The sequence below is a fragment of the Streptomyces sp. NPDC041191 genome (assembly GCF_055591945.1).
Genome location: NZ_JBVIZC010000012.1, coordinates 1 through 228,040, shown reverse-complemented (window position 1 = coordinate 228,040; position 228,040 = coordinate 1). Strand labels below are relative to the sequence as shown.

The 228,040-nt window shown below is 73.8% G+C and carries 186 protein-coding genes, 3 tRNA genes, 10 pseudogenes and 1 riboswitch; of the genes and pseudogenes, 106 read left to right on the top strand and 93 right to left on the bottom strand.

Going from position 1 to position 228,040, the window contains the following annotated elements; all coding sequences use genetic code 11:
• Positions 1-160 precede the first annotated feature (160 nt).
• Positions 161-763: a HEAT repeat domain-containing protein gene (locus tag ACZ6AQ_RS24235; RefSeq protein WP_388695911.1), complete on the top strand. Its 603-nt coding sequence runs from the start codon at positions 161-163 to the stop codon at positions 761-763.
• 121 nt (positions 764-884) lie between these two features.
• Here the strand turns inward: ACZ6AQ_RS24235 and ACZ6AQ_RS24230 are convergent, their stop codons facing one another.
• Complete coding sequence (locus tag ACZ6AQ_RS24230; protein WP_468762210.1) at positions 885-2,498, bottom strand: alpha/beta hydrolase; 1,614 nt, start codon at positions 2,496-2,498, stop codon at positions 885-887.
• Between the two features lie 380 nt (positions 2,499-2,878).
• Here ACZ6AQ_RS24230 and ACZ6AQ_RS24225 point away from each other — a divergent pair, with 380 nt between their 5' ends.
• Positions 2,879-3,322 (top strand): SRPBCC family protein, encoded by a 444-nt coding sequence (locus tag ACZ6AQ_RS24225; RefSeq protein ID WP_468762208.1) that lies wholly within the window; start codon positions 2,879-2,881, stop codon positions 3,320-3,322.
• A gap of 252 nt (positions 3,323-3,574) precedes the next feature.
• On the top strand, positions 3,575-6,133 hold the full coding sequence (locus ACZ6AQ_RS24220) for an MFS transporter (RefSeq protein ID WP_468762206.1): 2,559 nt from the start codon (positions 3,575-3,577) through the stop codon (positions 6,131-6,133).
• A 10-nt stretch (positions 6,134-6,143) separates the two neighbouring features.
• Here ACZ6AQ_RS24220 and ACZ6AQ_RS24215 read toward each other — a convergent pair whose 3' ends face one another.
• Positions 6,144-7,382 carry a hypothetical protein gene (locus ACZ6AQ_RS24215; RefSeq protein ID WP_468762205.1) on the bottom strand — a complete coding sequence of 413 codons (1,239 nt, stop codon included), beginning with the start codon at positions 7,380-7,382 and terminating at the stop codon, positions 6,144-6,146.
• 214 nt (positions 7,383-7,596) lie between these two features.
• On the opposite strand from ACZ6AQ_RS24215, the gene ACZ6AQ_RS24210 reads away from it, so the two are divergent.
• From ACZ6AQ_RS24210 to ACZ6AQ_RS24185, 6 genes and pseudogenes are all read left to right on the top strand, one after another.
• On the top strand, positions 7,597-8,430 hold the full coding sequence (locus ACZ6AQ_RS24210; protein ID WP_468762203.1) for a M55 family metallopeptidase: 834 nt from the start codon (positions 7,597-7,599) through the stop codon (positions 8,428-8,430).
• Complete coding sequence (locus ACZ6AQ_RS24205; protein ID WP_468762201.1) at positions 8,423-9,757, top strand: M20/M25/M40 family metallo-hydrolase; 1,335 nt, start codon at positions 8,423-8,425, stop codon at positions 9,755-9,757. The genes ACZ6AQ_RS24210 and ACZ6AQ_RS24205 overlap by 8 nt, the downstream gene beginning before the upstream one ends.
• Before the next feature lie 50 nt (positions 9,758-9,807).
• Entirely contained in the window at positions 9,808-11,808 is a 2,001-nt protein-coding gene (locus ACZ6AQ_RS24200; RefSeq protein ID WP_468762200.1) for a prolyl oligopeptidase family serine peptidase, read from the top strand.
• Complete coding sequence (locus tag ACZ6AQ_RS24195; RefSeq protein WP_468762198.1) at positions 11,805-12,764, top strand: S66 peptidase family protein; 960 nt, start codon at positions 11,805-11,807, stop codon at positions 12,762-12,764. The genes ACZ6AQ_RS24200 and ACZ6AQ_RS24195 overlap by 4 nt, the downstream gene beginning before the upstream one ends.
• A 133-nt stretch (positions 12,765-12,897) precedes the next feature.
• Positions 12,898-13,585: pseudogene (locus ACZ6AQ_RS24190) on the top strand (IS5 family transposase); the annotation flags it as partial.
• Positions 13,586-13,826: 241 nt separating this feature from the next.
• Positions 13,827-14,717 (top strand): hypothetical protein, encoded by an 891-nt coding sequence (locus tag ACZ6AQ_RS24185; RefSeq protein ID WP_468762196.1) that lies wholly within the window; start codon positions 13,827-13,829, stop codon positions 14,715-14,717.
• A gap of 201 nt (positions 14,718-14,918) precedes the next feature.
• Here ACZ6AQ_RS24185 and ACZ6AQ_RS24180 read toward each other — a convergent pair whose 3' ends face one another.
• Both ACZ6AQ_RS24180 and ACZ6AQ_RS24175 read right to left on the bottom strand, forming a co-directional pair.
• The gene (locus tag ACZ6AQ_RS24180; RefSeq protein ID WP_388696980.1) at positions 14,919-16,007 is read right to left on the bottom strand and encodes an adenosine deaminase; all 1,089 of its coding nucleotides are present in this window, start codon (positions 16,005-16,007) and stop codon (positions 14,919-14,921) included.
• An 86-nt stretch (positions 16,008-16,093) separates the two neighbouring features.
• Complete coding sequence (locus ACZ6AQ_RS24175; RefSeq protein WP_468762195.1) at positions 16,094-16,870, bottom strand: GntR family transcriptional regulator; 777 nt, start codon at positions 16,868-16,870, stop codon at positions 16,094-16,096.
• A 194-nt stretch (positions 16,871-17,064) separates the two neighbouring features.
• On the opposite strand from ACZ6AQ_RS24175, the gene ACZ6AQ_RS24170 reads away from it, so the two are divergent.
• Positions 17,065-17,658 (top strand): GNAT family N-acetyltransferase, encoded by a 594-nt coding sequence (locus tag ACZ6AQ_RS24170; protein WP_468762193.1) that lies wholly within the window; start codon positions 17,065-17,067, stop codon positions 17,656-17,658.
• 79 nt (positions 17,659-17,737) lie between these two features.
• Here the strand turns inward: ACZ6AQ_RS24170 and ACZ6AQ_RS24165 are convergent, their stop codons facing one another.
• From ACZ6AQ_RS24165 to ACZ6AQ_RS24155, 3 genes are all read right to left on the bottom strand, one after another.
• Entirely contained in the window at positions 17,738-18,070 is a 333-nt protein-coding gene (locus tag ACZ6AQ_RS24165; RefSeq protein WP_468762191.1) for a DUF6204 family protein, read from the bottom strand.
• Positions 18,071-18,203: 133 nt separating this feature from the next.
• Positions 18,204-19,040 (bottom strand): methyltransferase domain-containing protein, encoded by an 837-nt coding sequence (locus tag ACZ6AQ_RS24160; protein WP_468762189.1) that lies wholly within the window; start codon positions 19,038-19,040, stop codon positions 18,204-18,206.
• Between the two features lie 49 nt (positions 19,041-19,089).
• Positions 19,090-19,647, bottom strand: coding sequence for a GNAT family N-acetyltransferase (locus tag ACZ6AQ_RS24155; RefSeq protein ID WP_468762187.1), 558 nt, complete (start codon positions 19,645-19,647; stop codon positions 19,090-19,092).
• Positions 19,648-19,974: 327 nt separating this feature from the next.
• Between ACZ6AQ_RS24155 and ACZ6AQ_RS24150 the strand changes: the two genes are divergently transcribed.
• The 3 genes from ACZ6AQ_RS24150 to ACZ6AQ_RS24140 all read left to right on the top strand — a co-directional run bounded on the left by ACZ6AQ_RS24150 (position 19,975) and on the right by ACZ6AQ_RS24140 (position 23,620).
• Positions 19,975-21,186 carry a sulfite oxidase gene (locus ACZ6AQ_RS24150; protein ID WP_468762185.1) on the top strand — a complete coding sequence of 404 codons (1,212 nt, stop codon included), beginning with the start codon at positions 19,975-19,977 and terminating at the stop codon, positions 21,184-21,186.
• Positions 21,187-21,302: 116 nt separating this feature from the next.
• A complete protein-coding gene (locus tag ACZ6AQ_RS24145; protein WP_468762183.1) occupies positions 21,303-22,568 on the top strand; it encodes an aminotransferase class I/II-fold pyridoxal phosphate-dependent enzyme in 1,266 nt (421 codons plus the stop codon).
• A 26-nt stretch (positions 22,569-22,594) separates the two neighbouring features.
• A complete protein-coding gene (locus ACZ6AQ_RS24140; RefSeq protein WP_468762181.1) occupies positions 22,595-23,620 on the top strand; it encodes an MBL fold metallo-hydrolase in 1,026 nt (341 codons plus the stop codon).
• Here the strand turns inward: ACZ6AQ_RS24140 and ACZ6AQ_RS24135 are convergent.
• Positions 23,600-24,280, bottom strand: coding sequence for a DedA family protein (locus ACZ6AQ_RS24135; protein ID WP_468762180.1), 681 nt, complete (start codon positions 24,278-24,280; stop codon positions 23,600-23,602). The two genes, ACZ6AQ_RS24140 and ACZ6AQ_RS24135, sit on opposite strands and share 21 nt — an antisense overlap.
• The gene (locus ACZ6AQ_RS24130; protein WP_468762178.1) at positions 24,277-25,056 is read right to left on the bottom strand and encodes an MBL fold metallo-hydrolase; all 780 of its coding nucleotides are present in this window, start codon (positions 25,054-25,056) and stop codon (positions 24,277-24,279) included. The genes ACZ6AQ_RS24135 and ACZ6AQ_RS24130 overlap by 4 nt, the downstream gene beginning before the upstream one ends.
• A 150-nt stretch (positions 25,057-25,206) precedes the next feature.
• Here ACZ6AQ_RS24130 and ACZ6AQ_RS24125 point away from each other — a divergent pair, with 150 nt between their 5' ends.
• The 3 genes from ACZ6AQ_RS24125 to ACZ6AQ_RS24115 all read left to right on the top strand — a co-directional run bounded on the left by ACZ6AQ_RS24125 (position 25,207) and on the right by ACZ6AQ_RS24115 (position 29,485).
• Positions 25,207-25,611 (top strand): recombinase family protein, encoded by a 405-nt coding sequence (locus tag ACZ6AQ_RS24125; RefSeq protein ID WP_468762176.1) that lies wholly within the window; start codon positions 25,207-25,209, stop codon positions 25,609-25,611.
• A gap of 116 nt (positions 25,612-25,727) precedes the next feature.
• Positions 25,728-28,016: a phage holin family protein gene (locus tag ACZ6AQ_RS24120; RefSeq protein WP_468762174.1), complete on the top strand. Its 2,289-nt coding sequence runs from the start codon at positions 25,728-25,730 to the stop codon at positions 28,014-28,016.
• A 65-nt stretch (positions 28,017-28,081) separates the two neighbouring features.
• Positions 28,082-29,485 carry an amino acid permease gene (locus ACZ6AQ_RS24115; RefSeq protein ID WP_468762172.1) on the top strand — a complete coding sequence of 468 codons (1,404 nt, stop codon included), beginning with the start codon at positions 28,082-28,084 and terminating at the stop codon, positions 29,483-29,485.
• A 67-nt stretch (positions 29,486-29,552) separates the two neighbouring features.
• Here ACZ6AQ_RS24115 and ACZ6AQ_RS24110 read toward each other — a convergent pair whose 3' ends face one another.
• Positions 29,553-30,383: a helix-turn-helix domain-containing protein gene (locus ACZ6AQ_RS24110; protein ID WP_468762170.1), complete on the bottom strand. Its 831-nt coding sequence runs from the start codon at positions 30,381-30,383 to the stop codon at positions 29,553-29,555.
• An 89-nt stretch (positions 30,384-30,472) separates the two neighbouring features.
• On the opposite strand from ACZ6AQ_RS24110, the gene ACZ6AQ_RS24105 reads away from it, so the two are divergent.
• Both ACZ6AQ_RS24105 and ACZ6AQ_RS24100 read left to right on the top strand, forming a co-directional pair.
• On the top strand, positions 30,473-30,778 hold the full coding sequence (locus ACZ6AQ_RS24105; protein ID WP_468762168.1) for a 4a-hydroxytetrahydrobiopterin dehydratase: 306 nt from the start codon (positions 30,473-30,475) through the stop codon (positions 30,776-30,778).
• A 109-nt stretch (positions 30,779-30,887) separates the two neighbouring features.
• Entirely contained in the window at positions 30,888-31,805 is a 918-nt protein-coding gene (locus tag ACZ6AQ_RS24100; RefSeq protein ID WP_468762166.1) for a class I SAM-dependent methyltransferase, read from the top strand.
• 64 nt (positions 31,806-31,869) lie between these two features.
• Here ACZ6AQ_RS24100 and ACZ6AQ_RS24095 read toward each other — a convergent pair whose 3' ends face one another.
• Both ACZ6AQ_RS24095 and ACZ6AQ_RS24090 read right to left on the bottom strand, forming a co-directional pair.
• Positions 31,870-32,664, bottom strand: a complete 795-nt coding sequence (locus ACZ6AQ_RS24095; RefSeq protein ID WP_468762327.1) for an aldo/keto reductase — start codon at positions 32,662-32,664, stop codon at positions 31,870-31,872.
• Positions 32,665-32,932: 268 nt separating this feature from the next.
• Positions 32,933-34,756: an AMP-dependent synthetase/ligase gene (locus ACZ6AQ_RS24090; protein WP_468762164.1), complete on the bottom strand. Its 1,824-nt coding sequence runs from the start codon at positions 34,754-34,756 to the stop codon at positions 32,933-32,935.
• A 468-nt stretch (positions 34,757-35,224) separates the two neighbouring features.
• On the opposite strand from ACZ6AQ_RS24090, the gene ACZ6AQ_RS24085 reads away from it, so the two are divergent.
• From ACZ6AQ_RS24085 to ACZ6AQ_RS24060, 6 genes are all read left to right on the top strand, one after another.
• On the top strand, positions 35,225-35,746 hold the full coding sequence (locus ACZ6AQ_RS24085; RefSeq protein ID WP_468762162.1) for an isochorismatase family protein: 522 nt from the start codon (positions 35,225-35,227) through the stop codon (positions 35,744-35,746).
• Entirely contained in the window at positions 35,743-36,126 is a 384-nt protein-coding gene (locus ACZ6AQ_RS24080; protein WP_468762161.1) for a (2Fe-2S) ferredoxin domain-containing protein, read from the top strand. The genes ACZ6AQ_RS24085 and ACZ6AQ_RS24080 overlap by 4 nt, the downstream gene beginning before the upstream one ends.
• Before the next feature lie 254 nt (positions 36,127-36,380).
• The gene (locus tag ACZ6AQ_RS24075; RefSeq protein ID WP_468762159.1) at positions 36,381-37,328 is read left to right on the top strand and encodes a beta-ketoacyl-ACP synthase III; all 948 of its coding nucleotides are present in this window, start codon (positions 36,381-36,383) and stop codon (positions 37,326-37,328) included.
• Positions 37,329-37,492: 164 nt separating this feature from the next.
• Positions 37,493-38,218, top strand: coding sequence for a hypothetical protein (locus ACZ6AQ_RS24070; protein WP_468762157.1), 726 nt, complete (start codon positions 37,493-37,495; stop codon positions 38,216-38,218).
• A 143-nt stretch (positions 38,219-38,361) separates the two neighbouring features.
• Positions 38,362-39,012, top strand: coding sequence for a class F sortase (locus tag ACZ6AQ_RS24065; RefSeq protein WP_468762155.1), 651 nt, complete (start codon positions 38,362-38,364; stop codon positions 39,010-39,012).
• 406 nt (positions 39,013-39,418) lie between these two features.
• Positions 39,419-39,506 (top strand) — tRNA-Leu (locus ACZ6AQ_RS24060).
• A 259-nt stretch (positions 39,507-39,765) separates the two neighbouring features.
• Here the strand turns inward: ACZ6AQ_RS24060 and ACZ6AQ_RS24055 are convergent.
• From ACZ6AQ_RS24055 to ACZ6AQ_RS24045, 3 genes are read right to left on the bottom strand one after another with little or no spacing between them, the layout of a single operon-like run.
• On the bottom strand, positions 39,766-40,488 hold the full coding sequence (locus ACZ6AQ_RS24055) for a class I SAM-dependent methyltransferase (RefSeq protein ID WP_468762154.1): 723 nt from the start codon (positions 40,486-40,488) through the stop codon (positions 39,766-39,768).
• 34 nt (positions 40,489-40,522) lie between these two features.
• Positions 40,523-41,038 (bottom strand): hypothetical protein, encoded by a 516-nt coding sequence (locus tag ACZ6AQ_RS24050; protein ID WP_468762152.1) that lies wholly within the window; start codon positions 41,036-41,038, stop codon positions 40,523-40,525.
• 5 nt (positions 41,039-41,043) lie between these two features.
• Positions 41,044-41,481, bottom strand: coding sequence for an ATP-binding protein (locus ACZ6AQ_RS24045; protein WP_468762150.1), 438 nt, complete (start codon positions 41,479-41,481; stop codon positions 41,044-41,046).
• A 264-nt stretch (positions 41,482-41,745) separates the two neighbouring features.
• Between ACZ6AQ_RS24045 and ACZ6AQ_RS24040 the strand changes: the two genes are divergently transcribed.
• The 3 genes from ACZ6AQ_RS24040 (at position 41,746) to ACZ6AQ_RS24030 (ending at position 43,750) form a co-directional block, all read left to right on the top strand.
• Entirely contained in the window at positions 41,746-42,621 is an 876-nt protein-coding gene (locus tag ACZ6AQ_RS24040) for a helix-turn-helix domain-containing protein (protein WP_468762148.1), read from the top strand.
• Positions 42,622-42,858 (top strand): DUF397 domain-containing protein, encoded by a 237-nt coding sequence (locus ACZ6AQ_RS24035; RefSeq protein ID WP_030215754.1) that lies wholly within the window; start codon positions 42,622-42,624, stop codon positions 42,856-42,858. It begins immediately after the preceding gene.
• 73 nt (positions 42,859-42,931) lie between these two features.
• Positions 42,932-43,750, top strand: a complete 819-nt coding sequence (locus tag ACZ6AQ_RS24030; RefSeq protein ID WP_468762146.1) for an SAM-dependent methyltransferase — start codon at positions 42,932-42,934, stop codon at positions 43,748-43,750.
• 73 nt (positions 43,751-43,823) lie between these two features.
• Here the strand turns inward: ACZ6AQ_RS24030 and ACZ6AQ_RS24025 are convergent, their stop codons facing one another.
• Positions 43,824-45,167, bottom strand: a complete 1,344-nt coding sequence (locus ACZ6AQ_RS24025; RefSeq protein ID WP_468762145.1) for a 6-phospho-beta-glucosidase — start codon at positions 45,165-45,167, stop codon at positions 43,824-43,826.
• Positions 45,168-45,262: 95 nt separating this feature from the next.
• Here ACZ6AQ_RS24025 and ACZ6AQ_RS24020 point away from each other — a divergent pair, with 95 nt between their 5' ends.
• Complete coding sequence (locus ACZ6AQ_RS24020) at positions 45,263-45,700, top strand: YchJ family protein (protein WP_468762143.1); 438 nt, start codon at positions 45,263-45,265, stop codon at positions 45,698-45,700.
• Between the two features lie 98 nt (positions 45,701-45,798).
• Here ACZ6AQ_RS24020 and ACZ6AQ_RS24015 read toward each other — a convergent pair whose 3' ends face one another.
• Entirely contained in the window at positions 45,799-46,047 is a 249-nt protein-coding gene (locus tag ACZ6AQ_RS24015) for a hypothetical protein (protein WP_468762325.1), read from the bottom strand.
• 525 nt (positions 46,048-46,572) lie between these two features.
• Here ACZ6AQ_RS24015 and ACZ6AQ_RS24010 point away from each other — a divergent pair.
• Positions 46,573-46,830 (top strand): WhiB family transcriptional regulator, encoded by a 258-nt coding sequence (locus ACZ6AQ_RS24010; protein ID WP_388697298.1) that lies wholly within the window; start codon positions 46,573-46,575, stop codon positions 46,828-46,830.
• Between the two features lie 43 nt (positions 46,831-46,873).
• On the opposite strand, the gene ACZ6AQ_RS24005 is transcribed toward ACZ6AQ_RS24010, so the two are convergent.
• The 3 genes from ACZ6AQ_RS24005 to ssgD all read right to left on the bottom strand — a co-directional run bounded on the left by ACZ6AQ_RS24005 (position 46,874) and on the right by ssgD (position 50,531).
• Positions 46,874-47,848, bottom strand: a complete 975-nt coding sequence (locus ACZ6AQ_RS24005; protein ID WP_468762141.1) for an acyl-ACP desaturase — start codon at positions 47,846-47,848, stop codon at positions 46,874-46,876.
• A 239-nt stretch (positions 47,849-48,087) separates the two neighbouring features.
• Complete coding sequence (locus ACZ6AQ_RS24000; RefSeq protein WP_468762140.1) at positions 48,088-49,731, bottom strand: ABC-F family ATP-binding cassette domain-containing protein; 1,644 nt, start codon at positions 49,729-49,731, stop codon at positions 48,088-48,090.
• A gap of 383 nt (positions 49,732-50,114) precedes the next feature.
• Positions 50,115-50,531, bottom strand: a complete 417-nt coding sequence (gene ssgD / locus ACZ6AQ_RS23995; protein ID WP_388697069.1) for a spore wall synthesis regulator SsgD — start codon at positions 50,529-50,531, stop codon at positions 50,115-50,117.
• A 359-nt stretch (positions 50,532-50,890) separates the two neighbouring features.
• On the opposite strand from ssgD, the gene ACZ6AQ_RS23990 reads away from it, so the two are divergent.
• Together ACZ6AQ_RS23990 and ACZ6AQ_RS23985 are read left to right on the top strand one after the other, a co-directional pair.
• Positions 50,891-52,003 carry a WD40/YVTN/BNR-like repeat-containing protein gene (locus ACZ6AQ_RS23990; RefSeq protein WP_468762323.1) on the top strand — a complete coding sequence of 371 codons (1,113 nt, stop codon included), beginning with the start codon at positions 50,891-50,893 and terminating at the stop codon, positions 52,001-52,003.
• Positions 52,004-52,081: 78 nt separating this feature from the next.
• Positions 52,082-52,492 (top strand): RidA family protein, encoded by a 411-nt coding sequence (locus ACZ6AQ_RS23985; RefSeq protein WP_468762138.1) that lies wholly within the window; start codon positions 52,082-52,084, stop codon positions 52,490-52,492.
• Positions 52,493-52,585: 93 nt separating this feature from the next.
• On the opposite strand, the gene ACZ6AQ_RS23980 is transcribed toward ACZ6AQ_RS23985, so the two are convergent.
• Positions 52,586-52,894: a YciI family protein gene (locus ACZ6AQ_RS23980; RefSeq protein ID WP_468762136.1), complete on the bottom strand. Its 309-nt coding sequence runs from the start codon at positions 52,892-52,894 to the stop codon at positions 52,586-52,588.
• 81 nt (positions 52,895-52,975) lie between these two features.
• Between ACZ6AQ_RS23980 and ACZ6AQ_RS23975 the strand changes: the two genes are divergently transcribed.
• Positions 52,976-53,680, top strand: a complete 705-nt coding sequence (locus tag ACZ6AQ_RS23975; RefSeq protein ID WP_468762134.1) for an endonuclease V — start codon at positions 52,976-52,978, stop codon at positions 53,678-53,680.
• A gap of 138 nt (positions 53,681-53,818) precedes the next feature.
• Here ACZ6AQ_RS23975 and ACZ6AQ_RS23970 read toward each other — a convergent pair whose 3' ends face one another.
• Positions 53,819-55,096, bottom strand: coding sequence for a saccharopine dehydrogenase family protein (locus tag ACZ6AQ_RS23970; protein WP_468762133.1), 1,278 nt, complete (start codon positions 55,094-55,096; stop codon positions 53,819-53,821).
• A gap of 178 nt (positions 55,097-55,274) precedes the next feature.
• On the opposite strand from ACZ6AQ_RS23970, the gene ACZ6AQ_RS23965 reads away from it, so the two are divergent.
• From ACZ6AQ_RS23965 to ACZ6AQ_RS23950, 4 genes are read left to right on the top strand one after another with little or no spacing between them, the layout of a single operon-like run.
• Complete coding sequence (locus ACZ6AQ_RS23965; protein ID WP_468762131.1) at positions 55,275-56,420, top strand: CaiB/BaiF CoA transferase family protein; 1,146 nt, start codon at positions 55,275-55,277, stop codon at positions 56,418-56,420.
• Complete coding sequence (locus ACZ6AQ_RS23960) at positions 56,417-57,559, top strand: acyl-CoA dehydrogenase family protein (protein WP_468762129.1); 1,143 nt, start codon at positions 56,417-56,419, stop codon at positions 57,557-57,559. Before ACZ6AQ_RS23965 ends, ACZ6AQ_RS23960 begins: the two co-directional genes overlap by 4 nt.
• A gap of 57 nt (positions 57,560-57,616) precedes the next feature.
• Complete coding sequence (locus ACZ6AQ_RS23955; protein ID WP_388697088.1) at positions 57,617-58,831, top strand: acetyl-CoA C-acetyltransferase; 1,215 nt, start codon at positions 57,617-57,619, stop codon at positions 58,829-58,831.
• 39 nt (positions 58,832-58,870) lie between these two features.
• Positions 58,871-61,063: a 3-hydroxyacyl-CoA dehydrogenase NAD-binding domain-containing protein gene (locus ACZ6AQ_RS23950; RefSeq protein ID WP_468762127.1), complete on the top strand. Its 2,193-nt coding sequence runs from the start codon at positions 58,871-58,873 to the stop codon at positions 61,061-61,063.
• Positions 61,064-61,154: 91 nt separating this feature from the next.
• Here ACZ6AQ_RS23950 and ACZ6AQ_RS23945 read toward each other — a convergent pair whose 3' ends face one another.
• Positions 61,155-61,892 carry a MerR family transcriptional regulator gene (locus ACZ6AQ_RS23945; RefSeq protein ID WP_468762125.1) on the bottom strand — a complete coding sequence of 246 codons (738 nt, stop codon included), beginning with the start codon at positions 61,890-61,892 and terminating at the stop codon, positions 61,155-61,157.
• A 301-nt stretch (positions 61,893-62,193) separates the two neighbouring features.
• On the opposite strand from ACZ6AQ_RS23945, the gene ACZ6AQ_RS23940 reads away from it, so the two are divergent.
• Positions 62,194-62,679 (top strand): hypothetical protein, encoded by a 486-nt coding sequence (locus ACZ6AQ_RS23940; protein WP_468762124.1) that lies wholly within the window; start codon positions 62,194-62,196, stop codon positions 62,677-62,679.
• 18 nt (positions 62,680-62,697) lie between these two features.
• Here the strand turns inward: ACZ6AQ_RS23940 and sph are convergent, their stop codons facing one another.
• Complete coding sequence (gene sph / locus ACZ6AQ_RS23935; protein ID WP_468762122.1) at positions 62,698-63,723, bottom strand: sphingomyelin phosphodiesterase; 1,026 nt, start codon at positions 63,721-63,723, stop codon at positions 62,698-62,700.
• Between the two features lie 125 nt (positions 63,724-63,848).
• On the opposite strand from sph, the gene ACZ6AQ_RS23930 reads away from it, so the two are divergent.
• Positions 63,849-64,334, top strand: coding sequence for a F0F1 ATP synthase subunit B family protein (locus ACZ6AQ_RS23930; RefSeq protein WP_468762120.1), 486 nt, complete (start codon positions 63,849-63,851; stop codon positions 64,332-64,334).
• Positions 64,335-64,513: 179 nt separating this feature from the next.
• A complete protein-coding gene (locus ACZ6AQ_RS23925; protein ID WP_468762119.1) occupies positions 64,514-65,377 on the top strand; it encodes an oxygenase MpaB family protein in 864 nt (287 codons plus the stop codon).
• 29 nt (positions 65,378-65,406) lie between these two features.
• Here the strand turns inward: ACZ6AQ_RS23925 and ACZ6AQ_RS23920 are convergent, their stop codons facing one another.
• A complete protein-coding gene (locus ACZ6AQ_RS23920; protein WP_468762117.1) occupies positions 65,407-66,942 on the bottom strand; it encodes a M1 family metallopeptidase in 1,536 nt (511 codons plus the stop codon).
• Positions 66,943-67,428: 486 nt separating this feature from the next.
• On the opposite strand from ACZ6AQ_RS23920, the gene ACZ6AQ_RS23915 reads away from it, so the two are divergent.
• The 4 genes from ACZ6AQ_RS23915 (at position 67,429) to ACZ6AQ_RS23900 (ending at position 71,594) form a co-directional block, all read left to right on the top strand.
• Complete coding sequence (locus ACZ6AQ_RS23915) at positions 67,429-68,742, top strand: M14 family metallopeptidase (RefSeq protein ID WP_468762115.1); 1,314 nt, start codon at positions 67,429-67,431, stop codon at positions 68,740-68,742.
• Positions 68,743-68,833: 91 nt separating this feature from the next.
• Positions 68,834-69,358: a hypothetical protein gene (locus ACZ6AQ_RS23910; protein WP_468762113.1), complete on the top strand. Its 525-nt coding sequence runs from the start codon at positions 68,834-68,836 to the stop codon at positions 69,356-69,358.
• Between the two features lie 65 nt (positions 69,359-69,423).
• On the top strand, positions 69,424-71,061 hold the full coding sequence (locus ACZ6AQ_RS23905; RefSeq protein ID WP_468762111.1) for an ABC-F family ATP-binding cassette domain-containing protein: 1,638 nt from the start codon (positions 69,424-69,426) through the stop codon (positions 71,059-71,061).
• Positions 71,062-71,189: 128 nt separating this feature from the next.
• Positions 71,190-71,594, top strand: a complete 405-nt coding sequence (locus ACZ6AQ_RS23900; protein WP_468762109.1) for a hypothetical protein — start codon at positions 71,190-71,192, stop codon at positions 71,592-71,594.
• A gap of 65 nt (positions 71,595-71,659) precedes the next feature.
• On the opposite strand, the gene ACZ6AQ_RS23895 is transcribed toward ACZ6AQ_RS23900, so the two are convergent.
• From ACZ6AQ_RS23895 to ACZ6AQ_RS23885, 3 genes are all read right to left on the bottom strand, one after another.
• On the bottom strand, positions 71,660-74,074 hold the full coding sequence (locus tag ACZ6AQ_RS23895; protein WP_468762107.1) for a Tex family protein: 2,415 nt from the start codon (positions 74,072-74,074) through the stop codon (positions 71,660-71,662).
• A 121-nt stretch (positions 74,075-74,195) separates the two neighbouring features.
• Positions 74,196-75,062 carry an SCO6745 family protein gene (locus tag ACZ6AQ_RS23890; RefSeq protein WP_468762105.1) on the bottom strand — a complete coding sequence of 289 codons (867 nt, stop codon included), beginning with the start codon at positions 75,060-75,062 and terminating at the stop codon, positions 74,196-74,198.
• A 112-nt stretch (positions 75,063-75,174) separates the two neighbouring features.
• A complete protein-coding gene (locus ACZ6AQ_RS23885) occupies positions 75,175-75,918 on the bottom strand; it encodes an enoyl-CoA hydratase/isomerase family protein (protein ID WP_468762104.1) in 744 nt (247 codons plus the stop codon).
• Positions 75,919-76,217: 299 nt separating this feature from the next.
• On the opposite strand from ACZ6AQ_RS23885, the gene ACZ6AQ_RS23880 reads away from it, so the two are divergent.
• Positions 76,218-76,775 (top strand): ATP-binding protein, encoded by a 558-nt coding sequence (locus ACZ6AQ_RS23880; RefSeq protein ID WP_468762102.1) that lies wholly within the window; start codon positions 76,218-76,220, stop codon positions 76,773-76,775.
• On the opposite strand, the gene idi is transcribed toward ACZ6AQ_RS23880, so the two are convergent.
• The 13 genes and pseudogenes from idi to ACZ6AQ_RS23815 all read right to left on the bottom strand — a co-directional run bounded on the left by idi (position 76,741) and on the right by ACZ6AQ_RS23815 (position 90,662).
• Positions 76,741-77,361 carry an isopentenyl-diphosphate Delta-isomerase gene (idi, locus tag ACZ6AQ_RS23875; RefSeq protein ID WP_468762100.1) on the bottom strand — a complete coding sequence of 207 codons (621 nt, stop codon included), beginning with the start codon at positions 77,359-77,361 and terminating at the stop codon, positions 76,741-76,743. The genes ACZ6AQ_RS23880 and idi overlap by 35 nt on opposite strands.
• Positions 77,362-77,743: 382 nt before the next feature.
• Positions 77,744-78,526, bottom strand: a pseudogene (locus ACZ6AQ_RS23870) (class I SAM-dependent methyltransferase); the annotation flags it as partial.
• Between the two features lie 532 nt (positions 78,527-79,058).
• Entirely contained in the window at positions 79,059-80,516 is a 1,458-nt protein-coding gene (locus ACZ6AQ_RS23865; protein ID WP_468762098.1) for an amino acid permease, read from the bottom strand.
• A gap of 44 nt (positions 80,517-80,560) precedes the next feature.
• The gene (locus ACZ6AQ_RS23860; RefSeq protein ID WP_468762096.1) at positions 80,561-82,327 is read right to left on the bottom strand and encodes an LVIVD repeat-containing protein; all 1,767 of its coding nucleotides are present in this window, start codon (positions 82,325-82,327) and stop codon (positions 80,561-80,563) included.
• Positions 82,328-82,378: 51 nt separating this feature from the next.
• Positions 82,379-83,659, bottom strand: coding sequence for a kynureninase (gene kynU / locus ACZ6AQ_RS23855; protein ID WP_468762094.1), 1,281 nt, complete (start codon positions 83,657-83,659; stop codon positions 82,379-82,381).
• Positions 83,653-84,705 carry a 4-hydroxy-2-oxovalerate aldolase gene (gene dmpG, locus ACZ6AQ_RS23850; protein ID WP_468762092.1) on the bottom strand — a complete coding sequence of 351 codons (1,053 nt, stop codon included), beginning with the start codon at positions 84,703-84,705 and terminating at the stop codon, positions 83,653-83,655. Before dmpG ends, kynU begins: the two co-directional genes overlap by 7 nt.
• Positions 84,702-85,616 carry an acetaldehyde dehydrogenase (acetylating) gene (locus ACZ6AQ_RS23845; RefSeq protein ID WP_468762091.1) on the bottom strand — a complete coding sequence of 305 codons (915 nt, stop codon included), beginning with the start codon at positions 85,614-85,616 and terminating at the stop codon, positions 84,702-84,704. Before ACZ6AQ_RS23845 ends, dmpG begins: the two co-directional genes overlap by 4 nt.
• Positions 85,613-86,635, bottom strand: coding sequence for an amidohydrolase family protein (locus ACZ6AQ_RS23840; RefSeq protein WP_388697141.1), 1,023 nt, complete (start codon positions 86,633-86,635; stop codon positions 85,613-85,615). The genes ACZ6AQ_RS23845 and ACZ6AQ_RS23840 overlap by 4 nt, the downstream gene beginning before the upstream one ends.
• The gene (locus ACZ6AQ_RS23835; protein ID WP_468762089.1) at positions 86,632-87,204 is read right to left on the bottom strand and encodes a 3-hydroxyanthranilate 3,4-dioxygenase; all 573 of its coding nucleotides are present in this window, start codon (positions 87,202-87,204) and stop codon (positions 86,632-86,634) included. Before ACZ6AQ_RS23835 ends, ACZ6AQ_RS23840 begins: the two co-directional genes overlap by 4 nt.
• Complete coding sequence (locus ACZ6AQ_RS23830; protein WP_388697147.1) at positions 87,201-87,620, bottom strand: RidA family protein; 420 nt, start codon at positions 87,618-87,620, stop codon at positions 87,201-87,203. The genes ACZ6AQ_RS23835 and ACZ6AQ_RS23830 overlap by 4 nt, the downstream gene beginning before the upstream one ends.
• On the bottom strand, positions 87,617-88,387 hold the full coding sequence (locus ACZ6AQ_RS23825; RefSeq protein WP_468762087.1) for a 2-keto-4-pentenoate hydratase: 771 nt from the start codon (positions 88,385-88,387) through the stop codon (positions 87,617-87,619). The genes ACZ6AQ_RS23830 and ACZ6AQ_RS23825 overlap by 4 nt, the downstream gene beginning before the upstream one ends.
• Positions 88,384-89,178 carry a 2-keto-4-pentenoate hydratase gene (locus ACZ6AQ_RS23820; protein WP_468762322.1) on the bottom strand — a complete coding sequence of 265 codons (795 nt, stop codon included), beginning with the start codon at positions 89,176-89,178 and terminating at the stop codon, positions 88,384-88,386. The genes ACZ6AQ_RS23825 and ACZ6AQ_RS23820 overlap by 4 nt, the downstream gene beginning before the upstream one ends.
• A gap of 65 nt (positions 89,179-89,243) precedes the next feature.
• Positions 89,244-90,662 carry a 2-hydroxymuconic semialdehyde dehydrogenase gene (locus ACZ6AQ_RS23815; protein WP_468762085.1) on the bottom strand — a complete coding sequence of 473 codons (1,419 nt, stop codon included), beginning with the start codon at positions 90,660-90,662 and terminating at the stop codon, positions 89,244-89,246.
• A gap of 197 nt (positions 90,663-90,859) precedes the next feature.
• On the opposite strand from ACZ6AQ_RS23815, the gene ACZ6AQ_RS23810 reads away from it, so the two are divergent.
• Positions 90,860-91,816, top strand: a complete 957-nt coding sequence (locus tag ACZ6AQ_RS23810; protein ID WP_468762084.1) for a LysR substrate-binding domain-containing protein — start codon at positions 90,860-90,862, stop codon at positions 91,814-91,816.
• A 249-nt stretch (positions 91,817-92,065) separates the two neighbouring features.
• Here the strand turns inward: ACZ6AQ_RS23810 and ACZ6AQ_RS23805 are convergent, their stop codons facing one another.
• The gene (locus ACZ6AQ_RS23805; RefSeq protein ID WP_468762082.1) at positions 92,066-93,007 is read right to left on the bottom strand and encodes a cation diffusion facilitator family transporter; all 942 of its coding nucleotides are present in this window, start codon (positions 93,005-93,007) and stop codon (positions 92,066-92,068) included.
• Positions 93,008-93,418: 411 nt separating this feature from the next.
• Between ACZ6AQ_RS23805 and ACZ6AQ_RS23800 the strand changes: the two genes are divergently transcribed.
• The 16 genes from ACZ6AQ_RS23800 (at position 93,419) to ACZ6AQ_RS23725 (ending at position 110,900) form a co-directional block, all read left to right on the top strand.
• A complete protein-coding gene (locus ACZ6AQ_RS23800) occupies positions 93,419-95,209 on the top strand; it encodes a DUF5941 domain-containing protein (RefSeq protein WP_468762320.1) in 1,791 nt (596 codons plus the stop codon).
• A complete protein-coding gene (locus ACZ6AQ_RS23795) occupies positions 95,206-95,943 on the top strand; it encodes a phosphocholine cytidylyltransferase family protein (protein WP_468762080.1) in 738 nt (245 codons plus the stop codon). The genes ACZ6AQ_RS23800 and ACZ6AQ_RS23795 overlap by 4 nt, the downstream gene beginning before the upstream one ends.
• Positions 95,931-96,992, top strand: coding sequence for an iron-containing alcohol dehydrogenase family protein (locus tag ACZ6AQ_RS23790; protein ID WP_468762078.1), 1,062 nt, complete (start codon positions 95,931-95,933; stop codon positions 96,990-96,992). The genes ACZ6AQ_RS23795 and ACZ6AQ_RS23790 overlap by 13 nt, the downstream gene beginning before the upstream one ends.
• A complete protein-coding gene (locus ACZ6AQ_RS23785) occupies positions 96,970-97,749 on the top strand; it encodes a CDP-alcohol phosphatidyltransferase family protein (RefSeq protein ID WP_468762076.1) in 780 nt (259 codons plus the stop codon). Before ACZ6AQ_RS23790 ends, ACZ6AQ_RS23785 begins: the two co-directional genes overlap by 23 nt.
• Before the next feature lie 222 nt (positions 97,750-97,971).
• Complete coding sequence (locus ACZ6AQ_RS23780) at positions 97,972-98,901, top strand: ABC transporter permease (protein WP_468762074.1); 930 nt, start codon at positions 97,972-97,974, stop codon at positions 98,899-98,901.
• Entirely contained in the window at positions 98,894-99,679 is a 786-nt protein-coding gene (locus ACZ6AQ_RS23775; protein ID WP_388697171.1) for an ABC transporter ATP-binding protein, read from the top strand. The genes ACZ6AQ_RS23780 and ACZ6AQ_RS23775 overlap by 8 nt, the downstream gene beginning before the upstream one ends.
• A 566-nt stretch (positions 99,680-100,245) precedes the next feature.
• Complete coding sequence (gene hpnC, locus ACZ6AQ_RS23770) at positions 100,246-101,157, top strand: squalene synthase HpnC (protein ID WP_468762072.1); 912 nt, start codon at positions 100,246-100,248, stop codon at positions 101,155-101,157.
• Positions 101,154-102,104 (top strand): presqualene diphosphate synthase HpnD, encoded by a 951-nt coding sequence (gene hpnD, locus ACZ6AQ_RS23765; protein ID WP_468762070.1) that lies wholly within the window; start codon positions 101,154-101,156, stop codon positions 102,102-102,104. The genes hpnC and hpnD overlap by 4 nt, the downstream gene beginning before the upstream one ends.
• Before the next feature lie 196 nt (positions 102,105-102,300).
• Positions 102,301-103,701: a hydroxysqualene dehydroxylase HpnE gene (hpnE, locus tag ACZ6AQ_RS23760; RefSeq protein WP_468762068.1), complete on the top strand. Its 1,401-nt coding sequence runs from the start codon at positions 102,301-102,303 to the stop codon at positions 103,699-103,701.
• Positions 103,698-104,798 carry a polyprenyl synthetase family protein gene (locus ACZ6AQ_RS23755; RefSeq protein WP_468762066.1) on the top strand — a complete coding sequence of 367 codons (1,101 nt, stop codon included), beginning with the start codon at positions 103,698-103,700 and terminating at the stop codon, positions 104,796-104,798. The genes hpnE and ACZ6AQ_RS23755 overlap by 4 nt, the downstream gene beginning before the upstream one ends.
• A 108-nt stretch (positions 104,799-104,906) precedes the next feature.
• Complete coding sequence (gene shc / locus ACZ6AQ_RS23750) at positions 104,907-106,913, top strand: squalene--hopene cyclase (RefSeq protein WP_468762061.1); 2,007 nt, start codon at positions 104,907-104,909, stop codon at positions 106,911-106,913.
• A complete protein-coding gene (locus ACZ6AQ_RS23745; RefSeq protein ID WP_468762059.1) occupies positions 106,913-107,587 on the top strand; it encodes a phosphorylase family protein in 675 nt (224 codons plus the stop codon). The genes shc and ACZ6AQ_RS23745 overlap by 1 nt, the downstream gene beginning before the upstream one ends.
• A 7-nt stretch (positions 107,588-107,594) precedes the next feature.
• Positions 107,595-108,617 (top strand): adenosyl-hopene transferase HpnH, encoded by a 1,023-nt coding sequence (gene hpnH, locus ACZ6AQ_RS23740; RefSeq protein WP_388697181.1) that lies wholly within the window; start codon positions 107,595-107,597, stop codon positions 108,615-108,617.
• A gap of 7 nt (positions 108,618-108,624) precedes the next feature.
• Entirely contained in the window at positions 108,625-110,010 is a 1,386-nt protein-coding gene (locus ACZ6AQ_RS23735) for an aspartate aminotransferase family protein (RefSeq protein WP_468762057.1), read from the top strand.
• Between the two features lie 72 nt (positions 110,011-110,082).
• Positions 110,083-110,721 (top strand): helix-turn-helix domain-containing protein, encoded by a 639-nt coding sequence (locus ACZ6AQ_RS23730; protein WP_468762055.1) that lies wholly within the window; start codon positions 110,083-110,085, stop codon positions 110,719-110,721.
• Positions 110,722-110,744: 23 nt separating this feature from the next.
• Positions 110,745-110,900, top strand: a complete 156-nt coding sequence (locus ACZ6AQ_RS23725) for a DUF6126 family protein (RefSeq protein ID WP_167534180.1) — start codon at positions 110,745-110,747, stop codon at positions 110,898-110,900.
• A 51-nt stretch (positions 110,901-110,951) separates the two neighbouring features.
• Here the strand turns inward: ACZ6AQ_RS23725 and ACZ6AQ_RS23720 are convergent, their stop codons facing one another.
• Positions 110,952-111,773: a tyrosine-protein phosphatase gene (locus ACZ6AQ_RS23720; RefSeq protein ID WP_388697190.1), complete on the bottom strand. Its 822-nt coding sequence runs from the start codon at positions 111,771-111,773 to the stop codon at positions 110,952-110,954.
• A gap of 387 nt (positions 111,774-112,160) precedes the next feature.
• A riboswitch (cyclic di-AMP (ydaO/yuaA leader) is annotated at positions 112,161-112,322 on the top strand.
• A 2-nt stretch (positions 112,323-112,324) separates the two neighbouring features.
• Between ACZ6AQ_RS23720 and ACZ6AQ_RS23715 the strand changes: the two genes are divergently transcribed.
• A complete protein-coding gene (locus ACZ6AQ_RS23715) occupies positions 112,325-113,284 on the top strand; it encodes a LysM peptidoglycan-binding domain-containing M23 family metallopeptidase (RefSeq protein ID WP_468762053.1) in 960 nt (319 codons plus the stop codon).
• Between the two features lie 160 nt (positions 113,285-113,444).
• On the top strand, positions 113,445-114,257 hold the full coding sequence (locus tag ACZ6AQ_RS23710) for an SGNH/GDSL hydrolase family protein (protein ID WP_468762051.1): 813 nt from the start codon (positions 113,445-113,447) through the stop codon (positions 114,255-114,257).
• On the opposite strand, the gene ACZ6AQ_RS23705 is transcribed toward ACZ6AQ_RS23710, so the two are convergent.
• Genes ACZ6AQ_RS23705 through ACZ6AQ_RS23685 form a run of 5 tightly spaced genes read right to left on the bottom strand, consistent with a single transcriptional unit; the run spans position 114,244 to position 119,397 of the window.
• A complete protein-coding gene (locus ACZ6AQ_RS23705) occupies positions 114,244-115,104 on the bottom strand; it encodes an STM4011 family radical SAM protein (protein ID WP_468762049.1) in 861 nt (286 codons plus the stop codon). The two genes, ACZ6AQ_RS23710 and ACZ6AQ_RS23705, sit on opposite strands and share 14 nt — an antisense overlap.
• A gap of 9 nt (positions 115,105-115,113) precedes the next feature.
• Positions 115,114-116,454: an STM4012 family radical SAM protein gene (locus ACZ6AQ_RS23700; RefSeq protein ID WP_468762047.1), complete on the bottom strand. Its 1,341-nt coding sequence runs from the start codon at positions 116,452-116,454 to the stop codon at positions 115,114-115,116.
• The gene (locus tag ACZ6AQ_RS23695; RefSeq protein WP_468762318.1) at positions 116,451-117,272 is read right to left on the bottom strand and encodes an STM4013/SEN3800 family hydrolase; all 822 of its coding nucleotides are present in this window, start codon (positions 117,270-117,272) and stop codon (positions 116,451-116,453) included. Before ACZ6AQ_RS23695 ends, ACZ6AQ_RS23700 begins: the two co-directional genes overlap by 4 nt.
• Before the next feature lie 11 nt (positions 117,273-117,283).
• On the bottom strand, positions 117,284-118,441 hold the full coding sequence (locus ACZ6AQ_RS23690; protein WP_468762045.1) for an STM4014 family protein: 1,158 nt from the start codon (positions 118,439-118,441) through the stop codon (positions 117,284-117,286).
• Positions 118,438-119,397, bottom strand: a complete 960-nt coding sequence (locus ACZ6AQ_RS23685; RefSeq protein WP_468762043.1) for an STM4015 family protein — start codon at positions 119,395-119,397, stop codon at positions 118,438-118,440. Before ACZ6AQ_RS23685 ends, ACZ6AQ_RS23690 begins: the two co-directional genes overlap by 4 nt.
• Before the next feature lie 251 nt (positions 119,398-119,648).
• Between ACZ6AQ_RS23685 and ACZ6AQ_RS23680 the strand changes: the two genes are divergently transcribed.
• Together ACZ6AQ_RS23680 and ACZ6AQ_RS23675 are read left to right on the top strand one after the other, a co-directional pair.
• The gene (locus tag ACZ6AQ_RS23680) at positions 119,649-120,425 is read left to right on the top strand and encodes an SIMPL domain-containing protein (protein ID WP_468762041.1); all 777 of its coding nucleotides are present in this window, start codon (positions 119,649-119,651) and stop codon (positions 120,423-120,425) included.
• 264 nt (positions 120,426-120,689) lie between these two features.
• Positions 120,690-121,889, top strand: coding sequence for an MBL fold metallo-hydrolase (locus tag ACZ6AQ_RS23675; protein WP_468762039.1), 1,200 nt, complete (start codon positions 120,690-120,692; stop codon positions 121,887-121,889).
• 196 nt (positions 121,890-122,085) lie between these two features.
• Here the strand turns inward: ACZ6AQ_RS23675 and ACZ6AQ_RS23670 are convergent.
• The 4 genes and pseudogenes from ACZ6AQ_RS23670 to ACZ6AQ_RS23655 all read right to left on the bottom strand — a co-directional run.
• Positions 122,086-122,178: pseudogene (locus ACZ6AQ_RS23670) on the bottom strand (RNA polymerase sigma factor); the annotation flags it as partial.
• Between the two features lie 521 nt (positions 122,179-122,699).
• Positions 122,700-123,278, bottom strand: coding sequence for an SMI1/KNR4 family protein (locus ACZ6AQ_RS23665; protein ID WP_468762037.1), 579 nt, complete (start codon positions 123,276-123,278; stop codon positions 122,700-122,702).
• 30 nt (positions 123,279-123,308) lie between these two features.
• Positions 123,309-123,563, bottom strand: a complete 255-nt coding sequence (locus ACZ6AQ_RS23660) for a hypothetical protein (protein ID WP_468762035.1) — start codon at positions 123,561-123,563, stop codon at positions 123,309-123,311.
• A gap of 316 nt (positions 123,564-123,879) precedes the next feature.
• Positions 123,880-124,116 carry a hypothetical protein gene (locus ACZ6AQ_RS23655; protein WP_468762034.1) on the bottom strand — a complete coding sequence of 79 codons (237 nt, stop codon included), beginning with the start codon at positions 124,114-124,116 and terminating at the stop codon, positions 123,880-123,882.
• A gap of 431 nt (positions 124,117-124,547) precedes the next feature.
• On the opposite strand from ACZ6AQ_RS23655, the gene ACZ6AQ_RS23650 reads away from it, so the two are divergent.
• The 7 genes from ACZ6AQ_RS23650 to ACZ6AQ_RS23620 all read left to right on the top strand — a co-directional run bounded on the left by ACZ6AQ_RS23650 (position 124,548) and on the right by ACZ6AQ_RS23620 (position 131,132).
• Complete coding sequence (locus ACZ6AQ_RS23650; RefSeq protein ID WP_468762032.1) at positions 124,548-124,958, top strand: hypothetical protein; 411 nt, start codon at positions 124,548-124,550, stop codon at positions 124,956-124,958.
• Between the two features lie 231 nt (positions 124,959-125,189).
• Positions 125,190-126,449 carry a peptidoglycan recognition protein family protein gene (locus tag ACZ6AQ_RS23645; RefSeq protein ID WP_468762030.1) on the top strand — a complete coding sequence of 420 codons (1,260 nt, stop codon included), beginning with the start codon at positions 125,190-125,192 and terminating at the stop codon, positions 126,447-126,449.
• A gap of 777 nt (positions 126,450-127,226) precedes the next feature.
• Complete coding sequence (locus tag ACZ6AQ_RS23640) at positions 127,227-129,146, top strand: sensor histidine kinase (protein WP_468762028.1); 1,920 nt, start codon at positions 127,227-127,229, stop codon at positions 129,144-129,146.
• 7 nt (positions 129,147-129,153) lie between these two features.
• Positions 129,154-129,588: a roadblock/LC7 domain-containing protein gene (locus tag ACZ6AQ_RS23635; RefSeq protein WP_388697238.1), complete on the top strand. Its 435-nt coding sequence runs from the start codon at positions 129,154-129,156 to the stop codon at positions 129,586-129,588.
• Between the two features lie 2 nt (positions 129,589-129,590).
• The gene (locus ACZ6AQ_RS23630; RefSeq protein ID WP_388697240.1) at positions 129,591-129,962 is read left to right on the top strand and encodes a DUF742 domain-containing protein; all 372 of its coding nucleotides are present in this window, start codon (positions 129,591-129,593) and stop codon (positions 129,960-129,962) included.
• A complete protein-coding gene (locus tag ACZ6AQ_RS23625) occupies positions 129,940-130,563 on the top strand; it encodes a GTP-binding protein (RefSeq protein WP_388697242.1) in 624 nt (207 codons plus the stop codon). The genes ACZ6AQ_RS23630 and ACZ6AQ_RS23625 overlap by 23 nt, the downstream gene beginning before the upstream one ends.
• On the top strand, positions 130,560-131,132 hold the full coding sequence (locus ACZ6AQ_RS23620; protein ID WP_388697244.1) for a GAF domain-containing protein: 573 nt from the start codon (positions 130,560-130,562) through the stop codon (positions 131,130-131,132). The genes ACZ6AQ_RS23625 and ACZ6AQ_RS23620 overlap by 4 nt, the downstream gene beginning before the upstream one ends.
• A gap of 135 nt (positions 131,133-131,267) precedes the next feature.
• Here ACZ6AQ_RS23620 and ACZ6AQ_RS23615 read toward each other — a convergent pair whose 3' ends face one another.
• The gene (locus ACZ6AQ_RS23615; RefSeq protein WP_468762026.1) at positions 131,268-132,476 is read right to left on the bottom strand and encodes an acyl-CoA dehydrogenase family protein; all 1,209 of its coding nucleotides are present in this window, start codon (positions 132,474-132,476) and stop codon (positions 131,268-131,270) included.
• 571 nt (positions 132,477-133,047) lie between these two features.
• Between ACZ6AQ_RS23615 and ACZ6AQ_RS23610 the strand changes: the two genes are divergently transcribed.
• Positions 133,048-133,121, top strand: a tRNA-Pro gene (locus tag ACZ6AQ_RS23610).
• 181 nt (positions 133,122-133,302) lie between these two features.
• Here ACZ6AQ_RS23610 and ACZ6AQ_RS23605 read toward each other — a convergent pair.
• Genes ACZ6AQ_RS23605 through ACZ6AQ_RS23595 form a run of 3 tightly spaced genes read right to left on the bottom strand, consistent with a single transcriptional unit; the run spans position 133,303 to position 136,261 of the window.
• Positions 133,303-134,133 (bottom strand): ABC transporter ATP-binding protein, encoded by an 831-nt coding sequence (locus ACZ6AQ_RS23605; RefSeq protein ID WP_468762025.1) that lies wholly within the window; start codon positions 134,131-134,133, stop codon positions 133,303-133,305.
• A gap of 2 nt (positions 134,134-134,135) precedes the next feature.
• A complete protein-coding gene (locus ACZ6AQ_RS23600) occupies positions 134,136-135,191 on the bottom strand; it encodes a FecCD family ABC transporter permease (protein WP_388697539.1) in 1,056 nt (351 codons plus the stop codon).
• Positions 135,188-136,261, bottom strand: a complete 1,074-nt coding sequence (locus ACZ6AQ_RS23595) for a FecCD family ABC transporter permease (protein ID WP_468762024.1) — start codon at positions 136,259-136,261, stop codon at positions 135,188-135,190. The genes ACZ6AQ_RS23600 and ACZ6AQ_RS23595 overlap by 4 nt, the downstream gene beginning before the upstream one ends.
• 203 nt (positions 136,262-136,464) lie before the next feature.
• Here ACZ6AQ_RS23595 and ACZ6AQ_RS23590 point away from each other — a divergent pair, with 203 nt between their 5' ends.
• The gene (locus ACZ6AQ_RS23590; protein ID WP_468762023.1) at positions 136,465-137,466 is read left to right on the top strand and encodes an ABC transporter substrate-binding protein; all 1,002 of its coding nucleotides are present in this window, start codon (positions 136,465-136,467) and stop codon (positions 137,464-137,466) included.
• A gap of 141 nt (positions 137,467-137,607) precedes the next feature.
• On the opposite strand, the gene ACZ6AQ_RS23585 is transcribed toward ACZ6AQ_RS23590, so the two are convergent.
• Entirely contained in the window at positions 137,608-138,492 is an 885-nt protein-coding gene (locus ACZ6AQ_RS23585; RefSeq protein ID WP_468762022.1) for an iron-sulfur protein, read from the bottom strand.
• A gap of 249 nt (positions 138,493-138,741) precedes the next feature.
• On the opposite strand from ACZ6AQ_RS23585, the gene ACZ6AQ_RS23580 reads away from it, so the two are divergent.
• Genes ACZ6AQ_RS23580 through ACZ6AQ_RS23560 form a run of 5 tightly spaced genes read left to right on the top strand, consistent with a single transcriptional unit; the run spans position 138,742 to position 146,198 of the window.
• Positions 138,742-139,941: an ATP-grasp domain-containing protein gene (locus ACZ6AQ_RS23580; protein ID WP_468762021.1), complete on the top strand. Its 1,200-nt coding sequence runs from the start codon at positions 138,742-138,744 to the stop codon at positions 139,939-139,941.
• 29 nt (positions 139,942-139,970) lie between these two features.
• Positions 139,971-141,773 (top strand): IucA/IucC family protein, encoded by a 1,803-nt coding sequence (locus tag ACZ6AQ_RS23575; RefSeq protein WP_468762316.1) that lies wholly within the window; start codon positions 139,971-139,973, stop codon positions 141,771-141,773.
• Positions 141,770-143,200 (top strand): MFS transporter, encoded by a 1,431-nt coding sequence (locus ACZ6AQ_RS23570; RefSeq protein WP_468762019.1) that lies wholly within the window; start codon positions 141,770-141,772, stop codon positions 143,198-143,200. Before ACZ6AQ_RS23575 ends, ACZ6AQ_RS23570 begins: the two co-directional genes overlap by 4 nt.
• Complete coding sequence (locus tag ACZ6AQ_RS23565; RefSeq protein ID WP_468762018.1) at positions 143,200-144,978, top strand: IucA/IucC family protein; 1,779 nt, start codon at positions 143,200-143,202, stop codon at positions 144,976-144,978. Before ACZ6AQ_RS23570 ends, ACZ6AQ_RS23565 begins: the two co-directional genes overlap by 1 nt.
• Positions 144,975-146,198: a type III PLP-dependent enzyme gene (locus ACZ6AQ_RS23560; protein WP_468762016.1), complete on the top strand. Its 1,224-nt coding sequence runs from the start codon at positions 144,975-144,977 to the stop codon at positions 146,196-146,198. The genes ACZ6AQ_RS23565 and ACZ6AQ_RS23560 overlap by 4 nt, the downstream gene beginning before the upstream one ends.
• Here ACZ6AQ_RS23560 and ACZ6AQ_RS23555 read toward each other — a convergent pair.
• The 12 genes from ACZ6AQ_RS23555 to ACZ6AQ_RS23500 form a co-directional block, all read right to left on the bottom strand.
• Positions 146,195-148,294 carry a xanthine dehydrogenase family protein molybdopterin-binding subunit gene (locus ACZ6AQ_RS23555; RefSeq protein WP_468762014.1) on the bottom strand — a complete coding sequence of 700 codons (2,100 nt, stop codon included), beginning with the start codon at positions 148,292-148,294 and terminating at the stop codon, positions 146,195-146,197. The two genes, ACZ6AQ_RS23560 and ACZ6AQ_RS23555, sit on opposite strands and share 4 nt — an antisense overlap.
• A 23-nt stretch (positions 148,295-148,317) precedes the next feature.
• A complete protein-coding gene (locus ACZ6AQ_RS23550; protein ID WP_468762012.1) occupies positions 148,318-149,325 on the bottom strand; it encodes an FAD binding domain-containing protein in 1,008 nt (335 codons plus the stop codon).
• Entirely contained in the window at positions 149,322-149,876 is a 555-nt protein-coding gene (locus ACZ6AQ_RS23545; RefSeq protein WP_468762010.1) for a 2Fe-2S iron-sulfur cluster-binding protein, read from the bottom strand. Before ACZ6AQ_RS23545 ends, ACZ6AQ_RS23550 begins: the two co-directional genes overlap by 4 nt.
• A 183-nt stretch (positions 149,877-150,059) precedes the next feature.
• Entirely contained in the window at positions 150,060-151,070 is a 1,011-nt protein-coding gene (locus tag ACZ6AQ_RS23540) for an endo alpha-1,4 polygalactosaminidase (RefSeq protein WP_468762008.1), read from the bottom strand.
• Entirely contained in the window at positions 151,067-151,729 is a 663-nt protein-coding gene (locus ACZ6AQ_RS23535; RefSeq protein WP_468762006.1) for a spherulation-specific family 4 protein, read from the bottom strand. The genes ACZ6AQ_RS23540 and ACZ6AQ_RS23535 overlap by 4 nt, the downstream gene beginning before the upstream one ends.
• Positions 151,726-152,655: an NAD-dependent epimerase/dehydratase family protein gene (locus ACZ6AQ_RS23530; RefSeq protein ID WP_468762004.1), complete on the bottom strand. Its 930-nt coding sequence runs from the start codon at positions 152,653-152,655 to the stop codon at positions 151,726-151,728. Before ACZ6AQ_RS23530 ends, ACZ6AQ_RS23535 begins: the two co-directional genes overlap by 4 nt.
• Before the next feature lie 6 nt (positions 152,656-152,661).
• Complete coding sequence (locus ACZ6AQ_RS23525) at positions 152,662-153,375, bottom strand: nucleotidyltransferase family protein (RefSeq protein ID WP_468762002.1); 714 nt, start codon at positions 153,373-153,375, stop codon at positions 152,662-152,664.
• 31 nt (positions 153,376-153,406) lie between these two features.
• A complete protein-coding gene (locus ACZ6AQ_RS23520; protein ID WP_468762000.1) occupies positions 153,407-154,408 on the bottom strand; it encodes a GDP-mannose 4,6-dehydratase in 1,002 nt (333 codons plus the stop codon).
• A 72-nt stretch (positions 154,409-154,480) separates the two neighbouring features.
• Positions 154,481-155,881 (bottom strand): hypothetical protein, encoded by a 1,401-nt coding sequence (locus ACZ6AQ_RS23515; protein ID WP_468761998.1) that lies wholly within the window; start codon positions 155,879-155,881, stop codon positions 154,481-154,483.
• Positions 155,878-157,389, bottom strand: a complete 1,512-nt coding sequence (gene pelF, locus ACZ6AQ_RS23510; protein WP_468761996.1) for a GT4 family glycosyltransferase PelF — start codon at positions 157,387-157,389, stop codon at positions 155,878-155,880. Before pelF ends, ACZ6AQ_RS23515 begins: the two co-directional genes overlap by 4 nt.
• A 103-nt stretch (positions 157,390-157,492) precedes the next feature.
• Positions 157,493-159,628 (bottom strand): hypothetical protein, encoded by a 2,136-nt coding sequence (locus tag ACZ6AQ_RS23505; protein ID WP_468761994.1) that lies wholly within the window; start codon positions 159,626-159,628, stop codon positions 157,493-157,495.
• Positions 159,629-160,029: 401 nt separating this feature from the next.
• Positions 160,030-160,551 (bottom strand): hypothetical protein, encoded by a 522-nt coding sequence (locus ACZ6AQ_RS23500; protein WP_468761992.1) that lies wholly within the window; start codon positions 160,549-160,551, stop codon positions 160,030-160,032.
• 481 nt (positions 160,552-161,032) lie between these two features.
• Here ACZ6AQ_RS23500 and ACZ6AQ_RS23495 point away from each other — a divergent pair, with 481 nt between their 5' ends.
• Positions 161,033-161,833 (top strand): polysaccharide deacetylase family protein, encoded by an 801-nt coding sequence (locus tag ACZ6AQ_RS23495; RefSeq protein WP_468761990.1) that lies wholly within the window; start codon positions 161,033-161,035, stop codon positions 161,831-161,833.
• A gap of 175 nt (positions 161,834-162,008) precedes the next feature.
• On the opposite strand, the gene ACZ6AQ_RS23490 is transcribed toward ACZ6AQ_RS23495, so the two are convergent.
• Entirely contained in the window at positions 162,009-162,197 is a 189-nt protein-coding gene (locus ACZ6AQ_RS23490; protein WP_388697491.1) for a CsbD family protein, read from the bottom strand.
• A gap of 272 nt (positions 162,198-162,469) precedes the next feature.
• Here ACZ6AQ_RS23490 and ACZ6AQ_RS23485 point away from each other — a divergent pair, with 272 nt between their 5' ends.
• The 3 genes from ACZ6AQ_RS23485 to ACZ6AQ_RS23475 all read left to right on the top strand — a co-directional run bounded on the left by ACZ6AQ_RS23485 (position 162,470) and on the right by ACZ6AQ_RS23475 (position 167,512).
• Entirely contained in the window at positions 162,470-164,287 is a 1,818-nt protein-coding gene (locus ACZ6AQ_RS23485; protein ID WP_468761989.1) for an ABC transporter ATP-binding protein, read from the top strand.
• Positions 164,288-164,410: 123 nt separating this feature from the next.
• Entirely contained in the window at positions 164,411-166,453 is a 2,043-nt protein-coding gene (gene recQ, locus ACZ6AQ_RS23480; protein WP_468761987.1) for a DNA helicase RecQ, read from the top strand.
• 183 nt (positions 166,454-166,636) lie between these two features.
• Positions 166,637-167,512: a 3-hydroxyacyl-CoA dehydrogenase family protein gene (locus ACZ6AQ_RS23475; protein WP_468761985.1), complete on the top strand. Its 876-nt coding sequence runs from the start codon at positions 166,637-166,639 to the stop codon at positions 167,510-167,512.
• Positions 167,513-167,589: 77 nt separating this feature from the next.
• Here the strand turns inward: ACZ6AQ_RS23475 and ACZ6AQ_RS23470 are convergent, their stop codons facing one another.
• Positions 167,590-168,885: a YhgE/Pip domain-containing protein gene (locus ACZ6AQ_RS23470; protein WP_468761983.1), complete on the bottom strand. Its 1,296-nt coding sequence runs from the start codon at positions 168,883-168,885 to the stop codon at positions 167,590-167,592.
• 461 nt (positions 168,886-169,346) lie between these two features.
• Here ACZ6AQ_RS23470 and ACZ6AQ_RS23465 point away from each other — a divergent pair, with 461 nt between their 5' ends.
• Positions 169,347-171,884 carry an ATP-dependent Clp protease ATP-binding subunit gene (locus tag ACZ6AQ_RS23465; RefSeq protein WP_468761981.1) on the top strand — a complete coding sequence of 846 codons (2,538 nt, stop codon included), beginning with the start codon at positions 169,347-169,349 and terminating at the stop codon, positions 171,882-171,884.
• Positions 171,885-171,930: 46 nt separating this feature from the next.
• On the opposite strand, the gene fdhD is transcribed toward ACZ6AQ_RS23465, so the two are convergent.
• Positions 171,931-172,767, bottom strand: a complete 837-nt coding sequence (fdhD, locus tag ACZ6AQ_RS23460; protein WP_468761979.1) for a formate dehydrogenase accessory sulfurtransferase FdhD — start codon at positions 172,765-172,767, stop codon at positions 171,931-171,933.
• A gap of 310 nt (positions 172,768-173,077) precedes the next feature.
• On the opposite strand from fdhD, the gene ACZ6AQ_RS23455 reads away from it, so the two are divergent.
• From ACZ6AQ_RS23455 to ACZ6AQ_RS23445, 3 genes are read left to right on the top strand one after another with little or no spacing between them, the layout of a single operon-like run.
• Positions 173,078-174,058 carry a Dyp-type peroxidase gene (locus ACZ6AQ_RS23455; protein WP_468761977.1) on the top strand — a complete coding sequence of 327 codons (981 nt, stop codon included), beginning with the start codon at positions 173,078-173,080 and terminating at the stop codon, positions 174,056-174,058.
• A 5-nt stretch (positions 174,059-174,063) separates the two neighbouring features.
• Positions 174,064-174,879: a family 1 encapsulin nanocompartment shell protein gene (locus ACZ6AQ_RS23450; RefSeq protein ID WP_468761975.1), complete on the top strand. Its 816-nt coding sequence runs from the start codon at positions 174,064-174,066 to the stop codon at positions 174,877-174,879.
• Positions 174,880-174,882: 3 nt separating this feature from the next.
• Positions 174,883-175,518: a DUF1345 domain-containing protein gene (locus ACZ6AQ_RS23445; protein ID WP_468761973.1), complete on the top strand. Its 636-nt coding sequence runs from the start codon at positions 174,883-174,885 to the stop codon at positions 175,516-175,518.
• Positions 175,519-175,573: 55 nt separating this feature from the next.
• On the opposite strand, the gene ACZ6AQ_RS23440 is transcribed toward ACZ6AQ_RS23445, so the two are convergent.
• From ACZ6AQ_RS23440 to ACZ6AQ_RS23400, 9 genes are all read right to left on the bottom strand, one after another.
• A complete protein-coding gene (locus tag ACZ6AQ_RS23440; protein ID WP_468761971.1) occupies positions 175,574-176,434 on the bottom strand; it encodes a hypothetical protein in 861 nt (286 codons plus the stop codon).
• 7 nt (positions 176,435-176,441) lie between these two features.
• Positions 176,442-176,906: a GreA/GreB family elongation factor gene (locus ACZ6AQ_RS23435; protein ID WP_468761969.1), complete on the bottom strand. Its 465-nt coding sequence runs from the start codon at positions 176,904-176,906 to the stop codon at positions 176,442-176,444.
• Between the two features lie 253 nt (positions 176,907-177,159).
• A complete protein-coding gene (locus tag ACZ6AQ_RS23430) occupies positions 177,160-180,060 on the bottom strand; it encodes a helix-turn-helix transcriptional regulator (RefSeq protein ID WP_468761967.1) in 2,901 nt (966 codons plus the stop codon).
• Positions 180,061-180,284: 224 nt separating this feature from the next.
• Positions 180,285-181,976, bottom strand: a complete 1,692-nt coding sequence (locus ACZ6AQ_RS23425; RefSeq protein ID WP_468762314.1) for a S8 family serine peptidase — start codon at positions 181,974-181,976, stop codon at positions 180,285-180,287.
• Between the two features lie 531 nt (positions 181,977-182,507).
• Entirely contained in the window at positions 182,508-183,374 is an 867-nt protein-coding gene (locus ACZ6AQ_RS23420; protein ID WP_468761965.1) for a GNAT family N-acetyltransferase, read from the bottom strand.
• 398 nt (positions 183,375-183,772) lie between these two features.
• Positions 183,773-184,672, bottom strand: a complete 900-nt coding sequence (locus ACZ6AQ_RS23415) for a hypothetical protein (RefSeq protein ID WP_468761963.1) — start codon at positions 184,670-184,672, stop codon at positions 183,773-183,775.
• A complete protein-coding gene (locus ACZ6AQ_RS23410; protein ID WP_388697454.1) occupies positions 184,669-185,679 on the bottom strand; it encodes an SPFH domain-containing protein in 1,011 nt (336 codons plus the stop codon). The genes ACZ6AQ_RS23415 and ACZ6AQ_RS23410 overlap by 4 nt, the downstream gene beginning before the upstream one ends.
• A 126-nt stretch (positions 185,680-185,805) precedes the next feature.
• Positions 185,806-187,077 carry a DMT family transporter gene (locus ACZ6AQ_RS23405; protein WP_468761961.1) on the bottom strand — a complete coding sequence of 424 codons (1,272 nt, stop codon included), beginning with the start codon at positions 187,075-187,077 and terminating at the stop codon, positions 185,806-185,808.
• On the bottom strand, positions 187,074-187,796 hold the full coding sequence (locus ACZ6AQ_RS23400) for a phosphatase PAP2 family protein (RefSeq protein ID WP_468761959.1): 723 nt from the start codon (positions 187,794-187,796) through the stop codon (positions 187,074-187,076). Before ACZ6AQ_RS23400 ends, ACZ6AQ_RS23405 begins: the two co-directional genes overlap by 4 nt.
• A gap of 427 nt (positions 187,797-188,223) precedes the next feature.
• Here ACZ6AQ_RS23400 and ACZ6AQ_RS23395 point away from each other — a divergent pair, with 427 nt between their 5' ends.
• Positions 188,224-188,826 (top strand): TetR/AcrR family transcriptional regulator, encoded by a 603-nt coding sequence (locus tag ACZ6AQ_RS23395; protein WP_468761957.1) that lies wholly within the window; start codon positions 188,224-188,226, stop codon positions 188,824-188,826.
• Between the two features lie 346 nt (positions 188,827-189,172).
• Here ACZ6AQ_RS23395 and ACZ6AQ_RS23390 read toward each other — a convergent pair.
• Positions 189,173-189,637 (bottom strand): annotated as a pseudogene (locus ACZ6AQ_RS23390) (DUF309 domain-containing protein); the annotation flags it as partial.
• A 124-nt stretch (positions 189,638-189,761) separates the two neighbouring features.
• Between ACZ6AQ_RS23390 and ACZ6AQ_RS23385 the strand changes: the two are divergent.
• The 5 genes from ACZ6AQ_RS23385 to ACZ6AQ_RS23365 all read left to right on the top strand — a co-directional run bounded on the left by ACZ6AQ_RS23385 (position 189,762) and on the right by ACZ6AQ_RS23365 (position 197,141).
• Positions 189,762-192,644: an ATP-binding protein gene (locus tag ACZ6AQ_RS23385; protein WP_468761955.1), complete on the top strand. Its 2,883-nt coding sequence runs from the start codon at positions 189,762-189,764 to the stop codon at positions 192,642-192,644.
• Between the two features lie 51 nt (positions 192,645-192,695).
• Positions 192,696-192,769, top strand: a tRNA-Pro gene (locus ACZ6AQ_RS23380).
• Between the two features lie 254 nt (positions 192,770-193,023).
• Positions 193,024-194,607 carry an FMN-binding glutamate synthase family protein gene (locus ACZ6AQ_RS23375; RefSeq protein WP_468761954.1) on the top strand — a complete coding sequence of 528 codons (1,584 nt, stop codon included), beginning with the start codon at positions 193,024-193,026 and terminating at the stop codon, positions 194,605-194,607.
• Positions 194,608-194,928: 321 nt separating this feature from the next.
• Positions 194,929-195,399 carry a MarR family winged helix-turn-helix transcriptional regulator gene (locus ACZ6AQ_RS23370; RefSeq protein ID WP_468761952.1) on the top strand — a complete coding sequence of 157 codons (471 nt, stop codon included), beginning with the start codon at positions 194,929-194,931 and terminating at the stop codon, positions 195,397-195,399.
• A 155-nt stretch (positions 195,400-195,554) separates the two neighbouring features.
• Positions 195,555-197,141, top strand: a complete 1,587-nt coding sequence (locus tag ACZ6AQ_RS23365) for an MFS transporter (RefSeq protein WP_468761950.1) — start codon at positions 195,555-195,557, stop codon at positions 197,139-197,141.
• A 204-nt stretch (positions 197,142-197,345) separates the two neighbouring features.
• Here ACZ6AQ_RS23365 and ACZ6AQ_RS23360 read toward each other — a convergent pair whose 3' ends face one another.
• From ACZ6AQ_RS23360 to ACZ6AQ_RS23340, 5 genes are all read right to left on the bottom strand, one after another.
• Positions 197,346-198,506 carry a vanadium-dependent haloperoxidase gene (locus ACZ6AQ_RS23360; RefSeq protein WP_468761948.1) on the bottom strand — a complete coding sequence of 387 codons (1,161 nt, stop codon included), beginning with the start codon at positions 198,504-198,506 and terminating at the stop codon, positions 197,346-197,348.
• The gene (locus ACZ6AQ_RS23355; protein ID WP_468761946.1) at positions 198,503-198,796 is read right to left on the bottom strand and encodes a hypothetical protein; all 294 of its coding nucleotides are present in this window, start codon (positions 198,794-198,796) and stop codon (positions 198,503-198,505) included. The genes ACZ6AQ_RS23360 and ACZ6AQ_RS23355 overlap by 4 nt, the downstream gene beginning before the upstream one ends.
• A gap of 296 nt (positions 198,797-199,092) precedes the next feature.
• Positions 199,093-200,121, bottom strand: a complete 1,029-nt coding sequence (locus ACZ6AQ_RS23350; protein ID WP_468761944.1) for a serine hydrolase domain-containing protein — start codon at positions 200,119-200,121, stop codon at positions 199,093-199,095.
• 5 nt (positions 200,122-200,126) lie between these two features.
• Positions 200,127-200,357 (bottom strand): hypothetical protein, encoded by a 231-nt coding sequence (locus ACZ6AQ_RS23345; RefSeq protein WP_468761943.1) that lies wholly within the window; start codon positions 200,355-200,357, stop codon positions 200,127-200,129.
• Between the two features lie 220 nt (positions 200,358-200,577).
• On the bottom strand, positions 200,578-201,231 hold the full coding sequence (locus tag ACZ6AQ_RS23340) for a hypothetical protein (RefSeq protein WP_468761941.1): 654 nt from the start codon (positions 201,229-201,231) through the stop codon (positions 200,578-200,580).
• A gap of 375 nt (positions 201,232-201,606) precedes the next feature.
• Between ACZ6AQ_RS23340 and ACZ6AQ_RS23335 the strand changes: the two genes are divergently transcribed.
• Complete coding sequence (locus ACZ6AQ_RS23335) at positions 201,607-202,446, top strand: SDR family oxidoreductase (protein ID WP_468761939.1); 840 nt, start codon at positions 201,607-201,609, stop codon at positions 202,444-202,446.
• Complete coding sequence (locus ACZ6AQ_RS23330; protein ID WP_468761937.1) at positions 202,443-203,528, top strand: class I mannose-6-phosphate isomerase; 1,086 nt, start codon at positions 202,443-202,445, stop codon at positions 203,526-203,528. The genes ACZ6AQ_RS23335 and ACZ6AQ_RS23330 overlap by 4 nt, the downstream gene beginning before the upstream one ends.
• A 71-nt stretch (positions 203,529-203,599) precedes the next feature.
• Here ACZ6AQ_RS23330 and ACZ6AQ_RS23325 read toward each other — a convergent pair whose 3' ends face one another.
• Positions 203,600-203,854, bottom strand: coding sequence for a hypothetical protein (locus ACZ6AQ_RS23325; RefSeq protein WP_388697368.1), 255 nt, complete (start codon positions 203,852-203,854; stop codon positions 203,600-203,602).
• Between the two features lie 288 nt (positions 203,855-204,142).
• Here ACZ6AQ_RS23325 and ACZ6AQ_RS23320 point away from each other — a divergent pair, with 288 nt between their 5' ends.
• Positions 204,143-206,089 (top strand): NAD-binding protein, encoded by a 1,947-nt coding sequence (locus ACZ6AQ_RS23320; protein ID WP_468761935.1) that lies wholly within the window; start codon positions 204,143-204,145, stop codon positions 206,087-206,089.
• Between the two features lie 40 nt (positions 206,090-206,129).
• On the opposite strand, the gene ACZ6AQ_RS23315 is transcribed toward ACZ6AQ_RS23320, so the two are convergent.
• Positions 206,130-207,191: a PucR family transcriptional regulator gene (locus ACZ6AQ_RS23315; protein WP_468761933.1), complete on the bottom strand. Its 1,062-nt coding sequence runs from the start codon at positions 207,189-207,191 to the stop codon at positions 206,130-206,132.
• Between the two features lie 261 nt (positions 207,192-207,452).
• Between ACZ6AQ_RS23315 and ACZ6AQ_RS23310 the strand changes: the two genes are divergently transcribed.
• The 6 genes and pseudogenes from ACZ6AQ_RS23310 to ACZ6AQ_RS23285 all read left to right on the top strand — a co-directional run bounded on the left by ACZ6AQ_RS23310 (position 207,453) and on the right by ACZ6AQ_RS23285 (position 218,285).
• On the top strand, positions 207,453-209,495 hold the full coding sequence (locus ACZ6AQ_RS23310) for a flotillin family protein (RefSeq protein ID WP_468761932.1): 2,043 nt from the start codon (positions 207,453-207,455) through the stop codon (positions 209,493-209,495).
• A gap of 97 nt (positions 209,496-209,592) precedes the next feature.
• Positions 209,593-214,389 (top strand): DNA repair ATPase, encoded by a 4,797-nt coding sequence (locus ACZ6AQ_RS23305; protein WP_468761930.1) that lies wholly within the window; start codon positions 209,593-209,595, stop codon positions 214,387-214,389.
• Between the two features lie 168 nt (positions 214,390-214,557).
• The gene (locus ACZ6AQ_RS23300) at positions 214,558-215,472 is read left to right on the top strand and encodes a pirin family protein (RefSeq protein WP_468761928.1); all 915 of its coding nucleotides are present in this window, start codon (positions 214,558-214,560) and stop codon (positions 215,470-215,472) included.
• Between the two features lie 426 nt (positions 215,473-215,898).
• A pseudogene (locus ACZ6AQ_RS23295) lies at positions 215,899-216,685 on the top strand (transposase family protein); the annotation flags it as partial.
• Positions 216,686-216,765: 80 nt separating this feature from the next.
• A pseudogene (locus tag ACZ6AQ_RS23290) lies at positions 216,766-217,573 on the top strand (transposase family protein).
• A pseudogene (locus ACZ6AQ_RS23285) lies at positions 217,570-218,285 on the top strand (transposase). Before ACZ6AQ_RS23290 ends, ACZ6AQ_RS23285 begins: the two co-directional pseudogenes overlap by 4 nt.
• Before the next feature lie 601 nt (positions 218,286-218,886).
• Here ACZ6AQ_RS23285 and ACZ6AQ_RS23280 read toward each other — a convergent pair.
• Positions 218,887-220,788, bottom strand: coding sequence for an FG-GAP-like repeat-containing protein (locus tag ACZ6AQ_RS23280; protein ID WP_468761926.1), 1,902 nt, complete (start codon positions 220,786-220,788; stop codon positions 218,887-218,889).
• A gap of 542 nt (positions 220,789-221,330) precedes the next feature.
• Between ACZ6AQ_RS23280 and ACZ6AQ_RS23275 the strand changes: the two genes are divergently transcribed.
• Positions 221,331-225,242 (top strand): polymorphic toxin-type HINT domain-containing protein, encoded by a 3,912-nt coding sequence (locus tag ACZ6AQ_RS23275; RefSeq protein ID WP_468761924.1) that lies wholly within the window; start codon positions 221,331-221,333, stop codon positions 225,240-225,242.
• Between the two features lie 94 nt (positions 225,243-225,336).
• On the opposite strand, the pseudogene ACZ6AQ_RS23270 reads toward ACZ6AQ_RS23275, so the two are convergent.
• A pseudogene (locus tag ACZ6AQ_RS23270) lies at positions 225,337-225,965 on the bottom strand (helix-turn-helix domain-containing protein); the annotation flags it as partial.
• Between the two features lie 243 nt (positions 225,966-226,208).
• On the opposite strand from ACZ6AQ_RS23270, the gene ACZ6AQ_RS23265 reads away from it, so the two are divergent.
• Both ACZ6AQ_RS23265 and ACZ6AQ_RS23260 read left to right on the top strand, forming a co-directional pair.
• On the top strand, positions 226,209-226,427 hold the full coding sequence (locus ACZ6AQ_RS23265; RefSeq protein WP_468761923.1) for a hypothetical protein: 219 nt from the start codon (positions 226,209-226,211) through the stop codon (positions 226,425-226,427).
• 116 nt (positions 226,428-226,543) lie between these two features.
• A pseudogene (locus tag ACZ6AQ_RS23260) lies at positions 226,544-227,290 on the top strand (transposase).
• Here ACZ6AQ_RS23260 and ACZ6AQ_RS23255 read toward each other — a convergent pair.
• Positions 227,268-227,630, bottom strand: coding sequence for a hypothetical protein (locus tag ACZ6AQ_RS23255; RefSeq protein WP_468761921.1), 363 nt, complete (start codon positions 227,628-227,630; stop codon positions 227,268-227,270). The pseudogene ACZ6AQ_RS23260 and the gene ACZ6AQ_RS23255 overlap by 23 nt on opposite strands.
• Positions 227,631-227,717: 87 nt before the next feature.
• On the opposite strand from ACZ6AQ_RS23255, the gene ACZ6AQ_RS23250 reads away from it, so the two are divergent.
• Entirely contained in the window at positions 227,718-227,885 is a 168-nt protein-coding gene (locus ACZ6AQ_RS23250; RefSeq protein ID WP_468761919.1) for a hypothetical protein, read from the top strand.
• 72 nt (positions 227,886-227,957) lie between these two features.
• Here ACZ6AQ_RS23250 and ACZ6AQ_RS23245 read toward each other — a convergent pair.
• A pseudogene (locus tag ACZ6AQ_RS23245) lies at positions 227,958-228,040 on the bottom strand (IS5/IS1182 family transposase); the annotation flags it as partial.

The following is a 228,040-nucleotide window of genomic DNA, read 5'->3' as shown; positions in this document are numbered from 1 at the left end:
GAAACTGCCGAACCGACGAACGCTCACGACGGCTGCGTCACCAGGCCGTTGTGAGAAGCGGGGATCGACCCGCTCACCCGAGACTAACCGGCCGGTAACGAGCGCGCCAGTCCCGGGAAGTCGAGAAGATGTGATCTGGATCGCGGATAGGCTCGGATTCATGGAATACGCCGAGGACCCGGAATTCTGCTCGATGATCGATCGATTGCGCGACGAGATCGAGAATGAGGGCGGAGAGGTTCCGGCGGAATTCGGACGGCTCGCGGAAACCCGCGACCCCGAGGAACTGCACCACGTTCTCACCGCGCCCGGACAGCCGCTCTGGGCCCGGGAGATCGCCGCCTACGCCCTGGGCGTCGCCGGGGACCCGCGCGCCTTCGAGCCCCTCGTCCTCCTCCTCAACCACCGCGATCCCGAGCGCTGCGTCACCGCCGCCCACGCCCTGACCCGGCTCGGCGACCCGCGCACCGCCCGCGCGGCCGCCGCCCTCGCCACCAACGAACTCCGCGCCGCCTACGCCCTGCTGCCGGTCCGGCTGCTCGCCGCGCTGCGCGCCCCCGAGTCCGTACCGGCCCTGATCACCGTCCTCGAACGGCGCCTCCCGGCCGACGACCCGCACTGGCGCGTCGGTCTCGCCTGCGTCGAAGGGCTCGGTGCCCTCGGCGATCCCCGGGCCCGCCCCGCCCTGGAGGCCGCGCTGCCGCACCCCCGTCTCGGCGCGGCGGCGGGACGGTCGCTGGGGCGGCTCGGCCCCGCCGGCTGAACGGGACCGGAGGGCGGGGGCGCGGCCGGCGCGGGCCGGGCGGCGCGGGACCGGGCGGCGGAGGCCCGGTCCGGTGGCCCCGGCCGGTCCGGGCGGCGGAAGACGGGCGGCGGGCGGCCGTTCAGCGTGCGTGGCCGAGGAGGCCGTGCAGGACGGCTCCGACCGGCCCCACCCGCGACGCCGCGCCGCTCTTCTCCGGCGGCTTCGGACCGGCCGGGGCCACCGGCTCGGGCTCCGGGTCCGGGAGCGCGGCACAGACCGCGTCCGCCTCGCCGCCGCCCCCGCCGCGCGGGACCTCGCCCGTGGCCAGGTAGGCGGCCAGGTACCGGTCGGCGCAGTCGTTCCCCGCGAGCGTCACGCCGTGGTTGCCGCCGCCCTCCTCCACCACCAGGCGGGAACCGCGCAGCAGCCGGTGCAGCGCGACCGCGCCCTCGTACGGCGTCGCCGCGTCGTCCGTCGCCTGGAGGACGAGAGCCGGCGGAATCCGGTCGTTGCGGACGTCCGGCGGGGTCAGGGACTCCACCGGCCAGAACGCGCACGGAGCGTTGTACCAGGTGTTGTTCCAGGTCGAGAACGGCGCCTTGGCGTGCGTCTTCCAGGCGTCCTTGCGCCAGACGCCCCAGTCACGGGGCCAGCCCGCGTCCCGGCACTGCACGCTCGTGTAGACCGAATAGCCGTTGTCGGTGGCGGCCTCGGGCTCCCCGTACCGCTCGTACGCCTCCGTCAGCGGCTTCGGGTCCGCGTCGACGGCGTACGCGGAGAACGCCTTCGCCAGCGCGGGCCAGTAGCCGTTGTAGTACCCGCCGGGCAGAAAGGTGTCCTCCAGTTCGCCCGGACCGACCTTCCCGCCGGCCGGGGCCGCGCGCACCGCGTCGCGCATCCGGTACCAGGCGGCCTCGACCGCCGCCGGGTCGGTGCCGAGCCGGTACACGGAGTCGTGCCGGGCCACCCACGCCAGGAACGCCTTGTGGCGCGTGTCGAAGGCGTGGTTCTGCGCGATGTTGGACTCGTACCAGACGGCGTGCGGGTGGACGACGGAGTCGAGCGCCATGCGCCGCACCCGGTCCGGATGGAGCCGCGCGTACACCGCCCCCAGATAGGTGCCGTACGAGTACCCCAGGTAGGTGAGCTTCGGCGCGCCGAGCGCGTCCCTGACGAGGTCGAGGTCCCGGGCGGTGCTCACCGTGTCGATGTACGGCAGGACGTCGGCGTACTTCTCGCCGCACGCCTCGGCGAACTCCCGCGCCCGGTTCACCCCCGCCCGCTCGGCCCGGCTCCCGCGCGGCACCGAGTCGGGGCGCACCGGCGCGAAGTGGCCGGGGAGGCAGTCGAGCGCGGGCTCGCTCCTGCCGACCCCGCGCGGGTCGAAGCCGATCACGTCGTACTGGGCGGCCACCTCCGGGGGCAGCGCGGACGCCACGTACCCGGCCATGCCGCGTCCGCTGCCACCGGGGCCGCCCGGATTCACGAACAGCGGCCCCTGGAAGGTCTTCGCGGTGTGCGCGACCCGGGTGAGGGCGAGCGTGATCGTCCGCCCGGCCGGGGCGTCGTGGTCGAGCGGGACCTTCAGGGTGGCGCACTGGAGTCTCGGGTACGGCTTCGTGGGGCAGTCGGTCCAGGCGAGCCGGGGGAGGGAGGCCGGTTCACCGGCGCCCGCCGGGGAGGCGGGCAGGACGGTGACCGTCCCGGCCACCAGTGCTCCAGCGGCGATCAGCATGCCTGCGCGTGGGGTCATGGGGGCTCCGTGCCCCGAACAGGGGCCGGAAGGACCCGTTCCGCCGGGAGTTGACCCGAACGGCGGGAGCCGACGGCGTGTCAGGCATACCGGTCCGACGATCCGACCGGGTCCGTGCCCCGTGGAAGGCGGTGCCCCGGAGGCCGGGGGCGGCGGAGGCGCGGACGGCGACCGCGTCCGCGCCGAACGGGCCGGGACCGGCGGCGGTTTCGGCCGGACCGCCCCGGCGCACGGGCGTCTCCTCGACGGCCGGGCCCGGGCGGCCCGCAGGCGGGGGAACGCCCGCTCCTCCGGTCGTCGCGTCCCGGATTTCGTCCCCCGGCACCCACGTGGTTCGCTTGGTCCTCATTCCCCGAGGAACCACGAGCTGGAGGAAGTCAATGGCGCAGGTCGAGGCCACGACGGAACGGATCATCGCCGCGAACGCCGACACGGTGTTCGACGCCCTCGCCGATTACAGCGGCACGCGTGCGAAGCTCCTCCCCGAGCACTTCAGCGAGTACGAGGTGCGCGAGGGCGGCGACGGCGAGGGCACCCTCGTCCACTGGAAGCTCCAGGCCACCAGCAAGCGCGTCCGCGACTGCCTCCTGGAGGTCACCGAGCCCACCGACGGGCAGCTCGTCGAGAAGGACCGCAACTCCTCCATGGTCACCACCTGGACCGTGACGCCCGCCGGCGAGGGCAGGTCCCGCGCCGTCGTCACGACCGTCTGGAACGGTGCCGGCGGCATCGGCGGCTTCTTCGAGAAGACCTTCGCACCCAAGGGACTCGGCCGGATCTACGACCTCGTCCTCGACCGGCTGGCGGCCGAGGTCGAGAAGTAACGCCCGGAGCGTTCACCGATTCGAGTGGATCGCCCGCGCCCCCGTGTCCGCGCCCCCGGTGCGCCGGGGGCGCGGGCCCTCGCGCAAACGCGCTGATGAGCGCCCCAAGTGCGCTGCCGTCCAGGGAGGTTCACCGCCCCGGACGCCCTTGACTCCCGTACCGCCCGACTTGCTCCCCCTTCGCGCCCAATGCGAAGAATGGCGCGGCGCAGACGCCGTGACGAGGGGAGCAGACACGTGGGTGGGGTCACCATGGCGAAGAGCACCGGGACCGCCGAGGGCACCGGGACGACCGGGAGCGCCGAGGGCATCCGGACCGCCGGGTCCGCCGAGGTTGTCGGAGCCGCTGGAGCCGCCGGGTTCGTCGGGGCCGTCGGGGAAGTGGCGGGCGCGGCACCGCCCCCGCCGGACGGGCCGCCCGCCGGCCCCGTGCCCTCGCCCGGTCCGGCCGCCCTCGACCCCCGTCGCGTCCGGCTCGTCTTCTTCGGCCTCATGCTCGCGCTGCTCCTCGCCGCCCTGGAGCAGATGATCGTCGCCACCGCCCTGCCGAAGATCGTCGGCGAACTCCAGGGCCTGGACCGGATGTCCTGGGCGATCACCGCCTACCTGCTGACCTCCACCGTCGGCCTGCCGGTCTACGGGAAGCTCGGCGACCTCCTCGGCCGCAAGGGCGTCTTCCTCTTCGCCATCGTCGTCTTCGTCATCGGCTCGGGGCTCGCGGGCTGGTCCCGGACGATGGACCAGCTCATCGCCTTCCGCGCGGTCCAGGGCATCGGCGCCGGCGGCCTCATGATCGGCGTCCAGGCGATCATCGCGGACATCGTGCCCCCTCGGGAACGCGGCCGGTACATGGGCCTGATCGGTGCCGTCTTCGGCCTCGCCTCCGTCGCGGGACCCCTGCTCGGCGGCTTCTTCACCGACCACGTCTCCTGGCGCTGGTGCTTCTACTTCAACGTGCCCTTCGGGCTCGTCACCCTCGCCGTCGTCGCCACCGTCCTCAAGCTCCCCAAGCCGGCCGCACGCGCGCGCTTCGACGTCCTCGGCGCGCTGCTCCTCGCCGCCGCCTCCACCTGCCTGGTCCTGCTGACGAGCTGGGGCGGCACCGAGTACGCCTGGGACTCCCGCGTCATCCTCGGTCTCGCCTGCGGAGCCGCCGGAACCGCCCTGCTGTTCCTGGTCGTCGAGCACTTCGCGCCCGAACCCCTCATCCCGCTCCGCCTCTTCCGCGACTCCGTCTTCACCGTCACCGCCCTCGTCGGCACCGTGATCGGCATCGCGCTCTTCGGCGCCGCCAGCTACCTCCCCACCTTCCTCCAGATGGTCGAGGGCGCCACCGCCACGGAGTCCGGACTCCTGATGCTGCCCCTCATGGGCGGCATCGTCCTCGCCTCCGTCGCCTCGGGCCGGCTCATCAGCCGCACCGGCCGTTACAAGGTCTACCCGGTGGCCGGCGGCGCCCTCGCCGTCCTCGGCATGTGGCTGCTCTCCCACATGGGCACCGACACGCCGCGCCTGCACCACAGCCTCTGGCAGGCCGTCCTCGGTCTCGGCATCGGCCTGGTCATGCCGGTGCTCGTGCTCGCCGTGCAGAACTCCGTGCGCCCCGCCGACCTCGGCGCCGCCACCAGTGCCCACAACTACTTCCGCCAGATCGGCGGCAGCGTCGGCGCCGCGATCTTCGGCACCCTCTTCGCCTCCCGGCTCGACGACGCCCTCGGCGACCGGCTCGCCGGCGTCCTGTCCCAGGGCGGCCCCGGCGTCCTGCCCCCGGCCGAGTCGATCACCCCGCAGACGGTGCACACCCTGCCGCCCGCCCTGCGCGACGCGTACATCCAGGCGTACGCGGACGCGATGCCGCGCATCTTCCTCTACCTCGTGCCGGTCCTCGTGCTCGGCCTCGTCCTCGCCTTCGCCCTCAAGGAGAAACCGCTGGTGTCCCACCACACCCCCACCACCGAGGCCGCCGACTTCGGTACCCAGGCGGTGCCGCAGGCCCGGCACGCCGTCCCGGAGCCCGCCCCCGCCGCCCCGCCGCACCCCGGGCCGGCCCACTCCGGACTGCCCGTCTGCGGCACGGTCCGGCACCACGACGGCAGCCGCGTCCCCCGGGCCGCCCTCACCCTCATCGACGTCCAGGGACGGCAGGTGGGCCGGGGCGCGAGCGGCGAGGACGGCCGGTACGCGCTGAGCGTGCCCGGCGGCGGCGCGTACGTCCTGATCGCGGCGGCCGGCGGACACCAGCCGCAGGCCGTCTCCGTCACCGTCGGCGACCGGCCCGTCGAACTCGACGTGGTCCTCGGCGGCGCCGGCCGGCTCGCGGGCAGCGTCGTCACCGCCGACGGCACGCCCGTACGGGACGCGTCCGTCACCCTCACCGACGTGCGCGGCGAGGTCGTCGCCTCCACCCGCAGCGGACGCGAGGGCGGATACGTCATCACCGAACTGGTCGCGGGCGAGTACACGCTCGCCGCCAGCGCCCCCGCCTTCCGTCCCGCCGCGCTCCCGGTGAGCGTCCAGGCGTCCCGCGAGACCCGCCAGGACATCGAGCTGGCCGGCGGCGCCGTGCTGCGCGGGACGGTGCGCGCCGGCGGCGGGCGCGCCGTGGAGGACGCCCGGGTCACCCTGCTCGACGCGGCCGGCAACGTCGTGGACACCCTCACCACCGGGCCGGACGGGACCTTCCGCTTCGTGGACCTGTCCTCCGGGGAGTACACGGTCATCGCCGCCGGCTACCCGCCCGTAGCGACCGTCCTCCAGGTGGCCGGCGGGGGCCGCACGGAACGCGACCTCCAGCTCGGCCACCAGGACTGAGGGGAGCGCCTCAGGAGGCGGTCGACGCCCTGCGCAGCGTGCTGATGCAGGAGCTGATCGCCTCCTGGAGGGCTTCGAGCCGCTGGAGCATGTCGTCCTCGAAGATCTCCTCCTCCAGGACCTCGTCCAGCGTCAGCTCCTCGAAGACCTTCGTCGCCTTCTGCAGACTGTTGTAGAACTTCGTCCGCCGCTCCTGGACGCGCAGCGCGGGGTCCTCCTCCACGACCCTGGCGACCAGGCCCCTGACGGTGTCGTACGCCTCACCGGCCCACTCGCCCGTCTCCTCCGAGTCGTCCAGCTCGTCTAGGAGGGACAGGTGCCGCTCGGCCTCCGCCCGCAGCTCGGCCGGTGCCTCCACGGTCTGCCCGGCGGGCGTCCTGATCTGCCCCTTCTCGACGATCTGGCGCACGTAGCCGATGCGGTCGGCCGCCTTCGCCTCGCTCGCCACGGCCTTCTTCAGGTCGTCGGTGCGGACGAAGGCGCGGGCCATCTCCGTCTGGAGGGCCGGGTCCTCCTTCATCCGGTCGAGCAGCGCGCCGCGCGCGGCCTCCGCCGTCCCGGGGTCGGCGAGGATCGCGGCCCGCAGCGCCGTCGGGTTCTCCGCGACCTCCAGGGCCTTCGTCGGACGGATGCCCTCCGCCTCGGCCGCCTCGCTGATCGCCCGGCCGCGCACGGAGGCCGCGCCGTTGCGGGAGGAGTAGTACGCGATCCAGGTGTCCGCGTCGGGCAGGTCGATGTCCTCGCCGGGGACCAGGACCTCGAACTGGGGGACCAGGCCGTCGTCGGCGGCCATGTCCCACGCCCTGTAGTGGCGCATGACCCGCTCGGGCGAGCACCCCGCCAGCTCGGCGAACGCCTTCGCCGAGACCTTCGTCCGGGCCGTTCCCTCGGCGGGCTGGCCGCCGGGACGCACGCTGCGCGCCACCTTGAGAGCGAAGGCCCAGCCGCCGGTGCGGGCGTAGACGCCGAAGTCGCGCGCGTCACGGACGACCACGGGGTCGGGCTCCCCGGCGTCCCGGTCCTCCTCCAGGTCCGGGGCGTCCTGCTCCCGGTCCTCCCGGTCCTCCTGCTCGTCCCGGCCGTCCCCGCCGTCCCCGTCCTCCCGATCGTCCCGGTCCTCCGGCGGCGAGGGCTCCCAGAACTCCGGCTCCTCCGCCATGACGGGCCCGGCGGCCGCGTCGGGGGGCTCGGGGACGACGGTTCCGGCCTCGGCGGGCGCGGATGCGGACGGGGTGAAGGCGGTGGTCACCGGGGCTCTCCGAGGGTCGGGTACGACGACTGCGGCCGACAGCCTATCCACACCTCTTGGCGAAGTTTCACCCGTTTCGGCATCCCGGCGCCGGGAGACGACCGGGACCCGCCGGACGATCCGCGCCACCGCCCGGCTCGTGCCACCGGTCCACTCCAACGGTGGTTTTCCACAGGGGTGGTAGGGCGGCCGGACGGCGCGTACGGTGCCAGACATGAAGATCCTCATCAGCGCCGACATGGAGGGCGCGACCGGCGTGACCTGGCCCGCCGACGTGCTGCCCGGCACGCCCCAGTGGGAACGGTGCCGCGCGATGTTCACGTCCGACGTGAACGCCGCCGTGCTCGGCTTCTTCGACGGCGGCGCCGACGAGGTCCTCATCAACGAGGCGCACTGGAGCATGCGGAACCTGCTCCTGGAGCGGCTGGACGAGCGGGCCGAGATGATCACCGGCCGGCACAAGTCCCTCTCCATGGTCGAGGGCGTGCAGCACGGCGACGTCGACGGCGTCGCCTTCGTCGGCTACCACACGGGCGCCGGCGCCGAGGGGGTCCTCGCCCACACCTACCTCGCCAACTCCGTCACCGGCGTCTGGCTCAACGGCGAGCGGGCGAGCGAGGGCCTGCTGAACGCCCATGTGGTCGCGGAGTACGGCGTCCCCGTCGTCCTCGTCACCGGCGACGACCTCACCTGCGAGGACGCCCTCGGCTACGCCCCCGAGGCGCCCAAGGTCGCCGTCAAGGACCACGTCTCGCGGTACGCGGCGGTGTGCCGCACCCCGGCCAGGACCGCCGCCGACATCCGGGCCGCGGCGAAGACGGGCGCCTCGCTCGCCGTACGGCACGAACCGGTCCGGGGCGGTCCCTTCACCGTGGAGCTGGAGTTCGACGCCGAGCACCTGGGCGCCGCCGCCACGGTGGTCCCCGGCGTGACGCGGAGCGGCGAGCGGCGCGTCGCCTACACCGGCGCGACGATGTACGAGGCGATCCGCACGTTCAAAGCGGTCACGACCATCGTCTCGGCCGCCGTGGAGGAGCAGTATGGCTGAGCAGGTCCGTGAACCGGACGCGACGGCGCTCGACGAGGTGGTCGCCTTCACTTCCGAGCTGATCTGCCTCGACACCACCAACCGGGGCGGCGGCGACTGCCGCGAGCGGCCCGCCGCCGAGTACGTCGCCGAGCGGCTCGCCGCCGCCGGGATCGAGCCCACCCTCCTGGAACGGACCGCCGGCCGGACCAACGTCGTGGCGCGCGTCCCCGGCACCGACCCCGGGGCCCCGGCGCTCCTCGTCCACGGCCATCTGGACGTGGTGCCCGCCGACCCCGCCGAGTGGACCGTCCACCCCTTCTCCGGCGAGGTCCGCGACGGACTCGTGTGGGGACGCGGCGCCGTCGACATGAAGAACATGGACGCGATGGTCCTGGCCGTCGTCCGCTCCTGGGCCCGGCAGGGCGTCCGCCCCCGCCGCGACATCGTCCTCGCCTACACGGCCGACGAGGAGGACAGCGCCGACGACGGCTCCGGCTTCCTCGCCGACCGGCACGCGGCCCTCTTCGAGGGCTGCACGGAGGGCATCGGCGAGTCCGGGGCGTACAGCTTCCACCCGGACCCCCGCACGAGGATCTACCCGATCGCGGCGGGGGAGCGGGGCACCGCCTGGCTCCGGCTGACCGCCCGCGGCCGGGCGGGTCACGGCTCCAAGGTGAACACGGCCAATGCCGTCACCCGCCTCGCCGCCGCCGTCGCCCGCATCGGCGCCCACACCTGGCCGGTCCGGCTCACCACCACCGTCCGCGCCGCCCTCACCGAACTGGCCGCGCTGTACGGCGTCGAGGTCGACGCCCACGCCCCCGACCTCGACGTGGACCGCCTCCTCGACAAGCTCGGACCCGCCGCCGCCCTGGTCGGGGCGACCGTCCGCAACAGCGCCAACCCGACGATGCTGGAGGCCGGTTACAAGGTCAACGTCGTTCCGGGCACGGCCGTCGCGTACGTCGACGGACGGATGCTGCCGGGCGGCGAGGAGGAGTTCACCGAGACGATGGACCGGCTCACCGGCCCCGACGTGGAGTGGGAGTTCCACCACCGCGAGGTGCCCCTGGAATCCCCCGTCGACTCACCGACGTTCGCCAAGCTGCGGGCCGCCGTCGAGCACTTCGACCCGGCCGGGCACGTCGTGCCGTTCACCATGTCCGGCGGCACCGACGCCAAGCAGTTCTCCCGGCTCGGCATCACCGGCTACGGCTTCTCGCCGCTCCGGCTGCCCCCGGACCTCGACTACGGGGCGCTCTTCCACGGCGTGGACGAACGCGTCCCGGTGGACGCCCTCCACTTCGGCGTCCGCGTGCTCGACCACTATCTGAAGACCGCGTAGGGCACGTGACCAGGACCCGGGGGGACAGATCCGTGACAGGGGGAGACGAGATGAAGACCAGCGCCGCCCACGGCACCTGGCCGTCGCCCGTCGACGCGGCGCTCGCCGCCGCGCACGACGGACGGCCCGAGTACCTCGGCGCCGTCGGCGACGCACTGTGGTGGACCGCGCCCCGGCCCGCCGAGGGCGGCCGCCGTGCCCTCGTACGACGGCGCGCCGACGGCACGGAGGAGACCGTGCTGCCCGCCCCGTGGAACGTCCGCAGCCGGGTCGTCGAGTACGGCGGACAGCCCTGGGCGGCGGTGGACCGCCCGGCGGACGGACCGCTCGTGGTCTTCTGCCACTTCCCCGACCAGCGGCTCTACGCGTACGAGCCCGACGCCGCCCCCGCCGCGCCGCCGCGGCCCCTCACCCCCGTCTCCGCCGTCGGCGGCGGGCTGCGCTGGGCCGATCCGGTGATCCGTCCGGAGCGGGGCGAGATCTGGTGCGTCCTGGAGGAGTTCACCGGCCCCGCGCCGACCGACGTGCGCCGGGTGCTCGTCGCCGTGCCCCTCGACGGATCGGCCGCCGGGGACCGCACCGCCGTGCGCGAACTCACCGGTGAACGGCACCGGTTCGTGACCGGGCCCCGGCTTTCCCCGGACGGGCGCCGGGCGGCCTGGATCGGCTGGGACCACCCCCGGATGCCGTGGGACGGCACCGAGGTCCTGCTCGCCGAGGTCGCCCCCGACGGCACCTTCCGGAACGCCCGGACCGTCACCGGCGGCCCCGCCGAGTCCGTCCCGCAGATCGACTGGGACCCGGCGGGGCGGCTGCTCCTCGTCAGCGACCGCACCGGCTGGTGGAACCTCTACCGGGCGTCGGTCGACGCCGACGGCTCCCTGTCCGAACCGGTCCCGCTCCGCCCCCGCGACGAGGAGTTCGGCGGCCCGCTCTGGAAGATCGGGCAGAAGTGGTTCGCACCCCTGGAGAACGGGCTCGTCGCCGTCGTCCACGGCAGGGGGTCCACCTCCCTCGGCGTCCTCGACCCCGAGAGCGGCGAACTGGCCGACGCCGTCGGGCCCTGGACCGAGTGGGACGCGACCCTCGCCGCGCACGGCACCCGGGTGGTCGGCCTCGCCGGCGGACCGCGCAGCTCCCACGAACTGGTCGAGCTCGACACCCGCACCGGCCGCACCCGCGTGGTCGGCGCCGCGCACACCGACGCCGTGGACCCCGCGTACTACTCCCCGCCCCGCGCCCGCACCTTCACCGGTCCCGGCGGACGGGAGATCCACGCCCACCTCCACCCGCCCCACCACCCCGGCTTCACCGGGCCCGCCGGGGAGCTGCCGCCGTACGTGATCCGGGCGCACGGCGGACCCACCGGCCGCACCCCGCTCGTCCTCGACCTGGAGATCACCTACTTCACGTCGCGGGGCATCGGCGTCGCCGAGGTCGACTACGGCGGCTCGACCGGGTACGGCCGGGAGTACCGGGAGCGGCTGCGCGAGCAGTGGGGCGTCGTGGACGTGGAGGACTGCGCGGCCGTCGCGGCGGCGCTCGTCGCCGAGGGCGCGGCCGACCCGGCGCGGCTCGCCGTGTGCGGCGGCAGCGCGGGCGGCTGGACGGCGGCCGCCTCCCTCGCCGGGACGGACGTGTACGCCTGCGGCACGATCATCTACCCCGTCCTCGACCTGCGGGACTGGGCCGCCGAGGGGACCCACGACTTCGAGTCCCAGTACCTCCACGGACTGATCGGCCCCCTCGACCGGGTCCCGGCCCGCTACAAGGAGCGCTCGCCCATCGAGCACGTCGACCGGATCACGGCGCCCTTCCTGCTGCTCCAGGGGCTCGACGACGTCATCTGCCCGCCCGCGCAGGCCGAGCGGTTCCTCGCCCGCGCCGCCGGGCGGGGAGTCCCACACGCCTACCTCGCCTTCGAGGGGGAGGGCCACGGCTTCCGTGCGGCCGACACCCTGGTCCGGGCCCTGGAGGCCGAACTGTCCCTCTACTCCGAGGTCTTCGGGCTCGGCCGTACGGACGTGCCCGCCCTGGAGTACCGCACGTGACCGGGCGGGAGGCGCGGGGTCCGGCCGTCGCCGTCCCCCTGGCGCGCCCCGCCAGGCTCCGGCCCGGGGCGCGGGTCGCCGTCGTCGCCCCCAGCGGGCCCGTCCCGGAGGAACGGCTGCGGGCGGGGCTCGACGTGCTGCGCGGCTGGGGCCTGGACCCGGTGGTCGCCCCGCACGTCCTGGACGTCCGTCCCGAGCTCGGGCACCTCGCGGGGACGGACCGGGACCGGGCCGGGGACCTGACCGATGCGTGGTGCGACCCCTCGGTCTCCGCCGTGATCTGCGCGCGCGGGGGATTCGGGGCCCAGCGCATGGTGGACCTCGTGGACTGGACGGCGATCCGGGCGGCCGGACCCAAGGCGTTCGTCGGCTACAGCGACGTGACCGCCCTGCACGAGGCGTTCGCCGTCCGCGCGGGCTTCGCCACCCTGCACGGCCCGATGGCCGCGGCGGGCACGTTCCTGACGGACCCGCGCACCCGGGAGTCGCTGCGGGCCACCCTCTTCGCACCCGAATCGGTGCGGACCCTCGGCCTGGAGACGGCACGGGCGCTGGTGCCGGGCCGGGCCCGGGGCGTGACGCTCGGGGGCTGCGCCAGCCTCCTCGCCGCCGACCTCGGCACTCCGTACGCGCGGCCCTCGGCGCGCGGCGGACTGCTGCTCCTGGAGGACGTGGGGGAGGAGCCGTACCGTCTCGACCGCGTCCTCACCCAGCTCCTGCGCTCCGGTTGGCTCGACGGGGTCACGGGCGTCGCCCTCGGGTCCTGGGCGGAGTGCGGCCCGTACGAGGAGGTGCGGGCGGTGCTCGCCGACCGGCTGGGCGGGCTCGGGGTGCCGGTCGTGGAGGAGCTGGGCTTCGGGCACGGGGAGACGGCCCTGACCGTGCCGCTCGGGATCCCCGGCGTGCTCGACGCGGAGGCGGGCACGCTCACCCTGGAGGTGCCGGCCCTGCGCTGAACCACCGCCGCCCCGCGCCGAACCACCGCTGCCCCGCGTGCCTCCGGGCCGGCTTCCCGGAGGCACGCGGGGCGGGGACGCGGGAGACGTGCCCAGGGCGTTTCCATCGGATCATCTGATCGCTGGTTGATGTGTGTCGTTGACTGACGCTCAGTGGGCGAGGATCGAGCCGTTGCTGCCGGACCGGACACCGAAGCGGGGTGGCCGGTGGCGTGATCACCGGCAGGTGATCGACGCGATCGCGTTCAAGTACCGCACCGGGACACCGTGGATGGACCTGCCCGAGCACTTCGGTTCCTGGAAGGGTGCCCACAACCGGCTGCGGAAGTGGCCGCCGACGGCACCTGGGAGAAGGTCTTCACCGCCCTGCTCGCCCAGGCCGACGCCGAAGGCGCCCTCGACCGGGTCGTCGCGATCGACTCCACCACTGTCCGGGCCCACCAGCACGCCGCCGGAGCCCGTCAAAAGGGGCTCCGGTCGGTGAGCCGGACGACCATGCCCTCGGACGGTCCCGCGGCGGACCGACCATCAAGGTCCACCTCGCCGCGGATAGCGAATGCCGGCCGCTCGCGTTCGTCCTCACTCCCGGGCAGGCCGGGGACGCGCCTGCGTTCCCTGAGGTCATGACCCGCCTACGGGTGCCTCGGCCGGTCGGTCGGCCACCGGACTACGACCGCCAGGACCGCAGAGCCCGCCACGCGGTGGAATGCGGCATCAGCCGTCTCAAGCGGCACCGGGCCGTGGCCACGCGGTAGGAGAAGCTGGCCTGCCGTTTCGAGGCGGCAGTCCAGGTCGCGGCGGTGAACTCGTGGCTGCGACCCGCACGCCCGGGGCACGAGCGACGGGCTGTCCGCTCGTACGTGGCCATCAGCCGGACCGCCGATGCCGGTGTGCCGCGCCCGGCCGACGGCACCGCCAACGGTGCCATCCCGGCGTGACCCGCAGGCTTCGCGCGGAAGCGGGTGTCACCGGATCCAGTGACACCCGCTGGGCAATTGATCACGCACCGCAATACCTTGACCACAGTGCGCGTTGTGTCGCGCTTTCACAGATCGAGGTCCCATGAGCTTTCAGCAGTTCCTGTCCCGGGCCGCTTCCCGGATCGGCTGGTGCGCCACCGCGCTCGGCCTGGTCCTGATCGCGGCGGTGCCGGCCCAGCCTGCCGCCGCCGACACGACACCGGCGCCGCCGCTGGCGCTGGTCTCGATCGTCAAGGCGACGAAGACCGTCAACGACTACCAGCCGGTCTACGCGGAGTGCCGCGACGGGGACTGGGCCATCAGCGGCGGCGCGGAGGCGGTGGCTCCCGACGCCGTGTACCACGAGGTCGGCCTGGTCGGGAGCTTCCCCGCCGTCCTCCATGGTGAGACGGGAGCGTGGGGATGGGTTGCCAGCGCCCGCAACTTCCGCGGGAAGCCCACCACGGTGACCGTCTGGGCGGTCTGCGCGTCCCTGCCCAGGGGTTATGAGGTCGTGCAGGCCCCGCTCGTCCAGGTGCCGAGCGACCGGACGGTCACCGTCTCCTGCCCGGCAGGCAAAACCGCCCTCGGGGGCGGGGCCGAGATCCAGGGCACCGAAAGCTCCCTCACCAAGAGCTACCCGTCGGGCTTCACCGCGTCCGGGCCGACGGCGTGGACGGTGGCCGGCCGTGTCTGGTCGAACGGCACGGTCGGTGTCGCGGGGGCCGTGACCTGTGCCGACCCGATCGCCGACAACGAGTGGACGACCTACAAGGTCAGCAAGAACACCCCGTCAGGAGGATTCCTCACCTGCCTCAACGGACGGCGGGTCACCAGCGGCGGCGCCGCAGCGAACAGCCAGGAGCCCGTACTCATCGCATCCAGGCCCGGCCTGATGAGCGAGGGAGCCGACCGCGACGGCTGGTGGATCCAGGCCGGAAGCCTCTGGGAGCCGATCGCCGTGGACCTCTACGTGATGTGCAGAAGCCGATAACGGCAGACTGCGGACACGGCCGGGCGACAGCCGGCCGACGCGGAAACGGGCCCGGCCGGTACTGCGCCAGCAGTACCGGCCGGGCCCTCGCACACCGCCTGCGACGCACCACACCGACCAGCCCTCGTTCCGAGGCCCCGGACCGGCACCACGATCGCCACGGCTCAACAGCCCCAGTGGAGCCAGAACCCAAAACACGGCCTAGAGGGCCGCGTACCCCGGGCGTACGACCTCGTCGATCAGCCGCCGCCGCTCCGGCAGCGGCAGGAACGCGGCCTCCAGGGCGGCGACCGTGAACTCCTCGAAGACCTCGGGGCCGTACCCGAAGGCGTCCACCATGTGCTGGAACTCCTCGCTCATGGTGGTGCCGGAGACCAGACGGTTGTCGGTGTTGAGCGTGATCCGGAAACCGAGGCGGCGCAGCTCGTCGATCGGGTGGGAGGCGTAGTCCTTCGCCGCGCCCGTCTGGAGGTTGGAGGTCGGGCAGACCTCCAGGGCGATCCGGTTGTCCCGGACGTACGCGGCGAGCCGGCCCAGCGTGCCGTCCTCGGCTATGTCGTCCGTGATCCGCACGCCGTGGCCGATCCGCTCGGTGCCGCAGACCTGCACGGCCTCGTGGATCGACTCCGCGCCCACGGCCTCGCCCGCGTGGATCGTGAAGTGGCAGTTCTCCCGCTTGAGGTGCTGGAAGGCGGGGAGGTGGCGGGCCGGCGGGTTGCCGATCTCGCCGCCCGCGATGTCGAAGCCGGCCACGCCGTTGTCCCGGTGCGCGACCGTGAGCCGCGCGATCTCCAGGGAGCGGTCCGTGTGGCGCATGCCGGTGAGCAGGGTGCGGACGACGACGCGGCCGCCGGAGCGGCGCTCGCCCTCGCGGAAGCCGTCGTTGACCGCCTCGACCACCTCGTCCAGGGTGAGGCCGCCCTCCAGGTGCTGCTCGGGGGCGTAGCGCACCTCGGCGTAGACGACGCCGTCCGCCGCCAGGTCCTCGGCGCACTCGGCCGCGACGCGCGTGAGCGCCTCGCGGGTCTGCATCACCGCACAGGTGTGGGCGAAGGTCTCCAGGTACCGCTCCAGCGAACCGGAGTCGGCGGCGTCCCTGAACCAGACCGCGAGTTCGGCCGGGTCCTCGGTGGGCAGCCCGGTGTAGCCGCAGGCATGCGCCAGTTCGACGATGGTCGCGGGGCGCAGCCCGCCGTCGAGGTGGTCGTGGAGGACGGCCTTGGGGGCGTGCCGGATCCAGTCGGAGACGGGAGCGGCGGCAGACGGGGCGGAGTTGTCAGACAAGTGCATGGCGGGGAAGTGTACGCCACGGCCGGGGAGGGCGCCGCGCGGTGCCCGGCGGGGCCCCGCCGGGACGCGTCGGGACCCGTCCGGGCTCAGTGGGACTGGGTCACCGGCAGCGCGGGCGCCCCCGTCGGCAGCATGTGCTTGGCGGCCAGGACGGGGACCTCCCCCACCCGCACGACCTGGGTGACCAGGACGGCGGGGGTGTCCGCGGGGCGTCCCAGCTGCTCCCCGCGCCGCCGCCCGAGCAGCGTCGCCGTGATGCCGCTGTGCGCGCTCAGGGCCGTCTCGCGCGAGGCGCCGACCAGGACCGAGAGCATCGAGACCGCCGGACGCCCGCCCTTCCCCGCCCCGGGGGCGTCCGTTTCCCGCAGGGCCCGCGCGAACGCGGGATGCACCCGGTCGAGGAGGGCGTCGGCCGCCGCCCACTCGTGGCTCAGGGCCGCCGCCGTGCCCTCCCCGGTGAGCACGGACTCCCAGAACCGCAGCTCGGCGCGGGCCGGGGCCAGCAGGTGCTGGGTGGTGAAGTCGGTCGGCTCCTCGACCGTCCGGAGCAGCGCCCGCACGCGGAGCGGGGCCCCCGCCCCCGCGCCGATCAGCTCCTCCAGGGGCTGGACGTGCTCGAACCCGCGCCGGGGCGGGCGGTCGTTGACGGTCCGGCCGACCCCGCGCCGTACGGTCAGGACGCCGTCCTCCTGGAGCAGCAGCAGCGCCTCCCGCAGGGCGGGCCGGCTCACGCCCAGCTCGGCGGCGAGCTTCGGCTCGGAGGGGAGCGTCGAGCCCGGCGGGTAGGTGCCGTCGTGCACCGCGTCCGCGATCCGCTCGTAGAGCGCCACGACGGGCCGCCGCCGCTGTCCGCCGACTGCCACGGCCCCTCCTCGTCTCGTTCCCGGCCTCTTCCGCGCCGGTGCCCGCCCCCACCGTAGCCGGGCCGCGCTGTCTGACAAGTCACCCGCGCGGCGCTCCTCGCCGTCGCCGGGAGGCGCCGCCCCTCGCCCCGTGCCCCGGCGGCGCCCGGGGAGGGACCCGGTGTCCGCCCGGCGGTCCCGCGTAACCTGGCCCGGTGTCCGACGAAACCCGTCCGTACCTCGCCGTCGGTCCTCGCGTGGGCCTGCGTCCCTTCTCGTACGCCGACGCGGACGAGTTCACCGCCCGCGCCCGCGAGAGCCGGGAGCTCCACCGGCCCTGGCTTTTCCCGCCGTGCACGCCCGAGGCGTACGCCTCCTACGCCGGAACGCTCCTCGGCGATCCGGCGCGCGCCGGGTTCCTGGTGTGCGAGCGGGACGAGAGCGGCCGGATCGCCGGATTCGTCAACATCAACAACATCGTCCGGGGAGGCTTCCTCAGCGGGGCCCTCGGCTACGGCGCCTTCGCGCACGCCGCAGGACGCGGCCTGTTCGGCGAGGCCCTGGGCCTCGTCCTGGAGTACGCCTTCGGTCCGCTGGGGCTGCACCGCCTGGAGGCGAACATCCAGCCCGGCAACGCGGCCTCCCGGGCCCTCGTCCGCCGCGCGGGCTTCCGGCTGGAGGGCTTCTCGCCCGCGATGCTCTTCATCGACGGGGCCTGGCGCGACCACGAACGCTGGGCGATCACGGCCGGGGAGCGGAGGCCGGGGACGGGGGAGGGGCCGGGGCCGGAAGCCGGGCGCCCCGCCTGAACCGGCGCGCCCCGTTCAGGCGGCGCACCCCGTCCGAACCGGCGCGCCCCGTCCGGGCCGGCGTCCCGTCCCGGCCTCCTCAGCGCTTGCGGTTGACCTTCATCGTGTCGAGGTCGGTCACCGTCGAACGCAGCCCCTTGTACCCGTGGCCCAGCTCCCCGAGCGCCGTCTCCACCCGGTCCTCCGCGAGCACGCCCGCCATCTCCTCGCCGTCCTCGGCGTCGGAGACGACGACCAGCCGGTACGAGAAGTGCTTCAGCGTCCGGTCGTAGGTGAGCGAACCCTCCTCCGTGAACCGCATCGCCGTCAGCCCGTGGTCGTCCGCCTCGGCCAGCAGCCGGGACCGGCTCTCCTCCGACAGACCGTCGAACGTGCCGCGCACGATGACCCGGTAGGTGTGCCGCGTGCCCATGTTCCGTACTCCCCACGTCGCCGCTCCGGCCCGCCGCACCGGCGCGCCGACGCACCACGGTACGGCGCCGGGGTCCGGCGGCGCCCGGAATATCCGGGCGCGCGGGGTCCGGCGCGCCCGGCCGGCGGCCGGGTCAGGACACCCGGCACAGGATCTCGCCGTGCGGGACCATGAACCACGCGTCCTCCCGCCCGCCCCACTCCCGCCACGCCTCCGCGATCGCCGCCAGTTCGCCGTCGGTCGCGTGGCCGCCGGAGACGGCCCGGCCGGCGTAGTCGGAGGCCACCGTGCGGTCCGCCCACAGGCCGCTCCACCACGCCCGCTCGCCGGGGGTGGCGAAGCACCAGGCGGAGGCGGTCGTGGTGACCTCGGTGAAGCCGGCCCGCCGGGCCCAGGAGAGCAGCCGCCGCCCCGCGTCCGGTTCACCGCCGTTGGCGCGCGCGACCCGGCGGTACAGGTCCAGCCAGCCGTCGAGGGCGGGCCGTTCGGGGAACCAGGCGAAGGAGCCGTAGTCGCTGTCCCGGGCCGCGACGATCCCGCCGGGACGGCACACCCGCCGCATCTCGCGCAGCGCCCGCACCGGGTCGCCCACGTGCTGCAGCACCTGGTGGGCGTGGACGACGTCGAAGGAGTCGTCGGGGAAGTCCAGGGCGTGGACGTCCGCCACGCCGAAGGTGACGTTCTCCAGGCCGCGTCCGGCCGCCACGGAGCGGGCCTCCGCCAGGACGCCCCCGGCCGCGTCGACCCCGGTCACGTGCCCCGGAGCGACCAGCGCGGCCAGATCGGCGGTGATGGTCCCGGGCCCGCACCCCACGTCCAGGACGTCGAGTCCGGGTCGCAGCGCGGGCAGCAGGTGGGCCGCGGAGTTGGCGGCGGTCCGCCAGGTGTGCGAGCGCAGGACCGACTCGTGGTGGCCGTGGGTGTAGACGGCGGTCTCGTGGGGCGCGGGCGGTACGGGGGCGTGCGTCATGGAACCGGCTCCCTCGGTGTGGGTGGTGGCTCCACCGTAGGCGGAACACTCACATGGTGAGACCCGCGTCTTGACATGTGGATGAGCCCCTGTCCGGCAGCGCCCTCCGGTACCGGAGTTCCTCCAGGACCCGGCCGCCCGTCTCCTCCCGCGCGGACCCGCCGTCCGCCCGCCACCCCGCCGCCTCGTAGAACCTCCGGGCCCGCCCGTTCCCGGCGAACACCCACAGCGCCGCCGAGCGGAAACCGGCCTCCACGAGCGCCCCGGTGGTCGCCGCCAGGAGCGCCCGCCCCACACCCGTGCCCCACACCTCCGGCAGGGCGTACAGCGTCGACAGCTCGGCGGTGGTCGCCGGGTCGAACTCCCCGCCCGGCCAGGGGCGGAAGCAGGAGAAGGCGACCGGCCGGCCGTCCGCCGCCGTCGCCAGCAGCACGGCGGGCCGGTCCGGGGCCGTGAGGCGGGCGCGCCAGACGGCGGCGCGCTCCTCCACGTCCAGTCCCTCCAGATACGGACCGGGGAGCAGGTCGCAGTAGGCGGCCCGCCAGGACAGCACGTGCACGGCGGCGAGGGCGGCCGCGTCCCGGGGGAGCGCTTCACGGATCGGCATGCCGTGCATTCTGTGCCCGGAGCCCTCCCGCCGCCTCGCGTTTTCCGGCCCCCGCCGGTGGACGCGGGGGTTCCCGCCGACGGGAGCCCTCGCGTCCACCGGGCCCCGCACCCCCTCTGTGACAGGTCTGTGAACGGACCGTCCGAACGTGTTCCGCGCCCCCGGGCCGTGTCCGTAGAGTCCCGCCCGGGCCGCGACGCCTTGCGATTCCACGCACCGGACGTCGCGGTCCCTGCCCTCCGGGCGGACGGCGTTCCTTTCCGGACCACGGCCGGACCGGCGTGCCGCCCGTCCGGCCGTTCCCCCTTCCGTCCGCCGAGGAGTCCCGTGACGTACTCGCCCGTGCCCGCCCGACGCTCCCTGCTGAAGCTGCTCGCCGCGAGCCCGGCGGTGTCCGCCCTCGGGGGGCTCGCCGGCGCGGCCCCCGCGCGGGCGGCGACCGCGGCCGGACCCGCCGCGCCGGGGATCGTCAAGCCGCTCCCCGCCGAGCACTTCACCGTCCGGGGCGCCAACGCCGAGGCGCGGTTCGACGCCTTCGCGGACACCGGGTACCTCACCCCCGCCGACCGCTTCTTCGTCCGCAACCACACCTCCACCCCCGTCCTCGACGCCCGCGACTGGCGCCTGACGCTCTGGGGTGACGGCCTGCACGGCCGCCGCCCCGTCCACTTCACCCTCGGGCAGCTGCGCGACCTGCCGTCCGTCACCCGGACGGCCCTCATCGAGTGCGCCGGCAACGGCCGCAGCTTCTACACGAGCCAGCAGGGCGAGGCCGTCACCGGCACCGCCTGGACCCTGGGCGCCGTCGGGGCCGCCCGCTGGCGCGGCGTCCGCCTCGCCGACGTGCTCCGGCACGCCGGGATCGCCCGCGACGCCGTCGCCGTCCAGCCGCGCGGCCTCGACGACCCGTACGTCTCCGGCGGCGTCGACTTCGGCCGGGTCCGCCGCCCGCTGCCGCTCGCCAAGGCCCTGGACGACGTGATCCTCGCGTACGAGATGAACGGCGAGCCCCTCCCGTACGACCACGGCCACCCCGTCCGGCTCGTCGTGCCCTCCTGGATAGGCATCGCCTCCATCAAGTGGCTCGGCGACATCGAGGTCTCCACCCGCCCGCTCACCTCGCCCTGGTCCACCGACTGGTACCGGCTCTTCGGCGACGCCCACCCCGAGGGGGGCGGCGCCCCGCTCGGCCGCCAGACCCTCAAGTCCGGCTACCAGCTCCCCTCCGGCGCCGTCCTGGAGGCCGGCCGCGTCCACCGGCTCACCGGCCGCGCCTGGTCCGCCCTCGCCCCCGTGCGGAAGGTGGAGGTCTCCACCGACGGCGGCGCCCACTGGCGCCCGGCCCGGCTCCACGACGCCCCCCGGCGCGACGGCTGGGTCCGCTGGAGCGTCCCCTGGCGCCCGCACCGCGCCGGCCGGGTCACCCTGCTCTCCCGCACCACCGACGCCGCCGGCCACGTCCAGCCCGAGCGGGCCGTCCACAACACCCAGGGCTACCTCTTCGACGCCGTCGTGCGCCACCCCGTCACCGTCGTCTGAGCCGCCCCGCACCGTCCCCCGGGCCGGCTCCAGAAGCGGCGGAACCGCCCGAACCTCCGTATAAAGGGCATGAGGGTGCCCTGCCCGGCGCCCCGTGCGCTCAGGAGGTGCGGGACATGCCGCAGAAGGCTCCGGAAGGGCGCGGTCCGGTGCGTTACGGGCCCCCCGCCCCCGACACCGGGCTGCCCGTCCCGCCCGTCCTCACCGCGCTCCTCTCCGCCTCCGCCGGACGCACCGGCCCCGAGCCCCCCGGCGGCGGGGCCGTCCTGCGCGAGGCCGCCGCCGGCTACTGGTGGCGCCGGGGCCTGCGCACCCACCCCGAGGACGTGGTGGCCGCCCCCGGCGCCCCCGTCCTGCTCCTGGCCCTGCTCGCGGCCCACGGCGGCGACCTCCTGCTGCCCCGGCCCTGCCCCGCCTGGTGGACCCCGCAGGCGCGGCTCCTCGGCCGGCCCGCGTACCACGTGCCCACCCCCGCCGAGTGCGGCGGCGTCCCCGACCCGTACGCCCTCCTGGAGACCGTCCGGCGGATCCGCGCCGAGGGCGGCGACCCCCGGGTCCTGCTGCTCTCCGTCGCCGACGACCCCACCGGCACCGTCCCGCCGCCCGAACTCGTCCGCGAGGCGTGCGAGGCCGCCGTCGCCGAGGGCGTCCACGTCGTCAGCGACGAGACCTGGCGCGACACCCTCCACCCCCCGCAGGACACCGTGCTCCTCAGCCCCGCCGAGATGTGCCCGCAGGACGTCACCGTCCTGAGCGACCTCGGCGGGGCCCTCACCCCGGCCGCCTGGCCCTGCGCCGTGGCCCGCTTCCCTCCCGCCGACCCGGCCCGCGCCGACCGGTGGACCGACCCCAGGGCCCGCGTCCTCGACGTGCTCACCGCACTCGGCGCCGCCCTCCCCGCCCCCCTGGTGCCCGCCGTCACCCACGCCCTCGACGAACCCGCGGACGTCACCGGGGACGCCCGGCACGCGGCCGCCGTCCACGGACGCCTCGCCGGCGCCGCGCACCGCGCCGTCCTGGCCGCCGGGGCGCTCGCCCTGCCCCCGAGGGCCGGCCGCCACCTCTACGCGGACCTCGGACCGCTGCGGGCCGGCCTCGCCGCCCGGGGCGTCACCGACTCCCCGGAACTGGAGGACCACCTCACCGCGCGGCTCGGCGCCCCGGTGCCCGGCGGCCACCGCTTCGGCGACGGGACCGGCGCGCTGCGCGTCAGGTTCAGCACGCGCATGTTCCTGGGGACCACGGGGGAGGAGCGGTCCGGGACCCTCGGGGCCGGGGACCCCGTCGAACTCCCCCACGTGGCCCGCGCCCTGACGGACTTCGGCGCGGCCCTGGCGGAGTTCCGCACCCCGGCCGCGCGCCGCCCCACGGACCCGCCATGAAGCGCCGAACGGAACGGAGCCCGCAGATGACCGAACGGACGGCAAGCGCCACGTACGAGCCCCGGCCCGCGACGGCCCCCGCCGCGCCCGCCCTCCACCCCGTCGGCCGGCTGCGGCGGGACTGGCCCCGCAGCTTCGCCGACCGGCTCACCGCGCCCCTGCCCGGTCTTCGGGCCATGGCCCGCTTCGCCCGCGAGGGCGCCGTGCGCCCCCGCCCCGAGGGCCTGCGCGACGTCCCCCTGCTCCCCTTCGAGCCCGGCCCGCTGCCGCCCGCCGGACCCGGCACCGTCGCCGTCACCTGGGCCGGGCACGCCAGCTGGGTGGTGCGCGTCGGCGGCCTCACCGTCCTCACCGACCCGGTCTGGTCCCGCCGCATCCTCGGCACCCCCGCCCGCCTCACCCCCGTCGGGGTCCGCTGGGAGGACCTGCCGCCCGTCGACGCCGTCGTCATCAGCCACAACCACTTCGACCACCTCGACGCCCCCACCCTGAGGCGGCTGCCCCGGGACACCCCGGTCTTCGTCCCCGCCGGACTCGGCCGCTGGTTCGCCCGCCGCCGGTTCACCCGGGTGACCGAGCTCGACTGGTGGGAGGCGGCCGAACTCGACGGCGTGCGCTTCGACTTCGTCCCCGCCCACCACTGGTCCAAGCGCTCCCTCACGGACACCTGCCGCACCCTGTGGGGCGGCTGGGTGCTCACCGACCGCTCGGGACACCGCGTGTACTTCGCCGGGGACACCGGCTACGGACACTGGTTCGCCGAGATCGGCCGCCGGTACCCCGGCATCGACCTGGCCCTGCTCCCGATCGGTGCCTACGACCCGCGCTGGTGGCTCAGCGACGTCCACACCGACCCGGAGGAGGCCGTCCGCGCCCACCGCGACCTGGGGGCGAAGCGGATGGCCCCCATGCACTGGGCCACCTTCGCCCTCTCCTCGGAACCCGTCCTCGAACCGCTCCTCCGCGTCAGAGCCGCCTGGGAGAAGGCCGGGCTGCCCCGCGAGGACCTGTGGGACCTGCCGGTCGGCGCCTCACGGGTGCTCGTGCCCTGAGGCGCCCGGACGCCCCGCCGCCCCGTCGCGCGCCGGCCCCCGCACCCGCCGCCACAGCGCCGGGACCGCGCCGACGAACACCGTCAGGCCCACCGCCGCGACGATGCCCTGCCACGGCTCCGGGAAGAGCGAACCGCCCAGGACCCCGATCAGCTGGTACGTCGCCGCCCACGCCAGACAGGCCGCCACGTCCCCCCGGACGAAACGGCGCAGCGGCGTCTCCGCGAGCAGGCACGCCAGCATCACCGGAATCCGCCCCGCGGGCACCAGCCGGGACAGCACCAGCACCGACACCTGGTGCGTGTCGAGCCGCTCCCGCGCGTGCGCCAGCCGCTCCGGGGTGACCCGGCCGCGCAGCGAGGCCAGCCACCGGGAGCCGTTGCGCGAGTGCACCCCGCGCCGCCCGAGCCAGTACAGCGCCGCGTCCCCGGCGCACGCGGCCGCCGACGCGACCAGGAAGACGAGGAGCAGCGAGAGCGGCGACCCCCGGTGGAGGGCGACCACCGCCGCCGAGCTGACGATCGCGCCCGTCGGCACCACCGGCACCAGGGCGCCGAGCGCCACCAGCAGGAACAGCGAGGGGTAGCCGACCGCCTGCTGCGTGGAATCCGGCGGCAGCTCCCGCGCCGCCGTGAGGACCCGGGCGATCCCGTCGATCACCGGGCGACCTCCGGCCGCACCCGCTCGCCGTGGCCGAGCAGGTGCACCGCCACCTTCGGCGCGAGGCGCGCCGCGTGGCGGACGAACTCGTCCCCCGGGGAGTGGAACTCGTGCGGCCGCACCCCGTCGAGCCCGACCGGCCAGTACGTGCCGTAGTGCACCGGCACCGCCGCCGCCGGGGAGAGCTCCGCCAGGGCCTCGGCGGCCCGGCCCGCGTCCAGGTGGCCCGCCCCCAGGTACGGTCCCCAGCCGCCGACGGGCAGCAGGGCCACGTCCACCGGCCCCACCGCCTCCGCCATGCCGTCGAAGAGCCCGGTGTCCCCGGCGAAGTACGTCCGCGCCGTGCCCTCGACCACGTACCCGAGCGCGGGGGAGCGGTGCGGCCCCACGGGCAGCCGGCGGCCGTCGTGGAGCGCGGGGACGGCCCGCACCGTCACCCCCTCCACCACGACCTCGTCGCCCGGCTCCACCTCGGTCAGCCGCAGCCCGTTCCGTGCGAGGCCGCGCAGTCCCGGTACGGCGCCGGGGGCCCCGCGCGGCACCAGGAGCCGCGTCCCGGGCGCGAGCCGGGCCAGCGACGGCAGGTGGAGGTGGTCGGCGTGCAGGTGCGAGACGAGGACGGCCTCGGCGACGGCCGCCCCGGGCGGCGGCAGGGCGCCGCGCCGCCGCCGCAGGTGGGCGAAGCGCCGCGCGAACAGCGGGTCGGTGAGGAACCGGACTCCGGAGTCCTCGACCGTGCAGGTCGCGTGACCCCACCAGGTGACCTCCACCGGCATGCCGCCTTCCGTCCTCGGGCCCGGCCGCCGGGCCCGTCGCCGCGGCCGGTCCGTGTGCCTCCGTACCCCCGTACCCCCCACGACGAGGTTAGACGTCCCGCGCGGGCACCGGGGATGTCCGGGCCCGCCTTCCCGCAGTAGGGTCGGCCCATGGACGACGTCCGGGTGGCGGTGATCGCCAGCCTCACCCCCCTCGAAGAGCTCGACAGCGAACCCTTCCTCGTCGACACGCGCGCCCAGCACGCGGTGTGCGCCCGCTGGGCCGAGGACAAGGGATACGTGATCACCCGCCAGCTGCTGTTCTACGGCCTGCGCCCCGACCACGAGGCGCTGTGGGCGGACGTGGAGGCGGGCGCGGTCGACCTCTTCGTGGCCGCCGGGGAACGGGTCCTCGCCCGCGCGCTGACCTCCGTGGCCGACTTCCGCGCCGAGTGCGAGCGGCGCGGGGTGCGGGTGGAGACCGTCTCCGGCGACGAGCCGCCGTACGACGCGGCGGCCAAGGCCGGGGTGCACCGCAGGCTCTCCATGCCCACCGCGGGGTACGACGGGTCCTGACGCGCGGCCGGACACCGCCGGGGCCGTCGCCGTCCGGCACGCTCCGCCCGGCCCGCTCCCGTTCCGGCCGCTGTGACAGGCTGGAGGGCAGGGAACGCGGGAAAGGCGAGGCGGGCGTGGGTGACGTGCGACGGGGCGGCGCCGGGCGCTGGCGGACCGCCGGGAGCGCGCTGGGGCGCGTGGCCGGGGTGTGGGCGGTCTCCACCCTCACCCTGCTGGTCCTCGCGGGACTGCTCCCCGACTTCCAGCTCCAGTCCCCCGACGGGGACACCCTCACGCGCACCGCGCTCACCGCCGCCTGGGCGGCGGGCGCGTTCGGCCTGCTGGGCGCGCTCGTGTGGCCGCTGCTCGTCCGGGCCCTGCTGCTCGTCCCCGCCCTCGTCCTCGGTCTGCTCGGCTTCTTCCTCAACGGCTCGCTGCTCCTCGTCGCGCTCCGGCTGACCCCCGACGGGCGCGGCGCCGCCGACCCCGAGACCGCCGTCGTGGTCGCCGCCGTGATGTCCGCCGTCGCCTCCGGCACCTCCACGGCCCTCGCCGTCCGCGACGACGACGCCTACCGCCGCCGCCTCTACCGGCTCACCGGCCGCACCCGGCCCCGCGGCCCCGGCGACCCGGCCGACGCCACCCCCGGCACGGTCTTCCTCCAGCTCGACGGCGTCGGCCACGACGTGCTGCGGGACGCCGTCGCCGCCGGTCTCATGCCGGCCGTCGCCGCCCGGCTGGCGGCCGGGCACCGGCTCACCCCCTGGCGCACCGACTGGTCGAGCCAGACCGGCGCCAGCCAGCTCGGCATCCTGCACGGCTCCAACGAGGACGTGCCCGCCTTCCGCTGGTACGAGAAGGACACCGGCCGGATCATGGTGTCGAACCGGCCCGGCAGCGCCGTCGAGCTCCAGCGCCGGGCGGTGCGCCGCACCGGCGACGACGGCCTCCTCTCCTTCGACGGGGCCTCCCGGGGCAACCTCTTCAGCGGCGGCGCCGAACAGGTCGCCCTGGTCCTCTCGGTGGCCGCCCGGCGGGGCCCGCGCAACCGCTCCCGGGCGGGCTACTTCACGTACTTCTCCGACCCGGCCAACGCCGTCCGCACCGCCGGGTCGTTCGTCGCCGAGTGCGTCCGCGAGACGGTCCAGTCGGCACGGGCGAGGCTGCGCCGCGAGACCCCCAGGATCCCGCGCGGCGGCACGTACCCCCTGGTCCGCGCCTTCGCGACGGTCGTGGAGCGGGACGTGGTGGTCTCGGCCGTGATGGGCGACGTGCTGGCGGGAAGGACCGTCGTCTACGCCGACCTGGTGGCGTACGACGAGGTGGCGCACCACTCCGGTCCGCGCGGCCGCGACACCGACCAGGTCCTGCGCCGCCTCGACCGCTCGATCGCGCTCGTCGCGACCGTCGCCGAGCACGCCCCGCGCCCGTACCGGATCGTGCTCCTCTCCGACCACGGGCAGAGTCCCGGCGAGACCTTCGAGGCGGCGTACGGCCTGACGCTCAAGGACCTCGTCAGGGCCGGGTGCGGGCTGCCCGTGCCGCGCCGGGTACGGCGCACCCGCAGCGGTTCGGAGGCGCGGGACGCGGCCAGGGACGCGCTGCGCAGCGCGCTGCACCGCCCGCCGGCCGACGGGGACGAGACGGCGCGGGAACCGTCCGTCCGGTCCTCCGATCCGGTGGTCCTCGCCTCGGGCAACCTGGGCCTGATCTCCTTCCCGGACGTGCCGCACCGGATGACCCGGGAGGAGCTGGACCGGCGCCACCCGGCGCTGCTCCGCACCCTCGCGGACCACCCGGGCATCGGCTTCGTGCTGGTGGCGAGCGCCGAGCACGGCTCGGTGGTCCTGGCCCGCGACGGCGTGGAGGTCCCGGTCTCCGACCTCGCCGACGACGGGCCGCTGGCGGTGTTCGGACCGGGCGCGGCGGCGGCCGTACGGCGCGTGGACGGCTTCCCGCACGTCGCGGACGTCATGGTCAACTCCATGTACGACCCGGAGACCGGCACCGTGCACGCCTTCGAGGAGCAGATCGGGTCGCACGGCGGCCTCGGCGGCGAGCAGTCGCGCCCCTTCCTGCTCTCGCCGCCGGAACTCTCGCCGCCGGTGGGGGAGGGGGAGGAACTGGTCGGCGCGGAGCAGGTGCACCGGGTGCTGCGGCGCTGGCTGGAGGAGTCCGGGGGACCGCAGGTGCCGGTGGGGTCCCCGGCGGCGGTGGGGGAGGGGGCCCGTGCGCCGGTGGAGCCTCCGCCGGCGGAGGGGGAGGGATCCCGTGCGCCGGTGGAGCCCGCGCCGGCGGAGACGGAGGGGGCCCGCACGCCGGTGGAGCCCCGGTCGGCGGTGACGGAGATTTCACCGTCCCCGAGCCTTCCGGAATCACATCTTCCGGTCGATGGTCCGATCGCGCGGGACGAAAAGCGCTGATTTGGACGCTTGTGCGTCACCGTCGGACCATGGCCGGGACCTGCACGACGGAAGGCGCACCCCTCATGAGCACGGCCCCCACGACCCCCCGGCGGGCACCGGACCCGGCCCCCGGCACCGGAACCGGCTCCCCGAGCAAGCACGCCCGGAGCTTCGGCCTCCCGGTCGCGACCGCCCTGGTCATGGGGAACATCATCGGCGGAGGCATCTTCCTGCTGCCCGCCTCCGTCGCCCCCTACGGCACCATCAGCCTCGTCGCCTTCGGCGTCCTCACCCTCGGCGCGATCGCCCTCGCCCTCGTCTTCGGCCGTCTCGCCCGCCGCCTCCCGAAGACCGGCGGCCCCTACGTGTACGCCCGCGAGGCGTTCGGCGACTTCGCCGGATTCCTGACGGCCTGGTCGTACTGGATCACCACCTGGGTCTCCAACGCGGCCCTCGCCGTCGCCGCCGTCGGCTACCTCGACGTCCTGGTCCCGGTCCACGGCTCCAAGGCCGCCACCATCGCCGCCGCGCTCCTCCTCCAGTGGCTCCCGGCCCTCGCCAACCTCGCCGGCACCCGGTACGTGGGCGCCGTCCAGCTCGTGGCCACCGTGCTCAAGTTCCTGCCGTTGCTCCTGGTCGCGGTCGGCGGACTGTTCTCCTTCGACAGCGCCAACCTCGGGCCCTTCCGGGCGGGGGACGACAGCGCCCTCGGGGCCGTCTCCGCCTCCGCCGCGATCCTGCTCTTCAGCTACCTCGGCGTCGAGTCGGCCGCCGTCAGCGCCGGCGAGGTCCGCGACCCGCGCCGCAACGTCGGCCGCGCCACCGTCCTCGGCACCCTCGCCGCCGCCGCGCTCTACCTCCTCACCACCCTGTCCGTCTTCGGCACCGTCCCGCACGAACGGCTCGTCGCCTCCACCGCCCCCTTCACGGACGCCGTCGACCTGATGTTCGGCGGCTCCTGGGGCGGCACCGCCGTCGCCTGCATGGCCCTCGTCTCCATGGTCGGAGCCCTCAACGGCTGGACGCTCCTCAGCGCCCAGACCCCGTACGCGGCGGCCCGGGACGGACTCTTCCCGGCGGTCTTCGCCCGGAAGCGGCGCGGCGTCCCGACGGCGGGCGTCCTCGTGACCGTCGTCCTTGCCTCGCTCCTGACCGTCTACAACTACACGGCCGGCACCGAGGGCGTCTTCGAGACCCTGGTCCTCGTCACCACCTTCACCGCCACCGTCCCCTACCTCCTCTCCACCGCCGCGCAGCTCTACTTCCTGCTCTCCGGCCGGTCCGACCGGGTCCACGGCCCCCGACTCGCCCGGGACGCCGTCCTCACCCTCGCCGCCTTCGGCTTCTCCCTCTGGCTGGTCGCCGGCTCCGGCTACGCCGCCGTCTACCAGGGCGTGCTGTTCCTCTTCGCGGGCGTGCTCGTGTACGCCTGGATGGCGGCCCGCAGGCAGCGCGCCGCGGCGGCGGACGGGGCGCCCCGGCGGTGAGCGGCCCTCGGCCCCGTCGCCCCGGCCGCCCGGCCGGAGCCGGCCACCGGACCGCCGGGCGCCGCCCTCAGTGACCCCCGGTCTCCCCGGGGGCGTCCGCGAGCGACCGCAGGTACGCGGCCGTCCCCGGATCGGCCGGCACGAGCGTCTCGATGGCCAGCTCGGCGACCGTCACGTCCATCGGGGTGTTGAACGTCGAGATCGACGAAACGAACGACAGCACCCGCCCGCCGTGCTCGATCCGCAGCGGCAGCGCGAAGTACGAATACGGCTCCGGTTCCGGCTCCTCCGGGACGCTCCCGGTGCGGGGAGGCGGGTACGCCGCCACCTCCTCGTACAGCGCGCGCAGCGGGTCCGAGCGGACCAGGGCGATCTGGCGCTCCATCCGGGACAGCAGGTGGCCGCGCCACTCCCGCAGGTTCCTGATCCGGGGAGCCAGGCCCTCCGGGTGCAGGGCGATCCGCATCGCGTTCAGCGGCGGGGCCAGCAGGTGACCGGGCAGGCCGGAAAGGAGCAGCTCGACGCCCCGGTTGGCCGCCACCACTGTGTACGAACCGTCCACCACGAGCGCCGGGAACGGCTCGTACCCCCGCAGCAGCCGCTCGACGCCCTCCCGCAGCGCCTCCAGGCGCGGGCCGTCGAGCGGCGACTCCGCGTACCGGGGGGCGTACCCGGCGGCGAGCAGCAGCGCGTTCCGCTCCCGCACCGGCACCTCCAGGTGCTCGGCGAGCCGCAGGACCATCTCCTCGCTCGGCCGCGAACGGCCCGTCTCCACGAACGAGACGTGCCGCGCCGAGGAACCCGCCCGCAGCGCCAACTCCAGCTGGCTCAGCCGCCGCCGCTCACGCCAGCGGCGCAACAGCGGTCCCACTCCCGTGTCGCTCACGACAGTCGTCATGGCCGGACGGTATCCCAGAGGGCGGGCCCGGGTACCTTCCCCCCGGGATCCCGTCCCGCCCGCCCCGCCCGACCGGAGGGAGCACCGCCGTGCCCACACAGCCGCTGTCGCAGAAGGAGATCGAGGACCGTCTGCGGGAGCTTCCCGGCTGGTCCGCCGAGGACGGCCGCCTCACCCGCGCCTACCGCCTCGACGACCACTTCGCGGCGACCGCCCTCGTCGTCCACGTCGCCCGGATCCAGCAGGAACTCGACCATCACTCCGAGCTCACGCTCGGCTACGACTCCGTGGCCCTCTCCGTGCACACCCACTCCGCCGGCGGCGCCGTCACCGAGAAGGACTTCGCGCTCGCCGAGCGCGTCGAACGGATCGCCCCGGCCCACGGCGCCCGCTGACCCGACAGAGGGGGTGTCCCCCCCGTACCCGGGGCGGCGGACACCCTTGCGCCTTGCCGAACCGGCAAGATTTCTCGCACTTCCGGCCGCCCCGGCGCACCCTGGAGCCATGAACCGGCACCACGCACCCCACCAGGGCCACCCGCACGGAGCGCACGGCGAGGGGCACGGCCACCAGGACGGCGCCCGCCCCGACTGGAACCGGCTCGCCCCGTTCCTGGAGCGGCAGGCGGAGGTCGCGGGCCCCGCCTACGCGGACGCCGCCGCCTGGCTCGGCACCCTCGTCCCGGCGCAGGCCGTCCGCCGGGTCCTCGATGTCGGCAGCGGTCCGGGCGTCGTCACCGCCCTGCTCGCCGAGGCGTTCCCGGCCGCCGGGGCCGTCGCCGTCGACGGCGCCCCCGAACTCCTCGAACGGGCCCTGGAGCGCGCCGGATCACGCGGACTCGGCGCCCGGGTCACCGCCCTCCACGCCGAACTCCCCGGGGACATCGGCTCCCTGGGCAGGGCCGACATCATCTGGGCGGGCAACTCCCTGCACCACCTGGGCGACCAGGGCGCCGCACTCGCGGAGTTCGCGGGCCTTCTCGAACCGGGCGGTCTGATGGTCCTCGTCGAGGGCGGCCTGCCCACCCGGTACCTGCCCCGGCACATCGGGATCGGACGGCCCGGCCTGGAGGCCCGGCTCGACGCGGTCCACACCGACCGGTTCGGCGAGATGCGCGCGGACCTCTCCGGCTCCGAGGACGAGCCGGACGACTGGCGGGCCCTCCTCACCGCCGCCGGCCTCACCCCGGCCGGCACCCGCACCTTCCTCACCGACCTCCCCGCCCCCGTCTCCCCGGTCGTCCGGGAGCTGGCCGTCGCCCACTACGAGCGCCTGCGGGAGGGCCTGGGCGCCCGGATCGCCCCGGACGACAGGGCGACGCTCGACCGGCTCCTCGACCCGGACGACGCGCTGTCCCTGTACCGCCGCACGGACCTGTTCCACCTCACGGCCCGCACGGTCCACACCGCCCGCAAGGGCTGACGCCGGGACGCGGAAGGGGCGCGCCCCGCAACGGGACGCGCCCCTTCCGCGGGACCCCGCGCCGTCAGGCGCCGACGTTGAACTCCGCCGGGTCCGGGCCCAGCCGCCGGTTCTCGTTGAGGGCGGCGATCGCGGCCAGGTCCTCGTCGTCCAGCTCGAAGCCGAAGACGTCGATGTTCTCGCGGATGCGCGAAGGGGTGACCGACTTCGGGATCACCACGTTCCCCAGCTGGAGGTGCCAGCGCAGCACCACCTGCGCCGGGGTCCTGTCGTGCTTCCGCGCGATCGCGACGATCGCCGGAACCTCCAGGAGCCCCTGCCCCTGGCCGAGCGGCGACCATGCCTCGGTCGCGATGCCGTACCGCGCGTGCGCCTCGCGCGCGACCCGCTGGGAGAGCTGGGGGTGCAGCTCGATCTGGTTGACGGCGGGCACGACCGAGGTCTCGCCGATCAGCCGCTCCAGGTGCTCGGGGAGGAAGTTCGAGACGCCGATCGCCCGTGCGCGCCCGTCCGCGTAGATCTTCTCGAACGCCCGGTACGTGTCGACGTACGCGTCCTTCGCGGGCACCGGCCAGTGGATCAGGTACAGGTCGACGTGGTCGAGGCCCAGCTTGTCGAGGGAGGCGTCGAAGGCGCGCAGCGTCGCGTCGTAACCCTGGCCGTCGTTCCACAGCTTGGTGGTGACGAACAGGTCTTCGCGCGGAATGCCGGAAGCGGCGACGGCGCGGCCGGTGCCCCGCTCGTTCTCGTAGGCGGCGGCGGTGTCGATCGAGCGGTATCCGGCCTCCAGGGCGGTCGCCACGGCCTTCTCCGCCTCGTCGTCCGGCACCTGCCAGACGCCGAATCCCAGCTGCGGCATCGCCACGCCGTTGTTCAGGATGACCGGGGGGACCTTGCTGTCCGTGCTCACGTGAGGGGATTCCTTACGTCGTTCTGGGTCGTACGGGGTACTCCCAGCGTCAACGATCACGGACCGCTCCGCATTCCGGACGCGGCCGACGAGCCGACGAGCCGATGAGCCGACGGGCCGACGGGCCGACGGGTCACAGCCCCGCCCGGACGCCCCGCCCGCGGGCTCCCGCCCGGCCGTACGGCGCCACGGCCTCCGCCCGCGCCGCCCCTCCGGCTCAGCCGTACAGCGCCGCGACCTCCGCCGCGTACGCCTGCTCGATCGCCTTCCTCTTCAGCTTCAGGGAGGGCGTGAGCAGGCCGTGCTCCTCGCTGAAGGGGTGCGCCAGTATCCGGAAGGTCCGGATCGACTCGGCCTGCGAGACCAGCGTGTTCGCCGCCACCACGCCCCGCCGGACCTCCGTCTCCAGGGCCGGGTCGCGGACGAGGTCGGCCGGGGCCAGCGGCGCCCGCCCCTGCACCGCGAGCCAGTGCTCCACCGCTTCCCGGTCGAGCGTCACCAGGGCGGCGACGTACGGCCGGTCGTTGCCCACGACGATGCACTGGGCGATCAGCGGATGCTCCCGCACCCGGTCCTCCAGGACCCCCGGGACGACGCTCTTGCCGCTCGACGTCACCAGGATCTCCTTCTTCCGCCCGGTGATCGTCAGATAACCGTCCTCGTCGAGGGCGCCGAGGTCCCCGGTGGCCAGCCAGCCGTCGCTCAGGACGGCGGCGGTCGCCGCCGGGTCGTTGAGGTAGCCCGAGAAGACCTGGCCGCCGTGCAGCCACACCTCCCCGTCCTCCGCGATGTGCACCGTCGTGCCCGGGACCGGCTGCCCGACCGTGCCGTACTTGGCCCGGCCGGGCGGGTTCGCCGTGGCGGCGGCCGAGGACTCGGTGAGCCCGTACCCCTCGAAGACCGAGATCCCCGCGCCCGCGAAGAACAGCCCCAGCCGGCGGTCCATGGCCGAACCGCCCGACATCGCGTGCCGGACCCGGCCGCCCAGGGCCGCCCGGACCTTCCCGTACACGGCCTTGTCGAAGAACCGGTGCTGCACGCGCAGCGCCGCCGACGGACCCGGACCGCGCCCGAACGCCCTCTGCTCCAGCGCCTCCGCGTACGCCACCGCCACCTCCACGGCCTTGTCGAAGGGGCCCGCCCTGCCCTCGCTCTCCGCCGCGCGCCGTGCCGCCCGGAAGATCTTCTCGAAGACGTACGGGACGGCCAGGACGAAGGTCGGCCGGAAGGCCGCCAGGTCCGGAAGCAGCCCGGCCGCCGCCATCACGGGCTGGTGCCCCAGCTTCACCCCGCCCCGGACGGCCGCGACCTGCACCATCCGCCCGAAGACGTGCGCCAGCGGCAGGAACAGCAGCGTCGAGGCCCGCTCCTCCGGCCGGGACCCGAACACCGGCTCCCAGCGGCCCCTCACCATGTCCGTCTCGAACATGAGGTTGGCGTGGGTGATCACACACCCCTTGGGCCGGCCGGTCGTCCCCGACGTGTAGACGACCGTCGCCACCGTCTCCGGGGTCACCGCCCGCCGGTGCCGGTGCACGACCTCCTCGTCGATGCCGGCCCCCGCCGCCGTCACCTCCGCCACCGCGCCCGCGTCGAGCTGCCACAGCCGCCGCAGCCGGGGCAGCCGGTCGACCACCGAGCCGACCGTCATGGCGTGGTCCTCGTGCTCCACCACGCACGCCGTGACCTCCGCGTCGTGCAGCATCCAGAGGACCTGCTCGGCCGAGGAGGTCGGATACACCGGCACGGGCTGCGCGCCCAGCGTCCACAGGGCGAAGTCGAAGAGCGTCCACTCGTAACGGGTGCGGGCCATGATCGCGACCCGGTCGCCGAACCGCACCCCCTCCGCGACGAGACCCTTCGCGAGCCCCAACACCTCGTCCCGGAAGCCGGCGGCCGTCACGTCACGCCACTTCCCGTCCGGGCCCTTGCGGCCGAAGGCGATCCGCCCGGGATCGGCCAGGGCGTGCTCGAACACGGCGTCCGCCAGACCGCCGACCTGAGGCGCCGCCTCGACGGGCGGCACGGTGAACTCGCGCACTGACCTGCTCCTCGACGGCTCGATGGCTGCCCGAAGGCTGCTCGCTGGCGGGAAAAGCCCGTAGTTCCGCTCCGTACGGCGCCGGTGACGGTACCCCACCCCATGACCCGGTGGGAGAACCTTCGCGAAGCCGGGACATTTCGTGTTCGCACAGGTCAGAATGGGTGGGAGTGTCGCTCCGGGACCGCCGCCCACCCGTCGCGGGCCGCGCGGGGCGCCCTCCGGGCGCGAATCTCCACGGAATCTGTACGCACCGCCCACGCGGACCGCCCCGGGGCGGACGCCGCCGTCCGTCCCCGCCCGTGGGCCGGATCGCGCCTCGTCCGTCCCTCTGCCCGCAGGCCGGATCGCGCCTCGTCCGTCCCTCTGCCCGTGGGGCGGATCGCGCCCCGCCCGCCCTCCCGCCCGTAGGCCGGATCACACCCCCGTCCACCCCCCGATGATCATCCGGGCCGCTACGGTGCTTCCATGCCCGCACTCGATCCCGGCCGCACCGCGCTCCTCCTCGTGGACCTGATGGAGCGCATCGTCGCGCTGCCCCTCGCCCCCCGCACCGGAACCGACGTCCTCGCCGCCTCCGCCCGGCTCGCCGACACCTTCCGGGACGCGGGCGCCCCCGTCGTCCACCTCCGCGTCGAGCGGCCGAACACCGCCGTCCAGCCGCCCGGCAGCGAACTCGTCCCCGACCTCGTCGCGGACGGCGACCCGGTCGTCGTCAAGCGGACCGTCGGCGGCTTCCACGAGACCGGTCTCCACGAACTGCTCTCCGGCCTCGGCGTCACCACCCTCGTCCTCGGCGGCATCGCCACCAACCTCGGCGTCGAGTCCACCGCCCGCGCCGCCTGCGACCTCGGTTACGACCTCGTCTTCGCGGAGGACGCCATGTCCGCCCTCACCGCCGACGAGCACCACGCCTCCGTCGCGCTCGACTTCCCCCGCCTCGGCACGGTCGCCCCCGTCGCGGCGATCACCCTGGACGGCCCGGAATGACCCCGTTCCCGATACGGTACGGGGCCCGCCCCTGCTCCCTGGTCGTCTGCCGGGGCTGCTGCTGCGGCGACGCCCGCAAGAACCCCGGCACCGACCACGACGCCCAGCTCGCCCGGTTCCGCGAGGCCGCCGCCGCCTCCGGCGGCCGGCTGCTCGTCCGCACCAGCGACTGCCTCGGCCCCTGCGCCCAGGCCAACGTCGTCGTCGTACAGCCCTCCACCGAGGGCCGGCGGCGCGGCGGACGGGCCGCGTGGGTCGGCTTCGCCGCGGACGACGACTGCCTCGACGACATCCTCGCCTGGACCGAGGCGGGCGGCCCCGGCGTCGTCCCGCCTCCGGCGACCCTCGCCCTCCAGCTGATCGACCCGCCGAAGAACTGACCCCCCTTCCCGCGCGGGCGCCCTCCCAGCCGGGCACCCCGCCGAGACCGGGGCGGCCCCCGCCCCGCGCGGGCGCGCCCCGTTCCGCCCGGACGAGGAGGCCGGGCGGGGTCCGTGCCCCGCCCGGCCCCTTGTCACGGTCGTCCAAGCGGCACGGGTGAACGTTGGTGGTTTACGTCACCGGTTACCCATCAGTCGCTGGCAAGACTGGGTGGTCCTGCCGGACGAACGAACCACCTAGGGGGTCCCTGAGCATGACGGGCACTCGCATTGCCGCGCTCGGGCACTACCAGCCCGCCAGGGTGCTGACCAACCACGACCTCGCCGACATCGTCGACACCGACGACGCGTGGATCACCAGCCGGGTCGGCATCCGCACCCGGCACGTCGCGGGGCCGGACGAGCCCGTCGACGAACTCGCCGCCCACGCGGCCGGCAAGGCCCTGGCCGCCGCCGGCCTCGCCCCCGGCGACATCGACCTGGTCCTCGTCGCCACCTCCACCGCGATCGACCGCTCGCCGAACACGGCCGCCCGCGTCGCCGCCCGCCTCGGCATGGGCTCGCCCGCCACCCTGGACCTCAACGTGGTCTGCGCCGGCTTCACGCACGCCCTGGCCACCGCCGACCACACCGTACGGGCGGGCGCGGCCCGCCGCGCCCTGGTGATCGGCGCCGACAAGATGACCGACGTGACCGACTGGACGGACCGCACCACCTGCGTCCTCGTCGGCGACGGCGCGGGCGCCGCGATCGTCGAGGCGGTCGAGGACGGCGCGGAGCCGGGCATCGGCCCCGTCCTGTGGGGCTCCGTCCCGGAGATGGGCCACGCCGTCCGCATCGAGGGCACCCCGCCCCGCTTCGCCCAGGAGGGCCAGAGCGTCTACCGCTGGGCGACCCAGCGGCTCCCCGCCCTCGCCCGCGAGGCGTGCGAACGCTCCGGGGTCGCCCCCGAGGAGCTCGCGGGCGTGGTCCTGCACCAGGCCAACCTGCGGATCATCGAGCCGCTCGCCGCGAAGATCGGCGCCGTCCACGCGATCGTCGCCCGCGACGTCGTCGACTCCGGGAACACCTCCGCGGCCTCGATCCCGCTCGCCCTGGCCAAACTGGTCGAGCGCGGCGAACTGCCGTCCGGCGCCCCGGTCCTGCTCTTCGGCTTCGGCGGCAACCTCTCCTATGCCGGCCAGGTGATCCGGGTCCCGTGACCGGGGGGCGGGCCGCCGGGTCGCGACGGCGGCGGTACCCCGTCCGGCGGATCCCGGTGGCGGCGGACCGGGGGCGGCCCTAGCTTCGAACACGGTGAGGGCCGCCCCCTTCCGGCCGCGGAAACGCTCCGTGGCCGGGCCCTCGTCCGATCCGGAGGACCGCCATGCGCGCGATACGTGTCGTCACCGCCGCCGCCCTGTTCGGTGCCGCCGCCGTGCTGACGGCGGGCCCCGCGGCCCTGGCGACCGAGGACGACACCACCGTCACGTCGTTCGGTTTCTCCGTCACCCCGACGACGGTCGCCCCCGGCGGCACCGTCACCCTCACGTCCGAGGGCTGCGGATCCCCGTCCGTGACGGCCACCTCCGGGGTGTTCGACGCCGTGACCCTCGGCGAGGGCCGTCCGGGCACCGCGACCGTGGACCCCGACGCCGAGCCCGGCGCCCGGCACGAGGTCACCTTCGACTGCGGGGGCGAACGGGGCACCGTCGGCCTCACCGTCGCCAAGGGCGAGAGCGGCGGAAGCGCCGCGGGGAACACCGGCGAGGCATGGACCCAGGAGGGCGCCGTACCCACGCCCGAGCCCACGGCCGGTGCGTGGGAACACGACGCCGTCGGGCCCGTGGCCGAACCCACGGCCGGTGCGTGGGAACACGACGGCGCCGGGCCCACGGCGGGACACACGACCGGGCACGGCGAGGCCACCCACACGCCCCCCGGCGCCGCGCACAAGGGCGTGAAGGCCGGCTACGGGACCACGGCCTCCGGAGCGGAGTCCTCCGACGGGTTCCTCACGGCCGAGGTGGTGACGGGCGCCCTGCTCATCGTCGGCGCGCTCGGCGCCGCCGTCGTCCTGGCCCGCCGCCGCGACACCCGCGGCCGTTCCTAAGGGCCGGAACCGGGGGGACCTGAAACGGCCCCTCCGCCCCGGTGTGACGAGGACCGGGGCGGAGGGGCGCCATTCCCGTACGGACGGCGGCGGCGCAGGGGCGGACGGAGAAGGGCGACGAAAGGCGACGAAGGAGAGCGGACGTGGGGTGGTCGGAGGGCACGGACCGGCGCGGCGCCTGGGGCGTCGTCGCCGTCGTCCTCCTCGTCGGGGTGCACTTCGTGCGCGGAGGTGTGGAGGAACTCCGGGCGGACGGCCCGCCGCAGCCCCTCCCGGCCGCCGCCCCCGACAGCACCCGCGCCCGTACCGCCGCACTCGTCCCCGCCCCCGGCCCGCTGTCCGCCTCGCCCCCGGTCCGGGTCCGCGTCCCGGCCGCCCGCGTCGACGCGCCCGTCACCGGGGTCGGTCTCGACGCCGACGGGTGGATCGAGCCGCCACCCCCGGAGGAGGACCGGCTGGCCGGCTGGTTCACCGGCGCGGTCACCCCGGGCGAACGCGGCACCGCCGTCGTCGTCGGCCACGTCGACACCCCGTCCGGTCCGGCCGTCTTCCACGCCCTCGGCGCCGTCGGCAAGGGCAGCCGCGTGGAGATCCGCCGCCGCGACGGCAGGACCGCCGTCTTCACGGTGTACGGGACGGAGGTCGTCCCCAAGGAGGGCTTCCCCGCCGAACGGGTCTACCGCGACACCGGTGTGCCGGAACTACGCCTGATCACCTGCGGAGGCACGTTCACGCGGGAGAGGGGCTACGAGGGCAACGTGGTCGTCTCGGCCCGCCTGACCGGGATCCACTGACGCGAGCCGACCGACCACCACCGACCGGCCCTACGCCGCCCGCCGCCCGCCGCCCGCCGCCCGGCCCCGCACCGGACCACCACCCGCCCGGACCGCTCCGCGTCCGTCGGCCCCCGCGCCGACCTGACGGACTCCGGACGGGGGATTGGCCCGGACCAGGCCACGATGGCCAGGGTGACTCCCACGGAGCCGGCGTCGGGGGGCGTCGGGCTCCCCCCGGCCGCCCTCACGTCCGGTACACGCCCGATCGCGCACCGTGGAAGCGGCGGCGCGAGCGGGACCGGAACGGGGACGACGGCCTCCCGCCACCCCACTGACCACGGGAAACGCTGGTGAAAGGGGCCCCGAACCCCTGGTAGAGTTATCTCTGTCGCCGCGGGGGAAACCCCGGGACGACAGACACCTTGTCCGGGTGGCGGAATGGCAGACGCGCTAGCTTGAGGTGCTAGTGCCCTTTATCGGGCGTGGGGGTTCAAGTCCCCCCTCGGACACCAGCAGGAAAAGTGGACGGATGGCCGGCCGAGTCGTACGACTCAGTCGGCCATCCGTCGTTTCTGGGTCTCGACCCTCCCGATCCGCTCGATGAGCCTTGATCGAGACATCGGGATGGGAGCCCGGTGCCTCCGAGGACTCCGTGGACCAAGCGTTGCGACTGAAGCCGCCTCTCCGGCCTGGCACGTGAGGGCAACCCCGAGTCGAGGGCTTGAAGCGGGCGCGGTCGGAGCCTCCTTCCCCCCCGAAGCGGGCCGGACGTCAAAAACGCGCCCCGCCCTTCCGCGCCACCACCAGCCTGCACCGGGGGCTCCCGTCCTCCCGGCGGCCCAGGGGTTCGACCGGGACGAGGGAGACGTCGAAGCCCGCTTCCTCCAGGCGGGTGCGGACGTCCGTGAGGCGGAAGGTGCGGTAGTACATGACGAACGGCGGGCGCCGCACCGCGTTCCTGACCCGCATCGCCGCGTCGAAGCCCCACAGGGCCCAGTAGGAGCGCGAGCCGACGGCCGGCGGGGCCGGGAGGGGGAAGGCGAAGGTGCCGCCGGGGCGGAGGGAGGAGTGGACCCGGGAGAAGAGGGTCCGCTGGTCGTCCGGGAGGAAGTGGCCGAAGGCGCCGAAGCTGACCGCCAGGTCGAAGGCCGGGGCGAAGGGCAGGGCCAGGGCGTCGGCGCGCACCAGGTCGGCGTCGGGGTGGGCGCGGCGCGCCCCGGCCAGCATGCCCGCGCTGAAGTCGACGCCCGCGACCCGGCCCGCGCAGACCGAGCGGAGGACGCCGAGCCCGGCACCGGTGCCGCAGCACACGTCGAGGCCCGTGTCGAAGGGGCCCAGGGGCTCCAGGGTGCGGGTCACCGCCTCCAGGAGGCGGTCGGAGGTCCGGAAGGGGGTCGCGTCGAACTTGTCCGCGAGCAGGTCGTAGCCGTGCTCCACCGAGGAGAGCGCCTGGACGGCCAGTTCGCGGAGGGTGGGACCCTGCGGAGTGGACATGGACCCGACCCTATGCGGTGGGGGCCGGTGCGCGTCAGAGCGCGCTGCGCACCGGGGGCACCGACCAGGCCGGGGCGATGCCCGTGAGCTGGCAGGTCAGCAGGTACAGGGGGATCGGCGGCGTGTAGGGCGAGCTGCCGTCGGGGCGGTGGACGAGGCGGGGGCGGCGGTCCGGGATCTCGGCGCCGGGCGCGTAGCAGGCGGGCAGCGGCCAGGTGAGGTCCAGGTCGGAACCGGCCGGGACGAGCCACCACCACCAGGCGGAGTCGGCGTAGACGCAGCCCTTGGCGGGCAGCCGGGAGAGGATCTTGAAGCCGAAGCGGGCCGGGACGCCGACGGCGTCGCAGCCGAGGCCGGTGCGGAGGCCGGCGGGGACGCTGAGGCGGGTGGCGTCCAGCCGCCGGGGGCGGGCGGAGCCGGCCGGGCCCCGGGCTCCGGAAGGGTGGTGGGCGTCCAGGTCGAGGCGGAGTTCCCCGGCACGTCCGGGGGCCGGGGCGGATCCGGCCTCGGGGTACCTGCTGCGGGCCCGCGGCATCATGCGGGTCGCCATCGACCTCAGCACGGGTCGCCCGTGCCGTGGTCCAGCTCCGCCCAGACGGTCTGCGACGTGCCGTGGCCGGTGCGCTCGGCGCCCCAGGCGCTGCACAGCGCGTCGACGATGAGGAGGCCGCGGCCCCGTTCGTCCTCGCCGCAGTCGCGTATCCGCGGTCCCGCCGGGCCGCCCTCGTCCCGTACCGCTATCCGCAGCTTCTCCTCGTCCTCGCGGAGCTCGCAGACGAAACGGCCGCTGGCGGTGTGCACGACGGCGTTGGTGACCAGCTCGGACACGACGAGGGACACCGTGTCCCGTACGTCGGGCCCGCAGCCCCAGACGATGAGCCGTTCCTCCGCGAGCCGCCGGGCCCGCGCGACCGACACGGTGAGGGCCGGCAGCTCGAAGGCGAAGCGCCGGACTGCGGGAGTGCCGGTCTGGGGCTGTGGGCGCTGGGCCATGACGCGGGGACTCATGAGACCTGAAGGCTGCGCGTTACCAGAAGCCACGACCGGTTCCTCACAACAGTGGGCAGGACTTGCCGTACGGCGCCGGCGCCGGGGCGCGGAGACGCACGACGGCAGCGTGTACTGGTTCACCGGAACACTGTCCTCCTGAGTCGGACACTTGGCAAGTGGCACTCTGAAAATTGCAGAGTGCCGTGTTCTCTCTGCCTCGCCTTCGTGGCACACTCGGTCGAAACAGTGCGTCGGGGAGGTCTGACAGTGAGCGAGCCGCGGTCCGCCCCGACGGTGGGACAGGTCGTCCTCGGAAAGCGGCTGCAGGACCTGCGCGAGCGGGCCGGCATGAAGCGGGAGGAGGCCGCGAAGATCCTCCGGGTGGCTCCGGCCACCGTCCGGCGGATGGAGACCGCCGAAGTCGCGCTGAAGATCCCGTACGTGCAGCTCCTGCTGAAGGAGTACGGGATCACGGACTCCGAGGCGGAGGGCTTCGTCGCCCTCGCGGAGGAGGCCAACCTCCCCGGCTGGTGGCAGCGCTACCACGACGTGCTGCCCGGCTGGTTCTCCATGTACGTGAGCCTGGAGGGCGCCGCGAGCCTCATCCGGGCGTACGAGCCCCAGTTCGTCCCGGGTCTGCTCCAGACCGCCGAGTACGCCCGCGCCATCCTGCGCGGGGGGGCGGTCGGCGGCGGCGGCGACGCCGCCGGGGACGAGGGGACCGAGCGTCACGTGGCCCTGCGGATGGAGCGTCAGTCCCTGCTGACCAGGGAGGACGCCCCCAAGTTCTGGGTGATCATGGACGAGACGGTGTTCCGCCGGCCGGTCGGCGACGGGCCCGACGTGATGCGCGGTCAGATCGACCGGTTGCTGGAGGCGGCCGAGATGCCGAACGTCACCCTGCAGATCGCGGAGTTCGCGTCCGGCCACCACCCCGGCACCTACGGACCGTTCGTGCTCTTCCGCTTCGCCGTGCCCGAACTCCCGGACATGGTCTACAGCGAGTACCTGACCGGCGCCGTCTACCTCGACGCGCGTCCCGAGGTGGCGTCCCACCTGGAGGTCATGGACCGCATGGCGGCGCAGGCCGCGACTGCACAACGCACGAAGGAGATTCTCCGGAATCTCCGCGAGGAGCTGTGAATGGACCGCATATACAACGGCATGCCCGCCGCCGAACTCGGTGCCGAGGGATGGCACAAGCCGTGGAGCGGCGGGAACGGGGGCAACTGCGTGGAGGCCATGAAACTGGCCGACGGCAGGGTCGCCGTGCGACAGTCCGCAGACCCCGAGGGACCCGCGCTCATCTACACCCACGGAGAGATCGAAGCCTTCATCCGGGGGGCAAAATCCGGTCAGGCTGATTTCCTGCTCACCTGACCCTTCCGTCCCGCCCCGCGCATCGCGTAACTCTTGCTCCCGTACACCTCGTTCGTCCCGACCAGGAGAGCCGATGACCCAGGACCCCGCCGCCCCGCGCAGCGAGATACGCATCGACACCAGCAAGCCGCATCCGGCGCGCATGTACGACTGGTTCCTGGGCGGCAAGGACAACTACCCGGTCGACGAGGCGATGGCCCGCCAGCTCCTCACCCTCGACGCCCGGGGCCGGGACATGGCCCGCGTGAACAGGGCTTTCATGCACCGCGCCATCCGCTGGCTCAGCGCCCGCGGCGTCCGTCAGTACCTGGACATCGGCACCGGCATCCCGACCGAGCCGAACCTGCACCAGATCGCGCAGCAGGCCGCGCCGGAGTCCCGCATCGTCTACTGCGACAACGACCCGATCGTGCTCGCGCACGCGGCCGCCCTGCTGCGCTCGACCCCGGAGGGGGCCACCGAGTACATCCAGGCGGACGCCCGCGAGCCCGAGGTCATCCTCGAAAGGGCCGGAAAGGTCCTTGACTTCGACCAGCCCATCGCCCTGTCGATGCTCGCCCTGCTGCACTTCATCGGGGACGAGGACGGCGCGCACGACCTGGTCGCCAAGATCGTCGAGAAGCTCGCGCCGGGCAGTTACCTCGTCCTCTCCCACGTCACCGGGGACTTCAACCCCGAGGGGTCGGCACAGGCGGTCGCCCTGTACAAGGAGCGCGGACTGACCCTGCGGCCCCGTTCGCGCGACGAGCTGGCCGTGTTCTTCGACGGCCTGGAACTCGTCGAGCCCGGCGTCTCGCTCACCGCCGAGTGGCACCCCGAACTGGGCGAGCCCGTCCCGGTCCAGGGCGACGAGCCCATCCCGGGGTGGGCGGGCGTGGCCCGCAAGCTCTGACCCCCGCGAACGGCGTGACGGGACCCGCGGGCCTCCCGGTCCGCGGGTCCCCGCCGTCCGCCTCCCCGGCGGCTCAGTTCCGCAGGTACGCGAGGCCCGGGTGCTCCGCCGCGTACGCCTCCACGAGCCGGCGGGCGACCGCGACCGAGTCCACCAGCGGATGCAGCGCGAACGCCTTCACCGCCGTCTCCCGGGAACCGCTCTCCGCCGCCGCCAGCACCTCCCGTTCCACCGCCTTCACGGCGGTCACCAGACCGACGGCGTGGTACGGCAGCGGGGCCGCCGCCACCGGACGGGCGCCGTTCGCGTCCACCAGGCAGGGCACCTCGACCACCGCGTCCGCGTCGAGCACGGAGAGCGTCGAACCGTTGCGCACGTCGAGGATCAGCGTCGTCCGCTCGTCGCGCGCGATCGCCCGCATCAGGGCGAGCGCCACCTTCTCGTAGCCGCCGGGCTCCAGGTCCTCCTCGGCGCGCTCCCCGGCCCCGGCCGCCTCCCGGTTGGCGGCCATGTAGGTGGCCTCCCGGTCCGCGAGCGTGCGGCGCCAGGCGGCCAGGGCCGCGGTGCCCGGCCGGGCCATCTCCTCGTAGAAGGCGCCCTGCTGGTCGCGCAGGTACGCCCCGCGCGTCCGCCCGGCGCTCCGGTAGGCGCGCACCGCCTCCCGGTTGAAGTAGTAGTAGTGCAGGTACTCGTTGGGAACCGCGCCGAGCGAGCGCAGCCACTCCGGGCCGAAGAGCCTGCCCTCCTCGAAGGAGCCGAGCGCCTCCTCGTCGGCGAGCAGCCGGGGCAGCTCGTCCCGGCCCCCGATCCGCAACCCCCGCAGCCAGCCCAGGTGGTTGAGGCCCACGTAGTCGATCCACGCCTCGTCCGGATCGGCGCCCAGGGCTCGGGCTACCCGGCGGCCGAGGCCCACGGGGGAGTCGCAGATGCCGACGACCCGGTCGCCCAGGACCCGGGACATCGCCTCCGTGACCAGGCCCGCCGGGTTGGTGAAGTTGATGACCCAGGCGTCCGGGGCGAGCGCGGCGACCTTCCGGGCGACGGCCGTCGCGACGGGCACGGTCCGCAGCCCGTACGCGATCCCGCCCGCCCCCACCGTCTCCTGGCCGAGCACCCCTTCGGCGAGCGCGATCCGCTCGTCCGCCGCCCTGCCCTCCAGGCCGCCGACCCGGATCGCGGAGAAGACGAAGTCCGCCCCGCGCAGCGCCTCGTCGAGGTCCCCCGTCACCGTCACCGCCGGCGCGTCCGGCACCCCTTCGGCCTGGTCCGCGAGGACCCGCGCGACGGCGGAGAGCCGCGCCCCGTCCGGGTCGTACAGGGTGACCCGGGTGACCCGCCCCTCGGCGTGGTCACCGAGGAGGGCGCCGTACACCAGCGGCACCCGGAATCCGCCGCCTCCGAGAATCGTCAGTCTCATGCCCTCACGCTACTGGGACGCCCGCCCCGGGCGGGCGGCCGCGCGGGCGCCCCGGGGCGCCGGGTCCCGGACGCCGGGTGGGGGACAATGGCGGCATGTCCCGACGCAAGACCCGTCCCCGCACCCCGCAGGCCCCCGCCGTGACCGCGGACTCGCCCTGCCCCTGTGGCCAGGACGCCCCCTACGGCGAGTGCTGCGGCCGTTTCCACCCGGGCACGGCCGGCACCGCGCCCACCGCCGAACTCCTCATGCGCTCCCGCTACAGCGCCTTCGTCGTCCGCGACGAGGCGTACCTGCTGCGCACCTGGGCCCCGGAGACGCGTCCGGACGGGATCGACTTCGACCCGGAACTGCGCTGGACCGGCCTGAAGATCGAGGAGACCACCGGCGGCACCGCCTTCCACCAGCACGGCACCGTCACCTTCACGGCCCGCCACCTCCACGGCGGGGAACCGGGCGCGCTGCGCGAACGGAGCCGTTTCGTCCGCCGCGAGGGGGCGTGGGTGTACGTGGACGGGGACGTCGCGGAGTAGGCCGGCGCACCCGCCCCGCCCCCACGGACGGGCCGCCCCGCCCCGGCGCGCGGCGGCCCGTCCGCCCGCGTGCGGGGGCGCGCCGACGGGCGCCCCCGTCAGGGGGTGACGGGCAGTTGGGGGTGGTGCTTGGCGAGGATCTTGTTGGCGCGCGCGAGGGCGGCGAGGGCGTGCTCGCGGTCCGCCCGGTCCTCCGCGCAGAGCGGCCCCCGGAACCGGTACACCTCGCGGGCCGCGGAGTCCGCGTCGACCTCGGCCTGCAGGACGTGCAGCGGCAGACAGGAGCCGATCATCGCGGCCACGCGGTCGGGGATCGGGACGGGGACGAGGCGCGAGGACGAGGTGATCACGGGCAGTCCTAGTGGGGGTCCGGAAGGGGTACGGAAGAGTGTCCCCCCATAGGTACCGGATCGCGGTAGGGGTTCCGGTACGGAGATGTCGCGGAACGGTGACGGGCCGGGGGCGCCTTCGCGGAGGCGTACGGACGCGGACGGGACGGCTCCGCGCCGGCGCCGGACGCGGGCGGGGGCGTTCCCGCAGGTGTGGGGGTGCGCGGCCGCGTGGCCTTTTCGCATCCTTCCTGCGGAGGCGACGCAGGTTTGTCGAACGCGCGTTCCGGGGAAGGAGGACTGAAGAAGATCGATCATCGATAGAATGTGAAGCATCTCACTCGGGCGTCGAACGGCTTCCGGTCCGGCGGAACGCATGCCTTCACGCCTCTCCGGCGGGATCGCGCCGGGGCGCCCGTCCGGGAAGGTCCGGGGCCGCCGTCCGGCTTCCGCCGGGGCCGCCGCGCACCCCGCCCGCTCCCGGCGCGCCGCGTTGATCGAACGTTGATGGCTCGTTTAGGACGCCCCGGCATCGTGGACGGCATGCAGATCCACACGAGCGTACTGACCGCACCGGAGCCCGACATGTCCTGGCAGGAGGACGCCCTGTGCGCCCAGGCCGGCCCGGAGTTCTTCTTCCCCGCCCCCGGCTCCTCCACCCGCGAGGCGAAACGGCTCTGCGGGGCATGCGAGGGGCGCGTGGCCTGCCTGGAGTACGCGCTGGAGCACGACGAGCGGTTCGGCGTCTGGGGCGGCCTCTCGGAGAAGGAGCGCTTCCGGCTGAAGCACGGCCGGGGCTGACGCGTGGCGGACGGACCCGTCCGCCACGTGACGGAACCGGCGGTCAGTGCGCCGCGCGGGCCGCGAGCCGGGCCTTGCGGGCCGCGAGCTTCTCGTCGAACTTGCTCGCCTCGGCGTCCAGGCCCTCCATGTACAGGCCCAGCTCCTCCTGGGCGCGCAGCCCCTCGGGCCCCAGGCCGTCGATCTGGAGGACCTTGAGGAAGCGCAGCACGGGCTGGAGGACGTCGTCGTGGTGGATGCGCATGTTGTAGATCTCACCGATCGCCATCTGTGCCGCCGCCCGCTCGAAGCCCGGCATGCCGTGGCCGGGCATCCGGAAGCCGACCACGACGTCCCGCACGGCCATCATGGTCGGGTCGGGGGCGATCTCGAAGGCTGCACCCAGCAGGTTGCGGTAGAAGACCATGTGCAGGTTCTCGTCGGTGGCGATGCGGGCGAGCATCCGGTCGCAGACCGGATCGCCGGACTGGTGGCCGGTGTTGCGGTGCGAGATGCGGGTGGCCAGCTCCTGGAAGGCGACGTACGCCACGGAGTGCAGCATCGAGTGCCGGTTGTCGGACTCGAAGCCCTCGCTCATGTGCGCCATCCGGAACCGCTCCAGCTCGTCCGGGTCGACGGCGCGCGAGGCGAGCAGGTAGTCGCGCATCACGATGCCGTGCCGGCCCTCCTCGGCGGTCCAGCGGTGCACCCAGGTGCCCCAGGCGCCGTCGCGGCCGAAGAGGCTGGCGATCTCGTGGTGGTAGCTCGGGAGGTTGTCCTCGGTGAGCAGGTTGACGACGAGGGCGGTCTTCCCGATCGCGGTCACCTTGGACTGCTTCGGGTCCCACGCCTCGCCGTCCTCGAAGAAGCCGGGGAAGTTGCGGCCGTCGGACCACGGCACGTACTCGTGCGGCATCCAGTCCTTGGTGACCTTCAGGTGACGGTTGAGTTCCTTCTCCACGACCTCTTCCAGGGCGTAGAGCAACCGTGCGTCGGTCCACCCAGCCGAGTTGTCGAGGGAGGGAGAGGTGAGCGTCACGGGAGACTCCTGGGGACGGAGAGGGGGCATGCGGACGTACTTACGGATTCGTAGGTTACGAAACCGTAGGTTAAGCCTCCGTAAGTCCCCGGCCAAGCCCGCCTCCGTCACATTCGGTGACGCTCGGTCATGGGTGTCGCGCCATGGAGAACGGAAGGCGCAGGTCACGCCCCGCGCGGCACCCGCCGGGCACCCGGCCGACTACGCAGCGCAGGTGCCCGGCGGGTCGCGGGGGACGGTCAGTCCCCGTCCGTGAACGGCTCGCGGACCTCCTCGACGGTCGTCGGGCGCAGCGCGCCGTCGAGCAGCAGCCAGCGGGTGATCCCGAGCGACTCCAGGAACGCCACGTCGTGGCTCGCCACGACCAGCGCCCCCTCGTAGGCGTCGAGGGCCGCCGTCAGCTTCCGCACCGACGCCATGTCCAGGTTGTTCGTCGGCTCGTCCAGCATCAGCAGCTGCGGGGCCGGCTCCGCGAGGAGCAGGGCCGCGAGCGTCGCCCGGAACCGCTCCCCGCCGGAGAGGGTGCCCACGGCCCGGTCCGCCCGCGCCCCCCGGAACAGGAACCGGGCGAGCCGGGCCCGGATCGCGTTCGCGGTGGCCCCGGGCGCGAAGCGGGCCACGTTGTCCACCACGCTCAGCCCGTCGTCCAGGACGTCGAGCCGCTGCGGCAGGAAGCGGAGCGGCACCCGCGCCTCCAGCTCGCCCGACAGGGGGGCCAGCTCTCCGGCGATCGTCCGGAGCAGCGTCGTCTTGCCCGCGCCGTTCCGGCCGACCAGCGCGATCCGCTCCGGCCCGCGCAGCTCGAACTCGCCCTCCACGCGGGCCCCGTGCCGCAGCTCCAGGTCCCGCAGGCGCAGCACCTCGCGACCCGGCGGCACCGAGGTGCGGGGCAGCTCGACCCGGATCTCGTCGTCGTCCCGCACCGCCTCCACCGCGGCGTCGAGCCGCTCCCGGGCCTCCGAGAGGCGCTCGCTGTGGAGCGTGCGCTGCTTGCCGGCCGTGACCTGGGCGCTGCGCTTCTGGCTGTTCGCCACGAGCTTCGACGCGACCCTGTTCTCGAAGCTCTTCTGCCCGTACCGCTTGCGGCGGGCCAACTTCACCTGGGTGTCGGCGAGTTCCCGCTTCTGTCGCTGCACGTCGGCTTCGGCGACCCGCACCATCCGTTCCGCCGCCTCCTGTTCGGCGGCGAGCGCCGCCTCGTAGTCCGACCAGGCGCCGCCGTACCAGGCGACCTCGCCGTCCCGCAGGTCGGCGATCTGGTCGACCCGCTCCAGGAGTTCACGGTCGTGGCTGACCACGACCAGGACCCCGGACCACTTCTCCACCGCCTCGTAGAGGCGCGCGCGGGCGCGCAGGTCCAGGTTGTTGGTCGGTTCGTCGAGCAGCAGGACGTCGGGCCGAGCGAGCAGCAGCGCGGCGAGGCGCAGCAGGACGGACTCGCCGCCCGAGATCTCGCCGACGGTCCGGTCCAGGCCGATGCCGTCCAGGCCGAGCTGGTCGAGGGTGGCGCGGGCCCGCTCCTCGACGTCCCAGTCGTCGGCGAGGGCGGTGAAGTGCTCCTCGGCCGGATCGCCCGCCTCGATGGCGTGCAGGGCGGCCCGCTTCGCGTCGATGCCGAGGATCTCGTCGACCCGGCGCGAGGTGTCCAGGACCAGGTTCTGCGGCAGGTAACCGAGTTCGCCGGTGACCCGGACCGTGCCGGAGGAGGGCGTCAGCTCGCCCGCGATCAGTTTGAGCAGCGTGGACTTGCCGGAGCCGTTGAGCCCGACGAGGCCGGTGCGGCCGGGACCGACGGCGAGCCGGAGGTCGTCGAAGACCTCGGTGCCGTCCGGCCAGGAGAAGGAGAGCGAGGAGCAGGTGATGAACGTGGGGTGATGTGCCATGGAGGACTCCCGGTGGCGCGAGCGCGGGTGGACTGGTGCGGCGCTTGGGAGACACCGGGGCGCGGGCAGCGGGAAGACGGCTCGTACGCCGAGGTCGAGAACGGCACACGCGGCACGGGGGCACGCGCGGCACGGTGTCTCACAACCTCAGACGAGCAACGTCCTTCTCCGATCGGGTGACGGCAGAGTCGTCACCGACGGTACGGCCCCGATCGGGGAGGCGCAAATGATTTACGGCGCGGTGGTGCCGGACCGGGAGACGACCGCGCCGCTGCGGAGGAGAAGAGGAGGCGAAGGTGAGAAGAAGGGAGGAGGGAGGGAGGGAGAGGGAGGAGGGAGGGAGAGGGAGGAGGGAGGAGGGAGGAAGAGGACCGGGGCGGCCGTCACGGGTGCTCGCGGAACAGCTCCGTCAGGTCGTGGTCCCAGTCCAGGTACTGGTGCTCGCGCCCCTCGGGGACCAGGTGCTGCGAGCGCTCCAGGAACCGGCGCAGCTCCGAGGTCCGGACGTGGACCATGGCCACCCCCTCCGGGGCGTGGAACTCCACCACGGTCCGGTCGTACCCGTACGGACGCAGCCGCACGTCCCCGACCCCGGCCGGGCGCTCGACCCCCTGGACGAGCAGGTCGCGCGCGAAGGCCCAGGAGACCTCGACGCCCTCCAGGGTCGCGGGGGGAGGGAAGGCCATGCTGACGGCGTACGGATCCTCGCGGTCGTACCGCAGGGTGGCGGGGACGGTCTCCATCCGGGGAGCGGATGCGACCAGACGGGCCTGGACGGCCTGCTCTATGACGGCGGACAAGACCGGCTCCTCTCGTACGGCTTCGGATCTTCTGCGTCTCCCCGACACCGGGGCTTCTGACACCCGGAAAGACGGACGTCGGGGCCGGGACGTGCATTCCGGTGGCGCGTGAGCTGTGTCACCGGACCCGCCGGAGGGGTGTCCGGGCAGGTCGGAGCCGTCCCGGTCCGTCCGCAAGCGCTTCGGGGCGGGGGCGCCGCCGGGCCGGTGACGGCCCGGACGCCACCGGTCCCCGAGGGCGTCCGGGCCGTACGGCACCGCCCGTGTGCCCCGCGGGCCGGCCGGGCACCCTGGACGGGGAGCGGTCCCGGGCGCTAGCTTCCGGCGCCATGACGTCCATGGGGAAGACGAGACGAACGATGGCGGCGGGACTCGTCGGGGCGGCGCTCGCGCTGACCCCGACCGCCCCGGCGCGGGCCGGGGAGCCCCCCGCGACCGCCGCCGGCCGGCCGGCGGCTCCGGCGGCCGGCGAGCGGTCCGCTCCGGAGCCCGGCTGGCGGCTCACGCCGACCGGGACCGACGCCCGCTTCCGGGGGCTCGCGGCGGTCGACCGCCGGACCGCCTGGGTCGCGGGCTCCAAGGGCACGGTGCTGCGCACCGGCGACGGGGGCAGAAGCTGGCGAAACGTTTCCCCGGCCGGCGCGGAGGGGCTGGAGTTCCGCGACGTGGAAGCCTTCGACGCCCGCCGGGCCGTCGTCCTCGCCATTGGGGAGGGGGAGGCATCGCGGGTGCTGCGCACCGAGGACGGCGGCGCCACCTGGACCGAGTCCTTCCGCAACACCGACCCGCGCGCCTTCTACGACTGCATGACCTTCTTCGACCACCGGAACGGCCTCGCCATGAGCGATCCGGTCGACGGCAGGTACCGCATCCTCTCGACCCGGGACGGCGGCCGGTCCTGGCGGGTCCTGCCGAACGCCGGGATGCCGGACGCGCTCCCCGGCGAAGCCGGTTTCGCGGCGAGCGGCCAGTGCCTGGTGTCGGCCGGTCCCCGGGACGTGTGGCTCGCGACGGGCGGCGGCGCCACCGCCCGCGTCCTGCACTCCGCCGACCGGGGACTGACCTGGACCGCCACCGACTCGCCCGTCCCGGCCGGCGACCCGGCCCGGGGCGTCTTCGGGCTCGCCTTCCGCGACCGCGCGCACGGCATCGCGGTCGGCGGCGACTACCGCAAGGACCGGCCGTCCCCCCGGGCCGCCGCCGTCACCGCCGACGCGGGCCGCACCTGGCGCGCCCCGGCCGCGCCCCCGCCCGCCTACCGCTCGGGCGTCGCCTGGCTCCCGCACGACAGGACGTCCGCGCTCGCCGTGGGCCCCACCGGCACGGACCTGACCACCGACGGCGGCCGCACCTGGCGGACGGTCGACACCGGCTCGTACGACACGGTGGACTGCGCCCCGGACGGCGCCTGCTGGGCCTCCGGCGAGCAGGGTCGCGTCGCGCACCTGGCACGCCACCGGCCCGTCCCCTGACCTTCCGGCCGCCGTGAGTGCCGCGCGGCGGGACAAATCCGGATGCGCGCCGACGGCATGCCCGGCACACTCGCGGGCATGACCGCGAAGATCACGCGCATCAACCCCGAGCAGTTGCACGAGACGCCCGGCTACCACCACGTCACCGTGGTGGAGGCCGGGCGCACGGCCTACCTGGCGGGGCAGTGCCCGCTCGACCGGAGCGGTTCCCTCGTCGGTTCCGGATCGCTCGAAGCACAGGTCGACCAGGTGGTCGCGAACGCACTCGCCGCGCTGGCGGCGGTGGATGCCGAGCCGCGGCACGTGGTCCGCTCGGTGATCTACGTGCGCAGCGAGGACAGGGACGCCCTGGGCGTCGCCTGGCACCGGCTCACCGACTCGGCTCTCGGCCCGGCGTTCACCACCGCCAGCACGCTGTTGGGCGTGGCCCAACTCGGCTTCACCGGACAGCTCGTCGAGGTCGACCTCACCGTGGCCCTGCCCGACTGAACCCCTTCGTCACCGGGCGCCGGACGGCGCCCCGGACCCGGCGGCCCGCACGGGGACCCGCCGGGCCGAAGACCCGGCCCGGGGCGGCCGTGGTCACCCGCCCTGGGAGGGCAGCCGCTCCTGGTACGCGGCGATCCCCTCGGCCGTCCTGGTCGCGTGGAACTCCGTGATCCGGTACGCGCACACGCCCCCGGTGCTGAACGGGTCGGCCGCCGCGATCTCCTCGATCCGCGCGCGGTCGACCCCGGCGGCCAGGATCACCCCGCCGTCCCGGGGGTTCTTCCGCCCCGACGCCAGGAACACGCCGGCGGCGTACTGCTCGTCGAGCCAGGCGATGTGGTCGTCGAACAGCGCGTCCACCCGCTCGACGGGCGCGGTGTAGGTCAATTCCAGTACGAACATGATCGCCAGGCTACCGCCCGCCCCCGGACGCCCCACCGGGTCCGTGGGCGGGCGTCCGGCCGGACGTAGGGTGACCGCATCATGAGGATCATCGGAATTCCGGCGGGCTGGCCCGCCGACGAGACCACCGCCCTCGCCGTCCAGCGGGAGCTGCGGGAGCGGCTGGTGCGGGACGAGACGGGGCCGGAGGCCGGCGAGGGCCACGTCACGGGACTCGACGTGGCCTACGACGACGAGCGGGACCTCGTCGCCGCGGCGGCCGTCGTGCTCGACGCCCGGACCCTGGAGGTGGTCGAGGAGGCGACGGCGGTCGGCCGGGTCTCCTTCCCGTACGTCCCCGGGCTCCTCGCCTTCCGGGAGGTCCCGACCGTCCTCGCCGCGCTCGACGCCCTGACCGCCGACCCCGGCCTCCTGGTCTGCGACGGCTACGGCCTCGCCCACCCCCGGCGCTTCGGCCTCGCCTCCCACCTCGGCGTGCTCACCGGACACCCGTCCGTCGGCGTCGCCAAGAACCCCTTCGCCTTCACGTACGGAGAGCCCGGTCCCGCGCGCGGCGACTCCGCCCCGCTGCTCGCCGACGGCGAGGAGGTGGGCCGGGCCGTGCGCACCCGGACCGGGGTCAAACCGGTCTTCGTCTCCGTCGGCCACCGGGTCTCCCTCGCCCGCGCCTGTGCCCACACCCTCCACCTGACCCCGCGCTACCGCCTCCCCGAGACCACCCGCCGCGCCGACTCCCTGTGCCGCCGCGCCCTCGAAGAGGCACGGGGGACGTCCGGACCCCGCTGAGCACGGGTACGGACGCCGACCCGGCCCGGCGCGTCTACGCGGACCCGGCCGGCCCCCCGTTCCGTCTCGTGCTCCGAGGCCCGCCCCGGCGCGAAGAAGCCCCGGACCAGGGGCCGGACGCTCCTTCCGGCGTACGGCCTAGCCCCGGTGCGCCACCCGGAAGCGGATGCCCGCCGCCCGGAGCCGGGCGGTGAGGGCGTCGCCCATCGCCACCGCCGTCGTCACCTGCCCGGCGGTCTCCGGCAGCGGGTCGAAGGCGAGGCAGAGGGCCGACTCGGCGAGCATCCTGGCCGTCTCGTCGTACCCCGGGTCGCCGCCCGAGACCTCCGTGAGGACCCGCCGGCCGCCGCCTTCGCCCACGAACCGCACGGAGAACCAGCTGCGGGCGCGGCGCTCGGCCGACGGACCCGTACCGGCCCGGTGACGTCCCATCAGCCAGTCGCGCACCGGCGGGATCTGGGCCGCCGCCGCGCACGCTCCGACGGCGGCCGTGCCGCCGAGCGCCATCGGGAGCGTCTTCACGGAGGCGTAGTGCCGGTAGCGGAAGTCCGGGCCGTACCGCTCCAGGGCCGCCGCCGAACGCGCCACGACCTGCGGGTCCAGCGTCGGCAGCGGCAGCGCCCAGGTGCCCGTCTCCCGGCTGAACCGGGGGCCGCCGAGCGGCGCGCGCGACCGGCGGCCCACGAGCCGGGGCTCGTGCAGGCGCCGTTCGCGCGCGGCCCGCAGGACCTTCCGGCCCCGGCCGAGCGCGGTCAGCGCGGAGGCGAAGGTGCCGCCGGAGAAGGCGGCCCCGGCCCGTACGAAGCCGTCCACGCGCAGCGGCACGCCCTCCGGGAGCTGCGCCACGGTGAAGTGCACGCCCAGGTCGTGCGGGACGGAGTCGAAGCCGCAGGCGTGCACGATCCGGGCGCCGGTCTCCCGGGCGCGGGCGTCGTGCCGCACGTAGGTCAGGTCCACGAACTCGGCCTCGCCCGTCAGGTCCAGGTAGTCCGTGCCGGCCTCCGCGCAGGCGGCGACGAGCCCTTCGCCGTACCAGACGTAGGGGCCGACCGTCGTCGCCACGACCCTCGCGGAGGAGGCGAGTTCGCGCAGCGACTCCGGGTCGCCGGAGTCCGCGAGGACCAGGGGGAGGCCGGCGAGGCGCGGGCGCGCCGAGGCGAGCCGGTCCCGCAGGGCCTCCAGCCTGCCGAGGTCGCGCCCCGCGAGCGCCCAGCGGCACCCCTCGGGGGCGTGTTCGGCCAGGTACTCCGCCGTGAGCCCGCCCACGAACCCCGTGGCCCCGAAGAGCACCACGTCGTACGGCCTGGCCGTGCGCCCGGACCCCGCCCCCCGTTCCGGCCCCGCTCCGCCGTCCGCTCCGGAACCGCCGCCCCGGTCCGCCCCGGCGCCCCGCCCCGTGCCCGCCCCTGTCGCCATCCAGCCCCTCGCTTCGGCCGTACCGCGCAGCCGTGCGCGGTTGTCGTCGGCGGAGGATAGCGGAAGCCTCCCGCCGGTCTTCCCCGCGCTCGCTCGGCCGGGGGGCTTGTGCGGAGTGGAACACGTTCCTAGCATCACTGGTGTTACATCATTGGTGTCACACACTTCTGGGGGCTCGATGAGCACGACGCACACCGACCGGCACGGCCCGCTCACCGGGGTGCGCGTGGTCGAGCTGGCCGGCATCGGGCCCGGTCCCTTCGCCGCGATGCTCCTCGCCGACCTGGGAGCGGACGTGGTCCGGATCGACCGCCCCGGCGGCAACGCCCTCGGCATCGACCCCGCCCGCGACCTGACCAACCGCAACAAGCGCTCGGTCGTGGTCGACCTCAAGGCCGGGGACGGCCCCGCGACCGTGCTCGACCTGGTGGCCCGCGCCGACGTCCTGATCGAGGGGTACCGGCCCGGCGTGACCGAGCGCCTCGGCATCGGTCCGGACGTCTGCCTCGCCCGCAACCCGCGCCTGGTCTACGGCCGGATGACCGGCTGGGGCCAGGACGGACCGCTGGCCGCGACCGCCGGGCACGACATCGGCTACATCGCGATCACCGGCGCGCTCGGCATGATCGGCCCGGACCCGGAAGGACCGCCGGTGATCCCCGCCAACCTGCTCGGCGACTACGCCGGCGGCTCCCTCTACCTCGTCATCGGCGTCCTCGCCGCGCTCCAGCACGCGCGCGCCCACGGCGAGGGCCAGGTCGTGGACGCCGCGATCGTGGACGGCACCGCCCACCTGACCACGATGATCCGGGGCATGCTGGCCGCCGGGAGCTGGCAGGACCGGCGCGGGACCAACCTGCTCGACGGCGGCTGCCCCTTCTACGGCGTCTACGAGACCTCCGACGGCGGCCACATGGCGGTCGGCGCCCTGGAGGAGCAGTTCTACGCCGAGTTCGTCCGCCTCCTCGGAATCGGGGAGGCCGCCGCCGGACGGTACGACTTCGCCCGCTGGCCCGCACTGCGCGACGCCGTCGCCAAGGCGTTCCTCGGCCGGACCCGCCGGGAGTGGACGGACGTCTTCGACGGCTCCGACGCCTGCGTGGCCCCCGTCCTCTCCCTGGGCGAGGCCCCGTCCCACCCGCACCTGGCCGCCCGCGCGACCTTCACCGAACACGGCGGGCTGACCCAGCCCGCCCCCGCACCCCGTTTCTCCGTCACCCCCGGCACCCTGCGCAAGGGCCCCGCCCTGCCCGGTGCCGACACCGCCGAGGTCGCCCGCGACTGGGCCGTACCCTCCCTGCACACCCAGGAGACTTCCGCATGAAGCGTCGGATCTACACCGAGGACCACGAAGCCTTCCGGGCGGTCGTGCGCACCTTCCTGGAGAAGGAGGTGCTGCCCCACTACGAGCAGTGGGAGAAGGACGGCATCGTCTCCCGCGAGGCGTGGCTCGCCGCCGGACGGCAGGGCCTGCTCGGCATCGCCGTCGACGAGGAGTACGGCGGCGGCGGCAACCCCGACTTCCGCTACGCCGCCGTCCTGGCCGAGGAGTTCACCCGGGCCGGCACCCCCGGCCTCGCCCTCGGCCTGCACAACGACATCATCGGCCCCTACCTCACCTCCCTCGCCACCGACGAGCAGAAGCGGCGCTGGCTGCCCGGCTTCTGCTCCGGCGAGACCATCACCGCCATCGCCATGACCGAGCCGGGGGCGGGCTCCGACCTCCAGGGCATCCGCACCACCGCCGAGGACCACGGCGACCACTGGGTCCTCAACGGTTCCAAGACCTTCATCTCCAACGGCATCCTGGCCGACCTCGTGGTCGTCGTCGCCCGCACCACCCCCGAGGGCGGCGCCCACGGCCTCTCCCTCCTCGTCGTCGAGCGCGGGGCGGAGGGCTTCGAGCGCGGCCGGAACCTCGACAAGATCGGCCAGAAGTCGCAGGACACCGCCGAGCTGTTCTTCCACGACGTCCGCGTCCCCAAGGAGAACCTGCTCGGCGAGCTCAACGGCGCCTTCATCCACCTGATGACCAACCTCGCCCAGGAGCGGATGGCCATCGCGGTCGCCGGCATCGCCGCCGCCGAGCACCTCCTGGAGATCACCACCACGTACGTCAAGGAGCGCCAGGCGTTCGGCCGCCCGCTCTCCCGGCTCCAGCACATCCGCTTCGAGATCGCGGAGATGGCCACCGAGTGCGCCGTCACCCGCTCCTTCCTCGACCGGTGCATCGAGGAGCACGCCGCCGGCACCCTCGACGCCGTGCACGCCTCGATGGCCAAGTGGTGGGCGACCGAACTCCAGAAGAAGGTCGCCGACCGCTGTCTGCAGCTGCACGGCGGGTACGGCTACATGAACGAGTTCCCGGTCGCCAGGGCCTACACCGACGGCCGCATCCAGACCATCTACGGCGGCACCACCGAGATCATGAAGGAGATCATCGGCCGTTCCCTGCTCGGCTGACCTCCCCCCTCCCGTCCTCCCGCTCCTCTTCCCCACCCTCATCGCGAAAGGCTTCCCGTGAGCACCGAAGCGTACGTGTACGACGCGATCCGCACCCCGCGCGGTCGTGGCAAGGCCGGCGGCTCCCTGCACGGCACCAAGCCGATCGACCTGGTCGTCGGCCTCATCCGGGAGATCCAGAGCCGCAACCCCGGTCTCGACCCGGCCGCCATCGACGACATCGTCCTCGGCGTCGTCGGCCCGGTCGGCGACCAGGGCTCCGACATCGCCCGCATCTCCGCCCTCGCCGCCGGGCTCCCGGACACCGTCGCGGGCGTCCAGGAGAACCGCTTCTGCGCCTCGGGCCTCGAAGCGGTCAACATGGCCGCCATGAAGGTCCGCTCCGGCTGGGAGGACCTCGTCCTGGCCGGCGGCGTCGAGTCCATGTCCCGCGTGCCGATGGGCTCCGACGGCGGCGCCTGGTTCGCCGACCCGATGACCAACCTGGAGACGAACTTCGTCCCCCAGGGCATCGGCGCCGACCTCATCGCCACCATCGAGGGCTTCTCGCGGCGCGACGTGGACGAGTACGCGGCCCTCTCGCAGGAGCGCGCCGCCGAGGCGTGGAAGGACGGCCGGTTCGCCCGCTCCGTCGTCCCCGTCAAGGACCGCGCGGGCCTCACGGTCCTCGACCACGACGAGTTCCTGCGCCCCGGCACCACCGCCGACTCCCTCGCGAAGCTCAAGCCGTCCTTCGCGGACATGGGCGAGCTGGGCGGGTTCGACGCGGTGGCGTTGCAGAAGTACCACTGGATCGAGGAGATCGACCACGTCCACCACGCGGGCAACTCCTCCGGCATCGTGGACGGCGCGGCCCTCGTCGCCGTCGGCTCCCGGGAGGTCGGCGAGCGGTACGGCCTGACGCCCCGCGCCCGGATCGTCTCCGTGGCCGTCTCCGGCTCCGAACCGACCATCATGCTCACCGGCCCGGCCCCGGCCGCCCGCAAGGCCCTGGCCAAGGCCGGTCTGACCATGGACGACATCGACCTCGTCGAGATCAACGAGGCGTTCGCGGCCGTCGTCCTGCGCTTCGCCAAGGACATGGGCATCTCGCTGGACAAGGTCAACGTCAACGGCGGCGCCATCGCGCTCGGCCACCCGCTCGGCGCCACCGGCGCGATGATCCTGGGCACCCTCGTGGACGAGCTGGAGCGCCGGGGCGAGCGCTACGGCATGGCCACCCTCTGCGTGGGCGGCGGCATGGGCATCGCCACCGTCGTCGAACGCGTCTGACCGTCCCGTCCGAACCCCTTCTTACGGAGAAGCATCAGCATGAGCGAGAGCACCACCATCCGCTGGGAGCAGGACGAGACCGGGATCGTCACCCTCGTCCTGGACGACCCGAACCAGTCCGCCAACACCATGAACCAGGCGTTCCGGGCCTCGATCGCCGCGATCGCCGACCGGGTGGAGGCCGAGAAGGACTCCATCCGGGGCATCATCTACACCTCCGCGAAGAAGACCTTCTTCGCGGGCGGCGACCTCAAGGACATGATCCAGGCGGGCCCCGAGCACGCCCGGGACATCTTCGAGGGCGCCCTGGAGATGAAGAAGGCGCTGCGCCGCATCGAGACCCTCGGCAAGCCGGTCGTGGCCGCGATCAACGGCGCCGCGCTCGGCGGCGGCTACGAGATCGCCCTCGCCTCCCACCACCGGATCGCCCTCGACGTCTCCGGTTCCAAGATCGGCCTGCCCGAGGTCACCCTCGGCCTGCTGCCGGGCGGCGGCGGTGTCACCCGCACCGTCCGCCTCATGGGCATCACCGACGCCCTCCTCAAGGTGCTGCTCCAGGGCACCCAGTACAACCCCAAGCGGGCCCTGGACAACGGCCTGGTGCACGAGCTGGCCGCCACCCCCGAGGAGATGTTCGCGAAGGCGGTCGCCTTCATCGACACCCACCCCGAGTCGCACCAGCCCTGGGACGTGCCCGGCCACAAGATCCCCGGCGGCACCCCCTCGCACCCGAAGTTCGCCGCCAACCTGCCGGCCTTCCCGGCCAACCTGCGCAAGCAGCTCAACGGCGCCCCCTACCCGGCGCCGGCCGCCATCATGGCCGCCGCCGTCGAGGGCTCCCAGGTCGACTTCGAGACCGCCTCGGTCATCGAGTCCCGCTACTTCACCGAGCTGGTCACCGGCCAGACGGCGAAGAACATGATCCAGGCGTTCTTCTTCGACCTCCAGGCCGTCAACTCCGGCGCCAGCCGCCCCAAGGGCATCGAGCCGCGCACGGTCCGCAAGGTCGCCGTCCTCGGCGCCGGCATGATGGGCGCCGGCATCGCCTACTCCTGCGCCCGCGCCGGCATCGAGGTCGTCCTCAAGGACGTCTCCGCCGAGTCCGCCGCCAAGGGCAAGGCGTACTCCGAGAAGCTGTGCGCCAAGGCCGTCTCGCGCGGCCGCACCACCCAGGAGAAGGCCGACGCCCTCCTCGCCCGCATCACCCCCACCGCCGAGGCCGCCGACCTCGCGGGCTGCGACGCGGTCGTCGAGGCCGTCTTCGAGGACACCGCCCTCAAGCACAAGGTGTTCCAGGAGATCCAGTCCGTCGTGGAGCCCGACGCGCTGCTCTGCTCCAACACCTCCACCCTGCCCATCACCGTCCTCGCCGAGGGCGTCGAGCGCCAGGCCGACTTCATCGGCCTGCACTTCTTCTCGCCCGTCGACAAGATGCCGCTCGTGGAGATCATCAAGGGCGAGCGGACCAGCGACGAGGCCCTGGCCCGCGCCTTCGACCTGGTCCGGCAGATCAACAAGACGCCGATCGTCGTCAACGACTCGCGCGGCTTCTTCACCTCGCGGGTGATCGGCCAGTTCCTCAACGAGGGCGTCGCCATGGTCGGCGAGGGCATCGAGCCCGCCTCGATCGAGCAGGCCGCCGCACAGGCGGGCTACCCGGCCAAGATCCTCTCCCTGATGGACGAGCTGACCCTGACCCTGCCGCGCAAGATCCGCAACGAGACCAAGCGGGCGATCGAGGAGGCGGGCGGCGTCTGGGCCACCCACCCGGGCGAGGCCGTGATCGACCGCATGGTCGACGAGTTCGAGCGCCCCGGCCGCAGCGGCGGCGCCGGCTTCTACGAGTACGACGAGAACGGCAAGCGCGGCAAGCTCTGGACCGGCCTGCGCGAGCACTTCACCAAGCCGGGGTACGAGATCCCCTTCCGCGACATGCAGGAGCGGATGCTGTTCGCCGAGGCCATCGACACCGTCCGCCTCCTGGAGGAGGGCGTCCTGACCTCGGTCGCCGACGCCAACATCGGCTCCATCATGGGCATCGGCTTCCCGGCCTGGACCGGCGGCATCCTGCAGTACATCAACGGCTACGACGGCGGCGCCGGGGGAGGGGTCGGGGTCGCCGGCTTCGTCGCCCGCGCCCGGGAGCTGGCGGAGACGTACGGCGAGCGCTTCGCCCCGCCCGCCCTCCTGGTGGAGAAGGCCGAGCGGGGCGAGGTCTTCACCGACGCCTGACCGGGCACGGCTCCCCGGCCGGCCGGGGGCTCCTGACCGGCCGGGGCCCCGGCCGGTCGGTCTTCCCGCCCGGCCGGGTCTTCCCGCCCGGTCAGGGGCTCCGGAACGCGGTCCTCAGCTCCTCGCTCAGCGAGCGCTGGAAGGCCGTGACGAGGGCCTGGATCACCATCGGCTGCATGTGGGCCGAGAGCGACCTCATCGCCGTCAGGTGGTCCGGGTCCTCGCCGCTCTCCCGGTACGGGTTCCACACCTGCTCCTGGAAGAGCCGGGCGAGTTCCTGGGCGGCGGCCCGCGCGTGCTCCAGGAGCACGGCCCGGGAGGCCAGGATCGTCTCGTGCTCGATGGGCACGTCCAGCATCTCCACGCCGAGCCGCAGCAGCGAGCCGTCGAGCCGGTACGTGTCGGCGTCGTCGGTCCGGTCGAGCACCCCCATCGCGGCGAACCGGTCGATGTCCCGCTCGGTCAGCGCCCGCCCGGTCCGCCGTTCCAGGTCGCGCCGGGTGATGGTCTCGGCGGACTCGGGCGCCCACGAGGCCACCAGGGCCCGGTGGATCGCGAGGTCCCGCGCGCTGAGGTCGGGCGGCAGCTGCTCCAGGTAGCGCTCGATCGCGGCGAGCGTCATGCCCTGCCGCTGGAGCTCCTCGATGAGGGCGAGCCGGGAGAGGTGCTCCGGCCCGTAGTGCCCGACCCGGCGGGCCCCGATGACGGGCGGCGGAAGGAGCCCCCGGGTCCCGTAGAACCGCACGGTCCGCACCGTCACCCCGGCCCGCGCGGCCAGCTCGTCGACGGTGTAGCTCGGTCCGCGCTCCCCGTCACTCCGGACGTCCATTCGAGCCGCCTCGTTTCCCCAGCCGTCGGCCCGCGTGTCCGGACCGCTTGAACAGTATTGCTGTCTCACCAGCCGTGTAAAAGTCCTGCTCCTCTGTCGGCGCCCGTCCGTGGCGTGATCGTCATGAACGCGGGGCGAACGGCGTCGCGTACGTCCGGCGCCCGGCGGACCGGGGAATACCGGTCACGGCGTACGACTCCGGCGCGTAAGGGACGCGGCCCCGGGGCGCGACGGGGACTGTCGGCGGCGGGGGCTAGAGTCGGCCGCTGTCGAAGCGGGGGCCAGGAGGCGGGGGAGTCGGATGTACGCGGAACTCAGGGAGACGGCGAGTGAGTTGGCCGCGATCCTGTGGCGGGAGCACACCGTCTACCGGGAGCGGGGCGGCGGGGTGGTGATCCGGGGCGAGCACGTCCGCCGCTGGATCAGCCTGGCGCCGACCGGGGGCAAGGACCGGGCCCTGCTGCGGGCCGGGCGGATCCTGGACGGGGGCACGACCGCCCCGGCGCGCACGGAGGTGGTCGTCGACCTGACGGCCGGGACGGCGGAGCTGGCGGCGGTCTGCCGCGGTCTGCTCGCCGACGTCGCGGCGGCCGCCGAACCGGCGCCGGCGCGCGGGGGAAGGGCCGGGAGACGGGAGAAGCCGGGGCGGGGGACCCGTGCCCCCCGCCCCGGCCGCCGTTCCCGCGGGGAGCGGCACACCGGCGCCGGCTCCCTCTTCGTCATGCTCTGCGTCGCCGCGGTGTTCGGCGCCTGGCTCTACGGCCTCTTCGGGGGGCGTGGCCACTGAGCCGCGCCCCCGGGGCGGTCAGAAGCCCGTGACCGGGTAGTGGTCGGAGAGGTTCGTGTACGTGGAGCGGGTGCCCCAGCTGGTGACCGTCCACGGCGCGCTCTGCTCCAGGACCACGTGGTTGGTCCACCCGGCGGGCCGGGCGTTCCCCGCGCGGAAGAGGACGTGGTCGAGGTCCTCGCGCGGGTCGTCCGGGTAGCGCTCGGAGGCGATCGAGTTCAGCTCGGTGTCGAAGGAGTAGGGGTGGCCGGTGCGGGCGTCGGCCCCCACCAGGCCCGCGTCGGCGAGCATCGTGCCGTACTCGGGGGTGCGGGTGTCGACGTTCATGTCACCGGCGACGACCACCTGCTCGCCGGCCGGAATGTTCTTGGCGTCGAGGAAGGCGTCGAGCGCCTTGAACTGGCGGCTGCGCGTCTGCGCCGCCTCGCCCGCCGAGCAGCCCGGGTCGGTGGACTGCGCGTGGGTGCCCACGACGTGCACCCGGCTGCCGTTCACGTCCAGGACGGCGTAGGCGAAGCCCTTGTTCGAGTACCAGTCGGAGCCGCAGGCGTCCTTGTAGACGTACTGCTCCTTGCGGACGATCGGCCACTTGCTGAGGATCGTCACACCGCCGTCCTCGGGCGTGGTCGCGGAGTAGGACCCGCCGGTGGCGTCCCACCCGCTCCTGCTCCTGCCCACGACCGGGGTCTGGTGCGGGTACTGCGCGGCGGCGTTCGCCTTGAGGGCGTCCGAGGCGGAGTTGTCGAACGCCTCCTGGAGGACCACGACGTCCTGCCCCTGGAAGAAGGGGGCGGCGGGGATGGCCTTCGCCCGGTGGTCCTGTCCCCAGTTCGGGTAGAGGGTCTTCGAGAAAAGAAACGTGTTGTACGTGAGCACCTTCAGCCGGGGGGTCCCGGCGGCGGGGGCGGCGGACGCGGCCGGAGCGGTGGACGCCAGGGTGGCGGCGAGCGCGAGACCGAGGGCGGCGCCGGAGGCGCGGCGGGACACGGCGAACGGCACGTGAACTCCCGTGGGGACGTGGGGGATTGGGCTGGCGCGGCACATACAATCAGCTGTGGTTACCTTCCGGTAGCCTCTGGGTGCCGGGAATCTGTCCGCACGCGCACGAGCGTGCCAACTCTCCTCCCGGTGTCGTATTTACACCCATTTGAACCAGGTAGAATGCGCGCATGACCCTCGCGAACGCACAGATCTTCAAGATGGACCTCGGTCCGCTCAACCCCGTCTGGGCCGAGCTCATCCTCGGCCTGGTGCTGTTCGGTATCACCTTCCTCATCCTCGCGAAGGGCGTCCTGCCGAAGGTCAAGCGCACGCTCGACGAGCGGGAGGACGCCATCGACGGCGGCACCGGGCGCGCCGACGACCTGCGCGCCGAGGCCGCGCGGATCCGCGAGCAGTACGAGTCCGAGCTCGCCGAGGCCCGCCACGAGGCCGCCCGCATCCGCTCCAAGGCCGTCGAGGAGGGCTCGGCCGCCATCGCCGCCGCCCGCGCCGAGGGCTCCGCCGAGCGCGACGCCCTCCTCGCCGCCGGTGCCGCGAGGATCGCCGAGGAGCGCGCCGCCGCCGAGCGCGAGCTCAACGCGGACGTCGACGCCTGGGCGCACGCCCTCGCCGCCCGCATCGTCGGCGAGCCGGTCGGCGCCGACCGCGTCTGACCCCGTACGCACCCGGAAGGGGCCGTCGCCCGCGCGACGGCCCCTTCGTCATGGGTGGTGCACCCTGGAGACGGGGAGCGTGGCACGCCCCGGCCGGTGCGCGCCGCGAGAACACGAGGCCCGGCCCGGCCGGGAGCACGGGCCCCGGACCCGGCCCGGAGACCGCGAGGAGAAGAACCGTGGAACGCGCGAAGCCCGCCGATCCCGCGCCGCCGCCCGTCGGCGGGGTGCTGTGGAGCGTCGCCGGGGACGTCCGGGGGCTCCTCATGCTGCCCGCCGCCCTCGCCCTGCAGGTCGCCCGCCCCGCGATCGGCGCCGGCGTCGACGAGCACTCCGTCTTCCGCACCGACCCCTGGGGCCGCGCCGAACGCTCCCTGCGCTCGGCCCAGCTCTGGGTCTACGGCGGCGAGGAGGCCGCGCGCGAGGGCCGCCGGCTCCGGGAGCTGCACCGCGCGATCCGGGGCACCGACACCCGCGGACGCCGCTACCACGCCCTCACCCCCGCCCACTACTCCTGGGTGCACGCCACCGGCTTCCCCGTCTACCGGCACGGCCTGCGCCTGCTCGCCCGCCCCCTCACCGAGGCCCAGGAGCGGCAGCTGTACGCCGAGTGGCTCCAGGTCGGCCGCGTCCTCGGCATCCACGACCGGGACATGCCGCAGACCATCGAGGAGTTCTGGCCGTACTACCGGAAGGTCCTCGCCGAGGAGCTGGAGGCCACCGTCGTCGTACGGGAACTCCTCGACCCCGACCTGCCCGTCCCTGCGCCCGACCGGGGACCGCTGCCGCTCCGGCTCGTCCTGCGCCCCCTCTGGCCCGTCCTGCGCCGCCCCGCCCTGCGCCTGCGCGCCTTCCTCACCGTGGGCCTCATGCCGCCGGACGCCCGCGAGGCCCTCGGCCTGGAGTGGACGGACGGCCAGGAGCGCGCCCTGCGCCGGCTCGGGCGGACCCTCCGGGCCGTGGTCCCCGTCCTGCCCGAACGGCTGCGCTACCTGCCCCTGGCCCGGAAGGCACGGAGGGCCGCCCGCCGCGCGAAGCGCTGACGGACGGCCCCCGGGACCCACCGCGCGGCTCAGTGCCCGCCGTGACCCCGGCGCTCGTGGTCGTGGACCGTGTTCGTCGCCGCGATCTTCTTCCACGACTTCGGCCGGACCGGCTCCGGAGCGGCCCCCCGCGCGGCGGGCGCCGGGGCGGAGAGCCCGGCCGCGGCCGCCGCCGGGGCGGCCGGCTTCGACGGCTGGTACAGCCAGGTGTCGAACAATTCGGCCAGCGGCTTGCCGGAGACCCGCTCCGCGTACCGCACGAAGTCGGCCACCCGCGCGTTGCCGTACGCGAACTGCTGCGGCCAGCCCTTCAGGACCGCGAAGAAGTCCTCGTCGCCGATCTCGTTGCGCAGCGCCTGGAGCGCCAGCGCGCCCCGGTCGTAGACGGCGCCGTGGAACTGGTTCTCCGGGCCCGGGTCGCCCGGCTTCACCGTCCAGAACGGGTCGTCGGCGCCCCGCAGCGCGTACACGTAGTCGGCCAGCTCCTGCGCCGTGCCCTCGCCCTCCTTCTCCGACCACAGCCACTGGCCGTAACGGGCGAAGCCCTCGTTGATCCAGATGTCCTTCCAGTCCCGCACGGACACGCTGTCGCCGTACCACTGGTGCGCCAGCTCGTGGACGACCACCGACACGTTCGCGCCGTTGGCGAACTGCCGGGGGCTGTAGAACGGCCGGGTCTGCGTCTCCAGGGCGAAACCGCTGGTCACGTTCGGCACGTAACCGCCGAGGGCGTTGAAGGGGTACGGTCCGAAGACCGACTCCAGCCACTCCGCCACCTCGGTCGTGCGCTCGATCGAGGCGCGCGCCGAACCGGCGTTGGCGCCCAGGTCCTTGCTGTACGCGTTGAGGACCGGCAGCCCGTTCGCCGTGCGGTCCGTCGTGATGTCGAACTTCCCGACGGCGAGCGTGGCCAGATAGGTCGCCTGCGGCTTGTCGGAGCGCCAGTTGAAGCGGGTCCAGCCCAGCGCCGTGGACTGCGACTGCAGCACGCCGTTGCTGATGGCCTGGTGACCGGCCGGCACCGAGACCGAGACGTCGAAGGTGGCCTTGTCCAGCGGGTGGTCGTTGGACGGGAACCACCAGGCGGCCGAGTCCGGCTCCTGCGCGGCGACGGCGCCGTCCGGGGTGCGGGCCCAGGCCGACCAGCCGTCGACCTTGAACTCGGAGGGCTTGCCCGCGTAGCGGACGACGACCGAGATCTCCTTGTTCTTCTCCAGCGGGACGGCGGGGGTGACCTCCAGCTCGTGGTCGCCCGAAGCGGTGAACTTCGCCACGCGGCCGTTCACCCGCACCTCGCTGACCTTCAGGCCGAGGTCGAGGTTGAACCGGGAGAGGTTCTGCCGGGTGGTCGCGAGTATCGTCGCGGTCCCTTCGAGCAGGTCCGTCGCCGGCTGGTACCTCAGGCGCAGGTCGTAGTGCGAGACGTCGTAACCGCCGTTGCCGCTGGTGGGGTAGTAGGAGTCGCCGATGCCCGGGGCGCCGGGGACGTAATCGGCCGCCGATGCCGGGATCGCCAGCAGGAAGGAGGCGGCGAGGGCGCTCGGAACGATGATTCTGCGGTGCACGGATGCTCCCCAAGTCATAAGAAACGTAAGACGCGCGGGTGGTCGTCGGTCCTTGCCGAGGACACTATGCAGCGCTCCGACGCTCCGTCACGTCCAGAGGACCCCTGTCACACGATCGCCATTCGGCCGACACGAACCCCTCCCCCCCGGGGCCACCCCGCACCCCTCCCTCCCCGGGCCCGCCCCGCACCCCTCCCTCCCCAGGGCCGCCCCGCATCCCTCCCTCCCCGGGGCCACCCCGAACCTCCCCACCTCCCCGGGGCACCCCCGATTCCCTCCGGCACCCTTTCGCGCGGGTGCCGGCCGGGGTACGTTCCGCCCCATGCCGATGCGAGAACGGACCGTCCGCGGAGCCCGACCGCCGTACCGGACCGCCCCGGCGGCGGCCCCGCCCGGTGCCGCGGCCGTTCGGAGCGCGGGCCGTCCGACGGGGAGCCCCGGCGCGCACCGAAGTCCGCGGCGCGCACGCGAGGAGGGAGCGGCCCGGTGAACACCCGTACCGCGCGCCGGGGTTCACGGCGCGTCCTCGCCCTGGTGGCGGGCGCGGCCGCCCTCGCCCTGCCGCTCGTCGCCGTCCCCGCCGGAACGGCCGGCGGTGCCCTCGGGCGGCAGGCGCCGCGCACCGGGTTCGAGACCGCCGGGGGCGCCCGGTGGACCACCGGGGCCGAGGAGCGGGACTTCCTCGCGGCCGTCGACCGGGCGAGCGACCGGGTGTCGCTGCGCGAGATCGGTACCACCGCGCAGGGCCGCCCCCTCCGGCTCGTCACCCTCGGCGCCGCCCGGGGCGGTACGACCGTGCTCCTCGTCTGCAGCCAGCACGGCGACGAGCCCGCCGGCCGCGAGGCGTGCCTGAGCACGGTGCGCGACCTCGCGTTCGCCCGGGACCGGGAGACCCTGCGCTTCCTCGACCGCACCACCCTCCTGGTCGTCCCGACCGCGAACCCCGACGGCCGGGAGGCCGGCACCCGGAGCAACGCCGCCGGGATCGACGTCAACCGCGACCACCTCGCCCTGCGGACCGCCGAAGCGCGGGCGATCGCCGCCGTCCTCCGCGACCGGCGCCCCCACCTCGTCCACGACCTGCACGAGTACGACGCCACCCCCCGGTACTACGAGAAGGACCTGCTCGCCCTCTGGCCCCGCACCCTCGACGCCGACCCGCACGTCCGCGACGAGTCCCGGACCCTCTTCGAGTCCTACGTCGGACCCGCCGCCCGGCTCGCCGGCCACAGCACCGGCGTCTACGGCATCTGGACCGACCCCCTCACCGGCGAACCGGTCCGGCAGGTCGCGGGCGACGGCCAGGAGCGGATCCTGCGCAACACGGCCGGCGTCAAACACGCGGCCGGCCTGCTGGTGGAGACCCGGACCGACGCGCTCGACCCGGCCGAGCGGGACGACCCCGCCCGTAACCACCGGCGCCGGGTCGCCACCCAGCACGCCGCCCTGAAGGGGGTGTTCGCCTACCTGGACGAGCGGCGCGACCGGCTGACGGCGGCCACCGCCCGCGCCCGGCTCGCCGGCCTCGCCGACCGGGGCCCGGTCTTCCTCGGCGGCGCCGACAACGACCCCCCGGAGCCCGGCGAGGTCCTCGCCGACCCGCCGTGCGGCTACCGCCTGGACGCCGCCCAGTACGCCGGAACGGGCGACGAACTCGCCCTGCACGGGGTCGTCGTGCGACGGGAGGGCGCGGGGGCGTTCGTCCCGCTGCGGCAGTCGCAGCGCGCGCTCGTCCCGCTCCTGCTGGACGGACGGGCCGCGCACCACCTCGTCGCCGGGGAACCCGTGGAGACGTGCTGACGGCCCCGTCGGCGGGACCGTACCGGTACCGGGACATTTCCGGGACGGACCGGCCATGGAACGAGCCCGCCCCCGGGGAAATACTCGTGACATGCCGTCCGCGTACACCAGCCTCGACCTCACCCCCGCCACCCTTCACGGCCCCGCCGACCTCCTGGTCGACGGCAGACCGCTGCTCCACCGGCTCGACGGGGCCGACGGCGCGGACACGGTCTCCCCCCTCGCGGCGGACCTCCCGCCCGTCCTCCGCGCCGAGCACGTCCGCCGCCTCCTGGACGCGGGCGGCCGCGACCTCCCGGGCGGGCGGTACGTGTTCCACTCCTGTCCCGCGTGCGACGAGCCCGGCTGCGGAGCCGTCACGGCCGTCGTGGAACGCGACGGCGACGACGTCGTCTGGCGCGACTTCGCCTGGTGGACCGGCCCCGCGCCGGACCTCGCCCGCGACGGCTACCCCGGCACCGGCCCGTACCGCTTCCCCGCGGCCGTCCACCGGTCCGTGCTCCTCCGGCTCCTCGCCCCCGCCCCCGCCCCCGCCCCCGGCTCCGCGCCGGCGCCGGTCCCGGCGGGCGCCGCCGCCGGCCTGCCGGGAACGGACCGGGCACCGGCCGGGCGCTGACCGGCGCGGGCCCCGGGCCCCGCCCCCCTCGGCGGGTCCCTCCGTCGCCTAGGATGCGTCCCCTGATGACTGCAACCCTCGTCGCCAAGGACCTCGCCGCCGGCCACGGCGAACGCACCCTCTTCGCCGGGCTCGACCTGGTCGTCGCCCCCGGCGACGTCATCGGCCTCGTCGGCGTCAACGGCGCCGGGAAGTCGACCCTGCTGCGGCTGCTCGCCGGGCTCGACGCCCCGGAGGAGGGCGAGCTGCGGCTCTCCCCGCCCACCGCCTCCGTCGGCCACCTCCCGCAGGAGCCGGAGCGGCGCGCGGGGGAGACCGTGCGGGAGTTCCTCGCCCGGCGCACCGGCGTCACCGCCGCCCAGGCCGCGATGGACGAGGCCACCCAGGGCCTCGTGGACGGCACCCCCGGCGCCGACGACGCCTACGCCGTCGCCCTGGAGCGCTGGCTCGGCCTCGGCGGCGCCGACCTCGACGAGCGGGCCGAGGAGGTCGTCGCCTCCCTCGGCCTCACCGTCGGCCTCGACCGGCCGATGACCTCCCTCTCCGGGGGCCAGGCCGCCCGCGCCGGACTGGCCTCCCTCCTCCTCTCCCGCTACGACGTCTTCCTCCTGGACGAGCCCACCAACGACCTGGACCTCGACGGCCTGGAGCGCCTGGAGTCCTTCGTGAAGGGGCTGCGGGCCGGGACGGTCGTCGTCAGCCACGACCGCGAGTTCCTCGCCCGCACCGTCACCAAGGTCCTCGAACTCGACCTCGCCCAGCAGCGGATCACGCTCTACGGCGGCGGCTACGAGGCGTACCTGGAGGAACGGGACACCGCCCGGCGCCACGCGCGCGAGGAGTTCGAGGAGTACGCCGGGAAGAAGGCGGCCCTGGAGGCGCGCGGCCACATGCAGCGGTCCTGGATGGACAAGGGCGTCAGGAACGCCCGCCGCAAGGCCACGGACGGCGACAAGCTGGGCCGCAACGCCCGCAGCGAGGCCAGCGAGAAGCAGGCCGCGAAGGCCCGGCAGACCCAGCGCATGATCGAACGGCTCGACACCGTCGACGAACCCCGCAAGGAGTGGGAGCTGCGGATGGAGATCGCCGCCGCCCCGCGCTCCGGCTCGGTCGTCGCGACCCTGCGCGAGGCCGCGGCGCGACGCGGAGACTTCTCCTTCGGGCCCGTCACCCTCCAGATCGACTGGGCCGACCGGGTCGCCGTCACCGGCGCCAACGGCGCCGGGAAGTCGACCCTGCTCGCCGCCCTCCTCGGCCGCCTCCCGCTGGACTCCGGTGACGCGGCGCTCGGGTCCGGAGTCGTCGTCGGCGAGGTCGACCAGGCCCGCAGGCTCTTCCACGGCGACGAGACCCTCCTGGACGCGTTCTGCGCGGCCGTGCCCGACACCGAGCCCGCCGAGGTCCGCACCCTGCTCGCCAAGTTCGGCCTGAAGGCCGTCCACGTGCTGCGGCCCGCCGGCTCCCTCTCGCCGGGGGAGCGGACCCGGGCCGCGCTCGCCCTGCTCCAGGGCCGGGGCGTGAACCTGCTCGTCCTGGACGAGCCGACCAACCACCTGGACCTGGCGGCGATCGAGCAGCTGGAGTCCGCCCTCGACTCGTACACCGGCACGCTGCTGCTCGTCACCCACGACCGGCGCATGCTCGACGCCGTCCGCACCACCCGCCGCGTCGAGGTCGCGGACGGCAGGGTCACCGAACTCTGAGACACCCCCCGGCCCGGGCCGCCCGTCTTGCACGGGCGCGACCCGGGCCGTGAACTGTACGCACGACGGCTCTCCGCGGGGCGCGGCCGGCCCCGTCCCCGCGGACGGCACTCTTCAGGAGGCACCACATGACCGACGACGGCATCACCCGGCTCCTCGCGATGCTGGACGACCCCGACGCGGACGTCGACGCGACGATCGACCTCGCCGAGGAGATCGTGGCGACGGGCGGCCCGGAGCTGCTGCCGCGCCTGGAGGCCGAACTCGGCCGGGCGGTCGAGGAGCGCGACGGATACGCCCGCGAGCTGCTCGGCGGCGTCGTCGCGGGCGTCGGCGGCACCGGCAGTCTCCCGGTCCTGGTGCGGGCCTCCGCCGTCGACCTCGGCGACGACCAGGACGGCCTGGCCGCCGAGATCGTGGACCTGGTCCAGGCGGACCCGAAGAGGGCCGAGGGCCTCCTCCGGCCCCTGACGGACGACGACGACCTGGCCGTGGCCCACCGCGCCGACTGGGCCCTGCGCTTCCTGCCGTAACGCCGTCCGTACGGGGAGGAGGGGCCGTGGTCCGTCCGGACCACGGCCCCTTCCGGCGGCCGGCGCTAACGGCGCTTGCCGCCGCCCTCGCCCAGCAGGCCCGCCTTGCGGAGGGCGTCGGCCATGGCGCTGTTGGCGGGCGCCGGGGCCGCGCCGCGGTCCCGGCCGCTGCCGCCCCGGCCGCCCTGGTCGCCGCGTTCGGCCCGGCGGGCGTCGCCGCCCCCGCCCTGCCGCTGCCGCGGCGGCCGGCCGGAGCGCTCGCCCCGGTCACCGCGCTCGCCCCGGCCGCGTCCGCCCGCCGCCTCCGCGCCCGGCTCGTCGTCGAGGCGCAGCGTCAGCGAGATCCGCTTGCGCGGAACGTCCACGTCGAGGACCTTCACCTTCACCACGTCACCGGGCTTCACCACGTCGCGCGGGTCCTTCACGAAGGTCTTCGACAGCGCGGACACGTGCACCAGGCCGTCCTGGTGCACACCGACGTCCACGAACGCCCCGAACGCGGCCACGTTGGTGACGACGCCCTCCAGGACCATTCCGGACGCCAGGTCCCCGATCTTCTCGACGCCCTCCTTGAAGGTGGCCGTCCGGAAGGCCGGACGCGGGTCGCGCCCCGGCTTCTCCAGCTCGCGCAGGATGTCCACCACCGTCGGCAGACCGAAGGTCTCGTCGACGAAGTCGTCCGCCCGCAGCGAGCGGAGCGTGGCCGTGTCGCCGATCAGCGCCGCGACCTCGCCGCCCGTCGTCTTCGCCATCCGGCGCACCACCGGGTACGCCTCCGGGTGCACCGCCGAGGCGTCGAGCGGATCGTCGCCGCCCCGGATGCGCAGGAAGCCCGCGCACTGCTCGTACGCCTTCGGGCCCAGCCGGGCCACGTCCTTGAGCGCCCGGCGGGAGCGGAAGGGGCCGTGGGCGTCCCGGTGCGCGACGATGTTCTCGGCGAGACCGGAGCTGATGCCCGAGACGCGCGAGAGCAGCGGCACGGAGGCGGTGTTGACGTCCACCCCGACGCCGTTCACGCAGTCCTCCACCACCGCGTCCAGCGAGCGCGAGAGCTTCACCTCGGCCAGGTCGTGCTGGTACTGGCCGACGCCGATCGACTTCGGGTCGATCTTCACCAGCTCGGCCAGCGGGTCCTGGAGCCGCCGCGCGATGGAGACGGCGCCGCGCAGCGACACGTCCAGCCCGGGCAGTTCCCGCGAGGCGTACGCGGAGGCCGAGTAGACCGAGGCACCGGCCTCCGAGACCAGCACCTTGGTCAGGTTCAGCTCGGGGTGCCGGGAGAGGAGTTCGGCCGCCAGCCTGTCGGTCTCGCGGGAGGCCGTGCCGTTGCCGATCGCGACCAGCTCGACCGCGTGCTCCTTCGCGAGCCGCGCGAGCGTCGCCAGGGACTGGTCCCACTTGTTGGCGGGGACGTGCGGATGGATCGTGTCGGTGGCCACGACCTTGCCGGTCGCGTCGACGACGGCGACCTTCACGCCCGTGCGGAAACCGGGGTCGAGGCCGAGCGTCGTCCGGGTGCCGGCCGGCGCGGCGAGGAGCAGGTCGCGCAGGTTCGCCGCGAAGACCCGGACCGCCTCGTCCTCGGCGGCCGTCCGCAGCCGCAGCCGCAGGTCGATCCCGAGACGGACCAGGATGCGGGTCCGCCACGCCCAGCGGACCGTGTCCTGGAGCCACTTGTCCCCGGGACGCCCCCGGTCGGCGACGCCGAAGCGGTGCGCGACGATCCCCTCGTACGAGGAAGGGCCCTCGACGGGCTCCTCCGGCTCCAGGTCCAGGCTGAGGACCTCCTCCTTCTCGCCGCGCAGCATGGCGAGCACCCGGTGCGAGGGCAGCGCCGTGAACGGCTCGGCGAAGTCGAAGTAGTCGGCGAACTTCGCCCCCGCCTCCTCCTTGCCGTCCCGCACCTTCGCCACGAGCCGCCCCCGGCCCCACATGCGCTCGCGCAGCTCGCCGATGAGGTCGGCGTCCTCGGAGAACCTCTCCGCGAGGATCGCCCGCGCGCCCTCCAGGGCCGCCGCCGCGTCCGCCACCCCCTTGTCCGCGTCCACGAAGGCCGCCGCCGCGGCGGCCGGATCCACGGACGGGTCGGAGAGCAGCCCCTCCGCCAGCGGTTCGAGACCGGCCTCGCGGGCGATCTGCGCCTTGGTCCGGCGCTTCGGCTTGAAGGGCAGGTAGATGTCCTCCAGGCGCGCCTTGGTGTCGGCGGCCCGGATGCGGGCCTCCAGCTCCTCCGTCAGCCTGCCCTGCTCGCGCACCGAGTCGAGGACCGCCGACCGGCGCTCCTCCAGTTCGCGCAGGTAGCGCAGCCGCTCCTCCAGGGTGCGGAGCTGCGCGTCGTCGAGCGTCTCGGTCGCTTCCTTGCGGTAGCGCGCGATGAACGGCACGGTCGAACCGCCGTCGAGGAGTTCGACGGCGGCCCTCACCTGTCGCTCGCGTACGCCGAGTTCCTCGGCGATCCTTGCTTCGATGGACGTCGTCACGGTGTCCCGACTCGCCTTCTCGTGCCCTCAAGCTTGCGACTGCATTGTGCCGGGTCGGTCACCCGGACGCGGCAACCGGCCCGCTCCGCGCGTCCCGCGCCGGGCCCGGCCGCCCCGGGGGTCAGTCCTTGCCGACGAGGTCCGCCGGGAAGGCGCCCGCGGCGGCGGCCGCGAAGAGGAAGCCGCGTCCCAGCTCGGTGAGGCGTTCGACGCCGGCCGCGCCGAGGTGCTCGTACGGGGCCGAGTCCAGCCGGTCGGTGTGCTCCTCCAGGTCGGCACGGAGCGCCGTCCCGGCCTCGGTCAGCTCGCCCTCGGCGTCGATCAGGCCGCGGTCGCGCAGCCGGGCCACCGCCCCGTCCCAGTCGACACGCCGCCAGCCCCGGGAGCCGAGGGCCCAGCGGGGCGCCATGCCCCTGCCGGTGGCGGTGTGGGAGGCGAGGGCCTCGACGGGATCGAGTCCGGCGGAGAGGAGGGCCGCCAGGTGGCCGTCGCCCCGGTGCTCGCGCAGCAGGGTGGCGGCGTGCCAGTAGGCGAGGTGGGGCTCCTCGGGGACCGGCAGGTCGGCGTTGGCCGAGTACAGGGGCCGGGCGTGCCGGGTGCACGCCTCGGCGGCGCGCAGCGCGAGCTCCGCCGCCTCGGCCATCTCCGGGGAGGCGACGGCGTCCTCGCCGAGCAGCCGGCGCAGGGTCGCGTCGGCGGCGCGCAGCCGCGCGGCCAGGACCTCGGCGGGGGAGGCGGTCTCCCAGACGGAGGGCAGGTGCCGGGCGAGCAGCTCGTGGTTGTAGTTGTAGAAGGCCGCGGCGACCGTGCCCGCCCCCACCGCGCCCAGGGGGGCGCTCCGGGCGGCGAGCCGCATCGCGTTCGGGTCGGTGAGGCCGAGGGCGGCGAGTTCGCGGTCCAGGTCCGGGGAGAAGTAGAGCGTGGAGTGCAGCGGGTTCAACGCGTTGTGGCAGCGGCGTCCGGCGCGCGGAGGCAGGGCAGTCGTCATGTCCTGAACGTTACCGACTGGTCGGTACGACGGGAACGGGCCCGTGCCCCCGAAAACCCCGGCCGGGACCGGCGCGAAGGGGCGCGGGGCGGTCGGACGGGCCGTACCGGGGTCAGAGCCCGTACGTGAAGCGGGGCGCGCGCCGCTCCAGGAAGGCGGCGACCCCCTCCGCCGCGTCGTCGCTCGCGCGCGCCCGCTCGGCCCAGTGGGCGTCCCGGTCCGGACGCCCGTCGGCGAACTCCTTGGCGGCCGCCTGGGTCAGCAGCGAGCGCGAGGCGAGCACCCGGCAGAACGCGTCCACCCGCTCGTCCAGCGCGTCCGCCGGGTGGAGTTCGTCCACGAGCCCGGTCCGCAGGGCCCGCTCCGCGTCGATCAGCTCGCCGGAGAACAGCAGGTACTTGGCGGTCGAGGGGCCCACGAGGGCGGTCAGCCTGCGCGTCGACGAGGACGGGTAGACGATGCCGAGCTTCGCTGGGGTGATCCCGAAGCGCGCGCCCTCCTCGGCGAACCGCAGGTCGCAGGCGGCGGCGAGCTGGCTGCCGCCCCCGACGCAGAAGCCCCGGACGGCCGCCAGGGTCGGCTTGGGGAAGGCGGCCAGCGCCTCCTCCGCCCGTACCGCGAGGCTCTGCTGCTCGTCCCCGGGCCGGCCCAGCGACGAGATGTCCGCCCCGGCGCAGAAGGTGTCGCCCTCGCCGGTCAGGACCAGGACCCGGACCGCCGGGTCGGCGGCGAGCCGGTCCAGGACGTGCGGCAGCGCGCGCCACATGCCGGCGGTCATCGCGTTGCGCTTGGCGGCGTGGGAGATGACGACGGTGGCGACCCCGTCCGTGACGCTGTGCCTCAACTGCGGCTCCATGGGCCGGATGCTATCCGGCCCGTCCGAACACGCGGCCGGGAAGGGCCGCCCCGGGCACGGCGGCCGACGTACGGACCGATGGGTTCCGCCCGTGGCGGGCCCGCCCGCGTCGGTTTCCGGCCCATTTTCAGAATCCCCAGAAAACGCGCGCGATCAGTCGAACAACTGACATTGGCATGCGCAAGCGATCAGAAGGCGACCGATAAGTGTTGACTTCTGGTCAGTAGGCCGGGCTGTCCCCGTGCAGTGCCAAGACTCGATCCGTGGCGAGAATCGAGCACGAAGGTGGAAATCGGACCGTGGGGACCCGCGAGGGCGGCCCCGCCCGTCACCCCTCCTACGAAGGGGTCTGGCGCTTCACCGCTGCCGCGGTCGACGTCTCCGTCCCGCAGGCCCGGCACGCCGTGCGCGACCTGCTGGTCCGCCAGGGCGTCCCCCTCCACGACGAGATCATGGACGGTCTGCTGCTGATCGTCTCCGAGCTGGTCACCAACGCCGTGCGGCACGCGGCGCTGCTGTCCCCCGAGATAGCGGTCGAGGTGGCGATCGGCCCCGAGTGGATCCGGGTGTCCGTCGAGGACAACCACCCCTACCGTCCCAAGGCCCTGGAGGCGGACGCGGGGCAGACCGGCGGCAGGGGCCTGCTCCTGGTCCGCGAGATCGCCCAGGAGGCCGGCGGCGCCTGCGACGTCGAGCACACCGCGAGCGGCGGCAAGATCATCTGGGCGGCGATGCCCCTGGCCCCGGCGCCGGTGCCGGACGCCGTGCCGAGGCAGGGGGCGGGGGCCGCGCCGAGGACCCCCGGGGGCGTGCCGGGCCCGGTCACCAGCCCCCGGACGGACCCGTCAGTTCCCTGATGGCCGGACGCGCCGCGTCGAGGACCGTCATGAACCAGGCGGAGAACGGCGCCTCGGCGTGGCGCTCGTCCAGCTCGGCGGCGGTCACGAAGGCGGTGTCCCCGACCTCCTCCGGGTCCGGGCGCGGCTCGGTCCGCACCAGGCCGACGAAGAGGTGGTTGAACTCCTGCTCCACCAGGCCCGAGGCCGGGTCCGGATGGTTGTAGCGGACCGTGCCGGCCTCCGCGAGGAGCGCCGGCGAGACGCCCAGCTCCTCGAAGGTGCGCCGGGCCGCCGCCGCGAACGGCGCCTCGCCCGGGTAGGGGTGGCCGCAGCAGGTGTTCGACCACACGCCGGGGGAGTGGTACTTGCCGAGCGCCCGCCGCTGGAGGAGCAGCCGGCCCGACCCGTCGAAGAGGAAGACGGAGAAGGCGCGGTGGAGCAGCCCCGGGGCCCGGTGGGCGGCCAGCTTCTCCGCCGTGCCGATGGTCGTCCCGTCCTCGTCGACCAGTTCGAGCATGATCGGGGCCTGGTCTCCGGACGGCTGGACGCCGTTCGGCGCGATCTCCTGCGAGATCTGAGCCGCGGGGGCTGGTGTGGTCGGCATACCCATCCTTCGCTTCGGTCCTCGGCCCGGTGGGGCCCCCTCAGTCTGCCGCACAAAAGCGGCTTGTCCGTACTTCGGCGGCCGGACGGGGCCGTGCCCACCGCACCGGAGTACCGGTCCGGCACGGCGGGCACGGAAGGGACCGGCCGGGACGCGGGACCCCGGAAGAGGCGGGGCGGGCCGGTGGGGACGAGGGTGCGGGCGGGCCGTGAGCGGCGGACGAGGAACCCGGTTCCTCCCGGAGGGGAGGCCCCTCCGGTCCTAGGAACATGGCCTGATCCCGTACGCGGACACCTGTGCGGACCCGTCCGGGGACCGCCCTCCCCGGACGGGTCCGCACAGGTGCCCCGTCTCAGTCCGCGGCCGGACCGGGCCCGGGGACGGGACGGGCGCGCCCGTGCGGCGCGACGGGCCGGAGCGCGAAACCGGCGTACCCGTAGTCGGAACCGTGCTCGCGCCGCAGCGCGATCTCGGCGCGGGCGGCGGCGACCGCCCCGGCCATGCCGGGGACGGCGGTGTCCGCCGCCTCGGCGCGCGCGGCCAGCGGGCCGTAGTACTCGTCCCAGTCGCTCTCCGGCTGGGTGAAGGTGCCCAGGACGCGGTAGCCGGCCGCGACCGCCGCCGCCGTGTTCCCGGCGACGGTGCGCAGCGGGTAGTGCTCGTCCCAGAAGGCGCGGGCCTCCGGGCCCGGCTCTCCGGTGGTCCACACGCACTCGGTGAGGAGGAGGGTGCCGCCGGGCGCGAGGAGGCGGCGCCACGCGGCCAGCGCCCGGTCGAAGCCGAGCACGAAGACCGAGCTCTCGGCCCAGACGAGGTCGAAGGCGCGGTCGGCGAACGGCGGGGCGCCCATGTCGGCGCGGACCGCGCGGACCGAACCGCCGCCCCCGTGGGCGGGGCCGTCGAGACCGCGTGCGGCGGCGGCGTCCCGCAGTTCGGCCAGGAACGGTTCGTGGGTGTCGACGGCGGTCACCTCGGCGCCCGCCTCGGCGGCGAGGAGCAGCGCGGAACGGCCCGGGCCGCAGCCCAGGTCGAGCACGCGCGGACGGGCCGGGAGCGGCCCCGCGAGCGCGAGGAGCCGGCGGGTGGTGGTGTCGGAGCCGGGGCCCTGGCGCGGCAGGCCGTGGTGCAGGGCGAAGAAGGCGTCGTGCGAAGCGTTGTCGGACAACGTGGGAAACCCTTTGGAGGAGGGGTCCCGGCCGACGACGTGACCTACCGGTGCGGGGACCGGGATCAGGCCGACCGGAGACCCGGAGGCTGAGGGACGACCGGGTGCGGCCGCACGGCGGCGGCCTCCATCGCGACGGTCATCCGCCTCAGCTCCTCTCGACGCGCGTTCGGGCGAGAAGACTAACAGGGGCCGGGGGCCGCCCGGCGGATCGCGGCCGGGCGGCCCCGGGCGCACCGTCCGGACGGTTCCCGCGGTTCCTGGGGTCTGTCGTCGAGTGGTCTTCGGTCGCGGGTCACGGTCGGGTGGCAGGCCGCCGTGATCCACCGGCCGCGATCACTTGAAGACACACGCCCCAGGGCGTGTGTCGAAAGTCCCGTCTGCCCGGCGGCGCCCGGCACGCACGCTCGCGGCGTTGTCGGGATCACCCCGATACATCCAGTATCGGGGCGGCCCTCCGCCTTGCGATCGCACGCACCGGACACCGCCGGGCCCGCCCTCCGGGCGGACGACGCCACTTTCGACACATGCCCTAGGAGCGCCGCCGTCGTGCCGTCAGGGCGTAGCAGGCGAGGAGGGCGAGGGTGAAGGCGAGGCCGATGACGGCCGCCTGCCGCATGTCGGGTACCTTCACCGCCGTCGCCGCGACCGCGAGGACGCCGAGCCCCGCGACGACCGCGAGCTTGTCGCCGCCCCGGACGGAGAAGCCGGTGAACTCCCCGGGGTGCGCGGCGCGGTGGCGCCGGAAGGCGACGTACGAGGCCAGGATCAGCAGCCATACCAGCATCACTGCGAAGATCGCGATCGACATCATGATGCCGAAGAGGCCGCTGACGTCGTAGAAGGCGAGCAGGGCCGCGGCCGCGATGCCCAGGGTGGACGCGGCGATGGCGACCGCCGGGACGCCCCGGCGGTTGAGCCGGGCCAGCGGCTTCGGCGCGAGGCCGTCGTCGCCGAGCGAGTGGAGCAGCCGGGACGCGCCGTACAGGTGGGCGTTGGCGGCGGACATGGCGGCGATGAGCACGACCGCGTTGGTGACGGTCGCGGCGGCGGGCACGCCGATCTCGGAGAAGACCCGGACGAAGGGGCTCGCCTCGACGCTGCCGTCGCCGTCCGCCATCCGGCGCCAGGGGATCAGGGCCAGCACCAGGGTGATGGAGAGCAGGTAGAAGAAGCTGAGTCGCCAGGCCAGTTGGCGCATCGCGGTGCGTATGGTGCGCTGCGGGTCGGCGGCCTCGGCGGAGGCGATGGCGACGACCTCGAAGCCGGCGTACGCGAACATCACCACGGACATGGCCAGCCAGATCGAGCTCGGGCCGTGGGGAAGGAAGCCGCCGTCGTCGGTGAGGTGCGCGAAGCCGGTGGCCTCGGTGTCCGGCAGCCCGAAGAGGACCAGCAGGGCCGCGCAGAGGATGAAGGCGCACAGGGCCGTCACCTTGATGCTGGAGAGCCAGAACTCGGTGGCGCCGAAGGACTTCACGCTGATCACGTTGACCGCGAGGACGATCGCCGCGACGGCGAGGATCGCCACCGACATCGGCACCGCCGGCCACCACCAGCGGATGTAGAGCGCGGAGGCGACGACCTCGGTGCCGATGACGACGACGGCGCTGAACCAGTACAGCCAGCTGCTGAGGAAGCCGGCCCAGGGGCCCAGGTAGCGGCGGGCGATGGTGCCGAACGAGCCCTGGACGGGGTGGGCGGCGGACATCTCGCCGAGCAGCACGGCGATGATCGCGACGAGGACCGCCCCGATCACGTACGAGACGATCACGGCGGGCCCGGCGACGGACATCGCCGAGCCGGAGCCCAGGAAGAGGCCGGTGCCGAGCGCGGAGCCCAGCCCGATCATGGTGGTCTGCCGGTGGGTGAGCGAGCGGACCAGCCCCTTGCCGGAGCCGGAGCCGGAGCCGGAGCCGGAGTCGGGAGTGGGTCTGGCTCCGTCGGCGGACGCCGGGGCGGGGGGTGCGGAATCGCTGGGTGAGGCCATGGCGGTGGGGCCCTTCTGCACGGGGGTGGGCAACGGGGGGCGGGTCAGAACTCGCTGGTGCGGAACGGCTTGGCGGGGGCGTCGAGGTCGGGCTTGCCCAGGACCTTCGAGGACAGGGCGTAGATGCCGTGGTTGGTCAGGACCCAGGCGATGTTCCGGTCCCACTCCACGTAGACCCCGTGGGTCTGGTTGCCGTACGCGTAGTCCGCCGTGTCGCGGCCGTACGCCTTCGGCACGAAGTACGCGGAGATCTCCGGGGCGGCCGGGTCCGACACGTCGAAGAACTGCACGCCCGCGTTGTAGAAGCCGTAGCCGAGGACGCCGGCGTCGTGCTTGCCCGGGTTGGTGTAGTAGCCGGTCCGCTTGGGGCCGAAGCTGCCGCGCCGCTGGCAGTAATCCGTGAAACCGGCCGACTTGGGCGGCACCGGGCGGGGGAGGACACCGACGACGCGGGGGTTCTTCGGGTCCTTGGCGTCGATCTGGTAGACGTCCTTGTAGGGCTCGTAACAGTCCTCGGTGAGCGGGTAGCCGGAGTAGTAGATCATTCCGGTCTTCTCGTACTGGGAGACGTCGATGTTGTCGCCCTCGGTGCCCGAGACCGACGCCGGGAGGTCGAGGTGGCTCACGGTCCGCAGGTTCGACGGGTCGGAGACGTCGAGGACGGTCAGGCCGTAGCCGCCCATCGCGGCGAAGGCGTACCGCCCGCCCTTCTCCACGGGCTTGGGGAGGAAGAGCGGCATCCGGGCCCCCATCCAGCTGGTGCGGTTGCCGCAGCGCGGGTTCTTCCGGTACGCCGCGTCCTCCCCGGTGCGCTGCCCCGGCAGGTGCCAGGTGTCGAGGAGCTTCGGGTGCGCCGGGTCGGTCATGTCCCAGGACTGGTAGCCGGCCGAGTGCAGGTTGGTGGGGTACTCGGTGCCGGAGTACGTGTCGTCCGGCGCCGTGGCGATGAACATGTACTTCTCGCCCGTCCAGTACGGCACGTCGATCGACCCGGAGCCCTGCTGCGCCGAGGCCGGGTCGCTGCGCAGCGGGTCGGCCTGGGTGGAGTCGGTGGAGACGGTCGCCAGGAGCTTCCAGTCCTTCTTGCGCGGGCCGTCCAGGCGGTACACCTTGAAGCCCTTCAGCCCCGGCTTCTCCCGCAGCTTCCGCACGCCCTCGGGGTTGGTGTACTTGTCGAGCGGCGGGTGGTCGGAGAGTTCGGAGATCTGCCGCTTGCTCTCGAAGCTCTGCACCATGACGTACGCGTTCAGCTTCTTGTTCCACTGGATGGTGGAGGCGCCCCAGTAGTCGTGCGCCGCCCAGTCGCCGTTGGCCCGGCTCTCGTCGCCGCCGACGTCCTCGCGGCTCAGCTTCTCGACGACCCTCACCTTCCGCACGTCGGTGATGTCGTAGACGCGGCCCTCGGAGCGGTCGTACTGGAAGAGGTAGCGGCGCCCGTCGAAGTCGACGACGTTCTGCCAGGTGTGGAAGTAGTCGGGGGTGAAGCCGGCGCCCTCGTAGGCCGCTTCGACCTTCATGTTCTTGATGTACGAGCGGGTGTCGTACTCCGCCCTGCGCCCAGGGAAGGGGTGCTCGGACTCCTCGTCGACCGGTGTGAGGGCGGGGTGGCGGAACGTGCCGTCGAGCTGCATCCCGTACGCGCCCGGGTCGGCCTGCTCGGGTCGGCGGTCGGCGCACACCGCGCGGACGTTCGGGTCGGTGGCGGCGGCGGTCGCGGTGTCCGCGCCGGACGCGCCGGGGACGAGCAGGCCGGCGGTGACGGCGGCCGCGGCGACGATGGCGAGAGCCGTGTTCCTGCGGGTGAAGCGCATCGAACGGTCCTTTCGGGGGCGGGAAGGGAGGGCGGAGCGGGCGGCGAGGGCTCAGGTGACGGTGGGACGCTGCTGGAACACGGGCGCGAGATGGGCCCCGGAGGTGACGACGTCGCGCAGCTCGACCACCGCGCGCAGGACGTCGGCGTGCGACACGTACAGGGCGTTGAAGCCGAAGCGGAGCAGGTCGGGGGCCCGCATGTCGCCGATCACGCCCCGCGCGGTGAGCGCGGCGACCAGCGGGTACGCCTCCGGGTGGCGCAGCGCGACCTGGCTCCCCCGGCGCTCCGGCTCGCGCGGCGTGGCCGGGGTGAAGCCGAGGCCGTCCAGGAGGGCGTCGGCACATTCCTGGAAGAAGCCGGTCAGGGACAGGTTCTTCTTCCTGACGTCGGCCATCTCCACCCCGTCGAAGGCGGTGAGCGCGGCCTCCAGGGCGATCAGGGAGAGCAGCGCGGGCGTGCCGATCCGGGCCCGGGTGATGTCCGCCGCCGGGGTGTACGTCCCCGCCATCGCGAACGGTTCGGCGTGCCCGTGCCAGCCGGTCAGCGGGTGGTCGAAGCCCTCCTGGTGGCGGTGGGCGACGTACGCGAACGCCGGGGCGCCCGGCCCGCCCGACAGGTACTTGTAGCCGCAGCCGACCGCGAAGTCGGCCTCCACCGCGTCGAGTCCGACCGGCAGGGCGCCCGCCGCGTGGCACAGGTCCCAGTGCATCAGGGCCCCGGCGGCGTGCGCGGCGGCGGTGAGCGCGGCCATGTCGTACAGCTCGCCGGTGCGGTAGTCGACCGGCGCGTACGCGGCGACGGCGACGTTCCCCGCCTCGGCGGCGAGCACGGCGGCGGCGTCCCGGGCCGGCACCCGGCGGACGTCGAGGCCGAGGAGCCGGCCCACCGAGTCGGCGATGTACTGGTCGGTGGGGAAGTGGTCCGGGTCGGTCAGCAGCAGCCGGCGGCCGGGGCGCAGCCGGGTGGCGGCCAGCAGCGTGTTGAAGAGCTGGACGCTGGTCGAGTCCCCGGCGACGACCTGCCCGGGGGCGGCGCCGACCAGCCGGCCGATCGCGTCGCCGGTCCGCACCGGCGCCTCCCACCAGCCGTTGCCGTTCCAGGAGCGGATCAGGTCGGTGCCCCACTGGCGGTGCACGGCGTCCTCGACGGCCGCGGGGACGGCGGCGGGCAGGGCGCCGAGGGAGTTGCCGTCGAGGTAGACGACCCCGTCGGGGAGGAGGAAGCGGTCCCGGACGGCGGCGAGCGGGTCGGCGGCGTCCAGGGCGGCGGCACGGGTGGTGAGGCCGGCGGGGTCGGTGTGGTCGGTGTGGTCGGTGGGGTGGGTCAGCATGCGGGGGCTCCGTGGTCGGGGGTGGGGGAGGCGGCGTCGTCGGCGGTCCGGGTGAGGTCGAGGGCGATGTCGGTGAGCAGGTCCTCCTGCCCGCCGACCAGCCGCCGCCGCCCCGCCTCGACGAGGAGGTCCCGGGTGTCCAGGCCGTGGCGGGCGGCCGTCGTCTCCGCGTGCCGCAGGAAGCTGGAGTACACCCCCGCGTAGCCGAGCGTCAGCGTCTCCCGGTCGACCCGCACGGGCCGGTCCTGGGTCGGCCGGACCAGCTCCTCGGCGGCGTCCATCAGGGGGAAGAGCGCGCAGCCGTGCTCCAGGCCCATCAGGTCGAGGACCGCCACCACCGGCTCCAGCGGCGCGTTGCCCGCGCCCGCGCCCTGCCCGGCGAGGGAGGCGTCGACGCGGTGGGCGCCGGCCTCCACCGCGACGATGCTGTTGGCGACGCCGAGGCCGAGGTTGTGGTGGGCGTGGATGCCGATCTCGGTGGCAGGGTCGAGCGCGTCGCGGTAGGCCCGGACCCGGTCCCGCACGCCGTCCATCGTCAGCCGGCCGCCGGAGTCCGTGACGTACACGCAGTGCGCGCCGTACGACTCCATCAGCCGTGCCTGCACGGCCAGTTCGGCGGGCGGCGCGAGGTGGGACATCATCAGGAAGCCGGAGACGTCCATGCCCAGTTCGCGGGCGAGCGCGATGTGCTGGGCGGAGACGTCCGCCTCGGTGCAGTGGGTGGCGACGCGGACGGAGGTGACGCCGAGCGCGTGGGCGCGGCGCAGGTCGGCGGCGGTGCCGATGCCGGGCAGCAGCAGAGTGGTGAGCCGGGCCCGGTCGAGGACCTCGGCCGCCGCCTCCAGCCACTCCCAGTCGGTGTGGGCGCCGGGGCCGTAGGTGACGGAGGAGCCGGAGAGGCCGTCGCCGTGGGCGACCTCCACGGCGTCCACGCCGGCCGCCTCCAGGGCGGCGGCGATCGCCCGCACCTGGTCGAGGGTGTAGCGGTGGGACACGGCGTGCATGCCGTCCCGCAGGGTGACGTCCTGGACGTAGACCCGGGTCATCGGCCCGTGCTCCGTTCGGCCAGGCGCTCGGCGGTGCGCAGCGCGGCGGCGGTCATGATGTCGAGGTTCCCGGCGTAGGCGGGGAGGTAGTGGGCGGCGCCCTCGACCTCCAGGTAGACGGAGACGAGCAGGCGGGCCCCGCCGCCGAGCCGGACCAGCGGGTCGTCGGCGGCGAGCGTCCGGAACTGCGGCTCCTGCTTGAGCCGGTAGCCGGGGACGTACGCGGCGACGGCGGCGGCCGTCGCGCGCACCGACGCGGCGATCCGGCCGGTGTCGGCGTCGTCGACGAGGCAGTGCACGGTGTCCCGCATGAGCAGCGCCGGTTCGGCCGGGTTGAGGACGATGATCGCCTTGCCCCGGGCCGCGCCGCCGACCCGCTCCAGGGCGCGGGAGGTCGTCTCGGTGAACTCGTCGATGTTGGCCCGGGTACCCGGCCCGGCGGACCGGGAGGCGATCGAGGCGACGATCTCCGCGTAGTGCACGGGGGTGACGGCGGCGACGGCGGCGACGACCGGCACGGTGGCCTGCCCGCCGCAGGTGACCATGTTGAGGTTCTTCGCGTCCAGGTGCTCGTCGAGGTTGACGGGCGGGACGACGTACGGGCCGATGGCCGCCGGGGTGAGGTCGATCAGGGTCTTCCCGTACGGGGCGAGCGCGGCGGCGTTGCGGTGGTGGGCGGCGGCCGAGGTGGCGTCGAAGACGACGTCGATCCCGTCGAAGCCGTCCATGGCGATCAGCCCGGCGACGCCGTCGGAGCTGGTCGGCACGCCGAGCCGGCGGGCCCGCGCGAGCCCGTCCGATTCCGGGTCGATGCCGATCATCGCGGCGGCGGTCACGAGCCCCGAGCCGCGGATCATCTTGATGAGGAGATCGGTGCCGATGTTGCCCGATCCGATGACGGCGGCCTTCACCGCACGGCCTCCTTCAGCAGGGGGGTCAGTCCGAAGAAGCGGACGGCGTTGCCGCCGAGGACGGCCTCCCGCTCGGCGGGGGCCAGGCCGCTCTCCCGCACCAGGCGGCCGATGGACTCCTCGCCCAGCGGGAACGGGTGGTCGGAGCCGAGCAGCACCCGCTCCGCACCCATCACGTCCACCAGGAGCCGCAGCGCCCCCGGGTCGAAGACGGCCGAGTCCACGGCGAAGCGCTCGGTGTAGTACGACGGCGGGTGCGGGCTGTCGGCGCGCACGATGTCCCGCCGGTGCCAGGCGTTCTCCGCCCGGCCCAGCAGGTACGGGAAGCTGCCGCCGCCGTGCGCGAACAGCAGTCGCAGCGACGCCGGGAGCCGCTCGAAGGCGCCGGAGAGGATCAGCGACAGGATCGTCAGGTGCGTCTCGCCCGCCATCCCCGCCAGCCAGGCCAGCATGTAGCGGGAGTGGCGCGGCCCGGCCGGAAGGTCCCACGGGTGGACCAGGACGGCCGCGTCCTCGTGCGCGCAGTGCGCGAGGAATTCGAGGAGGGCGCCGTCGTCGAGGTCGCGGTCGCCGAGGTGGTTGCCGATGTGGACGCCGTGGAAGCCCTCCCGCATCGCCTCGGTGACCATCGCGCAGGCCGCCTCGGTGTCCTGGAGCGGCACCTGGCACAGCGGGGCCAGTCGGCCGGGGGCGTGCGCGGCGTACCGCAACAGGTGCCCGTTGACGCTCCGGCACCAGTCGGCGGCCCGCGCCGCCTCCAGGCCGTAGCCGAACAGCAGCGGCGTGCTGGACAGCACCTGCACGTCCACCCCGAGCCGGTCGAGGTCGGCGACCCGGGCGGCCGGGTCCCACAGGGTACGGCGCACCGGCCGGTACTCGGCGGCCCCGGCCATCATCATCCCGGCGTCAGGGCCGTCCGTGGTGCGCAGCCACGGGCCGTCCTCGGAGCCGGTGATCCGGCGCGACTCGGCGCGGCCGATCTCGGGGAAGACGTGCGCGTGGACGTCGACGACGGTCATGCGCCGCCCGCCTCGTCGCGCCGGGTGCGGGGCCGCAGCTCCCGGGGCCAGTCCTTGCCCGGGTGGAGGGCGCCGCAGTGCCCGCAGGTGCGGGCGGCCTCGTCGGCGTAGAAGGCGGAGAAGACCGGCGGCAGGTCGTCCACGATCGAGGTGAGCTGCACCTCGCTGCGGTGCACCAGGTGGTGGCACTCGACGCAGTACCACTCGAAGGCGTCGCGGTGGCCCTGCGGCCGCGCGAACTCGACGACCAGGCCGACGCTGTCCTCCTCCGGCCGCTGCGGGGAGTGCCGCAGGTGCGCCGGGGCGAGGAAGACGTCGCCCTCGCGGATGTGGATGTCGCGCGGCGGCCGGCCCTCCTCCTCCATGACGCGGAGCACCATGTCGCCCTTGAGCTGGTAGAAGAACTCCTCGATGGGGTCGTCGTGGAAGTCGGTGCGGCGGTTGGGGCCGCCGACGACCGTCACCATCAGGTCGGCGTCCTGCCAGATCTGCACGTTGCCGACGGGCGGTTTCAGCAGGTGGCGGTGGTCCTCGATCCACGCCTGGAGGTTGAACGGTCTCATCGTCATCGCTGCTGTTCCTTGTCCTGCGGGAGATGGGCCACCGCGCTGATCTCGATCAGCAGGTGGGGGTGGGGGAGCTGGTGGACGGCGACGGTGGTCCGGGTCGGCCCGGTCTCGTCGAAGTACTCGGCGTAGACCTCGTTGTAGCCGCCGAAGTCGTTCATGCTGACCAGGTAGGCGGTCACCGACACCAGGTCGTCCAGACCGCCGCCGGCGGCGGCCAGGATGGCCGCGATGTTGTCGAGGACCGCCCGGGTCTGGGCCCGGATGTCGAGGTCGGTGACGCCCATCGGGTCGGCGCTCGCCCCGGTGAAGCCGCCGTCCGGGCGGCGGGAGCTCGTACCGGAGACGAAGACCAGGTCGCCCGCGCGCCGCAGGTGCGGGAACCGGCCGCGCGGCGGGGCCGCGCCGGGGACGATCACGCCGCCTCCCCGGTGGTGAGGCCGACGGAGCCGAGCCGGGCCACTGCGGCCCGCACGTGCGTCCCCGGCGGCAGCGGTACGGCGGCGGTCGCCGCCCCGGCGAGGACGACCGTCCCCGGGGCGAGCGGGCCGGCCAGCCGGGCGGCGGCGGCCAGCGCGCGCAGCGGGTCGCCGAGGATCGCGGCCGTCGAACCGGTCTCGGCCGGGCGGCCGTCCACCTCCAGCACCACGCCCAGGTTGGCCAGGGACCGCAGGCCGCCCGGCCCGGCCGCCGGGGTCCAGGGGCCGAGCGCGTACCCGGCGGCGGAGGTGTTGTCCGCGATCACCTCCGGCAGGGAGAAGCGGAAGCCGTCGTAGCGGGAGTCGATGACCTCCAGTGCGGGGGCGACGGCCGCGACCGCCGCCGCCGGGTCGCCGCCGGGGGCGAGGACCGAGCCGAGCAGGAAGGCGATCTCGGGCTCCACCCGGGGGTGGATCAGACCGGAGACGTCGTACCGCCCCCCGTCCGGGATCTCCATCCGGTCCGTCAGCCGCCCGTGGATCAGGTCGGAGACGCCCATCTGCCGCATCTTCGCGGCGCTGGTGAAGCCCAGCTTCACACCGGTGGGCCGCTCGCCCCGGGCGTACCGCCGCGCCAGCAGCGCCTCCTGCACGGCGTACGCCTCCGCCGGGTCGGTCAGGCCGCTGCCGCCGCCGGGCAGCGGGCGCGCCTCCCGGGCGGCCGTGTCCAGCGCCTCCGCCAGCGCCGCCGCGTCCGTCGGGTTCATCGGGGGTCTCCTTCCTCGGTGGCGCGCCCGAAGGCCGCGCGCACCGAACCGAGCCCGTCGATACGGGCCTCCAGCACGTCGCCCGGCGCCACGGCCGTCATCGGCCCGAGCGCCCCCGTGAGCACGGTGTCCCCGGCCCGCAGCGGCCGGCCCAGCCGGACGAGGGTGTCGGCCAGCCAGACGGCGGCGTGCAGGGGGTGACCGAGGCAGGCGACGCCCGCGCCGGTGGAGACGGGCTCGCCCCGCCGTTCCAGGACCATCCCCGCAGTCCGCAGGTCCACGTCTCGCAGGAGCACCGGACGGGTGCCGAGGACGTACGCCCCGCTGGAGGCGTTGTCGGCGATCGTGTCCACGGCGGTGATGTCCCAGTCGCGGATCCGGCTGCCGACCACCTCGACGGCGGGCAGCGCGAAGGCGGTCGCCCGGATCACGTCGGCCACCGTGTGCCGCTCGTGCCCGAGGTCCCGCTCCAGGACGAGCGCCACCTCGGCCTCGGCCTTCGGCTGGAGCACCGCCCCCCAGGGCAGCTCCGCGCCGTCCGGCACGGCGGTGTCGTCGAACAGGGCCCCGAAGTCCGGGGTGTCGACGCCGAGCTGCCGCTGCACGGCGGGCGAGGTCAGACCGACCTTCCAGCCGGTGATCCGGCGGCCCCCGGTCAGTCGGCGCCCGGTCAGCAGGGACTGCACGGCGTAGGCCGCGTCCAGGTCGCCTGCCGGCAGCAGGTCCCGCACCGGGGCGCACGGCACGCCGGTGCGCCGGGCCCGGTCCAGGCGCTCGGCGGCGGCCTCCACCACCGTGTTCTCGGGGTTCTCGGGGTTCTCGGGGTTCTCGGTGTTCTTGCGGTTCTCGGGGCTTGTCACAGCTTCACGCACACATTCATCGGCTCGGAGAAGAAGCCCAGGGAGTGGTCGCCGCCCTCGCGCCCGATGCCGGACGCCTTCACCCCGCCGAACGGGGTGCGCAGGTCGCGCAGGTTCCAGGTGTTGACCCAGGCGATGCCGACGTCGAGCGCCGGGGCGACCCGGTGGGCGCGGCGCACGTCGCCGGTCCACACCGTGCCGGCCAGGCCGTACGGACCGGCGTTGGCGAGGGCGAGCGCCTCCTCCTCGGTGTCGAACGGCGCCAGGTGCACGACCGGGCCGAAGATCTCGTCCCGTACCGCCGGATGGTCCTCGGGCAGGCCGGTCAGCACGGTCGGCTCCACCCAGAAGCCGCCGTCCCGCTCGTCGCCGAAGCGCGGCACCCCGCCGCCCGCCAGCACCTCGCCGCCGTCGGCGGCGGCCCGTTCCAGGTGGCCCAGGACCTTGTCGCGGTGGGCGGCCGACACCATCGGGCCGTAGCCGGACAGCTCCTTCGCCCCGGCGGCCAGCGCCGCCGCGAACGCGTCGAACACCGGCCGCTCCACGTACACCCGCTCGGTGCACAGGCAGACCTGACCGCTGTGGGTGAAGGACGACCGCAGCGTGCCCGCCACCGCCTCCTCCAGGTCCGCGTCGGCGAAGACGAGGCCGGCGTTCTTGCCTCCGAGCTCGAAGGAGACCGGCGCGAGCCGGGCCGCCGCCGCCCGCATGATCGTGGAGCCGGTGCGGGACTCGCCGGTGAAGGCGATGGCGTCCACCCCGGGGTGCTCGGTCAGCCACTGGCCGGCCGCGTCCGCGCCCCGCCCGTGCACCAGGTTGAACACGCCCGCCGGGACGCCCGCCTCGGCCATCACCTCGGCCAGCAGGCAGGCCGTGCCGGGAGTGAGTTCGGACGGCTTGGCGACGACCGTGTTGCCGGTGGCGAGGGCCGGGGCGACCTTCCAGGTGAGCAGCAGCAGCGGCAGGTTCCACGGCGAGATCACCGCCACGACGCCGAGCGGCTTGTGCACCGTGTAGTTCAGCGCGCCCCGTCCGTCGGGCGTCGGGGTGTGCCAGGACCTCTCGCTCCGCGCGGCCAGCAGATCCGCGTAGGAGCGAAAATTGGCCACCGCGCGCGGGATGTCCACCGTCGAGGCCAGCTCCCGGGGCTTGCCCGTGTCGGCGCACTCGGCGGCGGTGAACTCCTCGAAGCGCGCCTCGATCCCGTCGGCGATCCGGTGCAACAGCCGCGAGCGCTCCGCCGGGCTCCACGCGGCCCACGGCCCGCGCAGCGCCTCGCGGGCCGCCCCCACCGCCCGGTCGACCAGCTCCCGCGACGCCTCCGGCACCGCGCCGGCGGTGCGCCCGGTGACCGGGTCGACGAGCGGGAACGGCACGCCGGACGCGTCGAACCCGCCTCCTACGTAATGCCGCACGGGTGAACTCACCTTGCAGACCTCCGTTGCTGAGCCGGGGACTGTCCGAAACTCACCCCCGGGGCGTGCCGGTATAGTGCGCCCACCCAGCTATGCCGATCCAATGCCGATCGGTAAGGGAGAGATAGCGATCCTGGTATGTCGCGGTACGGCCCCGCCCCGGGCGCGCCACCGCTTCCCCGGAAGGAGCCCCGGCGATGGACCTCCTGGACGGCCGGCTGAAGTTCCGGCACCTGACCCTGCTCATCGCGGTGTACGACCACGGAAGCGTCATACGGGCGGCGGAAAGCCTCCATCTCACCCAGCCCGCCGCCACCCGCACCCTGCGCGAACTGGAGGCCATCGCCGAACTCCCGCTCTTCGTCCGCGTCCCGCGCGGCATGCGGCCCACCGTCTACGGCGAGGCGCTCGTCGGCCACGCCCGCGCGGTGGTCGCCGAGGTCCGGCGGGCCAAGGAGCACCTCACCGGACTGCGCCAGGGCCAGGACGGCACGGTCACCGTGGGCACCCTGCTCGCCGGCGCCAACGTCCTGCTGCCCCGGGCCGTGGCCCGCCTCAAGAAGGAGCGCCCCCGGCTCACCGTCGTGGTCCGCGAGGGCACCCCCGACGTCCTCCACCCGGCCCTGCTCGGCGGCGAACTGGACCTCATCGTCGGCCGGGTGGGACCCGCGCCCGGCGACGGCGACGCGCTGCGGCAGCGGATGCTCTACCGCGAGCCCATCCGGCTCGCGGTCCGCGCCGGGCACCCGCTCCTGGCGGAAGGACCGGCCGGGGGCGCCGTCGCGCTCACCGACGCGCTCGCCCACCCGTGGATCCTGCCGGTCGAACAGACCGCCCTGCGCCAGGAACTGGGCGCCCTCTTCGTCGACCGGGGGCTGCCGCTCCCCGCCGACCGGGTGGAGTGCACCTCCATCCTCACCATGCGGGCCCTGCTCCTCCAGACCGACATGGTGGCGCTCCTGCCCGAACTGGTCCTGCGCGACGACGAGCACCTCGCCGCGCTGCCGGTCGAGCTCCCCTCGGTGGGCCGCACGGTGGGCGTCACCGAGGCCGCCCACCGCACCCGCACCCCCGCCCTCGAAGCCCTCCTGCGCCACCTCGACGAGGAGGCGGCGCTGCTCCGCGCGAGCCTCGGCACCGGCGCACAGGGGTGACGGACCGCCGGGCCCGGGGCGGCGGGATCGGACCAGGAGCCGGGCCGGCGGCCCCGTGAGGTCCGCCGCCGGCGGCGGCAGGGTGCCGAAGGCGGGCCCGGGTCGCCGGTGAGCCGCTTCCGCCCCCGCGACGCCCCCGGCAGCAACGGCCGAACGACCTCACGTTTGACGTCGGACCGTTCGTGGCGACGCCTCACCACACCATGGACCACCGGCCGGGATCATGTGAAGACACCGTCCGGGGGCTTCCTAGAGACACAGCTTCGCCTCGTGCTCGGCGTGGCCGGCCGGCTCCAGCTGGAAGGTGCAGTGCTCCACGTCGAAGTGGGAGCCCAGGCACCCCTGGAGGGAGTGGAGCATCTTCTCGTGCCCCACCGAGTCGAGGGCCCCCTGGTCGACGACCACGTGCGCGGAGAGGACCGGCATTCCCGAGGTGATCGTCCAGGCGTGCAGGTCGTGCACGTCCTCGACCCCCGGCAGGGCCAGTATGTGCGCCCGCACCTCCGCCATGTCCACCCCCTTGGGGGCCGCCTCCAGGAGCACGTCCAGGGTCTCGCGCAGCAGCCCGACCGTGCGGGGGACGATCATCAGGCCGATCACGAGCGAGGCGATCGGGTCGGCGTACTGCCAGCCCGTGAGCAGGACGACCCCGGCCGCGACGATCACGGTGACCGACCCCAGGGCGTCCGCCAGCACCTCCAGATAGGCGCCCCGCACGTTCAGGCTCTCCTTCCGGCCGCGCATGAGCAGCGACAGGGAGACCAGGTTCGCCACCAGGCCGACCGCGGCGAACGCGAGGGCGAGCCCGCCCCTGGTCCCGGCCGGCTCGACGAACCGGTGGATCGCCTCGAAGAGCACGTAGCCGCCCACGCCGAGCAGCAGCAGGCAGTTCGCGAGCGCCGCCAGGATCTCGGCCCGCGCGTAGCCGAAGGTGCGGTTCCCCGAGGGCGGCCGGTTGGCGAAGTGGATCGCGAGGAGCGCCATCGCGAGACCGACCGCGTCGGTCGCCATGTGGGCCGCGTCCGCGACCAGCGCGAGCGAGTCCGCGACCACACCGCCGATGATCTCGATCACCGTCACGGAGAGCGTGATGCCGAGTGCGATCCGCAGCCGGCCCCGGTGGGCGGCCCCCGCGGTGCCCGTCGGCGGCGGGCCCCCGTGGCTGTGCCCGTGGTCGTGTCCAGCCCCCATGACGTGGCCTCCCGGTCGTGTCGTCCGTATGCCCCGAGGCGCAAGTCAACTACGGGTGGGGGGTATGCGCAACACGGCACTGAACACCGTTGTCATATGCTCTGACCTGCGGCGATGAGGGAACGTCCGGGCGCGGCGGCAGCCACCGGCCAAGAGCCCCGCGCATCCGCCCGGACGCGGGCACGGACGGGGCCGCCGGTGACCCGTGACGATCTTCGCGGAACCGCACGCGACCGCGCGGACCCGGGCGGGCCGGAAGGGGTTCCCGCCCGTGCGGCCTCGGTGAACCCGCCCTTCGTTCATCCGATAGCCTCAGTCGACGTGTCGCCGCCCGGTGCCGGGCCGCACCGCCGTGCCCGGGCCGCCATGGGCCCCGCCGGTCCCTCCGCCAGCTCCAAGGAGTGAGTTCGTCTGTCGACCGCCATCCTCACCGGCCCCCCGGCACCCGGATCTTCGCTCGACGGGGATCTGCGGTCGCTCGGCTTCGACGTCCGGATCGCCTCCGGCGCCGAGGAGACCGCCGCCCTGCTGGCCGCCGTCCCGGCGGGTGAGCGCGTCGCGCTCGTGGACCCCCGCTTCGTCGGCCACCTGCACGCGCTCCGCCTCGCCCTCACCGATCCGCGCTTCCCGGCCGCCGCCGCGCCCGGCGCGCTCACCGCGCAGGGCGGGGCCCGTCCCGCGCTGGCCCGCGCGCTCGGTGAGGCCGCCGCCTCCGACGACCTCACGGGCGCCCTCGCCGACGCCCTCGACGCCGGGGGCGTCACCGTGCACCGGCCCCGGCTCGGCACCCTCGTCGCCGCCGTGCCCACCGACGCCGAGGCCCGCCACGCGGCGCGCGCCGCCGTCGAGGCCGTCGACGACGAGGCCGTACGCCTCCGCTCGGCCGTGAAGGCCCACGACGGCTTCTTCACCACCTTCTTCATCAGCCCGTACTCGCGCTACATCGCCCGCTGGTGCGCGCGGCGCGGACTGACCCCCAACCAGGTCACCACCGCCTCGCTGCTCACCGCCCTGATAGCGGCCGGCTGCGCGGCGACCGGCGAACGCGGCGGCTACGTGGCCGCCGGTGTCCTGCTCCTCGTCTCCTTCGTCCTCGACTGCACCGACGGGCAGCTCGCCCGCTACGCGCTGAAGTACTCGACGATGGGCGCCTGGCTCGACGCCACCTTCGACCGCGCCAAGGAGTACGCCTTCTACGCGGGCCTCGCCCTAGGCGCCGCCCGCGACGGCGACGACGTGTGGGCCCTCGCGCTCGGCGCCATGATCCTCATGACCTGCCGGCATGTCGTGGACTTCTCCTTCAACGAGGCGAACGCCGAAAGCACGGGCGCCGCGGCCAAGACCAGCCTGGCCCTCTCCAGCAAGCTCGACAGCGTCGGCTGGACGGTCTGGGCCCGCCGCATGATCATCCTGCCGATCGGCGAGCGCTGGGCGATGATCGCCGTCCTCACCGCCGCCACCAGCCCCCGGATCGTCTTCTGGGCCCTGATCGTCGGCTGCGCCTTCGGCGCCTGCTACACCACCGCCGGCCGCGTCCTGCGCTCCCTGACCCGCAGGGCGAAGCGGACGGACCGGGCCGCCCGCGCGCTCGCGGACCTGGCGGACTCCGGCCCGCTCGCCCAGCTCGTGGCCCGGGTCCTCGGCCGCACGGGAGCCCCCGGCGCCGGCGCCGGCGTCGTCTTCGCCGCCGTCGCGACGGCGGGCCTCCTCTTCGCCGTCCTCGCGCAGCCGTTCGGCGACCGGCAGACCGTGATCGCCGCCCTCGGCTACGCGGTCCTCGCCGGCGCCGCCGTCGCCCGCCCCCTCAAGGGCGCCCTCGACTGGCTCGTACCGCCGCTCTTCCGCGCCGCCGAGTACACCACCGTCCTCGTCCTGGCCGCCCGCTCCGACTCCCCGGGAGCCCTCCCGGCGGCGTTCGGGCTGGTCGCGGCGGTCGCCTACCATCACTACGACACGGTGTACCGCATCCGCGGCGGCACCGGCGCGCCGCCCGCCCGGCTGGTGCGCGTCATCGGCGGACACGAGGGGCGCACGCTCCTGGTGACCGTCCTCGCCGCCCTCCTCGCGGGCCGCGGCGACGGCTTCACCCTGGCACTGACCGTCCTCGCGGTCGCCGTCGCGCTGGTGGTGCTCGTGGAGTCCATCCGCTTCTGGGTCTCCGCCGGAGCACCCGCCGTTCACGACGAAGGAGAAACAGCATGATCGGTCTCGTACTGGCAGCCGGTGCCGGACGGCGTCTGCGCCCCTACACCGACACCCTTCCGAAGGCCCTCGTGCCGGTCGACGGGGACACCACCGTCCTCGACCTGACCCTGAAGAACTTCGCCGAGATCGGCCTCACCGAGGCCGCGATCGTCGTCGGCTACCGCAAGGAGGCCGTCTACGCCCGCAAGGAGGAGCTGGAGGCGAAGTACGGCCTGAAGCTCACCCTCGTCGACAACGACAAGGCCGAGGAGTGGAACAACGCCTACTCCCTGTGGTGCGCCCGTGAGGTCCTCAAGCGCGGCGTGATCCTCGCCAACGGGGACACCGTCCACCCGGTCTCCGTCGAGAAGACCCTGCTCGCCGCCCGCGGCAACGGCCAGAGGATCATCCTCGCCCTCGACACGGTGAAGAACCTCGCCGACGAGGAGATGAAGGTCGTCACCGCCGAGGGCGAGGGCGTCCGGCGCATCACCAAGCTCATGGACCCGGCGACCGCCACCGGCGAGTACATCGGCGTCACCCTGATCGAGGCCGAGGCCGCCGAGGAGCTCGCCGACGCGCTCAAGGCCACCTTCGAGCGCGACCCCGACCTCTACTACGAGGACGGCTACCAGGAGCTGGTCGACCGCGGCTTCACCGTCGACGTGGCCCCCATCGGCGACGTCAGCTGGGTCGAGATCGACAACCACGACGACCTCGCGAAGGGCCGTGAGATCGCGTGCCAGTACTGACCCGGCTGATCCCGTCGCCGGTCGTCGTCGACATCCGCGGGGGAGCGCTGGAGGACCTGTCCGCGCTCCTCGCGGACCAGCGGATCTCCAGCAACGGCAAGATCGCCGTCGCCATCAGCGGGGGCTCCGGCCTCAAGCTGCGCGACCGGTTCGCCGCCGAGCTGCCCGGAGCCGACTGGTACCCGGTCGCCGGGGGCACCATCGACGAGGCCGTGAAGCTGGCCGACGCCATGCGCGGCAAGCGGTACGACGCGGTGGTCGCCCTCGGCGGCGGCAAGATCATCGACGTGACCAAGTACGCGGCGGCCCGGGTCGGACTGCCGCTGGTGGCCATCGCCACCAACCTGTCGCACGACGGGATCTGCTCCCCGATCTCGACCCTGGACAACGACAACGGCCGGGGCTCCTACGGCGTCCCCACCCCGATCGCCCTCGTCATCGACCTGGACGTGATCAGGGACGCGCCGGCCCGCTTCGTCCGCTCCGGCATCGGCGACGCGATCTCCAACCTCTCCGCCATCGCGGACTGGGAGCTGTCCCACCGGGAGAACGGCGAGCCCGTCGACGGCCTCGCGGCCGCCATGGCCCGCAGCGCCGGCGAGGCCGTGCTCCGCCACCCCGGCGGCATCGGCGACGACGACTTCCTCGTCACCCTCTCCGAGGGCCTGGTGATGTCCGGCATCGCCATGTCGATCAGCGGGGACAGCCGCCCCTCCTCGGGCGCCTGCCACGAGATCAGCCACGCCTTCGACCTGCTCTTCCCGGACCGTGCCGCCAGCCACGGCGAGCAGTGCGGCCTCGGGGCGGCCTTCGCCATGCACCTGCGCGGCGCCCGGGAGGGCTCCGCGCTGATGGTCGAGACCCTGCGCCGGCACGGGCTGCCCGTCCGGCCGGAGGAGATGGGCTTCACCGTGGACGAGTTCGTCCGGGCGGTGTCCTTCGCGCCGCAGACCCGGCCGGGCCGCTTCACCATCCTGGAACACCTCGACCTGTCCGACGACGAGATCAGGGACGCGTACGCCGACTATGCACAAGCCATCGGTAGCTGAGCTCCGACCGGTCGTCCACCCCCCGGGCGTGAAGGACCGGCGGAGCGGCGAGCACTGGGGCGGCCGCCTGTACATGCGGGAGATCTCGCTGCGGATCACCCGGCAGCTGGTGACCACCCGGGTCACGCCCAACCAGCTGACCTACCTGATGACCGTCTTCGGCGTGCTCGCCGCCCCGGCGCTGCTCGTGCCGGGCGTCCCGGGCGCCGTCCTCGGCGTGCTCATGGTCCAGCTCTACCTGCTGCTCGACTGCGTCGACGGCGAGGTGGCCCGCTGGAAGAAGCAGTTCTCCCTCGGCGGCGTGTACCTGGACCGGGTCGGCGCCTACCTGTGCGACGCGGCGGTCCTCGTCGGCTTCGGCCTGCGCGCCGCCGACCTGTGGGGCACCGGCCGGATCGACTGGCTGTGGGCCTTCCTGGGCACCCTCGCCGCCCTCGGCGCCATTCTGATCAAGGCCGAGACCGACCTCGTCGGCGTCGCCCGGCACCAGGGCGGCCTTCCGCCGGTCAAGGAGTCCGCCTCCGAGCCGCGCTCCTCCGGCATGGCGCTGGCGCGCCGGGCCGCCGCCGCGCTCAAGTTCCACCGGCTGGTCCTCGGGATCGAGGCGTCCCTGCTCATCCTGGTCCTCGCCGTCGCGGACCAGGTCAGGGGCGACCTCTTCTTCTCCCGGCTCGGCGTCGCCGTCCTCGCGGGCATCGCCCTGCTCCAGACCCTGCTGCACCTGGTGTCGATCATGGTCTCCAGCAGGCTGAAATGAGGCCGGCGGCGGCCGGGCCCCACGGGGCGGGCGCCGCCGCCGACCGGGACACCCCGGCCCGGCGGCGGCCCCCGCTCCCCGCGCGGGCCCGACGCCCCCGCGGACCGCGCCGCCCCCCGGGGTGGCGTACGGTGTGGCCGCCGACCCGGCTGGATCGCCCCCCGGTCGTCCGACATCGTGGTACCCCCCGTGCCGCGCATCTTGAACACGAAAGTTTCGACTGTGAGTGACACACACCAGGGCGGAGCGGTCGCGACGAGCGCCCCCCCGTCCGTCGACGAGGGCCTGGCTCCGGCCGAGCTGGCCGCGAAGTACGGTCTCTCGGTCAGTGGCGCCCGGCCCGGCCTGTTCGAGTACGTCCGGGAGCTGTGGAGCAGGCGCCACTTCATCCTGGCCTTCTCCTCCGCCAAGCTGACCGCCCAGTACAGCCAGGCGAAGCTGGGCCAGGTGTGGCAGGTGGCGACCCCGCTCCTGAACGCCCTGGTCTACTACCTGATCTTCGGCCTGATCCTGGGTGCCGGAAGGGGGATGAGCAAGGACGTCTACATCCCGTTCCTGGTCACCGGCATCTTCGTGTTCACCTTCACCCAGAGCTCGGTGATGGCCGGCGTCCGGGCGATCTCGGGCAACCTGGGCCTCGTCCGGGCGCTGCACTTCCCGCGCGCCTCGCTGCCGATCTCCTTCTCGCTCCAGCAGCTCCAGCAGCTGCTGTTCTCGATGATCGTCCTCGTGGCGATCGCGATCGCCTTCGGCAGCTATCCCTCGCCCCGCTGGCTGCTGCTGGTCCCGGCGCTGTTCCTGCAGTTCGTGTTCAACGTCGGTCTGGCCATGATCATGGCCAGGATGGGCGCCAGGACGCCCGACCTCGCCCAGCTGATGCCGTTCGTCATGCGCACCTGGATGTACGCCTCCGGCGTCATGTTCTCGATCCCCGCGATGCTCTCCGACAAGCCCGCCTGGATCGCCGACGTCCTCATGTACAACCCGGCGGCCGTCTACATGGACCTGATCCGGTTCTCCCTCATCGAGGGCTACGGCGCGCAGAACCTTCCGTCCCACGTCTGGATGACCGCCCTCGCCTGGGCCCTGGTCTTCGGCATCGGCGGATTCGTCTACTTCTGGAAGGCCGAGGAGAGGTACGGCCGTGGCTGACCCGAACCAGTCCAGCATCCCCACCGTCATCTGCGACGACGTCCACATCGTCTACCGGGTCAACACCGGCGGCGCGGGCCGGGGCAGCGCCACGGCGGCGCTCAGCCGCATCGTCGGCCGGGGCAAGGCCGAGGTCACCCGGGGCGTCCGCGAGGTCCACGCGGTCCGCGGCGTCACCTTCACCGCCTACCGGGGCGAGGCCATCGGCCTCATCGGCTCCAACGGCTCCGGCAAGTCCACGCTGCTGCGCGCCGTCGCCGGTCTGCTCCCCACCGAGAGGGGCAGGGTCTACACCGACGGCCAGCCCTCGCTCCTCGGCGTCAACGCCGCCCTGATGAACGACCTCACCGGCGAGCGCAACGTGATCCTGGGCGGCCTCGCCATGGGCATGAGCCGCGAGGAGATCCGCTCGCGCTACCAGGACATCGTCGACTTCTCCGGCATCAACGAGAAGGGCGACTTCATCAGCCTGCCCATGCGCACGTACTCCTCCGGCATGGGCGCCCGCCTCCGTTTCGCCATCGCGGCCGCCAAGAACCACGACGTCCTCCTCATCGACGAGGCGCTCGCCACCGGTGACCGCAAGTTCCAGATCCGCTCCGAGGAGCGCATCCGCGAACTGCGCAAGGAGGCCGGCACGGTCTTCCTGGTGAGCCACAGCAACAAGTCCATCCGGGACACCTGTGACCGGGTGCTCTGGCTGGAGAAGGGCCAGCTCCTCATGGACGGCCCCACGGACGAGGTCCTCAAGGCGTACGAGCGGGAGACCGCCCGTTAGGGCGTGTGTCGAAAGTCCCGTCTGCCCGGCGGGCCCGCCCTCCGGGCGGACGACGCCACTTTCGACACACGCCCGGAACACGCCCGGACCGCCCATGCCCCCGTCGCGCCGCGCCGCGACGGGGGCGTTGTCCGTCGCGGGGCGTTCACCGTGTGTCACCCTCCCTGGTGGGAGGCGCTTCCCGTCGTCCTCGGACGCGGCGCGGGAGCGCCGCCGCCGGGCCCGCCCGCCACCGGGACGCGCCCCCGGGGGCCCGCGTGTCGCGCCGAACGGCCTTGTGGAGAAGGCGGGTTGACGGGGGTGGACGGAGAAGGCGCCCGGCACCCGCCACCCCGGAATGGCGGCGGACGTCGTACGACGTAAGCTGGACCGGTCTGTTTCGCGGCAAGTAGGGCGATACCCCACGGTCATCGGGCCTCCGGGCGACGGCCCTACGGGCAGGGGTCGGCGGCGTGTCCGAAATGGGATGGATTGGGTCAGCAGTGTAGAACGGGAGACGTGACGGCCATGACGCAGAATCTCCAGCTCCACGAGGGTGTCGCCGTCCCTCCGTCGGGCAGCGCCCGGTGACGGACCTCCGGCAGGCGCGCCCCGACGCCACCTCGCGCGCCACACTCGGCAAGGCCGCGGACGAGAACTTCCCCGTCGCCCCCTTCTTCCTGCCCCGCGCCCGGCGCGACGACCTCATGGCCGTCTACGGCTTCGCCCGGCTCGTCGACGACATCGGCGACGGCGACCTCGCCCCCGGCGGGGCCGACGCCCGCCACCTGGGCGTCGGCCCCGAGGAGGCCGGGGACCGGCTCGTCCTCCTCGACGCCTTCGAGGCCGACCTCCGCCGCGTCTTCGACTCCACCCCGCGCCACCCCCTGCTGCGCGCCCTCCAGCCGGTCGTCCGGCGGTGCGGGCTCACCCCCGAGCCCTTCCTCGCCCTGATCGCCGCCAACCGCCAGGACCAGCTCGTCGCCCGCTACGAGACGTACGACGACCTCCTCGCGTACTGCGAACTCTCCGCCAACCCCGTCGGCCGGCTCGTCCTCGCGATCACCGGCACCGACACCCCCGAGCGCGTCCGGCGCTCCGACGAGATCTGCACCGCCCTCCAGATCGTCGAACACCTCCAGGACGTCGCCGAGGACCTCGGCCGGGACCGGGTCTACCTGCCCGCCGAGGACCTCAAGCGGTTCCACGTCACCGAGGGCGACCTCGCCCGGCCCACCGCCGGGGCCTCGGTCCGCGCCCTGATCGCCTTCGAGGCCGGGCGGGCCCGGACGCTCCTCCACGCGGGCACCCCGCTCGTCGGCAGCGTCCACGGCCGGCTCCGCCTCCTCCTCGCCGGATTCACCGCCGGGGGACTCGCGGCGCTCGACGCGATCACGGACGCGGGGTACGACGTGCTGGCCGGCCCGCCGAGGTCCACCAAGCCGAGCCTGATGCGCCAGGCGGGAGCGGTTCTGCTCCGGGCGCGGAGAGAGGGGTGAGCGTGACCGTGGAAGGACAGCACCAGCCGTCCGCACCGGTGCAGGCCGCCTACAGCTACTGCGAGGCGGTCACCGGGCAGCAGGCCCGCAACTTCGCCTACGGGATCCGGCTCCTGCCGACCGAGAAGCGCCAGGCGATGTCCGCGCTCTACGCCTTCTCCCGGCGCGTGGACGACATCGGCGACGGCACGCTCGGACCCGCCGCCAAGCGGGAACGGCTCGAAGCCACCAGGGACCTGCTCGACCGGATCCGCGCCGGAAAGATCGAGGAGGACGACACCGACCCGGTCGCCGTCGCCCTCGCCGACTCCGCCGGCCGCTTCCCGATCCCGCTCGACGGTCTCGACGAACTCATCGACGGCGTCCTCATGGACGTCCACGGCGCGACCTACGAGACCTGGGACGACCTCAAGGTCTACTGCCGCTGCGTCGCCGGCGCGATCGGCCGCCTCTCCCTCGGCGTCTTCGGCACCCACCCCGGCGCCCCCGGCGCCGACCGGGCCCCCGAGTACGCCGACACCCTGGGGCTCGCGCTCCAACTCACCAACATCCTCAGGGACGTACGCGAGGACGCCGGCAACGGGCGCACCTACCTGCCCGCCGACGACCTCGCCAAGTTCGGCTGCGGGGACGGTTTCGGCAGCGCCGTCCCGCCCGAGGGCGCCGACTTCGCCGGCCTCGTCCACTTCGAAGTGCGGCGCGCCCGCGCCCTGTTCGCCGAGGGCTACCGGCTGCTGCCCCTGCTCGACCGGCGCAGCGGCGCCTGCGTCGCCGCCATGGCGGGCATCTACCGGCGGCTCCTCGACCGGATCGAACGCGACCCCGGGGCCGTCCTGCGCGGCCGCGTCTCGCTGCCGGGCCGTGAGAAGGCGTACGTCGCGGTGCGCGGCCTCTCCGGCCTCGACACCCGCCACGTCGCCCGGCGCGACGTCAGGAGGCACTCCTGATGGGCCCGTACGCCCCCGCCCGGGGGGCCGCCCCCGCTCCCGGGGCAACCCGCGCCCCGGTTCCGGCGTCCCTGCCGGTGCCGGCCGCGGCGGCCTTCCCGGGACCGGCAACCCTCCCGAGGCCGACGGTCCCGGCCGCGCACCGGCCGTTCCCGGCCGTCCCGACCGCGACGAAGACGAACCGACCGGAGGCCGCGTGACCCACGAAGGAACCGGGCGGAGCGCCCCGCAGTCCCACGCCGTCGTCGTCGGCGGCGGGATCGCCGGGGTCACCGCGGCGCTCCAGCTCGCCGACGCGGGCGTCCGCGTCACCCTGCTCGAAGGCCGGCCCCGGCTCGGCGGCCTCGCCTTCTCCTTCCGGCGCGGCGAACTGTCCGTCGACAACGGCCAGCACGTTCACCTGCGCTGCTGCACCGCCTACCGCTGGTTCCTCGACCGGATCGGCGGCGCCCACCTCGCCCCCGTCCAGGACCGGCTCGACGTGCCCGTCCTCGACGTCGGCCACCGCCGCGGCCCCCGGCTCGGCCGGATCCGCCGCGACGACCTGCCCGTCCCGTTCCACCTCGCCCGCAGCCTGGCGACCTACCCCCACCTCGGCGCCGTCGAGCGCGTGAGCGTCGGCCGGGCCGCGCTCGCCCTGAGCCGTCTCGACCCCGCCGACCCGGCCCTCGACGGCATCGACTTCGCGACCTGGCTCGGCCGCCACGGGCAGTCCCCGCGCGCCGTCGAGGCCCTGTGGGACCTCGTCGGCGTCGCCACGCTCAACGCCACCGCCCCGAACGCCTCCATGGGCCTCGCCGCCATGGTCTTCAAGACCGGTCTCCTCTCCGAGCCCGGCGCCGCCGACATCGGCTGGGCCCGCGTCCCGCTCGGCGAACTCCACGACACCCTGGCCGCGAAGGCCCTCACCGCCCTCGGCGTCCGCGTCGCGCTGCGCACCAAGGCCGAGCGGATCTCCCGCACCGACGGCGGCCGCTGGGCCGTGGAGGTGCCGGGCGAGACGATCGACGCCGACACCGTCGTCCTCGCCGTACCGCAGCACGAGACCCACGCCCTGCTGCCCGAGGGCGCGCTCGACGACCCCGGCCGGCTCCTCGACATCGGCACCGCCCCCATCCTCAACCTGCACGTCGTCTACGACCGCAAGGTGCTCAGGCAGCCCTTCTTCACCGCGCTCGGATCCCCGGTGCAGTGGGTCTTCGACCGCACCCGGACCTCCGGACTGGAGGGCGGCGGCCAGTACCTCGCCGTCTCCCAGTCCGCCGCGCAGGCCGACATCGACGAACCCGTCGCCGTCCTGCGCGAGCGCTACCTCCCGGAGCTGGAGCGGCTGCTGCCCGCCGCCCGCGGCGCCGGGGTGCGCGACTTCTTCGTCACCAGGGAGCGGACGGCGACGTTCGACCCCGCCCCGGGCGTCGGCCGGCTCCGCCCCGGCGCCCGCACCCGGGCACCGGGCCTCTACCTGGCCGGGGCCTGGACCGCCACCGGCTGGCCCGCGACCATGGAGGGGGCGGTCCGCAGCGGCTTCAGCGCCGCCGGCGCCGCGCTCTCCGCCCTCGGCCGCCGCCATGACCATCCGCTGCAGGAGGCGGTATGAGTGTGAGTACCGGAACAAGAGGAGAGACCGTGCCGACAGCGCCGCCGGGACACCCGGCCGTCGACACCGCGGACGTGTCCGCACTGCTGGAGCGGGGACGGACCCTGTCCACCCCCGTACTGCGGGCGGCCGTCGGCCGCCTCGCGCCGCCCATGGACACCGTGGCCGCCTACCACTTCGGCTGGATCGACGCGCAGGGCAACCCCGCCGACGGCGATGGCGGCAAGGCCGTCCGCCCCGCGCTCGCCCTGCTGTCGGCCGAGGCCGCGGGCGCCGCGCCCGAGGTCGGGGTGCCCGGCGCCGTCGCCGTGGAACTCGTCCACAACTTCTCGCTGCTCCACGACGACCTGATGGACGGCGACGAGCAGCGCCGCCACCGCGACACGGTGTGGAAGGTGCACGGCCCGGCGCAGGCCATCCTCGTCGGCGACGCCCTCTTCGCCCTCGCCAACGAACTGCTGCTCGAACTCGGCACCGTCGAGGCGGGACGGGCCACCCGCCGGCTCACCACGGCCACCCGCAAGCTCATCGACGGGCAGGCCCAGGACATCTCCTACGAGCACCGCGAGCGGGTCACCGTCGAGGAGTGCCTGGAGATGGAGGGCAACAAGACGGGCGCCCTCCTCGCCTGCGCCGTCTCCATCGGCGCCGTCCTCGGCGGCGCCGACGACCGGACCGCCGACAAGCTGGAGGAGTACGGCTACCACCTCGGCCTCGCCTTCCAGGCCGTGGACGACCTGCTCGGCATCTGGGGCGACCCGGAGGCCACCGGCAAGCAGACCTGGAGCGACCTGCGCCAGCGCAAGAAGTCCCTCCCCGTCGTCGCCGCCCTCGCCGCCGGGGGACCGGCCTCCGAGCGGCTCGGCGAACTGCTCGCCGCGGACGCCAAGTCCCACGACTTCGACACCTTCTCCGAGGAGGAGTTCGCCATCAGGGCGGCCCTCATCGAGAAGGCCGGAGGACGCGAGTGGACCTCCGAGGAGGCCCGCCGCCAGCACACCGTCGCGATCGACGCCCTGAACGAGGTGGACATGCCCGCCCGGGTGCGGGACCAGCTCACCGCCCTGGCCGACTTCGTGGTCGTACGGAAGAGATGATCGCCATCACCCTGATATGAGTTCGCGGTCGCCGGCCGGCGCCACCCGGCGCCGGCCGACGGCAGACCCGCAGGAGCAGAAGGAAACGGACTGCGCGAAGGGGAAGCCATGACAGCGACGACCGACGGAAGCGCCGGGGCCGTGAGCCCCCGGACGGCCGCGGCGAACGAGACGACCGACACCCTCCCGCCGCCGGCGGGGACCGTCACCGGGCCCGAGAGACTCGACGCCACCGCCGCGCGGGCGGCGGCACGGGCCGCCGAGCACCTGCTCGCCCGGCAGGACCCGGCCGGCTGGTGGAAGGGCGACCTGGAGACCAACGTCACCATGGACGCCGAGGACCTGCTGCTCCGCCGATTCCTGGGCATCCTCGACCCGGACACCACCCGGGCCGCCGCCCTCCACATCCGCCGCGAGCAGCGCGAGGACGGCGCCTGGGCCACCTTCTACGGCGGACCCGGCGAACTCTCCGCCACCGTCGAGGCGTACGTGGCGCTGCGGCTCGCCGGAGACCCGCCCGACGCCCCGCACATGGCCCGCGCCTCCGCCTGGGTCCGCGCCCGCGGCGGCATCGCCGCCACCCGGGTCTTCACCAGGATCTGGCTGGCCCTCTTCGGCTGGTGGCGCTGGGACGACCTGCCCGAACTGCCCCCGGAGCTGCTCTTCCTGCCGAAGTGGTTCCCGCTGAACATCTACGACTTCGGCTGCTGGGCCCGGCAGACGATCGTGCCGCTGACCGTGGTCTCCGCGAAGCGCCCGGTCCGCCCCGCCCCCTTCCCGCTGGACGAGCTGCACACCGACCCGGCCCGCCCGAACCCGCCCCGCCCCCTCGCCCCGGTGACGGGCTGGGACGGGATCTTCCAGCGGCTCGACAAGGCGCTGCGCCTCTACCACCGGGTGGCGCCGCGCCCGGTGCGCGGGGCGGCCATGAACCTCGCCGCCCGGTGGATCGTGGAGCGCCAGGAGAACGACGGCTGCTGGGGCGGCATCCAGCCCCCCGCCGTCTACTCGGTCATCGCCCTCCACCTCCTCGGCTACGACCTGGAGCACCCCGTCATGCGGGCCGGCCTGGAGTCGCTCGACCGGTTCGCCGTCCGGCGCGGGGACGGCTCCCGGATGGTCGAGGCGTGCCAGTCGCCCGTCTGGGACACCTGCCTCGCCACCATCGCCCTCGCCGACGCCGGACTCGCCCCCGACCACCCGGCCCTGGTGAAGGCCGTCGACTGGATGCTGGGCGAGGAGGTCACCCGCTCCGGGGACTGGGCGGTGCGCCGTCCCGAGCTCCCGCCGGGCGGCTGGGCGTTCGAGTTCCACAACGACAACTACCCCGACACCGACGACACCGCCGAGGTCCTGCTCGCCCTGCGCCGGGTCCGGCACCCCGAGCCGGCCCGGCTGGAGGCGTCCGTCGCCCGGGGCGTCCGCTGGACCCTCGGCATGCAGTCCCGCAACGGAGCCTGGGGCGCCTTCGACGCCGACAACACCAGCGCCCTCCCCAACAAGCTGCCCTTCTGCGACTTCGGCGAGGTGATCGACCCGCCCTCCGCCGACGTCACCGCCCACGTCGTGGAGATGCTCGCCCACGAGGGCCTGGCCCACGACCCCCGCACCCGCCGGGGAATCGAGTGGCTGCTCGCCGAACAGGAGCCGAACGGCGCCTGGTTCGGCCGCTGGGGCGTCAACCACGTGTACGGGACGGGCTCCGTGCTCCCCGCGCTCGCCGCCGCCGGCCTCCCCTCCTCCCACCCGGCCGTCCGCCGCGCCGTCGCCTGGCTCGGCTCCGTGCAGAACGAGGACGGCGGCTGGGGCGAGGACCTGCGCTCGTACCGGGACCCGGAGTGGATCGGGCACGGCGTCTCCACCGCCTCCCAGACCGCCTGGGCCCTGATCGCCCTCCTCGCGGCGGGCGAGCGGGAGTCCGAGCCGGTGCGCCGGGGCGTCGCCTGGCTCGCCGCGACCCAGCTCCCGGACGGCTCGTGGGACGAGCCGTACTTCACCGGCACCGGCTTCCCCTGGGACTTCTCCATCAACTACCACCTCTACCGGCTGGTCTTCCCCCTCACGGCGCTGGGCCGTTACGTGTACGGGGACCCCGCGCTCCTCCGGGAGGGCTGATGGGCGGCGAGCGGGGTCCCGGCCCCGCCGCCCCGCCGCTGCTGATCGCCTGCGCGCTCGGCATCGAGCAGGCCGCCCTGCGCAGCGGCGGCCGGGGCGGCGCCCCCGGCCCGGTCACCGTGCTGCGGACGGGCATGGGGCCCGGCCGGGCCCGCGGCGCGGTCTCCCGGGCGCTGGGGCGGCGGCCCTTGTGGGACGCGGCCGTGATCGCCTCCGGGTTCTGCGCGGGGCTCGCCCCGGGCATGCACCCCGGGGACCTGATCGTCGCCGACGAGACCCGGGGCCCCGACGGCACGACCGCGTGCACCGGCACCGGCCTGCTGGTGGAGGCCCTGGCCCGGGCGGTGCCCGGCCGGGCCGTCCACGTCGGTCCGCTGACCGGCTCCGCCCATGTGGTGCGGGGTCCCGAGCGGGCCGCGCTGCGGGGCACCGGCGCGATCGCCGTCGACATGGAGTCCGCGGTGACCCTGCGCACCGCGCGGGCCGCCGGGGCGTTCGGCGAGGGGCCGGGAGCGCGCCCGGTTGCGGCCGTCCGGGTGGTCGTGGACGCTCCAGAACATGAGCTGGTCCGTATTGGCACGGTTCGCGGGGGAATATCGGCCTTTCGCGTCCTTCGTGCCATTCTTCCCGCTTTCTTCGAATGGCACCGTTCTTTGCCGCTCCCCAGGAGGTGAACGAGTTATGGCCATGCCGCTCCGTCAGTCCGTCCGGGTCGGGACCTACCTCTTCGAACAGAAGCTCCGCAAGCGCGACAAGTTCCCGCTGATCGTCGAGCTCGAACCGCTCTTCGCCTGCAACCTCAAGTGCGAGGGCTGCGGGAAGATCCAGCACCCGGCGGGTGTCCTCAAGCAGCGCATGCCGGTCGCCCAGGCGGTCGGCGCCGTCCTGGAGTCCGGCGCGCCCATGGTGTCCATCGCGGGCGGAGAGCCCCTGATGCACCCGCAGATCCACGAGATCGTGCGCCAGCTGGTGGCCAGGAGGAAGTACGTCTTCCTCTGCACCAACGCCATGCTGCTGCGCAAGAAGCTGGAGGACTTCACCCCCTCCCGGTACTTCGCCTTCGCCGTGCACATCGACGGCCTGCGCGAGCGGCACGACGAGTCCGTGGCCAAGGAGGGCGTCTTCGACGAGGCCGTCGCGGCGATCAAGGAGGCCAAGCGGCGCGGCTTCCGGGTCACCACCAACTCGACCTTCTTCAACACCGACACCCCGCAGACCGTCATCGAGGTGCTCAACTACCTGAACGACGACCTCCGGGTCGACGAGATGATGATCTCGCCCGCCTACGCCTACGAGAAGGCCCCCGACCAGGAGCACTTCCTCGGCGTCGAACAGACCCGGGAACTCTTCAGGAAGGCGTTCTCCGGCGGGAACCGGCGCCGCTGGCGGCTCAACCACTCGCCGCTCTTCCTGGACTTCCTGGAGGGGAAGGCGGACTTCCCCTGCACCGCCTGGGCCATCCCCAACTACTCCCTCTTCGGCTGGCAGCGCCCCTGCTACCTGATGAGCGACGGCTACGTCCCCACGTACCGCGAGCTGGTCGAGGAGACCGACTGGGAGAAGTACGGCCGGGGCAGGGACCCGCGCTGCGCCAACTGCATGGCGCACTGCGGCTACGAACCCACCGCCGTCCTCGCCACCATGGGCTCCCTCAAGGAGTCGCTGCGCGCGGTCAGGGAGACCGTCTCCGGAGGGGGACGGTGAGCGGCGCATGACGGAAGACTTCGACCTGGGGGCCCTGCTCGCCGAGCGCGGCGGCGAGCGGTACGAACTGCACGCCGCCCACCTCAACCCCCAGCTCCCGCGCATGCTCCACGCCATCGGCTTCGACAAGGTGTACGAGCGGGCCGAGGGCGCCCACTTCTGGGACGCCGACGGGGCCGACTACCTCGACATGCTCGCCGGGTTCGGCGTGATGGGCCTCGGACGGCACCACCCCGTCGTCCGCAGGGCCCTCCACGACGTCCTGGACGCCCAGCTGGCCGACCTCACCCGCTTCGACTGCCAGCCGCTGCCCGGCCTCCTCGCCGAGCGGCTGCTCGCCCACAGCCCCCACCTCGACCGGGTCTTCTTCGGCAACAGCGGCACCGAGGCCGTCGAGACCGCCCTCAAGTTCGCCCGGTACGCCACCGGGCGGCCCAGGATCGTCTACTGCGACCACGCCTTCCACGGGCTCACCACCGGCTCCCTCTCCGTCAACGGCGAGCGCGGCTTCCGGGACGGCTTCGGCCCGCTCCTGCCGGACACCGCGATCGCCCTCGGCGACCTCGACGCCCTGGAGTGCGAGCTGCGGAAGGGCGACGTGGCCGGCTTCCTCGTGGAGCCGATCCAGGGCAAGGGCGTCCAGGAGGCGCCGCCCGGCTTCCTGCGCGGGGCCCAGGAGCTGCTGCGCCGGCACGGCGCCCTGCTGATCGCGGACGAGGTGCAGACCGGCCTCGGCCGGACCGGCGACTTCTACGCGTACCAGCACGAGGAGGGCGTCGAGCCGGACCTGGTCTGCGTCGCGAAGGCGCTCTCGGGCGGTTACGTGCCGGTCGGCGCCACCCTCGGCAAGGACTGGATCTTCAGGAAGGTCTACTCCTCGATGGACCGGGTCCTGGTCCACTCCGCGAGCTTCGGGTCGAACGCGCAGGCCATGGCCGCCGGGCTCGCCGTCCTCGCCGTGATGGAGCGGGAGGGCACGGTCGCCCACGCGCGCCGGATCGGCGACCTGCTCTCCGGGCGCCTGCGGGAGCTGGTGCCCCGGTACGAACTGCTCCACGAGGTCCGCGGACGCGGCCTGATGATCGGCATCGAGTTCGGCCGGCCGTCCTCGCTGGGCCTCCGCGGCCGCTGGGCGATGCTCCAGGCGGCCCGCAAGGGCCTCTTCGCCCAGATGGTCGTCGTCCCGCTGCTCCAGCGGCACCGCATCCTCACCCAGGTCTCCGGGGACCACCTGGAGGTGATCAAGCTGATTCCGCCGCTGGTCGTGGACGAGGCGGACGTGGACCGGTTCGTCACCGCCTTCACGGCGGTCATGGACGACGCCCACGGCGGGAGCGGGCTGATGTGGGACTTCGGCAGGACGCTCGTCAGGCAGGCGGTCGCGCAGCGCTGACGCGCGCCGCCCGGGTTTTGCCTCCGGGGCAATAAACTTGCCTCAGAGGCATGATCCTGGCGGAATGGACGCATGGACCACGTCCCCGGGGAGCCCTCCCCGGACCCCGCCGCTCCCGACGCCCTGCCGGACGTGGCCCCGCGACTGCGGGCGCTGCGCCGCCGCCGGGGGCTCACCCTGGAGGCCGCCGCCCGGCGGGCCGGTCTCTCGCCGGCCCACCTCTCGCGCCTGGAGACGGGGAACCGGCAGCCCTCGCTGCCGATGCTGCTCGCCCTCTCCCGTACCTACGGTACGACGGTCTCCGAACTCCTGGGGGAGGCGCCTCCCGAGCGGGACCCCGTGATCCGGGCCGGCCGCTCCGAGCCGGTCGAGGCCGACGGCTGGATCTACCGCCAGGCGGGCGGCGCCGGACGCGCCCTCCAGTGCCTGCGGGTCCACGTGCCGCACGCCACCCGGGGCGACATCGTGCGCGTGCACCCGGGCGAGGAGTGGATCCACGTCCTGGAGGGCCGGGTGCGGCTCGCGCTCGGGGAGGCGGTCCACGTCCTCGACCCCGGGGACGGCGCCCACTTCGACTCGCTCACCCCCCACCGGATCGGCGCCGCCACTCCCGGCGGGGCCGAGCTGCTCTTCGTCCACACCCTCCTGCAGAGCCCCGTCGCCGAGCTGTGCCTCGGCGACGGGACCCCGCACCGACGCCGCCCTTCGTGACGCATCCCAAGGAAAGGACTGACATGTCCGAGAAGTCCGCACCCGTCACCGGCGAGGAGCGCGGGGAAGGCAAGTTCCCCAAGGGCCTGGTGCTCCGCCTCTTCGCCTACCTGATCGCCGGTCACCTCTTCGCCGGCTTCCTCTACCTGCTCTTCATGCTGGGCGGGCAGAACCAGTAGGGCGGGGGCCCCGCGGCGGAACCGGCGGGGCGGGTGCCGCCCGGTCCCGGCCTACGCCTCCGTGAGCAGCCGCTCCCGCAGCCGTTCGCGCGTCTCCGGAGCCAGGCCCAGCCCCTCGGCGAGGTAGGCGTCCACCGAGCCCCAGGTCGTGTCGATCGTCTCGAAGGCGGCCCGCAGGTACTCCGCCCGCGCGTCGAAGAGCGGGCTCAGCAGCTCCATCACCTCGGGCCCCATGGCGTCCGGGGCGGTGGAGCCCCGGCGCACCTTGTAGCGGCGGTGCGGCTCGTTCGACTTCACGTAGTCGGCCTCGATCGCCGCCCGGTCGACCCCGACGGCGAGCAGGGTGATCGCGACGGCGAGCCCGGCGCGGTCCTTCCCCGCCGCGCAGTGCATGAGCGCCGGCACGCTCTCCTCCGCCATGGAGTGCAGGATCCGGCTGTGCTCCGCGGTCCGCTCGACCACCATCCGCCGGTACGAATCGGACATCCGGGCGGCCGCCCTGCCGTCACCGAGGACCTCCCGCAGCTGTGCGACCCCGCCGTCGCGCACCAGCCTCCAGAACTCCTTGCCGTCGGCCGGGTCGTTGAGCGGTATGTTCACGTTGCGCACGCCGGGCAGTTCGACGTCCGCGCCCTCGATCCGCCGGTCGGCCTCGTTGCGGAAGTCGAAGACGGTGTGCAGGCCCAGCGAGGCGAGGAAGGCGGCGTCGGCCTCGGTCGCGTGGGCCAGGTGACCGCTGCGGAAGAGGCGCCCGGGGCGGACGGCACGCCCGTCCGTCGTCGGCAGGCCGCCCACGTCCCGGAAGTTGCGGACCCCCGCAAGCTCGGGCTCGACGGCTTCGGCGGGCGGGACCTGCGGCAGCTGCTGCGTCACGGATGCTCCTGGGGTCGGCGTTCGGGTGTCCGGCGCGGGACGGGTTCCTGGGGCAATCATCCGGGCGGGAGGCGCGCGGCGCACCCCCTCGGACGGTAATGGGTGAACTGTCCGAATTAGGGCCTTGGTTATGACAAGCCCCGGTTGGGGCGAGATGGGGAAAGGCGCGTGAGCAGCGTCATAGAAGTGACGGATCGTGGCCGGGGGGACGACGTGATTTCCGTACGGCACAGGGAAATCGAAGGACCGTCATCCACGGAGGGTGACCGTGATCGCCTCGTGATGATCTAGCGCGGAATCCCCGGGACCGAAGAACGGCTTGTTCGCGCCGACTCCGCTCGTCTAGCGTCACCGTCAATCCGGTCGGACCGCCGAATCCTGCCACCGTCCGGAATTCCACCCATCCCATGCGTGGCAGGAGCGGGGGACCCAGGAAGTACGCCGGTCCCGTGACACAGGACGGCTCGGGGTGAAGTCGCGTGAGAACGCGGCCGGACATCTCCAGTCCGAACCCGACAGCTCACCTCGCAGGCGCCGGAGAGGAATTCGACATGCCCGCGAAGGGTAAGCACCGCCGCCCGAAGAACAACCTCCTCACCCGCGGATTCGCCGCCGCCGGTACGGGAGGCGCCGTCGTGGCCCTCCCGCTCATCGGCGCCACGGGGGCCCACGCCGCCGAGCAGGCCGCCCCGGCCGCCGCCCCCGCCCCGGCCGTCGTGGCCGCCGCCCAGGTGCGGGCCACCCCCGTGCAGGCCGTCCCCGCGAAGGCCGCCCAGGCCCCCGCGAAGGCCGCCCCGACGACGTACGCCGTCGTCCGCGGCGACTACCTGTCGAAGATCGCCGCCGACCACCACGTCACGGGCGGCTGGCAGAAGCTCTACGAGGACAACCGCCGGACCATCGGCGCGGACCCCTCCCTCATCATGCCCGGCATGAAGCTCACCGTCGGCGCCGAGGGCTCCGCCCCCACCGGCCCGAAGAGCGCCCCGGGCACCCGGAGTTCCGGCAAGGGCGACGACACCCCGCGCGCCTCCCGCGAGACCCGCCGCGCCGCCGCCCCGGCCGTCACCACCGCGGACGCGCCCGAGGGCCCGTCCGGCTCCTCCTCCGGCTGGGTCGCCCCCGTCACCGGCGGCTTCTCCACCCCGTACCGCGCCTCCGGCGCCATGTGGTCCTCCGGCTATCACACCGGTGTCGACTTCATCGCCTCCTCCGGCACCACCGTCCGCGCCGTCGGCGCCGGCACGGTCGTCTCCGCCGGCTGGAGCGGCTCGTACGGCAACGAGGTCGTCATCAAGCACGCGGACGGCAAGTACTCGCAGTACGCCCACCTCTCCTCCCTCGCGGTCTCGGCCGGCCAGTCCGTCACCGGCGGTCAGCAGATCGGCCTCTCCGGTTCCACCGGCAACTCCACCGGCCCGCACCTGCACTTCGAGATCCGCACCTCGCCGAGCTACGGCTCGGACATCGACCCGCTGGCCTATCTGCGCGGACACGGCGTCTCCGTCTGACGCGCACCGGCGAAACCCCTTTCCGGCGGCCCGGCACGAAAGTGCCGGGCCGCCGGCGTATTCCGTTTTGGCGGAATCTTTATCGGTGGCATATCTCACCCGTCGTCAACCCCTCCTTACGGTCGCGTAGGTCACACGCGAGAAGGAAGGATGGGCGCCCGTGGCAGACGATTCGAGATCAAGAGACAAGAACGCATTCGGGTCGTACACGGCGATCGGTGACAGCTTCACCGAGGGCGTCGGAGACCCCGGCCCCAACGGGACGTACGTCGGCTGGGCGGACCGCTTCGCGGTCCTGCTCGCCGACCGGTTGCCGGAGCAGGACACCTTCCGCTACGCCAACCTGGCCGTACGCGGGCGGCTCCTCGACCAGATCGTGGCGGAACAGGTCCCCCGGGCGAAGGAACTCGCCCCCGACCTGGTGACCTTCTGCGCGGGCGGCAACGACATCATCCGTCCCGGCAGCGACCCCGACCACGTGGCCGAGCGCTTCGAGCGCGCCGTCGCCGACCTGACCTCCGCCGTGGGAACCGTCATGGTGACCACCGGCTTCGACACCCGCGACGTCCCCGTGCTCCGGCACCTGCGCGGCAAGATCGCCACCTACACCGCGCACGTCCGCGCCATCGCGGACCGCCACGGCTGCCCCGTCCTCGACCTGTGGTCCCTGAGGTCCGTCCAGGACCGGCGGGCCTGGGACGGCGACCGCCTGCACCTCTCGCCCGAGGGACACACCCGGGTCGCCCTGCGCGCCGCCCAGGTCCTCGGCATCCCGGTGCCCGCCGACCCCGACCAGGCGTGGCCGCCGGTCCCGCCGCGCGGCACGCTCGAAGTGCGCCGCGACGACATCCAGTGGGCGAGGGAGCACCTCGTCCCCTGGATCGGGCGCCGGCTGCGCGGCGAGAGCTCCGGGGACCGCGTCGCGGCCAAGCGCCCCGACCTGATGCCCCTGGGAGACCTCATCTCCCTGTAGCGGGCGGCACGGCGGGGATCCGTTCCAGGACCCCGCCGGCGAACACGTCGTACAGCGGCAGCGTCTCCAGGTGGACGTAGCCGATGTGGCAGTCGCAGACGGCGAGGGGGCAGGCGCGGGGGCGCAGGGCGGCGCGGTACGAACCGTCGTACAGGTTCCCCAGCTCCGCCCTGACGAAGTGGCAGCGCCGCACCGTCCCCCCGCCGTCCACCGAGATCACCGACTCGCCGGTACGGCACGGCAGCCCCGCCGAACGGTGCGGATGCCGGCTGTACGGGAAGAGCGGGTCGAGCTCCGTCCACCGCGCGGCCTCCGCGTCGGTGTACGCGTGCCCCTCGGCCGCGTTCACCCACAGGTACACGTGCGGCGGCAGCGCCTCCCGCAGCCGCCGCGCCTCCTCCAGGTGCGCGGGGAGACCGACCACGCCCACGCTGAACCGGACGCCCCGCTCCGCCAGGTCGCGGCACTTGGCGAGGAAGCGCTCGTACGGCGTCTGCCCGGGGTGGTACGTGCACCAGAGCGCCACGCCCTCCCGGTCCGCGTCGGCCAGCCAGTCGGTCCGGCAGCTCAGATTGGTCTGGATCGCCACCCGCTCGACGTGCGGCAGCCGCGACAGCTCCACGAGCGCCCGCCGGTACCAGGACCGCACCAGGCCCTCGCCCCACGGCGTGAACAGGATCCGCAGCCGGTCACCGGTCTGCGCGGCGGCCCACCCGGTGAACCGTTCGAGCGCCGCCCGGTCCGCGCGCAGCTGCTCCCGGCTGTCCCGGCGCTTGGCGAAGGGACAGTACGGGCAGTCGTAGTCGCAGGAGGAGAGCGGCCCCCGGTAGAGCAGCGTCAGGTCCACGGCCGCCCCCTACTTCGGCTCGTACGCGGCCATCGCGGCCCGTACCCCGGGGGAGAACAGCTCGGGGCCGAGCCCGTCCGAGTACGCCAGGCCCTCCGGCGAGAGCCGCAGCAGCCCCTCCGGAGCCTCCCCGTCCAGCCAGCCGAGCGCCTCGAACCGGGCCAGCTCGCCGGGGAAGTCCGCGAACGGCGAGGACCCGAACCGCTCCTCGTACCCGGCGAGCGGCATGCCCTCCGCCTGGAGCAGCGACTGGAGCAGGTGACGGCGCCGGGCCTCCCCGGCGTCGACCCACCGGCCCACCTCGGCGCGCGAGAAGTCCCCGGTCTCCGTGTAGGCGTCGACGATCGAGCGGATCTCCCGCATGTCCACGGCGTAGTCGAAGGAGTAGTGGAGCTTCGAGGTGTACGAACGGGCCCCGCAGCCCAGGCCGATCATCCCGTCCGTCTGGCACGCGTGGTCGTCCGGACCGAGCGGCTCCGCGCCGCTCCGCCGGAACATCCGCATCGACACCTGCTCGTAGCCGCGCTCCAGGAGGTGGTCCCGGCCGCACCGGTACAGCCGCAGCCGCCGCTCGTCCCACTCCCGGTCGTCCGCGGCGGACGAGCGCCCCAGCCCGGTCAGCGGCCGCACGTACAGCGGATAGAGGTACAGCTCCTCCGGGTGCCAGGCCAGGGCCGCGTCGAGCGAGCGGCGCCAGGACTCCTCGGTCTGCCCGTCGATCCCGTAGATCAGGTCGATGTTGAGCACCGGGACGCCGGTGTCCCGGATGCGGCCGAGCGCCGCCTCCACGTCCGCCCGGCGCTGCGGCCGGACCGCCGCCCGCGCCTCGGCCTCCACGAAGCTCTGCACCCCGATGCTGAGCCGGGTCGCGCCCCGCTCCGCGAGCAGCGCGAGCCGGTCGGCGGTCGCGGTCGCGGGCGAGGTCTCCACGGACAGCGGCACCGCCCGCAGGTCCGCCCCCATGCGCTCCTCCGCGATGTCGCAGAGCCGTTCCAGCTCGGCGGCGGTGAGGAAGGTGGGCGTGCCGCCGCCGAACGCCGCCGTGGCGAACCGCACCGGAACCCCGTCCCCCAGGGCCTCGCGCACGGCGACCGCCTGCCGGTCGAGGGCGTCGAGGTAGCGGGTGGTCAGCTCGCCGGGCGCGCCGATCCGGGTGAAGAGGTTGCAGAAGCCGCAGCGCACCTCGCAGAACGGCACGTGCGCGTAGAGCGAGAGCGCGTCCTTCGGCTCCCCGGCCCAGAGCGCGGCCAGTCCGGGCCGTTCGGGAAGCCTCCGGTACGCCGTCTTGTGCGGGTAGGCGTAGACGTAGCTCCGGTACGGACGGGGGGCGGGGACGCCGGAGATGTTCACGCGGCGCCCTCCCCGTCGGGGCCCGGCAGGACGAACTGCGCGTACGGCACCGTCCACACGACCTCGTGACCGAGCCGGTGGCCGGTGAAGCCGTCCTCCCCGTACGCGGTGCCGTGGTCGGAGCAGACGATCGTGAAACAGGGGCGCCGGCGGCTCGCCGCGGCGAAGAGCCGTCCGATGTGCCGGTCGACGTACTCCAGGGCCGCCGCGTGCGTCTCCCGGGAGTCGCCCGCCTCGCGGGTCGCCCCCGGCAGGTGGAACCAGTTGGGCTGGTGCAGCGCCGACACGTTGACGAAGAGGAAGAGCCGTTCCTCCCGGGGCAGCCCGGCCACCACCTCCTCGGCGCACGCCACCTGGGACTCGAACGAGGTGGGGGAGGCGACGCCGAAGGAGGGCTCCCAGTGGCTCTCCCGGAACAGTCCGGGGAGCACGGAGCCGAGCGGCGGCCGCTTGTTGAAGAAGCCCACCCCGCCCACGCAGACCGTCCGGTAGCCCTCGGCCGCGAGGCCGGAGACGAAGTCCGGGGTGTCGTGGACCCAGGTGCCCTCGGCGGTCGACTCGCTCCCCGCGAACCGGGCCGCGAACAGCCGGGGATGGGGCCCCTGCGCGGCGGGGGTCGGCAGGAAACCGGCGAAGATCGCCTGGTGGGAGGCGTAGGTGAAGCTCCCCGGCGCGTGCCGCCGCTCCCAGACCCCGCCGGGCAGGTGCCGGGCCAGGTTCGGTAGGCGCCCCTCGGCCGCCAGCTCGGCGGCCACGTCGTACCGGAGCGTGTCGAGGGTGACCAGGAGCAGATCGTGGCTGCCGACGACCGCGTTCATGTCGGGCTGGTTCACGGGGTGCTCGTTCCTGTGGTGCGGGCGGTGCCTGTCGTACGTGAGGCGGGTGGCGTACGGGGGAACAGCGCGGCCACCTGGGCCGCGTAGGTGTCGAGGCCCTCGGCCCCGCCGCCGGGCAGGCCCGTGAGGCCGGGCAGCAGGTCGCCGAAGGCGTTGACCTCGCCCACGGCGAAGCGGCGCCACCCCGACGAGGGCAGCAGGTCGACGCCCACGCACCGGGTGCCGGGGAACGCGGCGGCGGCCCGCTCGCACACCCCGAGGACGTCCGCCCACCGCCCCCCGGCAGCGCCGATCGCGGCACGGGCGGCGCCCAGGTCCCCCCGGGCGCCGCCCAGGTGCAGATTGGTCAGGGGGGAGCGGCTGGTCCGGAGCACCGCGTGGGTGGCCCGCCCGTCGACCACCACCACCCGCAGGTCGGCGGCCCGCCCGTCCTGGGTGGCCTTCGGCAGCCACCGCTCGACGTGCAGGCCGTCGGGGGCGAGGGCGTCCACGATCGCGGCGACCTCGCGTTCGCTCGTGTAGCGCCGCACCCGCAGGGAGTTGAAGAGCCGGCCGTCCGGCCCGCGCTCCACCGAAGTGGTGGCCTGGACCCGGCCCGCGCCGTTCGTCTCCACCGCGAGCACCCCCGAGGCCGAGGAGCCGTGCGCGAGCTTCACGAACACCCGGCGCATCCCGGCCCCGGCCGTCAGCGTCCGGAGGTCCGCCCAGCCGCGCACGGCCGGCGCGGAGGCGCCCGAGGTCGGCGACTCGGGCACCGGCACGCCGGCCGCCCGCAGCCGGCCGTGGCACAGCCGCTTGTCGAACAGGACCGGCAGCTCCGCCGGGTCGTCGACGAGGACCCCGCCCGCCTCCGTCACGCTCCGGGCGAGGTCCGCCACGGCGGCGGTGAACCGCCCGTACCAGCGGCCGGTGCCCTCGACCCGGGCCGGGTCGTCCGTCCCGCGCAGCAGCCGGTCGGTCTCCGGCTCCCCGCCGGGCGAGTCCAGGCGCACGGTCTCGCTCGCCGCGAACCGGGCCCGGCCCCGCAGCACGTCGAACCAGGGCACGACCCGTGCCCCGGGCAGCCCGGCGCGCCGCAGCGCGTCCTGGAAGAACGCGACGCGGCGGTCCGCCGGGGCGCCGACGACCACGGGGCGCGGGCCGGAGGTCATTCGGCGACCGCGACGTACCGGTGGACCTCGCCGTCGCCGTAGTCCTCCGGCGTCTGCGCCTCGTCGAGGACCACGGTCACGCCGTGCGGGACGAGCGCGGCCCGCACGCGTTCTCGCATCGCCTCCGAGAGGTAGTGGTGCGAGAGGTCGAGGCGCGCGAGGTGGGTGAGGGGCCGTCCGCCGAGCAGGGCCGCCGCGCCCTCGTCGGTGAGCACGCCCATGGACAGGTCGAGTTGTTCGAGCCGGGCGGTGACGGGCGCGTCCGCCACGGCGGCGGCGACGGCGTCCTCGAGCACGCTGTTGCGCAGGCCCAGGCGGCGCAGGGCGGGGAAGGCCGTGCCGGCGAGCAGCGGGGCCAGGTCCCCGGGGGTGCTGTCGCCGCCGTACTCGTCGGTGCCGAGCCAGAGTTCCAGCTTCTCCAGGGCGGGCAGGTCGCTGCCGGCGATCCCGCGCACGACCTCGGCGCCGAGGCCGCCGGCCTCCACCACCAGGGTCTCCAGGGAGGCGTGCCGGACCGACGGGAACGCCAGGCCCGTGCCGCCGCGCACCCCCAGCTCCCGCAGCGCTGGGTAGGCGGCGAGCAGCGGTGTCACGTCGGACTGGATGATCCAGGAGATCTCGCAGTCCTCGAAGGTCATGTCGCCGAGGAAGACCGCCTCCAGGCCGGTGAGCCGGTTGTTGGCGGCCATCAGGGCGGTGACGATGCCGACGGACGAGGTCTCGTAGGGCTCGTCCCAGCCGCCGACGACGATCGCGCGGACCCGCGAGGCGTCGACCGCCTTCAGGAACCGCTCGAAGCGCGAGGCCCACCGCTCGTCACCGGGGTCGGAGTACGTCGGCGCCGAGATCCGCCAGGCGACCCCGGACGCGTCGGGCAGCCCGACCGGGGCGGCCGCGTCCGGGAACTCGAACACGGGGAGACCGTGGAACTCCTGCAGGTGGTGGCCGATGGTCATGAGGACGCTCCGGGGAAGGGCGGACGGCGTGGGCCGCTGGTGCCAAGAGTTCTACCAAGCGGCACCGACAACGTCGTGCGCCGGGTCGCCCGTCGGCGCGCGCCGGCCCCGGACGCGCGCCGGAACCCGGTCCGGCTGGTATGGAGAGGTGAAGGGGGAGGCCGGTCAGGAGTGGCGCGCGGGACGCGGCGGCGCCGGGTGCTGGGATGTGCCTGCCGAAGCCCCGGCACCCACCTCCGAAGGGACCGCCCGTGACGACCCGCCGGCCCAGCGCCACCCGCACCGCCCGTCTGCTCGCCGCCACCGCCGTGCTCGGCGGCCTCCTGGCCACCGGCACCGCCGCCCCGGCCCTGGCCGCCGCCCCCGCCGCCGCGTTCGCGCGGACGGCCCCGTCCGCCGCCGACCAGGAGGCCGCGACGGTCACCGTCAGCGGGACCGGGCGCGCGTCCTCCGCGCCCGACCTGGCGATCCTGTCCATCGGCGTCGAGGCCACCCGGGCCACGGCGAAGGAGGCGATGGCGGCGCAGAGCGCCGCGGCCAAGACCCTCCTGGACGTGCTGCGCGAACAGCGGATCGCGGAACGGGACGTCCGCACCGACAGCCTCTCCCTGGCCCCGGTCTACACCCAGAACGCCCAGGGCGAGAGCAAGGTCACCGGGTACCAGGCCGGGCAGGCGTTCTCCGTGAAGGTCCGCGACATCGACAGGACCGGGCAGGTCGTCGGCGCCGTCAACGAGGCCACCCGGGACGCGGCCCGCATCAACGGCGTCGTGTTCGACGTGGCCGACCCGTCGGCGCTGCGGGCCAGGGCGCGGGAGGCCGCCTTCCGGGACGCGTACGACAAGGCGACCCAGCACGCCCGGCTCAGCGGCCACCGGCTCGGCCGGCTGGTCTCGCTGAGCGAGGGGGAGTCCGTGCGCCCCGGTTCGGGAGCGGCCGCCGTCACCGCCGAGGAGACGGGCGTCCCGCTCGCCCCTGGGGAGATCGAGGAGCAGGTCACCGTCTCGGCGGTCTTCGAACTGCTCTGACGGACCGGACCCCGGACCGGTCACACCGCTCCTCGCCCCGCTCCCTGCCGCCCCCGCCCCGGTCCTCCGGACGCGGATCGTTCCGGTCCTGGCCCTTCGGGCGTGGATCGTCCCGCTCCGGTCCTCCGGACGCGGATCGTCCCCGTCCCGGTCCTTCGGGTACGGACTGCCCCCGGCCCGGTCCTCCGGCGGGCGGGGACCGTCCCGGCCCCCGGGGCGCGGGGCCGCCCATAATGGAGCGACCCCCAGAGACCAGGAGCTCCTGTGACCCGTACCGGCTCAGACCGTTCGCCGTGGGCTCGGCTGCGCTCGCTGCGCCCCGAGTCCTTCGGAGCGGAACCCGAGGGCGAGCGCCTCGCCCGCATCCACCGCTCGCCGAACTTCGGGAACGGGACCTTCCAGAACCCCGAGCGGACCCGGCGGGGCCCGTCCGGTTCGACCGTCGAACTCGCCCGGGTCTACTTCGAGAAGGAGGGGCGCGCCCGCCGGGCCCCCGCCGGCGCGATCCCCGTCCACCCCACCACCGTGGCCGACCTGGCCCGCCCCCCGGCCACCGGTCTGCGCCTCACCTGGATGGGACACTCCGGCGTCCGCGCCGAGATCGACGGCCACCGGGTCCTCTTCGACCCGGTCTGGGGAGACCGCTGCTCCCCGTTCCCGTTCGCCGGTCCCAAGCGGCTCCACCCGGTGCCCGCGCCGCTCTCCGCGCTCGGCCCCGTCGACGTGGTCGTGATCTCGCACGACCACTACGACCACCTCGACCTGCCGACGATCAAGGAACTCGCCACCACCGACACGCTCTTCGCGGTGCCGCTCGGCGTCGGCGCGCACCTGGAACGCTGGGGCGTGCCCGCCTCCCGGCTGCGGGAACTGGACTGGAACGAGTCCACCGAGGTGGGCGGGCTGCGGCTGACGGCCACCCCGGCCCGGCACTTCTGCGGCCGGGGCCTGCGCAACAAGCAGCACACGCTCTGGGCCTCCTGGGTCGTGCGGGGCGCCGGGCACCGGATCTTCCACAGCGGCGACACCGGCTACTTCCCCGGTTTCCGGAAGATCGGCGCGGACCAGGGCCCCTTCGACGCCACCATGATCCAGATCGGTGCCTACGCGGAGTTCTGGCCCGACATCCACATGACCCCGGCGGAGGGCCTGCGGGCCCACCTGGACCTCCAGGGCGGCGGTCCGGCCGGTGTGCTGCTGCCGATCCACTGGGGCACCTTCAACCTGGCCCCGCACGCCTGGGCGGAGCCGGGGGAGTGGACGAAGGACGCGGCGGAGGAGGCGGGGCAGGCGGTGGCGTTTCCTCGCCCTGGTGAGCCGTTCGAGCCGGCGGGGAGGCTGCCCGGGGATGCCTGGTGGCGCGGGGTGTCCCGGCCCGTCGCCCGTCCGTGGCGCCGACCGGGGCCGGCGCAGGCTCCCGCCCGGGCGCCCGAACAGGACCTGGATCCGGCGGGCGATCGCTGACGCCGGGCGAGGAGGAGTGGGCAGGGCCGTACCCCGGCCGACCGGGTCGGGGTCGTCCCCGAGGCCCGTCCGGGCACGCGCCGTGAAGCGCCGGCCGGGGCGGAGGGGCGCGTCGCCCCGCCCGGTCACGGCGAAGCGCGTCTCCGTACGGTCGCCGGCGTCACGGGCCGCGCGGAACGCGGCCACGGCCGCTCGGGTCGAGCCAGGCATCGGAGGCCACGTCCTCGACGAGCCCCCGCAGATAACCGAGCATCCCGGGCTGCACCATCCGGTAGGCATCGGCGAACGCCTCGCCACCCGTCCGTCAGGTGTCCGGACGCCGACCGGCTGCCGGAACAGCTCGGACGTCGCCCCGTCGAACTTGACCCGTCGGGCGCGCGCCCGACGGGCGATCACCTCGCAGACGTACGCGACGAGTTCGTGGAGGACCGATACGAGGGCGTCCGGATCACCGGTTCCGTTCCGCGGCCCGTCCACCACGCGATCGACGATCCGGAGACCGGTCGCGGAGAAGTCGAGGGGGAGCCGTGTCCGCGAGGCCGTGCGGGAGGGGCCGGCGGCGGAGTGCCGAACCTCCGCCGGGAGCCGGGAGCCGGGAGCCGGGAGCCGGAAGCCGGCAGTCGGGGGAACGCCGCCCCGAAGTCCGTTCCGAGGAGACGGCACCGAGACGTCACGGCCCGCCGGACGGGCCGGCGGGCCGTGACGGAACCGGAGGCCCCCGTGTCACCGGAGCGCGCCGCGCACCGCACCGCCGGGTGCCCGGCGGTGCGGCCCGGCTCGGCGGTCAGCCGGCCGGCCCGGTGCCGGCGGTCACTCCGCCCACGGGTCGAGCCCCTGTTCCAGCAGGCGCTCCTCCTCGCTCTCGCTCAGGAAGCGCGCGGGGTGTCTGCCCCAGAGCGAGAGGTCGCTCAGAGGGTTCGCCGGGAACTCCGCCCGCAGGACGCGGACGAGGAACTCGACCATCCCGCAGTCGTGGCGCTGCCAGACGCCCTTGCCGCGGTGGTGCACGAGCACCGGCCACGCGGACGGGTCGTCGCCGGAGGCGTCCCAGCAGACGATGTCCGCCGCCGCGTCGGAACCCCACGCGATGAGCCGCGGCCGCGCCCCCTCCAGTGCGGGCTCCTTCCCGAAGGCCGCCCAGGCGTCCTCGGCGGTGAGGGTCTCGACGAGCATGCCGCCGTAGGGAGACGTCAGCTCCTCCGCCTTCGGCTCGGGCGTCTGGACCACGAAGAAGTTGCCGATCGTCCCGGGTCCCCACACCTCCATGAACGCGCGGTAGTCGGGCGGGAACTCCGTACCCCACGACGCTTCCACGGCAGCCCAGTCGACGGGTGCCCCGGGCGTCGTCCTCGGCGGCATGAGCTGCCGCAGTGCCTCCGGATCAGTCACCGCGGTGCCTCCTTCTGCTTCCGGTCGCCCTCAACCCATCGATCCCGTCGGTATCTGCCGGCCGGTGGCCGGGTCGTCGAACATGCCGGGACGGCGTCCCGCCAGGGTGTTGGAGATGAACGTGTCGATCGATATCCCGGCACTTCCGTCCGGGTTCGTCCCCTGCGCGTGGATCGCGAACCCGGCGGGTACCGTACGGCGGCCACTGTAGCGAGGGGTCACCGAGTAGGAGACGTCCTGTCCCGCCTGCACGGCCGCGGCGATGTCCGCCTCGTACGCGGCCATGTCGCCGTCGCCCGTCTTGACCGCCTCGGCGAGACGGTCGGCCGGATCGTACGAGTAGACCGTGGTGGAGTCGAGGTACGCCGCGTGGTCGTCGGCGTTGTGCCGGTGGAAGACGTGTGCGGGGTGTCGGAGTTGACGACGAGCACGACCCGGCCGTACGCGTCATAGCCGAACTGCTGCGTGCCGCCCTCGGGGGACGTTTTGCTGGAGAGGTCGGCCGACTCGCGGGCCTTCGGCGTCAGATCGCCCTCGGTGTCCAGGGTGAAGGTGAACGACACCGGTCCGGCCGGGCGTTCGGCCAGGACGATGCCCTCCTTCACCTGGCCGTTGCCGCCCCGGTACGACAGGTCCGCCCCGGAGGTGCGTCCTTGTAGACGACCCGGTCGCCCTTCGCCTCGGGCTTGAGCGCGCCCGCCGGACCGAAGATGACGGCCCCGCCGCCCTCCGCCTCGAACCGCATGGACCCGCCGGTGTCGAAGACACCGGTGCCGCCGTCCGTGGACGACGACGGTTGAGCCGCATGGGCGGCCTGAGGCAGGAGTGTGCCCGCCACCGCCGATACGACCGGACAGGAGAGCATTCTCCTGTGTGGGAATTTCACCACGATACCTTTCGGTATCGGCGTACCCGCATCGTTGCACGCGAAATGGGCACGCCGAACGAGCCGGAGCGAATGTTTCCGCCCGGCTTGGAGCAGTACGACCCGACCGCGGGAAGCGGGAAAAGCGAGACCGCGGAGTCGCGGTGGGGTTTCTGGTCAGCCTTCCGATGTCCGGTCAACCCCGGTGACATAAGGGGCGGAAGGGAGCTCCGGGGTGGGGTTGTTCGCCCGAATTCTCCTCCTGCTCGCATGAAGCCGGTGGCATGATGTAAAACCGCCCGGTTCATCTGTCGGTTCACCGAAAGCCGGGGCCTTGCATGTCGTCCAGTGAAATCGCGGAAAACTCTGCCCGGTGGAGGGGCGGACGGGGGAGTGGCGGGGGCGTGCCGGACCGGGGAGGGCTCCTGGCCGCCGGAACCGTCCTGCTCGCCTGCCTCGGGCTCGTCTGCTACGGCGTGCTCGACGCCGACGAGCGGCCCCGGCCGCGAACTGCGCCGACGGCCGAGGTGACGTACGAGGTCACTGGGTCGGGAACCGCCGAGATCTCCTGTCTCGCCCGCAGTGAGGACGGCACGGCCACGGTCGAGAAGAATGTCGCGCTTCCCTGGAAGAGGTCCGTCCGGGCTCCCCTCGGCAAGGCGCCGACCATCGCTCTCGTCCTCGACGGAAAGGGTGGGCAGGCGGCTTGCACGTTGACGATCCGCGGCGTGTACGTCCAGCGCGCCACCGCCTCGGGAGCGTTTGGCCGCGCCACCTGTTCCGGTGAACCGCTTTCCGGCGGAGCGAACGGGTGAATGTCGTTCTCCGGAGCGTGTGCTGTCCCTTTTGGCCTTCCGGATGCACTCCGGCGGGATCGTCATGTATAACCACAGCGCGGAGCGGATGAGAGAGGCGTCCCGGATAAACGCGTGGAAAAACCGGGCGTCATCCGGAATCCGCGCGGCCGCCCCTCCCTCCTGCCCGCGGCACGGCCGGCCGTCGGCGCACGGCCGCGCGTCCGACCAACCGCGTACGAGGGATGGGACATGAGTCCGAGAGGGACCCGCGCCAGGCGGGCGACCGGCAAGAAGCACATGGTGTGGCTCGCGGCGGGCGTCGTCGTCCTGGGAGGCACGGGCGTGACCGCCGTCGCGGCCCCGGCACGCGACGCCGGCGCCGGGCCCGGTGACGGGACACGGCCGCCGAAGGCGCATGCGCTGCCCCTGGACGGCAAGGACGCCAAGAGGCGTACGCTCCCGCGCACCGATACGCGGACGTTCTCGCTCGTCGGCGTTTCGTGGGAGAACAGCGGCGACACCTTCGAGGGCACCGCCCAGATACGTACCCGCGGGGCGGCCACGGGCGAGTGGAGCGCATGGCGCGACCTCGACTTCGGCGTACGGGCACCGGAAACCGCCGAGGGCGGAGCGTCGGACGCGCGGGGCGCTTCGGAACCGTTGTGGGTCGGCCCGTCGGACGGGGTCGAGGCCCGGGTCGTCGCGGACGGAGGGGAGGCCGCGGTGCCCGACGCGCTCCGCCTCGACATGATCGACCCCGGCGAGACCGCCGGGGGCAAGGGGGGCCGGGAGACCGGCGGAAAGGGGAGGAGCGGACCCACCGCCTCTCCCGACGCCACCCGGATCACCCTCGCGGAGGAGTCCGGCGGACCGGCCCCGACCGCATCGACCGCGCCGGCCGCTCCCGCCGTCGTCAGCCGTGCCGACTGGGGCGCGGACGAATCGCTCGTCCAGGACCCGCCCTCGTACCTGAGCAAGGTCGACGCGGTGTTCGTCCACCACACCGCCGGGACGAACGACTACGCCTGCGCCGACTCCCCGGCCGTCATCCGCGCGATCCTCACGTACCACGTCCGGACGAACGGCTGGAACGACGTCGGCTACAACTTCTTCGTCGACAAGTGCGGCACGGTCTTCGAGGGGCGTGCGGGCGGTGTGGACCGCCCCGTCCTCGGCGCGCACACCTACGGGTTCAACGGCTACTCCTCCGGCATCTCCCTGCTCGGCGACTACGAGAACGGCGGCACGCCGACGGCCGCGGCCAAGCAGGCCGTCGCCGACCTCGCCGCCTGGAAGCTCGGCCTGCACGGCGTCGACCCGGAGGCGAAGGTGACGCTCACCGCCGCCGCCGACACCGGCGTGTGGAAGAAGGGCCAGGCCGCCACGCTGAACACCGTCTCCGGCCACCGCGACGGCTACGCCACGCTCTGCCCCGGCGCGAGCCTCTACTCGGCGCTCCCGGAGATCCGCACGGCCGCGGGCACCTCCCCGTATGCCACGGGGAACTGACGAGCGCGACCGTCATGGGCGGCAGGGGGGCGGGGCTCCGCCGAGCGATCCCGCCCCCTCGGCGCCGCTCCCGCCCGCCGGGCACACGGCCGGGGCACGGGGCGGTGATCCGGGCCCGGCGGGCGACCGGTGACGCCGGCCGCGGTGACGCCGTCGGCGTCCCGGGGATGCCGGCGGCCCGGTCCCGGTCCCGGTCCCGGTTCCGCCCCGTGCCCCGGAACGATCCGGAAAAGTTTCACGCTCACCGAACGTCACGACCCCCCGGTCCCCGAATCGTTCGCACGCGCGTCCGGCCGGAGCTCCGCCCGTCGCTCCGGAGGCCGGGCGGGTGCCCGGAGGACCCGGTACGGATGCCGGGCGGGCGGCCCGGAGGGTGCGGACGGCCGGTGGCGTCCGGGCGGACCGGCCGGTCCGCCTTCTCCGTCGGCGGATTCCGGTCGGGAACGATTTCCGCAGAGGGCGGAGGCGCGAAGGCGTCTCCGCCCTCTTCCGTTCCCGCCCCCCCCCGCGATCACTCCGCGCCATGACAACGGCTTTCGGCCAATGCTTCTCGGCCTGCCGCGCGAAGGGCAATACCAGAGAGGCCCGTTCTGCGGGTAAGTTTGCCAACTACGCACCACGGGTGAATGGTTGGCGACTACAGTGTGTGGCTGATGATCATCGGTAGGCTGACCGCACCCTTGTAGTCCACCCCCCAGCAGACCCCCGCAGACTCTCCGTACACCCCCCAGTGCACCCCCGCAGTACGCCGATCCCGGGCACGTACCAAGGACACTCATGTCTCAACTTCGCGCACCCGTCTCGCGTTCCGACCGACGTGAGGGCGGGCGGCACGGCCGGCCGGGCGCCCGCTCCTCCGGCAACGGCAACAACCCCACCGCGCAGCCCCCCGCGCGGATCGCGGCGGAAACCCGCATACGGCCCCAGATCCTGCGCACCTCCGTACTCCCCGCCGTCGCGGTGGCCCTGGGCGGCGCGGCGGCCGTCCTCTTCACCATCCGCTCCACGGGAGCCGTCCTCACGCCCGGCCTCTGGGCCGCGCTCGCCGGAGCCGCCGCCCTCACGGTCGCCTCCGTGGCGGCCGCCGCGCTCGGCGCGGACCGCGCGGCCGGGGCCGTACTCGAACGCTGCGACGCCCTGCGCCGTGCGAGCGCCCACCACCAGGGCGAACTGCACGCCATCGTCGAACAACTGCGCAAGGGAGAAGGCGTCCCGTCCCGGCCCGCGCCGCCCGAGTCCTCCGCCACAGGTGACGAATTCGAGCTGCTCTCCCAGGAGCTGACGCGCTCTCACGAGGCGGCCGTGGCGGCCGTCGTCCAGGCGTCCCGGCTCTCCAGCAGCGTCGGCAACGAACAGAAGGTCGAGGTCTTCGTCAACCTCGCCCGGCGCCTCCAGTCCCTGGTCCACCGCGAGATCCAGCTCCTCGACGAGCTGGAGAACGAGGTCGAGGACCCGGAGCTGCTCAAGGGCCTGTTCCACGTCGACCACCTGGCCACCCGCATCCGCCGCCACGCCGAGAACCTCGCCGTGCTCGGCGGCGCCATCTCCCGCCGCCAGTGGTCGAGCCCGGTCACCATGACCGAGGTGCTCCGCTCCTCCATCGCCGAGGTCGAGCAGTACCCGCGCGTGAAGCTCGTGCCCCCGATCGACGGTACGCTCCGGGGCCATGCCGTGGCCGACGTCATCCACCTCCTCGCCGAACTGGTCGAGAACGCGACGCTGTTCTCCGCGCCGAACACCACCGTGCTGCTGCGCGCCCAGTACGTCACGGCGGGCCTCGCGATCGAGGTCGAGGACCGGGGACTCGGCATGCCCGTCGCCGAGCAGAACAAGATGAACGCCCTGCTCGCCGACCCCGACCAGGTCAACGTCGCGCACCTGCTCCAGGACGGCCGCATCGGGCTCTTCGTCGTCTCGGCCCTCGCCCGGCGGCACGGCATCGCCGTACGCCTCCAGTCCAACATCTACGGCGGCGTGCAGGCCGTGCTCGTCCTCCCGCAGGGCCTGCTCGGCGCCGACCCGGAGGGCCTGGCCCAGCACGAGCGCCAGGCCGCCGCGGCCGCCGGCTCCCCGGCGGTCCCGACCGGCCAGGCGCGGACGCAGCCCCAGCCGCCCTCCCGGCCCGCCGTCGCGGCCCCGTCCCAGCCCGCCGTCGCGGCCCCGGCGCCGCTCCCGTACCAGGCGCCGGCCCCCGTACCGGCCCAGGCCCGGTCCCACCCGCAGGCGCCCCCGCCCGTGACCGGGACGGCCCCCGTGCCGGTCCCCGCCCCCGTCTCCGCGCCGGCGCCCGCGCCCTCCCCCGAGCGGCCCGTCCGCACCGAGGAGACCACCGGCACCGGCGCGCACGCGTACCTCCGTACGGACGAGCGGCCGAGCGGATACGGGGAGACCGGCCGCGTTCCCACCGCGCCGGACGGGCCCGCCGCCGCCGGGCACCGGGGCCCGCCCGCCTCCCTGACCGCGCCGCTCCCCCCGGCACCCCCCGCCGAGACCGACGGCAGGCCCCTGCTGCCCAAACGGCGCGCCCAGGAGCACCTCGTCCCGCAGCTGCGCGACGAGCCCGTGGCCCGCAAGACCGAGGAGCACACCCTGCACGACCCGGGGCTGATGGCCGCCTTCCAGCGCGGCATCGGCCTCGCCGAATCCCAGCCCTTCCCCCACGAACCGCTGCGTCCCGGCGACGCGCACAAGGAGTAGATGCACCATGGCGAGCAATGTGCCGACCGGCCATTCCTCGGATCTCGACTGGCTGCTGAGCGGACTGGTCCAGCGGGTCCCGTACACCCGCAACGCCGTTCTGCTCTCCTCCGACGGCCTCGTGAAATCCGTCCACGGACTCGACCCCGACGCGGCCGACCACATGGCGGCCCTCGCCTCCGGGCTCTACTCGCTCGGCCGGAGCGCGGGCGCCCGGTTCGGCGACGGGGGCGAGGTGCGCCAGGTGGTCGTGGAGCTCGACTCCACCCTCCTGTTCGTCTCCACCGCGGGCTCCGGCACCTGCCTGGCCGTCCTCGCCGGACGCGAGGCGGACGCCGCGGTCCTCGGTTACGAGATGGCGATGCTCGTCAAGAGCGTCCGGCCCTATCTGGTCACCCCCGCCCGGCAGGCCGCCGGTGTGGTCGGCGGCCTCGGGCGGTGACCGTGACGTCCTCCCAGGACGGCCCCTGGCTCGACGACGCGGCCGGGCGCCTGATCCGCCCGTACACGGTCAGCGGCGGCCGGACCAGGCCCACCACCGCCCTCGACCTGTTGTCGATGGTGATGGCGACCGGTTCGTCCCCCCAGACGCACATGGGCCCCGAGCACACCCTGGCCCTCGGGCTGTGCGACGGGCCCACCTCGGTGGCCGAGGTCGCGGCGCACTTACGGCTCCCGGCCGTCGTCACCAAGGTCCTGCTCTCCGATCTCGTGGACTGCGGGGCGCTCACCGCCCGCGCACCCCGCTTCCACGCCAATCCCACCGACCGTTCCTTGCTGGAGGCAGTGCTCGATGGCCTACGACAACGGCTCTGAGCGCCACGAGAGCTTCTCGTCCGACCCCTTCCCCACCGCGCTCAAGATCCTGGTGGCGGGTGGATTCGGCGTCGGCAAGACGACCTTCGTGGGCGCCGTCAGCGAGATCGAACCGCTGAGCACCGAAGAGCTGCTGACCTCGGTCAGCGCGGCCACCGACAGCCTGGAGGGCGTGGAGTCCAAGACCACGACCACCGTCGCCATGGACTTCGGCCGCATCACGCTCGACGACCGCCACGTGCTGTACCTCTTCGGCACCCCGGGCCAGGAACGCTTCTGGTTCATGTGGGACGAACTCTCCGAGGGGGCGCTCGGGGCCGTCGTCCTCGCCGACACCCGCAGGCTCCAGGACTGCTTCGCCGCCGTCGACTTCTTCGAGCGGCGGGGCATCCGCTTCGTCGTCGCGATCAACGAGTTCGACGGCGCCCACCGCTACGAGCCGGACGAGGTGCGGGCCGCGCTCGACCTCAGGCCGGAGGTGCCGGTCGTCCTCTGCGACGCCCGCATCTCCAGCGCCGGCATCCGTACCCTGCTGACCCTCGTCCAGCATCTGCTCACCACCATCCCGGACACCGTGCCGAGCTACGGAGCCACACCATGACCTACGACCCGACCGGTCACCTCCTGCTGACCCCGCACGACAAGGACGTGCAGACCCGCGTGCGGCGGCTGCGCGAGCTGGGTCTCGGGGAACGACCGGACCCGGCGTTCGACGACTTCGCCCAGCGGCTCGCCGAGGTCACCGGAGCCCCGTTCTCGATGGTCAACTTCATCGACGAGAACCGGCAGTTCTTCGCGGGGCTCCACACCCCCGAGGGCACCCACTCCGGCAGCGACCTGGGCGCCGCCGCCGCGGGCGGGGGAGGGGTCGGCCGCTTCATGGCCCGCGACCACGGCTACTGCCCGCACGTGGTGGTGCGGCGCAAGGCGCTCGTCCTGGAGGACGTCTGCGACTACCCCCGCTTCGCGGGGAACCCGGTCGTGGACGAGATCGGCATCCGCTCCTACATGGGGGCGCCGCTGATCGACCGCACCGGCGTGGCGCTCGGCACCATCTGCGTGGTCGACACCGACGTGCACCCGTGGGGGCGCGCCGGTCTGGAGACGATCAAGACGATGGCCGCGGAGCTGGTGGAGCAGATCCACCGCCGCGAGGACGGCATGCTCTGACCTCCGGCGCCCGGCGGGGCCCCGATACGGAGACGACCGTGGCGGGGCCCCGCGGCGTACCGGGCGGGACCCGGTCACGGGGGTCCCGTACCGGGGGAGGGAGGACCGGCGGCGTGGGCCCCGGGCCGTGGTGGATCAGGCGTGCGCCGGCTCCGGCTCCGGGGTGCGGACCACCTCGGACAGCCGCTCCGACCAGCTGCCCTTGCCCAGGCCGAGGGCCATCTCGCCCAGCCGCAGGAGCTGGATGTCGGAGGTGCCGGCCGGGGCGAAGATGTGGTACGCGTCCCGCAGGTACCGTTCGAGGTTCCGGTCCGTGAAGAGGCCGGCGGCCGCGTGGATCTCCATGGCGTTGCGGCCCGAGTCGATCGCCGACTCGACGTTGACCAGCTTGGCGTTCATCAGCTCGGCGTCGCAGGAGAGGCCCTGGTCGAGCAGGTGCACGGCGTGGTACGCGGCCAGCCGGGCGATCATCAGCCGGGACTGCATCTGCCCCAGCTTCAGCTTGACCGTGGGCAGGTCGTGGAGCGGCTTGCCGTAGCGGATGCGCTCGGAGGCGAACCGGGTGGTCTCCTCCAGGATCGCCTGGTGGATGCCGAGGGAGACGGCGGTGAGGTTGGCCCGCCCGTACAGCACGCTGGAGGAGTACGCGACGGAGAGGCCGTCGCCCTCGTCACCGAGCCGGTTGGCGGCCGGCACGCGGCAGTTCTCGAAGATCAGCTCGCCGAAGCTGAAGCCGTGGAGCCCCATGGATGCCTGCTGCGGACCGGTCCTGAAGCCCGGACGGTCGGATTCGACCAGGAAGGCCGTGAGGCCCTTCGAGCCGGGACCGGTCCTGACCACGACACCGTGCAGGTCGCCGACGTGGCTGTTGCCGACGTAGACCTTGCTGCCGTTGAGGACGTAGTCGTCGCCGTCCCGGACCGCGTCGGCGCTCATGCCGAGGACGTGGCCGCCGGACTCGGGTTCGGTGACCGCGATGGTCGGCAGGCAGTCGCCGGCGGCGATGGCGGGGAGCCAGGTCTTGCGCTGCTCGTCACTGCCGAAGTGGATGATCTTGGCGGTGCCCAGCTGGGACGCCTGGACCATGGCGCCCATGGCGCCGCTGACCCGGGAGAGTTCCTCGATGATGATGGTCTTGGCCAGGTGACCGGCGCCCATGCCGCCGTATTCCTGGTTGATCGTCGCGCCCAGCCAGCCCTGAGCGGCGATCAGCCGGGACAGTTCGTGGTGAACGGTCCGGGACTCCTCCATCTCGGCTATGCGGGGGCGGACCTCACGCTCCGCGAAATCGCGGACGCGGTCCCTGAGCTCATGATGCAGTCGGCTGTTGAAGTAGCTGTCCATCCGAGTCCCTCCCCTGCGAAACGCCTGCTCGGCTGATCGGCCGAGCGGATGGTGCATCGGCAGTGGTCCCGTCCCGAACAGGCCGACCTCTTCATGGTGTTGATCTTTCCGGGATGGAGCAATATCGCCAGGAAGTTTGTCTGAAACAGGAGCGGTTGACGATTGAAACTGATTGTGTTTTGCGTGGTCCTGGCCTGCCCGACCCGATCCGCCGCCCTTTTCCGGTAGGCGTCTTTCTGCCACGTGACCATGGCGAAAAATGCCGGGTCATATGATCACCAGCCCTGAGGCTTCACCATATGAGCCCATTCCTCGACAAAGGAGCGGCATGTCGTCCTCCTTTCGGTCACCCTCCGGCCGGGCCGCCGCCGCTGCCCGCCGCTTTCCCTTCATCCCTCCAGGAGGCGTGGAGGGGCGTCGGCCGGCACGGAGGGGCGTCACGGAGAGTCACCGAATCGTCTCCGGGGCGCACTCGCCCGGCCGCCGGGAAAGGTGTTCGTGACCACCGGGGAAAGTGCGGTATTGTTCTCATGCGCGTTCGGCCGGGGGAAACCCCAGGTCAGACGGGCAACGGGACGTGGCGCAGCTTGGTAGCGCACTTGACTGGGGGTCAAGGGGTCGCAGGTTCAAATCCTGTCGTCCCGACTCGAAAGAGTCGCAGGTCAGGGGCCGTTTCAGAGCAATCTGAAACGGCCCCTCGGCCGTTTTCGGGGGCCGTCGGCGGACCGGGGCGACCGGGACCGCGGACCCCGGTCCGGCGCCCGGTGGCCGGCGCGGGCCCGCGCGTGGATCACGCCGGGCCCGCGACCGTGCCCGCCGGCCGGATTCAGGTCCTGCGTCCGCCCTCGGGGATGACCAGGGGGGTACCGGCGACCGGGCATGCGATGACCGCGGCGCGCAGGCCGAACACCTCGTGCACCAGCTCCGGGGTGACGATCTCGGTGGGCGTTCCGGCGGCCACGATCCGGCCGTCGCGCATGGCGATCAGGTGGTCGGCGTACCGGCAGGCGAGGTTGAGTTCGTGGAGCACCATGACGACGGTGCGGCCCTCGGAGCGGTTCAGCTCCGCCACGAGTTCCAGGACGTCGACCTGGTGGGCGAGGTCCAGGTAGGTGGTGGGCTCGTCGAGGAGCAGGACGGAGGTGTCCTGGGCGAGGGCCATCGCGATCCACACGCGCTGGCGCTGGCCGCCCGAGAGTTCGTCGAGGGAGCGGTTCGCCAGGTCGGCGGCGCCGGTGGCGGCGAGGGCGGCGTCCACGGCGATCTCGTCCGCCGAGGACCACTGGCGCCACCACCGCTGGTGCGGGGTGCGACCGCGGGCGACCAGGTCCCGCACGGTGATGCCGTCCGGTGCGCTGGGGGTCTGCGGCAGCAGGGCCAGGCGCAGGGCGAAGTCCCGGGAGGAGAGGGAGGCGATGTCCTCGCCGTCCATCAGGACGGTTCCGCCGGCCGGCTTGAGCAGCCGGGCCAGGGCGCGCAGGGCGGTGGACTTGCCGCAGGCGTTCGGGCCGACCAGGGCGGTGACCCGGCCCGCCGGGATCGACAGGTCGAGGTCCTCCGCGACGATCCGGTCGCCGTATCCCAGGCGGAGGCCGGTGCCGTGCAGCGCGGTGGGGAGGGTGTCCTTCGGCGGGGTGGTCGGTGTGGCGGCGGTCATCGTCAGCCTCCCTTTCCGGCCCGGTTGGCCCGGGCGAGGAGCAGCAGCAGGTACGGGGCGCCCACGGCGCCGGTGAGCACGCCGACGGGCAGTTCGGTCGGGGCGATCACGGTCCGGGCGGCCAGGTCCGCGAGGACCATCAGGACCGCGCCGGTGAGCGCGCTGGTCACCAGCGGGATCCCCGCGGTGCCGGCGAGCCGGCGGGCGATCTGCGGCGCGCCGAGCGCGACGAAGGCGATCGGCCCGGCGGCCGAGGTGGCCAGGGCGGTGAGGCAGGTGGCGAGCACGAGGAGGGCGATCCGCGAGTGCCGCAGCGGGATGCCGAGGCTGCGGGCGGTGTCGTCGTCGTACTGCAGGAGCTGGTACGGGCGCGCGAGGGCGAGGGTGAGCGGCATGAGGACCACGAGGGCGAGCCCGGACCACTGGACGTGTTCGTAGCCGCGGCCGTTGAGGCTGCCGGTGAGCCAGACCATGGCGCGGGACGCCTGGTCGATGTCGGCACGGGCCAGCATCCAGCGGGTCAGGGCGAGGAGCGCGCCGTTCGCCGCCAGGCCGACGAGGACGAAGCGGTAGCCGGTGACGGTGCCGTCGCGGTAGGCCAGCAGGTAGATCGCGGCGGAGGTGAGCAGGGCGCCCACGAGGGCGCCGAGCGGCACGGCGCCGAAGGTGCCCGCACCCGCCGCGGTGACGCCGCCGATCAGGATCGCGGTGACCGCGCCGGCGCCGGAGCCGGCCGCGATGCCGATGAGGTCGGGGCTGGCCAGGGAGTTGCGGGTGACCGCCTGGTAGACGGCGCCCGCCAGGCCGAAGGCGGCGCCGACGCACAGGGCGGTGAGCGCGCGCGGCAGCCGGAGTTCGTGGACGATCAGGTCGGCGGAGCCGTCGCCGAAGCCGAGGACCGCGCCGAGCACGTCGCCGATCGGGAGGGAGTACGTACCGAGGGAGACGGAGGCGACGAGCCCCGCGAAACCGGTGAGGACGAGGGCGAGGACGGCGACGGCGACCCGGGGCCGCACCGCCACGCCGATCGGGCCCGTCTGCCACCTCAACAGGCTCATCGGGTGTGCTCCTTCAGCTTGCCCCGCTTGACGAGGAGGGCGAGGAAGGGAGCGCCGAGCAGCGCGGTGACGACTCCGGCCTCCAGTTCGCCGGGGCGTGCGGCCATCCGGCCGACGACGTCCGCGCTCAGCATGAGGGCCGCGCCGCCCAGCGCCGAACAGGGCACCAGCCAGCGGGCGTCGGGCCCGGTGAAGGCCCGCACGACGTGCGGGACGACGAGGCCGATGAAGGTGACGGGGCCGGCCGCCGCGACGGCCGTGCCGGCGAGCAGGATGACGGCCACGGCACCCAGCGCGCGCGTCGTCCTGACCTTGGTGCCCAGGCTGCTGGCGAGGTCGTCGCCGAGCGCGAGGGCATTGAGCCGGCCGCTGAGCCCGACGGCGAGGAGGAGCCCGGCGGCGGCGAACGGCAGTAGTTTCAGGGCGAGTCCGGCGTCACGCCCGGCGAGCGAGCCGACCGCCCAGAAGCGGTACTGGTCGAGGGTGCGGACGTCGAGCAGGATGAGGGTGTTGGTGCCCGCGTCCAGCAGCACGGTGACGGCGGCCCCGGCGAGGGCCAGCTTGGCGGGGGTGGCGCCGCCGTACCCGGTTCCGCCGACGGCGTACGCGAGCAGACCGGCGAGCGCGGCACCCAGGAAGGCGAGCCAGATGTACTGGTACGGGCTCGTCAGCCCCAGCGCGCCGATGCCGAGGGCGACGGCGAAGGCGCCCCCGGCGCTGATGCCGATCAGGCCGGGGTCGCCGAGCGGATTGCGCGTGACGTCCTGGGCCACGGCCCCGGCCGCGCCGAGCGACAGCCCGACGATCAGCCCCAGGAGGGTGCGCGGCATGCGCAGTTCCCGGATGACCACCGCGTCGCCGTCCGTGCCGCCGGTTATCGCGGTGAGCACGTCGGAGAGCGGAACGGCCTTCGTGCCGATGGCGAGGGAGGCGCAGACGGCCGCGAGGACGGCGGCGAGGAGCGCGGCCGTCAGTACGGCGCGGGCGCCGGTCCGGCGGGGAGCGGGGCGGGGCGGCGGCGCGGGGCGGGCGGTGTCGGCCGCCCCCGCGGCGATGGGCTTCAGGGTCACGTGTCACAAGGTAAGGCAAGCCTCACCGATGTGATGACCCGGTGGGTCGGAGACCGGGGAAGGGGGCCGGGGTGGCTTCTGGCCCGGGCGGACGCTATTCTCACAGCGTTTTAACGAGGTAAGCCTTACCTAAGTCGTCGAACGGTGGTGTCCGCATCGTCGGCGGCCGCTCGTCTGCACCGTCAGCTCATGGGAGAGACCCGATGAACACCTTCACTCAGCGCCGCCGGCCCGGCCGGACCGCCGCCGCCGCCCTCACGGCGGCGATGGCCCTTTCCCTGGCGGCCTGTGGCGGCGGCGGTGAGGACGGCAAGGCTTCCGGCGCCCCGGCCACGTCCGCCGCGGCCGATGCCGGATTCCCGCGCACCATCACCCACGACAAGGGCAAGACCGAGGTCAAGACCAAGCCCAAGCGCGTGGTGGCGCTGGACAACAGCCTCGTCGAGGCCGTCATCGCCCTGGATGCCCCGCTGGTCGGCGGCATCGGCTCGTACCGCGACCAGAAGGGCTTCCCGCCCTACCTCGGCGACGCGGTCAAGAACACCAAGGACGTGGGCCCGCTCGACAGCCCCAACCTCGAGGCGATCGCGGCCCTCAAGCCGGACCTCATCGTCTCGGCGACCGTCCGTCACGAGGACCTGTACGACCAGCTGAGCAAGATCGCCCCGACCGTCTTCGTCAAGACGACCGGTCCGATCTGGAAGGAGAACGTCACCTTCCTCGGTACGGCGCTCGGCGAGGAGGCGAAGGCCAAGGCGGAGCTCACGGCGTACGAGACGCGCGCCAAGAAGATCGGCGACGCGATCAACGCCAAGAACCCGAAGCAGACGTACTCCCTGGTCCGGTTCCTCGACGGCCCGACGCGCATCTACCTGCCCGCGACCTTCAGCGGCATCGTCCTGAACGACATGGGTCTCGCCCGGCCGGCGAACCAGCAGGACCCGAAGAAGTTCAACATCGAGATCAGCGAGGAGCAGATCCAGCAGGCCGACGCCGACCACATCTTCATGACGACCTTCTCGGGCGGTGAGGAGCGGAAGAAGAAGTTCCTCGCCAACCCGCTGTGGCAGCGCCTGAACGCGGTGAAGAAGGGCAACGTCCACGAGGTGGAGGACTCGGTCTGGATGACCTCGGTCTCGCTCCAGGGCGCCGACATGATGCTCGACGACATGGCGAAGATGTTCAAGGTCGACCCCGCCAAGTGACCTGCGGTCCGCCGCGGTCGACCCCGCCCGCGGCGGCAGGGAAGCCGTGCGGCCGACGACGCGGGCCGGCACCGGGAGATCCCGGTGCCGGCCCGCGTCGTCGTACCGGCCCGGGGCGGTTCCCGCCGTACGGACGCGCGGTCAGTCCTCGCCGTCGAGCCGCCGGACCCGCTCCGCGTCGCTCGTGCGCGGGCACGTGCCGCACGGGCGGGCGGCGTCGAGCGCGTAGTACAGGCAGCAGCCGGTCCGCGTGCGGGTCGGGTACCGTCGCCCGTCGCGGCCCGCCAGCCGGCGGAAGTCCGCGCCCGCGGGGAACGGCGCGACGGCCGTCGGGAGCAGCTCGGTGGCGGCGTTCACGGCCCGGTCCTCCTGGCCGAGCACGCGTCCGAGGTACCAGACGCCGGAGAGCAGGTCGTCTCCGGCCATGCCCCACAGGGCGCGCGGGCCGCGCCGGACGTGCGGGGCGATCGCGGTCAGGAGCGGACCCACGTGGTCGGCGACGGCGGCCCGCAACTCCGCGCGCAGCGCCTCCCGGCCGACCGCCCGCACGCCGGGCGCCGGCGCCTCTCCGGCCGCGGGATCGTCCGGCAGGCAGGCGAACGCGGAGCCCGGAGTCACCTCGTACACCCCCGTCGAGAGGTCGAGCCGGATCTCCGCCGGGCGGATGCGCGGGACGCGCCGCTCCAGGTACCAGACGCCGCTCATCAGCAGACTGACGGACCAGAGGTAGTCGTGGAGCGCGCGGGAGGCCGCGACGTCCGGACGGGGGGTGAGCCCGTGCCGCTGCCGGATGCGCGCGGACTCGGCGGCGACGAAGGCCGCCAGGGCCTCCGGACGCTCCGCCAGCTCCGCGCCCGTCACCCACGCTCCGGCCTCCGGCGCGCCGTGCGCCGCGCCCGCCGCTCCCGGGTCGGCCACCCGCACGTCCAGCGCCTCGCACAGGGCGACGAGGTTCCGGTAGCCCGGGGCGAGCGCGCCCCGGTCCGCGGCGGCGGGGGTCGCCGGGATGGCCAGGGAGGTCGTCATGGACGTTCCTTCACGAGCGGGGCGGCGCGGAGTGCGCCAGGAACAGAAAACACAGGTAAGGCTTACCTTATGTTCAAGGGTGCCCGTGATCAATCCCGTCAAGTCGCGACCCTCGACAGTGGGTTGAAACTTAGGATTGCCTAACCTAAACTGCTCCCGCCGGTGCCTGGATCAAGCCGCCGGATGGGCCGCCCCTCCCGTGACCGGGACGGCCCACCCCTCCCACGACATCGGAAGGCGTCGCCGCCCATGCGGTTGTACCTGCTCGCTCTCAACCCCACCGACTCGGTCACCGACGGCTTCCTGCCCGCCGCCGCCCGGCTCGGCCTCGACGTCACGATGCTCACCGACCAGCCGGACGCCCACCGGGGCCGCTACGCCGAGGAGGTCGAGATCCTGGAGTGCGACGTCCGTGACTTCCGCGCCGTCATCTCCCGCATCTCCACCCACCACGCGCCCGACGCCGTGTTCACCAACAGCGACCACATACAGACGCAGGCCGCCCTGGCCGCCGGGTACTTCGGCCTGCCCGGCAAGAGCTGGCGGACCACGCTGCGCGTCAAGGACAAGGCGCAGATGCGCCGCCACCTCGCCGCCGCCGGCCTCGACACCGTGTGGTCCGCCGAACTCGCCGCCGACGCCGGCCCGGCCGCGCCGGCCGCCGTCGCGGCCGACGCGCCCTATCCCTGCGTGGTCAAACCGCGCGAGGGCGTCGCCAGCGAGGACGTCGTCCTCGTCGACGGGCCCGAGGACCTGGTCCTGCGCTGCAAGGAGATCCGGGACCGGCGCCCCGGCGCGGCCCTGGTCGTCGAGGAGTACCTCGCCGGCGAGCTGTTCACGATGGAGACGCTCGGCGACGGCACGGTCCGGCACGTCCTGGGCGGCTTCCACACCCAGCTCTCCGCCCCGCCGTACTTCGTGGAGGAGCGCTCGGCCTTCGTCCCGGCCCACCCCGAGCCGGTCGCCGCGCAGATCCTCGCGCAGCTCGACGCCCTGGGCGTCGGATTCGGCATCTGCCACACCGAGTTCGTGGTGCACGAGGGCCGTGCCCGCATCATCGAGGTCAACTACCGCGCCATCGGCGACCAGAGCGACCAGCTCCTCGAACAGCTCCTCGGCATCCCGCTCTTCGAACTCGTCCTGCGCACCCACCTCGGCGAACCCCTCCCCGCCGAGCTGGACGCACGCCGCGACGGCGCGGCCCGCATCCACACCCCGTGCGCCGACCGCGCCGGAACCCTCACGGCCGCCCCCGGCGCCACGGACCGGGAGGTGGACGGCGTGCGGTTGTCGTACCGGCCGGTGCGCTCCGTCGGCGAACGCCACGAGCTCTACCACACCAACCGCGACTTCCTCGGCGTCGTCCGCGCCATCGGCACCGACCTGGCGAGCGTCGACCGCGTCGTCGCCGACTTCCTCGCCGCCCAGACCTGGGAGATCACTCCGTGAGCCCGACCCCGACCCCGACCCCGGCGCCGATCGCGGCCCCGCCCGCCACCGCCGACCCGGCCGACAGCGCCGAAGAGGCCCTGCTGCTGCGCGTGCTGAGCGCCTTCCTCCGCGAGGACGTCATCGGCCTGCGCACCCGCTCGACCACCGTCGAGCGCGAGGACGGCCGCTGGCTGCGGCTGCCCACCGGTACGGAACCGGACGCGGCCCTGCTGCTGCCCGTCGGCGAGGACGGATTCCAGGGCGAGTACGCCGCCCGCCGCCCGCTGCTGGTCAGCGAGCCCGACGGGGCCGAACTCACCGGCTGCGACGCGGTCCTCGGCGCGCTGACCGCGCTCGCCGACCCCCTCGACCTGCCCGGATTCGTGTCCTTCGCCGAGGAGTGCCGCCAGACCCTGGCCACGATGCGGCTGCACGACCGCACCGCCGACGAGGTCGGCCACGTGCTGACCGCCCGCTACGGCGCCGACCCGGCCGACTGGACGGGCCTCGCCCCCTCCCTCGCCCACGACACCCTCGCGGCCCGCCTCGACCACCCGGTCTACCCGACCGCACGGGGCCGCTCCGGCCTGGACGACGCGCACCTGCGCGCGTACGCGCCCGAGTTCCACCCCCGCTTCGCGCTGCGCTGGCTCGCCGTGCCCCGGGACGCGGTCACCGTCCCCGGCGGCGCCGACCGGCTGCCCGCGAGCTGGCCGTCACCCGCCGACCTCGGTCTGCCCGAACTCGCCGGCACCCATCTCGCGCTCCCGGTCCACCCGCTCAGCCTCGGCGCCCCGCTGGAGGACGCCCTGCGCGAGGCGGGCCTGGAGGGCACGGCGGTCCTGGCCGACGAACCGTACCGGGAAGCCGTGCCGACACTGTCCATGCGCACCGTCGCCCTGACCGACGAGCCGGACCTGCACCTCAAACTCCCCCTGGTCACCGCCACCCTGGGCATGCGCAACCGCCGGACCATCAAGCCGGTCACCCTCGACCACGGCGCCGCCGGCCAGCGGCTCGTCGAGGCCGTCATCGGCCGCGAGCCCCGGTTCAAGGGAACGATCCTGCACGCGGACGAGACCGTGTACGCCCACGCCGGTCACGAACTGCTCGCCGTCCTGTGCCGCCGCTACCCGGCTGGCCTCGACCGGGCCGTCGTCCTGCCGATGGCCGCGCTCCTCGGCACCGCACCGGGCGGCCGCCTCCTCGTCGACCACCTCGCCGACCGCTTCTACGATGGCGACCCGGTGGCCCTGTTCGACGCCTGCACCACCCTGCTCCTCGACTGGCAGACCACCCTCTTCGACCACGGCATCGCCCTCGAGTCCCACCAGCAGAACGTCTCGCTGGTGTTCGACCGGGCCCCGGAGGACGGCCGTACGCGGCTGCGGCTGCTGTTCAAGGACGACGACGGTCCCCGCCTGAACCTGCCGCGGCTGCGCCGGACCCTGGGACCCGAGGCGGACGAGCTGGTCTCCGCCTTCCGGGACCCGCGGATGTTCGGCGAGGACTACCGGGCCGTCGCCGACATGTTCGTCACCATCACCCTCCACCTGTGCGTGGGCGCGTACGCCTTCGGCCTGGCCGCGCACGGCCGCGCCCCGCGCGAGACCCTGCTGGACCTCGTACGCGAACGGATCGCGGAGTGCGCCGAGCGTCTCGGGACCGGCCCCGGGCAGCCCGGGGCGGTACTGCGGGAACGGGTGCTGGAGGCCGTCGAGCTGCCGGTCAAGGCCATGGTCACCGCGGGGACCCTCCTCACCAAGGAGCGGTCCGGCGCCTCGGACATCAACACGCACTACACGACGGGCCCCAACTACCTGCGCCGCCGGGCGGGGGACCCGCGATGAGCGCGACGGCCGCCGGGACGAGGGGGTCCGCGGGCCCGGAGCCGCGGACCGGCTCCGACCCGGTCGGTCCGGTCGGACCGGTCGACTCGGTGGGCCAGGTGGGCCAGGTCGGCCCGGTGGGCCAGGTCGGCCCGGCCGGTCCGTCGGGGAGCCCGCCCGCCCCCTCCGCACGTCCCACGCTGGGGCGGCGGCAGGTCCACGCCGTCGCCGGGACCTACTTCGTGGCGTCCTTCGCCGCGCTCGGCCTCCCCCCGTACCTCACGGAGATCCTCCCCGGGCTCGGGGACCCCACCGCCCGCTGGGCGGGCGTGCTGTACATCGTCCCCACGATCTTCGCCGCCGTCGGCGCCCCGCTGTGGGGACGGCTCGCCGACCGGTTCGGGCGCAAGCGCCTGCTGCTGCGCGCCCAGCTCGGACTGGCCCTGTCGTTCCTGCTCGCCGGGTGGGCCGACTCCCTCGCCGCCTTCACCGTCGCCCTGGTGCTCCAGGGCATCCTCGGTGGCACGTTCGCCGCCTCCAACGGCTACCTGGGCGCCGCCCTCGAGGGCCCGGAGCTGTCCAAGGCGCTCACCCTGATGCAGGGCGCGGCGCGGGCGGCGCTGGTCTTCGCCCCGGTGGTGGTCGGCTCGCTGTCGCCCTGGGTGTCGCCCCACCGCCAGTACGTGCTGTTCGCCGTCCTGCCGCTCGCGGCGGCGGTGCTGATCGCGGCGTTGCCGGAGTCGCGCGCGGCGAGGCCCCCGGCCGACCGGGCCACCGGGGCGGGGCGGGAGACCGAGCCGGACGCCGGGGCCGCGAAGACTCCGGAGCGGACGCGGGAGGGGGCGACGGAGCCGGCGGGCCCGGGCGCGCCGTCGCCGGTCTCCCGCCTCCGGGCCCTGTACGCTCTGGAGTTCGCCTTCGTCTTCTCCACCGTCATCTCCTTCCCCTACCTGATCCGGCTCGTCGAGGACCGCGTACCCGGTACCTCCCCGGTCGTCTCGGGCCTCTTCTTCGCCCTTCCGCACCTGTGCTACCTGCTGACGGCCATGGCCGTGCACTCCGCCTTCCACCGCCGCCCCCGGACGGGCATCGCCCTGGGCTTCGCCTGCATCGCGCTCGGCCTCGCCGGGCACGGCGTGGCCGGCAGCCTGGTCACCCTGACCGCCGTACGGCTGCTCCTCGGCGCGGGCCTGACCCTCGGACTCGTGTGCCTGTCCGTGCTCGCGGCCGAGTGCGCCGAAGGACGCGCCTCCGGCGGGCTGTTCGGCTCGCTGGAGTTCTTCTCCAAGGCGGGCGCCGTCGTCGCGGGAGTCGCCGCCGCCGTGGGCACCGCCCGCTACGGCCCGGCCGCACCCGTCCTGACCGGTGGCGTCGTGGCGCTGGGCGCCGTGTGCGGCCTCGCCCTGCCCCGCACCCTCCGTTCGATCCGCACCCGCTGGAGCCGTTGATGCCCCCGCTGAACAAGTCGCTCGCCCCCGCTCCCGTGTCCGCCGGACGGACCGGCGCCCCGGACCTGCCGAGCGCCGACGACGTCGTCGCGCACACCCTCCTCAACTGCCTGCTGCGCGAAGTGTCCGGACCCGAGCACCAGAGCGCCGTCACCGACGGCCACCTGCTGCTGCGCCTGCCCCGGCGCGGCGTGCTGCTGCGGATCGCCCTGCGCCGCACCTCCCTCCTGGGCGCCCACCGGTTCACCGGCCCCGTCCTCGAACAGGACGGCGACGCGTGGAAGCGGATCGACTGGCGGCGCCTCGCCGAGCACACCCGGGAGGAGCTGTCACTGCGCACGGGCGTGCAGAACGACGAGTTCCTGGGACAGGTCGCCTCCGGCCACGAGGCCGTCGCCGCCGCGCTGGCCGCCCGCGGCACGGAGCGGCACCCGTTCACCGGCGAGGACGGCCTCGCGACCTACCTCGCGTCCGAGCAGTCGCTCCTCTTCGGCCACCGCTTCCACCCGACCCCCAAGGCGCGGAGCGGCGACGCCTCCTCCTGGTCGTCGTACGCGCCCGAGGCGGGCGCCGTCTTCCCGCTGCGCCACCTCGCGGTCCGTGCCGGGCTGATCGCCGAGGAGCGCGTCGAGGAGAACGCCACCGAACCGCTGGACCGGCTGCACCCCGGCCTCCCGGACGGCTACCGCCTGCTGCCCGCGCACCCGTGGCAGTACGCGATGCTCCGCGACCACCCCGGACTGCGGGCCGCGTTCGACCGCGGCGACATCCTGGACCTCGGACCGGGCACCCGGCCCTTCGCCGCCACGGCGTCCGTGCGCACCCTCTACGACGGCGAGACGTTCCTGAAGTTCAGCCTCAACGTCCGCATCACCAACTGCCTGCGCAAGAACTCCCGTTACGAGCTGACCGGTGCCGTCGTGCTGACCCGGCTCCTGGAGCCCGCCCTGACCGACCTGGCGTCCCGCTTCCCCGGCAGCGGCATGCTCCGCGAGCCCGCCTACCGCAGCCTCGCCCTGCCCGGCCCCGACGGGACGCCCGACCGCGCCCTGCTCGAAGGCTTCGGCGTGATCGTCCGCGAGGGCCTGTCCCGGCGGCTCCTGCCGGGGACCACCCCGCTGCTCGCCGGCGCCGTCGCCGACGAGTACCCGACCGGCCCCGGCCACATCTCCCGCCTCCTGCGGGGAGCCGGCCCGGGGGCCGCGCTCGACTGGTGGGCGGCGTACCTCAAGCTGCTCGTCCCGCCGGTCCTGGCCGCCTACTTCGACCACGGCCTCGTCCTGGAACCCCACCTCCAGAACGTCGTCGTCTGCGTCGACGACGACGGCATGCCGGCCCAGGTCCTCTTCCGCGACCTCGAAGGCACGAAGCTCCTGCCCGAGCGGCACGCCGCCACCCTCGTCCCGCTGCCCGCCGACGTCGCCGGCCCCATGACGTACGACGCCGAGCGCGGCTGGGACCGGGTCGTCTACTGCCTGCTGGTCAACCACGTCGCCGAGATGCTCGCCGCGCTCGCGGACCTGCACCCGCAGTCCGAGGCCGCGCTGTGGGCCCAGGTCCGCGCCACCCTGCGGGCCTACGCCGACCTGCACGGATGCCCGCCCCGGCTCGCCGCCCTGCTGGCCGGCGTACCGCTGCCGGCCAAGGCCAACCTGCTCACCCGCTGGGAGCGCAAGGCCGACCGCGAGGCCGGTTACGTCCGCCTCGCCTCCCCCTTCGCCGAGGCCGTCCTGACGGAAGCGGCCCACGACGAGAACACCTGGAGCGAAGCCCGATGACCGCCCCCACCGCGACGGTGACCGACCGCGTCCTCTCGCTGGACCCCACCGAACTCCCGGCCTACGTCTACGACCTGGCCGCCCTGCGCGAACACGCGGCATCGGTGCGGGCGGCCCTCCCCGCGAACGTCGAGCTGTACTACGCGGCGAAGGCCAACCCCGAGCCGGAGGTCCTGGCCGCGCTCGGCCCGTACACCGACGGCTACGAGGTCTCCTCGGGCGGCGAACTCGCCCACGTCGCCAAGGCCGTCCCGGGCCGGCCGCTCGCCTTCGGCGGCCCCGGCAAGACCCCGGCCGAACTGGCGGAGGCCCTCGGCCGGGGCGTCTCCCGCTTCCACGTGGAGAGCCTCCACGACCTGGCCGTGCTGGGGACCCTTTCGGCCGGGCTCGCCCCCGGGACCCGCGTCCCCGTCCTCCTCCGCTTCAACCTGCCCCTGGCGAACGCCTCGCTGGCGGGCAGCTCACTGACGATGGGCGGCCGCCCGACCCCGTTCGGTCTCGATCCGGCGGACGCGGACACGGCGGTCCGCCTCCTCGTGGACGGCCGGTATCCGCACCTCGAACTGCGGGGCGTCCACGCCCACCTGGCCAGCGGCCTGGAGGCCCCGGACCTCCTGGCGGCGGCGGAATCCGTCGTCACCTGGTCCGCCGGCCTCGCCGCCCGCCACCGCTTCCGCCTGGCCGAGGTCAACGTGGGCGGCGGCATGAACGTCGACTACACGGCCCCCGGCAGCCGCTTCGACTGGACGGCGTACGGCGCCGGCCTGGCGCGCCTCACCGCCGCCCACCCCGGCCTGACCGTACGGATCGAGCCGGGGCGGGCCCTGACCGCGTACTGCGGCTGGTACGCCACCGAGGTCCTGGACGTCAAGGACAGCCACGGCGAGACCTTCGCGGTCGTCCGCGGTGGCACCCACCACCTGCGCACTCCCGCCACCAAGGGCCACGACCAGCCCTGTGCGGTCCTCCCGGTGGAGACCTGGCCGCACCCGTGGCCCCGCCCGTCCGCGAGCCGGCCCCTGGTCAACCTCACCGGCCAGCTCTGCACCCCCAAGGACCTCCTGGCCCGCCGGGTCCCCGCGCCGGGCCTGCGCGCGGGCGACCGGGTGGCCTTCGCCCTGGCGGGCGCCTACGCCTGGAACATCTCCCACCACGACTTCCTCATGCACCCCCGCCCCACGTTCCACTTCCTGGGCGGTCGCGACGACCGACGCGGCTAACGCGTCAGCAGGGGAAGGATCCGGTCCGGGGTCAGGGGCAGGTCGCGCAGGCGCACGCCCGTCGCGTGGTGGACGGCGTTGGCGATCGCCGCGGCCGTGCCGACGATCCCGATCTCCCCGATGCCCTTGCTGCCCATCGGGTTGAGGTGGGGGTCGTGCTCGTCCACCCAGTGCGCCTCGATCGCGGGCACGTCGGCGCAGGCGGGGACGTGGTACGAGGCCAGGTCGCGTTCGGTGTAGTCGCCGAAGACGGCGTCCATGGTGCTGTGCTCGGTCAGCGCCATGCCGAGCCCCATCGTCATGCCGCCGACGAACTGCGAGCGGGCGGTGCGGGGGCTGAGGATCCGGCCCGCCGCGTAGACGCCGAGCATCCGGTTGACCCGGACCTCGCCGGTGACCGTGTCGACGCGGACCTCCGCGAAGTGCGCCCCGAAGGCGTGGCGGGCGTACGGGGACTCCTGTCCCGTCTCCTCCTCGGTGTCCGCCTCGGCGGTCACGCCCCCGGGCGGCAGCGGGCCGGAGCGCCCGGCGAGTTCCCCGCGCAGGGCCGTGCACGCCTTGTGCACGGCCCAGCCCCAGGAGCCCGTACCGGAGGAACCGCCCGCGACGGGGGCGTCGGGCAGGTCGCTGTCGCCGAGCTCCACGCGCACGGCGTCGAGCGGGACCTCCAGGGCTTCGGCGGCGATCCCGGCCAGGACCGTGCGCGCCCCCGTGCCGATGTCGGTGGCGTCGACCCGTACCGTGTAACGGCCGTCCGGTCCGGCGTGCGCCGACGCCTTCGACGGGCTCAGCATCACGGGGTAGGTGGCCGAGGCCACGCCCGTGCCCCACAGCAGGTCCCCTTCGCGGCGGACGCCGGGGCGGGGGTCGCGGCCCTCCCAGCCGAAGCGCCGGGCACCCTCCCGCAGGCACGCGGCGAGGCCCCTGCTGCTGAACGGCTTGCCGCTGTCGGGCTCCTCGTCGGGGTCGTTGCGCAGCCGCAGCTCCACCGGATCGACGCCCGCCGCCTCCGCCAGCTCGTCCATGGCGGCTTCCAGGGCGTACATGCCGGACGCCTCGCCCGGCGCGCGCATCCACGACGGGGACGGCACGTCCAGGGCCACCACCCGGTGGCCGGTGAAGCTGTGCGGAGAGGTGTACATGGTGCGGGCCGGGACGGCGGCCTGCTCGACGAACTCCTTCACCGTGGACGTCTGGGTGACGACCTCGTGGGAGAGGGCGGTGATCACCCCGTCCCCGGACGCGCCGATCCGGAGGCGCTGGACGGTGGGCGCGCGGTGGCCCACGACCGCCGCGAGCTCGCGGCGCGGCAGGACGAGCCGGACCGGGCGGCCGGTGTGCCGGGCGGCCATCGACGCGAGGACCGCCGGGGGCCGGGGCGTGCCCTTCGAGCCGAAGCCGCCGCCGACGAAGGCGGAGACGACCGTGATCCGCTCCGGCGGCAGCCCGAACAGTCCCGCCAGGACGTTCCGCACCGTCGTCGCGCCCTGGCTGGAGTCGTGCACGGTCAGCCGGTCCCCCTCCCACCGGGCGGTGGAGGCGTGGGGCTCCATCGGGTGGTTGTGCAGGGCGGACAGGGAGTACGTCGCGTCGATCCGTACGGCGGACGCCGCGAAGGCCCCCTCGAAGTCGCCGCGCTCCCGCACGGCCGGGAAGCCCCCGTTGGCCTTCTCGGGGGTGTAGAGGCGCGGGTGGTCGGCGCGGAGCAGGACGTCGTGGTCCTCGACGGCGTACTCGACCTCCAGCGCCTCGGCGGCGGCGCGCGCGTTCTCCGGGGTGTCGGCGACCACGACGGCGACGTACCAGCCCCGGTGCGGGACCTTGTCGTCCTGGAGCAGGAGGAGCGTCGGGTCGTCGCACTCGCCCAGGCGGGGCGCGTTCTCGTGGGTGAGCACGGCGTGCACGCCCGGACGCCGCAGGACCTCGTCGGCCCGCACGGCGGTGACCCGTCCGCGCGGCACGGTGGCGGGTACGGGACAGGCGTGGAGACAGCCGGGCGGGGTCCGGTCGACGGCGTAGCGGGCCTCGCCCGTCACCTTCTCCCGGGCGTCGCGCCGGACGGCCCCCGTCGCCGGGTCTGCGGATCGGCTGGTCATGGCGCGGTGCCCTCCTCCGGTGGTCATCGGGTCGTGCCGTCGTGCGCGGCGCGGGCCGCGAGGCCGCGCAGGACGCTCACGGCCAGGTTGCGGGCGAGGGGGACCTTGAAGCCGTTGTCGCGCAGCGGTTCGGCCGCGGCGAGTTCGGCGTCGGCCGCCCGCTCGTACGTCTCGTCGGTCGCCGGCGCGCCGCGCAGGACCTCCTCCGCCGCGCGGGCCCGCCAGGGCTTGTGGGCGAGGCCCCCGAAGGCGAGGGCCGCGTGCCCGATCCGGCCGTCCTCGACGGTCAGGACGGCCGCGACGGAGGCGAGCGCGAAGGCGTACGAGGCGCGGTCGCGGGCCTTGCGGTAGGCGCCGCGCGCTCCGGGCGGGGGCGCGGGCAGCGTCACGCCGGTGACGAGTTCGCCGTCCTCGCAGACCGTGTCCCGGTCCGGGCGGTCGCCGGGCAGCCGGTGGAACTCCGTGACGGGAACGGTCCGTTCGCCGTCCGGTCCCAGGAGCCGGACCTCCGCGTCGAGGGCGGCGAGGGCGACCGCCATGTCCGACGGGTGGGTGGCGACGCAGTGGACGGAGTGGCCGAGCACCGCGAGGTCGCGGTGGACGCCCTCCCGGGCGGGGCAGCCCGAACCGGGATCGCGCTTGTTGCACGGCTTCGACGTGTCCTGGAAGTACGGACAGCGGGTGCGCTGGAGCAGGTTGCCCCCGGTCGTGGCCGCGTTGCGCAGCTGCGCGGAGGCACCGGCCAGCAGGGCCTGCGAGAGGACGGGGTAGCGGGTGCGGACGAGGGGGTGGGCCGCGAGGTCGCTGTTCCGGACGGTCGCACCGATGTCCAGGCCGCCCCCGGCCGTCTCCTCCACCGCGTCGAGCGGCAGGCCGCCGACGTCGACGAGCAGCGAGGGGCCGGCCACCCCCAGCTTCATCAGGTCCACGAGGTTGGTTCCGCCGGCGAGGAAACGGGCGCCGGGGTGGGCGGCGAACCGTTCGACCGCCTCCTCGGCCCGCTCGGGCCGGACGTACGCGAAGGGCTTCACCGCGCGGCCTCCCCGATCGCGTCCACGATGTGCGGATAGGCGCCGCAGCGGCAGATGTTCCCGCTCATGCGCTCGCGGATCTCGTCCGGGTCGAGCGGGACCGGTTCGCCCGGCGGCCGGTCCGGCGGCGTCACGAGCGAGGGCTGCCCGGCGGCGGCCTCGTCCAGGAGGGCGACGGCCGAGCAGATCTGGCCGGGGGTGCAGTAGCCGCACTGCAGGGCGTCGCGGGTGACGAACGCCTCCTGGACCGGGTGGAGCCGGTCGCCGTCGGAGAGGCCCTCCACCGTGGTGACGGACGCGTCCGCGCAGGCGACGGCGAGCTGCAGACAGCTGTTCACGCGCCGGCCGTCGAGGAGGACGGTGCAGGCCCCGCACTGCCCGTGGTCGCAGCCCTTCTTCGAGCCCGTGAGGTCGAGGTGGTCGCGCAGCGCGTCCAGCAGGGTCGTGCGGTGGTCGAGGGTGAGGGTGCGGGCCGTCCCGTTGACCCGCAGGGTGACCGTGGAGGAGGCGGCCCCGGCCTCCGGCCCGTACTCCACCCCGGCCCTACCCACGGCGGGCTCCCCGGGCGGTCCCGGACGGCCTTCCGGCCGCTCCGGGGTCCTCGCGTGTCGGTGTGGTCCGGTCCACGGGTCCTCCTCCTCGCCTTCGGCTTCGCCTCGGCCGACGTTATGCGAGGGGCGCCTTCCCCGCCCGTCGCGACCCATGCGGCTGGTCCCTTCGGGGGGCGGGGCCCGTCAGCAGGGTCTGCGCCACGCGTCCAGCTCCTGGTTCTTCAGCATCGACGACAGGCGGAGGGCGCGGGCCCGCGGGCAGAACGCGGAGGGGGCCTCGTCGTACTCCACGTGGAAGACCGCCTTGCCCGCCGCGACGAAGGGTTCGAGCCGGGCGCACTCGTCGTACCGGGCGCACTCCTCGTTGACCGCGAAGTCGAAGTGGGCCAGCAGGGCGGGGATCTGGGCGAGGTCGTTCTTGAGGCCCACGGCCAGGCCGCGCTCGTGGGCGATCTCCGCGATCACGCGGTTGTAGCGGAGCTGGTCGTCCGCCGTCAGCGGGAAGCCGGTGTCGTGGGCGTAGCCCTCCACCAGGTCCGGTTCCACCGCGTCGAACCCCTTGTCGCGGCACATGTCGAACCGGCGCTCCATCAGGGGGCGGAGGACGTCGACGCGGCGGATGTCCAGCCAGCGCTCGCCGTGCCAGCCGTTGGGCCCGCCCAGGACGGAGGCGGGGAAGGCGTCCCGGTCGGGGCGGTACTTCTCCCACGCGCCGACGTTGACGTAGCAGATCACCTTGCGGCCGTCCCGGTGCAGACGGGCCACGTCGGCGGCGCTGTTCTCGAAGCCGTCGATGTCGTACACGGGCACGTCGACGGAGGGGTCGGCCCTGCCGTCGAGCTGCCACTGCCACGCCAGGCCGGGACGGGGCTGCCAGCGCGGACCGGACGGACCGGACGGGGCGGGCGGGGAGGACGTGGAGGACGTGGCCGGGGGGCGGCCGGTCGGGGGAGGGGGCGTACGGGGCGGCGCGGAGCCGCCGGTCGCGGGGGCGTCGGACCCGGGGGTGCCGGGCCCGGGGGTGCCCGTCGCGGGGCCGGACGTGCGGTCCGGTGCGGGGCCGGACGTGCCGCCCGCCGTCGGACCGGTGGCGGAACCGCCCCCCGCCCCCGGACCGCCCGGCCCTCCGGAGCAGCCGGCCAGCACCGCCAGGAGGAGCAGGAGGGCCGCGGGAGTCCGGCGGAGCCGCCTCACCGGTCCGCCTCCGCGAGCGCCGGGGTCAGACCGGCCCAGGGGTTGGGCGGCTCCCCGGTCACCGGGCCGCACACCCCCGCGCCCCGCTCGCGCGCGGTGCGCACGGCCAGCGGGACGAGCGGGGCGGGCACCCCGTACACCAGGTGGCAGAGCCGTTCCGCCGGCAGCCGCGCCGTCCACGACGGGCGGCTGAACGTCGAGACGTACGTGGACCAGTGGCCCTCGAAGGTGACCGTCAGGTCCGCCAGACGGGCGTAGCCCGGATCGGGGTGGACGCCCGGGTTGAGGACCACGGGGGAGACGTCCGCCCTGCGCAGGGAGCGCACCAGGCGCCGGCAGTCCGCCAGGCCGTCGCGCCCGGCGGTCGCCCGGTCGAGGAAACACCCGTCCACCCCGTACCACTCCCGGTGCCGGAGCGCCTCCTCGACGATCCGCTCCGCGTCGCGCACGCCGTAGTCGGTGTCCACGTAACCGAGCAGCCGTGCCCCCGCCGTCCGCAGCGCGCGGGCGGCGGCGGCGAACGCCGGATCGGGCACGTCGCCGGGGCCGCTCGCCGGGTTGATCACCACGGCGTACGTGTGCGCGGCGCCGGCGATCAGCCGGTGCCAGGCGGCCGGGTCCTCGGCGGGGTGGACGTACAGCGGGATCAGCAGGCTCACGGCGCCGCCACCCCGTCGGGCGTACGGGAGCGGAACCGTGCCGCCCACAGCGCCGCGAGGGAGGCGTCGAGGGAGTGGACCGGACGCCAGCCGAGAGCGGCACGGGCCGCGGTGATGTCCGAGCACTGCCACGACACCCGCGCGGACCGGGCCGAACCGCCCCCGTCCTCCTCGGTGATCCGGCCCCGGAACCCGGCCGTGTCCGCCAGCCTCCGCACCATCTCCCGCACCGGCAGGGCCTCGCCGCCGCCGACGTTGAGGACGGGCGGTGGCGGCCCGGGGGCGGTGACCGCCAGCTCCACCGCCCGCGCCACGTCCCGCACGTCCACGAAGTCGCGGTACGCGGAGAGGTCGCCGAGCCGCAGCTCCCCCTCCGGACCGCCCGGGACCCCCGCCCCGTCGAGCAGGGCGGCCACCCGCCCCGGCAGCCCCGTGACCGGGGCGCCCGCGCCCACCGGATTGCCCACCCTCAGCACCACCGCGTCGAGCCCCGACGCGGTCACCGCCACCGTGCCCGCCAGCTTGGTCGCGCCGTACGGACCCGCCGGGGCGCACGGCTCCGACTCCGCCACCCGCCGGCCGGGCACCCCCGGACCGTACTCGGCGGCCGACCCCAGATGGACGAGCCGGGCGCCGGGCGCGGCCTCGCGCAGCGCCGCGCACAGCACGGCGGGCCCGCGCGCGTTCACCTCCGCGAGCGTGACGGCGTCGCCGCCGGTCGCGCCCGCGCAGTTGACCACGGCGTCGGGCGCGGCCTTCGCCAGCACGCCCGCCAGGGCGTGCGGACGGTCGGAGGCGAGGTCGACGACGGCGTCGGCCCCCGGGGAACGGCCGCCGACGAGCACCAGGGTGCCCGGCAGCGCCCGCAGCCGATCGGTGACGTGGCCGCCCAGGTAACCGCCGGCGCCGAGGACGAGGATGCGCATCGCTGTTCAGGCTCCCTTGAGCAGGAGGGACTTGCGGCTGGTGAACTCCGCGTTGGCCCGGTCGTAGTCGTCCGGACGGCCGATGTCCAGCCAGTAGCCGTCGAAGTCGTAGGCGTGCGGCGGCGTCCCGGCGGCGAGCAGGTCGAGGACCAGCTCGTCGAAGCCGAGCGGCAGTCCCGGCGTGTAGGCGTCGAGGGTCTCGCGCGAGACGCCGTAGACCCCCATGGACACCCGGTAGTCGATGCTCGGCTTCTCGGTGAAGGCGACCACCCGGTCGTCGTCGGTGGTCAGCACCCCGAAGTCGATGCGCACCTGGCGGGCGTACGTGGCGATGGTCAGCGGGGCGCCCGACCCCTCGTGCCGGCGCAGCACGTCGGCGTAGTCCAGGTCGGTGAGCACGTCCCCGTTCATGACGAGGAAGTGCTCCGGCAGCCGCTCGCGCAGGTTGAGCAGCGGGCCCATGGTGCCGAGCGGGTTCTCCTCGGTGGCGTAGTCGACGCTCATGCCCCACTGCGACCCGTCGCCCACGTAGGCGCGGATGATCCCGCCGAGGTGGCCGATGGCGAGGGTGCAGCGGGTGAAGCCGGACCGGGACAGCTGGCGCAGCACGATCTCCAGAATGGCGTGCTGGTCCCCGATGGGGACGAGCGGCTTGGGCAGCGCGGTGGTGTACGGCCTCAGCCGGACGCCCTTTCCACCGGCCAGGATCACAGCGTGCATGGCGTACCTCCTGCGGGACGTGCCGGACGGGTCAGATGTTGTAGATGCCGGTCTTGTAGCGGGCCAGGTTGGCGGGGTCGGCGAACCACTCGGCGGTCCGCGCCAGGCCCTCCTCCAGGGTGTGGACCGGCTCCCAGCCGGTCGCCGCGGTCAGCCGGGACGCGTCCGCGACGAGCCGCATCACCTCGGAGTCGGCCGGACGCAGCCGCGCGGAGTCCTCGCGGACGTCGAGCGGGGCGTCCATGACCTTCCCGATCAGCGCGACCAGGTCGCCGACCGAGATCTCCCCGCCCGTCCCCGCGTTGAAGGTCCGGCCCACGACGTCCTCCGCCGGGGCCGTGCCCACCGCGAGGAACGCCCGCGCGGTGTCCTTCACGTAGGTGAAGTCCCGGGTGGGACGCAGGTCGCCCAGGGTGAGGGTGCGCTCCCCGGCCGCCACCTGGCCGATGACGGTGGGGATCACGGCCCGCATCGACTGCCGGGGACCGAAGGTGTTGAACGGGCGCAGCGTCACCACGGGCGTGCCGAAACTGGCGTGGTAGCTGTCCGCGAGCCGGTCGCCGCCCGCCTTCGAGGCGGCGTACGGGGACTGGGTGTGGATGGGGTGGTCCTCGGTGATCGGCACCGTCTGCGCCGTGCCGTACGTCTCGCTGGTCGAGGTGTGCACCAGACGGGGCGTCCCCAGGGCGCGGACCGCTTCGAGGACGTTGAGGGTGCCGGTCACGTTGGTGTCCACGTAACTGTGCGGCGCCCGGTAGGAGTACGGGATCGCGATGAGCGCGGCCAGGTGGTACGCGCAGTCGGCGCCGTCGAGCAGACCGCGCACCGAACCCGGGTCGCGGACGTCGCCGAGCACGATCTCCACCTGGTCGAGGACGTCGGGGGAGAGGGTCTCCAGCCAGCCGTAGGAGGAGAACGAGTTGTACTGGGCCATGGCCCTGACCCGGTGGCCGGAGGCGACGAGCGCCTCCGTGAGGTGCGAGCCGATGAACCCTTCGGCCCCGGTGACGGCGGCGAGCGGTGCGGAGGTCAACTCTTCGGTCCTTTCGACGGGAACAGCACGGTGGTGGGCGGAGCGGGAACGGGCGGCCGGACGGCCGGTCCGTCAGACGTGCGGCGAGGGCCGGCCCAGGAGGGCGACGACACAGGCCGCCAGACAGACCGCGGCCACGGAGCAGACCACGGGCAGCACGCCGGACCCCGGTGACGGCGCCGCCCCGGTGACGGCCGCGGCGGTGACGGCGGCCGCCCCGCAGAGCGCGGCCGGCGGCCAGGCCACGCCGAACGCCTGGAGGAGCAGGGCGGTCCACAGCACCGCGGCGAGGGAGAGCAGCGCGGCCGGACCGGAACCCATGAGGAGCGCCGGGACCAGCAGGAGCGGCAGGTAGCAGGAGAGGCAGAGCGCGAGGACGCCGGACGAGCGGAGCAGGAACGCCCGGGGCGTCGCGCTGGCGCGCAGCGCGGCGACCGACCAGCCCCGGTAGCGGTAGAGCAGCCACTCCGCCGGGCCCATGCTGAGCGTGAGGACGATGACCGCGTACGGGTCCCGCCGGCCCTCCAGCGTCACGAGCACCGCCGCCGCGAGCCCGAACAGGCCGTACGGCACGGAGGCGCGCAGCCGCGGCCGCGGACCGCCGGCGACGACCGGTACGGCGAAGCCGGAGCCGAGCACCCGCAGGGCGACGGCGAGCGTGGCGAGGAGCGCGAGCAGCGGGAAGGTGAGCCGCAGCAGGGCGCCCGGCTCCCACCAGGGCAGCAGCACGACGCCCGCCATCAGCGGGCTGAGCGCGGCGAGCAGCAGCCGCTCCCGGCCCAGCACGAGCAGCACGCCCGCCGCCGCCAGGTACAGCGACTGGGCCGCCGCCGCCGCGGTGGCGGGGCCCCCGCCGGCGGGGATCGCGGCGAGGCCCGTCGCCACGGCCGCCCCGAGCACGGAGCCCTTGAGCAGCGTGCGCGACGCCTCCCGCCGTCCCGTCGTGAGCCGCAGGTGCGCCCGGTGGCCGAGGGCCTGGCCCCACGCCCAGGAGACGACGCCCGCCGTGATCAGGACGGGGGCGTGCTCGTCGACGCGCCACAGCGGGGCGGTGAGGAGGTACGCCAGGGCGGGCAGCGCGAACAGCAGACCGCGCAGCAGGCACCGGGCCGTGTCGGGCCGCCAGGGGTCGGCGGGCGCGTCCGGTTCCGGGAACGTCCGGGGCACCCGTTCGTACAGCGCCGCCGCGAGCGAGAACAGGGTGGGATGGCCGTACCGCTCCTTGATCAGGGAGGCGGACAGGCCGTCCGCCTCCAGGAGCGCGGCCACCTCGTAGGGGTGGACGGCCGGTCCGACGCGGTCCGCGAGTTCGGCGGCGAGCGCGCTGACCGCCTCCTCGTCGGGCCCCTTCGGAGGGAGCCGGATCGCCAGCGTGGCGTCGTCCAGGAACCGCCGGGCGCGCGGCACGGCGAGCCGGATCGCGAGCGTGTCCTGTTCGGCGCCGCCGGGTTCGAGGAACATCGGCCCGCTCATCCGGCGAAGCTCCCCGTGGCGCTGGCCACCGGCGCGGGCAGGACGGTCCGGACGGGCGCCCGCCGTTCCCCGGAGGCCAGTTCGTGGTAGATGGCGCGGAAGGTGTCGATGGTCTGCCGGAGGGTGAACCGCTCGATCACCCGCAGCCGGGCCGCCTCTCCCATCGCCCGGCGCCGGTCCGGGTCGCCGAGGAGGGTGAGCGCGGCGGTGGCCATCGCCGCGGGATCGCGCGGCGGCACCACGAGCCCGGCGTCGCCCACGGCCTCCCGCACGCCCCCGACGTCGGTGGAGACGGTCGCGCGTCCGCAGGACATCGCCTCGATCAGGGTGAAGGGGAAGCCCTCGCTGATGCTGGACAGCATCACGACGTTGCCGGCCGCGTAGGCGTCCTTGATGTCGTCCACGCGTCCCTCGAAGGTGACGGCCCCGGCCTGGCCGAGATCGGCCGCCAGCGCCTCGCAGCGCTCCCGGTACGCCTCCCCGCCCCGGGGCGTGCCGCCGAAGAGCCGCAACCGGACGCCGGGCAGCCGGTCCCGGACGATCGCGAAGGAACGGATCAGCGTCTCCAGGTCCTTGATCGGGTCCACGCGTCCGGCCCAGCTGAGGGTGAGGGCCTCCGGTTCGGGACCGGCGTGCGGGAAGGCGGCGGGGTCCACGCCGTTGTAGACCGTGCGGATCGACGCCGGGTCGGCGCCGCCCTCCTCCTCCCACAGCCGGTTGTAGCGGTTGCCCGGGGTGATCAGGGACGCCTTGCGGTAGCTCTCCTCGGCGAGCAGCCGGAAGAAGCCGAGCACCACCGCCTTGACGGGCCAGCGGTAGGGCGCGGTGCGGTAGCCCAGATAGCGTTCGCGCAGGTACACGCCGTGCTCGGTGAGCAGCAGGGGCACCCCGTGCCGTTCCAGGGCGGCCAGGCCCGGCAGGACGGCCACCCCGCCGCTGACGGCGTGCGCGACCCCGGTCGCCGGGGGCGGCGCGGACAGCGGGCGCAGGGCGTGCTCGAGCAGGGCCGTGGCGGTGAGCGCGTCGTGCAGGGTCGGCCCGGCCTCGCGTACGGCGAGTCCCGGGCGCCGCCACACGGAGGTGAGCACCGCGAGCGCCGCGTCGCCCCGCAGGAACGGACTGAGCAGGCCGTCCCCGGCGGCGTGCGCGAGCGCGTACAGGGCGGAGGGGAAACCGTCCTCGGCACGCGGGTCGAGCAGTGCGGTCAGGAACTTCTCGTAGGCGTCGGCGAGCCGCCCGGCGGCCCTGCCCCGGGCCGGCCGGCCCTCCGGCGCGGGGCCCCACATGGGGACGGAGCGGACGCTGGAGACGTGGGCGGGCAGCTCCCACGCGAGGGCTTCGCGGCCCGAGCCGGTGACGGCGAGGACGTCGAAGTCGATGTCCGGCATGCCGGTGACGAGCTGGTCGCACCAGACGCTGACACCGCCGTGGCTGTGCGGGTAGGTGCCCTCGGTCAGAAGGGTGACGCGCGGGGCGCCCGGGCGCCGGGCGCCGTGTCGAACGTGCATGTGTGTGCTCCACGGCCGTGGTGGGGGGGTCGTGCGGGTCCCGGCCGCCGCTGGGCGGCCGGGACCTCGCTGCCGGGACGGGGCAGCGCCGCCGGTGCGGCGGTCAGCCGTCCGTGCCGGGCGCGACCGGCTCGGACACGCCGGCGGGGACCCGGGCGGCCGGACCCGGCGCCGGGACCCGGACCGGTGCGAGCGCGGGCCGGTGGACGGCCGTGAACTCGGGGGAGGAGGGCAGCGAGAGGGTGAGCGGCGTGCCCGCGAGCGCCGTCCAGCCGGACCGCCCGCCCGCGTACGCCTGGCCGAAGGCGGCGCCGCTGCGCAGGGTCCCTTCGGGGGCGGTCGCGGGGACCGCCGTGCCGCTCGGCCCCTGGACGGTCACGGTCCGCCCGACGCGGTACGCGGTGACCTGGCCGTTCTGCACGGCCGTGCGCCAGGCGGCGCGCTGCCGGAGCTCCTGCCCGATGTCCTTCATCCGCAGGTTCACCACGGGCGCGTTCGCGGCGAACAGCGCGTCGTACGCGTCGAGGACGCCGTCCAGGACCGGGTAGGCGATCCGGTCCTCGGCCAGGTTCGACTGGTGGATGAAGTGCGGCCGGGGGTCGTTGGCGAGGACGTGGCCCAGGGCGATCCGCCGCTCCAGGGGCACGATGTGGTCCGTGTAGCCGGTGGCGGGGTCGAGCGGGGCGGCCAGGCAGGTGGTGGTGGCCGGGTTGTCCTCGCAGATGCCGCTGCCGCCCTGCGCGCGGCTGGTGTAGATCCAGTTGTACTCGTCGACCTGCTCGGCGGCCCGCCCGGCGTTGTAGAAGACGTTCATCGGGTGGCGGGGGACGGTCGTGGCGGAACCGACCGGGCGCTGGCCGGGTTCGCGGGAGTTGTCCGAGCCCAGCCAGGCGATGCCGTTGTCGGCGAGGGCCGGGGCCAGGTTGGGGTTGTCCACGGTCTGCTGGGGCAGGACGCGCAGCCCGGAGTGCTCCCCGGTGACCAGCTCGTCGTCGGCCAGCGGCAGTCCGGCGGCCCGGCCCCACACGCGGTTGAGGGCGATCTCGTCGGAGATGCTCTGCCGGGAGACCCACTTGACGGAGCCGTCGGGGAGGGTGGCGCACCGCCACGGCACCACGGCGACGTTCTGCTCGCAGCCGAGGAAGGCGTGCGTGTAGGTGTGGTTGATCCAGCGGAACTCGTCGCGCCGGGCGATCAGCCGGTCGGCCAGCGCGTCGGTACCGCCGTTGTCCGTGCGGAAGTCGACGCTGCCGGCGGCGTTGTACGCCAGGTCGAGGGTGAAGCCCCGGGAGTTCTGCCAGCCGGCGGCGTGGTCCACGTCGGCGGCCGTCATCCGGATGGGATCGGGGACGGCGTTCGGGTCGGTGCAGTCGACGTCGCCGGGCGTGCAGTTGAGCGCCGTGTTCCAGCGGTCGTCCGCCGCGAGGACGTCGTCGACGTGGACGGCGAAGTAGTTCCGGGAGGCACCCAGGTGGACCCCGTCGGTCATCCATTCCACGATGCCCCGGGCCAGCAGGCGGAACTGCTGCTGGTAACGGTTGTAGACGAAGGTGACGACCAGCTCGCGTCGCCCGTCGTGCCGGTACTCGCCGACGAGGGACCCGCGCCTGGTCGTCCCGGGTATCGCGGCCTCGACGTACGGGGTGAAGTCCGCGCCCGCCGACGGGGTCGACAGGTAGGCGTAGCTCTCGCCCACGGTGGGCGAGTTGTCCTCGAACGGCACGGCCCCTTCGAGGTAGCCGAACGGGCCGGACAGACCGGCGGCGGTCGCCTGCGCCCCGGCCCCGTCGAGGCTTCCGGCGTAGCCGCCGTACACCGCGTACTGGAGGCCGACCTCGGGCCGGGCGTAGGTGTACGCGTCGACCTGCGGGATGTCGAAGGACCGCTCGTAGTCCACGAGCGCCGCCATCTCGGGGGAGCCGGCCGGGAACGGGTTGTCGTTCGGCAGGACGACGGCCTGGAACTTGGCCCTGGGACCGCCGTCCACGGTGTCCGAGAGGTAGGTCTCGTCGATGACGGGCCGGTCGGCGCGGTTGAGGTCGACCGTCGTGTACGGCGTTCCGGCCGCTTCCAGTTCGGCGGCGATGGCGTCGGTGGCCGGACCCCCGTCGGTCACGACGAGGACCCGCAGGTCGACGCGGGGGGCCTTGCCGACGGCGTGGGCCGTCGTGCCCGGCAGGACGAGGGCGGCGACGAGCGCGCCCGTGGTGAGCAAGGTGGTGCCTGAGATCCGCTTCATGCGGTGGTGTCCCCTCCCGGAGCAGGGGTGGGCACGGCTCCGCAGAGCGGACACACCCCCGTCGTGCGACGCCGGCATCCCCCTCGAAGGCCGGTCGTCCACGCATCCGTCGCGTCACATGGTGATGTACCTGTGGAGTTTTTGTGGTCCCGCCGCGAAAGCTGGCCGGAAAAATCAGATATTCGGAACGGTGCTCTTGGCACGGCGCACGGCGTGGAAAACCCTTTCACCGCCCGACCCTCTCCTCCCGTGCGCCGCTCGCGCGCAGGTGGAGAGGGCGGGGGGCGCCGGTCGGCCCGGGGGCCCTCCAGCGGAACCGTCATTGGTCTAGACCGTCAATCCGGAAGGGGAGAGGTGATTTTCGGACAGACCGTTTTGTGGCGACTCGCCGGACGTGTCCGTCAGGCGCAGAGGACGCGGGTCTCGGGCGTGTGGACCGGGCCGCCGCTGACGCTGGAGGTGTCGCTGAACTCGGCGTAGAAGTACGAGTAGAAGCCGATGTTGCCGTTGCAGCCGGAGTCGGGCGCGATCTGGAGCGTCAGGGTCACGGTCCGGCTCTGGCCGGGCGGGATCGTGGCCCCGTAGTTGGCGCCGAGGTTGGCCGGGCCGGTGCCGGAACAGGGGGTGCTGCCGGCGGGGCCGGTGAGGACGCAGCCGGTGAACGCGTACTTCAGGTCGGGGCGCTGGGTGGTGAGCCAGGTGGGGTCGATCGTCTGGTGGGCGAACCAGATGTCGTAGGACTTGTTGTTCGTCAGCGTCATGGAGAGGCTGACCGTGCCGCCCGGAGTGGTCGTCGCGGCATTGGTGGTGAACGTCAGGTCGGCGGCGGCGGTGGCGGTCCGGCCGGCCGCGCTCGCGGCCGGGGCCAGCCCGAACGCGGTGAGGAGGAGGGCGAGGACGGCGGTGAGACCGAGACGTCTCATGAGGTGGGATCGCATGGCCAGGGAGGCTAGGCAGCGGAACGTCCCGGCGTCTGCCTCGGCGAGAAGGCCCGGGACCCGCGGCGGCCGAAAGCGTTCTTTCCGTGAAGGCGGTGCGGGGAAAGTGTGACGGGTCCCCGGGGACGCGTCGCCGCACGCCGCGACGGGTGCGCCGGCGCGCCGCGGGCCGGGCCCGGTTCCGGCGCGGCTCCCGGGCGGGACCGGGGGCATTGGCGCGTACGCGACGGGTCGTGGCGTGCAGGGACCCGGTCGCGCCGGGCCGCGGGGGTTCTCTCCCGGCCACGGGGAGTACTTCCGGCCGTGCCGGACGGCCGGTCGGCACGGCTCGCGCGGGGAGCCTCCCCGAGGGCGCGTACCCGGTTGTCGACGAGGTGTGTCACTACGGTTACACGAAACCTCCTCGCCCCTTGTAACGTCCTTTCACCTGGGGAAAGAGCGAAGAACAACGGGGAGTGGGGATTCCATGGGGCAGTCGGACAAGTACAGGGCGCACATAGCCCTGGTCGCTTCCGCCGTAGGGCTCAGCCTGGCGGTGTGGGGGGCCACGGTGGTGACGCACGACGCGGAGGCGGAGACCGCGGCCACGGCGGGGGCCTCGGCGGGCCGGCAGGACGGGAAGGCGGGGGAACCCGCCCAGGCGCCGCCGAGGAGGATGCCCGAGAGCATCGCCCACGCGGCGGAGGCGGGCGGCCGGGCGGTGAACATCACCATCGACGACGGCCCCGACCCGCGGTGGACCCCCCGGATGCTGGACATCCTCCGGGAACACGGCGTCAAGGCCGTGTTCTGCATGGTCGGTCCGGAGGCGAAGCGGTACCCCGAGCTGGTCGGAAAGGTCGTCGCGGACGGGCACCGCCTCTGCGACCACACCGTCTCCCACGACACCGCGATGGACAAGAAGTCCGTCGCGTACCAGAAGCGGCAGATCCTGGACGCCAAGAAGATGATCGAGGACGCGGCCGGGGGAGCGAAGGTCGAGTACTACCGGGCACCGGGCGGCGCGTTCACCCCGGACAGCCGTCGGATCGCCGCCGAGGCGGGCATGCGGCCGCTCGGCTGGAACGTGGACACCAAGGACTTCGAGCACCCCGGCGCCGCCTCGATCGTCAACACGGTCAAGAACGAACTGTCCAACGGGCCGACCATCCTCTTCCACGACGGCGGTGGCGACCGCGCCCAGACCGTCGCCGCCCTGCGGGAGGTGCTGCCCTGGCTCAAGCAGCAGGGGCACACCTTCAGCTTCCCCGTGCGGACGGCCCCCTGAGCCCGTCCCGCACCACGCCGCGGACGGTGCCGTCGCCGGTCACCGGCGACGCGCGGAAGGACCGCCCGACCGGCGACGCGCGGAAGGACCGCCCGGCCGGTGCCGGGCGGTCCTTCCGCCGTTCAGGCCGTCCTCCAGAGCGCGGTACGGCGGCCTGACGGAGCGGGCGCGGGCCTCAGGCGTCGTCGCGCTTGAGGGAGTCGCGGACGCCCTCGGCCTTGCCCCGGGCCTTCTCGCCCGCCTCGCGGGCCTGGCCCTTCATCTGGTCCGTCTTGCCCTCGGTCTTCATGCGCTCGTTGCCGGTCGCCTTGCCGGCGGCCTCCTTGAGCTTGCCCTTGGCCTTGTCCATGTGGCTCTCGCCCATGACTGATACGCCCCTTTTCTGGTTGACTGGGGTACTTCGGTCACGTTAGGCGCATTCCCCGGATCCCGCCCGTCAAGCATCCGCACCGGCGCCGCACCGGCCCCGGCGGAGTTCACCCGTCCGGCCGACCCGCCCGGAGGGCCGTCCGCCCCGCCGGCCGGGGCCGTCCCGCGCTCCGGCCCCGGCCGGCCGCCGAAAACCCTTGGACCGCGCGCGCGTCCGCGCGGCACACTCCCCTTCCTCACCTTCGTGACGAGAAAACAGGATTGGGCATGGGATCACCTGAAACGCGTGAAGGATTACCGCCCGGGAGGCCGGTGCTCCTCGCGCTCCGCCACTACGGACGGGAACTGGTCCGCCTGCGACGGCTGGCCGTGCCGGCGATGCTGCTTCCGGCGCTCGGGAACATCGCCCTCCATTACATCGCGCCGCTGGTCGTCGCCAAGATCGTCGGCCGGGTCACCGGGGACGGCGCCACCGAAGGCGTCGGCCCGCTCCTTCCGTACGTCCTCGGCTTCGCCGCCGTACTGCTGCTCGGCGAGGCCCTCTGGCGCGCCGGACTGCACTGCCTGAACCGCCTCGACGCCCGGGGCATCGAGCACCTGTACGTCCTCGGCATGGACGAACTGTTCGCCAAGGACGCCGCGTTCTTCCACGACAACTTCGCCGGATCGCTGACCAAGCGGGTCCTCGGCTTCGCCTCCCGCTTCGAGGAGTTCGTCGACACGCTGACGTTCTCGGTCATGGGCAACTTCGTGCCGCTGGTGTTCGCGTCGGTGGTGCTCTGGCAGTACGACCCGCTGCTCGTGGCCGGTCTCCTGGTGCTGATCGCGGTCACGGGAGGGTGCGTGGCCCCGCTGATCCGCCGCCGCCAGGCGCTCGTCGCCCGGCGCGAGCAGGCCGTCGCCCGGGTGTCGGGGCACGTGGCCGACACCCTCATGAACATGGACACCGTCCGGTCGTTCGCCGCCGAGGAACGGGAGGCCGCCGAGCACCGCTCCCGCGTCGCGGAGTCGCGGCGGCTCACCCTGCGCTCCTGGGACTACGGCAACCTGCGCATCGACACGCTGGTCGCCCCGATGTCCGTCCTGACGAACGTCCTGGGACTCGTCCTCGCCGTCGGCCTCGGCGGGGGAGAGCACGGCGTGGAGGGGATCGTCGTGGCCTTCACGTACTACGCCAACGCCACCCGGATCATGTTCGAGTTCAACCAGATCTACCGCCGTCTGGAGAGCGCGGTGACGGAGGCCGGGCAGTTCACCGAGCTGCTCCTCGAACCGCCGACCGTGCTCGACCCGGAGGACCCGGAACCGCTGATGCCCGAGGGCTCCGACGTCCGCTTCGAGAAGGTGACCTTCGCCCACACGGGCGCGAAGCCGCTCTTCGAGGGGCTCGACCTGGAGGTGCCCGGCGGGGCGAAGGTCGGGTTCGTCGGCCGGTCCGGCGGCGGCAAGACGTCCCTCACCCGGCTGCTGCTGCGGATGACGGACATCGACGGCGGCCGGATCCTGATCGGCGGACAGGACATCGGCCGGCTGCGCCAGACCGACCTGCGCGGCATGATCGCCTACGTGCCGCAGGACCCCGCCATGTTCCACCGGAGTCTGCGGGACAACATCGCCTTCGCCCGGCCGGACGCCACCGAGGCCGAGATCCGCCGGGCGGCCGAGGCGGCGCACGTCACGGAGTTCGCCGACGCGCTCCCCGACGGCTTCGACACCATGGTCGGCGAACGGGGCGTGAAGCTGTCCGGGGGCCAGCGCCAGCGGGTCGCCCTCGCCCGGGCGGTCCTGCGCGACGCGCCGATCCTCCTCCTCGACGAGGCCACCAGCGCCCTGGACTCCGAGAGCGAACTCCTCGTCCAGGAGGCGCTGTGGCGCCTCATGGAGGGGCGGACGGCGCTGGTCGTGGCCCACCGCCTGAGCACCGTGGCCTCCATGGACCGGCTCGTGGTCCTCGACCGCGGGCGGATCGTCGAGCAGGGCACCCACCGGGAACTGCTCGCGGAGGAGGGCGCCTACGCCAAGCTGTGGCGGCACCAGTCGGGCGGCTTCCTCGACGGGGCCCCCGCGGCGGCCGACCCGCGCTGACCCGGGCCCGCCGCGGGCGGGGCCGGAAGTTTTCCACAGGCCCCGCCCGCGGCGGGCCGGGGGTTGTCCACAGATCACGCCGGGCGGGACCGGAGTGTCCGAGCGGGCGGATACGCTTCACGAATGGTCCTCTCCGACGCTTCCACCGAGATCTCCGAGCCCGCCCGGGTGCTCCACCGTGTCTTCGGCTACACCTCCTTCCGCGGGCAGCAGCAGGAGATCATCGAGCAGGTCGTCGGCGGCGGCGACGCCCTCGTGCTGATGCCGACCGGCGGCGGGAAGTCGCTCTGCTACCAGATCCCGGCCCTGGTCAGGGACGGCACGGGCATCGTGATCTCGCCGCTCATCGCCCTCATGCAGGACCAGGTGGACGCGCTGCGGGCCCTCGGCGTGCGGGCCGGGTTCCTGAACTCCACGCAGGACCCGTACGAGCGGCAGGCCGTCGAGCAGGCGTTCCTCGCGGACGAGCTGGACCTCCTCTACTTGGCCCCCGAGCGGCTGCGGACCGAGGGCACGCAGCGGCTCCTCGACCGGGGCAGGGTGTCGCTCTTCGCGATCGACGAGGCGCACTGCGTCGCCCAGTGGGGCCACGACTTCCGGCCCGACTACCTCGCCCTGTCCATGCTGCACGAGCGGTGGCCGAAGGTGCCCCGGATCGCGCTGACGGCGACGGCCACGGAGGCCACCCACGCCGAGATCGCCGCGCGCCTCGGCCTGGAGGACGCCCGGCACTTCGTCGCCGGGTTCGACCGGCCGAACATCCAGTACCGCATCGTCCCGAAGAACAACCCGTTCAAGCAGCTCCTGGAGCTGATCAAGACCGAGCACGACGGGGACGCCGGCGTCGTCTACTGCCTCTCGCGGTCCTCCGTGGAGAAGACCGCCGCGCTCCTCGTGGAGCAGGGCGTCGACGCCGTGCCGTACCACGCGGGCATGGACGCCCGCACCCGCGCCGCGAACCAGTCCCGCTTCCTGCGCGAGGACGGGGTCGTGGTGGTGGCGACGATCGCCTTCGGCATGGGCATCGACAAGCCGGACGTGCGCTTCGTGGCCCACCTCGACCTGCCGAAGTCCGTCGAGGGCTACTACCAGGAGACCGGCCGCGCGGGCCGCGACGGCGAGCCGGCCACGGCCTGGCTGGCCTACGGCCTCCAGGACGTGGTCCAGCAGCGCAAGCTCATCGACGGCTCCGAGGGCGACGAGCAGCACCGCCGGGGCCTCGCCATGCACCTGGACGCCATGCTGGCGCTCTGCGAGACCGTCGACTGCCGCCGGGTGCGGCTCCTCGCGTACTTCGGGCAGAAGGGCGAGCCGTGCGGGAACTGCGACACCTGTCTGACCCCGGCCGAGTCCTGGGACGGGACGGTCGCCGCGCAGAAGCTGCTCTCCACGGTGTGGCGGCTGGCCAAGGAGAGGCGCCAGAAGTTCGGCGCCGGGCAGATCATCGACATCCTCCAGGGCAAGAGGACCGCCAAGGTCATCCAGTTCGACCACGACGGACTCTCGGTGTTCGGCATCGGGGCCGACCTGGGCACCGCCGAATGGCGCGGGGTCGTCCGCCAGCTCCTCGCGCAGGGGTTCCTCGCGGTCGAGGGGGACTACGGGACGCTCGTCCTCACGGAGCGGAGCGGTGAGGTCCTGGGCGGCCGCCGCACGGTGCAGATGCGCAAGGAGAAGGCGGTCGCCCCCGCCCGCAAGGAGTCCGGCAGTCGCTCCGGGAAGGGCGCCCGCGTGCCGGTCGACCTGCCCGCCGAGGCCGTGCCGGTCTTCGAGGCGCTCCGCGCCTGGCGGGCCGGGGTCGCCCGCGAGCAGGGCGTACCGGCGTACGTCGTCTTCCACGACGCGACCCTGCGGGAGATCGCGACCCGGCTCCCCGCCACGGTCGCGGAGCTGGGCACCGTCGGCGGGGTCGGCGAGGCCAAGCTGGCCAAATACGCCGAAGGCGTCCTGGAGGCCCTGGCGGGAGCCGGCGCCGCTCCGACCGGGACCACGGCCGGGACCACGGCCGGGGGCGGGAGCGCGCCGGCGCCGGCCGCGCGGCCCGGGGCGGCGTCCGCGGCCCCGGCGCGGCACGACGGGGCGCCGCACGACGATCCGCCGCCGTACGACGACGAGCCGCCGTTCGACTTCGACGAGCCGGAGCCGTCCTGGGACGAGGAGGGGTAGGGGCGAGGGGCGGGGGCGGCGGAGGCCGCCGGGCCCGCGGCCCGGGATCGTCACCCGGAAGCCGTAGCCGTACCGCCCGGAGGACGGCGCCCGGGTCGCCGTGGTGACGGGCGCGTCCGAGACTGCGGGAGTGGCCCGGCCGGGCGAACGGCGGGCCCCCGACCCCCGGAGAGCAGGACGAGCATGCCGTTCACCCTTCCCACCGACATCCAGAACCGCCCGGTCGCCGTGATCGGCGCGGGGACACTCGGACGCAGGATCGCGCTGATGTTCGCCACCAGGGGCGGCGAGGTGCGCATCTACGACCGTTCGGCCGACGCCGAGGAGGCGGCGGTCGCGTACGTGAGGGAGAACGTGGCCGAGGTCGCCGCCACCGTCGAGGGCGGTTCACCCGGCCGGGTCGTCTTCACCTCCGACCTGGCGGAGGCGCTCGCGGGCGCCTGGCTCGTGGTCGAGGCGATCCCCGAGCGCCTCGACCTGAAGAAGGAGATCTTCGGCCAACTGGACCGCGCCGCCGACGCGGACGCGATCCTGGCCAGCAACTCCTCCTCGTATCCGACGAGTCAGTTCATCGACCGGGTCGAGCACCCCGAGCGGGTGCTGAACATGCACTTCTACATGCCGCCGAAGCAGAACGCGATCGACATCATGTCGGACGGCCACACCGACCGGGGGATCATCGACCTCCTGAAGCGGGAACTGCCCCACTACGGGGTCTTCCCGTTCGAGGCGCGCAAGGAGTCCACGGGCTTCATCTTCAACCGCGTCTGGGCCGCCATCAAGCGCGAGTCCCTCGCCGTGGTCGCGGAGGGCGTCTCCACCCCGCAGGACGTCGACCGGATGTGGCAGATCAACATGGGCACCCCGGCCGGCCCGTTCCGCATGATGGACCAGGTCGGGCTCGACGTCGTCCTGGACATCGAGGAGCACTACGCCGCCGAGCGGCCCGGACTGCCCAGCGGCCCGCGCGAACTGCTGCGGAAGTACGTCGACGCCGGTCACCTCGGCGTCAAGACGGGACGGGGCTTCTACGACGACTACACCCAGGGAAAGAAGTAGGGCGCGGCGCGGTCGTCGTCCCCGGGCCGCGCCGCCCGGGACCGGGGACGGTGGCGCCCCCCGGTCCCGCACCCCACTCACTCCTCGGGCTGCGGCGTGAGCCTGCGCAGCCCCCTGCGGTCGTAGTAGTGCGTCATGGCGAAGCCGAACACCAGGGCCACGACCACGCCGACCGCGATCATGATCCAGGCGCGTCCGAGACCCGCGTCGGCGCGGGCGTCGAAGTACAGGATGGACCTGACCCCCACGCTGAGCTGGTGCATGGGCTCGAAGACGCCCAGGAACCGGTAGAACCCGGGGGTGGCCTCCAGGGGGACGGTCGCCCCCGAGGAGGGGAGGGCGAGGGCGATGAAGACGAACATGGAGACGAGCTGGCCGATGCCGCCGAAGGCGGCGTTGATGGCCTGCACCCCCAGGCCGACGGCGACCGTCGCGCAGTACGAGAACAACCACAGCGTCGGCAGGTGGTCGGCGTCCATGCCGAGGATCGAGACCGTGGCCACCATGATGAGCGTGGTGGTGAGGAGCGAGATGCCGGCCGTCATGAGCATCTTCAGGAGCAGCGTCTGGGTGCGGCTGATGGGGACCGTCGTGTGACGGGTGTGCCAGGGGCCGATCTCGCTGTCGGCGTAGCCGAGGGCGGTGTCGACGCCGCTGGTGAGCATGTTGCCGCCGATGAAGCCGGCCAGGACGAGCAGCAGCGTGTAGTAGAAGGCGGTGAGCCCGAGCCCGCTGTGCCGGCCGATGGGATGGCCGACGCTCGTGGTGACCTCCACGGGATCGGCCAGCAGCAGCCGCGCGGTGGGAGCGGTCGCGGAGGCCGAGAGCCGCTCACCGATGTCGTGGGACGCCTGGTGGGCGGCGCTCTGGGAGATCTGGGACGCCATGGACGAACCCAGGCTTCCGACGCCGGGGTTGGTGAGCACGTGCATCGTCGGACGGGTCGTCGCACGGGCGGTGGCCAGTGCCGTCACGGACGCGGTGAAGTCCTTCGGGACGACCAGCGCGCCGTACACCGTGCCGGAGGCCATCGCCTCCTGGGCCGCCGCCCGGTCCATCCGGCGCCAGTCGACGTCGTCCTTCGAGGAGCCGGCCGCGACGATCGCGTCGGTGATCTGTCCGCCCAGGCTCTTCCGCTGTCCGGGGGGCGGAGGCCCCTGGTCCTCGTCGACCAGGGCGATGGGAAGCCGGTGCAGGTTGTCGGACGGGTTGAGGATGCCGCCCATGTAGAGGAGCGACAGCAGCAGGGCGACGAGGGAGCTCAGGACGGTCGGTACGAGCCACAGCTTGGGGCGCCGGACCAGCGTGCCGGCACGGGCCTGCGGGCCGTGGGGGTGCGGGCCGCGAGGGGGCGGGGGGATGTCGGAACTCATGGAACCATCGTCGGCCGACACGTCCCCGTGGCACGGGAACGCGGGGATACGGGCGGGACGGGCGTGTCGGGCGGGGCGGGCGGAAGGGGAGGAGGTGGACGTGTCGGGAGGGGGCGGGCGTGCCGGGAGAAGGCGGGCGTGCGGGGGAGGACCGGGACCGCCCGCGCCACCGGGCGTGCGGGGCGGGCCGGGTGTCCGGTCCGCCGCGTCCGGGTCGCCGCGTCCGGGTCGCCTCCGTGCCGGGACGCGACCGGGGCCGGTCGCGTGACACCCGTGCCCGGTCGGGTCGCGTCCGGCCCCGGCCCTCCGCCCCCGGCCCTCCGGCCCCGGCCCGGCCCGCTCCACCGGGGCCCCGCCGCCCGGGCCCGGTCCGGGCCTCCGTCCCCGCGTCCGTTCCGTTTGCGGAGCGCCGGACATAGCGTTTCAGTGGGAGGGACCCCCCGCGCTTCTCTGGAGCTGACATGTCGATGGCGTTCGGTTCACCCTTCGGTTCCTCCGACCCGTTCAGTGAAATGCTGAATCGTTTCTTCGGTATGTCTCCCGCCTCCTCGCCGCCGGCCGTGCAACGCGTGCCCATCGGACGGCTCCTGACGGAGTCCTCGCACGAACTCCTCAACCTGGCCACCCGCAGGGCGGTCGAGGACGGCACCTCCGACCTCGACACCGAACACCTCCTGTGGGCCGCCACCCGTGTCGATCCCTCCCGCAGGCTGCTCGCCCAGGGCGGGGTGGACCCCGACGCCCTCGCGGACCGGATCGCCGAAGTGCTGCCGGGGGAGTCCGCCGAACCCTCCTCGGAACCCGGGCTCACCCCGGCGGCCAAGCGCACCCTCGCCCTGGCCCACGCCCGCTCGCAGGCCGCCGGGGTGTCGTACATCGGCCCCGAGCACATCCTCGGCGCCCTCCTCGGCGACCCCGACTCCGGCGCCTCCCGTTTCCTGCGCGCCGAGGACCTGGACGTGTCGAAGCTGCGCGGCCCGGCGGACCGGGCGGCCTTCGGCGGGGAGAGCGCGCCCGCCGCCCCGAAGCAGCCGGCCACGAGCCTCGACGAGTTCGGCCGGGACCTGACCGAGGAGGCGAGGGCCGGCAGGCTCGACCCCGTGGTCGGCCGGGCGGAGGAGATCGAGCAGACCGTCGAGATCCTCTCCCGGCGCTCCAAGAACAACCCCGTCCTCATCGGTGAACCCGGCGTCGGCAAGACCGCCATCGTCGAGGGCCTCGCCCAGCGCATCGTGGCCGGCGAGGTGCCCGACACGCTCAAGGACAAGCGGGTGATCTCCCTCGACCTCTCCGGGATGGTGGCCGGCGCGCAGTACCGGGGCCAGTTCGAAGAGCGCCTGAAGAAGGTCATCGAGGACGTCCAGGAGGCCCGGGGCGACATCGTCCTCTTCATCGACGAGCTGCACACGGTCGTCGGCGCCGGCGCCACCGGCGAGGGCTCGATGGACGCGGGCAACATGCTCAAACCGGCCCTCGCCCGCGGCGAGCTGCACGTGGTCGGCGCGACCACCATCGACGAGTACCGCAAGCACATCGAGAAGGACGCCGCCCTCGAACGCCGCTTCCAGCCCGTCCTGATCCCGGAGCCCACGGTCGAGGAGACCGTGCAGATCCTCGAAGGGCTGCGGGACGCCTACGAGGCGCACCACCGGGTCCGCTTCGCCGACGGCGCCCTCACGGCGGCGGCGGAGCTCTCCGACCGCTACATCAGCGACCGGTTCCTCCCCGACAAGGCCATCGACCTGATGGACCAGGCGGGGGCCCGGGTGCGACTGCGCAGTGGCGGCCGCTCCACCGAGGTGATCAGCCGGGAGGACCGGCTGGCGAAACTGCGCCGCGAGAAGGACCAGGCCGTCGCGGGCGAGGAGTTCGAGAAGGCGTCCGACCTCAAGCGGCAGATCGCCGAGATCGAGGGCGAACTCGCGGGCATCGAGGAGCGGCGCGAGGGCGTCGTCTCCGTCACGGCCGGCGACATCGCGGACATCGTGTCCCGCCGTACCGGCATCCCGGTCTCCCAGCTCACCGCCAGCGAGAAGGAGAAGCTGCTCAGGCTGGAGCAGGAGATGCACGCCAGGATCGTCGGCCAGGACGAGGCCGTCACGGCGGTCTCCGAGGCCGTGCGCCGCAACCGGGCGGGCATGGGCGACCCGAACCGCCCCGTGGGCTCCTTCCTCTTCCTCGGGCCCACCGGCGTCGGCAAGACCGAACTCGCCAAGACGCTCGCCGAGCTGCTGTTCGGCGACGAGGACCGGATGATCCGGTTCGACATGAGCGAGTTCCAGGAGAAGCACACGGTGGCCCGGCTCGTCGGGGCGCCTCCCGGGTACGTCGGCTACGAGGAGGCCGGACAGCTCACCGAGAAGGTCCGCCGCCAGCCCTACAGCGTGGTCCTGTTCGACGAGATCGAGAAGGGGCATCCCGACGTCTTCAACACGCTGCTCCAGATCCTGGACGACGGACGCCTGACGGACGGACAGGGCCGCACGGTCGACTTCCGCCACTGCGTCGTCATCATGACGTCCAACATCGGGGCCCACCGCATCCTGGACCACCAGGGCGACGCGGCCGAGCTGAAGGACCGTCTGATGGAGGACCTGCGGGGGCGCTTCCTGCCCGAGTTCCTCAACCGCATCGACGACATCATCGTCTTCCACAGCCTCACCGAGGAGGACCTGTCGGAGATCGTCGGCCACCTCCTGGACCGCAGCAAGAAGCGCGTCCACGCGCAGGGCATGACCCTGGAGGTCACCGACGCGGCGCGCAAACTCCTCGTCGCGCACGGCTACCAGCCCGCGTTCGGCGCCCGGCCGCTGCGCCGGACCATCCAGACGGAGCTGGACAACCGGGTCGCCTCCCTGCTGCTCGGCGGTGACGCCGAGCCCGGCGACACGATCGTGGCCGACGTGGCGGACGACTCGATCCACTGCACGGTGCGCAAGGGCGGCCCCGGGGCGGGCGCGCACCGGGACGACGACGAGGACGCCGCCGCCGCCGCGTAGCACCGGGGCCGGAACGGGTGAGGGGCCGCCGCACACCGGCGGCCCCTCACCCGGCGGGCACGGTCTCCAGGCGCTCGTCGCCGCAGTACACGTTCATGGACGTGCCGCGCAGGAAGCCGACCAGCGTCAGCCCGCTCTCCGCGGCGAGGTCCACCGCGAGCGAGGAGGGGGCGGAGACGGCCGCGAGCAGCGGAACCCCCGCCATCACCGCCTTCTGCACCAGCTCGAAGGAGGCCCGGCCGCTCACCATCAGGACCGTCCCGCGCAGCGGCAGCAGCCCCGACCGCAGGGCGTGGCCGACGACCTTGTCCACGGCGTTGTGCCGGCCGACGTCCTCCCGCAGGCACAGCAGTTCGCCCTCCGCGGAGAAGAGCCCGGCCGCGTGCAGCCCGCCCGTGCTCTCGAACACCTTCTGGGCCGCCCGCAGCCGGTCGGGGAGGACCGCCAGCACCTCCGTGCCGACGCGCAGCGGGTCCTCCGCGACGGACCAGGCGGCCGTGGTGCGCACCGCGTCCAGACTGGCCTTGCCGCACAGCCCGCACGAGGACGTCGTGTAGAAGTTCCGTTCCAGGGAGGCGTCCGGGGCGGCCACACCGGGGGCGAGGACGACGTCCACCACGTTGTACGTGTTGCCGCCGTCGGACGTGGCGCCCGCGCAGTACCGGATTCCGGCCACCTCCCCGGCGGAGCGGACCACGCCCTCGCTCACGAGGAACCCGGCCGCGAGGTCGAAGTCGTCGCCCGGGGTGCGCATCGTCACGGTCAGCGGCCGCCCGCCGACCCGGATCTCCATCGGCTCCTCCGCGGCCAGCGTGTCCGGACGGTAGGAGGCGCCCCCCTCCCGCACGCGCAGGACGCGCCGCCGCGCGGTCACTCGTCCCATGGTTCGTTCCCTCCTGTGGTTCCGGCCGGCGCATCCGCGGGTCCGCGGTGCCGCGCGGCCCGACCCCCGACGGTAGCCGTCGGGGCACCGCCGCGCGCGACGGCCCCGGCCGCGCCCCCGGAACCGGAGCCGGGCGCCGCTCCGGCCCGTTGGTACGCCGCCCGGCCCCGTGCCCGCCGCGTCGGGCTGCGCGCGGCACCCCGTCCGCCTACGCTGGCCCTGTCCGTCATGTCTGGCATATCTGGCATGTCTGTCATAACCGTCATGACACCCTCCTTGTCCTGCGGTGCCGTTCTCCAGCGGGAGCGCCATGGCCGTACCCCAGCCCGTCGTCATGCCACCCTCCCGGGCGGCCCTCTTCCTGGTGGCCACCATCGGCCCCGGCGCCGAGGGCGCCGTGCGGGAGGCACTCCAGGACGTGACGGGCCTGACCCGCTCGGTGGCCTTCCGCGCCCCGGACGAACAGCTCACCTGCGTCGTCGGCATCGGCTCGGAGGCGTGGGACCGGCTCGTCGGCGATCCGCGCCCGCGCGACCTGCACCCCTTCCCGGCCCTGCGGGGTCCCCGTCACCGCGCCCCCGCCACCCCGGGCGACCTCCTCCTCCACCTGCGCGCCCGCCGCCCCGACCTCTGCTTCGAGCTGGCCAGGCTCGTCCTGGAGCGGCTGGGCGGCGCCGTGACCGTCGTGGACGAGGTGCACGGCTTCGGATACTTCGACGAGCGCGACCTCCTGGGCTTCGTGGACGGCAGCGAGAACCCGACGGGCCCCCTGGCCGCGGAGTCGGTGTACATCGGCGACGAGGACCCCGGGTTCGAGGGCGGCAGCTACGTCGTCGTGCAGAAGTACGTGCACGACATGGCGGCCTGGGACGCGCTCACCGTCGAGGAGCAGGAACGGGTCATCGGACGCGGCAAGGCGGCCAACGTCGAGATGCCCGACGGCGTCAAACCCGCGAACTCGCACGTCGCCCTCACCACGGTCACCGACGAGAACGGCGACGAGCGGAAGATCGTGCGCGACAACATGCCGTTCGGCCGGCCCGGCAGCGGCGAGTTCGGCACCTACTTCATCGGCTACGCGCGGACGCCCGCCGTGACCGAACAGATGCTGCGCCACATGTTCCTGGGGAACCCGCCCGGGACCACGGACCGCATCCTCGACTTCTCCCGGGCCGTGACCGGCGGCCTCTTCTTCGTGCCGAGCGCCGACCTCCTCGACGGTCTCCCCGGCGCGCCGGACACCGCCGGTCCCGGGGACTCCCTGGGCATCGGCAGCCTGAAAGGAGCCTGAGCCCCATGACACCCCCCGAGCACCCCACCAACCTGCACCGCGAACTCGCTCCGGTCACCCCGGCCGCCTGGGCCGAGATCGAGGAGGAGGCCCGCCGGACCTTCCGGCGCCACGTCGCGGCCCGCCGGGTCGTGGACGTCCCCGACCCGGCGGGCCCGGCCCTCGCCGCCGTCGGCACCGGCCACCTCTCCGCCGTGGAGCCGCCCGCCCCCGGCGTCACGGCCCGGCTCCGCGAGGCGCGGCCCCTGGTCGAACTCAAGGTGCCGTTCACCGTCACCCGGGCCGCCGTGGACGACGTGGAGCGCGGCTCCCGGGACTCCGACTGGCAGCCCGTCAAGGACGCGGCCCGCACCCTGGCCCTCGTCGAGGACCGGACCGTCTTCGACGGGTACGGCGCGGCCGGCGTCGAGGGGCTGCGCGCCCGCACCTCCCACCCGGTGCTGCCCCTGCCCGCCGAACCGCGCGCGTACCCCGACGCGGTCTCCCGGGCCCTGAGCGCGCTGCGGCTCGCCGGCGTCGACGGCCCCTACGCGCTGCTCCTCGGCGCCGACCAGTACCGGATGGCCGGCGAGACCTCCGACCACGGCTACCCCGTCGCCGCGCACCTCGCCCGGATGCTGGACGGCCCCCCGATCTGGGCGCCCGCCCTCGACGGCGGTGTCGTCCTGTCCACCCGGGGCGGCGACTTCGAGCTCCGCCTCGGCCAGGACGCGGCCATCGGCTACACCTCGCACGACGCGGACAGCGTCGAGCTGTACCTCTACGAGACGCTCACCTTCCTCACGTACACGGACGAGGCCGTCGTCTTCCTGGAGCCCTGAACCGTGCACCACCGGCTGCTCGGGGCCTTCCCGCGGCTCGTCGGGTCGGTGCTCGCCGGCGCGGCGGCCGGCGTGCTCGTCGCCGTGCTGTCCTATGTGCCGCTCGGCGTCCTCACCGGCATCGCCGTCACCGAGACCCTCTTCGTCGTCACCGGCTGGATCGTCCTGTGGCCCATGGACGCCGCCGCCACCCACCGCAACGTCCACCGCGAGGAGTTCCGGGCCTCCGTGGAGGAGGCCGCCGTCGTCGGAACCTCCCTGTGCGGGCTCGGCACCATCGTCGTGCTGCTCCTGGTCGGCCACACCGACCTGAGCCGCGCGGCGGCCGCGCTCGCCCTCTGCGGCGTCTCCACGGCCTGGGCGGCGCTCCACCTGATGTACGCCACCCGTTACGCGTACCACTACTACGTCCTGGAGCCGGGCGGCGGGATCGACTTCAACACCCGGGAGCCGCCCCGGTACAGCGACTTCCTCTACTTCAGCTTCAACCTCGGCATGACCTACCAGGTCTCCGACACCGGCGTGTCCACCGCCGGGCTCCGCGCGGTCGTCCTGCGCCACTGCCTGCTGTCGTACGTCTTCGGCACCGGCATCCTCGCCACCGCCATCAACCTGGTCACCGGCATCGTCACGGGCTGAGCACCGGCCACGGACCGGGCACCCGCAACGGACCGGGCCGGGAGCGGGCGCCGGGTCAGGAGCGCCACCACGGTTCGCGCACGAAGCGGCTCTCGTCGCTCGTGCACCCGGTGCCGTTGGAGACCTCTCCGGTGTCCAGGTTCCAGCCCACGACGCCGTTCCCCTTGCGGCCCAGTTCGATCAGGCGGTCGTTCCCGGTCTCGGTCCCACGGGTGACCCGGCACTCCACGACCGACGTCCACGACTGCCCGTCGAGGGCCGAGACGAAGAACAGGACGGGCAGCACGACCACGGTCAGGACCAGGGCCACCCACTGTTCGAGGCCGGCGGCCCGTACCAGCCAGGCGGGCGGCCGGTACCCGGTGTCGTGGCGGGCGCCCGGTTCCCGGCCGTGCCGGTGGTGCGGCCGGCGGCGGCCCGTGCGGTACTCCACGACCACGCCCTGCCGCAGCGCGAAGGCGGCGAGCCCGGTGCCGAGCCCCCACCACGGCCCGAAGAAGCATGCGTCGATGACGCCCATGGCGACCGGGTTGACGGCCGTGAGCGCCGCCCGTCGGAGGGCCCCGACCCGTCCGCCGCCCAGCGGCACCGCGCCGCGCGCGGCGAACAGGGCGAAGACCACGCGGGAGACGACGACGGCCAGCACCGAGCCGAGCAGCGGGTCGGTGATGAGCATGCCGATGAGGATGTCCGGCCAGTTCGCCGGCTCCATGCCCACGAGCACGTCGCGGACGGCGTCCCCGCCACCGACCGTGTACGCGAGCTTGGTGACCGGCACGGCGAGGGTGAGCGCCACCAGGACGGTGTGGCCGGGGCCGCCCTTGCGGTCGGCCTCCCTGATCCGCTCCTGCTCGGCGTGGTCCCCGGGCTCCGCCTCCGGACCGGTTCCGTCCGGTCCTCCCTCCGCCTTCCGCACGGCGCCGTCAGTCGACCGAGACCACGGTCGCGGTCGCGGGGCCTTCGGGCGTCTCGTACGTGACGGTGTCGCCGGCGCCGTGGCCGAGCAGCGCCCGGCCGAGCGGGCTGTCGGCGGTCACCAGGGACGGGTCGAGCGCGTCGGGGAGTTCCGCGATCCGCACGCCGCTCTCGGTGCCGTCGTCGAACCGTACGGTCACGCCGCTGCCGACCCCGATCGTGCCGGCCGGCGGCGGCGCCGCGACGGCCCCCTCCTCCAGGCGCTCTTCGATCTCCCTGATGCGCCCGTTCAGCCGGTCGGCCTGGTCGGCGCGCATCAACTCGTCGGCCTGGTCGGCCCTGTCGCCGACCTCGTCGCCGCCGGCGTCCCGCAGGGTGACGGCGACCGACTCGCGTTCGGCACGCAGCTCGGCGAGCTCCCGCTCCAGGGCCTCTCGGGCGTCGGCGTTGATGGGCTCGGGTCCACCGGACATTCCTGCTCCCGTTCTGGGACGGCACGGTCGAGGGCCGCACAGAGAATGCGACATTACGGACATTATCAGGCGGGGGTGACGAGGGGTGAGAGGCGAGGACGATCCGTCACGGCCCGTGATGCCGGGCCCCGGCCGGCCAGGGCCGGCGGCCCTGGCCGGGTGACGGCCGAATGGCGGAGGCCCGACGGGACCGTCGTCCGGAGCGTCTGCGCGATGGCCCTCACGGACCGGTGGCGGATCGCGCCCCGGTGGCTCACGGCCGGAGCGCGGTCGCCAGCTGGGCGCGGGAACGGACGTCGAGCTTCTGGTAGATGCGGGTGAGTCGCGCCTCCACCGTCTTCACGCTCAGGTACAGCTTCGCCGCCGCCTCCTGGTTGCTGGCCCCCCGGCCCACGAGCCGGGCCAGGCGCAGCTCCGCCTCCGTGAGGGAGGAGAGCGCGGACACCGCCTCCTCGCCCCCGGCACCCCCCACCGGCCCCTCGCCCGCCGGTGTCTCGCCCGCCAGGGCCAGCCACGGCACCGCCCCGGCCCGCTCGAACACCGACGCCGCCCCGTGGAGGGCGGCCTGCGCCGCCGACCGGCGGCGTCTGCGGCGCTCCACCCGGGCGAGCGCGATCAGCGCCCGCCCCTGTTCGAGGGGCAGACCGGCCCGCCCGAACCGCTCGGCCGTGCCGGTCAGCAGCTCCGCCGCCTCGCCCGTACGCCCCCCGGCCGCCAGGCACAGCGCGTGCACCCGGTCGCAGCCGAGCAGGACGGTGGACCGCCCCAGGCGTTCCGCCACCGGCCGCACCTCCGCGAGGAGCGCCAGGGCCTCCTCGCCGGCGTCGTGCGCGAGCAGCGCCTCGGCCAGCTCCTCGTGCCAGCGGAGCATGGACGGGTCCACGGTCGACTGGGCGTGCTCGTCGGCCTGGACCCGGCGCAGGGTCTCCAGGGCGGCGGCGACGTCCCCGTTGACCAGCTGGACCCGGCCGAGCGCGTACCGGCCGCGCGAGAGGAAGACGCGGTCGCCCTCCTCCTCCGACGCCTGCACGCTGCGGCGCGCGTAGCTCGCGGCCCGCGCGAAGCTGCCGCCCGCCGTCTCCGCGAGCGCGAGCGCGTACCAGGCGGGGCCGGGGGAGAGGCCCGCCTCCAGGGTGAGGGCGAGGGACCGCCCGGCATGGCCGAGGGCCGCCGCGCACGGGCCGATCCGGGACTCGATCTCGGCCAGCGTGCGGAAGAGTTCGATGGCGTCCTCGACGGAACCGCGCCGCTGCACCAGCGGCAGGAGCGCGCCCAGCTCGTCACGGGCCTCCACCAGCCGGTCGTCGAAGAGCGCGTGGCGGATCGTCAGGATCTGCGCGGCGTTGTGGATGCCCAGCGGCCGTTCGGCCAGCTCCAGGGCGCGGGCGCGGGCCAGTACGGACTCCGCGCCGGGCGAACCGAGCGCCCGTTCCATCCGCGCCCGCACGGTCAGCGCCTGCGCGGCCGTGCGCGGATCGCCCGTCGCGGCGGCGAGCGCGGCCGACGCGACCGCCGCCGTCCGCGAACGCTGCGGATCGCCGTCCGCCAGCACGTACTTGACGGCCAGCCGGAGCTGGACGGCGGCCCGCAGCGCGGTGTCGCCCTCGGAGTCCTCCATGGCGTGGACGTACATCTCGTCCAGGCCGGTCAGCCCCTGGCCCGCCGTGTCGAGCACGGCGAGGCGCACCCGTACCCGGTCGGCGGGGCCCGCGTCCCGGGCGAGCAGATCGGTGGCCGCCCGCATCGCGAGATCGGCGCGGGCCGCGCGGGCGGCCTCCTCGGCGGCGTCGACGAGCCGGGCGATCCGCCGCGCGCCGTGCCGTCCCGGCGTCGACTCCGCCGCCAGCAGTGCCAGTTCGGCGGCGAGCGCGCTGTTCCCGCGCCGCCGGGCCAGCTCGGCGGCGGCCGCGACCTCGGCGGCCAGCTCCTCGTCCGGGCTGTCGGTGGCGAGCGCCCGGTGGCGCACCGCCTCCACGGGGTCGTCCACGACCTCCGCGAGGACCCTGTGCCCGGCGCTCCGCTCGGCCCAGGAGGCGTCGTGCACCAGGGTGGAGGCCAGCAGCCCGGCGGTGAAGGTCACCGAGCCGTCCTCGGCGAGCGACACCAGGTCGGCCCGCTCGGCCGCCGCGAGGTCCGCCTCCGCGCCGGGCCGCCCGGCCCGGCGCACCAGCGTCGCGGACGGGCGCAGCGCGAGGGCGGCGAGCAGCAGCGTCTCCCGTACGGCCGGGGGCGCGGCGCCCAGGAGCTGACGGGCGAGGTCGCGGGCGCGCCCGGAGAGCGTCAGGGCCTCGGCGTGGTGCACCGGGGTCCGCGCGTCGGCGAGCGACCGGCCCACCGCGAGCGCGAGCCGCGGGTTGCCGCCGCTCTCGCGGTGGATGCGGCCGGCCATCCGGGAGGGCAGCCGGTGGTGGATGAGGAGTTCGGCGATCTCGTCGGCGTGCAGCGGCGGGACGCGGAGCACGTCCGCCTCCGACGGCACCCAGAGGTGCCCGGCGTCCGGGTCATCGGAGCGGTACGGGCCGTGGACCTCCCCGTACGGCTCCGGGGTCTCCACGGCCACCACCCGCAGCGCGGTCGGCGCCAGGTGGAGGGCGAACCGCAGCAGGTCCGCGCTGTCCGCGTCGACGTGCTGCGCCCCGTCGACCACGAGCAGGACGGGACCCCGGCAGGCCAGGGCGCGCAGGACGCGGGCGATGCCGAGGCGCAGCGCGATCGCGTCCCAGCCGTCCGCGTCGACCGGAGCCTCGCGGCAGAGCATGGCGACGGCGGTCCGCTGCGGGCCGGGCAGTTCGTCGAAGATCCCGGAGGCGAAGACCCCCGAGGCGGAGACCCCGGACGGTCCGGGCCGGACCGTCCCGGGCCAGGACACCGTCGCCGCCACGGAGGCGAGGAGCGCGGCGGCCGACGCGCCGGGTATCTCGCGGTCGGACGGCAGGGACGCGAGCCACAGCACGGTCTCGCCGCGTGCCTCGGCGCGTGCCGCCGCGGCGAGCGCCACCTCGGTCTTGCCGACGCCGGCGGGGCCGGTGAGCAGGGCGCGGCCCCGGGTGTGCAGGGCGCGTTCCAGCCGGGCGAGGAGTTCCTCGCGGCCCACCGGCGCCGGGGACGCCCCCGTGCCCGCGGGGCGCGGGGAGGCGTGCGGAACTGTCGTCACTGTCCATCCCCTCCGGCCGCTCGGGCCCCGCCCGTGAGCCCCGTGCGCAGAGAATACGGAGCCCACCGGCGGAGTCCAGGCCCCTTGTCCGGCATACGGACAGCGCCCTTCGGTCGCTTCCGCCCCCGCAACGCCGGGACGCGCCCGTGGTGTAGACCACGAGCGCGTCGCTGACCAGCAAGGATGCTGATGTGGGGGGTGGTTCGGTGGGGGGTGGTGCTCTGTCAGAAGGTGAGGCTCCACGAGTCGATGTAGCCGGTGTCACCACTGGCCACATCGCGGACCTGGAGCTTCCAGGTGCCGTTGGCGACCTCGCTCGACGCGTCGACCGTGTACGTGGCCAGGACGTTGTCGGCGCTGTCCGAGGAGGAGGACGCCTTCAGGTTGCGCACCGTGCCGTCGGGGGCGACCAGGTCGACGACCAGGTCCCCGCGCCAGGTGTGCTTGATGTCCACGCCGACCTTGAGGGCGGCGGGGGCGTTGCCGGTGCGGCCGGTGACGGTGATCGGGGACGTCACGGTGGTGTTGTCCGGGATCGCCACGTCGGTGTCGGCGGTGAGGACGGTCCCCGTCGCCGGGGCGGTGACGGCGGCGACGGCCTTCGCGGCGTCGGCGATGCCGGTGCCGCAGCCGCCGGTGCAGGTGCCGGGCAGCGGGCGGGCGTTGGCCTTGATCGTGGATTCGATCGCGGCCGGGGTGAGGGTGCCGTTGGCCGCCTTCAGGAGCGCGGCGAGACCCGCGATGTGCGGAGCCGCCATCGAGGTGCCCTGGTAGGGCTTGTAGGTCTCGGTCGACTGGACGGTCGCGCCCGAGTTCAGCGTGGAGAGGATGGCGTTCTCGGGGGTGGTGACGGTACCGGGGGTGTCGGTGGCGCGACGGGTCTCGCCGCCGGGCGCGGCCACGTCCACGAGGGTGCCGAAGTTGGAGTAGTACGACCGGCCGCCTTCGCGGTTGGTCGACGCCACGGTGATGACGTTCGCGCAGTTCGCGGGGGTGAAACCGGAGGCGTTCGCGTTGCTGTTGCCCGCCGCGACGACGACGCTGGTGCCGCGCGAGACGGCGCCGTTGATCGCGGTCTGGTAGACGCTGGGGCAGGTCGGGCTCGCGCCGCCCAGGCTCAGGTTGACGACCTTCGCCGGGTTCGCGTTGGCCGGGACGCCCGGCACGCTGCCGCCGGAGGCCCAGGTGATGGCGTCGGCGATGTCGGAGGAGGAGCCGCCGCACTTGCCGAGCACGCGCACGGGCTGGATCTTCGCGCCGTACGCGATGCCCGCGATGCCCTTGGCGTTGTTCGTGACGGCGCCGATGGTGCCGGCCACGTGGGTGCCGTGCCAGGAGGAACTGGAGGCGGTGGAGCCGGTGCCGCACTCGCCCGCCGTGGCGTTCCAGTCGCCCTCGTCCTTCGGGTCCGCGTCGCGGCCGTTGCCGTCGCGGGCGTCGGCGGAGGTCGAGATGAAGTCGTAACCGGCGACGACGTTGGCCGCCAGGTCCGAGTGTGCGGCGTAGCCGGTGTCGATGACGGCCACGGTGACGCCGGAACCGGTCGTCCTGTCCCAGGCCGCGGGAACGTTCATGCCGCCGGTGGGCTCGACGAGGTCCCACTGCTTGGCGTATTCGGTGTCGTTCGGCGTGACCGCCATCGCGTACGCGCGGATGTCGGGCTCGACGGAGGCGACGGACGGGTCGGCGCGGAAGGCGTCCATGACCTTCGTCACGTCCTGCCGGGTGGCGCTGTCACCCAGGTCGACCAGGGCGCCGCCGGTGGAGAGGCGGCGCTCGAAGGAGAGCTTCTCGCCCGTCTTCACGGCCTTCTCGGCCGCGTCGCTCTTCGCGGCGGCGTTGGACCCGGCCTCGGCGGCCTGGTTCTTGTAGGTGACGATGACCTTCTCGACGGGGGCGCCGGGAAGCGCCCGCATCGTCTGCGAAGCCGGAGCGGGCTTCGGGGTGGCAGCGACCGGGGCGGCGGCGAACGCCCCGGAGGTGGTGGCAGCGGCACCGAGGATCGCGGCGCTCGCGACCACGGATATGACTCTCCGCCTGGAACGGTTCAAGGTGTGGCCCTTTCGAGTACGACGTGACTGCGGAGCAGTGGCGGCGGCGCGGGACACACGGCGCGAAGTGGGGTCACGGTCCGCGGGTCCCTGGGCTTGGGGGGCCCGTGCGCCGCCACCGGCGCGACGGCCCGGGTCAAGGCCGTCACCGGCGGACGCCACCCTTCGCATGCACCTGTCACGGTGCGGCTCGGAGGATGGTATCTGCCGGTGCGGAGGACAGTAGGGAACGGGGGGGTGAACCCGATACGGGGAAAACCCTTGTCACCCCTCGGGGACGGCGGGGGGTGGGGGCGGGGAAAGCGAAAGGGGAGGAGGAGGGGGAGGAGGCGCGGGGAGGGTGGTGGCCCGGGCGGGGCGGCCCGCCGACCGCGCCCCGCCGGGGTGCCGCCGCCGTCAGCCCAGTTCGAGCGTGGTGACGCCGAAGACGCGCTCGCGGGCCACCGGCCGGACCGGACCCGTGTACATCCGGGCCGTCTCGAACGTCGGCTCCAGGCCGCGCTCCAGGGCCAGGCGCGCCGCCGCCGGGTTCGTCTCCGGCATGTCGACCGCGATCCGGGCCGAACCGAAGCCCCGCGCCTCGGCGGCGAGTCCGTCGAGCAGGGCCGCCGCGTCCGCCGGGGTGTCCGCGAACAGCGGCCCGATCCGCGCCTCGTCCTGCGCGGGACGGACCACCCCGTACCCCGCCGGGCGGCCGCCGACGATCCGGACCAGCGCGCGGTGTCCGGGCGTGGTCAGCCAGGAGGACAGGAAGCGCGGCCGGTCGGCGTGGTGACAGGCGCCGTCGTACGCCGCGAGGACGGCCGGATCGACCCGTCCGGCGGCCACCACACCGGTCGGCGGGGCGTCCGGCACCGGAACCTCGCCCACGTACCGGGCCGTGCGGTACGCCGTCGTGAAGCCGGAGCGCCGGTAGTTGTCCTGCTGCGCGGGCACCCCGTCGAGCCCCACGGTCCGGTCGCCCGCGTGGGCGAGGGCCGCCCGCCAGGTGGCCAGGCCGTGGCCGAGCCCGCGCAGCCCGGGACGCACGAGGTAGAAGCCGAGGAAGGCGTAGGCGTCGTCGTAGGTGACGACGGAGATGGCGGAGACCGGCTCCCCGTCGACGCGGCCGAGGAAGAAACCGCCGGGGTCCTGCGCGAAGAACGCCGTGGCGTCGGAGAGCCCGGGGTTCCACCCCTCCTCGGCGGCCCAGGAGCGTACGAGCGCCCACTCCTGCGGCGTGGCGGGGGAGACGGACAGGGGGCCGGAGGAGGCGAGGGCCATGGAGTGTCCTTCGACAGCCGGGAAGGGGCGGGAGGGCACCGGCGCGGCCGGGCCGCCGGGAGCGGGAGCCGTTGACGGGGCCGGGAAGCGGGAGCGCGGCGGGCCGGATGTCCGGGCGAAGCGCGCCGAGCATAACGCTCACGGGGCCGCCCTTCGCCCCCGACCGAACGATTCCGGCCGCACGGGGGAGGAGGGGCGTACGGGACGGACGCGGGCGGCCGGGGCACGCCGTCCGGGAGGGCTCGGGTCTCCCGGGCGGCGGTCACGGCCGTGCGCCGGGCAGCGGCGGAAGGCATCCGGTCCCGCGCTTCCCGGGCTCTTCGCGCTCCCCGGGCTCCCCGGACTCCCGCGCTCCCCGCGCTCCCCGGGCGGCGGTCACGGCCGTCCGCCGCCACGGTTCAGCACACGAGGCGCAGGCGCGGGACGGCGACGGACAGGCGGACCGTCTGGCCCCACGTCAGGTGGAGCGCGTCCGACTCGACGCCGTCGCCGAAGACGACCAGGCGGTCCGACTCGACGGTGAGGCGCAGGCCCCGGCCGGGGCCGAGAACCCCCTCGACGCGGGTGGTGCCGGTGGTCGGCGAGGGCCATGCCTCACGGACGAACCAGGCGAGCCGGGGGTCCGACGGAGCGGGCAGCGCCAGGGTGCTGGAACGCTGCTCCCACAGGGAGCGCAGCCAGCCCGTGGCCCCCGTGCCGGTGCCGACCAGGACGCCCGACGACGCCTGCGCCTCGGCCGGCGCGTCCGTGCCGTCGAGCCCGAGCGTGTAGCGGGCCGTCTGGTGGCCCGGCGGACCGACGTAGATCTCGTTGAGCGCGAGGAGCCGCTGCGCGTCGTCGGTGACGGCCTCGACCATCGTCAGCTCGTCGACCGCCGCCCCTTCCTCCGCCGCGTACGGCAGCAACCGCCGCGCCCGGGCCGCCGGGTGCCGGACCAGGACGCCCGGATTGCGCCCCGGGTCGGCGTCGATACCGACGACGGGCTGGCCCGTCAGGTACTTCGCCGCGTTGGCGACCAGGCCGTCCTGCCCGACCACCACGACGACGTCCTCGGGGCCGAACAGGAACCGGTCCAGGTCGGCGCGCTCCACCCGGGCCCGCCGCCACGCCGGCGGCACCGCGCCCGCCACCTCGGCGAGCGCCCGGTGGGCGCGTTCGTGCCGGGCGCGCACCTCCTCGACCGAGCGGCCGCGCGCGGCGAGGAAGAACGCGGCCTGCCCGTGCGTGCCGTGCCGGGCGAGCAGCTCCTCGTACTCCGTGGTCCGGTGCACGAGCACCGCGCGCGGCGCGAGGCTCACGGCCGGGCCCCGCCCTCGCCGCCCAGCCTGGCCAGCAGACCGGTGAGCACGTCCGGGGAGAGCGTCAGGTGCTCGACGCGGGGCAGGTTCTCGGCGGCCCGCTGCACGGCGAGGGCGCGCAGGGTCGCCGGATCGGCCTCGGCGTGCGCCCGCAGCCACGCGGACTGCGCTCCGGCGCGCGCCTCGCCGACCTCGCGGGCGGCCTCCGCCTCGGCCCGTGCGAGCCGGACCGTCCGTACGGCCTCGGCCTCGGCCCGTACCGCGTCGGCGGCGGCGTTCTCCTCGGCCTCGCGGCGCGCGTTGGTGCCGCGCTGCTCGACCAGCCGTTCCTCCTGCCGGGCCAGCTCGATCTTGCTGGCCAGCTCGTTCTCCGCGATGGCGCGTTCCCGCTCGACCGCGACCGCCCGGCGTTCGTAGGTGGCCCGGTCGGCCTCCTGCTGGATCTGCTCGCGGGCGGGGGTGCGCAGGGCGCGCTCGACCTCGGGTTCGGGGCGGATCGCCACCACCCGGACCGCGACGACCTCGATGCCGGTGTCCGGCAGGCGCGGTTCGGCGGCGAGGCCGGTCGCGACCCGGTCCCGCACCGCCGCCACGCCGTCCACGAGCGCGGCGGCGAGGGTGGTGCGGGCGAGGACGTCGAGGGCGTGCTGCTGGGCGGTCTCGGTGAGGAGGGTGGCGATCTGCTCCAGTGGGGTGCCGCGCCAGGCGCCGGTGTCGGGGTCGACGGAGAAGTCGAGCCGGGTGGCCGCCGCGCCCGGGTCCCCGATCCGGTACGTGACGGTGGACTGCACGCTCACGTCCTGGAAGTCGGCCGTGCGGGCGTGGAAGGCCATCGCCAGCTCCCGGTCGTTCACCGGGACCTCGGAGAGGGCGGCGGTGCGCGGCCGGAACCAGAAGCTCAGCCCCTCGCCGTCGTGGACGAGTCGTCCCCGTCGCTGGTGGCGGATGTGCGCGGTGGGCGCGGAACGCAGATGGCGCCAGCCGGCCCGCCGGGTGATGTCGGCCATGGAATCCCCCTTGTCGTCATACTGACGATAGAAGGGGGATCCAGTTGTCGTCAAGATGACGAATTCAGGAGGCGGGAGGGCGCGGCGGAGGCCGGCCCCCGGCTCGGACCCCGGCCGCGTCCGCCCTCAGCCCGCGAGCGGCGCGCCCGTCGGCTCGGCCTCCGTCGCGGCGTCCGCGATCCGCGCCGACGGCACGAACCGCGCTCCCCGGACGGCCCTCCGGACGCGCGGGGCGCGAAGGGCGCGAGAGGCGCGAGGAGTGCAGAAGGTGCGAGAGGTACGGGCGGGACCCGAGGGTCCGCGTCCCGCCGCCGTCGCGACCGCCCGTACTCCTTCGAGCGCCACCGCCGCCCCGGCCGCGGGCGTGCCCCCGACGGCGGGAACGGCGCCGACCGTACGCACGGCTCCGGCCCCGGCCGCGGCGGGAACGCCCCCGGCCCCGGCGGCAGGGCCCTGCCCCGCCCGGACGCCACCGACCGCCGCCGCGACGGGCGCGGCTCCGGCCCCCGGGACGGCCTCGGCCCCGCTCTCCGCCGCGCCGCCCTTCGTCAGCAGCACCACCCCCCGCGCCGCCACCATCGACGCGGCGGCGGCGGCCGTCCAGCCCCAGGCGCCGGCCCGGAAGGTCTCCCCGAGCAGGGCCACGCCGATGACCGCGGCGGCGGCCGGGTTGGAGAGGTTGACGACGGCCAGCGGTGCCGCGAAACCGCCCCGGTAGGCGGCCTGCGAGAGCAGCAGCCCGCCCGTCGCGAACCCGGAGACGAGGACCGCGAGCAGCGCGGTCTGCCACCAGGTCGGCTCGGTGCCGGGAAGTTCGAGCGCGAGCGCGGCCGTCAGGGTCTGGGTGAGCGCCGAGGCGACGCCGGAGGCGATCCCGGAGGCGGTGGCGTGCCCGAGTCCGTTCCCGCCCCGGCCGCTCCCGGGCAGCCGGCCCGAGGCGAGCGCGGAGATCAGGAGCGCCGTCGACGCCGCGACGACCAGCGACTCGCGGAGGCTGAGGGCCTCGCCGGGCGCGGCGGGCCCCGTGACGGCGACCAGGCCGACGAGTCCGCCCAGGGTCCACAGGGCCCCGCGCCACTCGGTACGGGTCACCCGCCGGCGCGCGCGGGAGGCGCCGAGCGGCAGGGCCGCCACGAGCGTCAGGGCGCCGAGCGGCTGGACCAGGGTCAGCGGGCCGTAGTGCAGCGCCGCCACGTGGGCGAGGGCTCCGGCGGCGTTCAGGCCGACGGCCCACCACCACTGCCGGCGGGCGAGCAGCGCGCGCAGCGCCCCGCGCCCGCCGGGAGCGGCGGGGGAGGCGGTGGCGAGCCGGGACTGGGCGACGGCGGCGAGCGCGTACCCGGCGGCGGAGACGAGGGAGAGGAGCACCGCGAACGTGGTGCCGACGGCGGGGTTCATCGCAGGGCTCCGACCGGAAGGGGGGCCGTCCCGAACGGACGGTGTACGGGTGGGGGAGCCGTCCGGCGGCCGGGGGCGCGGACCGCGAGCAGTGCGAGGCCGAGGAGGGCGGTGGCGGCGAGCGCGTCGAACCAGTAGTGGTTCGCGGTGCCGACGATGACGAGCAGGGTGAACAGCGGGTGCAGCAGCCACAGCACCCGGAGGCGGGACCGGGTGGCGGCGATCAGGCCGATCGCGACCATCAGGGCCCAGCCGAAGTGCAGCGACGGCATCGCGGCGAACTGGTTCGCCATCGAGTCCGTCTCCGGCACCGCCCCGTAGACGGAGGGGCCGTAGACGCGGGCGGTGTCGATCAGTCCGGTGGCGGCGAGCATGCGGGGCGGCGCGAGCGGCATCAGCAGGTGCAGCGCGAGCGCGGCGCCGGTGAGGAGCGCGAGCACCCGGCGCGACCAGAGGTAGTGGGCGGGACGGCGCAGGTACAGCCAGACGAGGAAGGCGATCGTGGCGGGGAAGTGCACGGCCGCGTAGTACGTGTTCGCGGCCCGGATCAGCGGTTCGCCGTGCAGGAGCAGGTGCTGGACCGTCTCCTCGCTCGGCAGGCGCAGGGCGCGCTCGGCGTCCCAGACGCGGTCGGCGTTCCGGAAGGCACGGGTCTCGTGGCCGTTGGCGAAGAGCCGGCCGAACTTGTAGACGAGGAACAGGGCGGTGACGAGCAGCAACTCGCGCGGGAGGGACGGCCTCGGACCCCTCCCGGCGCGCGGAGAGCGCGGCTCCGGCGCCTTCCCGGCGTCCTCGGGGGCTTCCCGCCCGCCGGGTTCCCGTCCGTCGCCCCGCTCTCCTCTTCCGTCCCCCTCGCCGACGTCCTGCCCGGCGGGGCCGGGGGCGTACGTCGCCTCCGGTCCTGCAGGACGTGGTCCTCGTATCCCGCGTATCCCGGCAGCCATCGCGCGGCCCTCTAATCCGTCAAATCGGCAACAAACGGAGGAAGCCTAGATCCGATCCGATCGAGACGCAAACGTATCGATACGTTTGCGTCTCGATTATGCGCGTCCTATCCTCGTAGGTGCGGGGACGGACTCGTACGTGTAGGAATCCCCCGCGGGGAGAGACGGCGGAGACACCGAGGTGCCCGTCAGGGAGGGACCGATGTCCACACAGGCCGCGACCGCCGGGGCCCGCCGCGGCAAGCTCACGCCCGAGCGCGAGACGGAGCTGTACGACGCGGTGCTCGGCCTGCTCCGCGAGGGCGGTTACGACGCGGTGACCATGGAGGGCGTCGCGGCCCGCACCAAGTGCGGCAAGGCCACGCTCTACCGGCAGTGGGGGACGAAGCCGAAGCTCGTCACCGCCGCCCTCGCCCAGCGGCGCTGCGTCCTCTTCAGCGGCATCGACACCGGCAGCCTCGCCGACGACCTGCGCGAGGCCGCCCGCGTCGCCGCCTCCCGCCGCGAGCGCGACGCCGAACTCATGGAGGCCGTCGCCCAGGCGTACATCCAGCACCCCGATCTGCGCGCCGCGCTCCGCGAGACCGTCATCGCCCCCGAGATCGCGGCCCTCGACGGCCTCGTGGCCCGCGCGGTCGAACGGGGTGAGATCGCCGCCGACAACGCCGCCATCGGCTTCGTCGCCCCCTGCTTCCTCGGCCTGCTCCGCGTCGAGCGCCTCTTCGAGGAAAGGTTCGAGGGCGCCTCGGCCATGCGGTCCTTCGTCGACGCCGTCCTCCTCCCGGCGCTGTACGCCGGCAAGTGAGCCGGGGGCGCCGCCCGGCGCCCCCGGTCCACGGCCCGGAGGGGCGGCCTCAGGAGGAACGGGGTCCGGGGGCGGCCCCGGGAGGAGCCGGAGCGGAGAGGAGAGGGGCGAAGAGGGGCGGGCCCGGGAAGCTCCGGGATCAGGAAGCGCTCCGCCGCAGGCGCGGCGCTTCGGCGGCGGCGTCGATCACGACCGGACGGACGGCCTCCGCCCGCCTCCCGGCCTCCGCCGACGGTCCCGTCCCGGCCTCCGCCGGCCTCCCGGCCCCCGCGTCCACCGGCTCCTCCCGCTGCCTCCCCCTCTCCCTCCCCGTCCTGTTCCCGTCCCGGTCCTCGCCCCCGCCCCCGTCCCCGGGCTCGCTCCCGGCGTGGTCGGCCAGCTCCCGCGCCCAGGCGACGAGCCCCTCGGCATCGATCCCGTACGGGGCGGGGGCCGGGTTCCCGGACCGGGCCGCCAGGCGGTCGGCGCCACGTCGCAGCAGACGCGCGCCGCCCGCCGCGTTGCCCCGGGCGGCGTGCGTCAGGCCCACGGCGAGCTGGGCGAGTCCCTGCCACAGGTCCCGCTCCGCCTCCGGACCGGACTTCCAGGCGTCCTCGAAGACCTCGTGCGCGTGGAAGGGCATCCCGGCGTCGAGCAGCCGCTGCGCCTCGCGCAGGGTCGCTCCGGGATCGCGCACGACGCCCTCGGGCTGCCGGGGCACCCCCTCCGCCCCGTACGGAAGCGGCCTGCCGAGGCCGTCGCGGGGCCGGGCGCTGCGGGCCCGTCCCTCCTCGTCGCGGTCCCTGCCGTGATCACTCGCTGTCCGGTTCACCCCTTCATTGTTGCCCCCGGAACGATCAGGAACGCTAGGCTCGTCGGACAGACGCTTTGCGCCGGTCGACAGAGGTCACGTCGGCCGCGCCGTGCCGGAAGTCCGTGTGGGGAGTGAGCCACCGTTGTCGTCGGATCCCGAACACCCGTCGCCCGCAGCGCCGTTCGCGACCAGGACCTGGGGCGGGCGGCGAGGCGGGCTGCTCGAGCGGGGCCCGGAACTCACCGCCGCCGCCCACGCCGTCGAGGAACTCGTCGCCGGTGCGGTGGCCGGCCACCCGGTGCGCGGCGGCATCCTCGTCTACCAAGGAGAGGCCGGCATCGGCAAGACCGCCCTCCTCGGCGAGATACACCGCAGGGCCCGGGACCGGTGCACCGTCCTGACGGCCCGGGGCGGCGAAACGCTCACCTCGGTCCCGTTCCACGTCACCCGCCAGCTGCTCCAGCCCGCCCTGGACGGGTTCGGCCCGGAGGACATCCACGACCTCTTCGGCGGCCACTTCGACCTGCTCGCCCCCGCGCTCGGACTCGCCTCGCCGTCGCCGTCGGACGAACCCGCCGACCCGCAGGGCGTACAGGACGGCCTGGCCAGGCTCCTGGAACGGCTCGCGGACCGGTTGCGGGACCGGCCCCCGGTCCTGCTCGTGGACGACGCCCAGTGGGCCGACGCCGAAACCCTGGCGTGGCTCGACGCCTTCACCCGGATCGGGCGGGACCGCCGCCTGCCCGTCCTCCTCGTGCTCGCCCATCGTCCCCTGCCCGAGGGACCGCACCGCTCCGGCACGGCGGCCGTCCTCGCCGGACTCGCCCGCCGCGCCGTCCTCACCCTGGGCCTGCACGCGCTCACCCCCGAGGCCACCGCCGCGCTCGCCCGGGACATGCTGGGCGACCACGCCGACGAACCCTTCTGCCGCGAACTGTGGACCGTGACCGGCGGCAACCCGTACGAGACGGTCGAACTCCTCGCCAAGGCCCGCGATCAAATGCTCGAACCCGTCGCCGGTTCCGCCGGTCTCCTCCGCGACCTGGGCGCCGGTGCGCGCGGCGGCGGCCTCGTCACCCGCATCAAGGAACTCGGCGCCGGCCCGACCAACCTGGCCTGGGGGATAGCCGTGCTCGGCGCGGACAGCACCCCGCCCCTCCTGGCGGCCGTCACGGGCCTGGGACCGCGGGAGGTCGCCGAACACGCCGAACTCCTCCGCCAGGCGCGGATCGTGACCACGCGGACGACCCCGCCGACGCGCGCCGAACGCGCCGCCGGGTCCGGCCCCACGACGCCGGCCGACGCCCGGGAGACCGAGGACGCGGAAGCGCCGGCGGGACACGGGGGTCCGGACGACTCCGCCGCCGGAGACGCTCCCGCCGCCGGGAGCGGTCTCGCCGCGGTGGCCCCGGGCGAGGTCACCCACCTGGAGTTCGCGCACCCCCTCATCGCGACCGCCGTGTACGGGGCGGTGCCGTCGGGCGCCCGGACCGCCCTGCACGGGCGGGCCGTCTGGGCGCTCACCGAAGCGGGCCACGGACCGGCCGCCGTCTCCCGGCACCTCCTCCAGGTGCACCCGGACGACGACGAGGAGGTCGTGGACAGGCTGCGGGCCGCCGCCGCCGAACACCTCGCCGTGGGAGCCCCGGACGCGGCCCGCCGGTGCCTGGAGCGGGCCCTGGAGGAACCGCCGGGCCCCGAGACGTACGCCCAGGTGCTGTACGAACTCGGCTGCGCCTCCCTGCTGACCGCGCCCGCCGCCACCGTCCGCCACCTGCGTTCCGCGCTGGACCTGCCCGGCCTGGACCACCCCCTGCGCATCGACGCGACCTACCGGCTGGCGCAGGCGCTCGCCCACAACAACGAGCTCCGGGAGGCCGCGCGGGCCCTGGACGCCGAGGCCGCCCGCACCCCACCCGGCACCGACCGGCGCCGCCTGCAGGCCGCGCACTTCATGTACGAGGGGTTCCAGGCCGCCGAGGAGGACGGCCTCCGCCGCTCCCGCCGCCTGGCCGAACTCACCGAGGGCTTCACGGGCGCCGACAACTCCGAGCGGGCGCTCCTCATGGTCCGGGGATTCGACGCGATGCTCCGGGGCGAACCCGCCGCCGAGGTCGTACGACTCTGCGACCGTGCCCTCGTCGACGGCGCGCTCGCCCGGGGACTCGGCTGGACGGACTCCACGTGGGGATTCGAGATCCCGGCGCTCACCGGCATCGCGTACGCGTTCGCCGATCGTCCCGACCGGGCCGAGTCCCTCTTCACGGAGGCCGTCCGCGCCTTCGAGATCTCCGGCTGGAGCGGCGCCCACCTCGCCTTCGCCCACACCCTGCTCGGCCTGGTCCACCGGCGCCGCGGCAACCTGCCGCAGGCGCAGCACTACCTGGAGGAGGGCCTGCGCCTGGCCGACCGGGTGGGCAAGGGCCTCCCCGTCCACTGGGACACCGCCTGCCTCCTCGTGGACACGCTCGTCGCCCGGGGCCGTACGGCGGAGGCGCGCTCCGTCGCCGACCGCTACTCCTTCGGGCCGCCGTGGCCGGGTGCGATCGTCCTGCCCGACGGCCCCAGCGTCCTCGGCCGGCTGCTGCTCGCGGAAGGGCGCGTCGAGGAGGCGGTGGCCACCCTGGAAGCGGCGGCCGAGGCCCTGATCGGCCGGGGCCGCCACCACATCGTGTGGGCTCCCTGGCCCCTGGACCTCGCCCGGGCGCTCGCCGCCACGGACCCGGACCGCGCCGCCGGGATCGCCGCCGAGGCCCGTGCCCGCGCCGAACGCATCGGCACCCCCACCGCCCTGGGCGAAGCCCTCCGCTGCGCGGCCCTCTTCGCCGGTCCGTCCGAGTCCCGGCGCCTCCTCGCCGAGGCCGTCGCCCACCTGTCCGCGTCCCCCTCCCGCTACGAGGAGGCCCGCGCCCGCCTCGACCTGGCCCGTGCCACCGGCTCCCCGCGAGCCCTCGCGGAAGCGACGGCCCTGGCCGCCGCCTGCGGCGTGGTGACAGCCCGTGCGTCGGACCGCCCTCCGGAGTGAGGTAGTGTTTCCCCTGCACGCCGACGCGGGAAAACCGCGGGGGCCGTGCATCGGGACGTGGCGCAGCTTGGTAGCGCACTTGACTGGGGGTCAAGGGGTCGCAGGTTCAAATCCTGTCGTCCCGACTGGAGACAGTCGCGGGTCAGGGGCCGTTCTGGAGCAATCCAGGACGGCCCCCTGATCGTTTTTGGGGACCGGTCGGGGTGACGAGGGGGCGGATCTCCTCGACCGCGGGAACCCTGCGAGCCCGTTTGCCCGTGGTGCGGATGCGGGGGAGAGCAGCTCGCTCACCACGACGTCACGTGCCCCGTCCGAAGACTTTAGAGATCTTTGGGCAGGTGAAGAGCGTGGTCACCCGTCACCGGGCAAGGCGGACCGCGTGATACGTATGGTGATCGTCGTACTGATTCTCTGCGCCGCCGGCACGACGGCCGTGGCCGCGGCAGGAGGTTCGGCCCTGTGGTGGTTCGCCGCCGTTCCGCTCACGCTCCTGGGCCTGCTGGGGGCGTGGGACCTGCTGCAGCACCGGCACTCGGTGCTGCGCAACTACCCCGTCCTCGGGCATGCTCGTTTCCTCCTGGAACGGATACGTCCAGAGCTCCAGCAGTACTTCATCGAGCGGAACTACGACGGCCGCCCCTTCGACCGGGACGTGCGCGACATCGTCTACGAGCGCGCCAAGGGCACTGACGCGGAGGAGCCCTACGGCACCGAACGGGACGTGTACGAGGCCGGCCACGAGTTCCTCGTGCCCTCCATGGCACCCTGCGCGGTCCCCGGGACGCCTCCTCGCGTACCGATCGGAGGCCCCGACTGCGACCGCCCGTACGACATGGCGCTGCTCAACGTCTCGGCGATGAGCTTCGGCTCCCTGTCGGCCAACGCGGTCCTCGCGCTCAACGGGGGTGCGGCGGCCGGCGGTTTCGCCCAGGACACGGGTGAGGGCGGTCTCTCCGAGTACCACCTGCGCCCGGGCGGCGACCTCGTCTGGGAGATAGGGACCGGGTACTTCGGCTGCCGGACCGACGAAGGCGACTTCGATCCGTCCCGGTTCGCCGACAAGGCCGCCCACGACCACGTCAAATGCGTGTCCCTGAAGCTCTCGCAAGGAGCGAAGCCCGGCATCGGCGGTGTCCTGCCAGGGGCCAAGGTCAACGCCGAGATCGCCCGGGTCCGGGGAGTGCCCGAGGGCCGCACGGTCGTCTCCCCGCCGTACCACCGGGTCTTCTCGACCCCCAGGGAACTCGTCCGCTTCGTCGCCCGCATGCGGGACCTGTCCGGAGGCAAGCCCGCGGGGTTCAAGCTCTGCGTCGGTTCACGCCGGCAGTTCCTCGCCGTGTGCAAGGCCATGCTGGAGGAGGGCATCACCCCCGACTTCATCGTGGTGGACGGAGCCGAGGGCGGAACGGGCGCGGCGCCGCTGGAGTTCGCCGATCACGTCGGCACCCCGCTCACCGAGGGCCTGCTCACCGTGCACAACGCCCTCGTCGGCACGGGCCTGCGCGACCGCGTCAGGATCGGCGCGAGCGGAAAGATCGCCACCGGCACCGACCTGGTCAAGCGCATGGTGCAGGGTGCCGACTACGGCAACGCCGCACGGGCGATGATGTTCGCCGTCGGCTGCATCCAGGCCCAGCGCTGTCACACGAACACCTGCCCCACCGGCGTCACCACCCAGGACCCCCGCCGGGCCCGCGCGATCGACGTCCCCGACAAGACACTGCGCGTCCAGCGCTTCCAGGAGGCGACCGTGGCCAGCGCCTTGCAGATCATGGCCTCCATGGGCGTCACCGACCCCGCGCAACTGCGCCCGCACATGCTCCGCCGACGGATCGACCCTGTCACCGAACGCTCTTACGAAGAACTCTACGAGTGGCTCCGGCCGGGCCAGCTGCTCGCCGAGCCGCCCGCCTCCTGGGCGACCGACTGGGAGTCCGCCGATCCCGACCGCTTCACCGTCTGATCACCGGAGGCCGGCACCGCTGTGCGGTCCTCGGCCGCGCGGTGGGCGGCGAACGCCCGGCGGCCCGCGCCGTACGTGCCACGGGTGGAGGCGGCCACGCCGCCGTGACGGGCGGCGTCGACGAGCGCACCCGCGCCACCGTGATCGGCGACGGTGCCGCGGCGTGCTCGGCCTTGCTCGGCGTGCTCTCGGCCGGGCTCCTGGGCGCCGAGCGGGACGGACCCCCTTCCGGGACCTGCCTCGTGCGGGGAACCGGGCCGGCGCCTGCCGGGAACAGTGAATCCTTTGACATAGGTATCCCCGTATAGCTAAATTCGGGGCATGCCTCCGCACAGCGCGTCCTCCCGGGACATCGACCGCCTGGCCCTCGGCCTCGTGGCGTGCCTGCCCGCGCTGACCCGGGCCTTCGAACGGCACGTCGACCAGCACTATCCGCACCCCAAGCCCTCCGACGCGCAGCTCACGCTGCTGCGGTACGTCGAGACCCACGGCGGCAGCACGGTCCGTGAGGCCGCCGAAGCGGTACGGATGAAGCCGAACAACGTCAGCGCGCTGGTCACCCAGCTCACCGAGCAGGGACTCCTCGAACGCCGCCAGGACGGTGCCGACAAGCGGATCGCCCACCTGTACCTCACCCCGGCCGCGCAACGGCGCGTCGGCGAGGTCACGCAGCTCATGGCAGACCGCGCCGCGCAGGTCCTGCGGGCGATGACCGACGGCGAACTCGACGCCCTCGGCTCCGCCCTGGGCTCGCTCCAGTCGCTCGGCGAGCACCTGCGCACCGCGCGCTGAACCTTTTCGGCGCCCCGGCCCGCTCATCGGACCGCAGCGTGCCCGAGGGGCAAGCCGGGGTCCTCCGTGCCGTTTCCCTTCTGCCCGTCGCAGCCGGTCGTCCCCAGGGCGCCGTGCGCCGACCCGGCGTTTCATCACGACGAAAGAACACACCCATGGCCTCCGCCGGCACCCTTGCCGAACCGTCGCACTCCCCGCCCGCCGATACGGCGCGCAGCCGTCGCTCCCATCCCTGGCTCACCCTGCTCGCCGTGGCCTTCGGCCTGTTCATGGTCGGTCTCGACGGCTCCGTCGTCTCGATCGCCAACCCCGAGATCGGCCGCGACCTGGGCGCCTCCACCTCGGACCTGCAGTGGGTCACCAACTCCTATCTCCTCGCCCTCGCCGCCGCCCTCATCCTCGGCGGCAAGCTCGGCGACCGCTTCGGCCGCCGCACCTTCTACCTGGTGGGCGTCGCCGGGTTCACCCTCGCCTCCGTCGCCATCGGCCTGGCCGGCTCCATTGAGGGCGTCATCGCCTTCCGCGCCCTCCAGGGCTTCTTCGGCGCCCTGCTGATGCCCAACACCCTCGGTCTGCTGCGCGCCGTCTTCCCGCCGAAGAAGTTCGGCATGGCCGTCGGAATCTGGGCCATGGTCTCCTCGGTCTCCACCGCCCTGGGGCCCATCGTCGGCGGCTTCCTCGTCCAGAACGTCAGCTGGGAGTCCGTCTTCTACATCAACGCGCCCGTCGGCGTCGTCGCCCTCGCCTTCAGCGCGGCCGTCCTGCCGCAGAGCCGCAACGAACACGCGGCCCGGGAGAAGTTCGACGTCCTCGGCGTCGTCCTGCTCGCCGTCGGGCTGCTCGCCCTCGTCTTCGGCGTGGTCAAGGGCGAGACCTGGGGCTGGACCTCCGCCGGCACCCTCGGCACCATCGGGACCGGCCTGCTGGTCCTCGTGTTCTTCGGCCGGTGGCAGACCCGGGTCGCCTCCCCGCTGCTGCCGATGCGCCTGTTCCGCAACCCGGCCCTGACCATCGGCACGATCATCACCGCGCTGAACTTCTTCGTCCTGCTCGGCGTGATCTTCTTCGTCATGATCTACCTGCAGAACGTCCGCGGCTTCACCCCCGTCGAGGCCGGCGTGCGCACCCTGCCCCTCAGCCTCGCCTCCGTCGTCGCCTCCCCGCTCGGCGCCGCGCTCACCGACAGGTTCGGGCCACGCCTGACCATGCCCCTGGGCATGCTGCTCCAGGCCGCCGCGTGCTTCACCCTGCTCGCCTGGGAGGCGGACAGCGCCTACAGCCTCATGTGGCCGCCGTTCATCGCCCTCGGCCTCGGCGTCGGCATGGTGATGGCCTCCTCCTCCGACGCCATCGTCGGCAACGCCCCCGTCAAGGACGCCGGCGTCGCCGGCGGCCTGCAGGCCACGGCCCTCCAGATCGGAGGCGCGCTGGGCACCTCCGTTCTCGTCTCCCTCATCGCCGGCCGCGTCAGCACCACCCTCACCGGTGAACTCACCGCGGCGGGTGTCCCCGCCCCCGTGGCCACCGCGCTGCTGGACGCCAAGGACGCGGTGTCCATGGGCATCGCGCCCCTCGCCGCCGGCACGCCCGCACAGCTCCGGTCGGCGATCCTCGAAGGCAGCCACCATGCCTTCATGAACGGCGTCCACACCGCCGTCCTGACCGCCGGAGTCCTCTGCGTGGCCGGCGCCGCCCTGGCCGTCACCGGCGTCCGGCGGACCCCCGGCCACGCCCGGCACTAGGGAGCCTGTCCGGCGGATCGTATGCCTGCCGGATCGATCGCCCGTTGGTGTCGGTACGGGGCCGACCGCCGGGTGTGCGCCCTCGCCGACCGCCACAGGGACCACCCCGACCACCCCTCCCTGTGGCGACCGTGCGAACCCCCGGAACCCCCGGAAGCCGTACGGTGAGACCCGTGCGCCGGGAACCCCGCTCCGCGGGGAGCGTCACAGGGCGCGGAGCTTGGTGGTGAAGACCTGGCCGGCGACCTTGTCGCCGAGGACGAGGCCGTCGGTGGCGTCCCACGGGTAGTGGACGCCGAGCCAGACGCGGCTGTCCGCGTTCTCCTTGGCGGCGGCGCTGAAACTGGTGAAGTGGCGCTGCCTGACGGGGGCCAGCGGCTCGTCGGTGGTGAGGTCGAAGGAGATGTTGTCGCTGCCGAAGAAGCGCTTCATCACGCCCGCCCACGCCCCGGCGAAGGAGGCGTGGCCGGAGACGTAGGCGGGGAAGCACGGGTTGACGTTGACGCCGTCCCTGTTCTTCAGGAGCGGCTTCCACTGGGCGTCGAGGCCGCCCTCGCGGATCGCGGAGACGGGCCGCCACAGGTCGAGGGGGGTGGAGAACTTCGCGTCGCGGACGGCTGTGCCGGTGTCGGCGAGCGCGATCGAGACGAGCGCGAAGAGGCGGGCGTTGGCGTACGTGCTGAGCCCCCGGGCCTGGGAGACCTCCCGGGTGGCCTGGAGCATGTGGCCCGGGGGCTTGTACGTGCCGTTGTTGTCGTTGGCCCAGAACCAGGCGGCGTTCAGCTGGTCCGGGGTGCGGTCGATCACCGGCGTGGCGGCCGTGGGGGCGGCCGCGCCGGCCCGCCGGACGGCGTCGACCTGGGCCTTGTACTCGGGGTCGGCCACGAGGTTCTCGTACGTGACGTACTGCGTGAGCCTGGTGGGCCGGAACTGCGAGCCGGAGGTCAGCGAGAAGGGCCTGACCTTGCCCCAGGCCGGGTTGACCGCGTCGCCGTCCACCTGGCACTTGGTGTCGACCATGTCGGGGTAGCTGGTCGGCCGCCAGGCCCCCGGCTGCCCGCTTGCCGTGTACGACTCGTTGCTGTCCGAGCCGTCCCCGGCACGGGCGTTCATCATCTGGCTGACCATCCCACTGACGACGGTGGCGTCCAGCAGGTCGAATCCGGTGGGGTCGGTGCCGAACCGCTCGCGGAAGCGCCGGTCGAGGTAGGCCGTGAAGTCGGGCGCGCTCTTGTTGGGCCGGTTCACGCCGTAGAGGTTGAGCAGGATGTTGTACGCGGTGCGCCCGACGACCCGCTCCTCCTCGTCGGGTCCCTCCACCCAGCTCGCGTAGTTCTCCGCGTGGATGTACTCCTCGGACGTCATCCCCCCTTCCACTTCAGCTGGTACGAGCTCTCCGCGTCGTAGATCGCGGCGTTCATCATGGCGGCCGCGCGCGTCAACGGGACCGGGCCGCCGACCGACTTGCGGAAGATGTCCTGCAGCACGTCGTTCCAGTAGTGCACCGGGTCGGCGATCGGCCGCGCCGACAGCGCGTGGGCGGGCTGGGGCGCGACCGTCAGGATGCTTCCGGTCGCCGCGAGGACGGTCGCCGCCGCCAGAGCGCGGCGCCACATCCGGGTGCGGCTCCTGGTGGTGCGGGTGCTTCCGGGCATGACTCGATTCCCCCTGATCACACAGGTGTCGACGGCCGCCGGGCCGGCGGCGGCGTGATCATGGCGCGAACGCGGCTTCCCCGGCCGGTGGAAATCGGAAGTCCGTGCGGAATGGCCGGTCTCGGGCGCATGGTCGGCGTGAAGTCTCCATGTACGGATCGGACATGTCGGTTCTCGGGCCGTGCGGGGGCCCGCCGCCGCGCGAGGACCCGCCCCCGAGAGGACCCGCTTCCCGTGCCACGTTTCCCGCGACCGGGTTCCCGTCGGCCGCGGGGCACGGGAGCGCCGGCTTCCGGTCAGGCGCCGGTGGCGGCCGGGACGGGGTCCGGGCCGGGCCCGAGGGCGATGATCCGGGCGAGCAGGTCGAGGCCGGGACGGTCCACGGGCCGGGCGTCGGCGCTGAGGACGGCGACCGCGGCCCGGTGTTCGGGGGCCACGGCCAGCAGGCCGCGGTAACCGCCGGTGCCGCCGGTGTGGAACAGGATCCGGTGCCGGTCGCGGGGGAGGGCGGCCGAGATCCAGCCGGGGTGGACGGCGGTTCCGGCGTTGACGCGGTGGGCGGTGGCGTGGGTGAGGGCGACGGCCTCGGCGAACTCCCCGGGCGCGGGGTCGAACTGGGTCCGGGCCAGCGCGAGCAGGTCGGGCACGGTGGAGCGCAGACCGCCGGCGCCGGCGAGGGCGGCCAGGTGCCAGGGCGGCCGGGGACGGCCGGTGCGGGAGTGGCCGGCGGCCAGCCGTGCGGCGCGTCCGGGATCGAGGACCACGCGGGTGTCGGTCATGCCGAGGGGCCGGCAGACCTCGGTGCGGACGAGCGTGTCGTAGTCGGTGCCGGTGTGGCGCGCCAGGGCGTATCCGAGCAGGCCGGCGCCGAGGTTGGAGTAGCGGAAGCGGGTGCCGGGCACCGACCGCAGACGGGTCCGCCGCAATCCGTCCATCAGGAGCTCGCCCGTGCAGCCGGCGTAGGGGTCCGGCCGGAACGCGCCTCGCGGCAGGACGCCTTTGGGCAGCCGGGGCAGGCCGGAGGTGTGGCAGGCCAGATGGACCAGCCTGATGGCCTCGCCGCCGCGTTCGGGGGCCGTGATGTCGCGGGGCAGCAGGTCGCGGAGCGGCTGGTCCAGCCCCACGACACCCCGCACGGCGAGCCGGGCCAGGACCAGGGCGGTGAACGTCTTGGTGACGGAACCGATCTCGAAGAGCGTGCCGGGTTCAGCGCCGTGCAGCCCGGACCACCCGCCCCGGACGGCACCCACCACCACGGCACCGCGCCGTCGGGCGCCGATCCGCTCCGCCGTTCGCCGTACCGCGTCGTCAAGGGGTGAGGCCATGATCATCACGCCTCCGTCCGGCCGAACAGGCGCCGGCCGCCGTACTTCTTGTGCACGGCCTGCTTCGAGACCCCCAGCGCCTGGGCGATCTGCGCCCACGTGGTCCCCGCCGCCCGCGCCCGGTACACCAGGATCTCCTCCTGCCCTTCCAGGCGGCGGCGCAGCTCGGCCGCCTCGCGCAACGCGTCGACGGGATCGGCGTTCTCGGTGATCGACGAGATATCAATTCCGGTCATGAGTCAACCATGGTTGACTTCATCCCCGATCGTCAACCCCAGTTGACTTCCTCGGGGCCGCTTCCGTGGCGGGCGCGTTCCGGCCGGTGCGTACGGGGCCGCGGCGCGGGACCCGGCGCTCACCCGCGCCGCCCCGCCGACCCGCGCTGCCCCGCCGCCCGGCGCGGGCAGGTCGGCGCACACCGTGTTCCGCGCGTCCACGGGGGCGCGGCGGCCCGGTTCAGCCGCCGAGGAGGCGGCCGAACACCGTGCTCGCCGCCTGGCGCGTCAGCTCGGTGAGGAGGACGTTCTCCCCGCCGGAGGCCGGGGCGGCGGGCGCGGCGTGCAGTTCCTTGCCCGGTTCGGCCGGCCGGGCCCGCCACACCGGGGCGCCCCCGGGCTCCGCGAACACGCCGCCGAACCTCAGGTCGCCGCAGAACCAGAGCAGACCGAGCCCGTCGGTCCGGTCCAGCCAGACCGGCACCGGGACCTCCGACCACAGTTCGCGGGTGACGGTCCCGTCCGGATCCAGCATCAGGATCCGGCGCAGGTGCGGCTTGTCGGGCAGCTCCTCCATGCGGCAGGGCCACGCCTGCCAGGGCCCGCGATTCACCCAGCGCGTCATCGCCGAGATCACGTACAGCTCCCTCGCGCACCCCGCCACCAGCCCCACCGGGAGTGCGAGCAGGAGGGGCAGCGCGGCCGGAATCCAGTCGGGCCATCCCTCCGCCGCCGCCCAGGCGCCCGCGCCGCCGTACGGCACGGCCAGGACGAGGAGGACGGTCCTGAACCGCCGCCGCCCCCGCCGCGTCCGGTCGGCGAGGTGACCGGACGTCGTCCCGACGTCGATCGCCACCGACGGCGACACCGCGTATCCGAACCTCTGTGCCTGCACCCGGCCCTCCCGTGGACGTCTCCGGCGGCGCCGTTCCCCTCGTACGCGCGGACGGTTCCGGCGCCGCACCGGATGCGACGCGGCCGACGCGTACCGCCGCCACGGCCATCCTGACCGCCCCGGGGCCCGCGGCGAAGGCCGTGGCCCGTCCCGGACATGTCCCGGACGCGCGGCTCCTTCGCGGGCGGAGGGGAGGGAGGGGGCGGAAGGGCGGGGCGCCGCTTCCAGAGGGCCGGTCGCTCCGGCGAAGAACCGGCCGCTCCGACGAAGAACCGGCCACTCCGATGAAATGTCGCAAAAGTACCTTTCGCATATGCTCGTCGGAGTTCGGTGAACCCGTACGCGGTTCGTCCCGTCCCCCCAGGAGATGCCGTCGTGTCCTACCCTCCCCAGCAGCAGACGCCCCCGGGTTCCACCGCCGCGATGAACCCCCGGCCCGACCACGGCGAGGAGAGCTACCGGGGCTCGGGACGGCTCACCGGCAAGGCGACGGTGATCACCGGCGGAGACAGCGGCATCGGCCGCGCCGTGGCCATCGCCTACGCCCGCGAGGGAGCCGACGTCCTGGTCTCCTACCTCGACGAGCACGACGACGCCGCCGAGACGCGGCGCCGGGTGGAGGAGGCGGGCCGCCGGTGCGTGCTGGTCCCCGGCGACCTGACCGACCCGGCGCACTGCCGGTCGGTCGTGGCCAAGGCGGTGGAGGAGTTCGGCCGGGTGGACGTCCTGGTCAGCAACGCCGCGTTCCAGATGACCCGGGACGCGGTCGAGGACATCCCCGACGAGGAGTGGGACCACACCCTCGCCACCAACCTCAGCGCCTTCTTCCACCTGACCAAGGCCGCCGTGCCCCACATGGGCGAAGGGGCGTCGATCATCGCGACCACCTCGGTGAACTCCGACATGCCCCCGCCGCAGCTCCTCGCGTACAACGTCACCAAGGCGGGCATCGCGAACATGGTCGGCTCCCTCTCGCAGCTCCTCGGCCCGAAGGGCATCCGGGTCAACAGCGTGGCCCCGGGCCCGATCTGGACGCCGCTCATCCCCTCCACCATGCCCTCCGACCAGGTGGAGGGCTTCGGCTCCCAGGTGCCGCTCGGCCGCCCCGGCCAGCCCGCCGAACTCGCCGGCGTCTACGTCCTGCTCGCCTCCGACGAGGGGAGCTACATCTCCGGGGCCCGGGTCGCGGTCACCGGCGGACAGCCGATCCTGTGAGCCCGGACGCCATCGGCCCGTACCCGCTCCGCCTGACCGTCACGGTGAAGCCGCTGGTGTTCGGCGGGCACGCCCTCGCCCGCCGCCTCGGCAAGACCGGCATCCCGGACTGGAGCGTCGCCGAAACCTGGGAGTGCAGCGACGTCGACGGCCACGTCGGCGTCGTGACCGAGGGACCGCTCGCCGGCCGGAGTCTGCGCCAGGTGGTCGCCGACCATCCGGAGATGCTGATGGGCCCCGGATGGACCGGTGACCGCTTCCCGGTCCTGACCAAGTTCATCGACGCCACCGGCACCCTGCCGGTCCACCTGCACGCCGACGACGAGACCGCGCGGCGCCTGGAGGGACAGCCCAACGGCAAGACCGAGGCGTGGCACGTCCTCGACGCCGTCCCCGGGGCGACCGTCCTGTGCGGCGTCCGGGAGGGGGTCGGAAGCGACCGGCTGCGCGCCGCGCTGGAGACGCAGGACTTCGACGCCGTCCTGCGGCGCCTGCCGGTGCGCGCGGGGGAGACCCTCTACGTGCCCGGCGGCACCCCGCACACCTTCGGCCCGGGCACGCTCGTCTACGAGATCGAGCAGACCTCCGACATCCAGCAGCACGCGATGCGCTGGCGGATGGAGGACGGATCGCCCGTGGGCGACGCCGAGTTCGCCGCCAACCTCGACATGCTGATGGAGGAGGTGGACCCCGACAGCAGGCCGGAGTTCACCCCCGGACTGAGGATCGCGGCCGGGGACGGCGTGGAACGGCTCTTCCTGTGCGCGGGCCCGTACTTCGCCCTCGAACGCTGGCGGACCGGTACGCAGGAGCCCCTGCGCCGCTCCTTCGCCACCGCGCAGGTCCTGTCCAACGCCGGAGCGCCCGTACGCGTGCGCACGGGCGACTGGGCCGGGGAACTGGGCCGGGCGGAGACGCTCCTGCTGCCCGCCGCCTGCGGCGAGGTCGAGATCGCCGGTCCGGCCGACGTCCTCTTCGGCTACCTGCCCGACCTCGAACGGGACGTGTACGCCCCCCTGCGCGCCGCCGGATTCCCGCCCCACCTCGTCGCCACCCTCGGCGGGACCGCGTCCGGCGCCTGAGCCGGACGGACCGGTGCCACGGCGCCGCCGGGTGAGCGGACGCGGGCGTCACCGGGCCGTGGCGCGCCCGGTCAGAAGAGGACCGGCTGGGCGTCGGGCACGGACGCCTCCTCGGGACCGGTCTCGTCGAGGGGGAACTCCATCTGTCCCACGGGCAGGTCCACGATCGCGAGGGAACCGCGGCAGGACACGAGGGCGCCGGGGTTCCTGGCGCGCATGCCGGGGGCGTCGTGACGGGCGACACGGCCCTTGCCCAGGCGTCCGGCGACCGGGCCGGCCGCGATGGGCCGGCCACAGGTCCCGCAGGGAATGCGTGGCAGCTTCATGCCACCAGTGTGACGGGTGCCTCTGACACCGGCCCCGTCGCGCGCGACGCGGCGGGCACCGGCGGCCCGGTTCACGGCCCGGCCCGCGGCCCGGCCCGCGAACGGTCGCCACCACCGCCCGCCACGGGGACGGTGGCGGCAACCGCGGAGGGGGAAGACTTCCAGGAACCGGCAGTGAACCGGCGTCCCGCCGCGTGACACCATGCCCCGGCCCGGGACGGCACCGCCCGCGCGGGCGGCGCCCAGGACCGTCACGGCCCCGGGACCCTGCATCCGAGGGGGGAAACCATGTCCACGACGCCTCACCGGCCGGACGGGCGGCCGGGGACCGGCCGGCACATGGTCGTGTGCGGGGACGACGCCCTCGCGCACCGGATCGCCGCCGAACTCGCCGACGTGTACCGGCAGTCCGTCACCCTGGTCGTACCGCCGCCCGGCTCCGGGGGAACCGCGCACCCGCCAGCGGGCCCCTCCCGCGCCTCGGCGCTGCTCGGCCGCGTGGGCGCGGCGGTCGGCCGTCCCGGAGCACCGCCCGGGGACGCCCCCGGCCCGGACCCCTTCCCGGGCGTGCGGGAGACGACCGCCGCCGCACCCGGCGAACAGGCCCTCTCGGAGGCCGGCGTGGGACGGGCCGAGGCCCTCGCCCTCCTCTACGAGGACGACGAGACCAACATGCGGGCCGCGTTCCTCGCGCGGCGCCTCAACCCGCGCATCCGCCTGGTCCTGAGGATGTACAACCGCAACCTCGGCCGGCGCATGGCCGAGCTGCTCGACCAGGTCACCGACCTCACGGTCCCCGAGAGCGTGCGCGGCAGGCACGACACCTCGACCGTCGTCCTGTCGGACGCGGACACCGCCGCCCCGGCGCTCGCCGCCACCGCCGTCGCCGGAACCCGCAAGATCGTGCAGACCGACGGGCTGCTGCTGCGCGCCGCCGAACGGCTGCCCGCCCGCCCCGGGCGCCGGGCCGCCCCCGCCCTCGCGACCCTGGCCCTGCTGTCGTCCACGGCCAGCGACCCCGCCGGCGCCGAGGGCTCCGACCGCAGCGGTCCGCACGCGCCCCGGCTCCTCCCCGACGACGCCGCGGTACGGGCCGCCGCCGACCGGGGCACCGTCGTCCTGGAGGCCGTCGGCCGCGAACCGGCCGCGCCCCCTGGACGGACGAGCCGGGGGGCCTCCTTCAAGGAGCTGCTCTCGCCCCGGCTGCGCCGGGCCCTCGTGGGCGCCGTCGCGGCCGTCACCGTCCTGGCCGTCGTCTCGTCGGCCGTCACGGACGGCCCCCCGGCGCACGCCGTCTACATCACCCTGCTCGACCTGTTCGCGATCGCCGAACCCGCCGTCGACGCGTCCGTCCCCCGCCAGCTCCTCCAGCTCCTCACGGGGCTCGTCGGCCTCGCCCTGCTGCCCCTCCTGGTCGCGGGCGCCCTGGAGGCGTTCGGCGCCTACCGCAGCGCCTCCGCCCTGCGCCGCCCGCCACGCGGACTCGCCGGCCACGTCGTCCTGCTGGGACTCGGCAAGATCGGTACCCGCGTCCTGGCCCAGCTCCGCGAACTCGGCGTCCCCGTGGTGTGCGTGGAGGACGACCCCGACGCCCGGGGCGTCGCGCTCGCCCACCGGCTGCGGGTCCCCGTCGTCCTCGGCGACGTCACCCAGGAAGGCGTGCTGGAGGCCGCCAAGGTCCACCGCGCGCACGCCCTCCTCGCCCTCACCAGCGCCGACACCACCAACCTGGAGGCCGCGCTGTACGCGCGCACGCTCGCGCCGGACCTGCTCGTCGCCCTCCGCCTGTACGACGACGACTTCGCCACCGCCGTCTACCGCACCCTGCGCGCCGCCCACCCCGGCGCGCTCACCCGCAGCCGCAGCGTCTCCACCCTCGCCGCGCCCGCCTTCGCCGCCGCCATGATGGGCCGCCGGATCCTCGGCGCCGTCCCCGTCGAACGCCGCGTGCTGCTCTTCGCCGCGCTCGACGTCGCCGGGCAGCCGCACCTGGAGGGGCGCACGGTCGAGGAGGCGTTCCGCCCCGGGGCCTGGCGCGTCCTGGCCCTCGACACCACCGCCCCCGGGGCCCGCCGCCCCGGCCCCGCCGATCACAGCCGGAACGATTCGCCGGGCCTGCTGTGGGACCTCCACTCCGACTACGTCCTGCGCCCCGGGGACCGCGTCGTGGTCGCCGCGACCCGCGCCGGCCTCGCCGAACTCCTCGAAGCCCCCGGCCCGTCCACCGGCCCCTGAACCGCCGCCGCGTCCACCCGGCGGCCCGGCCCCCGCCCCGTCACGGCTCCCGGTCCGGCCAGCCCAGGAAACGGGCGCCGATGACGGCGGTCTGCAGGGTGTAGCGCTGCGCGGGGTCACCGGGGTCGGTGCCGGTGAGGCGGTGGACGCGGTCGAGCCGGTAGGTCACCGCCCGGACGCTCAGGGAGAGCCGCCGGGCCGTCTCGGCGGCGACGCAGCCGGTGTCGAAGTACGCGACGAGCGTGTCGATCAGCGGCCGGGCGCCGCTCCGCGCGCTCCGGAGCGGGTCCAGGACGCTCGTCACCAGATCGGCCATGGCCTGGCGGTCACGGGTGAGCACCGGGTAGACGAGGAGGTCGGCGGCGCGCAGGACCGGGTCGTCCATCCCCAGACGGGCGGCCAGGTCGAGGGCGTTCAGGGCCTCCTCGTACGAGTGGACGACGCCGCCGGGACCGGAGTGGGGACGCCCGATGGCCACCTGGCCGCCGTCGGTCGCCGCGTACGCCTGCTTCGCGAAGAAGACCGGCACCTCCGGTTCGTCGGCCGGGGCGACGCAGACCAGCCGCCCCTCCTTCGTGGTGAGCAGGATGCGCCGCTGGCCGAACCGGGCCACCAGGGACGACTCGACGTGCCGGAGGACGGGGGAGCCGTCCCCGTAGGGCTCCCCGCCCTGGGCCACGGCCACCGCGTGCGCGTGGGCGAGCAGCAGGCCGAAGCGTTCGGCGCGCTCGGCGAGACGCCCGAGGTCGCTCCGTCCGTACAGCAGGTCGTCGACGAACTCGCGCCGGGCCGCCGCCTCCTGGCGGACCGCCAGGAGACCGGCCCGTTCGTGCCCCTCCGCGAAGGCGTCGACGGCCTGCTCGACGACGGCCAGGACGTGGTCCGCGGCGGCCCGGGGCAGCTCCGTCCGCAGCTTCCCGGCGGCCGACAGGTGCGCGCGGATCAGGGCGCGCAGCCCGAGCCCGGCCTCGGCGGCCCGCTCCCCCCGGTCCCGCAGCGCCCCCAGTTCGTCACGGGTCAGCCGCCTGCCCGTCGCCGAGGCGTCCGCCAGCACCTCCGCGTACCCCGCCAGGTACGCCCCGGCCGTCTCCCGCTCCGTCATCGCTCTCCCCGCCCCCGCCGTCCGGTCCCCCGACGCGCCGGTCCGGTGCGGGACCGCCCGCCGCCCGGGGCGGCCATCGGCATCAAGGATGCGTAAAGATTGCCGGACGACGGCAATGTGAACAAGTCGGTGTCCGTGCCATGGTGACGCCACGGAGGGCACGGCCCCGCCGGCCGCCCGGCTCCGCACCCGCACCGGTACGCGCCGCCCGGCCCGCGCCCACCACCGCTCTCCCCCCTTCCTCAGACACAGGGGTCTCCCATGGATGCCATCACCACGGGCATCGGCGTGCTCGTCGCCGCTGTCCTGCTCGTCGCCCTCGTCCTCCTCCTCGTGATCAGCCGGCTGTTCCGCAAGGTGGAACAGGGCAAGGCGCTGATCGTCTCGAAGATGCGGAAGGTCGACGTCACCTTCACCGGGCAGGTGGTCCTGCCCGTGCTGCACAAGGCCGAGGTCATGGACATCTCGGTGAAGACGATCGAGATCTCCCGGACCGGACGGGACGGCCTGATCTGCCGGGACAACATCCGCGCCGACATCCGGATCTCGTTCTTCGTGCGGGTCAACAAGACGGTCGAGGACGTCATCAAGGTCGCCCAGGCCATCGGCACCGCCCGCGCCAGCGACAAGGAGACCCTGCAGGAGCTGTTCAACGCCAAGTTCTCCGAGGCGCTCAAGACCGTCGGCAAGCAGCTCGACTTCACCGACCTCTACACCAAGCGCGAGGAACTGCGCTTCCGGATCATCGAGATCATCGGCATCGACCTCAACGGCTACAGCCTGGAGGACGCGGCGATCGACTACCTGGAGCAGACCCCGCTCAGCCAGCTCGACCCCGGCAACATCCTCGACGCCCAGGGCATCCGCAAGATCACCGAGCTGACCGCCGTCGAGAACGTGCGCACCAACGAGTTCCGCCGGCACGAGGAGAAGGAGATCACCCGGCAGGACGTCGACGCCCGCGAGGCCATCCTGGAGCTGGAGCGCCGCCGGGCCGACGCCGAGATCAAGCAGAAGCGCGAGATCGACACCGCGCGGGCCCGCGAGGAGGCCGAGACGGCCCGGGTGGTGGAGGAGGAGCGGCTGCGGGCGCAGAGCGCCTTCCTCAGGACCGAGGAACAGCTCGGCATCCAGCGCGAGAACCAGGCCCGCGAGGTCGCCGTCGCGCAGAAGAACCGCGAGCGGGTCATCGCCGTCGAGAACGAGCGGATCGAGAAGGACCGCCTCCTGGAGGTCATCGCCCGGGACCGGGAGACCGAACTGACCCGCATCTCCGCCGAGAAGGAGGTCGAGGCGGAGCGCCGGGACATCGCGGAGGTGATCCGCGAGCGGATCGCCGTGGACCGCACGGTCGCCGAACAGGAGGAGTCGATCAAGCGGCTGCGGACGGTCGAGGAGGCCGAGCGCACCCGGCAGGCCGTCGTCATCGCCGCGGAGGCGGAGGCCCAGGAACGCCTCGTCAAGGACATCAAGGCGGCGGAGGCCGCCGAACAGGCCGCCGTGCACCGGGCCGCCGAGGAGCTGACCCTGGCCGAGGCCCGCAACAAGGCCGCCGACATGGACGCCCGCGCCAAGATCCGCCTCGCCGAGGGCGTCCAGGCCGAGGCGGCGGCCGAGGGGCTCGCGGCCGTGCGGGTCCGGAACGAGGAGGCCGACGTCATCGAGAAGGCCGGCCGCGCGGAGGCGGAGGCCACGGAGGCCCGGCTGCGCGCCGAGGCGGCGGGCGTCCGCGAGAAGGCGCTCGCCGAGGCCGAGGGCGCCCGGCAGAAGGCCCTCGCCGAGGCCACCGCGATCGGCGAGAAGCTGAAGGCCGAGGCCGCCGGCCTGACCGAGAAGGCGGCGGCGATGGCCGCGCTCGACGAGGCGTCCCGCGCGCACGAGGAGTACCGCCTGCGCCTGGAGGCCGAGAAGGAGATCCGCCTCGCCGGTCTCGACGTGCAGCGCCGGGTCGCGGAGGCCCAGGCCACCGTGCTCGCCACCGGTCTGGAGAACGCCGACATCGACATCGTCGGGGGCGAGTCCGTCTTCCTCGACCGGCTCGTGCAGTCCGTCTCGTTCGGCAGGTCCGTCGACGGCTTCGTCGACCACTCGCGGACCGCGCAGGCCCTCGCCGGACCCTGGCTGGACGGCTCGCGGCCCTTCAGCGAGGACCTGACGAACGTGCTCGGCTCGCTCTCCGGCTCCGACGTGCGGGACCTCAGTGTCTCGGCGCTGCTCACGAAGCTCATGAGGTCCGGCGCGCTCGACGGGTACCTGCCCGCGCCGGCCGGGGCCGCCGCGCCGAACGGCGCGGCCGGGAACTGACCGCCGCGGGGGTGCGGTCGGAACGGGTCCGGTGCCGGCGAACGGGGGAGTGGCCGGCACCGGACCCGCAGTCACCACAGTACAAGGGAGCACAGGGATGAGCACCGGAATCGACCGGGACGCCTACGCGGTGCTGCGCGACCGCCTCACCGCACAGGCCGGCGAACTGGCCCGGCGCGCCGAGGCGCTCAACACCGCCCGTACCACCGCCTTCGGCTCCGGCGGCCTCGCCCTCACCGGTACCGGCCGGATCCGCACCGAACGCGCCGGCGTCCTCCTCGACGTCGTCGCCGTCGGGGACGGGGTCCTGCTGTTCGGCGGTCACACGGCCGCGACGGGCGACACCGAGCCGTCCGTCGCCGACGTCCTCACCCTGTACGACCGCTCCCTGAACCCCCTGCCCGCGCACGCGGTCCCCGGTCTCCTGGACGACCCCGGTTTCGTACGGGAGTTCTCCGCGCTGCACCGCTACTTCCGGGGCACCCGGCTGCTGCGGCTGCGGCGCGTGGAGGACCGGATCCTCGCCGTCTTCCGCACCGGTGAGAAGGCCGACGACCTGCGGGTCCTGCGCTGGGCCGTAGACCCGTCCGGCGGGACGCGGTTCCTCGACGCCCGGGGCGAGCGCGACCACGTCCTCCCCCCGTCCCACGACCTCGACTGGGTGGCGACGACGCGCGACGACCACGTCCCCGGCCGGCACGCCCACCTCTCGCTCGGCGGCCGGCTGTACGTCTCCACGACCGGCGGGACGCTGACCGTCAAGACGGAGAACGACCCCGAGACCGCCGAGGGCGTCCACACGGAGCCGGTCGACGAACCGCTGCAGTCGCTGGCCGACGCCGAGGTCGCCCACGCCGCCGTCGGGGCCCTGACCCTGGTCCGCGTCCGCCCGTACAAGGAGGAGGCCACTCGCCACCTCGTCTTCAACGCGCTGACCGGGAGCGTCGTCCGGCTCGACGGCATCGGGCAGGCGTGCCTGCGGCTGCCCGACGACGAGGGCGTCGTCTTCCCCGGCGGCTACTGCCTGGCCTCCGGTGCCGTGAAGACCTTCGACACCGACACCTCCGGCCTCGCCCTCGACCGGGTGGTCCGCTCGCCCAACGGCGAGGACCTCCTCTTCGCCTTCCACGCCGAGGCCGAGGGGCGCGGCCTCCTCCTGCCGTACAACCTGATCCGCAAGGAGACCGCCGCCCCGCTCGTCTGCCGGGGACACGCGCTGCTCGACGACGGGACGATGGTCGTCCTGCGCGGCGGCACCGGCGAACCGGGCCGGGTCCACCCCGTGCAGGTGTGGACGACGCCGTACGTCTCCGACACGCACGCGGCGCCCGCGAACGACGGCCCGCTGGCCCGCATCGGCAACGCGGACCTCGTCCGGGGCATCTCCGCCTGCCTGTCGATCGCCCGGCAGGCCACCGGCTCCGCCCCCGCCGGCGAGGTGTACGAGGCGCTCGTCGCCGCCTGCGAGCGGGCCGCCGACGCCCACCACTGGCTGGGGGACCCGGAGACCGGGGACCTGCGCACCCCGCTGACCGGGCTCCGGGACACCGCCGCCCAGGTCCTCGACGAGTTCGCCACCGTCACCGCCCTCACCCGGCAGGCCGCCGACGCCCTCGCCGAGACGCGCGAGCGGGCCGCCCGGCTCGTCCGGCGCGTCCGGGGCGAAGCCCCCGCCACGGCCGGGGAGTGGATCTCCCGGATCACCGAACTCCGCCGGGCGCAGGGCCACCTGGTGACCGTGAAGGAGATGCGGTACGCCGACACGGACGCCGTCGACGCCCTCGCGGAGGAGGTCGGGTCCGCCATCGCCTCGGCGGGCCGGCGGGCCGTGGCCTTCCTCCGGGGCGAGGACGCCTTCGCCGGGCAGCACGCCGAGGCGGAACGGCTCGCCGCCGAGGCCGCGCAGGCCGCCACCGTCGCGGAGACGGGCCCGCTCGGCGACCTGATCGACGAGCGGACCGCCGGCCTGCGCGCCCTCGGCGAGACCGTCGCCGGCCTCGACACCGGCGACGCCACCGCCCGCACCGCGATCCTCGGCCGGCTCGCGGACGTCCTGGGCGCCCTGAACCGCGCCCGCGCCGTCCTCACCGCCCGCCGCTCCGAACTCCTCGACCGGGAGGGGCGGGCGGAGTTCGCCGCCGAGTGCGCCCTGCTCGACCAGGCCGTCACGGGAGCCCTCGCCGCCGCCGACACCCCCGGCCACTGCGACGACCAGCTCGGCCCGCTGCTCCTCCGGCTGGAGAACCTGGAGTCCCGCTTCGCCGAGCACGACGGCTTCCTCGCCGGCCTCGCGGAGCGGCGCGCCGAGATCCACACCGCCTTCACCGCCCGCAAGCAGTCCCTCCAGGACGCCCGCGCCCGCCGCGCGGACCGCCTCGCCGGATCGGCGGGCCGCGTCCTGGAGACGATCGCCCGCCGGACCGCGACCCTGGCCGACCCGGACGAGGTGCACACGTACTTCGCCTCCGACCCCATGGTCACCAGGGTCCGGCGCACCGCCGCCGAACTGCGCGCACTCGACGACCGGGCACGGGCCGAGGAGCTGGAGGGCCGGCTCGCCGCCGCCCGCCAGGAGGCCGGACGGGCGCTCCGCGACCGCACCGAGCTGTTCTCCGACGGCGGCGACACCCTCCGCCTCGGCCGGCACCGGTTCGCCGTCAACCGGCAGCCCTTCGAGCCGGCCCTCGTCCCGTACGGGGACACGCTCGCCCTCGCCCTCACCGGGACCGACTACCGCGTGCCCGTCACCGACCCGGACTTCGCCGCGGCCCACCCGTTCCGGGACCGGACGCTGCCCTCCGAGTCGCCCGCTGTCTACCGGGCCGAGTACCTGGCCGCACGCCTCCTCGCGGAGCACGGCGCGAGCGGCCTGGCCGGCGCCGACCTGCCCGGACTCGCGCGGAAGGCCGCCGAGGCCGCCTACGACGAGGGGTACGAGCGGGGGGTCCACGACCACGACGCGGCGGCGATCCTGGAGACGCTCCTCGGCCTGTACGAGGGGGCCGGACCGCTGCGCCACCCGGCACGGGCGCGGGCGGCGGCCCAGATCTTCTGGGACGGCGCCGACGCGGACGCCCGCGAGCAGTGGACGCGGCAGGCGGTCTCGCTCACCCGGGCCCGCGAACTCTTCGGCGCCGAAGCCGCCGTCGAAGGACTGCGCCGGGAACTGGCCGGGAGGACCGGGGACGCGACCGCCGCCGCGTACCTGGTCGAGGAACTGGCCTCCGGGCCCCCGGGCTTCGTCCTCTCCGCCGAGGCCCGGACCCTGCTCGACGGGTTCCGCCGCGCCGTGGACGGTTCCGCGTACGACGACGCCCTCACGGGCCTCGCGGACCCGGGCGCGCGGCGCCGGCTGGTCGAGGCGTGGCTCACCTCCTACGCGTCGGCCGCCGGGGGGAGGCCCGACGGGGGAGTGCTCGCCGAGGCCGTCGCCGTCGAACTCTGCCCCGGGCTCGACCGGTACGGGGCCACCGCCCCCGTCACCGCGACGGTCACCGGGCTCCTGGGCACCCACCCCCGCGTCCGCGACCGCGCGCTCGACGTGCGGCTCGACGAGTTCCTCACCAGGACACGGGAGTTCGCCACCGTCGAGGTGCCCGCCTTCCGCGCCCACCGGAAGCGCGCGGCGGAGCTGGTGGCGGCCGAACGCGCGCGGCTCCGCGTGGACGAGTACCGCCCCCGGGTCATGTCCTCCTTCGTCCGCAACCGGCTCGTGGACGAGGTCTACCTGCCGCTCCTCGGCGACAACCTCGCCGGGCAGCTCGGCACCGCCGGGGACGCCGGGCACGGCGGCTCCCACGGTCTGCTGCTCCTCCTCTCCCCGCCCGGCTACGGCAAGACCACCCTGATCGAGTACGTCGCGGACCGCCTCGGCCTGCTCCTCGTCAAGGCCGACGGACCGGCCCTGGGGCGGCGGACGACCTCGCTCGACCCCGCCGAGGCGCCCGACGCCACCGCCCGCCGGGAGCTGGAGAAGATCGACTTCGCGCTGACCGCCGCCCACAACGTCCTGCTGTACGTGGACGACATCCAGCACACCTCGCCGGAGTTCCTGGAGAAGTTCATCCCGCTCTGCGACGCCACCCGCACCCTGAACGGACACGACCTGCGCGGCAAGCGCTTCGCCGTCTGCATGGCCGGCAACCCGTACACCGGGTCCGGGGACGCCTTCCGCGTGCCGGACATGCTCGCCAACCGGGCCGACGTGTGGAACCTCGGCGACGTGCTCGCCGGGAAGGAGGACGCCTTCGCGTTCAGCTTCGTGGAGAACGCCCTCACCTCCCACCCGGTCCTCGCCCCGCTCGCCGGCCGTGACCGCGCCGACCTGGAACTGCTGGTGCGCCTCGCGGCCGGGGACCCGGCCGCCCGCCGGGACCGGCTCGCCCACCCGTACGCCCCGGCCGAGCTGGAGCGGATCCTCGCGGTCCTCGGGCGGCTCCTCACGGTCCGCGAGACGGTCCTCGCCGTCAACGAGGAGTACATCGCCTCCGCCGCCCGGTCCGACGCGTCCCGCACGGCGCCGCCGTTCCGGCTCCAGGGCTCGTACCGCACCATGAACAGGATCGCGGCCCGGATCTCGCCCGCCATGAACGACGCCGAACTCGCCGCCGTGATCGACGACCACTACACCGCCGAGGCCCGCACCCTCACCACCGAGGCCGAGGCGAACCTCCTCCGCCTCGCCGAACTGCGCGGCACCCTCACCCCGGAACAGGCCGCGCGCTGGGCCGAGGTGACCGCCGCGTACACCCGGGCCCGCGCGCTCGGCGGCTCCGGGGACGACCCCCTCGCCCGCGCGGTCGCCGCGCTCGGCCTGCTGGCCGACCGCGTCACCGCCGTCGGGGCGGCGATCGACCGGGCGGCCGGGCCCACCCGCGGCGGCCACCGCGGGTGACGGACGCGCACCGGTACGAGGCGCCCGGCGCCTCCGGCGGGTCCCGCGTACGGGATGCTTGCCCGGGAGCGTCACCCGGTGGCGGGCGCCGCGCGCGGTACGGGCGCGAGGGCTATCATGATTCCTAGTTGTTTAAAATAGAACTACATGCTTTCGGAAGGGTCGCGAATGAGTCAGGTGAAGGTCGAGGTGCTGTCCGCGCGGGACGTCCCGCTGGGCGGCCCCCGGGCGATGACCGTACGGCGTACGCTCCCGCAGCGCTCCCGGACCCTCATCGGAGCCTGGTGCTTCGCCGACCACTACGGCCCCGACGACGTCGCGGAGTCCGGCGGCATGGACGTGGCCCCGCACCCGCACACGGGCCTGCAGACCGTGAGCTGGCTGTTCAGCGGCGAGATCGAACACCGCGACAGCCTGGGCAGCCACGCGCTCGTGCGCCCCGGCGAACTGAACCTCATGACGAGCGGCCACGGCATCAGCCACTCGGAGGTCTCCACCGCCCGCACCACGCTTCTGCACGGCGTGCAGCTGTGGGTGGCCCTCCCGGCGGAGCACCGGAACACCGCCCGGGACTTCCAGCACCACGTCCCCGGGACCGTCCGCCTGGACGGGGCGGACCTCAGGGTCTTCCTCGGCTCGCTGGCCGGCGAGACCTCCCCGGTGCGGACCTTCACCCCCCTCCTCGGCGCCGAACTCGTCCTCGACCCGGGCGCGTCCGTCGTCCTCCCCGTGGACCCCGCCTTCGAACACGGCCTGCTCGTCGACCAGGGGGAGGTCCGCCTCGCCGAAACGCTCCTGAGCCCCGCCGAACTGGGCTACGCGGCCCCCGGAACCGACGCGCTGACCCTGGCCAACCTCTCGGACACCCCCGCCCGCGCGGTCCTGCTGGGCGGCCCGCCGTTCGGGGAGGAGATCGTCATGTGGTGGAACTTCGTCGCCCGATCCGGTGAGGAGATCGCGCAGGCGCGCAACGACTGGGAGAAGGGCTCGCGGTTCGGCGAGGTGCACGGCTACGACGGCGCCCCCCTGCCCGCCCCGGCCCTGCCCACCACCCCGCTGAAGCCGCGCGGGCGAGCGCACTGACCTGGGGAAATGCGGGGATGGGGCGGCGGTGCGGTCACCGGTGGCCGCCGTGCCGGGACCTCCGATCCGCTGCCTGGCCTGGCCTGGCCTGGGTTCGGGGGCGGGCGTCCGCCGGGTCCGGGGGGAGGGCGGCGAGTCGCGTCTTCGGATGTTCGTGACAAGGTTCGACCGGATCGATGCTGACCTTTTGCCGACTTTCCTGACGGCGCGTCAGGCGTGTCGTGCGGGAGTCGGCTCTCCTTCGTTCGATGGTGGTGCGGGCGATCCGGCATGCCTGGCCTGCGCTCCGGGGCAGTGTCGATCGTTACTGATCTTTTCGTTAGTTCCGTGTGTGACGGCCTCATTGAACCTCTTTCATCCTGTGCTGGAGGGTGAAAAGGGCTGGTCGGCAGGTGTGGTGACGAGACAGGGCCCCTCGTCGTCGGCGTGGTGATTCCACTCGTCACACCGGCGACCGAAAGGGCCCTGAGGGTTTCCGTATCCTGCCATGCTCGATGCCCCGTATGAGCTGGTTGAACATGTGTCCTGGCTGCTCCACGAGCACCGTCAGGCTCGGAACACCCGATGGCGCAAGCTCGGCTTCTTCCAACAGGCTCTCCTCACGCTGGTCCATCTGCGGAAGAACGAGACGTTCCCGCAGCTCGGAGCGGGTTTCGGGATATCGCAGGCCACCGCCTGGCGCTACGTCGACGAGACCCTGAACATCCTGGCCTGCTGGGCGCCCGGTCTCTACGAAGCGCTCGTCGACCTCGGTGAAGGCGACTACGTCATCGTCGACGGCACTCTGATCCCCATCGACCGCATCCGTGTGGACGAGCCGTACTGTCCGATGAAGCACTGCAAACACGGGATGAACGTTCAGGTCATTGCCCGGCCCGACGGCACACCGCTGTGGTTCTTACGCGCGACACCCGGACGCACCCATGGTCTGACCGCGGCCCGGGCCCACAGCCGTTGTCCGGGCCTGCCTCACCCGACAGATCCTCGTCCTCTCGGACGCGCCTACCAGGGTGCCTGCGCCGCCTTCCGCACCCCGTACTGACACCACCGCGGACAGCCTCCGCAATACCAGGAGTTCAACTACGACCACGCCAGACTCCGAGCCCCCGGCGAACGCGCCTTCGCGCAGCTGAAGTCCTGGCGACTACTCCCCCGAGCCAGATGTTCCACCCGCCGTATCAGCACCATCATCCAAGCCATTCACACGTTACTGAGCCCCTTTCATCCTGTGCTGGAGGGTGAAATGGGCTGGTCAGCGGGTGTGGTGACGAGGCAGGGCCCCTCGTCGTTGGCGTGGTGATCTCACTCATCACACCGGCGACCGAAGGGACCCTGTTGGTTCCGTATCCTGCCACGCTCGACGTCCCCTACGAGCTGGTCGAGCATGTCGCCTGGCTGCTGCACGAGCACCGCCGGGCCCGCAACACACGCCGGCGCAAGCTCGACTGCTTCAAGCAGGCACTGCTGGCCCTCGTCCATCTCCGTAAGAACGAGACGTTCTCGCAGCTCGGAGCAGGTTTCGGGATATCGCAGGCCACCGCCTGGCGGTGTGTCGACGAGACCCTGGACGTCCTGGCCGGCTGGGCGCCCGGTCTCCATGAAGCCCTCACCGGCCTCGGTGAAGGCGACCACGTCATCGTTGACGGCACCCTGATCCCCATCGACCGGATCGGTGCGGACGAGCCGTACTACTCGATGAAACACCGCAAGCACGGCATGAACGTGCAGGTCATTGTCCGGCCCGATGGCACACCACTCTGGTTCTCCCGCGCGACGCCGGGCCGGACCCACGACCTGACCGCGGCCCGGGCCCACGGCATCGTCCAGGCCTGCCTCACCCGGCAAATCCTCGTCCTCGCCGACCGCGCCTACCAGGGCGCCGGCGCCACCGTCCGCACCCCCTACTACCACCACCGCAAACAGCCCGAGCGCTACCAGCAGTTCAACCGCGACCACGCCCGACTCAGAGCCCCCCGGAGAACGCGCCTTCGCCCAGTTGAAAGCCTGGAGACTGCTACGGCGAGCCCGATGCTCCACCCGACGCATCAGCACCATCGTCCAAGCCGTCCACACGCTACTGACCTGCAACTATTCAGGATGAAAGAGGTTCAGTGGGTCACCATGCTGATCATCACCCGTGAGGGTGACCGTCGTTGCAAGCTCCGTCCGCCCCAGCGCGCGATGGTGGCACTGGTGTACCTGCGCGAGTACACCACTTTCGCGAGGATCGCCGTCGACTTCGGGATTAGCGAGTCCACCGCCCACGCCTACACGAACGCAGTCGTGGACCTGCTCGCCGAGCGTGCGCCGGGCCTGCTGAAGACACTGCGCGAATACGAACCCACTTCGTCCTGCTCGACGGCACTATCGCCGAATGCGACCGGGTCGGTGACGGCCATGCCGCCTATTCCCATAAGCGCCGGCGCCATAGTGTGAACGTGCAGGTGGTCACCGACCCCGGCGGCTGGCTGCTGTGGCTCTCGCCCGTCCTGCCCGGCCGCCTCCATGACCTGACTGCCGCCCGCGCTCACCGGAGCATCCGGATCTGCGAGCGCCAGGGCGTTCCCATCCTGACGGATCTTGCCTACCAAGGCGGCGGCCCTTGGCTGACCGCGGGCATCAAACGCAGACCCTTGCAAGACCTCAGCTCCACCGAGAAGACCGTCAACCGGGCCCTGGTCGCGGCACGGGCACCGGTCGAACGAGGTGTCGCCCGCCTGAAGCCCTCTCGGATCTTCCGCAGAGCCCACTGCAGCCCGAACCGCATGACACCAATCGTCAAAGCCGTCCTCACCCTGGAGCAGCAACGCTGAAAAAGCTCATCGGTTCCCCAGGGTGTTCAGGAAAGATCCACACCGTACCTCCATGCCGCAGTCGGCAGATGGGTCCTGCCCGAGGAGCAGGAGACATGATGGGGTTCCTGCTGGGCAGTCTCTTGGACTTCCCACCGTCGTCCGCAGTGCGGGAGGTGAGCTTCCGTTGGGCAAGCGATCAGACCGGTACGAGTGTCCGGGACCACCGGCCCTTCCACCGGCGTCATTGAGGCGACGGGCCGGGGCTGGTCTGCACCGCTGACAGCGGAACGTACGCCGTCGGCATCCAACAGCATCACAGACCCGCTCCTCTCCTGGGTTCGATGCTCTCCCTTACCGCTCGGTGTACTCCGGCTTTGCTGCCACTGGAGGGGACGTCAAGCACCGCACAAAGAAACCGAGCAGCTCCTATTTGCCTTTGCCCCGTGCACCGGTGAGTCCAGGATGTAGGACACAGGCTGGTCCCCCGGCAACATCCGCGATTTGACAGCACCTCTGATCGGGGCGGCCAGGAACTGTGGGCGAACCTCAACAGGCGAGGGCTCGACGCAAGGCTCCTGACCGCCGCCGACCTGCATGCAATTGAAGAATGGCGGGTTTGTCAGCTGATGGCCTGGATGGTGTTCCAGCTGCCGGTGCCGACCTCGATGCTCGGGCCGTCGACGGGGCCGTTGACGGAGGTGGAGCCCTTGTAGAACTTCAGGGTGCCGTCACCGGCGGTGGTCCACATGTCGGCGACGCCGTCCTGGTTGGCGTCGGCAGCGCCGGCGATCAGGGGCCGGAAGGCCGTGGTGTATCCGCTTCCGTACTGGGACCAGTTGCCAAAGGTTCCGTTGGCCTGCCCGCGGTAGAGGCGCAAGGCACCGTCACGGGTATCGCGGACCAACAGGTCGACCCGACCGTCCTTGTCGGCGTCACCGGGGGCAGTGATGGTCATCGGATTCCAGCTCCCGGTGCCGATCATGACGGGGGCGGAGACGGCCGGCGTGGGAGCGCTGGTGCCCATGTAGCGGTACAGCTTGTCGTCATAGGCGGCGACGAGGTCGGGCTGTTCGTCGAGGTTGATGTCCCCCACGCTGACGATCCGGGCGGCAGCGGGCATGGTGCCGATCTTGACCGAGGCGCCGAGAGTGCCATCACCGCGGTTGGGGTAGACGCGCAGTTCCCCGCCGACGACGGCGACGATGTCCTCCATGCCGTCACCGGTCCAGTCACCGCGGTGAGTCACAGAGGTGCCACCCCAGGAGCCGGTGCCGATCATGATCCTGGTGCCGAGTGCGCCGGTGCCGGTGCCGGGGTACAGCCACAGCTTGCCGTCGTTGTCGGTCGCTACCAAGTCGGGCTTGTTGTCACCGTTCATGTCGCCCGGACGCGCGAACGTCGTACTTGTGATCCAGGACTTCACATCGTCGGTGCGAGTGGCGACAGCTCCTGTCCGGGTCTCGGCGCGGTCGGTACCTAGACAGCCGCCCTGCCAGGACCTGCTGGTCACGGCGACCAGCTCTGTCGTGGTGCCGTTGGTGCGCAGGACGGGTCCGCCGGCGTCGCCCTGGCAGATGACGGCCTCATCGGTGGCGATCAGGGTCACGTCTGCCGAGGTGTCACCAGAGGCGGTGAACGAGGCGGTGTGCAGCTTGCTGGGAACCCATTCGGTCTTTGTGCGGCCGAAACCGGCCACCTGGACGCTTTGGTCGGTGGTCACGGGGTTGGAAGCCAGGGTTACCGGCTTCACGCCGGCCACGCCGGCATTGAGCTTCACCAGGACCAGGTCGCGGCTGGAGTGCGGGATGAGTTGTGCCGCGGTCCGGGTGGCACCGGTAGCGGTCTGGTTCAGGTCGGTGCGGCCGACGGTGATGGTGGTGGCGACAGTGGGCTTGCCGCTCGTGGGGATGCCGGCGGCGGTGAAGCAACTGGCTCCGGTCAGGGCCCACTGGGGGGCGACGAGGACTGCGGTGCAAGCGCCAGTCTCTCCGATGCGGAGCTTTCCGACGAACGCGTAGGGATTGTTTTCGGTGGGCGGCGGGGTGACCGGGGTGCTGGTGCCGGTGACCTGCAGCTTCAGAAGGACAGCCTGTTGGGGGTCGGCAGGGTCGGCTTCGCCGAAACCCTTCGAGGTGTCCCGGGCGATGATCAGGTTCTCGGTAGTGCCGTCTATGGAGACGCTGGCCTTGATGTCCCGATCGTCGGTCTCGATCCGGTAGGCGCGAGGGATGCTGACGTTCAGGACGCCGGTGTTGGCGGCCGTGAAGCAGATCCGTGACTCGTCGGTCGGCAAGTTCCGCGCCCAGACCTTGATCTGGTGGGGTTCTGAACAGGGGATGAAGGTGATGTTGCCGTCGCCGGAGATCAGGTCCGCGCCGGTCAGCGCGAGAATGTCGGCTCGGTTGGGGTAGGAGCCGTCCTCGACTGTGGTCGGGGGGCTGGTGTCGGCCGGTGTCTCGCCGACTGCAGCGGCCAGCGGGGTGGGAATCCCCATGGTGACGGCTACCACGACAGCCGTCACAGGCATCGTTCTGCGTATACGCACTGCTGTTTTCGCTTTCCAGGACGGATCTCCTGCGGGTGCAGGAGGTTCAGGAGCAAAAGAGTGACCGGCCACGGGACACGGCAGGCGTGATCGCCTGGGGGCCACCGAGCAATATAGCCCCAAGATCGGCTTGCGGGCGCATCAATAATGCTTGGGGCCAAACTGGCAAAGCCGCAGGTCACGATGGGGTAACTACTGGCTGCAGGTGTACAACCCTGTGCGCTTCGCATGGATCTGCTGTGTGGATCATGATGAGGCCATGCCGGGTTTGAGGACCTGGATCAGGTCTGCCGCCTTCAACCTAGAGATGCCGAATCACAGAAGGCGGCAGGCTGGCTTGACATGCATCCGTTGTGAAACGAGCCGCTTACTGCTCCTAGGAGCCCACACGGGCCCCTAGGACACCCAGACCATCGAGGGAATCCAAGACAGTGCGTCAACGTATAGGCCACCGGCTTCAAGGAAGCGGATGGCGACTGGTTGGAAGATCAGCCCGGGGCCTGCTGCCCCTGACTCTTTTGGCCACACTCATCTCAGCGGCCCCGGCCGGTGCTGAAGACCCCTCCACCCCGCCGCTCTCCGACCGCGGACGGGTGCTGCAGTCCTGGAAGCTGGGAGGCCCGGCAACCAGAGCCTCGGCCGAGGCAGCCCTCACGGGCACCGACGAGCAGATCGGGCAGTACCTGAGCGAGGGCCAAAAAGCAGCGGAAGACCTTGACCTGAGAGAAGCTGCCCTCACGCTCGTCACCGAGGCGGGACCCGGAGTGAGCGAGGCCGCGGCCAATGCCCTTAGAGGGACCCCGCAAGACCTAGCCACGTTCATGAAGGACGGCTGGCGGCGGCCCCTGGAGGACGACCAGCGGGTGGCCGCAGCACGCGCCACCGAAGCCGGTGGGGCCGGCGTCCGCGAGGCTGGCGACGCGGCGATGAACGGAACCATCGACGATGTCCGCGCCTTCCTGAACGAAGGCCAGCACAAGCAGCGGGACGACGACGCCCGGGTCCGCGTCACACAGATCGAGATGACCGGAGGTCCCGCTACCAAGCGGGCTGCTGCTGCCGCGCTGAGCGCGGGTATCGGCGAGATACGCGATTTCCTCGCCTACGGGCAGCACATCGCCCGCGCCCAGGACAAGGAATACGCCAGCGTTAGCGACCTGGCCAAACAGACCACCGACGCTGCCAAAGCAGCCGACAAAGCCAAGTCGAACGCCGAAGAGCAGGCTAAGAAGGCCAAGACCGCCGCCAGTCTGGCGAAGACGGAAGCGGCCATCGCCGCCAACGAAACCCGCCTGGCGAAGAACGACGCCGACAAGGCCGAGGACGCAGCCCGCCGTGCGGCCGAGTCCTCCCGCCGTGCGGCTGAGGCCGCGAAGAGCGCCATCTCGGCAGCTCGCGCCGCCAATGCTGCCGCACAAACAGCAATCATCGCCGCCGCCAATGCTTCCGCCGCAGCCCAGCGCGCCTCTCAGGCCGCCAGTAACGCCTGGGCAGCAGCAGCGTCAGGCAAGGTCAACGAGCAGGCAGCCGCTGACGCTCTGCAGACTGCCACGGATGCGGAGAAGATCGCCAACACCCTCACCGCGATGGTGAAGACCGCCACAGCCGCAAAAGAGGCGCTGACCGCGTCCCTCGCTGCCATTGACGACATGAATGCGGCCGCGGCGAGCGCCAACGAAGCCGCAGGCCACGCGGCCCAGGCCGGCGGCCACGCCGGGCAGGCCAAGGCCGCTGCCGCTGCGGCACAGCGCCACGCTGCCGAGGCACGGCGTGCTTCCCTGGCAGCGCAAAGCTATGCCGATGACGCCGTCAACGCCGCGATCGAAGCTCGCGACGCCGCGTTTTCCTCCGCCTCCCACGCACGCAAAGCCGCAGAAGCGGCGCGCAAGGCCAACGAACACGCCGGTGACGCCCAAGCGGCGGCCAACCAGGCAAAGATCAACGCCGGCGAAGCAATGCAGGCAGCCCATACGGCTGCTGCCGCGGTCACCAAGGCGCAGCAAATCCAGGACACCACCCGCAAGGGCGAGGCCCAGGAGATCACCACCCGCACCGCTTTGCTGGTCAACGAAGCCCGCGACGCCAAGGAAGCCGTCGACGCTACCAAGGCAGAGATCACCAGGGCCAAGGCAGAAGCCCTCAATCTCCAGGCAGGCTTCGACGCCCTCGCCACCCAGGCTGCCAACCCGGACGCCGACCCTGCCCACGTGGCCGCAGCCGGCCGCAAGATGGCAATGGTGGCACTGCAGATCCGCGGCCCCTGGAGCCGCGCCGCCGCCGAAGCAGCCCTCACAGGGGATGACGACGCCGTCATCGCCTACGCCCGCACCAGTTGGAAGCAGGCCGAGGAGGAGGACGAACGAGAAGCTATCAACGTCCTCGCCGAACAGTCTCCCTACGAAGACGTCCGGATCGCAGCCACCCAGGCACTCTCAGGCACTCCCGCCCAGGCCCATGCCTTCTTCGAGGCCGGCCAGTACCAGGCCGCAGCACCCGACAACCGCATCGAAGTCGCCCGCCTCGCCGAAGCTGGCGGAGTAGGGGTCAAGGAAGCCGCCCAAGCAGCCCTGAACGACCCCGACCCCAAGGCCCTCGACGCCTTCCTCACCCAGGGACAGCACCAGGCCCGGCTCGAGGATTATCGTGTCGAAGCAGCCCGACTCGCCGAAGGCGGGACCCCCGAACTCAAGACAGCGGCCGAAGTCGCCCTCGCCAGCCCCGACACCCACCTGATCACCTTCATCACCTCAGGCCAGCACAAGGCCATCCGGCGCGACCAACTCAACGTTGCCCACATTGAGCAGATCCAGGGCATCATCGCCAAGGCTGCCGAAACCGCTGCCCGGGCCTACAAGTCCGCTTACGACGCTGCGGCGGCGGCCGAAACCGCACAAGGCCACGCGGACACCGCAACTGGCCACGCTCAAAAGGCCACCGAGTACGCCAACGAGGCCGCCAACCATGCCAACCGAGCCCTAGAAGCTGCCACCCGTGCCGAAGCCTCGGCCCGCTCTGCAGCTAATTCCGCCGCTACCGCGCGAAAGGCCGAGGCCCAGGCGGCCAGCAGCGCCCGTAAGGCTAGGAACGCGGCCATATCCGCCGAAGCCAGCTACGGCGCCGCTCAGGGTTACGCCGCAAGCGCCTTCCAAGCAGCCGAACAAGCACGCCAGTCCGCCCTCAACGCCGGACAAAGCGCTGCCGACGCCTACGTCAAACACCGCTCGACTGTCGTCCGCTACCAGACAGAGCGCTACACCGCAGAGCAGCAGGCGCTCCTTAACAAGAGACTGGCTGAGCACGAAACCGCGCTCACGCTGGAAGCCGAAGCAGGTGGATCTTCTGAACTGCTCACCTTGCTCCAGGGCCTCATTGGCAATGATATTCCGCCAGGTATGAGCCTCAAAGATTTTATTCAGCTCAAACTGGATATGCTCGGCTTGGTCCCCGTTATCGGTGAGCCAGCCGACGCGGCCAACTGCATTGCCTATACAGTGGAATCCAATCTCGCCGACAAGTACGGCATAGGCGAAAAAGATGCATGGAAGGATGCCGTACTCTCCTGTGCATCCATGATCCCATTCGCAGGCTGGGCTGCCGTAGGGGGCAAGGCCATGCGATGGTCGGGGAAGTACGGTGATGAAATCGGTGGGATCTTCGAGACAATCGGGAACCTCTTCAGGAAGAATCCATGCAGTCCAAAGCACAGCTTTCCTGCGGGAACGCGTGTGCTCATGGCGGACGGATCAACCCTTTCCATCGAGCGCGTCAGCACCGGGGACCTGGTGCAGTCTGCCGATCCCGCCACGGGGAAGATGAGCCCCCGCCGGGTCCTCGACACCATCTACACTCCAGACGACCGGGACTTCACAGGAATCACCCTCCGCGGAACCGGCAAGCAGGACGTGCTTTCGGCTACCGACCACCACCCTTTCTGGAACAAGAAAGAGCAGCGCTGGACGGATGCGGGAAAGCTTGCGGTTGGTGACACCCTGCAGACTGCAGAAGGCCGCTCTGCAGAGATCACCCACGTGGTGCGCTGGAAGAAGCTCCAGCCGGCATACAACCTGACAGTCGCGGAACTTCATACGTATTTCGTCCTGGCAGGCAATTCGCCAGTCCTGGTGCACAATGCCATTTGCCCGAAGGAACTTGATGAGTACTGGCATCGTGGAACTCATCCGGATACCGCAACGACCTTCAAGAAGCACTACGAAAAGCACGGCGTTCCCTATGGGAAAACGCCCGAACAGTACTTGAGGGACTCGCGGGAGTGGCTGGCGTCAAACCCCGGAGGGCGAGGGTACAACGTAGTCGGCGAAAAATGGGGACCGGGTCAATACGCCAAGAAGTACACGAGTACTGCCCCGGGCGGCGGTCCAGGGGGTTGGGTGAGTCCCGACGGAAAGATCTTGACCTTCTGGTATAAGTAGCCATTTCTTAAGTGGCTCGCGACCTAAAAAGTGTTACAGGAAGTCGTGTCCCAGGCAGGTCAGAGCCGGGTTCGGTGCTGGCCTGGCCTGGCCATGAGGCGAGGGCGAGGTTGTGTATGTGGGCGACGGCCTGGACTGCGTGGTGGAGTTCGCTGCCATGCTGTCGGCAGTCTTCAGAGGATGTTGTTGCGCTTCATCCGGGCGAAGGCATGCTCGGCACGGGCCCGCATCCGCCGGTGCTCGGCGTTGTCCTCCTTCTCGCCCGGCAGCAAGGCCCGGTTGGAGCGTTTGCGGTGCGGGACCAGTAGGCTGGTGTTGATGTACGCACCGTCCCCCAGCACGGTCGCGCCCTCGCAGATGGTAGTCAGGCCGGAGTCCCGCCAGCCCTTCGCGTCCGCGGTGGTTCCGTCCACGATCCACAGCCGCTCGACTGCGTCGTCGGGGCGAGTGGCTGGCTCGATCGCCGGCGGCGGACGCAGCCGCTGGATGACTCGGCGCGCCGTCGTCGGCGAGACTTCGCACAGCGGAGCGAGCTGCCGCAGGGTGAGGTTCGTGCGGTAGTAGACGGCCACCAGTAGGACCCGGCCCACGAGCGGCAGGCACCATGGTCGGCCACCGCCAGTACCGTCCCCGCACGACCTTCAGTGGACGTTCGAACTGTCGCATCCTCAGACCCGTGAACGTCTCAATCCATAACGGCTCAGCCTTCAAAACCCCACTCATAGAGAAAAAATATCCGGGTCAGATACTTCTGCAAAAAGCTTTACTCCCGTGTCTCTGGCGGATCTGAAGTCGGTAGGGACGCTTAACCGAGTCCTAGGGTGCCATTCGATTTCATCGCGCCCATGAGGCAGAATAGAAGGCATGATGGAAACGAAACTAGAGAGACTGTCACGCCTGTACGCCGAGTACGGGCCCTGGCCGTTCCCTCCCGGGTTTACCACTCGTGATCCCGGAGGCCACTGCATGGCGATGATGGATACAATGGTTTCTGGTTGTATCGCATCGGCCATTGACGGGCCCTTGGATGACTGGCGTCGCGATGTCTTGGCGGCCCGTACCCGGATCCTTGCGGAAGTGCTGCCGACTATAAGTGACGACGAGTACGCGACGAAGTACTTCTCTCACCTCTACGCGATGGCTGTGCTGGCTGCAGAAATTGATGGCGCCAGGGAGAGCCATTAATAAGTATTTTGGGAGTGGTCACCGATCGGGTGACGGCCAGGGGTGGAGGGCAGTCGGGGCCTTCGGTCAGTGGTTCGAGATGTCTGACGTCTCAACCGCTGCGACCGGAGGCCTCGTTGGTCATCTATCCTGCCGCACTCGACCTGCCGCATGCGATCGTGGAGTGGGTCACGATGTTGATCGTCACCCGTGAGGGCGACCGTCGGTGCAAGCTGCGGCTCTCGCAACGTGCCATCATCGCCCTGGTCCACCTGCGCGAGCACGCCACCTACGCGAAGCTCGCCGCGGGCTTCCGGATCAGCGAAGGTACCGCCCACACCTACGTACAGAGCGTGAGCAAACTCCTCGCCGCGAGAGCACCCTCGCTGACTCGGGCACTGCGCCGAGCTCGCCCCGAGTACGGTCCTGGTGGACGGCACCATCGCCGGGTGCGACCGGGTTGGCGACCATGAAAAGGACTACTCAGGCAAGGCTCGGCGGCACGGCGTGAACATCCAGGCCGTCACCGACCCCGCGGGCCAGTTGCTCTTGTACTCCCCCGCGCCCTGGTCGCACGGTCGACATCACCGCTGCTCGCACCCACCGCATCATCACCATCTGTGGACGACTGTGGATCCCCGTCCTCGCCGACAATGCCTACGCCGACGCCGGTGAAACCTTTCAGGCCCCGTTCAAGCGCCACCTCGCAAGACCTCACCACCAGGCAGGTAGCCGTCAAACGAGCACATGCCTGGCCCTGCTTCCCCGTCGAGCGGGCCTTTGCCCGTCTCAAGGCCTGGCGGATCTTCCGCAAAGCACGGATCAGGCCCAACCGGCTCACGTCAATCACCAAGGCTGTCCTCACCCTCGAGAGACGATGCTGAAGACCCTTGGTGAGTCGAGGTGTCGCAGGGAGCCGGCGCTGAGGTCGCGCCGGCCGGCCTTCCACTCGGTGACGTACTGCTCGAACCGCATCGGTCCGTACTTCTGGATGCGTTCGGCCTTGCGCTGATTCTGCGGGTTGTTCTTCCGGGCCTGGTACACCTCGGCGAGGCGGGCCTTGGCCTTTTCCTGGGTGGAGAAGCCGGATTCCTCGGCCTGCTGTCCGGCCGCGTTGCGGTAGCGGATCTTGTACTCGTGCGGACACCTCGGCCACCGGCTCCCGGTGTGCTCGCACTCCTTGAAGAAGCTTCCCATGCCGCGGACGAGGTTGATGGTGGCCATGTTTGTCTACTCCCGGGCGCCTTGCTGACCTCTTGCTGGCCCCGGATGGTCGATCAAGCCCCTGAGCTGGGAGAAAACGGTAAACCCGTGCTGTGGTGGAACGTCGTCGCCCGGTCCGGTGACGAGATCGTGCGGGCGCGGAACGGCTGGGAGAGCGGCTCGTGGTTCGGCGAGGTGCACGGCTACGACGGCGCCCCCCTGCCTGTTCCGGCACTGCCCACCACCCCGCTGAAGCCGCGCGGGCGAGCGCGCTGAGCTGCCGCCCCTCCCTGCGGGGGCGACGCCGGACGGTCACCCACCGGTGGAGCCGCCGGGCAGTGAGCTTTTTCAGCGTTGACGCTCCAGAGTGAGGATGGCTGCGGCGATGGCGGTCATCCGGTTGGGGCTGCAGCGGGCTTTGCGGAAGATGC

What these genes read in the sequence shown, in the direction of transcription:
- ACZ6AQ_RS23420 (WP_468761965.1), bottom strand. Translation starts at nt 183,374, where the DNA reads ATGGCCCTCGCCTCCTCCGGCCCCCTGTCCGTCTCCCCCGCCACGCCG.
- ACZ6AQ_RS23980 (WP_468762136.1), bottom strand. Translation starts at nt 52,894, where the DNA reads ATGTTCGTACTGGAATTGACCTACACCGCGCCCGTCGAGCGGGTGGAC.
- pelF (WP_468761996.1), bottom strand. Translation starts at nt 157,389, where the DNA reads ATGCACGTTCGACACGGCGCCCGGCGCCCGGGCGCCCCGCGCGTCACC.
- ACZ6AQ_RS24035 (WP_030215754.1), top strand. Translation starts at nt 42,622, where the DNA reads ATGGACCGCATATACAACGGCATGCCCGCCGCCGAACTCGGTGCCGAG.
- ACZ6AQ_RS23695 (WP_468762318.1), bottom strand. Translation starts at nt 117,272, where the DNA reads ATGAACGCGGTCGTCGGCAGCCACGATCTGCTCCTGGTCACCCTCGAC.
- ACZ6AQ_RS23450 (WP_468761975.1), top strand. Translation starts at nt 174,064, where the DNA reads ATGACACCCCCCGAGCACCCCACCAACCTGCACCGCGAACTCGCTCCG.
- ACZ6AQ_RS23505 (WP_468761994.1), bottom strand. Translation starts at nt 159,628, where the DNA reads ATGAAGCGGATCTCAGGCACCACCTTGCTCACCACGGGCGCGCTCGTC.
- ACZ6AQ_RS24055 (WP_468762154.1), bottom strand. Translation starts at nt 40,488, where the DNA reads ATGTCCACTCCGCAGGGTCCCACCCTCCGCGAACTGGCCGTCCAGGCG.
- ACZ6AQ_RS24235 (WP_388695911.1), top strand. Translation starts at nt 161, where the DNA reads ATGGAATACGCCGAGGACCCGGAATTCTGCTCGATGATCGATCGATTG.
- ACZ6AQ_RS23590 (WP_468762023.1), top strand. Translation starts at nt 136,465, where the DNA reads ATGAACACCTTCACTCAGCGCCGCCGGCCCGGCCGGACCGCCGCCGCC.
- ACZ6AQ_RS24010 (WP_388697298.1), top strand. Translation starts at nt 46,573, where the DNA reads ATGCAGATCCACACGAGCGTACTGACCGCACCGGAGCCCGACATGTCC.
- ACZ6AQ_RS23530 (WP_468762004.1), bottom strand. Translation starts at nt 152,655, where the DNA reads ATGCGCATCCTCGTCCTCGGCGCCGGCGGTTACCTGGGCGGCCACGTC.
- ACZ6AQ_RS23305 (WP_468761930.1), top strand. Translation starts at nt 209,593, where the DNA reads ATGAGCACCGGAATCGACCGGGACGCCTACGCGGTGCTGCGCGACCGC.
- ACZ6AQ_RS23475 (WP_468761985.1), top strand. Translation starts at nt 166,637, where the DNA reads ATGCCGTTCACCCTTCCCACCGACATCCAGAACCGCCCGGTCGCCGTG.
- ACZ6AQ_RS24025 (WP_468762145.1), bottom strand. Translation starts at nt 45,167, where the DNA reads ATGAGACTGACGATTCTCGGAGGCGGCGGATTCCGGGTGCCGCTGGTG.
- ACZ6AQ_RS23490 (WP_388697491.1), bottom strand. Translation starts at nt 162,197, where the DNA reads ATGGGCGAGAGCCACATGGACAAGGCCAAGGGCAAGCTCAAGGAGGCC.
- ACZ6AQ_RS23605 (WP_468762025.1), bottom strand. Translation starts at nt 134,133, where the DNA reads ATGACCGCCGCCACACCGACCACCCCGCCGAAGGACACCCTCCCCACC.
- dmpG (WP_468762092.1), bottom strand. Translation starts at nt 84,705, where the DNA reads ATGACCCGGGTCTACGTCCAGGACGTCACCCTGCGGGACGGCATGCAC.
- ACZ6AQ_RS23600 (WP_388697539.1), bottom strand. Translation starts at nt 135,191, where the DNA reads ATGAGCCTGTTGAGGTGGCAGACGGGCCCGATCGGCGTGGCGGTGCGG.
- ACZ6AQ_RS23625 (WP_388697242.1), top strand. Translation starts at nt 129,940, where the DNA reads ATGGCCTACGACAACGGCTCTGAGCGCCACGAGAGCTTCTCGTCCGAC.
- ACZ6AQ_RS24225 (WP_468762208.1), top strand. Translation starts at nt 2,879, where the DNA reads ATGGCGCAGGTCGAGGCCACGACGGAACGGATCATCGCCGCGAACGCC.
- ACZ6AQ_RS24080 (WP_468762161.1), top strand. Translation starts at nt 35,743, where the DNA reads ATGACCCCGTTCCCGATACGGTACGGGGCCCGCCCCTGCTCCCTGGTC.
- ACZ6AQ_RS23525 (WP_468762002.1), bottom strand. Translation starts at nt 153,375, where the DNA reads ATGCACGCTGTGATCCTGGCCGGTGGAAAGGGCGTCCGGCTGAGGCCG.
- hpnH (WP_388697181.1), top strand. Translation starts at nt 107,595, where the DNA reads ATGGCCATGCCGCTCCGTCAGTCCGTCCGGGTCGGGACCTACCTCTTC.
- ACZ6AQ_RS23810 (WP_468762084.1), top strand. Translation starts at nt 90,860, where the DNA reads ATGGACCTCCTGGACGGCCGGCTGAAGTTCCGGCACCTGACCCTGCTC.
- ACZ6AQ_RS23940 (WP_468762124.1), top strand. Translation starts at nt 62,194, where the DNA reads ATGTACGCGGAACTCAGGGAGACGGCGAGTGAGTTGGCCGCGATCCTG.
- ACZ6AQ_RS23570 (WP_468762019.1), top strand. Translation starts at nt 141,770, where the DNA reads ATGAGCGCGACGGCCGCCGGGACGAGGGGGTCCGCGGGCCCGGAGCCG.
- ACZ6AQ_RS23970 (WP_468762133.1), bottom strand. Translation starts at nt 55,096, where the DNA reads ATGGCGACAGGGGCGGGCACGGGGCGGGGCGCCGGGGCGGACCGGGGC.
- ACZ6AQ_RS23370 (WP_468761952.1), top strand. Translation starts at nt 194,929, where the DNA reads ATGCCTCCGCACAGCGCGTCCTCCCGGGACATCGACCGCCTGGCCCTC.
- ACZ6AQ_RS23645 (WP_468762030.1), top strand. Translation starts at nt 125,190, where the DNA reads ATGAGTCCGAGAGGGACCCGCGCCAGGCGGGCGACCGGCAAGAAGCAC.
- ACZ6AQ_RS23360 (WP_468761948.1), bottom strand. Translation starts at nt 198,506, where the DNA reads ATGACGTCCGAGGAGTACATCCACGCGGAGAACTACGCGAGCTGGGTG.
- ACZ6AQ_RS24110 (WP_468762170.1), bottom strand. Translation starts at nt 30,383, where the DNA reads ATGACGACTGTCGTGAGCGACACGGGAGTGGGACCGCTGTTGCGCCGC.
- idi (WP_468762100.1), bottom strand. Translation starts at nt 77,361, where the DNA reads ATGCCGACCACACCAGCCCCCGCGGCTCAGATCTCGCAGGAGATCGCG.
- ACZ6AQ_RS24095 (WP_468762327.1), bottom strand. Translation starts at nt 32,664, where the DNA reads ATGCCGCAGCTGGGATTCGGCGTCTGGCAGGTGCCGGACGACGAGGCG.
- ACZ6AQ_RS23350 (WP_468761944.1), bottom strand. Translation starts at nt 200,121, where the DNA reads ATGGCCTCACCCCTTGACGACGCGGTACGGCGAACGGCGGAGCGGATC.
- ACZ6AQ_RS23690 (WP_468762045.1), bottom strand. Translation starts at nt 118,441, where the DNA reads ATGACCTCCGGCCCGCGCCCCGTGGTCGTCGGCGCCCCGGCGGACCGC.
- ACZ6AQ_RS24165 (WP_468762191.1), bottom strand. Translation starts at nt 18,070, where the DNA reads ATGGGCACGCGGCACACCTACCGGGTCATCGTGCGCGGCACGTTCGAC.
- ACZ6AQ_RS23805 (WP_468762082.1), bottom strand. Translation starts at nt 93,007, where the DNA reads ATGGGGGCTGGACACGACCACGGGCACAGCCACGGGGGCCCGCCGCCG.
- ACZ6AQ_RS23985 (WP_468762138.1), top strand. Translation starts at nt 52,082, where the DNA reads ATGACCGCGAAGATCACGCGCATCAACCCCGAGCAGTTGCACGAGACG.
- ACZ6AQ_RS23725 (WP_167534180.1), top strand. Translation starts at nt 110,745, where the DNA reads ATGTCCGAGAAGTCCGCACCCGTCACCGGCGAGGAGCGCGGGGAAGGC.
- ACZ6AQ_RS23945 (WP_468762125.1), bottom strand. Translation starts at nt 61,892, where the DNA reads ATGGACGTCCGGAGTGACGGGGAGCGCGGACCGAGCTACACCGTCGAC.
- ACZ6AQ_RS23975 (WP_468762134.1), top strand. Translation starts at nt 52,976, where the DNA reads ATGAGGATCATCGGAATTCCGGCGGGCTGGCCCGCCGACGAGACCACC.
- ACZ6AQ_RS23255 (WP_468761921.1), bottom strand. Translation starts at nt 227,630, where the DNA reads ATGGCCACCATCAACCTCGTCCGCGGCATGGGAAGCTTCTTCAAGGAG.
- ACZ6AQ_RS23585 (WP_468762022.1), bottom strand. Translation starts at nt 138,492, where the DNA reads ATGACGACCTCCCTGGCCATCCCGGCGACCCCCGCCGCCGCGGACCGG.
- ACZ6AQ_RS24115 (WP_468762172.1), top strand. Translation starts at nt 28,082, where the DNA reads ATGAGCACGGCCCCCACGACCCCCCGGCGGGCACCGGACCCGGCCCCC.
- ACZ6AQ_RS23435 (WP_468761969.1), bottom strand. Translation starts at nt 176,906, where the DNA reads ATGTCCGGTGGACCCGAGCCCATCAACGCCGACGCCCGAGAGGCCCTG.
- ACZ6AQ_RS23265 (WP_468761923.1), top strand. Translation starts at nt 226,209, where the DNA reads ATGGCGATGATGGATACAATGGTTTCTGGTTGTATCGCATCGGCCATT.
- ACZ6AQ_RS24180 (WP_388696980.1), bottom strand. Translation starts at nt 16,007, where the DNA reads ATGCACTTGTCTGACAACTCCGCCCCGTCTGCCGCCGCTCCCGTCTCC.
- ACZ6AQ_RS23990 (WP_468762323.1), top strand. Translation starts at nt 50,891, where the DNA reads ATGGCGGCGGGACTCGTCGGGGCGGCGCTCGCGCTGACCCCGACCGCC.
- ACZ6AQ_RS23615 (WP_468762026.1), bottom strand. Translation starts at nt 132,476, where the DNA reads ATGGACAGCTACTTCAACAGCCGACTGCATCATGAGCTCAGGGACCGC.
- ACZ6AQ_RS23425 (WP_468762314.1), bottom strand. Translation starts at nt 181,976, where the DNA reads ATGCGGGCGCTTCCCGGCGCCCCCGTCGAGAAGGTCATCGTCACCTAC.
- ACZ6AQ_RS24000 (WP_468762140.1), bottom strand. Translation starts at nt 49,731, where the DNA reads ATGGCACATCACCCCACGTTCATCACCTGCTCCTCGCTCTCCTTCTCC.
- ACZ6AQ_RS23885 (WP_468762104.1), bottom strand. Translation starts at nt 75,918, where the DNA reads ATGGAGCCGCAGTTGAGGCACAGCGTCACGGACGGGGTCGCCACCGTC.
- ACZ6AQ_RS23755 (WP_468762066.1), top strand. Translation starts at nt 103,698, where the DNA reads ATGAGTGTGAGTACCGGAACAAGAGGAGAGACCGTGCCGACAGCGCCG.
- recQ (WP_468761987.1), top strand. Translation starts at nt 164,411, where the DNA reads ATGGTCCTCTCCGACGCTTCCACCGAGATCTCCGAGCCCGCCCGGGTG.
- ACZ6AQ_RS23485 (WP_468761989.1), top strand. Translation starts at nt 162,470, where the DNA reads ATGGGATCACCTGAAACGCGTGAAGGATTACCGCCCGGGAGGCCGGTG.
- ACZ6AQ_RS24045 (WP_468762150.1), bottom strand. Translation starts at nt 41,481, where the DNA reads ATGGCCCAGCGCCCACAGCCCCAGACCGGCACTCCCGCAGTCCGGCGC.
- ACZ6AQ_RS23890 (WP_468762105.1), bottom strand. Translation starts at nt 75,062, where the DNA reads ATGACGACTGCCCTGCCTCCGCGCGCCGGACGCCGCTGCCACAACGCG.
- ACZ6AQ_RS23300 (WP_468761928.1), top strand. Translation starts at nt 214,558, where the DNA reads ATGAGTCAGGTGAAGGTCGAGGTGCTGTCCGCGCGGGACGTCCCGCTG.
- ACZ6AQ_RS24220 (WP_468762206.1), top strand. Translation starts at nt 3,575, where the DNA reads ATGGCGAAGAGCACCGGGACCGCCGAGGGCACCGGGACGACCGGGAGC.
- ACZ6AQ_RS23825 (WP_468762087.1), bottom strand. Translation starts at nt 88,387, where the DNA reads ATGAACCCGACGGACGCGGCGGCGCTGGCGGAGGCGCTGGACACGGCC.
- ACZ6AQ_RS24160 (WP_468762189.1), bottom strand. Translation starts at nt 19,040, where the DNA reads ATGACGCACGCCCCCGTACCGCCCGCGCCCCACGAGACCGCCGTCTAC.
- ACZ6AQ_RS23730 (WP_468762055.1), top strand. Translation starts at nt 110,083, where the DNA reads ATGGACCACGTCCCCGGGGAGCCCTCCCCGGACCCCGCCGCTCCCGAC.
- ACZ6AQ_RS23580 (WP_468762021.1), top strand. Translation starts at nt 138,742, where the DNA reads ATGCGGTTGTACCTGCTCGCTCTCAACCCCACCGACTCGGTCACCGAC.
- ACZ6AQ_RS23860 (WP_468762096.1), bottom strand. Translation starts at nt 82,327, where the DNA reads ATGCGCTTCACCCGCAGGAACACGGCTCTCGCCATCGTCGCCGCGGCC.
- ACZ6AQ_RS24125 (WP_468762176.1), top strand. Translation starts at nt 25,207, where the DNA reads ATGGACGACGTCCGGGTGGCGGTGATCGCCAGCCTCACCCCCCTCGAA.
- ACZ6AQ_RS23785 (WP_468762076.1), top strand. Translation starts at nt 96,970, where the DNA reads ATGCACAAGCCATCGGTAGCTGAGCTCCGACCGGTCGTCCACCCCCCG.
- ACZ6AQ_RS23565 (WP_468762018.1), top strand. Translation starts at nt 143,200, where the DNA reads ATGCCCCCGCTGAACAAGTCGCTCGCCCCCGCTCCCGTGTCCGCCGGA.
- ACZ6AQ_RS23745 (WP_468762059.1), top strand. Translation starts at nt 106,913, where the DNA reads ATGGGCGGCGAGCGGGGTCCCGGCCCCGCCGCCCCGCCGCTGCTGATC.
- ACZ6AQ_RS24210 (WP_468762203.1), top strand. Translation starts at nt 7,597, where the DNA reads ATGAAGATCCTCATCAGCGCCGACATGGAGGGCGCGACCGGCGTGACC.
- ACZ6AQ_RS24200 (WP_468762200.1), top strand. Translation starts at nt 9,808, where the DNA reads ATGAAGACCAGCGCCGCCCACGGCACCTGGCCGTCGCCCGTCGACGCG.
- ACZ6AQ_RS23325 (WP_388697368.1), bottom strand. Translation starts at nt 203,854, where the DNA reads ATGAAGCTGCCACGCATTCCCTGCGGGACCTGTGGCCGGCCCATCGCG.
- ACZ6AQ_RS24130 (WP_468762178.1), bottom strand. Translation starts at nt 25,056, where the DNA reads ATGCCGGTGGAGGTCACCTGGTGGGGTCACGCGACCTGCACGGTCGAG.
- ACZ6AQ_RS23320 (WP_468761935.1), top strand. Translation starts at nt 204,143, where the DNA reads ATGTCCACGACGCCTCACCGGCCGGACGGGCGGCCGGGGACCGGCCGG.
- ACZ6AQ_RS24030 (WP_468762146.1), top strand. Translation starts at nt 42,932, where the DNA reads ATGACCCAGGACCCCGCCGCCCCGCGCAGCGAGATACGCATCGACACC.
- ACZ6AQ_RS23495 (WP_468761990.1), top strand. Translation starts at nt 161,033, where the DNA reads ATGGGGCAGTCGGACAAGTACAGGGCGCACATAGCCCTGGTCGCTTCC.
- ACZ6AQ_RS23555 (WP_468762014.1), bottom strand. Translation starts at nt 148,294, where the DNA reads ATGACCAGCCGATCCGCAGACCCGGCGACGGGGGCCGTCCGGCGCGAC.
- ACZ6AQ_RS23365 (WP_468761950.1), top strand. Translation starts at nt 195,555, where the DNA reads ATGGCCTCCGCCGGCACCCTTGCCGAACCGTCGCACTCCCCGCCCGCC.
- ACZ6AQ_RS23315 (WP_468761933.1), bottom strand. Translation starts at nt 207,191, where the DNA reads ATGACGGAGCGGGAGACGGCCGGGGCGTACCTGGCGGGGTACGCGGAG.
- ACZ6AQ_RS23715 (WP_468762053.1), top strand. Translation starts at nt 112,325, where the DNA reads ATGCCCGCGAAGGGTAAGCACCGCCGCCCGAAGAACAACCTCCTCACC.
- ACZ6AQ_RS24075 (WP_468762159.1), top strand. Translation starts at nt 36,381, where the DNA reads ATGACGGGCACTCGCATTGCCGCGCTCGGGCACTACCAGCCCGCCAGG.
- ACZ6AQ_RS23795 (WP_468762080.1), top strand. Translation starts at nt 95,206, where the DNA reads ATGATCGGTCTCGTACTGGCAGCCGGTGCCGGACGGCGTCTGCGCCCC.
- ACZ6AQ_RS23560 (WP_468762016.1), top strand. Translation starts at nt 144,975, where the DNA reads ATGACCGCCCCCACCGCGACGGTGACCGACCGCGTCCTCTCGCTGGAC.
- ACZ6AQ_RS23405 (WP_468761961.1), bottom strand. Translation starts at nt 187,077, where the DNA reads ATGAACCCCGCCGTCGGCACCACGTTCGCGGTGCTCCTCTCCCTCGTC.
- ACZ6AQ_RS23960 (WP_468762129.1), top strand. Translation starts at nt 56,417, where the DNA reads ATGAAGCGTCGGATCTACACCGAGGACCACGAAGCCTTCCGGGCGGTC.
- ACZ6AQ_RS23930 (WP_468762120.1), top strand. Translation starts at nt 63,849, where the DNA reads ATGACCCTCGCGAACGCACAGATCTTCAAGATGGACCTCGGTCCGCTC.
- ACZ6AQ_RS23395 (WP_468761957.1), top strand. Translation starts at nt 188,224, where the DNA reads ATGTCCACACAGGCCGCGACCGCCGGGGCCCGCCGCGGCAAGCTCACG.
- ACZ6AQ_RS23355 (WP_468761946.1), bottom strand. Translation starts at nt 198,796, where the DNA reads ATGCCCGGAAGCACCCGCACCACCAGGAGCCGCACCCGGATGTGGCGC.
- ACZ6AQ_RS24085 (WP_468762162.1), top strand. Translation starts at nt 35,225, where the DNA reads ATGCCCGCACTCGATCCCGGCCGCACCGCGCTCCTCCTCGTGGACCTG.
- ACZ6AQ_RS24070 (WP_468762157.1), top strand. Translation starts at nt 37,493, where the DNA reads ATGCGCGCGATACGTGTCGTCACCGCCGCCGCCCTGTTCGGTGCCGCC.
- ACZ6AQ_RS23910 (WP_468762113.1), top strand. Translation starts at nt 68,834, where the DNA reads ATGCCGTCCGCGTACACCAGCCTCGACCTCACCCCCGCCACCCTTCAC.
- ACZ6AQ_RS23865 (WP_468762098.1), bottom strand. Translation starts at nt 80,516, where the DNA reads ATGGCCTCACCCAGCGATTCCGCACCCCCCGCCCCGGCGTCCGCCGAC.
- ACZ6AQ_RS23840 (WP_388697141.1), bottom strand. Translation starts at nt 86,635, where the DNA reads ATGACCGTCGTCGACGTCCACGCGCACGTCTTCCCCGAGATCGGCCGC.
- ACZ6AQ_RS24205 (WP_468762201.1), top strand. Translation starts at nt 8,423, where the DNA reads ATGGCTGAGCAGGTCCGTGAACCGGACGCGACGGCGCTCGACGAGGTG.
- ACZ6AQ_RS23835 (WP_468762089.1), bottom strand. Translation starts at nt 87,204, where the DNA reads ATGACGATGAGACCGTTCAACCTCCAGGCGTGGATCGAGGACCACCGC.
- ACZ6AQ_RS23500 (WP_468761992.1), bottom strand. Translation starts at nt 160,551, where the DNA reads ATGAGACGTCTCGGTCTCACCGCCGTCCTCGCCCTCCTCCTCACCGCG.
- ACZ6AQ_RS24100 (WP_468762166.1), top strand. Translation starts at nt 30,888, where the DNA reads ATGAACCGGCACCACGCACCCCACCAGGGCCACCCGCACGGAGCGCAC.
- ACZ6AQ_RS24155 (WP_468762187.1), bottom strand. Translation starts at nt 19,647, where the DNA reads ATGCCGATCCGTGAAGCGCTCCCCCGGGACGCGGCCGCCCTCGCCGCC.
- ACZ6AQ_RS23900 (WP_468762109.1), top strand. Translation starts at nt 71,190, where the DNA reads ATGACCGACGACGGCATCACCCGGCTCCTCGCGATGCTGGACGACCCC.
- ACZ6AQ_RS23345 (WP_468761943.1), bottom strand. Translation starts at nt 200,357, where the DNA reads ATGACCGGAATTGATATCTCGTCGATCACCGAGAACGCCGATCCCGTC.
- ACZ6AQ_RS23465 (WP_468761981.1), top strand. Translation starts at nt 169,347, where the DNA reads ATGTCGATGGCGTTCGGTTCACCCTTCGGTTCCTCCGACCCGTTCAGT.
- ACZ6AQ_RS24185 (WP_468762196.1), top strand. Translation starts at nt 13,827, where the DNA reads ATGAGCTTTCAGCAGTTCCTGTCCCGGGCCGCTTCCCGGATCGGCTGG.
- ACZ6AQ_RS23410 (WP_388697454.1), bottom strand. Translation starts at nt 185,679, where the DNA reads ATGGCCGACATCACCCGGCGGGCCGGCTGGCGCCATCTGCGTTCCGCG.
- ACZ6AQ_RS23950 (WP_468762127.1), top strand. Translation starts at nt 58,871, where the DNA reads ATGAGCGAGAGCACCACCATCCGCTGGGAGCAGGACGAGACCGGGATC.
- sph (WP_468762122.1), bottom strand. Translation starts at nt 63,723, where the DNA reads ATGTGCCGCGCCAGCCCAATCCCCCACGTCCCCACGGGAGTTCACGTG.
- shc (WP_468762061.1), top strand. Translation starts at nt 104,907, where the DNA reads ATGACAGCGACGACCGACGGAAGCGCCGGGGCCGTGAGCCCCCGGACG.
- ACZ6AQ_RS23515 (WP_468761998.1), bottom strand. Translation starts at nt 155,881, where the DNA reads ATGAGCGGGCCGATGTTCCTCGAACCCGGCGGCGCCGAACAGGACACG.
- ACZ6AQ_RS23905 (WP_468762111.1), top strand. Translation starts at nt 69,424, where the DNA reads ATGACTGCAACCCTCGTCGCCAAGGACCTCGCCGCCGGCCACGGCGAA.
- ACZ6AQ_RS24230 (WP_468762210.1), bottom strand. Translation starts at nt 2,498, where the DNA reads ATGACCCCACGCGCAGGCATGCTGATCGCCGCTGGAGCACTGGTGGCC.
- ACZ6AQ_RS23965 (WP_468762131.1), top strand. Translation starts at nt 55,275, where the DNA reads ATGAGCACGACGCACACCGACCGGCACGGCCCGCTCACCGGGGTGCGC.
- ACZ6AQ_RS23470 (WP_468761983.1), bottom strand. Translation starts at nt 168,885, where the DNA reads ATGAGTTCCGACATCCCCCCGCCCCCTCGCGGCCCGCACCCCCACGGC.
- ACZ6AQ_RS24140 (WP_468762181.1), top strand. Translation starts at nt 22,595, where the DNA reads ATGACCGAACGGACGGCAAGCGCCACGTACGAGCCCCGGCCCGCGACG.
- ACZ6AQ_RS24145 (WP_468762183.1), top strand. Translation starts at nt 21,303, where the DNA reads ATGCCGCAGAAGGCTCCGGAAGGGCGCGGTCCGGTGCGTTACGGGCCC.
- ACZ6AQ_RS23735 (WP_468762057.1), top strand. Translation starts at nt 108,625, where the DNA reads ATGACGGAAGACTTCGACCTGGGGGCCCTGCTCGCCGAGCGCGGCGGC.
- kynU (WP_468762094.1), bottom strand. Translation starts at nt 83,659, where the DNA reads ATGCTGACCCACCCCACCGACCACACCGACCACACCGACCCCGCCGGC.
- ACZ6AQ_RS23310 (WP_468761932.1), top strand. Translation starts at nt 207,453, where the DNA reads ATGGATGCCATCACCACGGGCATCGGCGTGCTCGTCGCCGCTGTCCTG.
- ACZ6AQ_RS23455 (WP_468761977.1), top strand. Translation starts at nt 173,078, where the DNA reads ATGGCCGTACCCCAGCCCGTCGTCATGCCACCCTCCCGGGCGGCCCTC.
- ACZ6AQ_RS24050 (WP_468762152.1), bottom strand. Translation starts at nt 41,038, where the DNA reads ATGGCGACCCGCATGATGCCGCGGGCCCGCAGCAGGTACCCCGAGGCC.
- ACZ6AQ_RS23685 (WP_468762043.1), bottom strand. Translation starts at nt 119,397, where the DNA reads ATGACCATCGGCCACCACCTGCAGGAGTTCCACGGTCTCCCCGTGTTC.
- ACZ6AQ_RS23640 (WP_468762028.1), top strand. Translation starts at nt 127,227, where the DNA reads ATGTCTCAACTTCGCGCACCCGTCTCGCGTTCCGACCGACGTGAGGGC.
- ACZ6AQ_RS23660 (WP_468762035.1), bottom strand. Translation starts at nt 123,563, where the DNA reads ATGGCCGCGTACGAGGCGGACATCGCCGCGGCCGTGCAGGCGGGACAG.
- ACZ6AQ_RS24020 (WP_468762143.1), top strand. Translation starts at nt 45,263, where the DNA reads ATGTCCCGACGCAAGACCCGTCCCCGCACCCCGCAGGCCCCCGCCGTG.
- ACZ6AQ_RS23635 (WP_388697238.1), top strand. Translation starts at nt 129,154, where the DNA reads ATGGCGAGCAATGTGCCGACCGGCCATTCCTCGGATCTCGACTGGCTG.
- fdhD (WP_468761979.1), bottom strand. Translation starts at nt 172,767, where the DNA reads ATGGGACGAGTGACCGCGCGGCGGCGCGTCCTGCGCGTGCGGGAGGGG.
- ACZ6AQ_RS23620 (WP_388697244.1), top strand. Translation starts at nt 130,560, where the DNA reads ATGACCTACGACCCGACCGGTCACCTCCTGCTGACCCCGCACGACAAG.